The sequence below is a fragment of the Aeriscardovia aeriphila genome, from assembly GCF_002259595.1.
GTDB lineage: Bacteria > Actinomycetota > Actinomycetes > Actinomycetales > Bifidobacteriaceae > Aeriscardovia > Aeriscardovia aeriphila.
Window position 1 is genome coordinate 865,070 of sequence record NZ_MWWU01000002.1, and the last position, 174,235, is coordinate 1,039,304.

The following is a 174,235-nucleotide window of genomic DNA, read 5'->3' on the forward strand; positions in this document are numbered from 1 at the left end:
GGCGCGGTCAATCACCGTGGGGTACAGATCATCGCCGAGCATCGGGCAGTTCAGTGCATTCATGTGCACGCGCAACTGATGAGTTTTACCCGTGCGCGGCCAGAGTTGGTAAATCGCCATATGCGGATTGCTCGCGAGTGTCTGCTTCTCGTGTTCACTCAGCTGTTCCTGCGGTTTGACAGCGATCAACGTTGTTGCATTGACAGAGTGCATGCTCACAGAATTGACACCGTCAGCGCCATCAGAACCACCAACAGCGTCAGCATCCTCACGATCCCCCAGCCCGAGTTCCGCAGCCTGGAAGATACCCACGGTTTTCTCAATATGCGAGCTGAGTTGCAAACCCCATCTGCGGGCATCCCTAGCATCTTCACCCTCATGAACCGCCACAAACTGGGCTCGATGCATGCCGTCTTCGTTCAACCGCTGAACTAGCTGCTCGCCCCGGCGAGGATTGACAAGAGCGCGCGCCAGCTCATCAGATGCCACGCACTCGTACATTTTGTGCACGGCTCGGCTTTCAAAAAGCTTTTGGTATGCTCCCCGCACGCTCTTGTGCGTGGTCATAACGAGAACTCCGGCAGTCGCTCTATCGAGGCGATGGGCAAGGCTGAGCTCCTCATTTCCCGTTTTCTCACGCATCTGGATGAGCGCAGTCTGGCGGTACCACATTCCTCTGGGCATGCTGGCCAGGAAATGCGGCTTGTCAACGACCATCAGATTGTCATCGCAATACAGCTGCTCGCAAGAAAAGGGGATCTGCGGCTCATTCATCACCCAGCGATGCTGCTTGAGTGTGCCATTGCCGATCGTTTTATCGCTCATACTTAATCATTCTTGCCCACTCACACTCTCCCGCGCTTGCAGGAGCACACCGTAGGCTTGCGCGATATGGTCTACCACCGTGCTTGCGGTCAGCGGTTGGCCCAGCTGTGCGACATCGTCAAGCTCAGCATCACCTCGCAGCAGCTGCACTGCAGACTCTGGTGTGATCACTCTGCTGGCCAAAGCTCCCGCAACACTATGCAGCAACACTGAGGTAGCGCACACAGTAGCGAGGCTGACCTTCCCGTCGCGCAGTTTCGCACTATTGTGCGCAATGAGAGCGCCCAAAATTCCGGCCAGAACGTCACCCGTACCCGCACTGGCCAGCCAGGTCGTCGGCGAGCTCAGCTCGTACTGCTCCTCAGGCGCGGCAATATACGTCGTATTGCCTTTCAGCACGACGACGCACCCCAGATTATCAGCAACATACTGTGCACACTGGCGAGGCTGTTCTTCCACTTGCTGATGAGTCCAGCGCTCCGAGGTGAGCGCTGTCATCACCCGCGCCATCTCCCCCGTATGTGGAGTAATCACAAAGCGCGGAGCCGAATCTTCAGTGGAAGTTCCAGCCTTTCTCGCCTTCCTCGCTTCGACAAATGCCAACAGCGCACCCGCATCAACCACAACGTACTCAGACGCAAACTCAGAGGCAGACGCCGAGGCGGAATCAGCGGCGCGAAGCGCGCCAGCCTCAACAACGGCCGATGATGAAGCGCACTGATAATCTTGAGCGAAAAGCTGGGAAATAAGGGGAAAGCGAGGTTCAGAAGCATCAAGGCCAGCGAAACCGGAGCCTACAACCCAGCAAGAAACACGAGATAACACGGAAGTAAGGCTCTCCTCATCGTCAAAAACGAGTTCAGGATGGGAAAGCAAAAGGCAAGCCTGAGCCTGAGCAGGCCCCCAGAAACGGCAGTAACCAGCGCCAGCCGAGCAGGCAGCTGACGCCGAGAGAATGCCTGCGCCAGGGTAGCGCTCAGAACCAGTCAGGAGAGCCACTACCCCGCGCGAATATTTCGAATCTGTGCGCAAGGGTACGCTTACGCACGCCTCACGAACAGAGAAAACGGTCATTCCACCGTCACCGACTTTGCCAAGTTACGAGGCTTATCAACGTCATTACCCTTCGCCTCAGCCATGTACATGGAGAAGAGCTGCAACGGGACGACGTCAACCAGCGGGCTCATCAAAGTCGGGCACGCAGGCCTGTAGAAAACGGTATCCGCATACTTTTCAGCATCCGGATCGCCTTCCTCAGCAACAGTAATCGTGTACGCGCCACGAGCCTTCACCTCTTCGATGTTGCTGATCACCTTAGAGTGCAGCACATTGCGGTTGCGAGCGCTCGGCACAATCACCACCACCGGAGTGCCTTCATCCACCAAAGCGATCGGGCCATGCTTGAGCTCGCCGGCTGCGAAACCTTCCGTGAAGGTGTAGGCAATCTCCTTGAGTTTCAGCGCGCCTTCCAAAGCCACCGGGTAGCCCACATGACGGCCGAGGAAGAGGAATGCCTTCGAATCGACGAGCTTGTGAGCCGTCTTCTTCACCACGTCAACGTCGTTGTCGAGAACCCACTGGATCTTCTGCGGCATCTGACGAAGAGAACGCAGAACCTCCTGGATTTCATCAGCAAACATAACGTTCTTGACCTGAGCCAAGTACAAGCCCACCAGGTAGGCGGCAGTAATCTGGGCGACGAAGGCCTTCGTCGAAGCGACAGCAACCTCAGGGCCAGCATGCGTATACAACACGGCATCCGACTCGCGAGGAATGGACGAACCCTGCGTGTTGCACAACGCCAGAACCTTGCTGCCTTGCTCGCGAGCGTGACGAATAGCCATCAGCGTGTCCATGGTTTCGCCCGACTGGGAAATAGCAATCACCAGCGTGCGCGGCGTCAAAATCGGGTCGCGATAACGGAACTCGTGAGCGAGCTCCACTTCCACAGGAATGCGCACCCAATGCTCGATGGCGTACTTGGCCACTAAACCAGCATAGGAAGCAGTACCGCAGGCAACGACGATGATCTTGTCGACGCTCTTGAGCTCCTCCACCGAAACGTGCAGCTCGTCAAGAGTGATGTGGCCTTGCAGGTCGAAGCGACCCATCAGGGTTTCGGCAACAGCCTGAGGGTCCTCATGGATCTCCTTGTCCATGAAGCTTGGCCATCCGCCCTTTTCTGCAGCAGAAGCATCCCAGTCCACGGTGAAATGCTGTGGCTCAACGCTGTTGCCGTCAAAATCGGTAATCTGAATGTCGCCACCTTCAATGCGCACGACTTCATCCTGACCCACCTCGATAGCCTTATTCGTATAAGCCACGAAAGCAGCCACATCAGAGCCCAGGAAGCTTTCGCCATCGCCTTCACCCACGACGAGTGGGGAATCATGACGAGCGCCGACAACGACCTGAGGTTCACGCACGTCAACAGCGAGGAGGGTGAAAGTACCTTCCAGCATCTTGGCGGTACGGCGCATCGCCTCCATCAGGTTAGCTTTACCCTGCTCTTGCTCGACTTGGTTTGCCACCACACCGAGAAGCTTCGCCGCAACTTCAGTGTCCGTATCAGAAATGAAGTTTATACCTTTTGCTTGCAGGTCAAACTTGAGCTTGTTGGCGTTTTCGATGATGCCATTGTGGATTACTGCCACACGGTTATCAGCGCTCAGATGAGGGTGGGCGTTCACATCGCTTGGCTCACCGTTGGTCGCCCAGCGCGTGTGACCAATGCCCACAGTTGCTTCTGGCAGTGGGTGACGCTCGAGTTCCTTCTCCAAGTTGGAGAGGCGACCAGCCTTCTTTTCGTAGGCGATATGGTGCATACCAGGAGCGACGAGAGCGACACCTGCAGAGTCATAACCGCGATATTCGAGCCTTCCTAAACCTTGAAGGCAGACTTCCAGCGGTTTGGTTGAAGCGGTCAGTGGACCAGAAAAACCAATAATTCCACACATGGGCTCTAGTCTATCGGTAGGTCATGGCTTTTGCGTGAAGTTCAGCTGATAATTGAGCTCGTGACGTACTGGCGGCTAGTGCGCGTCGCACTCCATCGAACCGCACTCCATCGAACCGCACTCCATCAAGCTCGCGCCTCGTCCCAGCTTTACCTTCTGCCCGACCAGTCTCGCATGTTGCGCAACCTCAAAGCTCTTTGCATGGCACGCTTATCTTCCGCTTCCTTGAGCGCGGCTCGCTTGTCGTATTCCTTCTTACCGCGTGCCAGAGCCACTTCCACTTTGACACGCCCGTCTTCGTTGAAATACAGGCTCAGCGGCACCAAAGCCTCACCCTTGGCTTCAACGGCACGTCCCCACTTGACCATTTGACGCTTGTGGAGCAACAGCTTCCTTTTACGCCTGGGCGCATGGTTGGTCCATGTTCCGTCCAAATACTCGGGAATATTGGCGTTTTCCAGCCACATTTCCCCGCGCTTGTCGACGGAGACGAAAGCTTGTGCGAGGGAGGCTCGCCCTTCCCTCAGGCTTTTCACCTCGGTGCCGGTCAGTGCAACGCCAGCTTCCAGCGTCTCTTCGATTTCGTAGTCGTGTCGCGCACGCTTGTTGGTGGCGATAGTCTTTTTATTGTCTTGTTTCTTCATTTCCCCTGGTCGATCTTTCCTGAGGAGTTTGTATTTCTTGAGATTATCAGTTCTCTTACTCGCTGCTGTTGCTATTCTATCGCATGCAAAAAGGCTAAGCTTATTTCCCAAGCTTAGCCTTCTGCGCAAGAGTTGATGACAGCTACTCTCAGTGGATGAACCAGTGCCCTGGAGCGTACAGGGTGCGGTTGGAAATCACACCCAGACCACGAGCATTGGATTCAGAGATGAGAATCCTATTGCCGTAAACTGCTTCGACGATGGCGACATGCCCATACACAGGATCAGCACCATCCTGGCCTGGAGCGAACACGATCACTGCACCCACGGATGGAGTTTGGTCAACACGATAACCATGAGCGCGTGCTGAATTCGCCCACTGTGCACCGTCACCAAAGTAGGAGCCTACTGGCAGACCGAGCTGGTGGCGACGAACATAAGCCCACCACGTGCACTGACCCCATGGATAAGCATTGCCGGAATCACCAGAGCTGAAACCAGGGTTGCTCGAGCTCGAGCCACCGGAGTGAGACGGAGACGGTGGGTTTGCTGGAGCCCGGTAAGAACCTTGGCTTTGCGACGCCTGCTGGGCAGCTTGTGCTGCAGCAGCCGCACGCTCTGCCTGGTATTGGTTCTGTGTAGCGTTCAACTGCGACTGGAGAGCAACAGCTTGAGCCGCCTGGCGAGCCGAAGCGGTAGTCAACTGCGACTGCTGAGCTTCCAGGTCGGCGCGCTCTTGAGTCGACTTTGCCACCAGAGCGTCGAGAGCCTGCTTCTTGCTTTGAGCATCAGCCTGTGCCTGCTGAGCGCGAGCGTTCTCAGCATCAGCTTCTGCCTTCAACTGAGCAATACGATCGGCGATAGCTTGCAACCTCTCCTCACGGTTTTGCGAGAGGGAAAGGTCCTCAGCAGAAGAGTTAGCAGCGTTAGCTTCAGCGCGGTCAACAGCGGCCTTCGACTGCATGGAGCTGACGAACTGGTTCGTGGACTTTGCCTGCGTCACCACCGCAACAGTGGTCGAAGCTGCGGAACCATGCATGGCCGAGCGGGCAGACTGGGCGAGTGCTGCGCGAGCATCGTCATAGTTCTTACCCGTCTGAGCGATCTTGGCTTTGAGGTCAGCCTGATCTTTCTGGGCAGCTTCCATTCTCTGCTTGGCTGCATCGGCGGCAGCTTGAGCTGTTTGAGCAGCTTGGGTTGCCTGGTCCAAAGCATCCTGTGCGGCAGGGATTTGGTTGTTGTTCAAGTCGTCGAGGGCGACGATCTTGTCGCGTAAAGCAGCGCTTACACCAGCGAGCTGGTTGCGCAGTTCATTGCTGCGTGCGCGGGCTGCATCTGCTCGAGCGCGGGCAGATTGCAACTGCGAGTAGGTCACTGCATGAGCGTTTGGAACATTGCTCTGCGTAGCCACCAGCGCAGTGCCCAGCGAAGCCATGGCGACGACGGCAACGAGAGCCGCCTGCAGCTTGCGGCTCACTGCTTGGCGATTAACAAGCACAGTTGCGTTCTTATAGGAGCGCGAATCGAGAGAATTCCAGCGCACTTCATAAGGGCTGTTATCGCAATTCTGAGGTTCCTGCTGTGAGGTTCGTCTCATACTGCGGTCCTTCTTTCCGTACTTTCCGTGGAATACATTCTTCGGTGTAGCCCATTGTAATGGGCTTTGCTGGGAAAATTTATGCAGTTGGCAGATTTTCCCATGCCTCTTTTTAATAATGCGTTCAAATTCCTCACCAGCACTGATAATCTGGAAAAACTCTCAGAAACTGGTGAGAAAAAGCTGGCTTAAACCTTGAGGTAACGGCGCAGGGAAATAGCCGAAGCACTTGCTGAGATTGCCACTGCCAAAATAATCAGCACCGGAGAGATCAAGGCCACGTTCCTCAAATCAATGAAGTTCAACCACAGTACATTCTGAGCAAGCCAGTCGGTGACGAACACCTTGACCAGCGTCGCTAAAGCAGCACACGCCAACAGCGAGCCCAACAGTGCAGCAAAGCCCGACTCAAAGATGAATGGCAGGCGAATCGTCGAGTTGCTGGCACCAACCAGCCTCTCGATTTGGGTTTGCTCACGACGGTTGGCAGCCGAAAGGCGAATCGTCGTACTGGTCAGCAAGATTGCCACGACGACCATCACCACAGCCAGAACAACGGTGACCACCGTGGCAGAGTCGAGCACAGCGAAGACCGGCTCGAAAATCTGACGCTGATCAACAACTTCTTCCACGCCATCGCGACCGGAGAGAACCTGCGCAACTTCCTGGTACTTCGAGGCATCCTTGAGCTTGATGCGCAGGCTATCCTGCATGTCGCTCGCAGTCAGTGTACGGCCTTGGTACACGCCACCAGGGTACTGCTTGACGAAAGTCTGCTTGAAGAACTGTTCGCGGGAAACGTAGGTAACCTTTTGAACGCTCTTTGCCAGCTGGTTGTGAATCGTGGTGATAATCTGGGCGGTTTCCTCTTGAGTAGGAGCCTTACCCGAAGAGCAGGTGGGAGCTGTCGACGTGCCGTCTGGGCAGAGGTAAACGACGACCTCAACGCGGTCATACCATTGGGCTTGAGCCTTGTTGACTTGCACCTGCAAGAGGGCCGAGGCGCCGATGAAGACGAAGGAAATGAAAGTCACCAACGTCACCGAAATGAGCATTGAAAGGTTGCGCTTGATGGAGGTGAAAGTTTCCGAGAGGATGAATCGCATTACTTGTCCTCCTTATCGTCCGAGCCATCGTTCACGCCATCGTCCAAGCCCATTCCCCAGGTCATGGTGTCCTCGGCAGACTGGAACACTTCGCCATAGCGGCCGGTGTGGCCGGACCTCAAGTTGCGCGCGAGCTCAGTGATGGTGTCGGGAGCTGCAGGTGGGTTGAGTGGCTTAGGAGCATCATCCTGATTAGCTTGCTGAGAGGCATCCTGAGAAGTTTCCTTTGAAGTTTGCTCAGAGGCCTCCTCAGAAGCTTGTTCAGCGTCATCGGAGTCCTGCTCAGCTGCAACAGAGGTCTGTTCAGTCTTGGCCTGAGCCAAGGGTTGTTCAACCTGAGCCAGAGGTTGTTCAACCTGAGCTTGAGCTTGTTCGCCGGAGGCTACATCTTGCTCGCCCGTAGCTGGAGTCTCAGCGCCCGTAGCTGCAGCGTGCACCACGGCCTGCTCCCCTGTCGGGTTAGAGACATGAGAGGCTTGAGAGCCTTGAGCGTTCTGAGAGTCAGCCTCAGACCAGCTCGGAGACTCACTCTCACCGCGACTCACACCAGCACCTCGGCGCACACCCACGTTGTGGTGGTCCGGGTTGTACAGCGAGGAATCGTAACGGCCATGCTCCTCATCGCGCACAATCTTGCCCAAATGAACTTCCACCACGCGCTTACGCATGGAGTTCACGATTTCCTCATTGTGCGTAGCCATCACAATCGTCGTGTTCGACGTACGGTTGATGGTATCCAAAACCTGCATAATTCCCACCGAAGTGGACGGGTCGAGGTTACCCGTAGGCTCGTCTGCCAGAAGAATCTGAGGGTGGTTCACATAGGCGCGGGCAATCGCCACACGCTGAGCCTCACCACCGGAAAGCTCGTGAGGAAGACGATCTTCCATTCCTGTTAATCCGACCATTTCGAGTGCTTGCGGCACCAAAGAGCGGATCACAGAGCGACGAGCGCCAATAACCTGCAAGGCGAAGGCGACGTTTTCCCACACCGTCTTTCCTGCCAGAAGCTTGTAATCTTGGAAAACAAAGCCCAAGTTACGTCGGTACTTTGGCACCAGGCGGTTCGGAATGCGCCTGAGGTCAGTACCGGCCACATGAATTTCACCTTCATTCGCTTCTTGTTCATGCAGCAACAGTTGGAGAAGAGTCGTCTTTCCAGAGCCCGAAGCTCCCACCAGAAAGACGAACTCTCCTCTTTCGATTGTCAAATTCACATGGCTCAACGCCGGACGCGCACCAGCTTGGTACACTTTCGTGACGTCGTGCAAGGAAATCATCGCCATTTGCTTCTCATTCCTCTTGGCTTACTCGTACCAGTGCTAGCACACGTTTCTGGAAACGAGACCGTAAAATCCCATTTCTCAGCTAGTGGCGTGCGAATTGAGTGCGTCGTGAGCAGTTCACTCCTGCTCTTGTGCTTCTTCCTTCATCTTCTCCTGGTGCCTCCAGCGAATACCAGCGTCAATAAAGGCATCAATATCGCCGTCGAACACAGCAGCAGTGTTCGAGGTTTCATAACCGGTGCGCAAGTCCTTCACCATCTGGTAAGGGTGCAGAACGTAAGAGCGCATCTGGTCACCCCAACTGGCCTTAATATCGCCAGCAAGCTCCTTGCGCTGCTTGCGCTCCTCTTCACGCTTGAGCACGAGAAGGCGCGACTCCAGAATCTGCATTGCTGCAGCACGGTTCTGAATCTGAGAGCGTTCATCCTGCATGCTCACCACGATGCCGGTGGGCAAGTGGGTAATGCGCACTGCAGAATACGTCGTGTTCACACCCTGACCACCAGGGCCAGATGCCTGGAAGGTGTCGACACGAATATCCTTATCCGGAATCTCAATATGGTCGGTAGCTGCAACCAGAGGGATCACCTCAACAGCTGCGAATGAGGTTTGACGGCGACCCTGATTATCAAACGGGCTGATGCGCACCAAACGATGCGTTCCGCCTTCCACCGACAGCTTTCCGTAAGCATACGGCTCGTTGACTTGGAAGGTGCACGACTTAATGCCGCCCTCTTCGGAGTAGGAAGTGTCGAGGACCTTCGTCTTCACACCGTGGCGCTCAGCCCAGCGCAGGTACATGCGCTCGAGCATTTGCGCGAAATCAGTAGCGTCCACACCGCCGGCACCCGAGCGAATCGTCACCACAGCTTGGCGCTCATCGTACTCGCCATCCAGCAGAGTGTTAATCTCCATTTCAGCGAGATCTTTGCGAATTTGCGCCAAGTCGTCGCTGGCTTGCTTCACCGAATCCGGGTCGTCCAAATCGTGGCCAAGCTGGTCGAGGGTTTCCACATCGTCGAGGCGCTGGGCCATTTCGGTGACGCGGCGCAGTTGAGCTTGTGCGGCAGAAAGCTGAGAGGTCACCTCTTGCGCATGGTCCTGATCGTTCCACAGGTCAGGCGCTGCAGCCTGCTGGGAGAGCTCAGCTACGCGAGCCTTAAGCTTTTCTGGGTTCAGCGCGTCAGAAATTGTTTGGAAAGTTTGGCGTGCTGCTGCCAGTTCGGTGGCGAAATCGAATTCTGCCACGTCTCATCCTTTCGCTGGTGTCACTTCACAATTCCTCAAGATTGTCAGTAACGTCTATTCTTCGTCTCTATACTTCTCAACTTCTCACAGCGCAGGCAAGCGCAATCAGTCGCGTGCGGTGAGAATAATCGGCTCGCCCTCCGTGATGGCGATGGTGTGCTCGCTATGCGCACCGTTGGAACCGTCCATCGAACGGATCGTCCAACCGTCGCTCTCATCCTGGTAGATTTCATCCGTACCCTTCATCAGCCATGGCTCAATAGCAATCACCAAGCCTGGGCGCAGGCGGAAACCACGGCCTTCACGTCCGTTGTTAGCAACGAATGGGTCACCATGCATCACATGGCCCACACCGTGGCCGCCAAACTCCATATTCACCAGATATCCGTAGGAGTGCGCAACCTCACCAATGGCGTGAGAAATATCGCCAATGTGATTGCCCGAATGCGCTTGAGCAATACCAGCCTGGAGAGCTTCTTCCGTCGCCTTGATCAAGCGCAAGTCCTCCGGGTCAGCATCCTTACCCACCACGAAGCTGATAGCAGAGTCACCTACCCAGCCATCAACGCTCAACGCCAAGTCAAGGCTGAGCAAATCGCCGTCCTTGAGCTTGTAATCGTAAGGTTTTCCGTGCAAAACAGCGTCGTTGACGGAGGTGCAAATATAGTGGCCAAACGGGCCGGTTCCGAAGTCAGGAGCATAGTTGACGTAGGGGCTGGCCGCATTTTCGCGGCTTTCCACCTGCTGATGCACATATTCATCAATGTCGAGCAGGTTGGTTCCCGGCTTCACTGTTTCACGCAAATGCTTGAGGATCTGGCCAACGAGCTTTCCTGCTGGTCGCATTTCCTTCACTTCTTTAGCGCTCTTAATCTCGATCATGGCAGTCCTTTCCACATGCTATTGAACCAGCTCAAGCAGACACCCAGCCCAATTTCAGCTCGCTAAGATTATCAGAAACGAAAAAAGGCACAGCGCGAACGCTGTGCCTTCGCTAGCAAAGCTAGCTTCTGCGGGCAGGGCGGGATTCGAACCCGCGGACCCGAAAGTCAGCAGTTTTCAAGACTGTCTCCTTCGACCGCTCGGACACCTGCCCAAGTGCTTAAGCACCGTTAACAGTATACAAGCACGCACGATTAACACGCAGTGATAATCTCAAGCCATACTGTAGGCGCCTAAGCAAGCGCAAACTCAGGCAGTGAGCTTACGAGTAGAAGGCTTGATAACCTCCTGGCCACCCATGTAGGGGCGCATAGCCTCAGGAATGACGATGGAGCCATCAGCCTGCTGGTGATTCTCCAAAATAGCAACCAGCCAGCGAGTCGTAGCCAAAGTGCCATTCAAAGTTGCGCACGAAGCAGTGCCACCGTCCTCAGTACGGTAACGAATGTTCAAACGGCGAGCCTGGTACTCCGCGCAATTCGACGTCGACGTGAGCTCACGGTAACGGCCCTGAGTAGGAACCCAAGCCTCGTTATCGAACTTGCGAGCGGCAGAAGCACCCAAATCGCCAGCAGCGGTATCGATGGTGCGGAATGGAACTTCCATCTTATTGAGCATGTCCCATTCCATGTGCAGCAGCTGCTGATGCATGTCGCGAGCCTCTTCAGGCTTGCAGTAGACGAACATCTCCACCTTGTTGAACTGGTGAACGCGGATGATGCCGTGGGTATCCTTACCAGCAGCACCAGCCTCGCGACGGTAGCAGGAAGACCAGCCGCAGTACTTGATCGGGCCGTCAGCCAGGTTGAGAATCTCGTTCTCATGCATACCAGCCAAAGCAACCTCAGAGGTGCCCACCAGGTACTGGTCATCAGGCTCGCGCAGGCGATAAATCTCGTCCGCATGAGCGTTGAGGAAGCCAGTGCCACCCATCACTTCGGGGCGAACCAGAGTTGGGGTGATGACGTTTTGGAAACCATGTTCGCGAGCAAGGTCGAATGCCATGGTGAGCATCGCGATCTCCATGCGAGCAACATCATTCTTCAAGAAGTAGAAGCGAGAGCCGCCAACCTTAGCACCACGCTGAACGTCAATGCCATCAACAAGCTCGCCCAGCTCCAAGTGATCCTTTGGCTCGAAGCCTTCAGCCTTGAAGTCACGAATAGTGCCCGTCTTCTGCACAACGATGTAGTCGTCCTCGCCGCCTTCAGGAGCTTCTGGCTCAACAATATTCGAGAGCTTCCAAGCTGCAGCATGATAATCTTCATAAGCCTTGTCAGAATCGGCCTTGAGCTTCTCTACCTCGTCCGAGAAAGCCTTCACCTCGGCGAGAACCTCGGCCTTCTTCTCTTTCGGGGCAGCGGCAACCTTCTTGCCCATGCTCTTCTGCTGAGCGCGAGCATCCTCAAACTTCTTCAAGGACTCACGGCGCAAAGTATCGAGAGCCAACACCTCATCGACGAGCTCAACAGACTCGCCGCGCTTACGCTGAGATTCGCGGACAACATCCGGATTCTCACGAATAAAGTTAATGTCAAGCATGGCTCTAGAGTAACGCTCAAAGCTGACAGGACAACACGTCGAGATGTGTAAATTCACGCCTTTCGCCATACTTGTTTATATGAATTTCTTCGATGGCATTTCTGGGCTGGAATGGCTGGCTATCATCGCGCTCATCGCGGCAGTCATTATTGTGTGGCGCCTTATTTTGCGCGCAATTGCCCATATGCGCCATCGTCAGGAAGAGATCTCGGCTATCAACTCGAGGCGCAACGATCCTGCTGAATATGCTTTCATTGTGAACCCCTCCAAGCCGGGTGCTCAGCAAATTACGGAGCATATTCTCGCGTTTTGCCGCGCTCAAGGCGTTCCTGAGCCTCTCATCATCGAAACTCAGCTCGACAAAGATGGTGAGGCGTGCGCTCAGGAGGCTATTGCTCGGGGTGCGCAGGTGATTGTTGCCGTGGGCGGTGATGGAACGGTGCGAACCGTTGCAGCCGGTGTCGAAGGCACGAACCATCCCCTCGCTGTCATCCCTATTGGTACTGCTAATCTTTTTGCGAGGAACCTCGGTATTCCACTCAAGCTCGACGATGCTTTGAGGGTTGCGCTGTCCCATGGCTCTCGTCGCGTCGACATGGGTTGCATGAGCCTTCCAGATTCTCACCGCGCCAAAGACAGGCGTGGGCATGGCTTCCTGCTGATTTCTGGCATTGGCTTTGACGCCACCATGATGGCTGCGACTGACCCGCGTTTGAAGGGAAGGATGGGCTGGCTCGCGTATGGCGTCGCTGGTATGAAACACCTTTTTGACCGCAAACAGATTGGCACTATTGCTATTACCGACCGCGATGGCGATATTCACACCTTCCGTGACGTGCAATTCCGCACTTTCCTGGTCGGAAACTGCGGTGCTATCCCGATGGTGAGCTTGATGCCAGAGGCCGATTATTCTGACGGTTTGCTCGACTTTGAGCTGCTCGACACCGACGGTGGGATTATCGGCTGGGCAAACCTTGCTCAAGACCTTTTCTACCAGACGATTTGGGGCCGTTCAGGCAAGAGGCTGGGTTCGGTGGGTTCGACTATGGACCATATGCAGGGAACACATGCGGAAATCTGGCTGAACCATTCGGCGTATGCGGAGGTCGATGGTGACCTTTTGTCGCAGACGAAGCATGTGAGCATTGAGGTGCATCATCGATCGCTCATCGTTCGCGTGCCGCGCAAGCCTGCGCAGTTTGGTGTGTCTACGAGCACTTCTCTGAGCGTGTCCAAGAGCGAGCAGTAACCCGCGTTCCCGCAAGAGAACAGTGCCCATCCCTGAAGGCCTGCCGACGTTTGCCGATGTTTGCCAACGTTTGCACTTTTCTCGTCCCTCCTCTTCCCTCTTATACGTAATCCCAAGCGATAGCGTTGGGCAAACGAAAGCTGACCAGCGGGTGTGGAAGAATAAGAATCATGGTTGCAAAGAACGCGGGAATGCCCGCTACCCCAGCTGATCTCATCAACGTGGACGAGGTTCTTTCCAAGTATTACGACCTCATCCCTAACCCAGAGAACCCGGCGGAGCGCGTCTCCTTCGGTACCTCTGGCCACCGCGGCACCAGCCTGAACGGCTCCTTCAACGAAGCCCACATCGTTTCGATCACTCAGGCTATTGCTGAAGAGAGAAAGAAGTCGGGTGTGACCGGCCCTCTGTATTTGGGTCGCGACACTCATGCTCTCTCCCTGCCAGCGTGGAAGTCCGCTATCGAGGTTCTCGTCGCCAACGGCGTGCGTGTTCGCATCGACTCTCGCGATGACTACACCCCTACCCCAGTCGTCTCCCAGGCTATTTTGACTCACAACCGTGCTGAGGATGGTTCTCAGCGCTTCGAAGGTGAGGACCTTGCTGACGGCATTGTGGTCACCCCATCGCACAACCCACCAAGCAATGGTGGTTTCAAGTATGATCCACCAACTGGCGGCCCAGCTCCTTCCGAGCTGACCAATGCTATTGCCAAGCGCGCTAACGAATTGCTGCCCAACTTCAAGCAGATTAAGCGCGTTCCATTCGAAGAGGCTATTAAGTCAGAGCTCATTGAGCGTTTCGACTTCCGTCAGCACTATGTGGATGACTTGGAAAACGTCATCGACTTCGACTCTATTCGTAACGCCGGAGTGCGCCTGGGTATTGACCCTCTGGGCGGCGCTTCTGTCAACTACTGGCCAGCAATCGCTGAAAAGTATGGCATTAACCTCGAAGTGATCAATCCAACTGTTGACCCGCAGTGGGGCTTCATGACCATCGATCACGATGGCAAGATCCGTATGGACCCGAGCTCCCAGTATGCCATGAAGGGTTTGGTTGACCGTTTGAACCAGGGCGCTTGGTCCAAGTACGACCTGGTGGGTGGCGCAGACCCAGATGCTGACCGTCACGGCATTGTGTGCCCTGACTGGGGTGTGATGAACCCGAACCACTACATCGCTGTGGTTGTGGAGTACCTCTTCTCTGGTCACCGTCCAAATTGGCCAGCTCACACTGGTATCGGTAAGACGTTGGTTTCTTCCTCCTTGATTGACCGCGTGGCAGCCTCTATTAACGCCAAGCTCGTTGAGGTTCCTGTTGGCTTCAAGTGGTTCGTGGATCCTCTCTTCACTGGTGAAGTTGCCTTTGGCGGTGAGGAATCCTCCGGTATGACCTTCCTTCGTAAGGGTGGTCGCGTGTGGACCACCGATAAGGATGGTCTCATTCCTGACCTTCTTGCTGCCGAGATTACTGCTGTCACTGGTAAGAACCCTGCTCAGCTGCATCAAGAGCAGGTCAAGCGTTTCGGTGAGAGCTGGTATAAGCGCGTGGACACTCCTACCGACCTGCAGACGAAGGCTCGTTTGGCTGCTGTCGATCCTCAGCTCGTCACTGCAAAGACTTTGGCTGGCGAGGAGATTACCAACGTGATGATCACTGCTCCGGGCAACAATGCCAAGATCGGCGGCATTAAGGTAACGACCAAGGATAACTGGTTCGCTGCTCGCCCATCTGGTACGGAGAACATCATCAAGGTGTACGCTGAGTCCTTCGTTTCTGAAGAAGCCTTGGATCAGGCTATTGAGGATGCTCAAGACGTTGTTGCCAAAGCAACTCAAGCCTGATGCTTCTCACCCTTGTTGCACCTCACAAGGTACAACTCAACTTGTCACTGCTCTGCTTCACTGAACATCGTGTGAGGCAGGTTGCTGGTAAGAGAAAAGCCGGGGTTTCCCCGGCTTTTTCTTTTCTGTGTTGATCTCTCGCGAACTGATAATCTTGTGCGAATTGAGAGCCTTTCCGAACGGGTGCTTCAGGCTAATTCGATAGGCTGAATGCTGTCAAACTCGTTTTGCATCGGGATTGCACGAATGTCAGAGGAGAGCAGGCACACGAGCAGCGAAGCAAGCATAAAGCCGCTACCTACCAGCAAAGTGACGCGATAACCCCAGTATTGCAACATAAAGCCGCCAAGTACGTTTGCCAGAGAGCTGACCCCAGCAAAGATAAGGCCTTCTGTGGCGACAATTCTGCCGCGTAAACGGTTAGGGATGAGCAGGGCTGAGAATGCGCCAAGAACGGAGTTCACACTGATCAGGGGAAGTGTTGAAATAAACAGCAGAATAGCGAGCGCACTGATGGTGGTGGTGAAAGCGAGAGGAACCATGAAGAGGGTAATCCAGGCGATGGCGATCACCATGATCTTTGCTCCTGTCAGGTTCTTGCTTGCCCAGCCGAGGCCTAATGCGCCGAGGATCATGCCAATTCCTGATGCAGAGTCGAGCAAACCGATAAGCGTAGGCGATGTTTTCAGCTGCTGTTGGTCCAAGATTATCACCGTCAAAATGAGTGTAATTCCAAAATTGACGAATGCGGAGACGAGGAGGACCATCGCCATAGCGCGGGCGTGAAGGAAGCACAAGAATATTTCAGAAAGCGAATTGTGCTTCTTTCCTGCTCGTCTCGTCCCCACACTGTTCGTTCTCACACTCTGCTCGATCGAACTATCTTTTCCTCTGCTTTCCTGGGCGCCGCTGTCAACAGGAATGGGATTGTCACTTTTCTCGTTTCCTGGGTTGAGGTCTGCCGTGATGGGCTTCGTCGTCAGAGAAAGCAGTGCAAAGAGGAGCGCAGAAATGAGGAAGGGAATTTCAGGAGCTAAACCGTAGAGGAAACCAGTAACAGGGGTCGAGAGAATCTGGATAATGGCATCTCGGCTTTGGTTGGAGCCCATCGCCTGAGCAAGCTGGTTCTTACTGACAATCTGGGGAAGAACGACATTCGTAATGTTGCCCAGCAAGCCAGACACCAAGCCGCGAATGACGGCAAAAACCATGAGAAACGGAATCGTCATCAGCCCCGCCGCATACACGCCGATGAGAGCAGCAAGAACAGTGAAACCAGCCAGCGAGCAGCAGTACATGAGAGTGCGGCGGTTCACCTTATCGGAAAGCATGCCACCGGGGATCATGGTAATGGCTTGAGCGATGGAATACAGGCCGCCAACTAAACCGGCAATACCAACCGAGCCAGAGATTGGGTACGCCAACAGAGTGAAAGCAAAAGCGCCGATAAAATTGCCGATAGTGACGGATGTGTCCCCGATGAACCAGAAAACGTAGTTGCGTTGTGCGAGCAAGGGTTTGGGGGTATGCGTATTTTTCATTGTGTATCCCTCCTCCCTGGCCCCTCCACTGTGGTGGCGTTGAAGAGGCGATGTTAGGGAAAAGAATACACTACAAATATTTCTCAGCGCGCAATACGCAATAATAAGTATCTGGATGAGTATCTGGATGAGTATAATGACACAGTTAAGTTATGAGCCTGTTGGATGATGTTTATCGCGCTTGCAAGCGCGCTATTGTTGCTTCCGACTGGTTATTTTATGCGCATCGTGGCTGCTACCGCAGTGTGCATGTGCCTTGAATGTGCTTCGTTTGTGACAGGTACAAACGCACTTCACATCAGAAAAATGCAGTGTCACTTTTTCTGCACTGTAATAACACGTTATTAGTTAACGCAGAGAACGAGTAATACGAATAACGACAAATACCGACGATGAATAAAGGAGCTGCCCAACCCGTGATAGTTGCAGACAATACCAAACGAGAAAAACAAGAAAAACAACACCCTACACCCCGCAAGCATAAGCGCCTGAAAAACATGGTGACTCCTGTGTTTTGGATTGCGCTAGCCACTACCCTTGTTCTGATTGGTGTCGCTCTGGCTTTTCCTCGCAGTTTTGAGAAAGCAAGCACAGCAACCCGAGAGTTTATCGCCATCAACTTTGGCTGGCTCTACCTCGTGATTATCACCGCAATGGTGTTCGTCTGCCTCTACCTCATTCTCACTCCTCTGGGAAAAATCAGGTTGGGAGACCCAGGAACCAAACCAGAACACAGCACATTCTCCTGGCTTGCCATGCTTTTCGCTGCTGGAATGGGCATTGGTCTGGTGTTCTATGGTGCCGCCGAACCTCTCAGCCACTTCGCTGTGTCCGCTCCTGAAGCAAAACTCTATTCACGCCAAGCGTTGCGCGACGCTCTACGCTATTCCTTCTTCCACTATGGGATTCATGCGTGGGCTGTCTACGCGATTGTGGCACTCGCGCTTGCTTATTTCCAATTCCGTAAGAAGGAGCGCACGCTTCTCTCCGCTACTCTTAAGCCTCTTTTCGGCGAGAAAATGGAAGGTATTTCAGGAAAGATTGTTGATGCTCTGACTATCGTTGCCACTGTTATTGGCGTTGCAACGACCTTAGGCTTTGGTGCAGCTCAAATTAACGGAGGCTTCCATTACCTCTTTGGTGTTCCAGTCACTCGTTTCATCCAGCTTGGGATTATCATTGTCGCAACAATCATTTTCCTCATTGATGCTGCCTCGGGAATTGACAAGGGCGTGAAAGTACTCTCCAACACAGCTATCGTGTTCTCCTTGGTGTTGCTGGTATTGGCACTCTTCCTCGGCCCTACTGTGCGCATCTTCAATATGTTTATCTCCACGACAGGCGACTACCTGAACAACTTCATCTCGATGAGCTTCCAGTCTGCACCTTATGCACCAAGTGAGCAGGCCTGGATCCGCAAATGGACTATTTTGTACTGGGCATGGTGGATTTCCTGGAGCCCGTTCGTCGGAGTATTTATTGCCCGCATTTCCAAGGGACGCACTGTTCGTGAATTCTTGACCTATGTGTTGGTCATTCCTACTGTGTTCTCCTGCATTTGGTTCACTATTTTCGGTGTGATGTCAACCGATTCAGTTGCAGCTGATCACTCTCTCGCACGCATGCCTATCGAGACTGCCTTGTTTGGCACCTTCTCCCACTACAAGGGTGGTATGCTGCTCTCTATTATCGCTATTGCACTCGTGTTGCTTTTCTTTGTTACTTCTGCTGATTCGGCAACGTATGTTCTTGCAATGGAATCAGAAAATGGAACACTGCAGCCACACACTCGTGTGATGATGGTGTGGGGCGTTATTGTGGCAAGCATTGCTGCAGTTCTCTTGTTTGCAGGAGGCTTGAATGCGCTTCAAAACGCTCTGATTATTGTTGCTCTTCCCTTCGCGGTAATTCTGAGCCTGGTGACTTTTTCCTTGGTCAAAGAGCTCCGTTACGAGGGAGCACAGATGGGCTTAGAGATTAAACCAGAAACATACCCTGCAAAAGGTGAGCCTTTCCGCTCCTATGAGGATGACCCAGCACAAGTTCAGGATGACCCAGCACAGGGTGAGGGCGACGCGCAGCAAGCTCAGGGCAACTCATCGCGAGTTCAGGGCGACGCGCAGCAAGCTCAGAGCAACTCAATGCAGGCGTAGGATAGAGCTCATGCCACAAAACGAGGTTATTGTCTACACTGACGGTTCAGCACTGAGGAACCCCGCCGGGCCAATGGGCTGGGCATGGTGGAATATGCTCACTGATGAACGTAACTATGGCGGAGCCATTATGGGAACGAACAACATCGGTGAGCTTTCTGCCGTCCTCGATGTGCTGCGCTTCCACCGCAATGTGATGAACCTCGTCATCCGTTCTGATTCGCAGTATGCCATCAATTGCTCCACCACCTGGGTGAAAGGCTGGGTTGCTAAAGGCTGGCGCAAAGCGGATAAGAAGCCTGTGAATAACCTTGCCCTCGTTCGCGCCATTTATGACGAGATCGAGTATAAGAAAAGCCAGGGTGGCTCAGTGCGCTTTGAATGGGTTAAAGGCCACGCCGGGCACAAGGGCAATGAGATTTGCGATACACTCGCCCATGGTTTTTCCTCCCAGCTGGATGAACAGACGAAACAAACCGGGCACGGCCACACACACCAGCCTGCCTATCGTGCAACAGACACAGGCCGTATGCCATTAGAGGGCTGGGCTCAGCTTTTGCATGATGGTTACATCGATTCTGCTGATGTTGACCCACAAGTGCTTGAGCAGATTGAACAGTATCACTTTTTCAGCTGAGTGATACAGGTCGCATTGCGAATGAGCTGCGCTAGGAGCCATCGTTATATGATCGCTTCGCCAACTCAAGCTGCGATCCCCGAGTACAGATCCCAACGCCGACCAAGTTGTCAAGGTCGCGCATCATCGTTTTGTGAAAGTAGCTGAAATGTACGTCCGTTACTTGACTACGTGATGCAAGTTGAACAGGCGAATCCTCTAACATAATGAGAGGAATAAGAGGAGGAACTATGTCAGAGCATGCCGCTGAGCGCAGAGTAGGTCAGCATTTGAAGACGCTTCCCTGCAAGAAGCACACTGGCGCTTGGATCACCCTTACCGTTTTGATGCTCCTCCTCATCGCTCTTGGTGTATGGGGGTATCACACCTACCGTCAAGCCCGTTACGTTATGGCGCAAGAGCAGAGTGTGATGACACAAGCAAAGAAGATCACTGATAAGGCGAAGATTGCTGTCAAGGCACAGGATCTCGTTACTTTGAAGGCCTTAGCAAAAGATCCTACCCTTGAGCAGATGAAAACGGAAACTGCTCATGCTCAGGCCGTGATGCATAACCGTAATTGGACTTTCCTCTCTCACATCCCAGTTTTGGGTAACGATGTCAAGGTAGTTCAGCATCTCACCTCAGCAGCACATGATGCAGTATCTGACATTCTTCCTCAGTTCTTGAACCCTCTGAGCTCCCTTGTCGATCAGAAATGGCAAGAAAACGGGCAGATTAACCTTCAACCTCTTCTTGCTGTAGAGAGCCAGCTAACTCAGGGAAGTAAGCAGCTCAATTCTTTGACATCCGACATCCAAAAACTGCCTCATGCTCGCATTGGGAAAATCGAACAAGCTCGTGTCAAGCTCGTCACCAAACTTGTTCCGCTGTCACGACAAATATCGAAGAGCCTAGATTCTCTCCAGTACGTCACAAAGTTGCTCAGCTCGCCAGAAGAGAAGACGATCATTCTTGCTTCAGCAACTACTGCAGAAATTCACTCTTCAAATGGTCTTATCGGTTCACTTGGCAACATGACCGTGGGCAACAACAAAATTCAGATGGGTGAATTCCATTCAAATTCCGAGTTTGAATCACTAGGAAAAATTATGGACTCTCCCGAAGCAGAGCGCATCTTCAATGGAGATGAACACTACTACTCCATGGATATTCGCGATGTGACAATTGACCCCGATTACGACAAGGTTGCTAAACACATTATGAACGCTTGGCAAGCATCAGCCTATCGCGTCAACAATCAGCCACTTGGCGTTCTCATGGTTGACCCTGTGTTTGTCCAGGAACTTATCAAGCTGACAGGAAATGTGAGTACACCAATTGGAATTCAAGTTACCGGAGACAATGCAGCAGCATTCTTGCAAAACGGAATCTATTTTGAATCCACCAGCAACAAAGTACAAGATACCATTTTCGGCGTCGTCACCGCGCAAGCAGTGCATAACATCGTTGATAATCTCAACCCAATGACTGCTATCAAGATTGCTAAGGTTATCCCTGACTTTGCCAAGCAGCGTCACATCTCCTTCTACTCTACTGACCCTCAACTGCAAAAGATTGCTGAAGATATGAACTTGACGCCGCGCGCTCAAAGTTCTGAAACTAAGCCTCAAATTGGTCTGTACGTGAACTCGAATATGGCTTCCAAGATGGACTATTATGAGCAGCGCAATGTGTCAGTCCAACAGACTGCCGGGCCACAGCAAGATGGAGTTACTGGTCAGCGCACCTATACCGTTACCTTAACCATTCAGAACACCTTGGATCCAGCTACGGTGGGGAATTTGCCAATCTATATCAGTGGCGGTGAAGCTGGCCATCTCAAGGAACTATTGCTCGCATACGCCCCACAAGGGGGTACTATCGCCAGCCAAGGTAACGAGTTTGTTCAGGAAACTTGGAATGGCAAGTCTCTTCTGCGCACGAGGTTCAACATTCTTCCTGGCCAGCAAGCAACATATACCTTCCAAGTCATTACTTCACCCAAGGCAACTACAGGATTAACTGTTGATCAAAGCCCTATGGCTCGTTGACAGATCATGTAGCTCGGCAATAAGTGCAACGGAATCAATAATCAATTGTAGAGATGCTGAGGCTTCAGAACGATACATTCACTCACACCTCGGATTGATTTGATGAATGAAACATCGATATAATTTTTCCTCTGGTTCTCCATAGGTAAATCGACCATATGCATACTAATACAAGATAACCAATGGCCGACAGCTGCATCGGTACGAAAAGCACAGCAAAGATAAAAATCACTGAAACACCGAAGGTAATAACAGTAGAAGATTGGAATGGGAGAGTAAAAGATCGAGCAATATAAATCTCAGAAAACAGAGATCTCCCAATTATTGCAAGCACAACTCCAAGAGATGCAAATACCGTAGAGTTCAGCAAGTATGTTCCTATCACAACAAAGACTCCACTGACAGCAACGGTAGCAAGGTTAATGCTCAACCATATGTTCTCTTTCCTTTTCACTTTAAAGAGGGTGGCACATCCTATCTCCATTTTGGCATCAAATATGCAAATGGGAAGAAAAATACCAAAGTAAAGTAGGCTTTCTTGGTAGCTTGGCAACCATAGCGACAAGATTAACACTGCTGGATAATAGAGTAAGTAAACGTAAGGCGCGAGCGCATCCAACACAAGATGCGTTGCCTGATATACCTTCATAATTTCTTTTTCTTGAGCCTGCCGCAATGCAGGGAAGAGCACCATACTCACTTGTTGCATGAAGAAAAGGACAAAATTAATGAGTGATAGTGCAAAGGAGATCCTGCTAAAACTTTGAATTCCCCAATGATTATCGATACTAAAGCGCAAGATACCAACAATCAGCATGCTCGCCGTATTCGCAATGAGAACTTTAATACCGACAACGATGTAATGACGTGCATCGTTAAGAACAGAAGAAACAGCTTCCATCTTCATGCCCATGAAATCACGAGCATTCCATATGCAATAAGCCAAGGAAATAGTCTTTGAAAGACAGTAGAAAATGACATAGTGCTCAAATGAAGAGTCATGTAAGAATAGCAACACCGCCATGGGTATGAGAAATAGCATTCGATCCACCATGACGGAATACGAATACAGCCTCGTCTCATTCATTGCCTGAAAGATGAAGCCCAAGAACAGACAACCATTATTGACGATGATGTAATACGCAAAGAGAAGAAGAACATACGCTCTTTCTTTTTCTATAGGAAGCAGAAGTGCAAAAGCACAAATAATTAGAGAAAAGAAAATCTCATAAGCAATGAGCAGAACGAACTGTCCATGCAAACGAGATTTGTTAATCACATTCCGCGATTTTCCTCCTTCAATCAGATAGATTCCATCTGACAATCCTAAATGGAAAAAACCAGCGTAACTGGCATAAAAGATGAAAAGCTGCCAGTATCCGAATTCTGTGACACCAAGCTGCTTGGGTAAGATGAGCGTGGTAATAATGCTAACGACAATACCAATTGCTTGCGCAAGGAACGCAACAGCCGAATTGTGGAGTAACTCTTTGTAATTCACTCTTTATTCCTCATTCCTTCGCAATTCTGCTGCAATGCTGGGTCTCCGCTTGAGGGGATGAACAATTCCACGAAAAACAGCCAAATGACACAGCGAATAAAGAATCCAAACGAGAAAATAGAAGTGAAGAGGATATTACTGAAGAAGGCAAAGAATAGCGCGCGGATTAAATATCCATAAACGAGAATAGAGAAAGCCGTCACCCTAGGGCCCCATGACTTCATTCTTGTTTGGCGGCCATATTCTTGCGCAGAATCACCTGCAACATCCAGAGCATTTGTTGGAATAATGAGCAGCCTATCAGCGTTCAAATTGTTGTATGTGTGCAAGAAAAGATACTCAAAAAGAAGTCCCAATAGGATCATCGCAATGAAAGTGCCACAAATGCCGAAGTCAAAGTAAGGATCAGCAAATGCGGTATACACATTTCCAAACCAAGTATTTCCTATGTGATGGTATTCTTCAAGACCAACATCCGGAATGCTAACCCCCAAGCGCTGATAAATAGATTTAAACGTCTGAATACCGAAATAACCGCTACTCATATGCTGGTTTGACACAAAGATATCAAGATTTTTTATTCCTCCAGCTAGGTAAATAAGAAGGTACCCGAGTGGACCGTTATACCCGGTTATATTCCGCCCAACAACAATAACGAGAATGAGAGTCAACACAACAAGGGCACTTAAAACTGCAACAATAAGCAGCATGCTCTTCCATGTTAAGGATTTCTCACGTTGCCCACTGGCATTTGCCAGAGTCATGTAAATAATCACCAGCGATCCGAGTATGAACCAGATTGTTCCTGCCTTGCCTCCTGTCAGGAGTGGTCCTCCTGCTGATAAGACAACATTAGCAATAATTAAGAGAGAGATAGGAGTTAGCAACAGCTTTAATCGAGAATTACCGTTTACTTCAGTAAGTCGTTTTGCAAAAAGATAGATGAGAGGGAAACCCATAGTTTCGCAGAAGAGCATGCCAATGTTAAGCATAGCTGGCAGACTTGTATCTATGTTTGAGAATTTCGTCAGCTGATCGTATACTCCTAACGCATTGGTTCGATCCACCATGATTTCGCCGTGATATGAGCTAACCACATGGAAAATATGCTGTAATGTAAGGGAATAAGTAGCTATTTGAAAAACTAGAAGTAGCAGATAGGTAATTATCTGGAATTTTTGCTTACCCCCCTGTTGCGAGAGATGGTGTACAAACCGATGCCACTTCTGGACTACGAGTCTTTGACTCACTACACCTGCAGAGTCTTGTTTCTGAGAAGCATTGAGATATCGACCGTAAAGGTAATAGACGATCAAATTACCAACGAAAAACGAGAAAACTGCGCCAGAAATGAGGAGAACAGTTTTCCAGTGAAGCTCAAATTTCCATTGCTGATAGCATATTAAGCCTAAGAATACCGCTACGGCGAGAGGTAGCCCCAGAAGCACGGTGGGATTAACTATGTCATGTCCGAGGAAGCGGTACGCACATACCACTAAACCAAGAAGAATCAGAAGCAAGAAAACAGTGCTCATCCTTTTCCTCTCTTTCTGAGAGCTTCGTTAAGAATTATTCTTATCAGTGTCTATTCAATATTTTGCGTAATCTTAAATAAACCCGACCTGGGTTGCGTGTAGGAGTATTGAGGGCAATCCAGCCTACTCGCCATGGACTATCGAAGAAAGTCTTTAATAGCACACGCGGATGGAGATACATTCTCAGAGGATAATGTTCTGCAACTGGAGTTATCTCCCCATGATCATAGGTCCGAATGTCAGCAAACGAATGCAGCAGTTGTGAACTAGGGTTGTAGAACTCATGTGCTAGCACTTTGAACGCTTCATCAGATGGAATAACTTCATCACGATAAGGACTATTCCTAAAGCTCCTGATAAATTCCAGAATTCCTTGCTGATACTCGTCAATTGTGACACGCGCCTCTGCTTGAGTCTCACTTTGATCGAGTATTGGTATGACAGATCCCCCAGCTTTCGCATATAGTAATGTAGTTCCTTCATCTGGCATGCATAAGGTTTCAAAAAGCTCACGAAAACCTGTCAGAAGAATTTCATTTTTCTCTGCATGTTCCCCGCTAAAAAAACAACCTATAGCTTGTTGAATAGTTAGAGGCGATTCCTTCGAGAGTCCTGCATAAAGTCCAACTAGATGAGGCGATTCTCCTGCGCTAGTTAATACCTTTTGGAGAGCAATTTGCATGGTTCCTTTCCATCCAATATCAATAAGCGCAACCGATCCTGAACTCATCTGTTCCTGGTGTAAATAATCGACAAGCAGCTGATACTGAGACTGGGCCTGAATAGGCACAACTTCATCTATCACAGATCGGATATTCAGAGGAAATGGTCGCGAAATAATCTGATTTGCCCTCAGACTATGCTCATCATAGATTTTCTTTCTCTGAGGCGAGGTCAGACCTAACTCTTTCAATAATTGAGAGACTGTCAGCAGCTTGTTTGTTAGCGAGAACTCAACAAGGGTTGCAAAGTCTTCATTCTGGGTTTCCTGAAGTTGCGAATACAAATGTGGAAGAAGTGTACTCTTGCGAGAGACATGGAGGTAATGAGTAGTGGGAAGAGATTGAGAATGCCACTCATCCCAACATTGTTTAAGGAACTTTCCCTCTCGGGAAAGGAAATACATCTTTGAGATTTTTCTCTCCCCAATTTCACGCTCAAGCCACTGCATCATAGCAGCAAAAACTGGACCAGCATAGATATATCCAAAATGACGAGCAAGCGAAGCAGTAGCAGTACCAGATTGGTGCGTTGACAGACCCAGCTGAGCAAAGCGTGAGAACCATGCAGTAGCATTTGGTGCGCTTGATGAACGGTAGTGAAGTGCTTTTATCCCGTGCAACTGCGGTTGAAGAAAGTCGCCACGACGAGAATCACCAATGTGCACCACATCACTTGGGTTAATATTTAACCGTTCGAGAACCTTGGAAAAGATAGTACCGTTATGTTTATTGGCCCGCATCTCACATGAGACAAAGATGCTATCAAATTCACCATACCCAACAGAGGTCAACATTCTCTGGAGGACAGAAGAAGGTAGATACATATCAGAAATGATGATCACAGGAATGTGAAGTTCTTTTAACTTTCTCACAGTCTTGAGCATTTCTGTGTCAGCATATGTAACCTTGTAGTGGTACTCAACTTCCTTAGATTTAAAATGTTTCACTGCCTCGGCAGAGAATTGCGTCATCTTCGCCAGCTGAGCATAGATTTCGTCAAGAGTAACCTCACCGTTCTCTTCTTGAGATGCTGCGACTCGCTGAGCACTCTCACGAAGAGCTTCAAAACCATGGTATTGGGAGAAGTTAAATCCCTCTCTTTCGAGACTTCTGCCAATGAGGGAATAGAGGTCAGAATCATTAGCTACAACTCGTTGAATGAGAGTACCAAAAATATCTACAGAAGCGACTTTATGTCGTCTGCACAACTCGATGTAGCGTTCAAGCACCCGTTGATTGTTCATAGTTCTTCACATCACTTACTCATACACATTGATTAGTTTGCGTACCATAGCTTCCACGGAGTAACCAGCTTTCATAACATCCTCAGCTGAATTTTCTCGGGTTTGATTATTTATCAAACAAGCTGATGTCCGCACAGTGCAAGCCCAATCTGCTGCATTTTGACTTGGCACATAACGCACTTGTTTAAGCGGATATGGGAGCATCGGAATATGAACACTTATCAGACACGAAAGTCCAGAAGATGCGGCTTCAATTAGAGAAAGACCAAAACCTTCAAAACTACTTGGCATCGTGAAAACATCAAGGGCACTGTAATAGCCTTGGGGATTACTTTTCGCCCCAGGAAATCGCACATATTCTGTGAGATTCTTTCTAGCAGAATACTCGCGAACTGACGATAATAGAGGCCCATCTCCCACTAACAGTAAATACGCATTTACACCAGCTGCTCGCAGCTCTTCCAATATATCTACTTGGAAAAATGGTCGTTTTGCTTCTGCAATTCTGCCGACAGAACCTATTAGCAGTGCGTTCTCTGGGATTCCCAGAAACTCCCGAACTTGGATACGCATAGTTTCATCGAACTTGTATTCGTTGGGATATATTCCATTGGGGATAAGCATATACGCCGAAGAGTCAAATAAATATTGTCCAGCATCCGACGAACAGGCGACTAATTGCGTCGCACTTCTTTTCCACAAGGTTTTTCCTATTTGATGGAATATCGCCTTTATACTTCTATGTCCTTCTCCAAAATCACTGTTATGAGAATGAACTATGCGTACAGGAACATTCTCTTGCCGAGCGATATTTGAATACAAGAATCCCATGCCATTCATCGTGCAAATGTGAACTACATCATACGCATTCTTTCGAAGTAGCTTACGAAACTCACGAGGGCTGGTCGTTAAACGCTTCAGCTGGTTCGGCTTAAACCCATGGAAAACGCAGTATCGGTGTGCTCCTAACGAAGCAAGTTCCTCATCATGAGCATCGCTCCAATCATGAGTGCAAAACACATCACATTGGAATTGATCACGAGGCAGCTCACGAATGGTATTCATGATAAAAGTTTCGATTCCGCCAAGGCCCCAACCCTCAGAATAAAAAAGAATCCGTTTCATAGCCGTATCATCCTCCAGCTCTAATGCTCTTCTCTTATTTGAGGGTTCATCAGAAGCTCTTGTTGTATTTCTTGACGCCAAACTTGGCCAGGAGGAAGCCAGTCCCCTTCTTCCACCAGTTCACCGGCTCAGGGCTCACCACAGGAAGCTCTGCGTAAGTGTAGCCATGCGTTTGCAGCCAGGGGTCAAGCAGACGCTCACTGACACGGCCCAAGTATCGAGCTTGGAAAGCATCGTCATAACTTGCTGGGTCGAGCTGCTTTTCCATGGCAGCAAGCACAGAGAACATCCATTCGCAGTACTCATCGAAGAGGTCGGCGCGCATCACAAACATGTTGAACAAGTGTGCGCTCGTCGACTTCATCTCTTCGTCCCACGCAGCAACATACTCAGGGTAGTGTTCTTGCAGCACTTCGCGGCACAAGTCGAACTGCTCATGATGGAAAGTATGAGCATAATGCGAATAAATCGTTTCGACATAATAGTTACGCTTCTTGGCTACAACAATATCGTGAGAAGCGAGAATATCGCGCATTTCCTCAAGGCCGATGATGCGATCGAAACGATCCGAGCTATGACTCCTTTTCAGCGAACCGAAATGTCGGCGATAATGAACCAAGCCTTTATAGTCAGCATGGTTGTTCTTCCACATCCAATACAAGCCTGTTAACTCGGAATAATACGCATTGCGATCGGAGATGTTATCACCTGAATCATCGCGCTGATAATCTAGGGAAAGTTCGGGGTGAAGAGCAGCACCAACCTGGAGAGGAAGATAGAGCGGGTCGGAGGGCATGCGGTAAGGCTTATGCGTCGCAACAGCCACCACAACGCTCGGCTTCCTGGAAACTTTCTCCTCTGCCATCTTTCTCTCCTTCCTTTCTCAATTCTTTGGACAGTACGTCTTCGCTATCTGCGGGGTTATTATCCGCGGTGGTTATAGAGCTCTTCTGTTTGAGCCTTGTAAGGCTCCCACCACGAGCGGTGATCAACATACCAGCGCACAGTTTGCTCAATTCCGCGCGCGAAATCAGTGTGCTGCGGGTGCCAATGAAGCTCAGTGGTAATCTTGGTGGCATCAAGGGCGTAACGGCGGTCGTGACCAGGACGGTCAGTGACAAAATGAACAGCGTCTGCACGTACACCCATCGCTTCACAAATCAGGGAAAGAACTTCGCGGTTACTTGTCTGCCCGTTCGCTGCGATGAGGTAAGTCTGCCCTGAGCGACCGCGAGTCACGATGCTCCAAATGGCGCGAGAATGGTCGTCAACGTGAATCCAATCGCGAATATTGAGTCCACTACCATACAGCTCAGGAGCTCGGCCTTGCAAAATATTCGTGATTTGACGAGGAATGAACTTCTCCACGTGCTGATAGGGGCCGTAATTATTCGAACAGTTGGAAATTGTGGTGTACAAGCCGTAGGTTCTGTGCCAGGCGCGCACCAAATGGTCGGAAGCAGCCTTCGTTGCAGCATAGGGACTTGACGGGTTGTACGGCGAGTTTTCAGTGAACAGTTCCGTTGAGTTCAGCGGCAAGTCGCCAAAAACTTCATCGGTAGAAATATGGTGGAAACGCACACCATAACGCTGGGCTGCAACCAGCAGTTGATACGTGCCGTCAACGTTAGTTTCCAAGAAAGGCTGAGCGTTCTCGATAGCGCGGTCATTATGCGATTCCGCGGCAAAATGCACTATCAAGTCGTGGCCGGGAACAACTTTGTTCAGCAACTCGGCATCACAGATATTGCCGTGGATGAACTCTACGTGGCTAGGCACAAGGCCCTCAAGGTTCGCACGGTTACCCGCATAGGTTAGCGCGTCAAGAACCGTGACATGAGTACTCGGGTGTTCTTGCGCAACATAACGCACGAAGTTCGAGCCGATAAAGCCCGCTCCCCCGGTCACAAGAATATTCTGCGGCTCAAAAACTCCTGTGTTCATCACCATTAATAAGCTCCGTCTCCATGGAAAACAGCGCCCACTGTTTTTATCAAGATTGCCACATCGGTGAGAACAGACCAGTTTTCAACGTAGTTCACGTCAAGAACTTCAGCTTCTTCTGGGGAAAGGTTCGAGCGGCCTCCAATTTGCCAAGGGCCAGTGATTCCTGGCTTGACCAACAAACGAGTAGAGTACAGAGAATTGTAGGATGCCACCTCGTAGTCACGCTGAGGACGCGGGCCAACCAGCGACATATCTCCCTTAAGAACATTGAAGAACTGAGGGAACTCGTCAATGGACGTCTTGCGGATGAACTTGCCCACCTTGGTAACACGAGGGTCTTCCTTCACCTTGAAGGTTGCACCCAGCTCCACACCTTCCTGCGCAGCAAGTTGCGCATCGAGCTTATCAGCGTTCACCTTCATAGAACGCAGCTTGAAAATCTTGAAGGGCCGACCATACAAGCCAACGCGCTCCTGAGCGTAGAAAATAGGGCCGCCATCCTCAAGCTTGATCGCAATACCAAAAATCGCGATGAGCAGGCAGGTTGGAATGAGAGCAAGAAGCGAACCTACAATATCCATGAAGCGCTTAATAATGCGCGTTGAGAGGGAATACTGCGACAGTGAGGCCGAGAGAATAGGCATCACTGACTGCTGGCGCAGAATGATGTTACTGCCTGCAATATGTGCCACCGAGGCGGACATGGCCAGTTCCAGCTCGCGGGCTTCCACAGCCAAAGAGAAGGCACGAGTCATTTCCGAGTCGATGTTGAGAACATCAGTGATCAGAACAGTCTGAGCACCATGGAGCTGAGCCCTCTCGGCAAAGCGGGAGTTGAAAGGAATCAGCGGGAAATCAAACAGATTATCAAGCTGGTTGTCATGATTCAGCTGCACCAGTTCCTCAGAGCTATAGGTACGATAATGATGCTTGCCATCAGCAGCAGGGAACATCATCACCGGGCAGATAGCAATGGGCTTGTACCCCGAAGCTTGACCTTTACCGGAAGTCAGTTGGTCGATCATTTTGCTCATACCCTGAGGCGAACCAACAAGAACCGTTGCATAGTCGAACTCTCCGCGACGACGATTGCGGTAAAGATAGCGACGCATCTGCCAGCGCTCAAGCATAGTGAAAAATACTGCCAGGACGACGGCAGAAATGAGAATCCCGCGTGAGAAATAGTATTTCGCTAGATATCCACACGTGCACAGCACAATAAATTCAATGCATCCGGCGGTCATAATGCGCGCGTAGAGGTTATAGCCTTCACCCATGAGATGACGTTCATAGGATCTCACCACGATAAGGGAGAGTATCCACGTCAGAACGAAAACAACAGCATAGGTAACATATGCAGATAGGTTATTTCCCTTTTCGGTGTTGAACACCCCGAGTGCAAAGAGAATGGAGAGCGCAAGAGCAAGGCACATCATCGCTGCATCGAGAAGCACCAGAGATACCGTATAGAACCAGCGCCAACGAGGAATGCTGACAATAGCGTTGAGGAGAGAATGCCGAATTATAGCTGTGCGAGGCTTATTTTCTCCCTCGTATGATTCCGAATAACTTCCATCAAAGAAACTGGAGGAGGTAACAGTCGGACGATATTCACTAAGCTGAGAAGTGTCGGTTATCTCATCCGAGTTACTCGGCGCAGGTGCGGCTGGAGATACCCCCCCCCCGCGTCAATTCTTGCTCGGAGACAATGGCGAGTGGCATCGTCTGTGTGGGCTCATCGCCTTCAACGCCTTCCGCGCTGTAAGCTGCTCGTGGCATGGGTACGGGAATATGAGCCTGAATCTGCATGTTTGGCACCTCTCGAGCCACAATACACCCTCCCCTACGGCACTTACTCTGACTGACTAAATTGTAGGGAGGAAACAGGACTCGATGCCACATACCTCTCATTTTCTTCACTTTTCGGAATGTCGGGAGCTCACGTACATGGTATTATTTCTGCTCACAAATACGGCTTCATTGCGATGCATTGCACTAGCGCCCTTCCTCAGTTATCCCTTCAGCTAGGATGAAACCAGTACAACTTTCTCAAAAGGAAAAGCAAGAGTGAGGAGCATTATGGATCAAGAACTACAAAACAAGCTGAAGAAGGAAGCTGGCATCAAAGCAGCTCAGTACGTCAAGGATGGCATGGTCGTCGGCCTGGGCACTGGCTCTACCGTTCGTTACCTCGTCGATGAGCTCGGCAGGCGCTGGCAAGAAGAAGGCCTTCGCTTCACTGGTGTCACTACTTCTCGCCGTACCACCGCTCAGGCGGAAAGCTATGGCATCAAGATCGTCGACATTGACGACGTTGACCATATGGACCTCACCATCGACGGCGCTGACGAGGTGGACAAGAACTTCAACGGCATCAAGGGTGGCGGCGCAGCCCTTCTGTGGGAAAAGATTGTGGCTACTAACTCTCGCCACTATATCTGGATTGTTGACCACTCTAAGCAGGTCGACACTATTGGCAAGTTCCCGCTTCCTGTCGAGGTCATTCCGTTCGGCGTGGGCCACGTCATCAAGCAGTTTGAGGCCAAGGGCTACAAGCCAGTTCTTCGCTTGGACAAGGAAGGCAAGCCAGTTCTCACTGATGAGAACGATTACGTCGTTGACCTTCACCTTGAGCGCATTGATAATCCTGAGGCTTTGGCTGCTGACCTGATTAACACGGTCGGCGTCGTAGAGCACGGCCTCTTCCTCAACATGGTTGACGAAGTTATTGTTGGCAACGAAGGCGAACCTCTCGTTCTCACCAATCCTAACAAGTAAATTTCTTAAGATTATCAGTGCGAAACAAGGGCCTGTACTCTTCGACAGTACAGGCCCTTCGCATACCCGCGGTAGATTAACAGTGCTGTTGATGCACTGCGCTCACCGTAGCCGCAGTGATAATCTCAAGCGCTGTGAGTTACCGGCCAACACCCTTTTACTGACCAGCGCGCCTTACTGTCCCTCAACGAGCGGCAACAGATCAGCGTAACCCTCCTCAGCCATCTTCTCGCGCGGAACAAAGCGCAAAGACGCCGAATTGATGCAGTAACGCAAGCCGCCGAGCTCAGCCGGACCATCATCGAAAACATGGCCCAGATGAGAATCAGAATCAGCAGCCTTTACCTCGGTGCGAGGCCTGCCCGGAATGCGGTAATCAGCGTGCTCAGTCAGCAGATCTGGCGAGATCGGTTTGGAGAACGCAGGCCAGCCACAACCTGAGTCGAACTTATCGGTTGAGCTGAACAAGGGCTTACCAGAAACGATGTCGACGTAAATCCCTGGTTCAAAATTCTCGTCATACTCGTTGATAAAAGGCCTCTCTGTTGCAGCAGTTTGGGTCACCGCATACTGCTCCAAAGTCAAATCCCACACTTTTTCAATGTATTTCTGCCGCTTCTTCACGTTGGCAATCCTGGAGAAAGAAATGTGGCAGTAGCCAGTCGGGTTCTTGACGAGATAATCCTGATGATACGTTTCTGCGGCGAAGAAGTTCCTCAACGGCTCAACAAGAACGGCAGGCTGCCGCGGGTCATGATCGACAAGCTGCTCGAGGGCTGCGGTGAAAACTTTCTTCTGTTCAGCTTGCTGCTGCTCTGTGCCACTGAGGAACATGGCGGTGCGATATTGCCTTCCTTCATCACCTCCTTGCTTGTTGAGGGAGAAGGGGTCGATGACGTCGAGGAAGAGCAAGCTTAAGGTGCGAAGGCTCACTTTCTCAGGGTCATAGTCTATTTTCACCGTTTCTGCTGCGTCTGTGATACCGGAGCATACTTGTTCGTAGCTGGGGTTGTCGACGAGTGATTGCGCGTAGCCGACGGTGGTGTTGACGACTCCGTCAACGTTTTGATAGTAGCGCTCGAGGCCCCAGAAGCAGCCTCCTGCAAAGTAGATAGTTTGTGTTTGTGCCATGAGGTTACGCTAACGCTTTATGAACACACTGTCAGTTTTCTTTCGCGAATTTCATTGTCAGCGCATTCAACTGAGCGGTTGCTGATAACACGTTCACAGTTCTCAGTTCACCGTTTACAGTTCACGATTGGATTTGCAAGCCGTCCATAACCGTGACAATGCTTGCTGCTGCTTGTTCTGCCTGAGCCATAGCCCGCCCCGGGCATAGGCTCGCGTCCGTCCGGGGTGGACGTGCCACCCGAATCGGACGCGACAGGCGCACCGTTCCGGGTAGGAGCGACACCTTGCGAAGGCGCCTTCCTGGTCAAGAACTTGTGCAGATAACGCCCCGCCTTGCGCATGTCGGCGACGCTCATGTCGCCCAGCTCGGGGCAGCTCTCGTACATCACCTTGCCGATGTGCTTGAAGCACTCGTCGCGGCGCTGCTGCAGGAATAACCGCAGGTCAGAGGCATTGTCTATCTGGACAAATACGTCTCTAAGGCGTATTTTTATACAAATGTGTAAATGATTAAGGGAGGCCGGGGCCATGGCGAATATGTTCGAGAAATACGCTGCCGACCGCGAGGCCGAGCAGAAGAAGATAGAGGAGGCCGTCGTCGCCGACACGACGGCGGACGAGAAGCGCACGACGCTCTCGCTGTCGCTCACCGTGAGCGACAAGAAGTCGCTCAAGATGATGGCTGCGGAGCGCGAGACGACGATTGCCGCAATCATTCACGAGTGGGTGCAGGAGCATCAGAAGGAGGTGAGCGAGTAATGGCGGACTTTGATACTGAGCGCGAGGGGCAGATTGAGTTTTACAAGACGTTTCTGCCGCGCATTGACCCGACTCTCACTTTGGATGACATTCTCGCAGACGATAACGATGGTGTGTTGAACGGCAATCTGCTTGAGTTCAAGCTGCGCGTGAACGATTTGAATGCCGTGCTGTCTCAGTGCGTGAAATATCTTTCTTCGCTGAGGATTAAAGGAAAACCGGTTCCCGCAAATATCATCATTGTTGATTTGAACGGTGAGCAAGCATATCTCTATAAGTCGGCTGATTATCTTGATGACATCGAGAAGGTATATGTAGGCGGAGCCTCTAAGTCGAATGCCGGGTTTGTTGGTTGCGCATACGACGAGAAGTACGCGTATGGTCAGGACCAGCTTGCCGTGACACATTTGATTAACCGCCTGAAGGAGACGGAGTTCACCCGCATCCATATTGACGAGAACTGCATTGTCGGTTGGGCGACGGCGTTTTATAAGGCTGTGCCGAATGCGCGTAAAGAGGATTTCATCGGTGATGATACGGGCAAGCACAAGACGATTGGCGAGATTCGCAACCCGTCGGTGTTCGCTGAGTATATCTATCCGTACAAGGGCACGTCGAACGTCAAGTTCCAGTACCTGATGGACAAGCTGAATGATACGCTTCAGAAGAAGAATCTGGGCGCGTTTTATACGCCCGAGCCTTACGCAGAGAAATCCCATGAGCTGTTGCGCATGGCGATTGGGCGTGTTCCTGCGGGTAACGATTATGTGATTATCGACCGCTGCGCGGGTACGGGTAATTTGGAGAAGGGTTGACGGACGAGGAGTTGTCCCATTGCATCCTTTCCACCGTGGAATACTACGAGTACAAGGTGATGCAGGAGATCCTCGGTTCGAAGGTGCGTCACATCATCCCTCCCATCGAGGCGGATGACACGTTCAACGCAGGTTTAGTGCGCGGTGCGAATGCACTGAGCGAGGAGTACGTCAACAACCCTGTTATCAAGCAGTACGTCGATGACCCGAAATGCACGATTATCTTGTTCGAGAACCCGCCGTATGCGGAGACGACGAGCATGGAGCACCAGCGCAAGGGCGCGGGCAAGAAGTCGTCCGGTTGGAAGAACAGCTTCGTCGTCACCGAGATGAAGAAGCAGGTCAAGGGCACGGCGCTCAATGACTTGGGCAACATGTTTATCTGGTCTGCGTTCGAGTATTATCTGCGTCAGCCGACCGATAGCTACGTGGCGTACTCGCCCGTAAAGTATTGGAAGGTGCAGCACCTCATTGACAAGCGCCTGCTTGGCGGCTTCTGTTGCAACCGTCGTCATTTCCATACGAATATCGACGCGTGCATAATGGTCGCTCTCTGGTCTAACGAGGATGCCGACCTCGATGCATTCGAGCTTCCGGGGTACGATATTGACGATGATGGTGCGTTGCAGCTAGCCGGTGACCTGCGCATCGCACGCGTCCACTCCATGTACAGTCGCATGTATTACGATAAGCGTACATTTGCTGACGATACAGAAGATGGCGTCCTTTTGAAGCATGATGGGCTGCTTGTAGAGGGACAGAAGCAACGAATAAAGCCGTTGTTTAACAGCAACATGCTTGGATACATGGTTGCAGATGGCCCCGGCTTTGATAATCCGGATTTGCATTCATGCTTACTTTCGGCGGGAATCTATAACGGCAACGGTTTTTTCCTGCGTATTGATAACTACCTCGAAAAGCTACCTATGTTCTGTGCATCTCGTTACATCAACTACAATCGCGAGTGGACGGAGCGTGCCCGCATCATGAAGTCGGGCGATGGCGCTGACCGCTTTAACGCTGACGTGGCGTCTGGCAAGCTCGACCGGTGGCTGCGCAAGTGCCTGCTGTTCACCTGTGTGGAGATGCAGAACCATATGCGGACGTTTACGGGCAGCGATGGTCGCTTTTACCGCAACGAGCTGTGTATGGACACGACGAACGGTCCGACTGTCGCGTCACAGGATTTAAAGAATCTCGTTTGTGGTCCTGCCGAGCAGCGTATCCTCGACCAGTGGAAGACGCTGATGGACGCAGTGAAGCAAACTAACGAATACGACCCGAGGCTGACCTACGGCGTGTACCAGATTTTCGCAGAGATAGACACGTCATATAAGGATGACGAGGGTAAGACAGTCTGGAACAACATCGAGGTGCATTCGGCGTTGCAAACGCTGAAGACGCTCGTTAAGGAGTATTACAACACCGAAATCGTGCCGACACTGTTTGAGTATGAGTTCTTGAAATAAACGAGTAAGCCCGTCGCTCTTTTGGGCGGCGGGCTTTATAATTAAATGCGTATTTATGCAATTCATCATATAGAAGGAAATAACGTGAAAGCCTAGAAGCAGAAAACGGGAGGGGATGGTGAACCTATGGCACGAAAAATCCCAAGACTCCAGATGCCACCCGCCCACTCTCTTACGTCCTGTACAACCGCGTTTCGACCAAGCTACAAGTCGAGAAGGGCGAGTCGATAGACGCTCAGCGCTTCGAGCTAACAAGATACGCCGAAAATCACAACATGCGTGTGCTCGGTGAGTACATTGACGACGGCTTTTCAGGAAAGAGCGTGCAGGGCAGGCCACAGTTCCGTTAGATGATGGATGACATCATCAAAGCGCAGCCGAGCAAGCGCCCGGCCTACGTCCTCGTGTTCAAGAGGATAACAGTTCGGCATAGCTGGAGATCCTCATTGCACTCACAGCTAATAAGTAAAAGGATTATAAGCCGAAAAACTGAGGATGCGAACTCGCACCTGCAACCTCGGTTGAAGCTCACGCTTAGCTGTGAGAAATATCAGCTAGCTATTGAGGAAAGAGCTGGCTACTGCGAGCTATCCTCCCCCTGCATATTAAGCTGCATATCAAAAAGGCCTCCCCTGAGGGAGGCCCAACCCGGTATTCCCGGGAAAACGTCACTTGCGCTGATGACGAGTCTTGCGCAGAAGCTTACGATGCTTCTTCTTGGACATGCGTGCACGACGCTTCTTGATGACAGATCCCATGACGGACCTCCAATCGATCGATCTCTACAATTACGGGTTAACCGAATCGTATCTTACAACTTTTTCCCGACTTTAGGGCGCACAAGAACAAGCCAGAGTGATAATCTCAAGAATTTCTCCAGATTATCAGCATCGCATCACAGCGGGAACTGCTGGTAGAAGTTCTTCACCGCGTCAGTGCTGCCGGTCACCTGGAAAACGCAGGTCGCATTGCGCCACACGGCCGTTGCACTACCCGAGCCCGTCTCGTGAACCTCGTACTGGCCAGTCTGCTTGCCAGAAACCATCACGTCACCAGAAGCCAAAAGCTTGCCAGAAAGGCCTTTGACGAGCGTTTCATACTGGCTTTGAGCAGCGTCATCCTTGCTCCACTGGCCCACGATAAGCGTGACATTCTGCGCTTCTTCACCAGTCGAGTAGACTACGGAATGCGCTTCGATGGGGTTTGCGGACTGCCAATCTTGAGAATTGGCAACCGTCTTGCGCGCGTACGAGCCGACAAGGTCAGGCATAGCCTTCAGCAGGGTTGTTGCGTCAGCAGGAAGGGCGTCAGGAGTTGCCGTCGTCTTCTGCTCGGTGCGCTTTTGCACGGTGACGGAAGTTGCCTGCTGGTTGGGCTTCATGAAGTTACTCGCCCATCCTGGGTAGACGAAAGCCGTAATCAAGCCGATGACGACGACCAGCACGAGGCCGATGATCACGCTGACCACTGCGGTAACGGCCTTATTGCGCGGTTCCTGCTGCTTTTTGACCTGCTCGCTCTCGGTTTCGTGTGGCGTAGTGGAGGCGTTCTCCATAACCTCGTCAAAGCTTGGCTGGCCCGACGGCTTATTCTCAGGATTCATTGAGCTCATGCCTTTATTGTGACACACTCAAATGACCTCTTGAGATTATCAGCGCGGGTTTTCCACAGTTTTCACCCGCTCAACTCGCGATATCTTTCTCAGTTCTCCACAGTTTTCACGGCTGTATTCGCCTGAGGAGAGGTTGTCGAGTAGCGTGGGGTTTATGGCGAAGGTTTCACGAACGTATTTATGCTCCGAATGCGGCTGGAGCGGTGGGCAATGGTATGGCCGCTGCCCTTCTTGCGGCCAATTTAACACCATTTCGGAATACCATGAGCCCAAACTACCCAAGGTGCTGACTTCACGGCGTTCGCGCGAGAGCGCTGTGGAAGCGGCTATCAGCAGAGCTTCGCACGGACCACGAAATGATGTGTGGGCCAACGGCAAGCCCATCGTGCGGGAAGCTGACACGCGAAGTGGATCCTCTTCGAGTTCGCGCACCCGTTCAACAAGTTCTTTAGCGCGCGGGACTTCTGCGCTTTCGGATCGAGCACAGCGAGAGGGCCAATACGACGAGAATGGTTTCGACCGTGCTCCTTTTGACCGTGAAGCTTTCACAGCACAAGGCCAAACTGGCGGTTTGAGCGAGTTTGGCCTCGAAAATATGAGCGATGCAGTGCCGGTAACACAGGGCGGTGTGGATAAGCAAGAGCCTCGCTTGCACACTGGTTTCTCTGAGTTTGACCGCGTTCTGGGCGGTGGCATTGTGCCTGGCGAAGTTGCTTTGATTGCCGGTGAGCCAGGAATTGGCAAGTCCACCTTGCTGCTGTCAACGGCCGGGAATATTGCCAATGCTAATCTCACGGTGCTCTATATTTCTGGCGAGGAGAGCTTGGGCCAGATTAGGTTGCGCGCGCGTCGAATTGGGGCGATGAGTGACAACCTGCTGCTCGCATCTACCACCGACTTGGGTACCGCGTTGATGCTGATGGAAAAGTACCGTCCTGCGCTGGCCATTATTGATTCGGTGCAGACTATCACTTCCGAGGAGTCGGATGGCATTTCGGGTGGTACGTCGCAGGTGCGTGAGGTGACGCGCGGGGTGATTGAAGTGTCGAAGGCGCTCAACATTCCGTCGTTTGTGGTTGGCCACGTGACGAAGGATGGCAATATTGCTGGCCCGCGCACGCTCGAGCATTTGGTGGATGTGGTCTGCCAGTTTGAGGGGGACACGAGGACGGCGTTGCGCTTGCTGCGCGCGGTGAAGAATCGTTTCGGGCCCACCGATGAGGTCGGCTGTTTTGACATGGTCGATGAGGGTATCGAACAGGTGACGGACCCCTCCGGCCTGTTTATCTCCTCTGACGATCAGCTGACTGATGGCACGTGCATTACGTTTACGATGGACGGGCATCGCTCGATGCCAATTGAGATTCAGGCTTTGACGACCGCTTCTGTTCTGCCCTCTCCTCGTCGTGCGACGAATGGGGTGGATGCGAACCGTATCGCCATGCTGGTAGCCGTGTTGTATAAGCATGCCCGGATCGGTTTGCTGAATAAGGATCTCTATATTTCCACGATTGCTGGTGCCCAAGCTCGCGAGCCGAGTTGCGATTTGGCGATTTGTATGGCTTTGGCTTCGGCACAGTCAGGTGTGGCGATTGTGCGCACAACGGCTTGCTTTGGTGAGGTGAGTTTGACCGGTGAGATTCGTGCTGTGCCTCGCCTCGAGCAGCGCTTAGATGAAGCACAAAGGTTGGGCTTTACGCAGGCGTTGATTCCGGTTCATCAAAAGTTGCGCAACCCAGGCAGGTATACGCGTTTGCAGTTGGTTCGCGTCTCTTCAGTACGGGATGCTGTGCACAAGCTGTCGCTGCGTGCTGCTCGCCAGAAGGCTGATTTTAGCGGGGATAGCGGTGAAAGTGGTGAGAGTGCTCAAGGTGCCAACGCTCGAAGTACACGTGCTCACAGCGCGGGTGCTCGCCCATTCACTAAGGCATCCACTTCAGCAACTGAACCTGACCAGTGGGCAAGCCGCGAGTTTTCGCCAAATGCCACACCTGACTTTGGTGGCCGCGCCGAGTAAGTGTGCACATCTCATGATCACCGTCTTGACAGGGCTCACACTGACAGACTAGTGGCACGGGAAGTGGATGCTACCGTCTGCTTCCCTCTCAATAAGCTTGTCAGCTACGAGCGCGGCAACGCACTTTTCCAGCTGCTGAGGCTTATCCCACAGCTTGTGCCACTGCTGCTCGCTCAAGGTGCTCACGCCACTGGGCAGATTGCGCAATGCTTTGAGCACGAGCCCGCGCACTTGACGGTCAGTCCCTTGGAACTTTTGCGCAGGCCTCGTCCGCTTCTCCCCCATATGCGGGTAGCCAGCCTTCTTAAACGCGCAGATTTTCACAAACGGGCACTGCTCGCACTGAGGGTTCTTCGCTGTACAAATAGTTGCGCCAATTTCCATGAGCGCTTCATTCCACAGCGCATCCCGATCGCCGCCTGACAATCTGGAGAGAGGCGATGGCTGTTGGCCTTGCGAAGACTCGAGATTTCGCGACGGCAGAAGCGAGTTCGCCAGTTCGCGATCCTTCTTGGTTGTAGCACCTCCAAAGCTTTCTTCACCCAGAAAAGCGCGGGTCTGCACACGACGAATATTCGTATCAACCACGGCGACACTACGGTGGTAGTAGAACGAAGCAACTGCCGATGCCGTATACTCGCCCACCCCCGGCAGGCTCAGCAGATCATCCATGTGAGAGGGAACAACGCCGCCAAACCGCTCAACAATAGCGGCAGCGCAATCTCGCAGGCGCAAGGCGCGAGAAGGGTAGCCCAGCGTTCCCCACGCAGTGAGAATCTCTGCGCTCGTTGCCTCTTTCATCGCTTCGGGAGTGGGCCAGGCAGCCATCCATTGCATCCAGTAAGGAACGACACGAGTCATGGGAGTTTGCTGGCTCATCACCTCGGAGACGAGCACTCCCCATGCGCTTGTTCCCTCAGCTCTCCATGGCAACGCGCGGGCGTTGGCTTCCCACCAAGCGTGGATGTCAGGAAGGAGTGTGGAGGAATAAATTGTTGGACGCATACCTCTATTATGCACCTGTCGGCATTGAGCCTGTGAAAGTGCCATTGAGTCTGTGAAAGTGCCATAACTTTTCACATGGATATGAAGCGCAGTGATGATAACGCGAATAAACAACTGGCGCTGAAGCGCTACAGGAATAGGGATTGCTGATGTACTGATAATCTCAGGAAATGAGGGGTGAGAGGTTAAGAAAAGACGGCACCCGCCACCTGCTCTGCTCAAGTGGACGAATGCCGCCTCTAGTAGAGTATCAAATATCCAAGAAAAATCTAGTGCAAAATTCGGATATACGACTTTTTTCTCAGAATTGTTTCCTCCGTTTAACATGATCGCGAGCTGACGACGAGCTGTAGGCACGCAAAGACCTGCGAAAAATAAGTGCACAGGTACACCCGCAGATCATTCTGGAGCGCAGAAGGCGTTGCTCATCATCTTCGCATACTCAGGTGCACCGGTTGCCGGGTTGACGTGCGTTCCATCATCCCAGAACCATTCGCTATGCCCTTGAGAATACGCCTGCCAGTCAATTAATCCAACAGTACCTGGGTTTTGTTTCACTAAATCGCGTAACACTTGGTTGTTGGCATCTTGCCAGTAGCGCGGCACACGCTCGCTGACCACATAGAGCGAACGACCATGCAAAGCTTGCAACACCGGCTGCCAAATCTGGGTCGAACCCATCGGGCCATTAGTGCCCAAAGCGATCACTACCGGGCGCTGATCGTCGCCAGGATTGTTGTAACTATTGAGAATGTCAGCTGCAGTTCCCAACTGGCGGGAGACCTTCGAGTCGACAATCGCGTTCGGCAGCGCCTTCTCGACGGCCGGCTTTGTGCCTTCCAAAATCGAGTCGCCGATAATAATCGGATTGGCCGAGCACGTGCCCTTATCACGGTTCCACTGTCGGTAAGCTAGATTGCCCGGCAGCGAAGCAGCAATGGGCTTCGGCTTGTCCGGCAGTGGCACGTCATGCTTGACGAGCGCCACTCCGCCCTTCTTGCTGCTCTTCTTATCACCCTTCTGAGCGCCCGCCTTGGAGCTTTTCTTGCCGCCCGTTTTGCCCGACTTTTCGCCGCTGGTATTGCTGGAGTTCTCCGTATTTCCAGCCTTTTCCCCGCTTGTGGTGGCGTGGGAAGAGGCCGCGGAACCCCCGTTGTTCGGCGCCAGATTATCAGTACTGGTAATCTCGGGCGCTGAGAGTGAGGCAGCGAGCTCGGGGCGAACGGCAATTTGTCGGCTACGAATCCAGCTTGCCCACGGCAAAGGCAGGGCCAAAGCCACCACCATGGCCGCACCCACCAGCCAAGCCAACACGTTGGTCAAGCGCAGACCGGAGTGCAGGAAGCCAGGGTGCGAGCCTTTTTCGGCGATTTGGTAGAACAGCTCAGCCACCACGGCGATGATGAGCGCGTCGACGAACCACTCCCACCAGTTCATTGGTGTAGTGCGGGTTGCCGGGAAGAAGGCTTCGATCATCACGTAGTGGACGAGGTAGAGCGAGAAGGAGCGCGAACCCAGCCATACGAGTGGTTTGCTGGACAAAACCGTCTCAGCAGCTGTCGTGCCATCGCTTACGGCGAGCATCGCCACACTGAAGGCGACCAGAAGCGCGACGACGAGCAGACCGCCACGGTAAATCCAAGTCGATTGCGAGTTCAGCAAGCTGGAGGCGACGGCGATAATGAGCATCGCCACCCAAACGAAGGCGTCACGGTACTTCGGCTCGAAGCCCAGATGCGCGTTGGCCTTGAACTTCTGGGGCACGAAGGCGGCGAAGTCGAGAGTGAGGATGCCGGGCGCAGTGAGCGGGGAATCAGCGCTCTTGCCAGCGCTCTTGCCAACGCTCTGAGCAGTCTTATGAACCGATTCACTACCCCGAATAGTGAGGAAGGCGATGAGTGCGCCCGCCATGAGCTCAGCCCAACGCGTGTCGAGGCCGTAATAAACGCGCGTCACATCCATAGGGTTGAGCAACCAGCAAGAAAGCCCCGTACTGACAAGCATCAACAGCACAGTAATCCAGCCCATTACCCCGCGGTTACCGCGCGTGAGCTTGTGCAAAAGCCAGAGCAGGACCGACCAGAACAGGTAGAACTGCATGATCAGCGCAACAAACCAGAACGGCGTGAGCGGGGAAGGAAGTCCCGCTTGGTCAAAGTAAGGGACTTGACGGAAAATCTGCACCCAGTTGGTGACGAAAAGTGCGGTCGGAACAGCGTCGCTACGAATCTTGGTGAGGGCAGACGGCAGCCACACCCAGGCCACGCCCGCAGCAAAAGCGATTGCCGCAAGAGTCGCTGGCCACATTCTCAGGATTCGCTCACCCCAATAGCCCAAGAGGTTGAAACGATGGCGATCCATACGCCCCAACAGCGAGCGGGTGATGAGATAACCGGACAGCACGAAGAACACCGTAACGGCGAGGAAGCCTCCTGGCATGAGGCTTGGCGTGGTGTGGAAAGCGATAATGGCAAGGATGGCCAGGCCGCGCAAGCCATCGAGGGCCTTCACGCGCCGGGGCTTGGGCTTAGAGTTCTCCTCAACAATCGACTTTTTCGCCTGGTTGAGCACATTGCTGGTCGCAGCCTTAACCTCTTGCGTCACCTTTTCCGCAGTGAATGGCTGGGAAGTTGGCTGCTCACTGTGCGATTGAGTTTCATCTGCAGATGGGACAGGCTCAGACTCCGGCTCAGGTTCTGGCTCAGACTCCGGCTCAGGTTCTGGCTCGGGTTTTTGATCAACCTCAGGTTCAGACTCTGCTTCAGCTTCAGCCTCAGGTTCAGTTTCATCCTGAGCTTCAGCGGCTGGCTTGTCCGAATCGTCATCGTCAGGCTGTGCGCTCACTTCGCTGTGCTGCGAAGGCGCATCATCAACATCGTCATGATCAGCTGCGTCGTCGGAAGCTAGGCTTTCCTCAGAAGTGCTGTGCTCCTGCAGCTCGGCCTGTTCCTCATCAGCATTTGCCTGTGCAGCTTCAGCTTCCGATTCCTCTTCCTCAGGTTCTACAAATTCCTCCTGTACAGGTTCCTCTTGCGCAGCCTCATCCGCATGATCATCAGCATGAAGATGGGAAACGAGCGGAGTCTCTTGAGCAACAACGCGCGGCGCAGACAGTTCCACATCGACATCGGCCGCACCAGAAGATTCCGAGGACACAGAACCCGCAGCCACAGAAGAAGCAGAATCTGGAGAAGAAGCACCCTTCGCCCCTTGAGCTGGCTGCGAAGCGCTAGCCGTTCGCGCGTCATTCTCACGCTGCTGGTTGCCATGCTCACGCTTGCCGTGAGCGCCAGTTTGCACCTGGTTAGCCTGGTTTGGCTCCAGATTGTCAGAACTGTTAATCTTGGCAGAATTGTTTGGCTTGTTCATCTCGTCAGAGTTGCCTTGAGCAACCTGCTTCTTCAAGCGAAAACCAATCCGACGCCGCCTGCGACTCATAACAACCACCCTTCACGCGTCTTCCTAATCTACCTGAGAGGTCAGCCATAAACGCGGCGACTTCACCTCGTGTACACAATTAGCCGTGTGCTGTAAGGAAAAGCCAGTGTTTCGCCCTCGCGAGGCCAGCATCACGAGTTAGACAAAGGCAGTTTATAAAGTGGAAGCATGAGAAACGAACAAGAACTTCGCCAGGAGCCTGCGACCGACCACGAGGCACAGAGCCCGGAAGACGCCAGTCAAGAGGTCACCGACGATGTGGAGAAGAGCCGAGTGGAGCGCGCCATTCGCCGAGCTCACCAGAAAGCCGAACAGCGCGAGCATATTGCGGCCAAGCATGAGGCCTTGAAGAAGCGCCAAGAAGAGAAGGAAGCCCAGCGTTTGCAAGCACTCAGACAGTACGAGCGGCCTTTGCCAGCAGGAATAAATGGCGATGAAAACCACTCCCTCGCCGCTAGCTCGACCTACCAGGATGGACCGGAAATCGCGCATATTCTTGAGCAGCCGACCGCCCCAGCCTCCGCAGAAAGCTCTGGCGAGTTCGAATACGGCTACCGCAGCTCGCACGTACCCACCGACGAGCTCATCACCGACGCGCATGGTAACCCGATCAATGTGACCGACGCGATGCTCGACAAGCGCAGGGCCGCAGAAATCAAGACTTCCACCCCTCATCTGGCCTTCTACTCGCCTCGAATCCCTGGAAACACAGGCTCTGCAATCCGCCTGTGCGCGGTCACCGGAACGATTTTGCACCTCATTGAGCCGCTGGGCTTTAATCTGCGTGACACCAAGCTTCGCCGCGCCGGCCTCGATTACCACGACATGGCTCACGTCGTGCTGCACGAAAGCTTTGAGGACATGGTCGAGTCGATGCCGAACTCGCGCATCATCGCTTTCACCGCATATGCGAAAAAGCAGTACACCGAGGTGCAGTACAAGCCGACGGACATCTTGCTTTTCGGCCCTGAACCGGGCAACATCCCCGACCCGATGGATATTTTCTTCGGCCCTCACGTTGCTGAACAAGTGCGCCTGCCAATGCTTCCTGCTCGTCGCAGCCTGAACCTCACGAATACCGCGTCGATCGCCGTGTATGAGGCGTGGCGTCAGCTCGGCTTCGCTGGCGGTCAGTAAGGAGCGAGCAATGCGAAAGTCTTTCTGCAACGTCTGGACTGATCAGCAGGCGCCACGCCATTTTGCGTCCTCTTCGGAACGCTCTTCACATTCTTCCGTGTCGTTGCGCACTGTGGTTCTCGCTTTTGTGCTCAGCTTCACGCTTGTTATCGCTCTGGTTTGCGAGAACTCGCCGCTTGCACTAGCCGATACGCTCACATCTCACTCTCTTGCTGCTGCGACTGCCGGTTCTCACTCTCCTGTCGCCGCAGCTGCCGGTTCTCGCACCCCGTTCGCCTCGGCCGCCACACAGCTTCATCGCCCCCATCAGCAGGCTTACGCAGCGCTTGCCAAGGGCCAGAATCCGGCGATCATCACACTGCTGGGCTCGCCCGAAGAGTCGCACTTTTCGGCGTTGAGCCTTTCTGACGAACAGTTGTGTGCCAATCTCGTGTCGGCCTCTGAAGGTAAACCCAACCAGATTGTCAGCGCCACCAGCTCAGCCACCTTGCAAACTGGAGCCTCAGCAGTAGATCGCTTCTCTCAGGCTCAAGTCGAAGCAACAACCCAGGCCGGCCCGCTGCTTCCCGAGCTCTTCGCCGCACGCCTGCAAAAGTGCACGCTTCCTGCCCAGTACGAGCCTCTGAGCGCCCAGCAGCGCGAGGAGATTACCAGCAAGGCCGCAGCAACAGCCGATGAAGCGGTGCAGAAAAGCGCTGACACCTCAACTCCCCTTTCCCGCCGCGAGCTTCACTATTGTGTGGCCACAAAAGGGGACGTTTCTGAATCGCTTGAGCAGTTCGAAAACAAGATTTTCAGAACGCTGAACTCCCCAGAAGGCTGGCCTCGCGCAGGTGTGACTTTCCGCTTCGCCAACGCCCAGCCGGACACTTCCCAGTGCGATTTCACCTTGTGGTTATCGCAGGCTGCTCTCGTTCCCAGCTTCTCCAGCTACTGCTCAGTGGAATACTCCTGCCGCGTGGGAAATGCGGTTATTATCAACCAATCTCGATGGAATGAGCCGACGTCCTCATGGCTCAATGGCGGTGGAAATCTGGAGAACTATAGGACGATGGTTCTTAACCATGAGGTGGGCCACAGGTTAGGGCATATGGACAACGAAAACGTGTGCGCAAGCCCCAATGGCCCCGCACCGCTCATGCAAGAGCAATCTATTTCGCTGCGAGGCTGCTCAATTCGCTGGTGGCCACAATCCCTCGAGCTGTGGACCGCTGGGTTGTGAGGCTGTGAAGCGGCAAACTGCAACGTGATGTTTCAGACTGTAGCGCAGTAATCTGGCAACATCTGGCAAAGCGCGGACACGAGCGCCACGGAAAATGCTCAAACCTGTACTGATTGGCACAGGAGCAACAGCACACTCGAGAACGTGGCAACAGTAACACTGCAAGAGCTCAACTGCTCACACTGGCCAGGTAACCCGGCGAAGCGCTCAAACTGCACCTCAATGCGCCATTTGCTCTCGAGGCATGCCTCTTAGGCGTAGAAGATTTCGTAGGCATCAGGAATCGAGCGGGCAGCCCCCTTCTTTTCCACGGCAAACGCGGCAGCAAGTGCAGCATGGGACAGAGCTGCAAGCTCGGTATTGCCATGCGTCATCATCGAGCTGATGAAGAAACCAGTAAAAGTGTCCCCAGCTCCAGTCGTGTCAACGACATTATCCGTATGAAACCTCGGCTGATACAGAGCACGCTCACCGTAGTGCGCTAGGAGAGCTCCCTGATCACCCATCGTTAAAATAATGGTCGTCGTTGGGTACAAAGTAATGAGTTTCTCAAGATTATCAATACTCTTTCTCACGATCTCATTGCTCACATCGGGGCGGTCAACATCGATAACCTCGCCTGGTATAACTCCCACCAAATCATCCAAACCTTGATAATCTTCAGGAGTATAGAAGAATTCGAGATGCTGCGTACTGGTAATCTCCTGCCGTTGTGAGGCTTGAGCAACAAGAGCTTGAGCTTCTCCCTCATTGACAAACAAGTAGTCGACAAGTGAAAGGTCAACCTGTTCCAGCAGCTCGTCAACAGGCGAGGCATTGAGGCAGACCGTCAGCTCGCGGCGATGAGCCTGCTCAATAATGTATGGCAGTTCACTCGTCTCATTTTGCGTGAGAATCCAGTCTCTCGGCTCAGTGCGCTCGAGGCAACGATCAATGTACTTACGCGTGAGGCTACGGTTAGAGCCTGGGTAGAGGACGATACAATTATCACCATGAGAGTTGCGCTGGATAATCGCATTTCCAGTGCGAACTTCAGTGTTAGTTTCAATCAGATCAGTGTGGACGCCGAAGGATTTCATGAAATCAACCAAGGAGGCGCCATCTTCGCCGATCATTCCTGCGTGGTATACCTCCGCGTCAGCGCGAGCAAGAGCCACCGACTGATTCAACCCTTTCCCACCTTCAGAAACAGTGAGATGAGAGGAAGTGATGGTTTCACCCGGTTTGACGAACTCATCAACGTCGTACGTGTAATCAATGTTGAGCGAGCCAAAATTGAAAACACGCGGATAAATACGTGGAAAGCGCTCCATTGCACTCCTCCCCTTCCCCTCTGAGAGATGAACCAATCCCCCTGCTCAGAGATACATCAGTTCCCGCTGGGAGATGAATCAAAATACGCCTTGAGAACATAATAAGCCGCAGCAAGCAAGGCCTGCCACGGCTTACGCAGTTTCAGTTATACGCAAATCACGCGCGGTGAACGGCTAGCGCGCTGGCAGAAGTGCGGGAGCGCGGCCAGCGTCAACTCGCATCACACCTGCGCAACAGGCGGATTGGTGAGCAAATCATCAGTGGTGTGCTCACCCTGAGAATCACGCCAAGTCAGCGAGCAGGCAGACACATTGGACAGCTGCTCGTGCAGGCCGTCAACTTCAGCACCCACACCCACGCCTGGGGTGAACACCAAGGTGGCAGCAGTACCCGAGGCACTGTCGTTCCACTGCAAGGTGAGGCTTGGCTTGCCCTCAACCTCGCCGCGGCTCCAGCTAAACTCACCATCAAATGCTGGCAACGTGTTGCGGAAGCGGCACAGAGCGTTGAGAGCCTGGACGACTGGACGTTTGAGCATCTCGTCAACTTCAGCAGTGGAGAAGTAGTGGCGGTTGATGTCGCGGCCGACATTCGTCTTATGCAGCAGCTCGAGGTCGTTCTTGCCAGCCAGGGCACCCACGTAGTACACCTGTGGGACGCCAGGAAGGAAGAACTGGACTGCACGAGCGGCCAAGTACTTTTCATCATCGCAACCCAGAGCAGAGTAGTACGTAGTGTTCACCTGGTAGAGGTCGAGGTTAGAAGCTGCAGCACCTGTTGCCTCCGCAGATTCACCCTTCGTGTTCTTCTTGATTTGCTCCACCAACTGGTCGACTTCATCATCAGGAACCAAACCGACCAAGGAGCGATCCATCTGGTCAGAACCGATGTCGATGACGCCGATTCCATCGTGAGTATCCAGCACGGTGACATCGTTGGTCGGACGAATATCGATCCAATGAGCCAATGGTTCGGTGCTGCCTGTGGTGAGTGCGTGCAAAAGCAAGGATGGGATAGCGAAGTCGTACACGTTATCCACTTTCTTGGCGATGTCCACTTGCTTCTTGTAGTGCGAGTGCACTTCGATGAGGATTTCCAGCCCGCGCTTTCCTGCTTCTTCACGCAGCCTTTCGATGAGCTTGAAAGTGTCGGGGGTCATGAAGCAGGAGGTGTTGGCTCGCTTTGCGCCATAGCCTACTGCGTCGAGGCGAATCTGAGAGACGTGTGAATGGCTCAGATGGTCGAGAATGCTCATCAAGTAATCCCAGCCGGCCTTCGAGTTGGTGTCGATGTCGACTTGCTGAGGGGTGAAGGTCGTCCATACCAGGCGGGTTTTGCCAGCCCACGTGTAGTGAGTGAATGGCAGGCCTGGGCGTGGGCGGTAAATTCCTGTGAGCTGCTCTTCTGTAGCTCCCTCAGGGAACACGGAGCTCATGGTGAGGAACATGGTGTAGTACGGTGACTTTTCGCCGTTCTTCATCACGTCCTGGAATTGCTGGGATTCCCAGCTCATGTGGTTGACGATGGTGTCAACCATGATGGAATGTGTTTTCGACAGTTCGGCCACATCATCCCATGTTCCCAAGCGTGGGTCTACTTGGGTGTGGTCGACGGGGTCGAAGCCTGCGTCTGCTCCGTCGAAGGGAGTAAAGAAGGGCAGAATGTGGACGCCTTCATAGACTCCGTCGAAGCGGGTGCGCAACACGTTGGTGAGGGACTTCAACGTTCCGTCACCTAAACGGTTTGCATAGGTTATGAGTTGAACCTTGTTTTTCATGCTGTCTCCCTGCTGCGGATTGTTCCGTTCCAGCTTGTGAACTGCTCAACGCTGAGTTCAGCCTCTCAGGTGAGCCCAGTTTTAGCTTACACTCTTCAGCTCATCTGAGCCACGCAGCACACCCCGATGGAATACTAAATTCGTCGGTTTTCTCACTACTGTTGGCCAACACTTCTCTCCTTCTCGAGATTGTCAGCTCGCTGTCACCACAATTGACCACTGCACACATTCCCGTGGAAAGTTTCCAGGCCACCACCTGTGTTTCAAACTGAGCATCGGTGAGCTCAGTGGTGATGCCCATAGCCTGAGCATGAGCCTTATCTAACAGCTCAACATCCAAGCTCGCAGGAGCAACCCACCGAGCGCGCAGAGCGAGAAGGGTGCGATACAAGTTGAGAACAGAATGAGGGTCAGCTTCCTCCTGAGCTTCACTAAACTTGGCAAACCAAGAAGGTTGTGGAAGCCATGTTTTCTCAGCATCACTAAAGCCGAAGTTCTTCAGCCGAGCATCCCAAGGAAGAGGGATACGGCAACCATCACGGCCTTTAAACGTGTGAGAGGAACGCTCCCAGGTAGGGTCTTGAACTTGCTCAGAGGTGAGATCGAGGTCCTCAGCAAGGCCGAGCTCATCTCCTTGGTAAAGGTACGCTGTTCCTGGCAATCCTAAGAAGAGGAAAGCTGCTGCTCGAGCGCGACTTGCCACCACAGAAGGCGAAACCTCAGGTTGAGTGCCATTCGAGGTCACCCAGTTCTCCACATTGGTGCCGACTGGCAGTGCCAATCTACTGGCTAAACGAGGAACATCGTGGTTTCCCATCACCCACACTGGGCTTGCTTTCACACGGTGTGCTTCAGCAAGTTCACGAGTGATAATCGCGCGATATTCGGCTGCCGACCAGTTAGCTTTCAGCAGGGAGAAGTCAAAAACAGCACCGAGCTCATCGGCGCGAGCGTAATCGTAAATGCGATGAGAGAAGGGCTGCCAGCTCTCCCCTACCGCATAAATTGCTTTGCCGTACTTCTTACCCATTCGATTCATCACACGACGCCAGCCGCGGTACACCTCATGTACAGCATCGCGATCCCAGAGAGGATCATCCCCGTTCAGCGAATGCGGAGAAGCATCCTCTGGGTTCTCCCGGTCGCGCAAAGGCTCGCGCAAGTCTTTTTTCAAACCGTGGGAAACATCGACGCGGAAACCATCGACACCCTGGTCGAGCCAGAAGCTGAGAATGCTCTCAAATTCAGCAATAACCTCAGGGTTATCCCAGTTGAGATCAGGCTGCTCAGCTGCGAACAGGTGCAAGTAGTACCAGCCGTCACCGATGGGTTGCCACGCTGAACCTCCAAAGTTGGAAATCCAGTTGGTTGGTGGCAGCTCATGGTGAGTGCCTTTACCTTGGCGGAAAATGTAGCGGTCACGTTCTGGAGAGCCAGGTGCGGCAGCTAGGGCTTGTTGGAACCAGGGGTGCTGGTCCGAAGTGTGGTTGGGGACAATGTCCACCAACACTTTCAGGCCTAATTGATGAGCTTTAGCGACAAGACGGTGAAAATCATGGAGAGTACCGAAACGAGGGTCGACATCGCGGTAGTTGGCAACGTCATAGCCACCGTCTTTGAGAGGGCTGGGGTAGAAAGGTGACAGCCAGATGCCTTGAACGCCTAGGCCTGCGAGGTAGTCTAGCCGAGAGATCACACCAGCTAAGCTTCCCTCCTGCTGGTTGCCCACGCCTGCGAAGGAACGTGGGTACACCTGGTAAATGACGGCGTTTTCCCACCAGCGCTCGGGCTTGCCTGGCCCATGCTTCGCATCCTGTACGTCGTTCATACCTCAGCCTTTCACCGAACCAGCGAGCATTGCCTTGATGAAGTAGCGCTGCAAAATGATGAAGAGAATGACAGTAGGAGCCATAATCTCCAAAGCGCCTGCGTTGAGAAGCACCACATCCGTCTGGTACTGGCCAACAAAGCTTTGCAAAGCGCCTGCCATCGTGCGCATGTTCGGATCGTTCTCCAACACCACAGCCAGCAGGAACTGGTTCCATGTTGACAAGAACGTCAAGATTGCCAGAGACGAAACCGACGGCAAAGCCAAAGGCAATTCAATTTGAGCGAAGATGCGGCCATGGCCTGCGCCATCAATCGACGCAGCTTCAATCAGATCAGCCGGAATCTGCTCAAAGCAAGAGCGCATCCACACGATTCCAAAGGCCAAGTTCAAGCCGATCAGAGGAAGAATCAATGCCCACCGCGTATTGAGCAAACCCATACTGGAAATCTCATAGTAGAGAGGAGTGACCAAGGTTTCGAATGGGATTGTCAAACCAACGATAAACAGCGCATAGAAAAGTCCTTTGACCGGAACGCGCAGGCAAGCAAAAGCGTAACCTCCCAGCGCCGAGCAAATGATGACCGCAGGGACAACGACGAGCACCAAAATAGTGGAATTGACCAGCAGCGGCGTGATGTTAGCCATGTTCCATGCTGCTGCGAAGTTTTCCCAATGCGGGTGAGCAGTGAACTGAATACCCTCTGGCATGGAGCCCCTCGGCTGAACAGCCGCCGAGAACATGGAGAGGAAGGGAAGAACAGAGAAGGCTACGGTGAGGATGAGCATGAGATTGCCCATCACACGGATCGACATTTTTTGTTTCATGATAATCTTCCTGCCCTTTTAATCGCGATCGCGGGTGACGAGAGCTTGAACAGGACCAACCACCAGCAAGACGAGAACCATGAGCGAGACTGCCAGTGCGGAAGCCAAACCAACCCTCTGCTGAGTAAAGGCTAAGCGGTACACCTGAACTCCAGGAACCATCGTCGCCGTTCCCGGGCCTCCTTGGGTTGACATGTACACGACGTCGAAACTCGCCAAGGCAGCGACAATCGTCATCGTCAAGCACACGCCAATCTGGCCTTTCAAACCAGGAAGCGTGATCGTAAAGAGGGTTCTCCACCAGCCAGCGCCGTCCAAAGCTACTGCTTCATACAACGACTGATCAATGCCGCCAATGCCGGAGAGCAAGAGAACGATGCAAAAGCCCAACTGCAGCCAGAAACCAATGATGCCAACTGCTGTCAAAGCTGTATGGCTATCGCCCAGCCACACTCTGGTGAGGTTTCCCAGGCCGACAGCTTTCAGCATTTGGTTGACAGTGCCGTTATCAGCAAGCATCCACGTCCATGCCACACCGGCAGCAGCTCCTGGGATCACGCGAGGAAGGAAGAGGAAGACTTGCGCCATGCCGCGAGCAGTCTTGCTCTTGAGGTCCTTGACGAGTACAGCGGTAACCAAAGCAATCGCGATCGGGATGATCGAGAAGAAAATGATCAAGAAGAAGCTGTGGATAATCGAACCGTACAGCTCAGGGTCGGTGAACACTTCCTTGTAGTTGGAGAAGCCAACGTAAGTGGAAGCGTCAATGCCATTCCAGCGGTACAGCGAGTACCAGAAGGTTTGAATGATAGGCCACAGCTCGAAGGTGATGTAGAACAACAGTGCTGGCAGCAAGAAGAGCAAGCCAACAAGCATTTGCCTGCCCGTGCGAGCCCAATGGTGAGCGCGAGCTGGTCGCGCTGGCTGAGCTGCGCTTGTGAACGTATTAGCGTTACTCACTTGAGTTCCTTCTCATACTGGCTTTGCAAAGAGTCCACGAACTTCTGGGCAGAATACGTGCCGTTGAGCAAGTTCTGCAGGCCAGGAACGATAGCCGATGCTTGCATGCCTGCAGTAGCGTTATTGATGTAATCCGTGGTGTTTCCACTCTTCACAACCTCGTCATAGGCGGTGAGAATGTCCTTGAGCACCAGATTGCCAGTTTCAGGACGCTCGCCAGTTCCCACTGCTGGGTAGCCATTGTTCACGGCAATCTGACGTGCTTGTTCACTGTGAAGGAAGTTCAAGAATGCTGCAGCAGCGTTCTTATTCTTCGAGTTTGCAGGAATGCCGAAGGCAGTCACAGCGTTGGCAGCAGCGGAAGCTTCACCAGCCTTGGTACCTGGGAAGGCAAAGAAGCCGGCCTTATCGCCCAAAGCCTTGAAAATCGAGTCAGAATACCACGAGCCAGAGGGGAAGAAGAGAGCACCACCCTTGGAAAAACGTGCAAGAGCAGTGGAACCATCGAGGGCAAGAGCATCCTTGGAGAAGTAACCAGCCTTGTTCCAATCTTGAATCATCTGAGCAGCTTTGACCGCGCCGTTAGTCTTGAAGGTTGCTCCATCTTTTTGGATGATCCAATCCTGAAGCTTTTGGCGGCCTTCGAAGTTGGTGACGAGAGCTTGGTAAATGTAACTGGTGCCGCCTTCCTTTGCTGGCATCATCATCGGAAGAATCCCAGCTTTCTTGGCAGCTTCCATGTCAGCAACCAACTCGTCAACAGTTGTAGGAGCCTTGTCAATGCCAGCCTTCTTGGCCAGTTCCTTGTTCCAGTACATTCCCGTCATGGAAACTCCGTCTGGGATGGCGTAGAGGGAGCCGTCGCCGATCTTGCCCTTGCTATCCACTCGGTACACCTCAGTTTGAGCAGCTGGCAGGTTCCAGCCATAAGCCTTTGCATAATCGTCGAGGTTTACCAGGTGCTTGCCGCGCACAGCAGAGTTAATGTCGGTGATGCGAGCGATATCAGGGGTGGAAGCAGCGGAGATCACGCGCGGTCCGTTCTGAGCAGACACGTTATCAGGGTCGTAGGTAGCCTTCACCTTAATGTTGGGGTATTTCTTTTGGAATGCGGCAATGAGGTCGTCATCGATCGGCTTGAGGCCAGCTCCATCCCACAAGGTGAGGTTGTAGTTGCCCTTGCTCACATCCGTGCTCACCTTTTCTTGGGTAGTGGAAGCTTGTGGGGCAGAAGCTCCTGGGCCAGCACAAGCGGCAAGACCAGACAGCATAGCAATTGCTGACATACCAGCGAGGATGGCGCGAACTGACTTTTTCATGTTTCTCCTTCGTCATTGAAGCGGAGCACCAGGAAGCTGCCGAGCTGAGCAGCTGTTCAGACCCTGCATGCTTACCGTTTAGTGCTAAACGTTTATCACACACCATAGCGAAGGTTATTTCCTTTGTCAACTCGCTTCAGGGCAAATCGACTCTCACATATATTTCCGTGGAGAGCTCAATTCATTGCTATTACTGGTGTTTTAGAAAAAGATTGCCACATATTTTGCAATCAGAAGAGAAGAAAAACTGCACCCCTCCCCTCACACCTCAGAACGTACAGCCTTACGAAACACCCTGCCCCCTCCATATGCTCATCGTTTAGCATAGAAACGGAAGAGATGCTGTTAGCTTTTGTTATCATAAGGACAGCACTCTTCACAGGCGAAGACAGCTAACAGAAGAGCTCGCCCATAAGCGGGCTACGAAAAGGACAGCTATGACGAAGGTTACGATCAAGGACGTCGCTCGCGAATCCGGCGTCTCAACCTACACCGTTTCCCGTGCTCTTCGCGGCCTCGACCATGTTTCTGAAGCCACTCGCGCACATGTCATTGCTACCGCACACAAGCTCAACTACACTATTTCGCGTTCCGCTTCCGACCTCGCCACTGGCTCAACTCACCGCATTGCTGTGCTCATGCGCGAGAAAATTTCAGGCTGGTTTGCTGGAGAGCTGCTCGATGGCTTGTATGACGTACTGGAAGCCGAAGGCTACAACTTGCTCATCTACCGCGCAGGTGACCTTCAGGAACGCTCCTCTGTTTTCTCCACTCTTCCTAGCGATCACAATGCTGATGCTCTCATCGTCACTGGTTTTTCTCCCTCCCAGCATGAGCAGGAGATGCTCAAGCGTTTGGGAATTCCGATTGTTGCTGTCAACTCGTCCGACATTGATTCTGCCGATTGCTCTTTGGCAATTGATGACATTCAAGGCGAGACTATGGCAATCCGCTACTTGGCAAGCCTGGGGCATCGTCGTTTCTGCTACTTGGGTCGCTTGGACCCTCTTCCTACCTGGGGTCGCGAGTTGCGTTTGGAGGCTTACCAGCAGGCGATGAAGGAGCTCAACCTCCACGATTGCGGCATTTTCCAGGCCGATCCTAACCTTCAAGGCTCTGTTGCCACTGCTATTGCTAGTATGCTCGCTTCCCCTGTCGTTCCGACAGCAATTTGTGCATGGGCCGACTCTCACGCTTTAGCTGCCCTTTCAGAACTTCGCCGCAATGGCTTAAGATTGCCAGACAACATTTCTCTGATCGGCTTCGATGGTTCTACGGTTGCACGCAACCTCGGGTTGACCACCATGTCACAACCTGCTCGCGATATGGGGCGTAAAGCCGCGCGTGCTGCACTCGACTTGTTGAACGGCGAGCCTCCTACTGAGCGCAAGCTCGTCATCCCCGCTCAACTCACGCCTGGCACCACGACCGGCCCTGCACCAACCTCAAAATCAATCAGCTATGCCAACTGAATGTGTGGAAACAGCTCATGAAAGCTTTTGCCTTCAATAAAAGGCTTTTCAAGTAATTGTGGATAGCTGTTTGATTCAACAATCGTCTTAAACTCGGGTTGCGATACGATAAGGTATCTCTCCCCAATTTGAGTGATCATGTACTGCTTACCCTCACAGTAAAAGAGAGTTTCGTTCGTCAAAGGTGGGGTTTCCTTTGAGTCAGGGAACTGACCCCAACCCAACACTTCTTGAGTAAATTCAGTCCATGTCATTTTGACGATCATCTGCTCACCGTGCCACGATACATAGAATTTCTCAACAAAAAAGAGGCTGAGCTCAGCCCAGCCTCTTGAACACGGTCGAATCAACGTGGTGACAATCTTAAGCCACTATGAATTAAGCCACCGTGAATTACAAATCGCGACCAGCAGCTGCACTTGCCACAGCAGCGAGCGCACGAGGAGCCTTGAAGCCCTTCTGCTCAAAGGCATCAGCAACCTTCTGAGCAATGCTACGCGAAGAACCAGCAGGGACAAGGGCGATAATAGAGCCACCGAAGCCGCCACCAACCATGCGAGCACCATAAGCTCCAGCTTCGCGAGCCACGTCAACAGCGACGTCAAGCTCGTCGATAGTCACCTCGTAGTCGTCACGAAGCGAGTCGCCAGAAGCGTTGAGAAGCCTGCCTGCCTCCACCGCATCGTGCGCAGAGAAAGCCTTCACAAACTCGGGAACGCGAGCGATCTCGGTAATCACATGCTTGACGCGCTTCTTCATCACCTCATCAGGCAAGCTTTCCAGAACCTCACCCAACGCGGCCTGAGAGTCATCAGCAGCTTCAACCTCATCAGCAACCTCACGCAGATTGGCCTTACCCAACAAGCTGGCAGCCTTCTCGCAAGTGGAACGCCGCTGCTCGTACTGGCCATCGCTCAGCTCATGGGAAGCGCAGGTGTCCACAACCAACAGCTCAGAGTTCATTGCTGCGAAATCGCATGGCTCGACTGTTGCCGACTGCAATGCCGTCAAGCCTGGGCGGAAGTCGAGCAACAAAGAGTGATCTTCACTGCAGCGCATGGCAGCGGACTGATCCAAACCACCTGTGGAAGCGCCCGCCATCTGGTTTTCCGAAGTGACTGCGGCAGCAATAAGCGTGAGACGACCTTCATCACTCCCACCAAAACCAAGCTGGTACACGTCATCGAGTGCCAGAGCTGTAGAGCACGTCATCGCTGCAGAGCTGGATAGGCCAGAGCCCAAAGGAACGCAGGAAACAAAGGCTGCATCAAAGCCTTTCACGTGGTCAAAACCTGCTTGTTGCAATGCCCAGGAAACGCCAACTGGGTAAGCGGCCCAGCCTTGTACACCGCGAGCTTGCAGCCCGTTCAAACGAGCTTGCCCAACATCGTTAGGGTTGAGTTCGGAGACGACGCGAACCAGGTCGTCTTCTCGAGGAGAGAGTGCAATAAACGTGCGGTGTGGCAGTGCGATTGGCAAGCACAGGCCTGCGTTGTAGTCTGTATGCTCACCGATGAGGTTCACGCGCCCTGGTGCGCTCCACACGCCGTGAGGCTGGTTGCCAAAGGTTGCAGCGAAAAGCTCCACCGCCTGTTGGGCTGCTACCTTGCGAGCTGTCGGCTCAATAAATGTAATGCTCATGCTAAAAACCCTATCTGTAATTCACACGGCTCACTTGTCGATGTCGACGTCGCCCAACTCGTGGAAGCGAGCGGCGATCTTTTCTGGAGTCGTATCAGAAATCCAGGCTGCCATTCCCGACTCGGAGCCTGCCAAGTACTTGATCTTGTTTGCAGCGCGACGGAAGGAGAAGAACTGCAAATTCAAGCGGTAGTTCTCGCGGCGCTTATCGTTGACAGGAGCCTGATGCCATGCGGCAATGTATGGCAAGTTCATTCCCTTACCGTCGCCCTTGTCAAAGAAGGCATTGCCTCGCTTGAGCAGGGTGGAGTACATCTGCGCGAGATCCCAGCGCTCTTGGTCGTCCAATTGGTCTAACGTCAGGATGCCGTCACGAACAGGAACGACGTGAACCTCCAGTGGCCAGCGTGCTGCTGCTGGAACATAGGCAACCCAAGAGTGGTTACGCATGACAACGCGCTCTTGAGCTTCAAGCTCAGCCGCAAGAATGTCATGAAGCAGGTTGCCGCCCGTCTTGTCGTGGTAAGCCTCAGTGTGCTGCAATTCTTTTTCGAGTTTCGGAGCGATGAAGGGGTACGAATAAATCTGGCCGTGTGGGTGAGCTAGAGAAACACCGATCTCCTCGCCATGGTTTTCGAAGGGGAACACTTGCTCAATGCCTTCGATATGGCTCAATTCTGCGGTACGGAAAGCCCATGCTTCCACAATCGTTCGAATTCTTGAGATTGGCAGGTCAGCAGGGAGGGCATCTTCGTGAGGATCGAAGCACACCACCTCGCAGCGGCCGTTTGCTTCGCGCTGTTGAACCAGAGGGTTTCCTGCAACAGTGGTTGTCGTCGCCTCGACGCCAGGGATCTGCTGCATGCTCGGGAATCGGTTTTCGAATACGACAACGTCGTAGCTCGTGTCAGGAATCTCACCATCTTGGTAAGCAGCACCTGGGACGCGAGCTGCCAAGGGGTTTCCTGAAACGGTTGCTCCCTTACCAGCGGTAATAGGCCTGTTCATACGCGCTGTTGCCATGGGGATCCACTCGCCTGTGAGAGGGTCGCGGCGCATGATAGGCGCTTGTGGTGGCACGAGGTTGCCGTTGGCGTCCTGGTGTGGCTCGAAGCGGTCGGTCAGCGGGCGTGGGTCGTACAGTTCGCGCGTCTTTGCGCCGGAAACGTAATCAGGTTCGTCGTCGAGGTAGAAGAAATCGCGTCCGTCGGCGAGGTTGGTGTGGGTAATGCGAATGTGCTCGCGCTCGTATGCTGTTGGCTCGTAGTAGCGCGGAGTGTAGGTAGCGGTGTCACTCATGGCTTTTTGCCCTTCTCTTGTGATCTGGCTTGCGACCCTGCCCTGCTACCTCGCCGTACTGCATTGGATTGCGAAGCTTCAGAACATGGTCTGGCTGTACTGCTTCTATTATGCACCCACCATGTTATTTTTTGTTAACTTTTGTTCGTTTCCGTTCGAGTACGGCCGGGAAAGGCATCACGCTCACACCTGCTCCAGCGGCGCGAACGGATCGGACGTCTGGAAGTGCGACACGGGTTGGGCGGGCGCAGGCGCAGGAGTTTGCCTATCCGAAACCACCACAGTGTTAATCCTCTTCTTCGTCCACATCATTTCATCCTGCGGCAAATCGGCGTCAGTAATGAGGCAGTCGATATCCGAGAAAGAGGCGAAGAGGGTCAACGAGGTGTTGTGCCACTTGGTATGGTCGGCCAAAATATAGCTCCGGTCAGCAATGCTAATCAAAGCCTTGTTCGTGCTGGCCTCCAAGGTGTTGGGCGTCAAGAAGCCTCGCGACAAAGCCACCGAGTGCGTACCCAAGAACAACGAGTTCACCCGCAACTGTTTAATAGCGCGGTCAGCCATCGGCCCCACCATCGAGCTCGAACGGGTGAGAACACCGCCTGTGGCAATCACTTCAATATTGTGCGAGTGTGCGCTTTGGCCCAGTTCGGCAACAGGAACCGAGTTGGTGAGCACGGTCAGGCCTTCACTCACTTCTGATTCGAAGAGGCGCTGAGCGAAAATATAAGCCGTTGTACCGCCGCCAATAGCCACCACATCGCCCGGGTGAACAAATTCGGTAGCCTTCTGAGCAATGCGATCCTTAGCTTTCACATCAAACTGGCTTTTCACCGAGAACAACGGCTCGGCAAGCAAGGCAGAAGCGGCCACAGCGCCGCCATGAACCCTGCGCACGAGGCCTTGGTCTTCCAATTCGACGATGTCGCGGCGAATGGTCATCGATGACACATTGAGCTCACGCGATACCTCAGCAATACGAATGCTTCCCGTCATGCGCAGACGAGAAAGCAAAAACATACGTCTTTCTGACCCAATCACTATTTCATTGTCTCATACAAACGAACAAAAGTGCACAATCAGCGCACATTCACAGTAGTTTCAACTTGCATTCACAGTACTTTGCCAGCTGCTCGCCTGCGCGTACCCCTATCCGCGCTCAATCAGCGCACATTCAGCCGGCTTTCATACTGAAATAATGCCGTGAAAACTCTTCACCTCATCCGACACCTGAGCCCAAAGAGGAACGTGTGCCAATACAATGACAAGTATGAAGAAAACTCAGCGCATGACCTTCCGCAGGTTCCTCATTCTGCTGCTCGCCTTCATCGTTTTATGCGTGGGCGGCGGTGTGGCAACCTCGGGCTACCTCATTCCTCTGGTGTGGGGACTGAATAAGTCTGTGGAAGCAGCAAAAAGCCAGATGGTGGCGGGTGAAAGCGTCAGCATGGATTTGACGGCACTTCCTCAGATGTCCAAGATCTATGCCGGCGACGGTAAGACTCTTTTGGCACAGTTTTATACCCAGAACCGTCAGGTCGTGGCACTGAAGGATATTTCTGACAAGATGCAGAAGGCTGTGGTCGCTCGTGAGGACCGCCGCTTCCTTGACCACTCGGGCATTGACCCGCAGGGTATTGCGCGCGCATTCGTCAACACGTACATCAAGAAGGGTGATACGCAGGGTGGTTCTACCCTCACCCAGCAGTATGTAAAGAACGTGTTGATGGATCAAGCTCTCTCTGCAGGCGATCCGATTACCGCGTATCACGCTCGTGAGGAGACGATTTCGCGTAAGCTTCGCGAGATGCTCATCGCTATCCAGTTGGAGAAGGACCATTCCAAGGCTGAAATTCTTCAAGGCTACCTGAACATCGCTCAGTTTGGTGTAAACACTTATGGTGTGCAGACGGCCGCTCAACGCTACTTCTCCAAGAATGCGAAGGACCTCAACCTGCGTGAGGCAGCAACGATTGCTGCAGTGACGAAGAACCCTGCTCATTATGATCCCACTGTTGACCCGGAGCAGTCTGAGTTCCAGCGCAACATTGTGTTGAACCAGATGGAAAAGTATGGCTTTGCTACTCCTGAGGAAGTCAAGGATGCGAAGAGCGTTTCTGTGAAGGATAGTTTGCATCCTTCCACTGTTCAGATCGGTTGCCAGACCGCTGGGAATGCTGCCTACTTCTGCGATTATGTGGTGCGCACGATTATGACCAACCCTGTGTTCGGCAAGACGGCCGCTGACCGTCGTCGCCTTCTCTACCAGGGTGGTTTGCGCATTTACACGACCTTGGATGTCACTGCTCAAAACGATGCGTATAACGCGATGGTGCGTCATTTGCCGATCGGTGATCCATCCGGCCTGGCAATCATGATGGCTGCTGTTCGCCCTGGCACCGGCGAGATTCTCGCTATGGCGCAGAACCGCAACTACACGGCAGGCGGTGGCGACGACAACTCAACCTCCATCAACTATGCCGTTGGCCAGGAGCTCGGCGGCGGTACTGGTTTCGGTATTGGCTCTACTTTCAAGCCGATCAACTTGGTGGCGTGGATGATGAGTGGTCGCAAGATCACGCAGCCGCTGAAAACGTCCATGTACTACCCGATCAACTCGTTTGCTTGCTCGACGAAGAAGTTCGGAACCTGGCATGTTCAGAACGCATTCGGCACGACGGTGAACCCGGAGACTCCTCTTCACGCTCTGAACTTCTCGCACAACACCACGCAGGCTTCAATGGGCCAGATTATGGGCTTGTGCCAGGTGGGTAAGGCTATGGAAGCTTTGGGCTACCAAAACGCTATGACCTCCGAGCAGGATGTAATGAAGAACCTCGAGCCAACCATGCTCATCGGTACGAAGAACACCTCCCCACTGTCGATGGCAACTGCCTATGCGACGATTGCTGCTCGCGGTAAGCGTTGCACTCCTATTGCTATTTCGAAGATGTACGGCCCTGATGGCAAGGAGATGCGAATTCCGTCGGCTAACTGCACGCAAACCCTCGACCCTGACCTCGCTGAGACTGCTGCTTACGCAATGAATAAGAACGTGACAGCTGGTATTGCGAATATGGCTCAGCTTGCCGATGGGCGTATGACGTATGCCAAGACGGGTACGAACGAAGATATCTCGATTTCTGGTGGCGGCTTCATCCCTCAGCTTTCGGCCTTCGTTTTGGTGTCGAACCCGAAGGGTTACGTCCCGATCGCCAACATGCGCATTAATGGTGTGTATCGCGGCTATTGGGATGGTGCTAATCTGCCAATTCCTGCGTGGAAGGACTTCATGGATACTTATATTCGCGACGCGCACATCCCTGCTGAAAATTCGCTGGGTAAGACGCCGTCTTCCAAGTACTTCTAAGTTGCTGGCAGGTAATCTCTCGGGAATTTCTTGAGATTATCACTGCGCTTCATATGGCGATGGGCTCACGCTCATCGCCATTTTTTATATTCGCCTCCGTTTTCGCCGCTCGCCCCCGGCCGCCGCCGGCCGTTTGCTCGCGCGGCCTGCCCTGCACGCGCGCTGCCCTGCTCACGTAGACTGCTCTGCTCACGCGCCGCAAACGCCTCTCGCTCGCTGGCGCTTCGCCGGAGTGTGCTCTCGCCGAATTGTTCGAGCGCGGTTCTCGAATTTCTGCCAATCTCACAGTAAGGTGAGAGAGGATGCACTGTTGCATGAGGGAGTGGTGAGATGAGCGACATGACGAGCAACATGATGGACACCAACGAGCCGCGTAACGGGAACTCTCACGAGCCGAGCGATCAGCCAACCAGCCAACAAAATAGCGAGTTGAAGAGCGAGCCTCAGCCGTCGCATGAGCCCAACCAGCCCGGCCAACTCGACCAGCCCAACCAGCTCAACCAGTCTGCTCAGCCAACTGCGACCCCGACGTTGCCCAACCTCACCGCAGACTTTGCCACCGGCGAGATCGCCATCGGCGGCTACGGCCAGCACGTCTCCCACGAATCTTCCGCTTTGCGCACCAACGCGCAGGATGCCTTGGACCAGTTGCGCTCTACCAGCGAGAAAGTCGCTTCTCACGCCTCCCAGATTGCCAAAAATGTGAGCTCGCAGACCAAGAAACTGTGGGACCAGATCTCCGCTTCGAGCGAGGAAGCGCATGAAAGGCGCATCACTTCCGCCGACCAGATCGAGTGGAGCGAGCCGGAGCCGATCGATCCGCGCGAAAATGATCCGCATATTGCCAACGCTTTGCAACGCATCGACGATGATCCTCAGACGACGGGCGATATGCCGACGCAGGCAATCCCCTCCAAGGCTGCTCAGGCTTTGGCCGCTCACGATGCTCAGATGGGTAATTTTGCGCGCGAGCCGTTGACCAACGAAGCGCCTGGCATCAGCTTGTTGTTGCATCACAGCGCGAAGGTGAGCACGAGCGATGCGGTCAAGCCACTCGACGCGCTCAACCATCACACTGCCCCCGCCCAAGAGGATGCGGGCGCCTCGGAGCCTGAACTTCCCTCCGATGGCACGATTGCCATTCCGGTTAAAGCTCCTACAAAGCCGCAGCCGCAGCCTCAACCTCAGGCTGAACCTCAGCTGGAACCGCACGAGGCTCACACCCCCGATTCTTCCGACCTCACGCAGCCGATCATCCACGGCATCATCTCGCATACGGGAGCCATGATCGCACCCGTCCAGCAGATGAGCACGGAGCAGTTCCAAGCGCAGCAAAAGCTTGAGCAGGAGCGCAATGATAATCTTCCTGCCCTCTTCCAGCCCTACACGCTGCATGGCCTCACTATGCGCAACCGCCTGTGGCTGCCTCCGATGGATACGTATTCCGCCGGCCTCGACGCCGTCCCCACCGACTTCCACTACCAGCATTACGTTTCGCGAGCGCTGGGTGGCTTTGGCATGGTGATTGTGGAGAGCACCGCCGTTACCGCTGAAGGCCGTATTTCTCCGGCAGACTTGGGCTTGTTCAACGACGCTCAGGCCAGTGCTTTCGCGCGTATCACCCAGGGCATTCGCCAAGCGGGTGCTGTGGCGGCAATCGAGCTCAACCATGCAGGCCGCAAGGCTTCATCGTCGAGTTACACGTTAAACTACGGCCACAAGTCGGTACCTTTAGAAGCAGGCGGCTGGCACAGTGTCTCCCCTTCTGCTCTGACTTATGGCGAGCTCAACCCTCCTCGTGCTCTCGAACATGACGAGATTATCAGCATTATTGATGCCTTCGTGCGTTCTGCTCAACTGGCGGTTCAAGCAGGTTTCCAGGCGATCGAGATTCACGCAGCCCACGGCTACCTGCTCAACCAGTTCCTTGACCCACTGAGCAACCATCGCAGCGATGAATACGGTGGCAGCTTGGAGAACCGCGAGCGCCTGGTGTTGCAGGTGTGCAAGGCTGTGCGTCAGGCGATCGGTCCTGATGTAGCTCTGCTGGTTCGCATTTCCGCTGTTGACTGGACGCCGGGCGGCTGGAGCATTGACGATTCCGTGCACCTGTGCACTCAGCTGAAAGCGCTAGGCGTTGACCTCATCGATGTGTCGACGGGTGGTGTGGTTGCGCATGATGGCAACCCTCAGGCTCCTTTGTGGCAGGTTCCGTTCTCGGCGCGCATCCGCTCTCGCGTGGGCATTCCAGTTTCCGCAGTCGGTGGCATTACCAAGCCCAAGCAGGCGGAAAAAGTCGTCGCTCATGGCAAGGCCGATGTTGTTGAGATTGGCAGGGCGGCTCTTCGTGAACCGTACTGGCCTTTGAAGGCTGCGTGGAAGCTGGGTGTACCTGACCAGCAGATTCCTTACCCTGTGCAATACCGTCGAGGAATGTTTACGCACGAGTTCGACGACTAGCACCAACTGAGGCACGAGTTCGACGACTAGCGCTTACTGAGCATCCTCGATAGGGTGACCGTCACGGTCTAAACCGCGCACTTTCGTGTTATACGCGGTGAGGAAATCAACGACCTGAAGGTCGTCCTCCATGTACCATGCGCTGAGCAGCTCATTGAAGGTGCGCTTATCAGGGTCCACAACCGGCACAGTTAACACATGGGTGTTCTTTTTCATGAGTAACAGTCCATTTGCAGCCAGCAGTGCTGTGCGCTTATTTCCATCGCCAAAGGGCTGCATTTTGGCGAGCTCACTGAATAAGTGCGCTGCATCGTGAAGAGTACCGCCGCTCGCGTTAGCTGCAGCAAGGGCTGCGTCCAGCCTGTGCACGTCGGGAACAGGCGGAATGTAATCGCCACGCATGGTGCGAACGAGAATGTTAGCGCTTTCGCGCAGTTTGCCTGGCTCGAGCGCAGCAGTTCGCGTCATGCTGGCATTGAGGGAACGGACAAAATCACGCGTGATGCCGTGCGAATAATCGTAGTGGAGCATAGCTTGCGCTGCATCCTGGAGATCTTGCAAAAGAGCAAGATCGTTGCGAGAGCCTAAAACTGTGGGATTGTTTGTCGTCAGGAATTCTTCGGTCGCGATATAGGTGGAACCGAGATTATCAAAGGTATGGCCCATGGAGTACAGCAGACCCGTAATTTGGTGCGTGTTCAGCATGAGGCTCATCCTTTCTCTTCTCAACGCGCTATGTTACTCGTTCTTCTCGAAAGTGACCGCAACTGGCTATCTCACTCGTCTTTGTGAAACTTCTCGCGCAGCACCAAGCTTACTTCTCCTCAGGATTGACAGTAAAGCCATAGGGCAGAGCATTGACTTGCTTTCGCACCCTGTTAAGCCCCTTCATCACTATCCGCTTCGTTTCAAGGATTATCACTGCAAGTAATCACTCACCCCACTGAGAAAAACTCTTCAGAAAGGTTCACACTTCTTTCTTTTCGCCAAAGAATACGGGGAGGAGAAAGCTCAACTTCCTCCTCCCCGCTCTCATGACATTTATTTATTATTTGCTTTTCTCTTCTCTCTCCACGGTTTGATGAAGAAGTTGTAGCAACTGCCCAGGCATCCTGCAACAAGCCACAGAGCTAGTTCTCTCCAGAAAAACGGTGAATGGAATACCTGAGCATAGGTGTGACCATAGGCTCCTACCCAAGGGGAGGCAAGAGCAGCTCCCAAAACACAGGTGAGAGGGAAAGCCAGAAACTCCAAGGCAGTATGTAGCTGTTTGCGAGTGATGCGAGAAACCTCATTCATGGCTTCTTCTTTCCAACTGATCTCAAGCCGTACTTGAGATGGTCAGATCAGCATACAAGATACAAGCCTCGCTGCACAGAGGAGAAGGCAAGAATAATTGTTACATTCTCATATCCACAGAAGCGAGTGAAAACCTTGCAGTATCAACGTTTTCAGCGAGTATGACGCGCACGTTGCTTCCAGCTGGTTTCGACGTCAACACCCACAGCTTGGCTTACCGAGGTGAAACCATCGCGGCGCAACAGTTCAGCGAGGCCTCTCTTGAGAATGGTAATCTCTTGAGGGCCTCTAAACATGAGCGAGGAAACGAACATCACCAAGCTTGCACCATGGCGAATTTTCTCATATGCCTGTTCAGGGGTGAAAACGCCACCAACGCCTGCAATAGCAAGCTTGTCGCCATAATAGCGGTACGTGTTTTCCACCAAATCCATGCTCGGCTTACGGCAGGGTGCGCCCGACATATTGCCCTGCCAATCTTGAGGGACGTCAAAGCCAGTACGGTCCTTACGAAGGTTAGCGATCGTCACCATCTGAACGTTGTGACGGACAATGACGTCGAGAAGGGCGCTAAACTGAGGCCAAGTTTTATCCTGCGGCATCTTGAGCGTGACCGGCTGGGAGCGAGGAATGGCGTCCAATGCGGTGAGCAGGCGGTCCAGAGGCTCGGGCTCCGTGAAAACCTCACCCACATACGTGTTCGGGCAAGAAATATTTACCTCGATCATGTCGGTGCGGTAGGCGGCGCGGCGGAAACTCGTCACATAATCGGCGATCCCCTGCTCCTCGCTCGGCTCGGCCATGTCGTTGGTACGGGCGATGGAAACGCTCATTTTCATGGTCTTTGCGGCGAGACGCGCCTTTTCCACACGGTTGATGACCACCTGAGAGCCGTCGTTGGGCAGGCCAGCGTGAATGAGCATTGACTCATATTGTGGCAAGCGGTGGAACCACGGCCTCGGGTTTCCCGCGCACACGCGAGCCGTCGTCGAACCTACCGTCTCGAAACCAAAGCCTGCGTTGTCCAGGCAAGCGGCCATATCGCAGTTCTTATCCAAGCCTGCGGAAAGGCCAAACGGATTGGCGTAATCCACCCCGCACACATTCGTGCGCAAGATGGGATCCGTGTAATCGAGCATGAGGCGAAGCATGCCCATCAGCGGCGTAACTTTGCCGGAAAGGCGGGCGAAAGTCGCTGTTTTTTCGTGCGCCTTATCCGGTTCCATGCCAAAAATCACCGGTTTGACGGCATGCTTGTAGGCGAAAGTGAACAGGTCCGTGGACAGCTTGTTGAAAGAGTTATGAACAGGATTCTCACTCACATACTTTTCCATCGTGGTCCTTTCGCCAAGTTCTCGCTTTCATCCTATTAATTTTCCTCGACTGCTTGGTAGGTGAAATCGTGGATGGTGTGGCCCTTATCCAAGCCCTTTTTCTCAAAGCTGGTCACCACTCGCCCGTCGAAGCGCTGCGACTCGGTGAAGAGCGCGTGAGGTAACTGCTCGGCTTCATCGGCGGAGCCTTTACCCACATGTTCGATGGCGAGGCTCACCTGCTGGTCACCCAAGTTTTTCCAGCCAGGCAGCTCGTCCATCACTTCATGAACGTGAAGCGCGTAGTCGTCAATATCGGTGGCAATTCGCCACAGACCGTTCTTCTTCAAGCTGCGGTGAATGTCAGCTGCAAGGGCTGGCTGAACGATGCGCCTCTTATGGTGCTTCATTTTTGGCCACGGGTCAGGGAAGTAGGTCCACACTTCGTCGACAATTCCGGTGGTAAAGGCACTGGCAAACAGTTCTGGCGCATTGACTTGAGCGATCCTGAGATTATCAATGTGCTCATTTCCAATGCGACGCAGGGTGTGAGCCACTCCCTGCACGTACACTTCTACAGCAAGGAAGTTGCGTTCTGGTTCGCGCAGTGCTGCGGCGGCAATGTTTTCGCCTTGGCCTGTACCGATTTCGACGACCAGAGGGTTATTGTTTCCCCAGTTGCGTTCGATGTAGGCTGCATCGAAGTGAAAATCTGGAGCGACGGAGAGTTCGCGCAACTCGTGGGCGTGCGGGATGTCGAGGACGTATTGGTCCGAGTATTCATCCCATGCTTTTTGTAGTTTTGCCGGCAATGTTGAGCTTCGACGGACGAAGGACACGATTCCTCGCCATGCTTCAGGTTTTTCTTGCATACACTCTCCTTTTCAGCTCATTGTCGCATACGCGCAGAACCTAAACTACCAGCGAGGAAGCGGTTGGCCAGGGCAATAGTGCAATGTGCGCAACATGCCCTGCTTTTCCTTCGCAGTAACGCTTAAGCCGTATTTAGCTTTAATGGCGATCTGCCGAGCAACATAGCCGCACTGGTACGCCTTGTTGGAAGGCAACCACTTTCCTGCATGTTTGTCGGATTTATCTTGGTTGGCTTTACCTTCCACTGCGAGAAGGTTGAACGGATCATTGCCAAACCGCGTGCGCTTGCTCACTGGCCAGTTCTTCGCGCCAGAGTTCCACGCATCATGAAGCGCAACAACATGGTCGATTTGCACGAGTGATGACGTGGCTTGGCCGCGCTGAAAAGCAATGGTTTTGCCCGTATAGGGGTCCTCAAGGTTTCCAGATTCTACTTGACATCGCTTCTGCTTCGAAAACTGAATATGCGTCAAGTCTCTGGCGAGAATATCGTCGCGGATCATACAGCCGTTGCCATCAGCGTCGATCTGTTGGTAGCGAAAAGCATCGCGAGAGTAGGAAGCATCACCCCTCTCACCTGCTGTTTTCCACTCTTTGCGTCGTACCACGTCCTCTTCACTCCCCGCGCTTCCCGCTTCGTTTTCTTCGCTTCTCACCGTAAGCGTCAACAACAGGGTAACGGCAGGGCCATGGGCTCGCTCTTGGCCTACGATAGTGCCCAAGCTCGGGTACATGCGAAGCAGAGTGAAGGCGAGAATGAGCCCGCATACACAGCTGAGCACAACGCGCAGCACTGCTGCTCGCCTCGCTACCTGCTGAGGCAGTGCATGTGAGCTCATCACACTCACCTCCACTCTGGTGCAATCTCGTGTTCACCGTCACCATGAACGCAGAACATTCAACGCGGAGACGTCACAGCACAGCGGTTAAAACACGGTGCTGAAAAACACTGTGGTTAAAACTCAGCGGTCAAAACACAGTGGTGAAAACACAGCGTTTAAGCGTACGAGAAGGTCAACGGATCATGGCCAACGCGGGTAGCCGTATTCAAACTGTCAATCTCAGCCATCTCCTCATCACTGAGACTGAAATCAAGAATGCTCGCGTTCTCTACCTGGCGGTTCAGATGCACTGACTTCGGGATCAGCACATAACCCTTCTGCAAGTGCCAGCGCAAAATAATCTGAGCATTACTCACCTGATGTGCTTGAGCCAAACGATCAATCAGGCCATCACCCGCGTGAAGGTCAGCCGTACGAGCCAAAGGCTCATATGCTTCCACCACAATGCCCTTGCTCTCGCAATACTCCACAACATCACGCTGCTGGAAAGTAGGGTGTAGCTCGATTTGATCGACGGCAGGAAGTTCCCCCACCTCATCAGCCAAGCGTTCCAGGTGCTCGGGCAGGAAATTGCACACACCCAAGGTGCGAATTCTGCCTTCACTCCTGAGCTTTCTGAACGCTTTCCACGTATCTGCCGAACGCCAGTCGAAAGGTGTAGGCCAGTGGATCATATACATATCCACATACTCAAGCCCTAAATCAGAAATCTGCTCGTCAAAAGCGCGAAGTGTGGAGTCATACCCTTGGTTTGTGTCCTTCACCTTGGTGGTAATCCACAGGCTTTTCCTGAGCTCTCCCTTGTCAAAACCCAGCCGTTTCAAGCCTTCGCCAACTTCGCGCTCGTTTCCATAGCCGGCAGCAGCATCAATATGGCGATAGCCAGCCCGCAGGGCGCCCTCCACCACATCGGCAGTCTGGCCGTTTTCCACGCGCAAAACACCCAGGCCAATTTGTGGTATGAGATTACCATCGCGCAAACGCAGCAGTGGCGTGGCAGGAACCTGAGCGGGCTCGCCCAGATTACCAACGTTCGATGTCCAGCTCGTCCTGCCAATCTCAGGCGAGAGTGGTGGGATACCAGCATCGCTCAGCTGCAGTGAAGCTGTCGCAGCGCACAGATCAGAACAAGTACTCATGCTTCTACTCTAAAACCGGTTCAGGTGCGAACAAGAATTTTTTCCAGGTGTGGATAAGCCGTGTCGTCGCCGTCATTCCAGCGTTTCTCGCCAAGCGCAAGCTCAAACTTTTCAGAAAACGTGAGCCACCACGAGCGTAAACATAAAAAATGCCTTAGCTCGCAGGAACTAAGGCACGGTTGGGATGCACTCTCGCAAGAGTGAACGGTGTCGCACATCACCGCTGTCCCCACGCCAAAGGGCTGAACTTTGGCGCCACGGCTAAGCGCAAGAGAGGAAACTTAGCCGAGCCCTCCTCTGTCAGGAATCCAGAGGAGGGACAAGTAAGGCCACAATGGCACACAAACAAGCTCGCGAGCCGTCAACTCACGAGGTGAAAGACGCATCAAGCGATATTGTTACGACCAGTGCGGTAGTAAGTATCGTTGATGCGCAACGTCTGCTCAAAGCTTTCGAAAGTGGTGTTCTCATCGATCGTAGCCAGCTCAACACCAGCAATACGAGCGAAGTCCTCCCACTCCTCACGGCCAACATTCGTGGTCATGCAGGTGTGGTGAGCGCCACCAGCCAGCAGCCAGCAGTGAACCATAGTCTCGAGGTCTGGACGTGGCTTCCAAATAGCGCGAGGCGTTGGAAGAGCTGCCAAAGAACCATCTGGCTGGTCAAGGTCAACCATGCCCATGGTCAGGCGGAAACGCTCACCCATATCAGCCAAAGAGACGACAGGAACGTTCTGCTTCTTCGCTGCGGTGAACACCACGCGCACAGGGTCATCCTTGCCGCCGATGCCCAGAGGGTGAATCTCCAAACGAGGCTTCTCAACAGAGCCCAGGCCTGGGTTCACTTCAAGCATGTGAGAACCCATATCCATCTCGCGGCCTGGCACGAAGTTATAGGAGTAATCCTCCATCAGCGACGCTGCGCCTGGCTGGCCATAACCCATGACGTTGCCGATGCGAACGAGCATGGCCGTCTTCCAGTCGCCTTCTGCAGAGAAGCCATAGCCCAGTTGCATCAAATGCTGTGCTCCCACACCAGGAAGCTGCTTCATACGGCCCAGGTCTTCGAAGTTATCGGTGGCAGCAGTGCAGCCATAGTGGTCGAGCATGTTGCGCATACCGCACTCTTCACGAGCTGCAGTTTCCAGTTCAGCGCGGCGTTCCCCGAGCAAAACTGGATCGACGTCATACACGCGCTGATACTCGGCGATGAGTGCTTCCACCTCGTCGTCACTGACCTTGTCAATCCAGTCGTTGAGTTCGTTGACCGACCAGGTGTTGATGGAAGTGCCGAACACTTCTTCTGCTTCCACCTTGTCTGCTTCAGTGACAGCGACGTTACGCATGTTATCGCCCCAACGCATCACCTTGGTGTGGTTGGCAGCATCCCAACCTGCGCATGCGCGCTCCCACACGCCGATCTTGCGAGCGACTTCTGGCTCGGTGTAGTGGCCAAAGACGATCTTGCGACGGATTCCCATGCGAGAGAGGATGAAGCCAAACTCGCGGTCGCCGTGGGCGGACTGGTTGAGGTTCATGAAGTCCATGTCGATTCCGTCCCACGGAATCTCGAAGTGGTGCTGGGTGGCGAGCTGCAGCAGTGGCTTCTTGAGTTCCTTGAGGCCGCGAATCCACATCTTTGCTGGGGAGAAGGTGTGCATCCACGCGATGACGCCGAGCACGTTCTCGTTGGCGGAGGCCTCGATCATGAAGCGCTTGATGGAGTCGGAATCCTTCAGGGTTGGCTTCAAAGTGATCTTGATTGGCAGGTCGTCGCTTTTGTTCAGCGTGTTGACAATGTCAGCGGTCTGCTCAGCAACCTGACGCAGGGCTTCTTCGCCATACAGGTCCTGAGAGCCGACGGCAAACCAAATTTCCTTGCCTTCGAATGGATTGACGTTCATTGTTGTCCTTTCATGGTGAACGTGGTGTTCACTCAAACTTGTTTCTTCAGTGCTGGTTACGCGCCGAGCTTGTGGCTAACAGACCCGCGTCAGTACGCACCTCAGGTCAGTGCGACCTACTTCAGTGCTGGCCGTAAACGTTGGTATAGCGGTCGTTGAGCTTAGCGATATCCTCAGGGTCAATCTCGATGATCTGGCCCAGCTGCTTGGCAGCCCACATGGTGTGCGCCACTTCCTCAGTCATTGCAGCAGCCTTGACCGCAGCCTCAGCATCCTTGCCGATGGTGAAGGGTCCGTGGTTTTGCATGATGACAGCTGGAGAGTGAGGGTACTTCTTCAAAGTTTCGACAACACCCTCGCCGATAGCTTCCGAGCCGATCAGCTTGAAGGGGCCAATCGGGACAGGGCCGCCGAACTCGTCACCCATCATGGTCAGGCCGCACGGAATGTTCTGGCCAGTGGCACCCCACGCTGTTGCATAGGTGGAATGCGTATGCACCACACCGTAAACGTTCGGCATATGACGGTAGATGTATGCGTGTGACAGCGTATCGGAGCTGGGAGCTGCCAGGCCGTCCACTACATTGCCGTTGAGGTCAGTCACCACCATAGATTCTGGAGTGAGCGACTCGTAACGCATACCTGATGGCTTGATCACCATGAGGTCGGCAGTATGCAGACGTTGGGAAATATTACCTGCCGTCCACACGACGAGATTCCACTTGAGCAGCTGCTCGTGCAGGGTTGCGACAACCTCGCGCACCTGCTTGACCTCGGCTTGAACCTCGGCTGGGTAGTCCTTGAGGCTCTTGACTTGTTCCATATCAGTCCTTTCTGGAGTTCATAAAATTTCCCAAGATTATCACTGCGGTGCCGCAGCCTGATAATCTCAAAAATTTTACTGAGCGACGGTAGCGATAGCTGCGTGCTCCACTGGCATTGCCTTGAGGAAGGCGTTGAGGAAGGCGTTGAAGCCCTCCACATCATCCTTCACCGGCTGAAGCGTGGTGGCCTCGGCGTCCTTGAACACGCGCTGGTCAAGGAAGTCAGAAAGGTCCGCCTCGTTAGCGTGGCGCAGGTAGTCGGCGAGCACCGCCATACCCCATGGGCCGCCTTCGCTGGCGGTGCTCATCACGGTAATCGGCGCGTTGCAGGCTGCGGCGAGCAACTTCTGTACGACGACTGGGGTGGCGAAAACGCCGCCGTGGCCGACGAGCTTGTCGATCTTCACGCCTTCCTGTTCGGTCATCACACGCATGCCGACCGTCACCGGGGCAAAGGCGGAGAAGAGTTGGGCGCGCATGAAGTTCGCGAGGCTCATCGTGGCTTGTGGACCGTGGACGAAGAGCGGACGGCCTTCTTCTACACCCACGAGTGGCTCACCCGAGTAGAGGCAATAGTTGAGCAGGCCGCCGGCTGCTGGGTCAGCTTCGTCGGAGATGGACGCATTGAACAGGGTTTTAAACAAGTCGTTTGTGTTAATCTCGAGGCCTGCCGCCTTGGCGAACTGGCCAAAAAGCCCCACCCAAGCGTTGAGGTCGGTGGTGAAGTTGTTGGCGTGGCTCATTCCTGCCATGTCACCAGCAGGAGTTGCCACCGGGTCGACCTGCGGGTATGCCTTGGAAAGCGCGTGCTCCAGAACAACCATTCCGAAGATGGAGGTTCCTGCCGACACGTTGCCGGTGCGCGGGCGAACAGCGTTCGTAGCCACCATGCCCGTACCTGCGTCACCTTCAGGAGCAGCCAGAGGGCAACCTGCCTCGAGCTCGCCGGTAGGATCGAGAAGCTTGGCGCCTTCCTCGCTCAATTGGCCTGCTTCCTGGCCTGCAACGAGTGGGGTTGGCAGCAGTTGGGCGATGTCGACGTGCAGCTGCTGGATTTCTGGCAGTTCGTTGAAAAGCGTGATGTCCTCGGCGTTGTAGCTGCGAGCCTGAGGGTCGATCGGGAACATGCCAGAGGCGTCGCCGATGCCGAGAACCTTCTTACCGGTAAGCTTCCAGTGCACGTAACCAGCGAGAGTGGTGAGGAATGCCACCTTGTTCACGTGTGGCTCAGCGTTGAGCACTGCTTGGTAGAAGTGTGCGACCGACCAGCGCTGCGGAATGGTGTAGTTGAACAGGGCGGTGAGCTTTTCACTGGCTTCGGCGGTCATCGTGTTGCGCCAGGTTCTGAATGGCACTAGGAGATTATCATCGCTGTCGAAGGCGAGGTAGCCGTGCATCATGGCAGAGAAGCCCATGGTTCCGATGCGCGTGAGTTTCACGTGGTACTTTTCCTCGACGTCCTTCTTGAGGTTGGCGTAGGCGTCTTGCAAGCCAGCCCACACTTCGTCGAGGGGGTACGTCCAGATTCCATCATCCAGGTGGTTTTGCCAGTCGTGTTCGCCTGATGCGAGCACTTCGTAGCTTTCGTCGATGAGGACGGCCTTGATCCTGGTCGATCCGAACTCGATTCCCAGGGAGGTGGCTCCTTGCTCAATCTGCGACTGCTTGCTCATAAGTCTCCTTTGACCTGTTGCCCTGTGTCACGCATGGTGGTGAGGTTTGGCTTGCCTTCACTTGAGGTGAAGCTCGCTTTACTTCACTTGTGGTGAGGTATGCACCTCTTGTTACTTCATTTTGTGAACGGTCACATTTTCTACTCTCAAGTATATCAGCGTTTGAGATTATCACTACGCTTTCTCGCTGCCTGTTTTATGTGAACGGTCACACGCGCGTGTCGCAGGCGTCCCCGTCGCTGAACTACAGAAGCTCCGCGCTTCCCCAACTCACTTCTCTGTGACTCGCGTCACGTAAGCTTTGGAGAATACCATCACACTCACTTTGCAGACAGCCCACTTCAGCGCTGAGAAACAGCACTGCACGAGTCACGAACGACCATTTGTGCCGGCAAAAGTTGCAGCTGAGGAACACCACTCGCGACCGCCAATCCAGCAGTTTCAGCCACAGGATCGCTTTCCGCACTGCCACTCACGCTCTCAGAGTTCCCAGCCGCACTAGCAGCACTAGCCGCGCTAGCCGCACTAGCCGCACCTTCATCGCCCAGCATTTCCATCATGGCCATCATCGCCTGCGTGCCCAGCTGTGCAAATCCGGGGTTCACACTGGTCAGAGCAGGGATTGCCACATCCGAACCGGGCATGTCATCGAAGCCCACCACGGACACATCATGTGGAACATTGATTCCCAGCGCATACAACGCCTTCAAAATCGCGAAAGCCTGGAGATCATTCGCCGCAACAATCGCGCTGGGCATCACCTCGCGTGGCAGCGAAGCAAACTGCGAGAGCGCAGCGCGATACGCCTCCTGCGCATCCCAACTCTCCAGCTCGCTCACCGTGTAGCTGATATCAGGATGCTGCAGCTTTTCCTGCTCCATTCGCTCTTCCCACGCCTGCCGACGCGCCCGAGCGTCACCCCACTGTTGCGGCCCGGCGAAGAACCAGAAGGAGCGATGTCCCAAACCCAGCAAGTACGTTAACAAAGATTGACAGGCTTCGTTTTGGTCAATGCCCACAAACCTCCACAAGTTTGGCTGTTCCAGCGCACTCACATCATGGCCATAGTCAGAGCTCGTCAGAACAACAGTTGGCACTTGAGCAGGAGTAGAGAGCACGGATTCAAACATCTGCTGAGTCGGTGCCAAAACGATTAATCCATCTACTCCCAGCCCGAGCATATTCGAGCTCAGCTGTTGATAATCGCGCGGTGTACACTCGCGCTCATCGACAATGCTCACAGACACGTACAAACCATGTGCGCGAGCCATTTCCTCGATCGCTCCCATGGTCGAGATTGGCCCGTAATAACTCACTCCGCCAACGATGAAGCCAATCGTCCTTGATTGCCTCGTCGCCAGTGCGCGTGCAGAGTTCGAGGGACGGTATCCCATTTGATCGATGACGTGTTGAACGTGAGCGCGCGTGCGTTGAGAAACATTCGGCGAGTTGTTGATGACTCGCGACACTGTTTGATAGCTTACGCCTGCTTGTTGAGCAACCTGACGAATAGAAATAGCTTTATTGTGAACGGTCACATTCTCACTATACGCCCAAATCGCAGGGCTGGATACATACTTTTATCGAGCCTGTTCCCTACTTGTGACACTTGTCACATGAACACATCGCCGCTCACACTCCTGTACAGCGAAAGTCAGCACACACTCTCAGCACACAAAAGGTATTTATCACACAAGTCGCCATGTCACGCGGTGCAAATCTGAAGGCCCATGCTTCTTGATGGCCTCACGATGCGCTTTCGTGCCATAACCCTTGTTATTCTGCCACTCGTACGCCGCATACTTATCCTGCTGAGCAAGCTCCTCCATTATCCTGTCTCGCGTCACCTTCGCCAGATCACTCGCCGCAGCCACGCTTGCACAATGCGCATCACCCTTCACCTGCGTCGACATCTGAGGAATGGCTGCGATTTGTGGCGCATGCTGGGAGTCCAGAGCCTTGGAAATATAGTCGTTGGGACCGTCCAGAATTCCGAAAACACGCAATGGTGCTGCACCTGGCACCTCAGCGTCACCAGCGCCCGACACAGCAGAAGGCTCAAGATTATCAGTACTGATAATCTCGTCAAATAATGAGGGCTGAATCGAGCCGGAAGTAAGGGAAAGCCCAGCCTTATAAGCTTGCTGCTCAACCTGAGCCAAAGCGCGCAAAGCAGCAACACCGAGGGCAAGCGAGATTCCCCAGGCGTCAATTTCCGCGTTGGAAGCAGCACCAACAGCCCACAAATCAGGCCACGAGCTCAACGAAGAATAGAGCTTTTCGCGCGACTTTTCGTTGAGCATCTTCGAATCACGCAAATGCTTGGGCAGCTGCTCACCCACGCGAGAAGCCTGGAAAGCCGCGCATCCAACCATCACCGGCCCTGCCAAAGCACCACGGCCAACCTCGTCAAAGCCGCAGATGAGCCCGGCACCCTGAGCAACGAGTTGTGATTCCGTCTCCCAGGTGGGAATGATTTGAGTCATGAGCGTCCTTACAGTGTTATCGAGCGTCCTTCACACCGCCCACACGTGCGTAAATCGAGTCATCACGGCCCAGCGAACGCCAATGCGTCGCCGGCCAGTACACGCTCAAAGCCACGCCATCAATATCTTTCAAAGGCACTAATCCGTTATTTCCATCATGGGTGTGATAACGAGAATCCGCAGAATTAGCGCGATTATCACCTAAAACGAAAACGTTACCAGCGCTCACTTTTACAGAAAATGCGAAGGAGGACGGCTGAACACCCGGGCGCAGGTATTCGCCTTCTTCAATGGCGTGGCCGTTAATAGTGATCGGAGCACCACTACCCTCGCAAGCCACCACATCGCCTGGTAATCCTATGACCCTCTTGACCAAGTAATTCGAGCCGATGAGCCCGTCAGATTCGCGACCCAGCCAGCCGCCCGGGTCCTTAAACACGACGACGTCGCCACGGTGAATCGGAAAGTAGCGGCCAGCGATTTTACTCGTCACGATGCGGTCGCCAATTTGCAACGTATCGAGCATCGAGCCGGAGGGGATCATGTAGATGTCGAAGAGGAAGAGGCGGATGAGCGTCACCACGAGAATGGGGATTGCAACGGCGAAAACGAGCTCGCGCAATGTGGAACGACGGCTACGATGTGTCACAACTGGGCCCTGAGGAACCCATGGAGCACGTTGATGCTGAGCACGCGGCCCCGCCTCCTTATCAGAAACTCGACGCAAATTCTGAGGATTCGACATCTTCTCCCCCGCTCGTCCACCTGAAGTTTGCCTCGCTTTGCTCGCCAGCAGCTTGGCCGTCGACTTTCGGCCAGCCGAAGCTCGCCTTCTCGCCAGATGCACGAACACCCGAGCGCGAGAATCGCCTCTCATCACTCGGGTGTCCATAAGTCCTCCAGCTGAAATCAGCTAGTGATCAGTTCAGCTTGCTCACTTCTTGGTGACCGTGTTATCACGACGCTCAACAATGCGAGCAGCCTTACCACGCAGGTTGCGAAGGTAGTAGAGCTTAGCGCGACGAACCTTACCACGGCTCACCACGGTGATGGAGTCGATGGCTGGATCGTAGATTGGGAAGCGACGCTCAACGCCCACACCGAAGCTGATCTTACGCACGATGAAGGTCTCGCGATACTTCTTTCCCTGGCGAGCAATCACGACGCCCTCGAATGCCTGCAAACGAGTGTGCTGGCCTTCGGAAATCTTCACGTTCACGCGAACGGTGTCGCCTGGACGGAAATCTGGCACTTCGCGGTTAGCAGCTTCAACCTGAGCGGCTTCGAACTTTTCAACAGCGTTCATTCTGAACCTCCGAAACTGCCGCAGAACAGTTCCTCATCTCACAGTGGCTTTTCTTCCCCGCGCGCTTGGGCCTGTTGTTGCCTGCTTCAGCATGCCAAAGCTTGAGCCGCATGGCTTTCAGCTTATGGCGTGAAGCATTGGCCTGTTGCGTCGCTCGGAAGTAGCTTCACTGCGCATCCTTTTCTCATAGGTTTGCCCATGAGATGTATCGATCCCGCACTGAGGCAGCCCGTTAGGGGTTGCCGTTTTGCTCAAGATTATCAGTGCTGATGAACCCTCACTGATAATCTTGAGCCTTTCAGTTTGTGGACTGATGCTGGAGGCCCTCTACGGCAGGCACTCCAGCCAATACGCTTTTGCTATTCTACTCAAACGCGGGTATAAAGCTCCCGCGCTCCCGCTCAGTTCTCACTGAACTCACTGAACTCGAGTTCGCACCAGCCCTTACTTGGACTCGCCCTTACTGGGACTCGTGCTTACTTGGACTCGTGGTACGACTTCTCAGTGTTCACCGACCACACGTTCTTCTTAGAAGTACGACCAGTCTTGATATTCGACACAGCTTCCATTGCAGTTGCCATCGAATGATCCTGGTTGTTGTAGTGATGCTGGCCATTACGACCCACGCAGTAAAGGTTGCCCCACGAATCCAGCCATGCGATGAGCTGATCGATGTCCTTGTATGTGTCAAAGTAAGCAGGATATGCCTTCTTGACGCGCTCACGATGGAAGTCGATCACGTCATCCTTAGAGGAGATCACCTGCATGCGGATCATCTCGCGGATGGCGAAGTCACGAGCCTGCTCATCAGTGAGGTTCCAGAAGTCGTCGCCTTCCTTGGTGAAGTACTCGAGGCCAATCCACACGGTCTCATCAGGGTCCTTGACCAGGTAGGGGCTCCAGTTGTTGAAGATTTGCAAGCGGCCAACCTTGTAGCCAGGGTCCTGAACGTAAATCCAGTTATCCGGAACGATTGGCGGGTTGCCCAAGGTTGGGGTGTTGATGAAGTCATCATTGACAATCTTGAGCTTCTTGCACAGCAAGCCGACGGTCACGAAGTCGCGGTATGGCAGGCCAACAGCGATATCGGTCATGTCCTGAGGAGCTGGGTTGTCGGAGCGGTCGAAGGCTTCAAGCAGGTCCTTCAATGGCATGGAGGAAATGAAGTCTTCACCTTCCAGGCGGGTTTCCTTACCCTCAGAGTCGCGGTAGGTGACGGCCTGAATCTTGCCTTCGCCCGAGTTAATTTCGGTGACGAGGGCGTCGGTGAGAACGTGGCCACCCATCTTGGTGACTTCGCTCTCCACGGTTTCCCACAGCTGGCCTGGGCCGAGCTTCGGGTACCAGAACTCTTCGATCAGCGAGGTTTCAACGTTCTTCTGGTTGCCCGAGTTGGTGGAGCGGAACAGCTTCTTAAAGGCGTTCTTGAGCACTGCCATGATGGACAGGCCCTTGACGCGCTGGGCACCCCAGTCTGCGGAGATCTCGCGCGGGTGGCGGCCCCACAGCTTTTCGGTGTAGCCCTCGAAGAAGAGGGAGTAGAGCACGCGGCCGAAGCGGTTGATGTAGAAGTTCTCGAGATTATCATCAGGGAGCTTATGCACGCACGACCACAGGTAGGAGAAGCCTGCCTTCATCGTCAGTCCAAAGCCCATGGCCTTGATGGTGTCGCCCGACAGCGAGATCGGGTAGGAGAAGAAGTGGTGGTTCCAGAAGATGCGCGAGAGACGGTGGCGCTTAAGCATCACACGGTCAGTCTGTTCTGGGTCTGGGCCGCCTTCGGTCAGGTTGACTGGCCTATTCAGCTTCTTGTCGTCGTAGCTTGGTGCACCTTGCAATGGCAGGATTTCCTTCCACCACTGCATAATGCGATCGTCTTTAGAGAAGAAGCGGTGGCCACCAATATCCATGCGGTTGCCATCATGCTTGACGGTTCTGGAAATACCGCCGAACTGCTTCGTCGCTTCCAGCACGGTCACATCGTACTTTTCATTGCCACCATCACGGAGCAATTCATATGCTGCAGTCAAGCCTGCTGGGCCGCCACCGATGATGACAACGCGATGCTTATCTGCCATGCTTATCCCTTCCTATACGCTCTCTTACATCTTGAATTATTGTCCGCGAACTGGTCCTTGGGGAGGTTTTCGAGGCGTTATGTGCGCAAACTCCCCCAAATATTCGCGTTTGAAAAGCCTTTGTGAAGCCGTTGTACTCTGTGCGAAAGCGTGCACGTCCTCGCCTTCACTCCACGTCGGGCTCGCCTTCACCCTGCACAGGCCTCAGCTTCCGACGCCTTCGCTAGAACTGCGACGGAATATCCATGTCCGCGTCCGAGTGTGACAGCTCCTCGACGTTGATGTCCTTGAAGGTGACCACGCGCGCCGACTTGATGAATCGGGAGGTGCGGTACACATCCCACACCCACGCATCGGTGAGTGTGAGCTCAAAGTAGACGTCTGTTCCCGTCGAATGAGATTGCACATCCACCTTGTTGCACAGGTAGAAGCGGCGATCCACCTCGACGACGTACTTGAAAAGCTTCAAAACGTCGCGATATTCGCGGTAGAGATGCAGTTCCGCATCTGATTCAAAGTTATCGAGATCTTCAGCACTCATTTTGTCCCTTTAGTCCTGCGTCTTTTTACGCGACGGACCTAGCTTACGCCACCATGCTCTCTTTGAGGTGGTCACTCTGCCTTCATCCTCTGGCCTGTCGATAGGCCATTCTGGCTGGTCAGGGTCAACTGGCTCTTCGTCACTATCCACCCTCACCGACACAGGATTATCAGCACGGCCAACTCCCCCGCGAGTTCGCATTCCGCTAGCGCTCCTATCGGCGCTTGCCATGCTGCGCGCCTGCCCTGCTAAGGTGCCATATCCATATGCTGCAGCTTCCACAGCCTGGGCGTAGCCCGATGCGAAGGAAGAACCCGGCTGCTCGAGTGGGTCGTAGTCGCGAGCAGAACCGAGATCAATGCCTTCATCATCTTCTACGGCTGCGTCATAGAGGCCTGCATGCACTTTTTGGTGCAGGGAGAGGGAATGCTGGTGCAACGCCAGCGCTTCTGCCATGCCTGGATTGCTTTGAATGACGCGCATTCCGAAGGCATCGAGGGCTTGTACTGGGTCGTATTCGTCTTGGATGGTCGACAGAATTTCTTGGTCCTGGTAGTGGTTGGCTTCGCAGTCCCACAAGGCGTCGCGTAATGCCACTTCCTTGGTGTATCCCAGCGACTGGTAGACGGAGAGTGCGCGCGTGTTCTTTTCTGGCACTTTGGTAATGATGCGGTGCAAGCCTAAGCCTTCTCCGGAGTCGACGGAGGCGAAACCGTAAGTCATGACGCGAGGCATGGCGTCACGCGAGTAGCTGCGTCCGCGGAAGTCTTTGCCGAGGATGACTTGCAGGCGTGCGCTTCTGTTCCACCCATCTAGTTCGGTCAGGAAGATCATCCCGATCGGCCTCAATTTTGTGGGGTCGATGGAATTGGGAAGCCTGGTTTGCATGGTCCAGCCGATGGATCGTTGGTTTCTCGACGAGTCGATGTTGGCGTCGGGGTCGATTTCTCCCATGGACCATGCCACGGAGTCTTTCACCCAGCTTTCGACCATGCTACGCTCGTCATCGCGTTTCATTCCGGTGATGGTTGAGGAGCCTGCCCAAGCGTTGATTTCGTCCATGAAGTCCATGTCTTCGAGGCGCACTGGTCGAAGAATTTGCATTTCGCATTCGATGGATGGAATGCGGACGGAATCGCAGAGTCGACGTTGATTGTAGAAACTCAGGTGAGTTTCGATGTCTTTGGCGCTCTGCTTCATTGCAGGCACTTTCAACTCTGGCTCAGCATGTGGCGTACTCATCGCTTACCCCTTGCACACTTGTGTCACCATTATCTGTTTTCATCATAGGCCAGCAAGCGTGGTTTAACTGAAAGTTTTCTGGCAAACTTCTCAAAATGCCAGCCTTACCGCACTTGATCAGCAATTGTGAAATCAACAGTCTGGAAATCAGCAGTTACAAAAAGGTGAGCTCTTTCCACCCTGCATCAGCTTGTGCTGTTTGGTAATCTGAGTTTCCCCAGATTATCAGAGCGGAAGAACTCACCTTTTACTCGTGCTTGGTGGTAGCGCCCAATCGCGCTACCACACTGCGCTATCACACTGCGCTATCACACTGCGCTATCACACTGCGCTATCACATTGTGCTACGGCATTCGGTGTAACACCGCGCTACGGCTCTGCTTAGGAGCGAACCTTCTTGATCACCAAGCTTGACACTGCCTTAGCATCAGCCTGGCCGCGGGTTGCGCGCATGACGGCACCGATGATCACGCCCATTGGCTTCATATCACCGTTCTTGAGCTTTTCAGCAACATCAGGGTTATCAGCCAAAGCCTTATCCATAATGCCGTCGAGCTCGTCACCGCCACCCACGATCTTGTAACCGTGCTTGGCAACCACTTCTTCTGGGGTACCTTCACCTTTGAGAACGCCTGCCATGGTCTGCTTTGCCAGTCGATCGTTGAGCTTGCCGTCAGCAATGAGCTTCTCCAAGCTGGCCACATCCGTTGGAGTGACTGGCAGCTCTTCCAAGCTCACCGACTTTTCGTTGGCTTCGCGGGAGAGCTCACCCAGCCACCACTTCAAAGCTCCAGCTGCGCTGGCGCCTTCCTTCACGGTTTCGTCGATGAGGTCGACTGCTCCAGCGTTGTTCACGTCGCGCATTTGGATGTCGGTGAAACCCCACTCCTTTTGCAAGCGTGCACGGCGATGGCTTGGCATTTCTGGCAAGCTAGCCTTGAGCTCGTCGATATGCTCCTGAGTGGTGTGCACCATGACGAGGTCAGGGTCTGGGAAGTAACGGTAATCGTTTGCATCCGTCTTCAAACGGCCACCTGCAGTGCTCTGCGTGCTCTCATCCCAGTGGCGGGTTTCCTGCAACACTTCCCCACCGTCAGCGAGCAAAGCTGCTTGGCGACGGATTTCGTAGATCAACGTGCGCTCGATACCACGGAAGGAGTTCACATTCTTCGTCTCCGAACGAGTTCCCAGTGGAGCATCAGGAGATTCACGCAAGGACACGTTCACATCAGCGCGAATATTACCCTGTTCAAGCTTGCCCTCAGAAATACCCAGCGCGCGTGCAATATCGCGGATCTCGCGGATATACGCGCCAGCAATTTCTGCAGCCTTGGCACCCGTTCCCGTCACTGGTTCGGTCACGATTTCGACCAGCGGCACGCCTGCACGGTTGTAATCAACCAGAGAGTGGTCAGCACCTTCAATGCGGCCGTCTGCACCGCCGACGTGGTTGTTCTTACCAGCGTCGTCTTCCACGTGGGCACGCAGAATCGGGACACGGAAGGTTTCGCCATCTTCGGTTTGAACATCGAGGTAGCCCTTGCCGTTGAGCGGCTTATCAGCCTGTGTGATCTGATAATCACGAGGCATATCCGGGTAGAAGTAGTTCTTGCGGCTCCACTGGCTCCACTCGTTAATGTGGCAGTGCAGGGCGAGGCCCAGGCGAATGGCGTCGTCAATGGCAGCCTTGTTGATCACTGGCAGCGAGCCTGGCAAGCCCAGGGACACGGGGGTGAGCTCCGTGTTTGGTGCTTCGCCGAACTTGTAAGGTGCTGGGCAGAACAGCTTGGTTTTTGTGGACAGCTCAACATGAACTTCCAAACCCCACACCGGGTCGTAGCGGCGAATTGCTTCGTCGAAATCCATCAGTTTTTCAGCCATGTCACTTCTCCTCAGCCTTCGTCACACGAACACCTGGGAACGCCTTCAGTGCTGCATCCACAGCTTCAGCCTTCTCAACTTGGTTAATCTTGTCCGCTTCTGCACTCGACACGTCAGCATTCTGAGCAGCTTGGTCAGCCCACTTGCTGGTTGGCAGTTCGCTGGCTTCTCCCGCTTCCTTGGCGAATGCAGCTTCGAGAGCAGCAGCTGGCTTGTACATCATGTCGTCATGCTTTGCAGGAGCCATAATCTGGAAGCCTGTTGGCAAGCCGTTGCCCAAGCCCATTGGCAGTGACATTGCTGGGATTCCCGCAAGATTAGCAGGAATGGTTGCCACATCATTCAAGTACATGGTCATCGGGTCAGTCAGCTCTTCACCCAGCTTGAATGCGGTCGTTGGGCTGGCTGGAGAGACGAGCACGTCAACCTTTTCGAAGGCCTTCTCAAAGTCGCGAATGATGAGGGTACGCACCTTTTGTGCAGAGCCATACCACTTGTCGTAGAAGCCTGCGGAGAGAGCATAGGTACCCAGAAGAATACGACGCTTAACTTCCGAACCGAAGCCTGCTTCGCGCGTGTAGGCCATCATGTTGGCGCTAGTCTGTGCCACATCTGCTGGTGGCATCATGCGCAAGCCGTAGCGCATACCATCGTAGCGAGCGAGGTTCGAGCTCACCTCAGACGGCATCAGCACGTAGTAGGAAGGCATAGCGTAGGAAGCGTTGGGCAAGCTCACTTCGCTCACTTGCGCGCCCATGCTCTTGAGCAGTTCAACAGCATGCTCGAAGTTGTGCGAAACAACGTCCTCATAACCCTTGCCGGAAAGCTCCTTGACGACGCCGACCTTCAGCCCGCTCAGGTCCATCTTCTGGCCTTCGCGTGCAGCCTTCACCACTGCGGGAGTTGGCTCAGGAATCGAAGTGGAATCGCGCTCATCATAGCCGCCGATCACTTCATGCAAGAGTGCGGCATCGAGAACAGTACGAGCGACCGGGCCGATCTGGTCGAGAGAACTCGCCATAGCGATGGCACCGAAGCGGGATACACCACCATAGGTTGGCTTGACGCCTACTGTTCCGGTGAAAGCGCCAGGCTGGCGAATAGAACCGCCAGTGTCTGTACCCAGAGCGAGTGGAGCTTCGTAGGCTGCCACTGCGCAGGCAGAACCGCCGCCGGAGCCGCCTGGAACTCGCTCAGTATCCCAAGGGTTATGGGTAGGGAAGTATGCCGAATGCTCGGTGGAAGAACCCTGTGCGAATTCGTCGAGGTTGGTCTTACCCAAGATTGGCATCAAGTTAGCCTTGAGCTTTTCGACGACAGTAGCATCGTAGGGCGGAATCCAGCCTTGCAGAATGCGCGATGCTGCAGTGGTTTCGATCCCCTTGGTAACGATCATGTCCTTGATGGCGACTGGCACACCGGCCATTTCTGGCAGTTCTTCTCCTGCTGCTCGGCGACGGTCGACTTCGTCTGCCGTCTTCAAAGCTTCGGTGGCGCTGACGCTGAGGAAGGCTTTGAGTTCTGGTTCGGCTGCTGCGATGACGTTGATGTGTGCTTGCACGAGCTCGCGGGAGGTGACTTCTCCTGCCTTGAGCTTGTCGGCCATCTGTGCGGCGGTCAGCTTAACGAGTTGTGCGTCATTCATGCGCTCACTCACTCTCCTCACCTCCGAGGATCTGTGGTGCGACGAACATGCCAGAGTCGGCTTTCGGCGCGCCGGCGATTGCTTCTTCCTGGGTGAATGGTGTTGCTGGAACGTCTTCACGCAGGTGAGCTTCGAGCGGGATTGGATTAGCCGTTGGCTCAACATCCTGGGTGGCCACTTCCTGAATGGAGTCGATGGCCTCGGAGATGACGTTCATGTCATCCTTGAGCTTGTCGGCTTCCTCGTCGTTCAGTGCGATGCGCACGAGCCAGCCGAGGTGCTGAACTTGGTCTTTCGTAAATGTAGGCATACTGCCACACTACCGAGCATTTCCGACATGGTGAACGGTAAGTAAACTCTTGATTTTCCGCGCATTTCTGCTCGGCAAGCTACTCATTTTTACTCGTTTTTCTGCCGCTTACTCTCTAGCTCATCTTTATCTACGCCGCGCTTCGCGTCACCACAATCCCTCAGCTCACGCGCATCTCGCCGCGCTCTCTGCTCGCGCATCTCGCCGCGCTCTCAGTTCACTGCGCTTGGGGGCTGGACTCTCCTGCTTCCAGATTTCCATGCTGCGCAACCCAGGCGTGCATCGCTACTGCCGCTGCCGCTCCTGCGTTGATGGAGCGTACGGAGCCGAATTGGGAGATGTAGACGACCTGGTCGGCGAGCTCTAATGCTTTTTGAGTTAATCCTGGGCCTTCTGCTCCGAATACGAGCAGGCATTTTCGTGGGAACTTGTAGGTTTCCATGGCTACAGAGCTGGGGACATTATCCAGGGCAATGATGACGCGGTCGGGTTCAGTGCGGTGGACGTGCTCGACGAGATCGGTGATGGTTGGCCATGCGTCGACGTGCTGGTAGAGCTCCGTCATAAGAGCGCCCTTGCGGTTCCACTTGTGTTTGCCGACGATATGCACGTTTCCTGCGGCGAAGGCGTTGGCGGTGCGCACGATGGAACCGATGTTGAAGTCGTGGGTCCAGTTTTCGATGGCGACGTCGAAACTGTGGCGGCCGCGCCGATCGAGGTCGGCTTTGATGGCTTGCACGCTCCAGTATCTATACCTGTCGAGTACGTTTCTGGTGTCGCCGTTGGTGAGCAGTTCGCTGTCCCACAGTCCTGGTTTGTAGAGGGGGCTCTCAGGATTATCAGGACGAGGCTGATCCGGGTGTTCCTCCTGCCATGGCCCTACTCCGATTTGCCGGAAGTGGGGTTCTCCTGAGGCCATGGCAGCTGCTGTTATCGGATTCGGCTCGTACATTCTTCTCCTTTAGGCGCGAGGGTCGTGTGGTGAGTCGACGTGAGAGGTGCTCACTTCGGTCACGTTGTAAGCATAAACAAAGGGCAGGCGGTGTTTTTCTTGGTCGATGGCTCCCACGACTTCGACGTATTTGCTTTCTTCTCCCGTCATGGCTCCTGTTCCACCGACGAGGGAGGCAATGGCGACGGCTTGTGCTCCGAGGTGTTCGATGACGGAGTAGTCGAGGCTTAATTCGTTACCTTTATGCAGGGTGATGATGGATGATGTTTGAATGTAGCTTTTTTCGGAGAGCCAGGCGTCGAGGAGGACGACTTTCTTTCCCTGTATGTTTTTGCCTTTGATTCCTGGGTAGACGAAGTCGATGGTGAAGCCGTCGATGGGCTCGGTGCTGGCGAGGACCATGGAGAGCACGAGTGGGACGGCTGCTTGGGTGAGTGCTCCGACGGCTTGGTAATCTTTGCCGGCTTTAAGGCCGCGTGCTTCGAGTTCGGCGAGGAGTACTCGTCCGGCGAGGTTTGCGCCGAGGCCGGAAAGGCTGACGGAGGTGAGTTCGGAGAAGGGTCGGGTGCCGATGTCGGCGCGGACGAGCTTTTCGAGAACTTCTTTTTCGTTGCCCATGGCGAGCTCCTTTTGCTTTCAAGGCTGGTATGCAAAAGCCGTGAATTTGTTGAAACTACTCGTATTCTACTCGTAGCAACATAATTCACGGCTTGAGCTGTGGTTGACTGCTTTATTCAGTTTTTTGAAATGTGTGAGATGTGTTTCCCGGCCGAGTTTCTGTCATGACTTTCGCGCTGCGCCGAGGAATACACCCCTAACACACCCTCACGGATCTCTTAAACAGATCTTTATCACAGAACTTTTAAACGCATCTCTTAAGCGGGTTACCCTAACAGATCTCTCTGTCATGTGGATTGAGCAGCTATATTTCGCTGCTCAGTCCAGCATTATTTAGAAGATCCAGTCGGAATCGTCAGTCGCCTGCATACCAGGATCCGTTGCCTGAGCGTTATAGTCGGGCGCCTGATAGTTAGTTTCAGTGGCGGCTGGGCTGTCGGCGATCACCTTAGTCTCAACGACGGGGTCGCTGATGAGTTCTTCTCGCGTAAGCGGCCTGACGACGTTCTTGTCACCTTCGAGCTGGTTGAGTGGCTCGATCTGCGAGGCATCGATGGCGTCGAGCTTGCGCGCTTGTGGCAGGATGGTGCGTTCGAGGTTACCGACCACCTTGTTGTAGTTGCCAACTGCTGTGGTAAGCGAACGTCCCAAGCTGGAGACGTGAGAGCCAAGGGTGTGGAAGCCGTTGAACAAGCTCTTGCAGATGGCGTAGAGCTTTTCGGCGTCCTCACTGAGGGTTTGCTGCCTCCAGGTTTGTCCGATTGCTTTGAGCACTGCCCACAGGGTGACTGGTGTGCACAGGGCGACTTTGCGCTCGTAGGCGTAGTCGAAGAGTTGCGGGTCACGTTGCACTGCGGAAGCGAGGATTGCTTCGACGGGGATGAACAGGATTGTCATTCCTGGTGCAGTGCGGAAGTCGGTGTCGTAGTCGCGCTTGGCGAGGTCGTCGATATGCTTCTTGATTGCACGGACGCTCTCGTCCATGAGCTTAGCGTATTCGTCTTTGCCTTCGGCGCTGTTCGGGTCGATTTCGAGTGCTCGACGGTAGGCTTGGAATGGTGTTTTTGCGTCGACGGGGATGACTTGGTCACCGGGCAGTTTGATGACCATATCTGGCCTGCTCTTGCCTTCTCCACCGTTGTTTTCCACAACGACTTGGGTGTCGAAGTCGACGTGTTCGAGCATTCCTGCTTGTTCGACGAGGTTCTTGAGGGTTGTTTCTCCCCATTGGCCTCGTGTCTGGTTGTTGCCCATTACGCGAACAATATTGCTGGCTGCTTGTTGCAAACTTTGCTGGTCCATCTGCAGTTGTTGCAGTTGGGTTTGCAGTTGGGTCGTTTCTTCGGTGCGGCCTTTTTCAATGCCGTCGAGGCGTTCACGCAGTTTGCCCAAGGAGTCTTGCACGGGCGCGAGAAGCTTGAGAACATTGGCGTTGTTCTGGTTTTGTGCTTCTTGGTTTTCACGGATTTCCTTGAGGCGTGCTTCGTTGGCTTGTGCTTGCTCTTGCTTGTGCTTAAGTTCGAGGTCGTTGAGTGCTTTCTGGTTTTCTTCGCGCACCTTGGTGAGCTCGTGCTGGTAGTCGTTTTGCAGGTCGAGTACGTGCTCTTCTGCTTCTTTTTGTTGAGCGCGGAGTTCTTGCATTCGCTTTTCGTCTTGTGCTTTGACAGATTGCAATTCTTGCTTCAAGAACTCGAGTTGCTGGTCTTTTTGGGCGCTGCTGGCTCGCTCAGCGGATTCTGCTACTTGGGTTGCGCTGAGTTTGCTCTGCAAATCTTGAGTTTGTTGTTGAGCTTGAGCAAGCTGTTGGCGCAGCTCCTCAAGATTAACAGGCTGTGTTGCTTTTGCCTTTTGCGCAGCAGCATAACTCGCCAGAGCCCATCCCAATACAAAGCCGAGGATGAGGGCTAGTACTGCAAACAATGTTTCCATTGTTTCCTCCTCATATATTTTAGGAGCGGTTAACCGCTCGCCTGAGCTTATTAACCCGAGGTCATAAACCCGCCTGTTTCTGTGTACGCGTGTTTGCATGCAGACGACTGCTGCGCACAAACACATGACTAGCACTGATGCATCAGCACAAGCTATGAAACAGGTCCACCCTCAACCTCATTTCACATGAAATCTGTGTTTCTGGAGTTCCACTGTGGTTTTCTCGCTCCACTATGGAGTCACAGCTGCACTGTGATTTCACTCATTCATCTTGAATTATCAGTCTGTAATTGCAGGAGACAGATGAGCCCAATCACCTTTCCACCTTACCGCACTATCGTACATTTGTTCGAAGCGTGTGTCAAGTATCACACTTGCAATTCCCACCCCGCTCGATGGAGATCTCCTCAACACCAGAATACTGACATGCTCATCTCGCACGCCCTCCCACACAACAATTTCTCCCTCGCGCAACAAAAATGCTCGATACACACGAATGCGTATCGAGCATATGGAGTCGATGGATATCACTCAACGGTTTCCCGGTGATATTACTTTTGAGCACACAGGGAGCGCACTGCCCTCACCAGTGCTGATAATCTCGAGCTATTCGATGACGCTGACCACAACGCCTTGAGAGCTCAACGTTACCTGCGAGCTGTCCTCGTCAACGCTTGCCAGCGAGGCGAGAAGAGGCGTGCCTTCCAGCGGAGCCTGCACCTCATGGTCAGTGCGGTTAAACAGGAAGATGAACTGACGAGTGACGCCATCTTCCCCGTCCTCACCCACACGAACCACGCGCAGAACATCGCTGCTCGACTCGACTGCGCTCTCCACACCCAAGCGAGGCAGGAGCGGCCGGAGAATACCAGCAACATCCTCATGGTTCAAACGGCAACCCAAGTAGACGCAAGCACCCCCACCAAAGGTGTGGAAGGTGACGGCCGGGACACCATTCATACCCCAGTCGGCAGGAGCCTCATAGGTAGCCAGCACGTCAACGCCCTCATCCACCGAGGTGACAACATCGGCGTAATCATGCGCCACAGCGCCGTTACTCAAGGTGAGCTTGTCCGGAGTGCCAGCGAAATCGGAGCCCAGAGGAAAGCCCTCCTCCACGCGCACACCCGTCAGCTTGCGCAGAGCTCCCGGGTAGCCGCCCAGCCAAATGCGATCCGTCTGGTCAGCAATGCCGGACATATAAGTAACGATGACCATGCCACCCTTACGAGCAAAAGCTTCCAATTTCTGCGAAAGCTTCGAACTCATCAGGTAAATATTCGGCACGACGACCATGCGGTGGCCATCCCAATCACCGTTTACCGGGATCACATCGGACGTGATACCGAGGTCCAACAGCGCACGGTAGAAGGTGAAGGCTTCCGGGAACTCGGCAAGCTTCTTGGTCGGGAGCGTATCGCACTGCAACGCCCACGACGACTCATTGTCGAAGAGAACGGCAACATCCGAACGCTTGAGACGCGTGTCCAACAAGCCTGCTTCAGAAAGAGAGCGAAGGTCTTCGCCCAGCTCGCAGACATTTCTGAAAATCTGGGAGTTTTCCCCAGCATGAGGAAGCATCGCCGAATGGAACTTCTCAGCACCGGCTTGAGACTGACGCCACTGGAAGTACAGGATGCCGTTGGCACCGAAGGCTAGGTGCGCCAGAGAGTCGCGAACCGTGTTGCCCGGCTTGACGCGATAGTTGATATTACGCCAATTCACAGCAGAAGTAGAGTGTTCCATTAACAGCCATGGGCTACGACGAGCCATTCCATCAACCAAATCAGCAGAATAGGTCAGCTCATCCAAATGAGCCTCGCCAGGAGTGAAGTAGTGATCGTTGGAGACGAAGTCCATGCTCGGAGCCCAGGCATCGTAATCAACACCCTGACCAGCTGCTCCAGAAACCATGAAATTCGTAGTAAACGGCTTATCGGGGCAGATTTCCTCGATGGCATCACGCTCAGCCTCGCAGAAACGCAACAGAGCTTCAGAGCTGAAGCGGCGGAAGTCGAGCATACGGCCCGGGTTTTGGAAGCCGTTGACGTGGCGCGGGACCAGAATCTGGTCGAAGCTAGTCACGCGCTGGCTCCAAAAGTCTGCACCCCAGGCTTCATTCACCGCCTCGATAGTGCCGTAACGCTCCTTGCACCAGGCTTGGAACTCCTTATTCGCATCATCGGAATAGTCGTACAAATTGTGGCAGCCGTACTCGTTGCCCAAATGCCAAGCCACCACATAGGGGTTGTCCTTGTAGTGCTCGGCAAGCTTACGGCACATTTTCAGCGCGTACTCGCGGTAGATCGGCGATGTTGCACGCCAATGCTGACGCGCACCCGGCCACACAGTTCGCCCATCCTCGTCGACAGGGAGAATTTCAGGGTGCTTTTGAGCCAGCCAGATGGCTGGCGAAGCCGTAGCCGAAGCGAGATCAACTGCGATGCCGTTAGAACCCAGCTTGGTGATAATCTCATCCAGCCAAGCGAAATCCCACACGTCTTCTTGAGGCTCAAGGCGAGCCCAGGAGAAGATTGCCAGAGAGACGAAGTTCACGCCTGCCTTCTTCATCAGGCGAATATCCTCATCCCAGACCTCGCGTGGCCACTGCTCCGGGTTGTAATCACCACCAAAGAAGATGGCAGGTTTCGAGCCAGAGAGTGCAGCAGGCCATCGGAAAGGACGGCGAGGCTTGAGTTCAGGGGCGATAAATTCCATGAAAGACCTTTCCCACAAGGGCAATACGTATGCTTCTTTGCATAGGGCGATACCAGCAAAACGCTGGGAGATTGCCACCGTTTACGTTAACCGTTAACGTTAACAGTATACGCACTTGCTGAACGATGCAAGAGGAAAACACAAACTGCCGTCAGGTTGTGTAGCATAAAAGGCAGAAATGCGACGAACACGCCGAACTGAGCGAGAAGTAAGTACGCTGACGGACGAAGGTGGCGAAAGCTCGGTCGGCACTCAGAACGCCGAGAAGGGAGCAGCATGGCTCGCAATGCACAGATACCAGCAAAAACTGCGGCACATAAACCTGCGCAAGCCAAGTCTGCACCTACCAAAACCGTGTCGGTGAAAACTGTGGCCGAGGTGGCCGGAGTCTCTGCTCAAACCGTTTCGCGCGTGCTCAACCACACTGGCCAGGTGAGCGAAGCTACTCGCGCCAAGGTGGAAAAAGCCATGCGCCAGGTCGGCTACCGTCCGAACTTTGCTGCTCGCGCTCTGCGTCGAGGCACTTTCCACACCTTGGGTGTAGTGATGTTCAATATTCATGCCACCGGTAATCTGGGTGAACTCGAGGGCATTAACAAGGCCGCGGAAAAGTCGGGCTACGCGCTGACCTTGAAGATTATGAACGACGAGCCTTACAACTTGGCCGAGCTCTATTCGTCGATGAAGCTTCTGCCGGTGGACGGCATTATTTTGCTGATGGACCGCACGCCTTCTGACATCGACACGTTCACCCCCTCCCCTGACCTTCCGATGGTGGCGATAACGAGCACGCCGATCTCTACTCTTTCTACGGTTGATGCGGACCAGGTTGAGGCGGGTAAGAAGGCTGTTGAGTTGTTCTTGCAGGCTGGTCATCACACTGTTTATTGCGTGAGCGGACCGGATGATTCGATTTCGAGCTTGCTGCGTTTGCGCGGTTGGCGCTCGGCCCTGCAGGAGCATCATGCGCCAATTCCTGAGCCGTGCCCTGGCGATTGGACGGTGTTTTCCGGTTATCACGCTGGTTTGACGCTGGTCGACGCGATTCGTGCGGGCGAGTGCACGGCTATTTTTTGCGCGAATGATGATATGGCTTCTGGTGTGGCGCAGGCTTTGAATAGTTACGGATTATCAGTGCCGCATAATGTGAGCCTGATTGGCGTAGACAACTCTCTTGATTCTTTGATCCCGAGCGCTCGGCCGACGTCGTTTGACCAGAATTTCTCGCAGGTTGGCGCGACGGCTGTTGACATGGTGATGAAGCAGATTGGCTCGTTAGAACCTCAGCCTGTGGAGCATCGAAGCATAGCGATGCGTTTAGTCGCGCGTCACAGCATTAAAAAGCTGAATTGAGATTATCAGAACGACAGAGTGCCAGCTACCCTGAAATTTCTCTCATAAGGTCATTACCCCCTTAAGGTAATTACTCCCTTACGGTAATTTCAGCGCAGCTGGCACTCCACATTCGAACGCAATAATACACGGTCGAGAACATTACATGAGCACGGTCAGTCGCGGCCTTCGCCCGCATCGCGATCCTTACGGTAAGCTTCGGCAATCACGCGCTTTTGGTCGTGCAGCTTATCCCAAATCACCGGCGCAACGGAATTGGGGTCGAGGCCTTGCTCTTGGGCTTCACGACGTGCTGCAAGTGATTTCTTCACGTCGATAACGCGCTGGTTGGAAGATCCACGGAATTGCAGACGAGAATCCTTGAGCCCTTCAATGAAGCGGCCGTCGATCAAAATGTCGCACATTCCCAGCAGGGCTGTTTTATCTGGCGTAGTTCCTGGCCTCATCAGCTCTTCCCAGGTGTAGCCGGTCCAGCACCAGATGTTCTTGGTGTTGCCAAACTCCTGACGAATATGATTGCTAATCTTGAGCAAAACTGGAGTATTGAGCATTGGCTCGCCACCCAAGTAGGTGACGCCTTCCACATAGCTCGGGCGCAGATCGTCGATGACTGCCTGCTCGAAGGCGGGGGTGAAGTCATGGCCTGCTTGGAAGTCCCAAATGGAGGCGTTCCAGCAGTTTTGGCAACGGAAAGGGCAACCAGCAACGTAAATGGAGTTGCGGATACCCTCTCCGTCAGTCACCACGAAGCGCTTGTAACTGGCAATGCGGTTAGCGCTCATTTTGCGCGCATCCCACTGTCCTGCTCGAGGGTTATTCGAGAAGGCGTACGGAATGCCAGGGCCACGGTTGTAACCGGGAAGGTCATGGGCAGCAAAATCGCGATGTCCGAAGGACTTCTCTGCTTTTTCTCGCACCGGCAGTGAGCCTGCGGTCTGAGAAGTAGCGGCCTGCGCCTCAGCGACACCTGTCTGAGAAGTAGCGCCAGCAGTTTGAGCTCCTGAACCGGCTTGACCACCTGCAGTCAGGTTATCCATGGCGTGCGGGTCGGTCTTGCGGAAGGCTGGAGTCGGGTCTGCTTGGAAATCCTTATCGAAGCCTGGCATCAAATCGAATTTCCGGCGCATTTCCTCGTCGAAGACATCAGCATTTTGCTTGTTATCCATGAAGTTCAGCCTTTACTCGCGAGTGTCATCCCACCATTCAGCAACGGAACCGTCCTGAAGAATCACATGGCCGGTTTCGCCGAGCATGTGCTTGACGCGGTGCGAAATCTCCTCGTGGCGGCCGTGAACCATCGGGCGCTCGACTGGGTTACCCAAGTAACCGCAGGTGCGCTTGGTCACGTTGCACTGGTGAGGATCATGGTTACCGCACTCTGGGCACTTGAAGCCATCCTCTGTTGGTTCGAAATCGCCTTCGTAACCGCAGATGAAGCAACGGTCGATCGGCGTGTTCGTACCCAGGTAGCCGATGCCGATCGAGTGTGCGTAATCCCACACTGCTTCCAATGCCTTCGGGTTCTTCTGCAAGGTTGGGTACTCGCAGTAGTGGATGAAGCCACCAGCAGTGTACTGCGGGAAGTCCTTCTCGTAGTCAAGCTTCTCCATAGGAGTTGGACGCAGCCACACTGGGTAGTGGAAGGAGTTGGTGTAGAAGTCGTGGTCGGTGACCCCTGGGACCTCACCGAACTTCTGACGGTCCAAACGGTTGAAGCGGTCAGTCAAGCTCTCTGCAGGAGTGGAGTACACCGAGTAGTGGTAGCCCTCTTCTGCTTCCCACTTGTGGCATGCCTCGTTCAAACGCTGAACGATGGAGAGAGCGAACTTCTTGCCTTCTGGGTCCCAGTGGTGGTCGGTAATCCAATCCTTGCCGTAGAACACTGCCGTTGCTTCAGCCAGGCCGATGTAGCCCAAGGAAACAGTGGCGCGGGAGTTCCTGAACAGCTGGTCGACGTCATCTTCAGGGCCGAGCTTGCCGAAGGCGCCGAACTGGTAGAGAACAGGAGCGTTCTTTGGCTTGGCTTCCTTGCAACGGTTGATGCGGAATTGCAAAGCGTGGTGAGCAACGGCCATACGCTCGTCAAGAATCTTGAAGAAGGTGGCCTTGTCACCGTGCGATTCGAGTGCGATGCGAGGAATGTTGAGGGAGACCACGCCGAGGTTCATACGGCCATCTTCCTCATCCTTACCAGTTTCTGGGTTGATCCAGCCTTGCAGGAAGGAGCGGCAACCCATAGGAGCCTTGAAGGAGCCGGTGATGCGAACGATGTTCTCGTAGAACACGATGTCCGGGTACATGCGCTTGGTGGAGCATTCCAAAGCCAAGGTCTTCATGTCGTAGTTCGGGTCTTCTGGCTCGGAGTTCACACCATGCTTAATGGTGTAAACGAGCTTCGGGAAGATTGCCGTGCGGTGGTTTTTACCCAAGCCGCGGATGCGGTTGAGGAAGATGGCGCGGGTGATCTCACGCTCGAACCAGCCGGTCCCCAATCCGAAGCCCACGGTGACAAATGGCGTCTGGCCATTGGACACACGGTTGGAGTTGATCTGGTATTCCATGGTTTGCATGGCGTCGTAAATATTCTTACGAGTCAACAGCTTGGCGTAGATTTCGCGCAACTGCTGCAAACGAGGAGCATCCTTGTGAAATGGCTCATCCAATGGCAGGTTCTCGCGGTCCTGCATGTGCAGAGCCTTAGGCTGCAGCTCGTGGAAGTGCTTGACGACGTTCTCAGCAACCTCAACATCGACAGAATCCGGGAGCATGATTTCTGCCTGCTCCAAGTTCTTCTTGTAGTTGAGCCTGGCGTAAGGAGCCATCATCTCATCGGCACGGTTAACGGTCTGGCCGCCGTACTGAGTGCCTGCAATGTCCTTGATAATCTGGGTGATTTGCGTTGCTGCAGTTTCGATGGACTTTGGAGAATCCATTTCGGCGTTACCCAAAGTGAAGCCTTCACGCAACATACGGCCGAAGTCAGGCAAGGAGCAGTTCGTCATTGCGGTGAATGGCGAGTAATCGGCGTCGTGGAAGTGGATGTCGCCCTTGAGGTGAGCGTTGGCGACATCCTTTGGCAACAGCGAAAGCGCGCGAGCCTTGGAAATAGCACCAGCGAGAAGGTCACGCTGAGTGGTGAAGACGTTGGCGTCCTTGTTGGCGTTCTCGTGAATCAAGGAGTCGTCGTGGTTGATCAGGCGAGCCACAGCTTCGTTGACGTCGCTAGCCTTGGCGCGCTTGATGTCGCGGTTCAAGCGGTAGGAGGTGTAGGCGCGGGCCACGTCGTAGGCATGCTGGTTGATCAGCGAGTGCTCGACGAGGTTTTGGATGTCCTCAATATGCACTGGGGACTTGAAGCGCTCGAGGCACTCCTTCTTGACGTCATCGACAACCTGCTTGACGACGGCATTCTCGTTCTCCGTCTCCTGCGAGTCGATGTCGCGGAAAGCACCATGCACTGCGCGAATGATGTTTTCCTCGTCGAAGTCCACAATGCGACCGTCTCTCTTGGCGACGCGCAGACCTCCGAGGCTGTCATGGCGCTCGTCAAGTACATCGGACACGTCTTCCAACGTGTCGGTGACTGGCCTTGTCAGCATCTGAGTCATACCTTCTCCTTCACCTATGCGCGTTGAGAGCGCACGAAACCCACGCTCATGGCATGGGGTAAACGCTTTCGAGCTTCCTCGGTCCCTCACTGTTCCGAGGTGCTTCGTTCAGTATAGGCAGGTTTCAACACAACATCTAGTGTTGTGGAAAAGGTTTTGGCACTGTATCTTGTGGGTCGCGTCTTTTGAGGCGTTTCTCACTCTTGGCCAAAAATTTTCGATTTGTTATCCACAGGCTCAGCCCCTCTCCTCACGGCGAACACGCCGAGCACGCGGATGGAGAGCATTATTCTGTGGTGATGAAGCGGGTTGACAATCTTGAAGTATCCCCTCCCAAGATGTCAGTTTCTGAGCAACAAGAAAGGCTGTACCGCAAGTTTCCTCACCGTACAGCCTTCCTCAAACCTCAGCTCAAGCTCTCCTCAAGCTTCAAGCCCCAGCTTTCCTCAAGCTTTCCTCAGCGCGCGCTACCCTACTGCTCCAGCTCGCTATAAGCCTGGGCATCCAACAAGCCCGGCTCAGGATTATCAGCATCAGTGGAGTTGACCTTGAATAGCCAGCCCTCTCCGTAAGGGTCACGGTTAGCGAGCTCGGGTTGGTTCTCCAGCTTGGAGTTGACGGCTGCCACAGTGCCAGAAACGGGAGAAATGAAGCTTTCCACGGCCTTTGAGCTCTCCAACTCGGCAGCTTGCTCACCGGCCACCACTTCGTCGCCCACGGAAGGAAGGTCAATGAAAACAAGCTCGCCCATCTGCTGCTGGGCGTAATCAGTCATACCCACGACGACCGGGTCAGTGGAACGATCCAGCCAGGCGTGAGCGGAAGTGTAGTGCAAATGTTCAGGAGTATTTACCATCGTTATCCGTCCTTTCCACGTAACAGAAGTATATATGTTATACCGGGCCTACCGTGCCGGCAGCCCGTCGCATCAAAGGCTCGCCGCACCTGAAGGCTTACCGCACTTCAGAGCGTGCGCAACCATTCAGCCATGCGGTCCACTGCCTCCAACACGACGGCAGGGTTGGTCGCCTCGTTGACGCGCACCCAGTTACCCCACTGAGGCCCGCCAAAGTCGGAGCCAGCAGAGCACACCAGCGCGCAGTTTTCCAACAGAGCGTCACCAGCGTGACTATCCCAGCACGTGTTCTCCAAGTAGCTCGTCAAGTCGAGGAAGGTGAGGTGCGTGCCTTCGCCCTGGATCAGGCGAGCGTGAGGAACCTTGCGAGCAATGGCCTCACTCAGCAGCAGGCGGTTCTCTTCGATGCTCTCGTTGAGCTGGTCCAGCCAGTCGTCACCGCGTTCCATTGCAGCAGCTTCCACCAGAGAACCCTCATGCGTGCCCTCTTCCACCTCGCGGCGCGTGAACTTCATGATGAGGTCTTGAGCAGCAGGGTCTTCGCTCGCCATGAGCAGGCAGGCGCGGAAGGAAGGAATGGCGTAACCCTTCGTTGCCGAGAACGCGACAATTGCCGAGGCCTCACCAGCCTCAGGAAGGCTGAGCAGCGGCACATAGTTATAAGGGTGCGGCGCTTCCAACTCTTCGGCAGTCTTGGGCTCGAGCGGCGAGTGGATTTCGTCAGCCACAATGCGCACATGCCAGCGAGCGGCGATCTTGCAAATCTGGGTAAGCTCTTCGCGCGTATAGATTGTTCCCGTTGGGTTGTTGGGCGAGCACAGCACCAGCACGGCGTTGTAGCCCGTCTCAGAAGGAGCTTGCGGCTTGTGTTGGGCGAGCTCCTTGCATACCTGCTCGAGCGCCTCGAGGTCCGGACGATGCGCAGGAGTGAAGGGGATTTGGCGCAGGGAATGGCCGCTGGTCACGCGGTGCAAGAACTGTGGGTAGGCCGGGGTGAACACCATGACGGTTCCCTCGTATTGCGCGCGCCCGTCCATATTGGTGGCGGTCGGGTCATGCTCGATGCGCTGGCCGAGCGTTGCCTTGACCACTGCGGTAATCGATGCGATCACGCCGTCCATGCAGCGGAAAGCGTAGGCGTGAACGTCAGCATTCCAACGCCTCTTGGCAAACCTCACATAGGCGGCTTCCATTGCTTCGCCGTCCAGGTGAGAAATATAACCCAAGTTGTTGGTGTTCAGCAGGTCCTGCATTTCCAAGCCGACTGCTGGGGCGAGCGGAACGTCCATTTCAGCAACGTGCAAAGCGATCGGCTTTTCGGCCCATTTTGGCTTGATAGCTGGGTTTTTGACAAGCAGTTGCTGAGCGCTCGGCTTGTCACCCCACTTTCGATTGCGGCGGGTAAAGACCTCGTCAACGCTAATCTTGGCGAAAAGGTTTTCGCTGCTCGGCGTGAGATTATCAAGATCAAAAGGCTGTTTTTCGTTGCTCATGTGCCACCCTTTAACGCAGTTTGCGCATTTCTCACCAGCAAGTTTGCCAAGGCCTCTGCCCAGATTGTCAGTACGAGAGAAACCTTTGCTAGCTATTCACACGTTCCTGCTAGGCGTTTTCCCTTGCGCCCGCTTCCAGCTTCTCGCGTTTCTGTGTTACTCCGTTCCACTATTTTTTACGTTTCCTCACTTATTTTTTACGTTTCTTCGCTTCCCTACTCTCCGGCACCTCGCGTTTCACCTCGTCTGTATCAACAGTTTTGCTTGAGATTATCATTCCCAAAAATGTGCCCAGAGAATAATTAGTTACATTTGTAAACGAAATCCCACCCTGTGTTCTACATTTACAGTTGTAAACATTCATCTGCTGCAAGGAGCGAACGTGCCTGAGAATCAGATGCCTCAGCACGAGGCCACGAAAGAAGAGAAGTGCCCAGTATGTGGCATGCCAAACTGCCACATGGACCACAGCAACATGGGCACAGACCACACCATGCACAACATGCACAACATGCACAACATGGATCACACACATCACGACATGAGTGACATGCATCACGACATGAGCGATATGCACATGGAACACATGAAACATATGCATGACATGACTTCCATGGATCATTCCGACCATATGGACCACATGGATATGGACCACATGGATCACATGTCTCATATGGGCCACGACATGCACGACATGTCCCATATGGACCACATGCACCACGACATGTCTGACGTGTCAGCGGCAAACCGCGCTATGTTCGGAATGCACGCAGCCATGTTCCGCCGCCTGTTTTGGATCGCACTCGCGCTCGGCATCCCGACCATCGCGCTCGACCCCATGTTCGCCATGCTCTTGCATTACAGCCTTCCTGACAATCTTGTGATGCGCCTTATTCCAGCGGCTCTCGGAACGCTGATGTATGTGTGGCCAGGCCGGCCTTTCCTCACAGACGGCGTGAGTGAGGCTAAGCGCAAGAAGCCGGGAATGATGCTGCTCATTCTGCTGGGCATCACGGTCGCGTTTGTGGCAAGTTGGCTGGCAACGCTCAATATTCTCGCCATTCCAACCTTCTGGTGGGAGCTCGCGCTTCTGATTATCATCATGCTCGCCGGTCACTGGATTGAGATGGCTTCCGTCGCCTCCACTTCCACTGAGCTCGACGCTTTTGCCGCCCTGCTGCCGCGTCAGGCACATGTGCTGGATTCGGCGGAGAACCTCGCTTCGGCGCATGATGTTGACCTTGCCCAGCTCCAGCCTGGCGATATTGTGCTCGTGAAGTCTGGCGAAACTGTTCCTGCCGATGCGACGATTCTGTCTGGTACTGGCTCTCTGAATGAGTCGATGCTCACCGGCGAGTCGCTTCCGGTGACTCGTCACACAGGAGACCACGTTACTGCTGGCACTATTCTCACCGATTCCTCGCTCGTCGTTGAGGTTCAGGCGACTGGCTCGCACACCACTTTGTCTACCATTCAGCGCTTGGTTGAGACTGCTCAGGCGAAGAAGTCCCCGACCCAGCTGCTTGCCGACCGCGCTGCAGCTTTGCTGTTCTGGTACGCTCTCGTTGCTGGCGTTCTCGCTTTTGCGGTCTGGTTTGCTGTGAGCGCGAACTTGCCGGTGGCTTTGGAACGCCTGATTACCGTGCTCGTTATCGCTTGTCCTCACGCTCTCGGCCTGGCAATCCCGTTGGTTGTTTCGACGGCGATGGGTGACGCTGCTGCGAACGGAATCCTGATTTCTGACCGCTCGGCGCTGGAAAAGCTCGTTTCCGTTTCGACTGTCGCTTTTGATAAGACGGGCACTTTGACGACGGGAACCCCTGAGGTTGTTGATGTTGTAGCCCTTTCCCAGATTATCAGCGCTGATGATGCTCTGCTGTGGGCCGCGAGTGCAGAGAGCGCTTCCGAGCATCCTCTCGCCCAAGCGATTGTGAGGAAAGCGGTAGGCGATTCGCCTGCCGATAGTCATCACGCGCTCCCCTCTGCTTCTGCTTTCACTTCCACTCCTGGTGTTGGGGTGAGTGCCCAAGTGGAAGGTCACCACGTGCTGGTGGGTGGAAAGGCCTTGCTGACTGCGCATGATGTGAGCCTTCCGTCAGACTTTGCATGGATTGACCCGAAGTTTGGTCCGACGACCACTGTTTTCGTTGTGGTTGATGGTGTTCTGAGCCTTGCTCTGCGTTTGAAGGACACTGTTCGTACGAGCTCGCGTCATGCTATCGACGAATTGCACCGTATGGGCGTGCGCACGGTGATGATTACGGGTGATTCGGATGAGGTCGCTCAGTCTGTGGCTTCTGAGTTGGGCATTGATGAGGTGTTGAGCAATATTCGCCCAGACCAGAAGGCCGATGCGATCAGCTCGTTGCAGTCGAATGGTGACCACAGTGACAGCGCCCACAGTGATCACACGCATGGTGACTGCGCTCACAATGGCCACGCGCAGGTCGTGGCCATGGTCGGTGACGGCATTAACGATGCTCCAGCTCTCGCACAGGCTGATATCGGTATTGCCATCGGCGGCGGAACGGATGTTGCTGCAAGTTCGGCTCAGATCGTTCTGGGCAGTTCGGACCCTGCCCAGGTTGCTCGAGCCATTCAGATTTCTCGCCTGACTGTGCGCAAGATGCATCAGAACTTGTGGTGGGCTGCAGGTTACAACCTGATTACCGTTCCCCTTGCTGCTGGCGTTTTGGCATGGCCTCCGCTGAACTTCAGCTTGCCGATGGCTGTCGGTGCAGCGCTGATGGCACTGTCCACTGTGATTGTGGTGATCAACTCTCGCCTTTTGGACTGGCAGTTGAAGAAGTAATCAGCCGTGTTGAAGTAAGTGGTATCGAATAGCGCTGAAGTGATGAACAGGGTTATTTGACTGGTACTTTCTGCTGGGGGCAAGTGTTGAGAACGCGCTGCATAGCAGCTTTCTCAGCACTTGTCACCCACAGAGAATACTTCTTTTTCACACCAATCTGGCGGGCAACATACGCACAGCGATAACCCTTATTGGACGGCAACCAGGTAGCCGCATCTGCGTCTGATTTCTCTTGGTTTGCAGGCCCATCAACTGCCAGCAGATTATAGGGATCATTGGCTAAACGCTCACGCTGCTCAGCGCTTAACTGCTGAGCACCCGTTGACCATGCGTTGGACAGTGCCACCACATGGTCAATCTGCACCGCTTCACTGGTTTGGCGACCGCGCAAGAAGTTGATGGTTTTCCCCGTGTAAGGGTCTTGCAGAATGCCCGACCTCACCACACATTTGCCGTATTTGAACGTCACTTGGCCGAGGTCTCGTTTGAGCACATCGTTGCGCGTATCGCAACCGTTGTGGTCAACATCCGCCCATGCAGGGCCGAATTTCTCGCGGGAATAGCCAGTGTGCGGTGCTTTACCTTTCACCGGCAAACTGGCAAGAGTCTCTAAAGCACTGCCTTTACCGTATTTGTTCTGGCTCGTAGCAGCTACTGCTGGGTTCTGCCCACCAGAAGATTGCCACAGCTTTTCAATGCTGGGCCATGCTGCGATGATGACGAAAACGACAACAGCGAGGGCCGTCCACATGTAGGAACGTTGCCTCGAACGAGACGAATGAGATTGTGATCGACGCGTTGATTTCATAGTTTCACCTCGCTGTTGTCCTTCACACCTGTACTCACGCTGAACAGTTCGCAGCAACTGACCAGCTACTGTGCTTACCTTGCGTACCTTGCTTACCTTGCTTACCTTGCGTACCTTGCTTACCTTGCGTACCTTGCTTACCTTGCTTACCTTGCCGTTGAGAAAACTGAGATAGGTACTGTATTTACCTCAGTACCTTTTTTACTCTGCAGCGGCCAGAACCATGGTGAACAAACTCATCAGAACAGTGGCAAACTGCTCTGGCTGCTCGAATGCAGTGAAATGCCCGGTGTCAGGAATTTCAACGAAAAGAGCACCGTGAACGCGCTCAGCGAAAGGCTTCATCACTGCTGGGCTCGAGGAAGGGTCGAGCTCGCCCGACACCACCAAGGTTGGTACGCGCAAGCTATCCCACGAATCAAACTGATCAGGCCGGCCTGCGGCCATACGCTCACGCCAAGCCAAACCTTCCACAGGCTGCTCGTGAATCCACTGGGTGAAGGTGTCGATAAAGTCAGCTGACTTCTTCACAGCAGAATCATGCTCACTAGGACGAGCGAATTTCATGACTGCTTCAGCACCCATCTCGCCTTCAGCATTATGAGCAATGCACAAGCGCCCGGCTCGAGCTTGAGGAGAATCAGCTGCAGGGGTAGAATCGCACAGTGCTAATCCTGCGACGGCCTGAGGTGCCAAAGAGTGGACACGAAGAACAACGTAACCGCCCATCGAAAGGCCTACCCAAATTGCCTTTTCATAGCCCAGCTCATGCAGCTTATCGATCATGGCTTGGCTCAAACGGTCGAGAGCTTGCGCGTAGGCACCATCTTCTGTGCGAGGGCCTGACTCTTCTTCACTCGGAACAGGCACACCAGGAGTTCCTGGCATGGAGAAGCCATAAACTGGCAAGCCAGACAGCTCAGCATCCTGGTCGAGTTGAGCGTTGAGCTTTTCTGCCATGCGATCCCACATGCGTCCGTCAATAGGGAAGGCATGAACCAAAACAACAGCAACTTTGCCCAACGAGTTGTTTCCTGCTGGACGATACGCGGTTACACCAATCTGCATTGTCATCACCTTTCTCTCTTTCTTCTCACTCTAGCGACAAAGGTGTAGCAGCACATGCAGCGTGTGCACGGACAAAAACCGCGTTATTTCGCCAAACCGTTCTGATAATCTGACGCGTTTTTAAATATGGACCCCCGCGTAGGCCAAACCGGCACGCAAAACCTGATCGTGACCGTGCAAAAGGCTTGCAAAATAGCGCTTATCCATTTTTGTTGGATCGGTCCATTCCACATCAACGGCGTCTTCAGCAGCTTGCGCGTCACCAGAAATCGGAATGACGTAGCACAGAGCAATGGCGTGCTGGCGCGGATCGCAGAAAGGCGACACCTCTGCGGGGAAGAACTCGGCCACCGTGAAAGGCTGCAAAGTGACGGGAAGCTGAGGAAGGGCCATCGCACCCAAATCTTGGGTAACATTGCGCAAAATAGCCTGGCGCACCGTCTCCCCGCGAAGAATGCGGCCAGTAATTAAGGTACGGGAGAGCTGCGAGCCAGAATCCTGCTCCGTCAAACGGGTCAAGCTCGCCACCGAGGTGACGCGCCCGCGGTCATCGACGCGCACCGGCACGATTTCAACGCACACAATAGGCACGAGCGACCGTGCCGTTTCCAGCTGCTCAGAACTGAGCCAGCCGGAGTTGGCGTTGATTTGGAAGTCGTCGGGGCTCACGTGGCGGAACACGCCGTCGGAATCCTCGCCTCCGTCGTCACCGTCGAAGTTATCTGGGTTGGGAATATCGCCACTAATCACGCTCATACCTCAATTTTTGCCTTCTTGAGCGTCGATAGCAAGAGGGGCGGGCTGAGCAGGTTCTGGCTTGTTACACTGCCTGATTCCTGTAATTCCTCTATTCCTTATATTCCCCTATTCCGTTTGTTCCTTCTATACCATTGATTCCATTTATTCTTCTCTTCCTTTTATTCCCTAGTTGCAGAAATTCAGCCGCAAAAGGAAAACCAGCGGAACGGAATAAAGTATTTCATAGCTCTGTTGGATGAGTGACAGATGTAAACGAAAGGAAAGACTATGGCAACGCATGCAGTGACCACCGATACTTTCAAGGAGACCACCGAGAAGAATGATGTCGTTCTCGTCGATTTCTGGGCAACCTGGTGCGGCCCATGCCGCGCATTCGGCCCAATCTTTGAGCAGGCCAGCGAGAACCACCCAGAGGCTTACTTCGCCAAGGTGGATGTTGACCAGAACCAGGATCTCGCTGCAGCTGCTGGCGTTCAGGCCATTCCTACCCTGCTCGTTTTAAAGAAGGGCAAGGTTGTTGCTCGTAACGTCGGTGCTGTTGGTGCTGCTGATTTGGAGAAGATCATCTCCAGCGCACTGGCCGCCTGAGAACTGGCAATTTAAGCTCTCCAGAGATTGAGAAGCAGCTCAGCTCTCAGACAAAGGAGACTGAGCTGTGAGCTGATTTCAGCTGATATCTTCGCTGATAATTTCAGAACTTTTGTGGGGGAAGTCACGTTCAATGACTTCCCCCACGTTTATACTGGAGTGTCAACGGCTTCGGTAGTTGGTTCAGCAAGGAAGCTGACGAAGTGGATGGCACTAGCTCGCCATTTCGAGCATCCTTGACGGCTCAGCTACGTGTGCGCTTAGGCGCCCCCACAAAATGTTGTCTATCACAGGAAAAACATGGCGAATCATAGTTTGCACAAGGCTCAAACGAAAAAGCGCATGAGCCGCAAGCAGATCACGCTTCTCGTTGCAGCCGCAAGTGCTTTGGCATTCATGGTTGGCGGCGGAATTCTCACGTCTCAGCAGTACTCTCTCAAGGCTGCTTCCACTCAGAAGGTCACTGCCTACTCCGCAACCGGTAGCGTTTCTCGTTCAACCGTGCGTGAGGAAATTCGCAATGGCCGCGGTGGGCTGGATAAGAACACCAGTTTTGTGAAGGTCGTCATTAATGGCCAGTCCCAGCTCGTCTTTGGCACCGATTTCACCACGGTGAAGTCCGTCCTCGAAGCTGGCGACATCACTCTCGAACCAGAAGATAACGTCACTCCTGCATTGAATGACAAGGTTTCCGAGAGCACTGTTATCACCATTTCTCGCGCCAACACCACAGTGGAGACTGTTAACTCCTCCATTGCTTTCAACACCATCGAGAAGAAAGATTCCAACCTTCCTGTCGGCACCACCAAGGTGGAGACCGAAGGCGAAGAAGGCGTGATGGAATCGACGAATTTGGTGCAAAAGTCCGGTTCTCGCGTGGTGTCCACCAACACTTTGGCTTCTTATGTGAAGAAGGCTCCTGTCAATAAGGTGGTTTTGGTGGGTACCAAGGTGGTTTCCACCCCATCAAGCTCGTCTTCTTCCTCTTCCGCATCTGCTCCTGCTAATTACGGCACCACCGCTCCTGTGGGCGAAGCTCAAGCTTACGCTCATAATCAGGTGAAGGCTCGCGGCTGGAGTGAATCGGAATTCACCTGCCTGGTTCAGCTGTGGCAGCGCGAGTCGGGTTGGCGTACCAACGCTCACAACCCATCCGGCGCTCACGGCATTCCTCAGGCATTACCTGGCTCCAAGATGGGCCCAGGTTGGGAGAACGACTATAAGGTTCAGATCAACTGGGGCTTGGGTTACATTCAAGGCCGTTACAGCACCCCATGTGGCGCTTGGGCTCACTCCAACTCCACTGGTTGGTACTGATCCTTCAGCATGCCGGTAGAGCACTCACGCATACTCGGTATAGCTTTCAAGATTATCAAGGAGGGCTTCGGCTCTCCTTTTTTATTGCTCAAGAATTACCCAGAATCCCTATTCCCCGCCGCCATAATTCGACTCTTTATATTTCCTGTTTGTTACGTGCTTGTTATGAAAATCACGCTTCGTAACATTCAAACCGCAGGTGGGAACTCAGGCGAAACCGCGGTATAGCAAGTGAAGCAAAGCACAAGAGGAAGCGCGGTGATAATCTCAAGTCATCCCGTTCACCCTTCCTTCACAACTGATAACGAACCTCGTAACATTGCCGCCATACGGTGCAATGGTCTTGTTTGAGTTGGCGACTGCATTCGCGACTCACCTCACGACGAGCTTTTGCGACCCGCCAATTGCTGGTAGCAGCACACAAGGGGCTTGTGGCAGCGAGGAAGTAACAAGATTCCTACGGAAATACCGCAGGTGCACGGCGAGCGAGCTTACCCGCACGGCCGCAACTGCAAGCGAAGGGTAGAAGATGGAAAAGCTTTTTAAGCTCAAAGAGTCTGGTACCAACGTCTCTACAGAGATCGTTGCTGGCCTCACTACATTCTTTGCAATGAGCTACATCATTGCAGTCAATCCTGGCACTTTGAGCGCTTCTGGAATGCCTTGGGGCGCAGTCTTTATTGCCACCATTATTTCGGCCGTGGTCGGCACACTGATCATGGCCCTCGTTGCAAATGTTCCTTACGCACAGGCACCAGGCATGGGCCTCAACGCCTTCTTCACCTTCACTGTCGTGAAGGGCTTGGGCTTCTCTTGGCAGCAGACCCTCTCGATGGTCTTCATCTGCGGTTTGATCAACATTTTGATCACTGTCACCAAGGTTCGTAAGTGGCTCATCAAGTCCATTCCTCCTATGATGCAGGCTGCAATCGGCGGCGGCATTGGCTTGTTCATCGCTTACGTCGGCATCCTCGACATCGGTTTGGTCAAGTTCACCAAGTCCGACAACGGTGCTGGTGCAGTCCCCGGCCTCGCAATCTTCAACAACAAGGCTCTGCTTCTCTTCCTGATTGGCCTTGCTCTCGTGATGATCCTTCAGGTGTTCCCATTCAAGGGTGCTCTTCAGATTTTGAACCGTGGCGCCTTCCTCTGGGCTATCATCATCACTTCTCTGATCGGTATTCCTCTGGGCGTGACCACCATGGCCAAGTCCATTTCTATCGTTGACGCTTTCCAGCAGCTTCCTCAAACCTTCCTCGTGATCTTCACTGACAAGGGCCTTCCATCCCTGTTCACTAATCCTTCCAAGCTGCCGCTGATCTTGGTGACTATTCTCGCCTTCTCGCTTTCCGACATCTTCGACACCATCGGTACCTTCGTTGGTACTGGTCGCCGTGCCGGCATCTTCTCTCAGGAAGATGAATATGCTTTGGAGAATGGCTCCGGCTTCTCCTCCAAGATGGATAAGGCTCTCTTCGCCGATTCCACCGCAACCTCGATTGGTGCTCTCTTCGGTACCTCTAACACCACTACTTATGTGGAGTCTGCAGCTGGTATTGCTGCTGGTGGTCGTACTGGCCTCACCTCGTTGGTTGTTGCTATTTGCTTCGCCCTGTCCACTTTGTTCGCACCTCTGGTTTCCGCAATTCCAACTGCAGCAACCGCTTCCGTGTTGATCATCGTGGGCTGCATGATGATGAGCGACTTCGCTGATATCGATTGGAAGGACCTCACTCAGGCCATTCCTGCCTTCTTCGCAGCCGCCTTCATGGCATTCTCCTACTCCATCTCCTACGGCATTGCAGCAGGCTTCATCTCCTACTGCATCGTCAAGGTTGCTAAGAAGGAAGCTAAGGACGTTCACGTCATCGTGTGGATCGTCTCGGCTCTCTTCATTCTCGACTTCGTCCTTCAGGCTGTTGTTGCCTGATCAGCGAAAGCTACGAAGTCCGCATCAGCTGGGTTTAACCCGATCGATGCGCTGATGAGGCAATAACTGAACACTGATTTTCTCCAATCAGTTCTCCTGTTACTTACTCGGCTGGTAGTCACTTCGGTGGCTACCAGCTTTTTTATGCGCTTTTTATGCACTTTTCTGCACTTTTTTATGCGCAGCAAGTCCGCTCACGACACGCCGTAGCTGAAGATTATCAGTTCGCATCATCACCCACCGAAGTATAAAAATTTATGCACGATGTTCATCGTACTTTTCCGACCGCGAGGCAAAAATCGGCAGTGATAATCTGGAGGGCACACTACTGCCAGCCTATTCTGCAACGTTACAGATTTCCCGACCAAAATCCGACTTTTCACCCTCAGAAACGCCTCAAATAACGGGCAAAATATGCTCTGAGCAAGCCCTGAAAATGAGCCTTCTCGATCACCTTCCCCAGCTCATTGGAAAAGCGCATCAAAACTGATAAAACAGAATCGGTGACGCAATAAGTCGATCACGTAAGGACTACGATGAAACACTCTTCTGAACCTCACCCTCACCGGTGGAAGGTTTACGCGGGGCACGCCGCCCTCGTGGTGCTCAGCATGGCAATGCTGGCAGGTTGCGGCGATAACGCCCTCAACCCTCTGATCGAAAAAGCACCCGAGGCCGCAGTTTCCGGCCTCCACGGCGAATACCCTATCGCAGGCGCCTCCTCCCAACTTCCTGCCGCAGCCACCTGGATTGCCGGCATCGAGACGAGCGCCCCTGATCTCCATATTTCTTACGACCCCTCCGGTTCCGGCGCAGGAGTTTCCACCTTCCTTCAAAAAGGCGTGAGCTTGGCCGCCTCCGACGTTCCCCTTTCCGATGAGCAGCGCACTCGTAGCCAGCAGGCTTGCGCTCTCGGCGAGGCTTTTGAAGTGCCGACTTACCTCTCGGCCATCGCTTTTGCTTACAATTTGAAGTCGGCTGGTCTCAACAACACAAGCAACCCGGTGAAGTTGACGCCGGTCACTATTACCCGCATTTTCAATGGCACTCTCAAATTTTGGGATGACGCTGAAATTAAGGCAGAAAACCCTGAGATTGCCACTAAGCTTCCTCACCTGTCGATCACCCCAGTCTGGCGTTCGGATAAATCGGGCACAACCGAGACCGTAGAAAAGTTCTTCCACGCTACGGCAAGCTCCGAGTGGCCAGGAACTCCGCAGGAAACCTGGCCTTTCGACGCCGGCCAGTCCGCTAAAGGCAACGCAGGTATTTCCTCCACTTTGCAGCAAGCTGAAGGAACGATCGGCTACATCGACTTCTCCCAGGTCAACGAGCTCGGAGCAGCGAGCATCATCACTCAGCAAGCTTCCGCTGAGAAGGGCGAGAAGGAAATTGTTGTTGCTCCAGGAACTGCTGCAGCAACCAAGACGATCGCCCATTCTCGCCTCACTACCGCAGGCGAAGCAGGATCTGTGCTCGTCGACACTGACTTCGCCATTCGCCGTGAAGGCGCTTACCCGCTGGTGTTGGTCAGCTACCAGATTGCCTGCCAAACCTACGAAAAGGATGACACCGCCCATTTCGCCTTAGCATGGCTGGATTGGGTGACGAGCCCCGCCGGGCAGAAATCTGCCTCGCAGATCACCGGCTCTGCCCCACTGCCCACTAATGTTCGCAAGAAGGTAACCAAGAGCATCCAGGCCATCAGCTCGCTCAAGCAGGCCAGCGCTCCCCACACCGCAGCTTCCACTCGCACCACTGATTTGAGGAGGCTCTGATGGCACACACCCAGCGTAAGCTCTTCAACAGAATTCAGCATTTCGAACGCGGCGGCGACCGCGCCTTCCGCCAGGTCACCACCGTAGCGGGCAGCATTGTTCTCGCCGTTCTCGCTGCCATTGCAGCCTTCCTGCTCATCAAGGCTCTGCCTGCCCTCAACGCAGGTTCTGCAGTAGAGCAGAAAACCATTCAAGGTTTGACCGGTGGCGTCGAATCAAACTTCTGGGCTTACCTCGGCCCTCTGGTTTTCGGCACGCTGCTCGCCGCAGGCTTGGCGCTCCTGCTCAGCTTCTTCATTTCCATTGGCGTCGCGCTTTTCATCACCCAGTACGCGCCGAAGCCTCTGGCCCGTACGCTCTCCTGGCTCATCGACTTGTTGGCAGCCATCCCTTCGGTGGTGTATGGCTTGTGGGGCGCTCTGGTTCTCGTCCCCTCGATGCAGCCATTCTGGGCGTGGGTGAATAAGTATTTAGGTTGGATCCCGCTTTTCGCCTCCCCACAGTCGAACCCGCCTCGCACTATCGCCACCGTGAGCATCATTCTGGCAATCATGATCCTGCCGATTATCACGTCGATGGCTCGCGACATTTTGGCACAGGTTCCTCGCTCGCAGATTGAAGGCGCTCTTGCCCTCGGTGCTACTCGCTGGGAAATGATGCGTATCGCCGTCGTGCCTTTCGCCCGTAACGGCATGGTTTCTGCTGGCCTTTTGGGCTTGGGTCGCGCTTTGGGTGAGACGATGGCCGTTTTGATGATCCTCTCTCCTGGCGCCTCCTACACCTGGCACCTGCTCGTGGCGAGTAAGCATCAGACTATCGCTGCCAATATTGCTAACCAGTTCCCTGAGGCTGACGCTCAAGGCGTTTCCACTTTGATTGCCACTGGTCTGGTCCTATTTGTGATTACCTTCTTCATCAACTGGGCTGCTCGCCGTTTGACTACCCCGAGTGGTTCTCAGCCGACGGCAACCATTTGGCAGAAGTTCTGGCGTGCTACCGCACAAGCTTTCTCTGCCTTGTTGCAAAGGTATCGCAAGGCTTCTCGCTCCTGGCGTCTGGCTCGCGCACTGGGCAAGGCTCCTCAGGCTGAGCTGACAGACACCGGCTCAGTGGCAGCTCGCAAGGAAACGGGTGAGATGAGCCAGCAGAAGCGTCACGAAGACCCTCGTATTCTCGCTGCTTTGGCTGCTTCTCAGGCTCATGCAGTGCAGAACTCGCGCTCGCACGGCCCGAACACTCCTTCTCACCACGCTTTGCCAAACTTGATGGATCGCTCGAATGTGGCTCGTCAAGCGCGCAACAACCTGATGACTGTGCTCATTTACGTGTGCGCTGCCATCGCGGTTCTTCCTTTGGCCGTGGTCCTCTTCACTGTGTTGAGTAACGGCATCACGAGGCTCAACTGGGACTTCCTGACGCACACCATGCGCGGCGTTGTCGGTGGCCTGGCCCCTTACGGTGGTGCATCCCATGCCATCATTGGCACGCTGGAAATCACCCTGGGTGCGATGCTCATCAGCCTTCCTATCGGCATTATGGCTGCTATCTACCTGGTGGAGTATTCGAAGGGTTCCTTCCTTTCGCGCACTCTCTCGACGATGGTGGGCGTGATGGCTGGTATTCCTTCCATTGTGGCCGGCCTGTTCTCCTTCTCGCTCTTCTCCATTATTGGCGGGCCGGGAACGGTGAATGGTTTCGTCGGCTCGTGCGCCCTCTCCGTATTGATGATCCCGACGGTGATCACCTCGACGGCGGCTATGTTGCGCGTCGTTCCGCATGACCTTCGCGAGGCAAGCTATGCATTGGGTGTGACGAAGACGAGGACGATTCTCCACGTGGTGTTGCCTACTGCGCTTCCTGGCATTGTTTCTGGCGCTACTTTGGCTGTTGCTCGCGTCATTGGCGAAACGGCTCCTCTGCTCATCACTTCCGGTGCCATTGATTCGACAAATTGGAATCTGTTCAATGGTCGTATGACGAGCTTGCCTGTGTACGTGTACAACGAGTTCCAGCAAGGTACCGCTCTGTGCCCTGCGGCGGCGAGTTCACAAGTTCCGGCTTGCATTCCTGGCATTCGTATGGAACGAGCCTGGGCTGCTGCCTTGGTGTTGATTGTCATCGTTTTGCTGCTCAACATCATTGCTCGCGCCATCGCCCGTTCGGTGCAATACGCTCACAACTCTTAAAGATTGTCATTGCCCCTATCCTCATTTCGAGAAAGAAAGCTTATGTTTGGTTTGAAACGTGCTGCTACCTCTACTCTTCCCCAAGCTCCTGCCCAAGGTTCTGGCTTGGAGATCAAAGGGTTGAACTGCTATTACGGTAACTTCCATGCGGTTGACGATGTGAATATGGTGATTAAACCGCGCACGGTGACTGCTTTTATTGGCCCTTCGGGTTGCGGTAAATCAACCGTTTTGCGCACTATTAACCGCATGCACGAAACCGTTCCAGGGGCGCGCAGTACGGGTGAGATTGTGATGGACGGTGTTAATCTTTTTGGCCCTTCTGTCGACCCTGTGGATGTGCGTCGCCATATTGGTATGGTTTTCCAGAGGCCTAACCCCTTCCCTACGATGTCGATTCGCGAGAATGTGCTGTCTGGTTTGACGCTCAATAAGAAGAAGGTGAGCAAACAGGAGGCGGATGACATTGTCGAGTGGGCTTTGAAGGGCGCAAACCTGTGGGATGGCGTGTCTAACAAGCTTGACAAGCCGGGTACGGACCTCTCTGGTGGCCAGCAGCAGCGTCTGTGCATTGCTCGAGCCATTGCTGTTCACCCTCAAATTTTGTTGATGGATGAGCCCTGCTCTGCTCTCGACCCTATCTCTACTCTGGCCATTGAAAAGCTGATCGAAGAGTTGAAGCACGATTACACCATCGTGATTGTCACGCATAATATGCAGCAGGCTCAGCGTGTGAGTGATTACACTGCTTTCTTTAACACTGAGGGCGTGGGCAAGCCTGGCCACTTGGTGGAAATGGCTCCGACGGCTGAACTGTTTGGCAACCCTCAGCGTCCGGAAACGCAGAAGTACATTTCTGGCCAGTTTGGCTGATCTTACGACGACACGGCCAACTTATGAGTAATGTCAGCTGAACGCGGCAATTCGTGAAGGCCTGCTAGTAGGCTGACACTATCCTGACTTTCACCGACGAGGCTCAGAGGTTCGCCCTCGTCCACCCCGCCATAAAGCCATCAGTAAGGCGAAAATCGGCTACACAGCGAGAAGAGGCAAGGCATTTTTCATGAGCGAAGAGCAGACGAATCCTGTCGACGAGAGCGAGCAAGAGGCTAACCACACTACCCACAACGCCGAACCGATCATCCGTTCTGAACGACACGAGCAAGCCCACAGCGCGGGTTTCCATGATCACAACGATCACAGCATTCACGCTCCTCACACTGCAAAAGCTAGCACCGATTGGGCTCATCGCCTCTACCATGCTCGCCAGCATGCTCTCGCTCAAATTTCTCGGGTGGCTCACTCTCCTGCCTGGTCACGCGCTTCACAGATCACACTGACCAGAGAACGTGCCTACCATGATGGGCATTTGACTCATCCCGCGTTTGTTTCCATTGCTATTCTCACTTTCGCGGCTTTCCTTTCGAATTTCACTCAGCTGCAGCTCACCTCTGCCCTGCCCAGCATCGATAAAGAATTTGGTATCCCGCTGGTCACTGGCCAGTGGATGACGTCGATCTTCCAGCTGGTGATGGGCGTCATGGTTCCTTTGACGGCATTCTTCACCCAACGCTTCTCTACTCGCCAGATTGTCATTAGTTCTATGGCGCTTTTCACCATTGGCTCGGTGATTTGCTGGCTTTCTCCTCTTTTCCCGTTAGAAATTGTGGGTCGTGTGCTGCAAGCTATGGGTGGCGGCGTCATGTGGCCTGTGCTGCAAATCGTGGTTTTCTCCACTATTCCTATTACTCACCGCGGCCAAGCTATGGGAACTGTGGGCATCGCAATGGCTGTCGCCCCGGCAATTGGCCCGACGATCGGCGGTTGGCAAACGGACGTGAACGGCTGGCGGTCCATCTTCCTCACGCTCGCTATTATTGGCGTAACCACAATGGTACTGTGCGTCTTCCTTTTGCGCAACTTTATGGAGAAGAATGCCAGCATTCACGCTGATTTCTTCTCTGCTGGATTGTCAACATTGGGTATGGGTGGCCTGCTCTATGGTTTCACGAATATCGAGGCTTACCCTCTCACTTCACCGGTGTGCTGGGCTCCTATGCTGCTCGGCTTGGTGACGAGCATTTGGTTTGTGGTTCGCCAGCTTCGCCAGGCTGTTCCGCTGCTCAACTTGCGCGTGCTGAAAAACCGTGCTTTTACTACGGGAACGGTGATCGCCTCGCTCTCCTACTTCGCGTTTAGCTCGATTATTCTCATGCTTTCTCAGTACATTCAGAATGATCGTGGTTATTCGGCGACGATGGCTGGTTTGATTATTCTTCCTGGTGCTTTCGGAACGATTATTTCGCAGTTCTTCTCTGGCCGTTTCCTCGACCGGCTGGGCGCTCGTCCTGTGGCTATTTTTGGTACGGGAATGCTCCTGATTGGCACTATTATGATGAGCTTTATTTCGGATAACACGAATGTGTGGTGGATTTCCATCTCGCAGTTTGTCCGTCAGATTGGTATGGGCGCCACTTTGATGCCTATCACCACCTGGGCTCTCAATTCCCTCTCTCGAGAGGATATGTCAGATGGCTCTGCCACGACGAATACAATTCGCCAGATTGCTGGTGCTATTGGCTCTCCAGTGTTGATCGTCACTTTGACGTCACTGACTGTGTGGCGGCATTCTCAAGGCTTTGGTCAGGCGAGTGCGAATATTTGGGCGACGCGTATGACGCTGATTATTTCAGCAACCATTTGCTCAGTGATGTTCTTGCTGGCTGTTTTCGGTGTGAAAGGTGCGGGTGCTGGGCATATTCATACGATTACGCTCGACCAGTTGCGTCGCCAGCGCAAGCAGCAAGAGGCCGCGTAAGCTCGCTCCTCACTGAAGTTGGCTTGCGCTCTCTTGGCGTAAGCTCTCTCTTTCACTTGCTTGCACAGCTAGTAAATGCGATTGCCTCTGAGCCTTTGTCCCTTATAACTTGCGGCATAAGCTCCGCTTTCCTGTGCAATAAATAAAGCGCCCCTCCCGAGTCGCATCAGGAGGAGCACTTTATTGTTTTACACTGGCGAGGCGCGTTAGCGCGGCTGCTGAACAGGGGTCGTGTTGTTGTTATTTCCCACTCTGCTGTTGCCGCGGCTCGCCGCCTGGTTGGCAGCATTGTTGTTGGCTGAATTGTTGCTCGAACTACTCGAATTGCTGGAGTTATTCGAGTTATCCCCACCTTCAGCATCGTCGTCATTGCCCTGTTGAGCTTGTTCTTCAGCCTCTTGGCGCGCTTTCTCTTCGGCTTCCTTGCGCGCCTTTTCCTCTGCAGCTTTCAGGTCGGCGGCGAGTTTCTCTGCCTGAGAATCTGTCACCGCTTTTTCAGCAGTTTTCAGCGCTTGAATCTGAGTGGTGAACTGTTGGGCGGTCACCGAGGAGTTGGAGTTGTTCAACATCTGTTGAGCTTGAGAAATGGCCGAGTTGAGCGAGTAGCGTACCGAATCGTTGGCAACTGTTCCCTCGGAAGAGGTGTAGAGTTTCTGCGCGGTGGCAATCTCCTCGGTTAAGGTTTGCTTTGCCCTCTCAATTTCCTTGGAATCTTGCGACTTCTTGATGCCAGCAATGTCTGCCTTGAGATTATCAGTAGCGTTATTCAAGCTCTCTGCTTGCCCTTTCATCGCTGTGGCAGTGCTGTGCAGCTCTTGCGTGGTAGCGGTTGTGGAGCAGGTTTTTGCTTGAGGAATGGAAACTGACACATCATGATGCAGGTTGGTAATCAGAGCACCATCTGTCACGTCTGTTGTGGCGAGATTCATGTACTGCTGAGCGTTCTGCTGTTCCTTCTTGTAGGAGGTTACAGCTGTTTCCAAGTTACGTACGCTGCTTTCGCAGGTCTGAACGGCTTGTTGATGCTGTTTGTTTGACCAGTATGCGTACACACCGTAACCGACACCAGCGATGACGAGAAGCCCGGCCGCGATGGAGGATGCGATGATCGCAATGGACTTCTTATGGTGAGGATCAGGTGTTTTCACTACGGCTGGGTTGTGCTGAGCGTCCTGCTCGTTTGACGCCCCCTCGTCGTCCGCAGGAATGCTCTCTTCATCGTCGGAGAGAGAATCCAAAGTCATGGTGTCGCCGATAGGGTTCATTTGACCGGTCTGCTCAGCAGAATCATCAAACTGAGAGTATGCTGGCACGCGAATAGGCGCCATGCGCATGGTGTCTTCACCGGTGTCGTAATCGTCGTCTTCGTCAAAGACGCTGGCCATAGTTTCTCCGTTCGTTTGCAAACTATAGCCTATTCTACCGGCAGCAGTGCCTCATTTCACGAGCTTCTTAATCTGGCCAAGAGTCACTTCGTTGGGCAATTTATCTTGTTTGGCAAGAAACACTCGTGAAAATGAGACGTTATCTACTTTCGAACTCGTAAAAGGTTCAGTCGTCAACGTTGTAAAATCATTAATATGAGTCAAGGCGTACTGTCCAAACACTTCGACAGCCTCTTCCTTACCAAAGTTTTCTTTGAGCTCCTTTTCTTTTTCGAAGTCAGCTGGACGATAGCTAAAGATTAACAGGATCTGCTTTTCATGCAACCACCCTGGGTCTCCTGTTCCAATTTCACGAATAATAACCTTGTCATGGGGTTTATGCTCTCCTTTGAGCACCCCAATAACCGAAAAGGTATATTTCGTGACAATTCCGAAAATCTCATCCCCTGTTACTTCTTTCTTAATCACTTCTCCCACCATAATATTTTGATTGTTCTTAGCAATCTTGGGCAGGGTCAATGATGTTTTTCCTCGCTCCACGTGCATTGTGTCTTCAGGCAATAGATACGAGGATTCATTGGGCACAGGCCAATCCTTCGACGGAGTAGTCAGCCCACACCCAATGAGTGAGAGTGTCAGAAGGGAAGTAAGCATTCCTGCGCATACTGTTTGCGTTATTTTCTTCTTCATCTTTTGTCCTTGAACTCTTTCTCTGACAGCGCTGAAGAACCCATTCTGTCATTTCACGAGCTTTTTGATCTGGCCAAGAGTCACCTCGTTAGGCAACTGTGCCTTTTTGAGAAGAAACACCTTCGAAAACGACACATTATCAACCTTGTTACTACTGAAAGGCTCAGTCGTGAGAGTGGTGAAATCATTAATATGTGTCAACGCATACTCTGCAGCTACGGAGGCGGCTTCTTGGTCTCCCCAATTTTCCTTGAGCTCTTTTCTGTCTTCTTGGTCTCGCGGAAGAACCGTAAACAGCAGTAGCACCTGTTTCTCTTTGAGATGCCATGGCTCTTCAGTGGCTCCTACCTCTCGGATGATCACCTTGTCGTGAGGCTTATGGTCTCCTTTGAGCACGCCAATCACAGAGAAGGTATTCTCTGTCACGATTCCGAAAATCGGGTCTGCTATTACTTCTTTCTTAATCACCTCTCCGACCATGATGTTGGTGTGATCGCTCACCATTTTGTTGAGCTTCAGAGGCGTTGCCGTTTTCTGTAGAGTCACTTTGTCCTCAGAAATCCCATACGAGGATTCATTGGGCACAGGCCAATCCTTCGAAGGAGTAGTCAGCCCACACCCAATGAGTGACAATGTACACAAGAAGATGCTGAGAGTAGCAATCACTCTTCGACGAACAAACATCGTGATCAGCTTTCACACCGTGAACATGTTCGAATTATTAGCAAGAACTAGTATTTCGAATTAATCCCTCTTACATCATCGGTTGTGAGATACTCTACTCCACTCTTGTATGACTGATCTGCGTTAGCATACATTACCGTATGCACATAATCACTATGCCCTAGTCCCCAAGCATGACCAAGCTCGTGCAACCAGATTAAGCGAACTTTACCAATTGGAGTTGAGGGTCGAATGATACTCTTATTCAGCATCACATCTGCCCAAGTAATCCTCTTACGGGGATACTTATCTGCATCACTGTTCGTATACCCTGCAACATTTTGGCTGCCATCTTTGAATCCAATCCAGTTCGTTCCACCATAGTAGCGTGCTTGTGCAAGCATCTTACCGTTGTTATTCCGCGAAAGATGCACGTGGGTTTGAGTGTTGTAATTGTCGATGGCCTGGTTGAGTGCAGTGGAATAAACTCCACTCACATCGCCGTAGGCACGAATCATCTGAATTGAGCTATCCCATTTCGCAGGATATGTTGAATATGCATAGGCAGAATGAGTAGGAATCGCGCTCGACACCCCAAGAATAATCAGAAAGACGAGTACTGCTTTCCCTAGCAGTCTGAAACCAAAGAGCTGACTGTTATAATTACCTTTTCTTGTGTTCATCATGCACCTTCTCTACCTTTATTTTTTCAAGTAATTACCACTTGTTTCGTTTGGTTAATGTTGCTGAATGGTAGAAAGAACCTGGCTGATATCAACTTCATCAGGGAGCTGATCGATCTCTGTATTAAACATTCTTTCAAAAGAGACCGATGAATCCGAACGATTGTTGTTCGAAGTAGTCCTCATGAGAGTTGTGAATGTTCTCTTATTAGACAAAGAATAGATACCTGCGGTTACACCTCGAACTGCATATTGATCTCCGAAGACAGCCTTGTCCTCTGGTCTGTTGGGGTCTGCAACAGGGTTAAGAAAAAGCATTATGACCTCATTCTGTTTGAGAATAATAGGGTCATTTTCGCCCGTTTGCCGCACTGTTATTGAGCCTTCGGTAGCAGGTTTTCCTTTCAGCGTGGAGATCACATTGACTGTAGAGAGCGTTACGTAATGATAGTTATCTACATCAAGAGCTGTTTCTTGCTGTTCAACTTTCCCCACAACAATAAGTGGGCTATCATCAGTTAATTCCTCCAAAGAAGCATATGATCGTTCCCTCAAAAAGTGATATCGAGAGTCTTCCATGCTTAATCCCACTCGAGGAGTGGCAATCTTCTCTTCATGAGTTTGAGAAGCGCTGCTTCCACATCCCAATAGTGAAACACAAACGAGTACAGAAAGTACTCCTGAACCTACAGTCCGGACAATGTTACTTGTCATCATTCCCTCAATTGACGTAGCGGATAGGGTTAGTCACCTCGTCTGTAGAAGAAGTCATCTTCGTTGGTAACTTCTTCTTCTCTTCTCCAGACCTCAGTGATCTTAGGTAGCGCACAAGGCGTCGAACGAAACAGTACTCACAGCAGTTTCTTTACTGCTTTTGCAGTATTCTATGCCCTACTTATTCCTTTGTCTAGATACCGTTTATAAACGAAACTTTCGAGAAGGATCTGCTTTTCATGGAGATGCTCGGGCTGCTGTGCACCCCACTCGCGGATAATGATTTTCTCATGCGGGCGATGCTTGCCTTTCAGCACACCAATTATCGAGAATGTACTTTTCGTGATAATGCCGAAAATAGGGCTCGCAGTAACTTCTTTCTTCACCACTTCGCCGACGATCACATTGCTGGAATCATGTATTAGTTGCTGAAGTGACTTGATACTTCCACTTCTTTCCACGGTAAAATTCTCCTCAGCAATCCCATACGAGGATTCATTGGGCACAGGCCAATCCTTCGAAGGAGTAGTCAGCCCACGACCAGTGAGAAGCAACGCTGTGGTAAGAATGACTGCAGTCAGTGAAAAGCTCAGCCTTCCCCCTACTTATAGTGAATCGCCTGAGCAATATCGCACAGTGGCAATCTTAAGAAACGTCTTCTCACAACAACACTTGCCAGCTTATTAGTGATTGTTTTCCTTGCCACAGGCTTTGGCGTGTACCAATGGCGTAGCCAACAAGAAGCGTTACAAACTTGCACGATGGTACTCGATTCTCTGAAGTACGACCTTCATCGGCTCAAGCAGCGCCAATCGTCAGATAGCTGTTTCAAGCGAAAAAGAAAATTTGGCTTAGCCCTCACCTCAATTAGTTGACAAAAGTATTGAATGTATCCGTCTGTTTTGCTCTCTTTTGGTGGAATAAAAATACTATTCGTCCAACAAACCATCCAGCAGATCCATCAGAGGGACATTCAAGACGATGGAGATCTTCAACACCTCCGTCACGCGCCAATGGATCCGCCCGATCAACTTCTTGGGAAGACGAGCTGGGAGAAGGCCTATGCGCTTTGCAAGCGGCTTTCAGCCATGTTTTTCCTCACCAAGAGGATACGAATATTCGAACCAATACGCGCATCATGTGCGAGATGTGAATCTGATGAACTAGACATACAAACTGCGTTTCATTCTTTCATTAATTCACCAAGAAGAACACTGCAGAAACAAATTCTGCCAAGGAGTATGAGCACTTTTTGTGCCCCCGCAGGGACTCGAACCCTGGACACGCGGATTTATCCCCTCCAGATGATTGCAATTCCAACAATATTTTGTAGGAACTACATTCGAGGCAACTTTTATCGTATAAAACCTGTCCTATCTGTAAATCTTTCCTTTGTACGAGAAATGCGGGAAAGAAAATCTATAACTATTTTTGTTCAATTCCTTCTATAAGCGTGTCGTAGGGACAAGACCACCACTTATGCATCATTAACTCTCCATTATCCGCATGTTTTTGGTTCGAAATAGGGACGACATCACCACCTTTGGAACAATTATGATCGGAAGTTGTCCAATTCTGTTCTCTGAAAGGGAGACAACAATGCCTGGCCCACTACCACGACCAATTCCACCAACATGGAACGAGCAAGTCACCACTTGGATCACCTGGCTCGCAAGTCGAGGCATCAGTTCCACCACAATCTACAGTTGGAAACATAAACTGTTAGCCTTCGCACACTTCACCCAACAACCACCAGAACTCATCACTGCAAACGATATTGAACAGTGGCTTGCACGAAACAAAAGCAGGAACACGAAGAGAGCAGACCTGTGCGCGATGAGAAGTTTCTACTCGTGCATGACACTGAAGAAGAAGATAAAGCACGACCCGTCACAAGACGTGGTGATGTCGAAGCGTTCTGTTCGTAAGATGACTCCTGCTCCTTATCAAAGTGTCATGAATTTGAAGAAGACAACTGAGCCTCGCATTCAGTTAATGGTGCTGTTGATGAGTGAGATGGGATTGCGACGCAGTGAAGTTTCAGCGGTGCACGCGCACGATCTGAATCAAGAATTGAATGGTAAGCTCACACTCACCATTCATGGGAAGGGAGATAAAGAACGGTTAGTTCCTGTCAGTCCTCGCGTGAAGAGACTTTTACTGAAGCAATTGAAGCAGAGTAAAAGCGGCTGGCTATTCCCCTCACGTAACCATGGTCATGAGAGCGGGAAGCATTTGACTGGAGCAACGATTGGGAAATTGGTGAGACAAGAAACAGGTTGGTCACCCCATGCGTTCCGTCGTCGCTTTGCTACCGATACTTTCCAGGCAACGCATAATATCTTCGCAGTGAAAGAACTTCTTGGTCATGCGAATCTTGCAGTCACACAACAATATTTGTGGACAGATCAACAAGAACTGGAACAAGCAATGCGTGATCTTAATGATTGGAGAACTCAACAACAGAAACTCATCAGGGTACAATAGAAGAAGAACTTGTGCCCCAATTGGGGAGGTAAACATTATGTTACAGGAGCGGATGATGAGAAAAATAGTAGACTCAGCACGACTGCTCATCATTCGGGAGATGATGGGATTGAGTTCTCACCAACTCGCTTCCCTACTCGGTGTAGATCACCGGTCTGTCATCCGGTGGGAGAATGGGATGTTTGAAGTTCCCGACTATGCTGATCGTAAATATAAGGAGTTGACCGAAGAGTTTGAAGGCTCAGCCGTCAACTTGGCGAAGGAAGCGCGCGCTCTCGGTTACGTTCCTGTACCTCATGATAAGAAAGCCCGATATGGTTTTCCCGCTTCGTGGTATCGAGCTGTAGCTCGCCGTGCAGTGGAGATATCCGGATTGCCTGCTGTATGGGATGACGCACTCACGAAGTAGAACAGAGGAAGCCCCTCAGAAAAATTCTGAGGGGCTTTGTTATGAAAAGAAAGAATATGAGTCATCAGTAAATCGTATAGGCAGCTCCTTTCCTTCTGTTACGCACAAGAGTGAAGATCAGTATGATCCAAAGGCAGAAAATGGATTCGAATTTTCGTTCATCTCGGACGAGTACTGATCAGAAGATTCATTCATATCATTATGAGCTTCGTCGGACGCCGGACTGTCAAATGAGGAGGCTGACTCTTCAGATGAAGTGTCAGTGTTCTGCTCTTCAGTGTTAGAGTCGATATTCAATTCATCCTGGTTGGAAACAGTTTGTTCTTCCTGATGCTCACTGTTATTCTCTGTGGACTTTTCCACAGGAGCGTCTTGTTCAAGTGAAGTCTGTTCAACTTCATCTGGCTTCTTCTGATCATCAGCTGGAGTAGAACTCTCATCAGCTGATTCATCAGAAGCGTCAGGAACAGACGGAGTCAGATCGAGCGCAACGATCTTGCGCAACTGGACAATAGGGATATTAACTTCTTGAGCAAACTGTGACAAACTCATTCGACGCAAACTCAAGAACTCAGTCAAAGCCGACTGTAGTTCCATCGTTGCGTTCTGAAGCTCCTGCGCAGAGCTAGCAATCGAACCTGTCAACTCTTCTAGTCTCTTCAAACTCTGACGATCATCTTTTAACATGCGATCAAACTTCTCTCCCAAGAAATTTGCAAGCTCACCATTCAAACGTCGAGCCATACTCAGCACCTTTCTTTTTCTCACACCACACAAACGTGGCATGAAACTAACGCGGTTGAACTGCCTTACGTGATAGGAAATGCGAATTTCTTGATCTCAATGCCACAAAAACATGTGTGAAGGAAGTGTGAAGCATGAAGAAAAGCTCTCCAAAGATATGTAATGAAAATGTGAAGGCTGAATTTTTCAGGAAACATTCAGACAATTCACATTGTGATGAAAGTGTGAACGCTCGTCGAAAACTCGCGTCCACTGTTCATGTCCGACATTGTCGGACAAACAAAATGTCCACGTTTTAGTGGACTAACAAGCCACGCCTTTGTCCGACGACAAAGGCCAGTTTTTTCACACTTCTGACGAAAAGTGAAAAACCGTTTTTCGGGAGACCCGAACCCCATACGAAGATCCGAGGGAAAAATGAAACAGATTGAAGCAAAAGATAAAACACGAGATATTCGATTCACTATTAGATTCACACAAAGTGAATTGGATACGCTCAAAGATCTGATGGCAGACTCGTGGCCGCACGTTTCAAGTGTGAGTGAGATCATTCGCATCTGTTTATTCAAGAGAACAGATTTCAAACACGTGACAGTGTTCACTGACCCATCGGAAATCAGCGCAGCAATAAACAAATTCGGAAGAAACCTTGACGCATATCTCAAACTTGCTCGCACATTGGGCATTGAAAAGGACGACCTCGCTGAATTAGAGAAGCTCAGTCATGACGTTACTGAGTTCATGCAAAACGTATGGGACGACTACAAGCAGAAAGTAGGTGTGCAATATGGCCGTGCTTGAATACGCGGGAAAAGATGGATGGATTCACTCCACACTCAAGAAAGCAATCCAATATATTCAAGACCCAGCGAAAACAACGAGTCCTGAAGGCAATCTTCTCATCTCAAACAGTATGCTCATCAAACCAAATGCTGATGATGAGACAGCATTCTTCTTCGAACGTTTCAGTCGCAACCCTCGAAACAGGAAGTCAAACAATCGTCTCGCTGCGCACTTTGTGCAAAGTTTCCCTGAAGAAGACGAGAAGAAGCTCACGCCCGAGCAAGTTCATGAGTTGGGTGTCCAACTTGCAGAAAAGATGACGGGTGGTTCAAAACATTTCATCGTAGCTACGCACGTGAGCCAGGCACACATTCATAATCACATTCTCATCGTCAACCATGATGAGATCACCGGTCGGGCATGGAAATGGAATCAGCGTGACTTGAAAGCGTGGCGTGACATGAACGATCGCATCAGTCTGGAGAACAGTTTGTCTGTTCTGCCTCCAGCAAAGATTGGCTACGAACCAGAGAAAAACAGTTGGAAGAATATTGGCGAGCGTTATGCATTCGCGAATGGTCAGAGCAGACTAGAACAACTCAGAATGATCATCGACACCACAGCCATGAACACCTCCACCTTCACCGAACTGAGAAAACAACTCACAAAGCACAACATTCAAATCCAAAACAGAGGAAAACATTTCACCTATATATATAAAGGAGTAAAAATCCGCGACAACCGCCTGGGAGAAGCTTTCACACCCCAAAACCTCTTCGCACGACTGCAAAAAACAACAGTCTTTGAAATCACTATCAACAAAAGACTCATCATCAACAAAAATAAGGATACAGTCACGGTTGCTCTGCCTGGCACGCACGGAAATCTGCGCCTCACCATCCCTCAAACACAAACTGTGAGCGACGGAACAACACTGCGCGCCTACATCGCAATCCACCGTGAACTCATTCTGCTCACCAAAACAGGACAACTCGATCACAAGATCACAGGAGAAGAACTCCAAAACTACTTCACGCCAACGCACGAGCGAGCCAGCATCACTCGCGTGAACAATGATGATGACATTCAAGAGATCATGCAGGCAACCAGCCACACCGCACAACAAGAAATCAGTATGCAAAAGCAAATTGATGAAGTGCGACAAGCGCTCGCCATCATCACCGCTTACGACCCTCAAACACAACACCTCAGTGTTGCTCAAAGCATGATCCAACGAGAACTCACTACCTATCAACAGCAATTAATGAAAATCGTCGTGCAAGAAACAATCCCTCTCAACCAGGCAAGCCCCGAAGATCAAGCACAAGCATGGGATGAGAAAAACCAGAAGATCACAGCGCTGGAAAACAAAATCCAAGAAGATCAGAAAAGACTCCAGCTCTTAAACAACGTGGCAAAACATGTGCAAGAACGCAATAACCACAGGAGAAACCGATAACCAAGAAAGGATTCTCCCATGGGAAAAGTCAGATACGGACAACACAACAACACAACAACAAGAACAACAACACCTCAACCGATAAACCAAGGAGAAAAATAATCATGGTCACACTACTCCCCGAAGAATTTGATACCACCGGAAGCCCAACCCAATATCTCATGGCGGCAACCTACCTCAACCACTCTGTGAACAACAGCATCGTCTTCATTGACACGGAAACAACAGGGCTCACCAGTGAAGACAAACTCCTCAGCCTCGCCATCACAGATCAACAAGGGGGCACACTCTTCTACGAGAAATTCAATCCCGGAGAACAACTTCTCACCACCGGCTGGCCACAAGCAGAAAAAATCAACCACATCAGCCCCACTGACGTGAAAAACTGCCGACCATTCAATGACTATTTCACCCAAATTGACAGTATCCTGCAAGGCAAGACCGCAGTTAGCGGGTATAACACGGATGGTTTCGACCTCAGCAAAATCAGGCAAGAAGGATACTACGGGTTCGACAAGCTCGCATCCCTCGACCTCATGCCACTCATCATTGCCATGTACTCACCCTACTGGAATGACCCCACGAAGAAAATCTACGAAAAAGCACCACACCTCACCGACGTGGCACGCTACTTCAACATCACCTACGACCCTCACGACGCACTCAACGACACTCGAGCAACAGCACAATGCTTCGCCCGCACAATGGAAGCTGTCCAAAAGCGAGCCCAAGAAAAACTCGCCCAGGAACAGAATCTTTCCAAGGACAACAGGAAAACAGTCATCACTGTTGAGAATAAAGATTTTCGCGGAGTACCGTCAATCTATGACGCACTCTACCCCGCTATCATCCCTGGTGAAAAAGCTCTTGATGGAGTTGACGAAGTTCACTTCATCAACTGTAACTTCGAAGGCTTGGAACGAATCCAACTCGACGGACTCGTTGGCCAAGCTATAGCCAGTTTCGACAAGTGCAATTTCAACAAAACAAGCTTCTGGGATCTCGGATCTAAAACCATACCCACCAACTTCACTCATTGCACCTTTAAAAACAGTCATCTTCAGGGAATCGGAGAGGACTACAACTTCCAAACCTCACTGCATGACTGTGACCTCAGCAACGCTACACTGGAAACCCTTTACTTTGAAGAAGGCTCATTCGCCAATATCAATCTCACTGGTGCACACATCAATGAATGCACATGGTACGTACCTGACGATTTCACCAACGTGGACTTCACCGACGTAACCCTGCATAATGTGGCGTTCGACTATGTCAAGCAAGAAATCGCACAACAGCTCATCCCAGTCATGCGAAACATCACTCTCGACGGAGTCAGCGTCATCAACCAGGTGGGGTATTACCAGGCAAACAATCGCCTCTACACTGCACCCACGCTCAACCACTACGAGCTCACTATGAACGGCGACTATGCGCCCACCATGGACGGAGATGTAGAGTACAGCAGATGGAGAACCATCGAACAAGACATGTATTCCCCTGAAAAAGCAGAGCTCCTCTTCGCCCAAGACCTGCCAGGTCATGAACCAGAACAGCACAGAGGATTGAACCGTTAATGCGGCAACAAAAACACAAGCACCACTCACACAACAAACAACGACGGTAAAGAGAAGAGATCCTCACCATTATGGTGAGGATCTCTTCTCTTATCTCCTCTGATGCCGTGAAGCAGACGGGGGCATGACAAACGCTGCTGATCAACGATTCTAGTATTCTCTAGCTTTTGTTTATTTCTCAGCGATTAAATAAATAAACAGCATAATTTCAATGTTTTGCAGAAAATCTATTGAACAATCGTTCTACCAATTTAAATAAACTTTCTGTGACTAGCATCACAAGAAAACTGGGAAGAGGGGAGTAGAAAAAAATGAAAGCCTCGCAACAGTGCGAGGCTGAGAAAATCATCGACGCAAACGATGAGGTAACAGGCAACAACCCCCAATTATTGGAATGACAATTATACTATGAAAGTAGAAAGCATGTAAAAACTTCAACTACTGGCAACTAAAGAAAGGAGGAAATAGCTTGAAGAAGAATAAACTTGCCAAGCCTATCCTGAAGTGGGTAGGCGGTAAAAGACAATTACTTGATGAAATAGAGCAAAGGCTACCAAAGGACATTAGCTATTATGTTGAGCCTTTTGTCGGTGGCGGTGCAGTTCTCTTTGATAAACAGCCACAACATGCGCGAATCAACGATTACAACAAAGAGCTCATCAATGTTTATATGGTTGTCAGAGACAACCCAGACGAGCTCATTACAGAATTGGCTGTGCATGAAGAGAAGAATGAACAGCTGGGCAGTGAATGGTTCTACCATGTTCGAGGGCTTGATAGAGAACCAGGGTTTGACAAACTATCGAGTGTTGAAAAAGCTGCAAGAATTATTTACTTGAACAAGACTTGTTTTAATGGACTTTTCAGAGTGAATTCTGCTGGTCAACTCAATGTTCCTTATGGAAGGTACAAACACCCTAATATTGTCAACAAAGTTGGCATCAGAGCATTGCATCAATACTTCACTGAAGCAGATATTGATATGCGCCAAGGAGATTTCGCTGAATCCCTCAAAGATCTGCCAAAGGGCGCCTTCGTCTACTTAGACCCACCATATATGCCTATTACTGCAACCTCTGCATTTACTGGCTACACGCAAGACGGTTTCGGATACGACGAGCAAGTACGCTTACGAGATGAATGTATTAAGCTGCGTGAGCAGGGCATACATTTCTTGCAGTCAAATAGTGACTGTGAAGAGATTCACAAGCTATATAAGGATTTCACAATAGAAATAGTAACGGCAAAGCGTTCTATCAATTCACGTGGTGATAGAAGAGGAGCTGTGACGGAGGTATTGATTAGTGGCTGATTCCATGGGTAAATTGGACAAAGCTTGGAAGGAGATATTAGCACAGTATCCCATTGAGGAAAATACTCGTCAAGGTGGGGTATATGAAATCCAAGCAAACGAAATTAAAGCTTTCAGAGAACCCCGATTGATGACAAAGTTTGATACTTCAGAATCAGTTGCTAATCCTCTCAAAGAGCTTGGATTGAATGTACTGCCAGTTTCTCGACATTCCTATGTACTAGGAAAGTTTAATTTGTATGAGAAGTTTCCAGATGTTACGAAGTTGAAACCGACGCCCATAACCTTACCCGATTACGAAACCTTACGATTAGAAAATATCACAAGCGAATCGAATGCGATAAATGCGCTTCTCGCAACGCATACTTTGGAGAATTTTCTTAATGAAGAAGAGCAAGGCCTATTGGAGACTTTCAATGGTCGAATGGGAACTGGTGATTTTTCGTTTGACGTTGATCTATTAGATGGTACAACAAAGAAGACCATCAATGTTAGCAAGGCGCAACTTGAAATTGATGGTGGTTTTGAATCACAGCAGTCTGTATGCATTATGGAAGCCAAGAATATTCGTCATGATGACTTTAATGTACGACAGCTTTATTTCCCGTATAGAAAATACCTTGCTATAGTTCAGAAACCTATTAGATTAGTATTTTCCCAGTACACAAACCTGACTTATTATTTGTATGAGTACGAGTTTACTGAGCCAACTTCTTTCTCTTCAATTAAATTACGAAACAAACAAGCCTATACGTTTGAAGATTGCCAGATTTCAGAGAAAGATATTGTCGATGTATGGAAGAACACGCCTGTGATAACTGATGATAATCAGGATAAACAGGTGGATAAGAAAATTCCGTTTATTCAAGCGGATAGACTTGATAGAGTAATATCGCTTGCGGAATGCTTAAGCTCTGCTGAAGATAATACGTTGACTACAGAGCAGCTTACCGAGCATATGGGCTTGGTAACACGACAAGCTGCATATTACCCAGCTGCGGGTGAATATTTAGGACTGTTTCAACGTTCGCGGAATGCAACAAGTCTGACAAATACAGCGCGCAAAATACTGAACATGCATTATAGAGAGCGCCAGTTAGCTTACACCAGACTGATATTGCAACATCAAATCTTTCATGATTTATTCGGTATCGTTGTGAATAGTGGTGTATTTCCTGATAAAGCATACGTTGAAAAAGAAATGTTGCGACTAAATGTCTGCAATGAAGGCTCAACAGTGCATCGTAGAGCAACAAGTGTTTTGGCGTGGCTATCTTGGATTTTTGCACTCGTAGACGATGAAATCTAGTTCCTTTCCTGTGATTGTAAAACACTTCCATCCCTGGTCATTGTGAGGGCGAGGGGCTTTTCTATTGCCGCTAGTCCTCATCGTCCCTCAATAAACTTGATAACTGATTCCCAGTCTTTATCAGAAAAATCCTTTTGCTGAGCCCTTCTCACTGCAACTCGCGCATTAGAAGTATTCATAATATAGCCAGAAATATCTGCCGAAACGTGATTATCACGAGTTCGTGCCGCAGCATCAAAGAGAAAATCCTTCTCTTGAGAGCTCAAATCAAGTATGTTGGCGATCTCATCAAGCTTGTTTTCTGGAGCAGCACGCCTCCCCTTCTCAATATCGCCCAAGTAGGGAGCTGTGATATCTAGACGAGATGCAAACTCTCGCATCGTCAAACCTTTCTCCTTGCGCTTATTCGCAAGAAAAGTACCAAAGTCCTGTTCCATTTCCGTTCTCCTTTTCGTTCTAGTGATAGCTTATCAGCTAACGTGGAAAGGGCAAAATCTGTTCAGAGCAAAACACAGCAATTATTTCTGCGGCTCTTCTCACTTCTGTCGAGTGATGCAGAAGATCTTCTCGTCCCAAGACCTGCCAGGCCATGAACCAGAACAGCACAGAGGATTGAACCGTTAATGCGGCAACAAAAACACAAACAACAACAACCAACAGAAAAACCAACAGAAAGGAAAAACAATGGAAAACTTCCAAGTAACCGACAAAATCTGGGATGAGGTTCAGCCTCTCACCGTCAGCCAGTCAACAGAACTGGAAGCCTTGGATAATCTCTTCGAGAAGATTGCTCAACGCTCCATCGATGAAGACTGGCAAGAGCCAGACACACCAGAGAATCTCGAAGAAAAGAAGGCTGAACTCTCCGAAGAAGCTGAATATGTGAACTTCATCCCCGTCAACAGTCTCTTGGGGGAAGCTATCTGCAAGTTCAATAGTGTTGATAATACAAGCCTTGACGAGGTGAACAGGCTTGCTCAGGCAATGAATTTCAACACTGTTGTGGTGGATATGCGAGAACTCGGTATGGCTACCAATACCGACGTACCGCAGTACGCTTTCGCATACGCCAGTACATACCCTTATCCAACTGAGGATGAACGCCCAAGCCTCATCGCAGGCCACTACGGACAAGATGAACAGCTGGAAAAGCAGTTCCTCAATTTCTGCAATGGTGGTGACAACCTCGCGCAAATTCAAGAGCGCGAGAACAGGGAACAAACCCATGACGATCCAGGAATGAGCCGTTAAAAACTCAACACGTAAATAGTCAATCACACCTACAAGTAATGTCCCCAAACCCTGGGGACATTACTGTCTCACAACAAATAAGGGAAAATATGACAACACAAACACCACAGCCAGAACTTGACAAGCTCGACAAAGCTAAAAAGCTTATGGAAAAGCGCAAGCAAGCCCTCGAAACTACTTACCCTCGTCACTTATTTGACTAAGAGTCACGTTGGCATATGATTGCATGGTCATCTTTCTCGATGCAAACATATATTCAGAATAGTAGCCTCTTTTATTCGCTGAATAAGCTATCTGATATTCATATTGTTTAACGTTCTTATCGGAATACAACCTGCATATTTGAGGCGCTTTGTCATAAGTGAGTATCCAGTTCCAATCCGGCTCAGCGACGAGGCGCTTCGCAACCAGAGAGTGGATGGTTTCGGTTGCATATGAATTATAAAGATTCCGTCCCTGCACATAGTAAGGAGGATCCGCAAATATGAGACTGTTCTTCATATCGCAGAATTTGCCATCAGAAAGCAATTTGAAGAAATGGCTGGCCTCTAGGTTGCTAACAGTGATTCTCTCTTTTTCCGCTGCTATTCGCTCTATCCTCTTTTTGAGTGTGCTTTTGTTAAATCGAGAAGAAATGTTGTATTTCCCGTCTTGGGCGGCACCTCCTATCGGCCCACCTTTGATGACGCCACTTACGTTCATGCGATTAAGCATGAAGAAGTCGAATCCTTTCCGTCGAATATCCGAATAATGGTTGAAATCGTATCTTTTCCTGATAGCCTTCCAGTATTCCGAGTACTTCGAAGATTGAGCCGTGGGCTTTTCATCCGAATAGTCAAAGGGGACGCGGTCGATTTCACGTAGCAGATATTCGGGTTCGTTGACAAGAGAATACCAAAACGAATATACGCCGTCATCAAGGTCGTTGATAATAACTGCATCTACACGACCCGACAACAAAAGATTGATAGCAACGCCTGCTCCGCCTGCAAAAGGCTCGATATAGGTTCCGGTTATATGGTTAGTCTCCAACACGTTTGCCACGAAACGTGTGATTTTACCTTTCCCGCCGGGGTATCGCAACGGGGTATTGGAACCGTTTGTCAGCTTACTTTGCGCCATAAACATGAATGATATTAGAAGATTCCCATTTTGGCCAGTTCGTTCGAGTCATACACCCTGTTTTTTGAACTGCACATATTGCTGACAGAGCATAGCAAACAATACCGCATCATTCGACAGCCTCATGATGGTATCTATGTCGTAATCCTTCATAGACTTGTGCGACCCAAGCGATGAGTATTCAACGGACTCGCCGAAATCGGTATTTTCGATTACATTATGAGCCTCTTGGTAGGTGTCGAATACAATCCTCCCGGCCTGCAGATAGTCTTGGAATTTGTTGTTTTTAAACAGGCTATGGACATATGAGACGTTCTCTTTATGCTTTGCGCTGACCCCTTTGTTGGGAAGATCAATCTCATTGCAGGATTTGTCCAATGCAAGAAGGGACAGTTCGAAGATCACACGTATCGCCGGCGCAATCAAGAATGCTTTCGCCCATCTTTTGGTGCTGTCGTCCTCCAGTACTCCATATGCGTTCAAAGCGGCAAGCATAAAGTTCGTGTCTTCGAATTCCGGCGCGTCGGTCATCCATTCCGGATTGTTGTACATCGCACCAAGGTGCCGGTCTCGATTTGTGGCGAACTTGCTGGCGAAATCATGATTGAGGCGTTTCGCGGCAAGTCTTGGCGACCTGACCGTTCCTTGTCCTTTTTCCTGAAGAGGAATGATTATGTCCTGCTTGATGACATCGTTATTGAGGCGTGAAATAAGGGTGCCGTTCTCTTGACAATATCCCTTAACCTCATCAGCCAGTTCTTTGACTTTGTCCAGTTGCTCGGGGGTTATTATATCCGGATTCTTGATATCAAGATATTCCTTGACCGGAGCCGAGTTGAAAACCCTTCTCGTGCTGGTCGTAGCGTTCGACCCTCCGAGATAGCTTGTCAAGGAATCTCCAAACTGATTCTCGAACGGCGTTTCAAGCTTGTCCGAAAACGTCTGCCTTCCTGAGAAGCGGGCTTTGGCCTCAGTGCTCCATGGAATCGTGCCGGCACCGTCCTGAGGGCCGTTGTGCTTTCGATTGAGGATTTCCCTCAGCTTATCCCGTTCATTGTCACCGAAAACAACGATGTCCAGACTGCTCGGAATGTTCTGCGGATATTCCGCAACAAGGTTCTTCAATCTCTTGTAATCTCGGTCATCAAGAAGTTCACGGTAACAATCTGGGTTTTGCAGCAATTTGATTGCAGACAATCTCCTATTCGCATCGTGAATCACATACTTGTCGCCGGCCCTTGTAGCAAGGATCGGCTCAACATCGTTCTGATAGCCATTCTCCGCTATTGACGATGCAAGATTCATCAATTGCCGCTTTGATGTCGATTGAGACTGTGCACTGAAGTTATAGATTTTATTGAGTTCATCCATCTGGTCGATTGATGGTTCAACTCTCGGGTTCGTCTCCCAGAGACATAAATCCGATACATTGACATTTATACGTTCCATAAATAGTTCCTCCGCTCCACCGAAACAAACTCAATTCATCACCTTATCCTATGTCCAATGATATCCCCAGACCTCAGTGTTATCCTCTCCCCGTTATCTAATCGGCACCGCTCCAGCCGCGTCGAAGCCCTGCCTCTTCGCGTTGTGCCACCAGTCGATGAGTGCCGGCCATGCGTGCGGTGAGCAGCAGGATCAGGCAGGATATCTGTCCCAGCACTCATGGCACGAGGAATCGCCCAAGGAATCCTCCACCAATTGAGAAACGAAGACAACCGTTAATGCGGCAACAAAAACACAAAAAACAACAACCACAACACCACAAACCAACAGAAAGGAAAAACAATGGGTAGCGAAGACGAAGCAATGAGGCTCATCAGCCAAACCGGAGAAGGAGTCGTAAGAATCGGAGTGGAACTCACCCCACAACTCGTCAAACTCCTCACCTGGCTCGAAAAACACGGACTCCAATTTGCCCGCTGGGCATACGACAAGAGCGGACGAAACCAGGTCTCCCTCAAACGACTGCGCTATATCGCCCGTGAGAGTGGAACAGGCATTGCCGCGCTGAACCTTGAAGGACTCGAACCAACTGACCCCCGAATTAATCTCCTCAGGCAAGAGTTGAAAAACACGGGAATCCGCTACTCTTTCGACCCACGTGAACCAGGACAACTCTTCATTGAAGCAAACAATGAAGTATTCGCTAAAGGAGCATTACAACGAGTAGGAATCCTCGTGGGAATGCAAGCGCAAGAAAAACTCGACACCCCAGCTGAACGTCAAGCGCGCGACGAGGCACGAAAAGCACTCCCCACGCCACTCACCCTGGAAGAGCGAGAGAAAGTCCCCACACACACCATTAAGGTGTACTCTCCAGCATTGGATATCAGGCAAGGATTACTCGAAGATAACCTCGCTCGAATGGGAATCCCCTATGTTTCCCACACCAACGGTGAACTCGTGAACATCAGCTTCCGAAGCAATCAAGCCGTAGCTGTGAAAGCGCTCATTGATAATCTTGCTGCAAACAAAATGGTCACTCATTTTGACCAGACGCGAGTGGTCAACTATGAGGATCTCACACAGGCTGCAATGCAATATTCTCTGCGCAATGAAATTGATCGCAATAATATTGCCATCACAGAGCAAGATCCCGACATTTCCAGTGAACTCACAACAGTAGAAAAGAATCTGGGTGAAGCACCGGAAACTCAAGCAATCGCAGCAGATCAAGAAAGTCAAGCGCTCGCACAGGAAGCAATCCGAAACGAACAAACCCCCGTCGCTCCTGAAGCTTCAACTAGTGTGCCAGACCAGCCTGCCGCATCTACTGTGGTAACACAGCCGACTGCACCAGCACAATCTGCAACACAACCTGCTCGCGGCATGAATACTGAACCGCTCACAGACAAGCAGAAAGAGTTCCTCTCCGACCTCGAAAAGCAAGGATATATCACCCGCAGCGAACGGGAAATGCTCACCAAGAAAGGTGATGTCACGACCTTATTAAACAAGGTGCATGAGCAGAATCCCAACATCGGATGCAAACTGGATGCCGACTATGCGACCAAGATTAACGTGCACATGGGCGATGACGGAATGCTTCACATGGGTAAGCAAGGGTTTAAGGAGGCTTTGAAGACCGCGCAAGAGCTTCAGCAAGCGCAGAAGCCTCTCACCGTCAACGCTCCAAAGGTCAACCTTCCCGCACCTTCACCAAGGATGAAGTAATCATGGGAACATTCCACATCAACAGCATACAATCCGTCCCTATGGCGAACGTGAGCTTAGAACAGGCATGGAATGATGTTCAATCCCAACCGATTGACACATTTCTCCCCCTCGAACTACAGCCTCGTGAGCTACGCCACATCGTGTCGAATGAACGATACTACCTGTGCCACCTCGGAACAGATACGCAAGACTTGAGCTTGCCCAGCTACATGTATACGCTTCCAGCTCAGACGCCAACATATCAGGCGATAAAAGAGTTCTTCGAACATGAGGGAATCCCGCGAGAACTCACCAGTACAAACGGGAAACTGTGGACTTCGATCAACGGTATCGCCACATATATTACGTCCCATGCCATGTATTGGGCGGGAAATACCATGACTCCAACACTGAACCAACTGTTAGCCCAGTTGATCACGGTAAATTTCAGCCGATCAGCCAATTACGAGCCGAATACGGATCATGTTCCTTTCTCCTCAAGACCAATCACAGGATCAGTAATGATAAATGCGATTCCGCAAACTAGTGCCGCTCACATGCTTGATGGGTTGGATTATGAACCTTTCACACCAGCAAGCCCTTTAGGAAAGCAAGTTGTTCAAAACTTTGAACAACGAAGAGAGTTCTCAGAGAAAGAGCAAGACCGGTATTACGGTTCTCCTCTCATCCATGTCAATGAAAGCTCCTCACTCTACCAGGGACTCACCCAATGGTATGAGAGTGATCCTCTCACCCAACAGATAGTAATGACAGACCTTTCAACTGTCATTGCTGACCCTGATCATGATGGCCTCTGGCTGGCCTCATTCTCATCAAACGGTGATCAGCTCGACACAGGAACATACCTCGATGGTCTCGATGCGCTCTGTGGAATGAGCACACCACTGCTCAATAAAGAACTCGCACAAGAGCAAACAATCGAAGGGCTAGTGGAATTTCTCCACGGTAATAGGCCTTCATTCGCACAAGTCTTACGCAATGAGCATGTACTCACTGCACACCAGGAAATCTCGTTCGCCAACGAGAAGGAAAGACACGAGGAACTCTCCCATTGGGGAAGACTTGCTCACCATGAGCACAGTATCGAAGAACATATTCCCCTGGGAAAGAAAGGAATCAGAAACCTCATCAAACAGCAAACTCAAGAAAAACTACGCTCAAACCAGCCAACAATTAATGAGCAAAAACAACAGCTCAGTCGATAACACGGCAACAAAAACACAAACACAAACAACCACCAGAAAAACCAACAGAAAGGAAAAACAATGGTCTTCCTCCATAATGATGTCAACGATATAGTTGACTTTTTACGCAGTGCCGATCTCGGACATGGCACAGTAACAATCTACCGTCACGCCAGTGATTTATATGATGATTCGCCCAAATACCAAGAGTTCACGATTGATACACAAGATCTTGATGAACAGATTAAAGATCACACACATGTGGCTGACCAGTTCATCAAGATCGTTGGGAACGCAGTAGAAGCACAGGAATTGAACTTTAATGAGTATTTCCAAAAATACTCGGGAAAGTATGACTCCCAAACAATCTACAACAGGTACAGTCAGAGTCGAAAAGATTACACAAAGCTTTTCGACTCAGATGGCCTGAACATTAAATATATTGACGCCGCACCAGGAACGAGCCTAGAAGGCGCGCAGCAGTTCTTAAACTTTCTGCGCCAGCATCAACCCGAACTCAGGGACAAGGTTGAACGCGCAATCAATGTCAGAGTGTATGAGAAAGAGATGAAATCTCCCACTCTCCTTCCAGACAGTGATTATCAGTTGCCTGATGGCAGCTTTGCTCAATGGGAATATATCAAACCAGAGCAAGAATGGCAGCCAAAGCAAGTATGGGAGACCAGTAAAATTCCTCAATACGCAGCTGATTTCGGAGATTACTTCTTCGAAGATACAACTCTCGATGATGCTATATACAACTGCGCTGACGACAATACGGATATCTCCTGGTATGACCTGAACCAGTGGATGACTGATCAAGACCACATTGATACCTTCGAAGAAACCCTAGAAGAAGGCCTCATCAACACTCGCGATTTCGACTATCATCAGGCCGTGCAAATTGCGCAAACAGAGCATATGCGAAACACGCTCACCGAGCATAAAGAAGACTTGATCAAAATGGCTGGTTGGGAGCGTGCAGCAGAACTAGGAATCTACGCCTTGGAAAGAAACACTGCTGAAGAAGCTGGAGAACTCCTCTTTGACCAGGTTGATCTCACGGATGATCAGATGACGAGAGATACTCTCAATTCCTCGATCGATGCAAATTTAACAGAGATGATCAATGAGCAACTTCCTGAAGAACAGCAAATCAGGCCTAATGAGTTACAAGAGTGGATTAAACAAAATCCTAGGAACCCCCTCTTCGTCAGCCTCGAGGGTGCGCGCATGGAGAGCACGACTTTGAAGAATGCAGCAGAAAAGCTGGGAATTAAAGTCGGTGACCCCGTGGAAAAAAAGCAGACAAAAGCTCAAGCACAAGTTAGTGTGGAAAGCTCAACGAATCTCACTAAGGAAGACATGAGCATTCAAGCCTCAGAAGATCACTCTCCTGACGCGAACGCTCCAGATCCCACTACTGAAAAGGTGAGTGAATCATCTCCAGTGGTGCAGCCGTTGGGCAAAGAAGGCATCAGAAACCTGATAACAGAACGAACCCAACAAAAAATCCAACACGTAGAAACACCAGCACCACTCACACAACAACAAGAACAACAACACCTCAACCGATAAACAAAGGAAGAGAATGACAGCGAGCATCCGCGAGACCATCACTAACAAACCTCACGATAAGGAGGAGAAAACAGGAAAACAGCCACCAACCGAGTTGATAGAACAGCTTCTCAACAAGGATTTCGCTCAAACAATCCTCAATGAGCCAGCAGTAACCGTGGCACTCAAAATCAACGAACTCAAACAAAAAGTCGAAACAGAAAGGAAAACACAATGAATGAATACGAAGACGAGTTCGACCTCGAAGACGACCCTTACCAGGTCATGTTAGAACGGGAAATGGAAGAGGAAGAACTCGACGATTATCCCGACATGACAAGCTTTGACGCCGACTTCGATAACTGGGAAGAAAGCCAGGATAACAGTCGCCAACAGGTTGACCTCGAAAACAGTATCAACCAAGAATCACACGAAACGAAGCAGGTTTCTGACGATGCGTGGATGAACAAGCCCATGACTTCAGGCCAGCGTCGCCTCTTGGAATACTACCGTGATCAGAAAAAGATCACACAAGCACAACTGATCCAGCTGGAAGGTGCAACCTTGAGGGAAGCTCATGACTTCATCAACACCATCAGCAAACCAATCAACCTCAGTCAAACCTACTATAAGGATCATCCTGAAAAGTCACGAGACAACTACAAGAAAGAACGAAAACAGGAGAGTAAGTACTATCAGATTACTGTTCCACGAAAGTTCGTTCACACGCACACCGCAGTGACAAAAGAAGGCGTGAAGTTCTCAACGTTCAGTGCGATGATTCCAGGTAAGCTCACCATTCACGGAGAAGAACTGAAAGGATACACTCTCAACCAAAGTCTCAGTGTCAACGCCGAACGCCAGTTGAAGAATGATTCGCAATTCTTCACCGTGTACGTGCGCAAGGATAAGCCTGTGCGCTTGCACAAGTATGACAAGCAAACACAGAAAAACAGTGATATCACTGTTAAGCCTCAAGAGCTTGTGCAAGCTTACGCGAAAGCACGGCAAGAGTATAAAGAGCAGGTGAAGTCTCAAGCTCGTCAGGAATCTTCGCCTGATGACTATCATCCTCACCGCACCATGTCACACTCCAACCAGATTAGTGAGACAGAAACAGCGCAAATGAGGAATGCTCGAACCTGGTTCAACACGCATATCGTCGGCAAAAACAACAGTCTGAGGTTGAAGAGTGACGCGCAAGTCACCCTCCACAAGGTATCTAATACTATCCGGTTGAACAATGTTCCACCGGAACAAGTATTCAGCTTCCTTGACCATTACTATGCGCAACAGCTTGAACCAGTTCAACCACCACAACCAGTGCAGCAGACTCAACAAGCTCCCATACCCCCGCAACCAGCAGGCCAAACAGACATTTCCACAGCAGTCAAGCAAGCCGTTCAAGCCAACCTCACTACTGACGGGAAATTAGGTAAGCAAGGGTTTAAGGAGGCTTTGGAACAGGTATCAAAAAGTGATGCGCCCTTACCTTCAAACCCCACAAACTTAAATCAACAAGGAGGACGAGATAACCGATGAGCGCTAACAAGTCCACTCAAAAGCAAGTGAGTTGGACTGCGGCAATCATCTTAACACTCATCAGTGGCCTTGCTACCAACATGGTTAGCAAGGCCATTCGCGTTAACATGGCCGCAGGACTCGCACCAACAGAAATCATTGCTCAACCAGAAAAGCTAGTCGCCAGTCTCTTTCCACCATCCATTGACCCTACTGACCTTCTCGTCAGCGCGGGCGTGAGCATTCTCGTGCTCCTCATGATGCTTCTGTCTGCCGACGATCGGAAAACCCGAACCGGTGCAGAAGAAGGCTCAGCAAAATGGGCGACTCCTAAAGACATGAACAAGTACATGGCTGAAGACCCGCAATGGAATCTCATGTTCACTGCGACGGAAGGTTTGTGTACGCAAACAAACCTCACGTATCGAAACCTCAACGTCATGGTCATCGGCGGTTCAGGTACAGGTAAAACCCGAGGATATGTGAAACCAAATCTTATCCTGGAACGCGCGGATAATCCCATGAGTTTTGTTGTCACCGACCCAGACGGTGGTACGAAACGAGAATGCGCAGACCTCTTGCGCAAGCGCGGTTACCTCGTTCAAGCACTCGACCTCAACCACATGAACAAGAGTGCACATTTCAACCCGATGGACTACATTGACCCCGTCACACCCGAAGCGTCTGTACTCCAACTCGTGGATAACTTTATGAACAATACGAGTGGAACGGGAAGTGACCAGAAGGAAGACTTCTGGACGAAATCAGAGCGAGCCTTGCTCACTAGTCTTCTCGCCTACGAGTATTTCACCGCAGAGAAACCCTCTTTCCTCGCAGCAGCAGACAGAGTACTACAAATGAAAGCCTCGGAGAAAAACGGTGATGAGAAATCCGAGTTCGACATGGAAATGGAAACAGCAAAAGCTATCGCTGACAACCTCAGAGAACTCGACAGGCAACACAAGCTCTCACCAGAAGATGCCGCACTCGCCAATGGTATTGACTTCGCCTGCCGCCAATACGAAACCTACGCTAAAGGCGCTGGTGAAACCAAGAAGAGCATTATCATTAGCGTTGCCGTGAGAACAGCACCACTCCAGATCAACACAGTACGAGAACTGATGACTGATACAGAGGAAACAGAACCTACCGCAACTGAGAGTGATTGGGTGGAAGAAGATCACAATCTTGCGCTGAAAACAGTGGGAGATAAGAAAACTGTCATCTTCCTCAACCTTCCCGATATGGATACGAGTTTCAACTTTATCGCCGCCATCATGTATCAATGCTTGTTCCAAGCACTCATCAGACAAGCCGATGACGGGCAGACCGGTCATCTGCAATATCCGGTGCACATGTTCCTCGACGAGTTCGCAAACATTGGGCGCATCCCCAATTTCGAACGTCTCATTGCAGTGATCCGTAAAAGGTGGATCAGTTGCTCTATCATCGTGCAGAATCTCGCCCAGTTGAAAACCATGTACAAAGACTCATGGGAAACGATCACGGGTAACTGTGATAACATCCTCTACCTTGGCGGTAAGGAAGAATCGTCAGAAGAATACGTGAGTAAACAGCTCGGTAAAGAGACGATCCAAGTTCGCGGTAGCTCCATTAACTCTGGTAAAGGTGGGGGTAGTACGAGTTGGTCAGCGCACGCGCGAGCGCTCTTGGATGAGGCAGAGCTCGGTAAGATCCCTGACGAAGACTGCATCTACATGATTAGAGGCCTCGACCCGTTCTACAGTCAGAAGATCAGACCGATCAGTCTACCCCAAGACCCCGCAGAACTGAAAAGATTCCTCAAAAAGAATGAAAACAGCGTCTACCAGGGCTACAACATTCACAAGCGGATCGGCGGACTAAAAATCAAACAAGAGAAGAAGCACGGCTGGCTCGCCCGCGCATAAAACAAGTGCCTCACCTGAAAAATCAGGTGAGGCACTTTATTTAATCCAAAACCCCTGATGAAAGCAGAATCATCATAAAACCGTTGAAATATCAACGAAAGTTTATTTAAGGCTAGTCCTCAAGATACATTTTGCGTCCACCAGGAGCGACAGAAAACAGACCGCCATTCAAATTCACCGTCTCACACAAATAACGAACGATCGGTTCACAATGCTCAGGAACTTCAAAATGAGTCTGATGACAAACCTCAGAGTATAACATCACAACCCCTCTCGCTAACACGACGCTTCCTTCTATTTTACTCAAGAAAAGCCCCTAATCACAAGCAGCCTTCCACACAACCCTGCGAAGGAACAGACCAATCCCGCACCGTAGAAGACGGAGGGGCAACAGGAACAGAAGGACGAGACGGAGCAGAAGGAACACGGCGAGGAACAACAGGTGTGGAGGGAGCAGTATTGTTCTGTTTTTGTTTCTGCTGGTTCTCTTCTTCCGCTTTGCGTGCGGCTTCCTCGTCAGCCTTGCGCTTTGCTTCAACAGAATCACGCACCGACTGTTCTGCCATCTTTAGCTCTTCAAGTTGCTTGTCCAGCTTGGTGTAGTCAGCAGTCTTCTCTTTCACAAGCTTATTGGAAGCAGTGAGAACAGTGTTTAACTGGTCAAGAGTTTTCTGTTCTTGAACCTTACCGTGAGAATCTTTGACTAACTTTTGGCCAACTTTCACTTCAGCAGTCAACACATTACGCGACTGAAGAGTACGCGATGCGGTCAGCTGCGACATCGCAGTAGTGATACGCTGTGAAACCTTCCTCACATGAGCAAGCTCACGACGCACCTGTTCCACCTGCTGACGCTTCACAGAACACTCAAACGAATGCTCCTTCACTTCACTCTTCACCGCACTGTTCAACTTGGCCAAAACAGTCGGATCAGCAACCAGATCAGAAGAAACAGTCGCCACCAGACGGCGAGCAGAAACCTTCTGCCGCCGCACCGACTCCACCACATCACCCAACTGACCAGACAACACTCGACACTGTTTCACTCGAGCCTCACGTGCCAACAATGCCTGACGTTGGGAAGCCTGATACGAATACCAGCCCACACCAGCAGACAACCCGAACCCCACAATGAGCACACCCACCAGCAAGAAAGGAAGCAAACGACGAAAAGTCCACGTTCGCTTCACCTTCACCGGAACATCATCCACCAAATCCACAACTGGAGAATCAATACTCTCAGAAAGAGTGTTGACTGAAAGTGGTGGTGCAGGAGGTGCGACCGTCTCACCGCTACCCACAGTCTGAACCTCACCAGTTTCAACAGAAACTGGAGAAACAGGAGTGTGTTTCACTCGTTTCCGATGATGAAAATGCGCCGGAGGAGCAGGAGGAAGAAGAGAATCCACCTGATGAAAACTCACCTGGGGATGTGATAAGAGCCTCTCACACCAGGTTTCCAACTCAGGCCAACACACGCGCGAATCGAGAATCTGCTCCAGAATATCTGTCTTCACCCGATGAGCATTAAACTCATACCACGTATCCGTATCAGACAACTGCTGATACAAATGCTTCGCATTCTTCAGATTAATCGGACTCACCATCAGGCCTCACCTCTGGCGGTCGAGCACCCTCAGGCACAGCAAAATACAACCATTGCGGATCAGGCTCAGAAAAACGAACCACCTTACCCTGAGCATCATCCCAATAAACCTTAAACAACACCGGTTCAGAAGGAACATTCACCAACGAATTATCAGAAGCAAGCCAAGAAGGAGTTAACATGACGCGCACCTCAATCAACCGATCGTGAGAATCAGGAGACACACCTTCAACAGCATTAATCAAAGGCTGATCAGAAATCACACGCGCCGTGAGCGTATCACGGAAAACCGTGTTCCACACTGGTTGATACGAGCGAGCAAGACTCTCACTCATCCCCGCTTTCATGAGTTCATCCGCAGAAACAGCATGAACTTGGCCGTTATCTTTACGCCAAGAAAGCGTCAACGACACCAAATGCTCCATCTGATGCAAAGTTTTCTCACTCAATGGAGTCACAGTCAAACCACCCTGTCCGCCCAGCGAAGAAGAAGATGACTGTTCTTCTTCCGTCTCGCTCTTCTGTGGCGCAGAAGCAGATGGAGACGAAGACGCAGAAGATGAAGATTCCGGTCGAGAGAAAATACTCTCCACGATCACCAGCACGCAGATAAGACAGAAAACGATAAGAGCAATCCAACTCTTCTTACTCACCGCAGGCTTCTGACCATCATCCTCGCGAACATCTTCACCCATGAACTCATCACGATGAAACCCAAACATAATTTCTCTCTCCCTCTAAACTCAGTACCAACCATTGGCTTGCGAATGAGCCCACGCACCACACGGGTTACCATACCGGCCTTGAATGTAACCTAAACCCCACTTGATCTGAACCCTATAGTCATCCTCCCAACCAGGCCCCATCTTCGAACCAGGCAGTGCCTGAGGAATACCATGAGCACCCGAAGGGTTGTGAGCGTTGGTACGCCAACCCGACTCGCGCATCCATAAAGCATTCAGGCAATCCATTTGATGATCAACATCACTCGCCCACCCATGCTCAGCAAAATGCTTCAACGCAAACCGCTGATACTTCCCCTTATCTGTATTCTTAGGATCAAGTGCAACATGATTCACTGTCACATCAGAAGTATCATCATCAGCCTGCTCAACACCACACACAGTGGTAGAAGAGGCATCCTCATCATCAGAAGAAGCGCCAGCAGGCAAATGAGCATTATGCTTCACGACAACACCGCCATTATCAATCTCAGATTGAATATGTGGAATAGTGAACACCCGCTCACCATACTTATAGTTGGCATACTCCTGAATACGAATATTATTCCCATTATTCTCAGCAATATACGCTACATGACCATACGTCGGATCAGAGTAATCAACATTACCTTGATAAGAAATGACATCACCAGGGCGAATATCTGACGCTTGCTTCACAACCTTCCAACCAGGCAAACGACCAGGCAGACCCCATTCATACCCATTCGCAGAAAGATGAGGTGAATACTTATCATGCACATTATGCGGATGAGGGTGAGCCTCCTCATCCTCAATCAAACGCCACGCCACATAATCCGTACAATTACCATACGCAAACCCTAAAGGAGAATCAGCATTCAAACGCCAAGTCTCACCACGCGCATAATACGTATCCTTAAAATGATGACCGGCTACCGTTGACACTTCAGCATCACTCACCTGCGTATCAACACTGGTTTCACCGCCGCAACCAGAGTCCCCACCCTTCGCAAACGGCGCAAAAATCATCGCCACAATAGCAATAAAGATCAGCACGCCAAGGACGATCGCTGCCACAATCGGATTTGACATAATATAAGCGATAGCCTTCGCAGCCAGCCGCACCAACTGCTCCACCATACGCTGCACCTGCACCCACAAGCGTTGCGCCATACGAACAGCAGTCTTACTCGCTCGAGCAACCGTCTTCACACCCGAACGGTTCACCTTCGCGGCCAACCGCGCCGCACGCTTCGACTCCCGACGCAAAGCACGAAGCTCACGCCTCGACAACTTCAAATCCTTCAACGGTTTACCCGCACGCTTCGCACGACGCATCAACCGTCGAACAGTCAAACGATCATACAATCGTAAAGCATCACGTCCACGCTTCACCGTCTTCCCACCCATGTTCACCACACGACCTGGTGCATGAACAGCCGTCGAACCAACCTTACGCGACGCTTCCACGACACGTTCAGCAGCGATATTCTCACTCGCACCCTGAGCATTCACACCACGAGAAACCTCACCCAACGCGCGTGAACCCAGGCCAGCAGCCTTCACACCCGTGTTCACCACCTGTGCCGCACCAGAAGCCGCAGCACCGAGCACGCCAACAGCCACACGACCAGGAGAAGCACTAGGAGCATCTGGAAGACGAACAAACGAGTTTGCGGAACGCAAGCCAGACACTTGCGTTTCAGAAAACTCATTCAACTGGTCACCCAAATGAATTTGACTCGTCAAATCCAAATCAAGACTCGAGCGAACATCAACCATACGCACTCACCTCTGCTGAGAGGCGGCATTCGTCTGATTCAACTCAAAAATAGGATTATCCCTAGGAATACGACCATCAAACGGCACAAATACATCACCTGCCGCAATCAAACCCGTACCAGGCTCACCCGTAGCAAACAACGAGACTTGAGTATCAGACAATTTCAACAACGATTTCACCGTCTGAGCATCCGTCGCATTCATCCTCAGCAACTCCAAGAACGACGAATTAGACAACATCAGACGCGCCTGATGAGACTCTAACAACTCCTCAATATTCTGAGTAATACCAGTAATACCCGCACCATACTTACGAGCTCGCTTATAAATACTCAAGAAGAAATCAGCAGCATACTTATTACTAAAGAGAGTATGGAACTCATCTACATAAATCCAAATGCGACCTTTACCCTTCGCACGATTATCTTTAATACGATTCCACACATGCTGCAAAACAACCATCATGCCAAATGTCTTCATGCTGCCGTCCAAATGCAACGTGTTAAACACGACAAGACGATCATCCGCATTCACATTCGTCTGACCATTAAAACCAGACTTCGAACCATTCACAAAAGGAATCAAAGCATTCGACAACTGTTGCGCTTCAGGACGCTCATCCAACATCAACAGTTCATGCAAACTACCCAACGTTGGCTGTTTCAACTGAGGGTTATATGACTGGTACATTCGCGTGACAACATCATCCAACACACCCTCCTGTTGAGGGCTCAACCCGTTCACGCCACCAATCAAACTGTTCATCATGCCCATCACAGAAGACGTGCGCTCACGGATAGGATCTTCATCATTATCCGAGTTCAACGTAATCTCCAACGGATTCAAACGTTGAGAAGAACCCGCAGAAACATCAACCAGAGCACCACCAAACGCATTACGAATCTTCTCATACTCACCCTCAGGATCAATAATGATCACCTGATCATACGGGCGAGTCAACAACACATGCTCAATCTCCCACTTCGTCGCAGCAGACTTACCCGAACCCGTCGTACCCAAAATAAACCCATTCTGGTTCAACAACCTCGTGCGATCCACCACAATCAAATTGCCAGAAAGCTTATTCGTACCATAGAAAACACCCGTCGGATCAAAATGCTCTTCTGATGTAAACGGAATCATGATCGCCGCCGCACTCGTCGTCAAAGTACGACGAACCGGAACAGGCCGAGCACCCAACGGCAACGTGCATACCAGAGCGGGAAGCTGCATGTGACGCATCGCATCACCCTGCAAACTCAACGAACTCAGGATCTGACGCACTTCCAACACACGCTGATACAGTGTTGACTTATCTGGCGCATCAACACCAATCACCACGAGAGCATCAATCATCTTCTCATCAGAAGAGTTCAACTTATCCAACAAATCCTCAACCTGCTCCGACGCCTCTTCCAAATTCGGGGGAAGATAATCAGCGGGCTGATGTTCACGAATATTACGTTGACGACGGTCAGCAATCTCCATATCCAAAGAAGTCTTCTGCTGTTTCACCAGGTCAATACCCGCGCCACGCTCAAACGGGGACAAGTGAATATTGATACTCGCTGCACCCTTCAACGCAGTAATACGCGACACCAACTCATCAGACAAGCGTGGTGGAAAATCACGAACCCAAATGCTCGTATGATAAAAATCCTTCTCCGACTCCAAAATGTGAACACAACTCGGATCACGTAAATCAAACGCCCACGGGGTCACATAATCACGCGAATCAGTCTTCGACTGAGCAAACCCCTCCTCACTGAAACGGAAACCATCATCCGGCATGAGAGCATCATGAACAGCACGCAAACGCTGAGTACGATCCAACCTTTTCACATGGCAACCCATAGACGCGAGACGAGCAGAAACCTGCAACACGAGACGGTTCAAAGAAGCGACAGCACGCTGAGGATCATCATCCTCAACCGTGAGCGTCAAAAGTTTCTCCACCAGAGTGCCGGACGTGGCGCGACCAATCTGACGCTTCAACAGTGAATTAAACTCCGTACGCCACTTATCATTCGCATCCTGCAACAACGGCATTTCCACACTATGAGCCAAAGACTCAATATTCACCTGGCGAGAACGCACCGTCACCTGTGCTTGCTGGCCTTCCACCAGCATGTTCAACACGGACGCCCACTCATTAACAATGTGAGCTTGCTGATCCGTATCCGAAGCCTTATAACTCACATCACTCATCACCAAAGTGGAAGACCACTGGTTATCCCCCAAATAGGCTTGACCGCCTTCCAGCATGGAGTCAAAACCAACCCACTCTTTCGCCTGACGCTTCTTCTGCTGCGTCCTCTGACGTTCAAACTCCGCCTTACGCTTCGCACGACGCTCACGCGACGTGTTATTCGACATGCTCACCGAAAGCTTCTCAGAACCGTTATTCTTCTTCGTCTTCATCCTTACTTCTCCTTCATCGTCGGCTTCTTCGCACTCTTCACCACATGGGCAGAGCCTGAATGGTAAAGAATCCGAGCGCCGAAATAATCACGCATGGCAAACACCAGCCACTGTTCCGGTAGCAAGCCCATAGGCCGTGGGAACGCCCACAAAGCAATTGGGAAATCAATAAGAATCAGACCGAGAGCAACCACAACCGGGGTTACCACCTGGGGGAAGAACCAAGAAAGCGCACCCAAACCCAGAGACGGAGGGGTCATCAACAAGACACCGCAAAGACGGCGGAAGCTCAACCCGAACAGGATTTTCGGTTCAATATTTTCAGGATCGCTAAAACAATCAACACTCAGACTCATAGGAGACTCCTTACGCAGCTCCAATAATGGATTTAGAGATTTCCTGGCTAGACCAGACGAGCACCGCTAACACGGCAGCGGCAAGAAGAAGCGCAGGGTAGAACTGCATGAGAAATGCGATGGGATCCATATTTTTATCAGGAGGCAATTCAATAAGCTGCTTCAACTGTTCATCGGTTACTCCCTGATGGAGCGCTTTCACAGCATCAAATTGCAGCAGCTTGTCACCAGATTTGGAGAGAACAACAGCTCCACCAAAATTGCCCCTAATGCCTTCAAACCACGAAAATGTTTTAGCAGCAAGACCGCCAATCCAACTGAGGAATCCCAATACCTGTGCTTTAGGATCATTAGCGTAATACTGGCGTAAAGTAATTTTTTGAACGAAGAAATGTTCTCCACGCAACCACTGTTGGTACACAAAGACGCTTACCCACAAAGCAACTAGTCTCAGAGTGGATGCTGCATACGATTTGAGATACGAGTAACCCCATTGTTTTGTCTCATCCGAAGCGAAGAAAGCGAAAGGGAGAGGTGCGAAAAGACTCATGATCAAAAGCTTGAACATGAGTACGGTCACCATGACTCGGATGACAATCTGAACAACAACACAAACAAGGAATGGGATGAGAAGGAGAACAAAGATTTTAATCTTCTTCACGCCATCCCAACCGGAGACATTTTCAATGCCCTTCAGCAAGATGGCTTCAGCTAAAGATGTATTCGTGTTTTTACCGTGGGTGAGAATCTGTTCTTTCGCATTACTGCCTTTCGAAAACATCCATTGCCCAACGTTTGAAATCAACTTGAGGACAGAACGCGCATTCAACACCAGCAGAAGGCAAATGCCCAGTTTCACCGCTGTACTCATAATCAAGCCCAAGAGAGCATCCCCCTGCGCTTCAAAACGGGAAGCAACCTTACTCAATTGCAACGCGAAAATAATAACAGCAAGCGCAGCAGCAATAGGAAGAACCATTGCCGTGGAGAGAGTCCCCATCGTATCCCACAGCCTGCTATCCCCACCAAAATTCAAAGGAGTACTCTTCAACAAATCAGTGGTATCCGTATCAACACCTTGAAAGATCATGTGCGCCATGCCTTTCAAGTCGTCATTACCTGCAATAGGAATCATGAGAAATACGCCTTCCCCTCTCCACGAACAATCTCACATGAGAACCACGGTTAGCCTTTAAGCCCTAACCAATTAGGAACATTCGCCACAATCGGGGCGAGAATAATAATGCCCACACCGCCAATAGCATTCACAATGTTGGAACGCGCCGACTGACCATCATTATCCTGATATTTCATGAAAGCTTGAATCACATTCCAAATCGCAACACCACCGCCAGCAACACCCAGAATCGTTGCCAACGTGGTGAAAACACCTGACAAAGCTTTCGCCACTTCCGCATTAACAGGAGCATCAGCAGCCAACGTCCACAAAGCCATAAACATGAGAAAATCCTTCCGATCTCACCAATAGGAACACCAGCAAGGATGCACAAAAAGCGCAGAAACATGCCACTCAGCGGCACTCACCCACAAGGAAGCAACAACCGTATCAACAAACCAACAGAAAGGAAAAACAGTAGAAAATGCAACTGATCATCGCAGAAAAACCAAGCGTGGCAAAAGCCATCGCCACCGCACTCGCCATTCACCCACAAACTGAACAAGGATTCATCAATCTCGGAACAGTAGATAACAAACCCACCATCATCTCCTGGGCAGCAGGACACCTCGTCGATCTCGACCAACCCGCCGCATACAAACCAGAATGGAAGAAATGGAACTGGGATGAACTGCCTATCGATCCTCACGGCAACTGGAAGTGGACTGTCCCCACAAACGCGAAAGCACGCTACAGTGTCCTCGTCAAACTCATGAAACAAGCAGATACCATCATCAACGCTTGCGATCCCGACCGCGAGGGCGAAGGCATTTTCACCCGCATCATCCAGCACGCCCACCAAGAAAACAAGACACTCCTGCGCTTGTGGGCGAACAGTATTGATGTTGACGGTATTCGCGCAGCATGGGAGAATCTCCAGCCAGCGAGTATGACACGAGGGTTAGCTGCCGCATCCGACGCACGAGCGAAAGCCGATTGGATGACCGGCTTAACCGCCAGCCGCGCATATTCTCTCCTCTATAACCGTAAGTGCGCGATCGGTCGAGTAGAGACTCCACTGTTGGCGATGATTGTTGAACGCGATCAGCAGATCGCAAACCATCAGCCCACACCTTTTTATCGTGTGCATATCCCCATGGATGGGTTCACTCTCGTCTCGCAAAAACTCGACACCAAACAGCAAGCAGAAGAATTGCTCGCTGCCATTCCTGATGAAGTGATGGTCACAGTTGAGCGCAAGCAGATGGAGCAGAAGCCACCACTGTTACATTCGTTGACGAGCGTGCAGCGGGAAGCCAACCAGCAAGCAGGCTTAACCGCAAGCGAAACCTTAGCCGCCTTGCAGTCCACGTATGAGAAAGGTTTGACCACGTATCCGCGCACGGACTCACAATACATCACCACAGATGATGTAACATCACTCGCTCTCTTGCTTGAAAGCTCCTTCCTTCAATCCTCCCAGTTCACCACTCAGATGAGCGGTAAGCATAAGGCGGAACAAGTAGCAAACAACAGGAAAGTAGAAGGGCACACTGCTCTGCTCCCGACCAACAAGTTGACGACTGATGCTTACGCCATACTCTCCGAGCGAGAGAAGACTGTGGTGCAACTGGTGGTGCGTCGCATGTGGGAAGCCACCAGCACTCCCCGCATTCACACGCAAACGAAAGTTAGTTGCACCATCAACAATGTTGAGTTCAGTGCAACCGGGGATACAACTATTGACCCAGGGTGGACGGTACACGAACCATCCTCTGCCAGTGAAAAAGGGAAGGAAAATCACATTCCCGAGAGTGTGGAAGACCACTCAATCTGTGCCCCAATTGGGGCGCTAAATTTCACTGAGGGCTTAACTCAGCCGCCAAAACCCTACACCGACAGCACCCTCCTCGCCGACATGGAACACGCAGGAAAACGAGTCGAAGACCAACAACTGCGTACCGCCATCAACGACGACACCAACCATTCCGGCGGTATCGGAACACCAGCAACCCGCGCATCCATGATCGAGAAAACCATCACAAACGGGTACGCACAACGCAAGGGAAAACACATCATCAGCACACCAGAAGGCCAACAACTCATCAGCGTGCTCGCACCAGGCCTCACCAACGTGGAAGCAACAGCACGCATGGAACAAGGCCTCACCCAAATCATGAACAACCAACTCAACGAACACGATTGGCTCACCCTCATCAGCCAACAAGTCGCCGGAATCCCCAGCGCCGCACAATCCCACTACCAAGAAAGCTTCAAGAAAGGAAACACCATGCAAGACCAACAATCGTATGGAAACTGCCCACAATGCGGACAACCCGTCATCAAAACTGGCAGCATCTGGCAATGCTCCACCAACAAAAACACGAAAACTGAATCCGGACAATGGACAACCAGCGGCTGCGGTTTTAAAATCTTCCCCACCATCGCAGGCCACAAACTCACCGACAAACAAGTCAGCAACCTGCTCGCCAACAAAGGAGTAAAAGCAACAGACCTCACGTCGAAAGCAGGGAAAAAGTTCACCGCCACACTCAAACTAAACCCTGAAACCCACCGAATCATCTTCGACTTCGGAAAGTAAACAATAAAGCCCAATCCGTAAGGATTGGGCTTTATCTATTCTGCTCGCGGAGAGAATAACACGAGCAGAATCATCTTCATTATGCGCAGGCTAGGATCACAATCGAGGGATCGTAAGGAAGTTAAGAACAATCTAAATCGCATCCCGGCCTACACCACAGGTAATCACCATTATCACCCCTCATGCCACCATTCTTCACCGAGCTCGACGAGCACCCCACTTCATCCACGCCAAATCAAGGAGTGCAAGAACAATCAGAACACCCGCAGCAATAAGAAGAGGCTCAACACCAGAACCAGTCGAAGCAAGCTTACCTTCTTGAGAGGAAGCCTCACTCACCACACGAGGATAAGAAGGAACAGTCACACTCGAATCATGAGATTGCTTTCCCTTCCCCTCAGCAGTGTTCTGCTCCCACACCGCATACAAAGTACGATCACCATCAACCATGAGACGTGAATCCACAGGAACACTCACCACAGCACTGCCCTCATGATCAGCCCAACCAACCAGATGATAACCCTGACGAGTCAAACCAACCTGAGTGGAAATACTATCCCCATCAACAGCATGAACAGTAATCACCACATCCCGCGGATCGTTAGAACGGAAGAGAATATTCCTCTCCGTTGGATGAGCAGGAGTCAAAGCAGTAATCGGAATAGCCTTCTTCCACGACGCATACAAAGTAGTATCCGCCTTCACCGTAAGCTCAGAAACTTTCTCGCCTGAACCATCAGTATTCACAAACCAGCCCATAAACTGGAAACCCTCACGCACTGGCACAGGGAGCTTCACCTGATGACCATAAATCTCATTCACAGCAGAAAAAGGAACAATCCCGAACAGCAAAGCAGCACCAACAGCAACAACAGCCAGTGAACGCCTCACACTCTGCAAACGCATCATTCTTCATCTACCTCACAAGGAAAAGAGAGACTCACACCAACCGTGAATCTGCATCAGAGGTAGACAACAAACCACAAACACATGCCACAACAACAAAAGGGTGAGACCGTTTTTCGGTCTCACCCTCTCACACTCCTCTCAGCGTGAGAGGAGTGTAGTAAACACCCGGTGAAGGGTGGAATTTTTACTTGCGCTTACGGGCAAGCAGAATACCTGCACCACCAGCAGCAAGCAGAACGACAGCCAACACGGCAATCACCGTGACGCTAGCACCGGTGGAGGCGAGCTGTGGGCGCTTACCATTCCAATCGTCAGACGCGGTGATGTTTGTGCCTGCGCACAGGCCGTCTGCGCCTGGGGTTGGCAGGCTGGCTGGCTTGTCGGCGGTCTTATCCTGTGCGGTTGTCTTGTCGCCCTGGGCGGCTGGCTGGCCGTTGTCAGTCACGACACCACCAATACCGTCACCACGGGGAGCGTCCAGATGAGAGACTGGCTTTTCTGGGATACGGTCACGTCCCGGCGCAACCTTCCCCGCACCTTCTGCCACGGCCTTATCCAACGCGCTACCGTCAGCAGGCTTATCTGCCTGTGGCTTGGTTTCAGGCTCGCTCGAGTTGTCTGGCAGGCTGTCTGGGTTGACTGGGCAGACGAGACGTGGCGTACCGGTGACGGTTGCCCTATCGGTGTGATACCCGTTTTCTTTCACGCCCGAGAGTTCACCGTAGACAGTGACCTGCTCACCCGGCTGCAACGTCTTGCCCTTGAGTGGGGTGAGGTCAATATCCTTCACCGTGCCGCTACCGGCAACAGTCTTATCCGACAACGTGATATCAGACAGTGGGGTGTTGCCCGTGTTGGTGATGAGGAAGCCAATCTTCGTGCCGTCTACAGCGTTTTCGAGGGCTTGCTTCGGGTTGTTGCGGTCGCCCAGCTTGAGGCCACTCTTCACGTCGTACTTTTCCACGCTCAACTGTGGAGTCTGGTCTGGCGTGCGAGTGACAACCTTATTCGACTTGAGCGGCTTACCGTTCAACGTTTCAGTGAACTGGTTGACCACCTGTTCAGCAGGCTTCAAACGCTTCACCTGAAGGTAAACCGTCCAAGAGAACTCATGCTTGTTCTGCGACAGCAAACCGAGCAGGGTCTTTCCAGCGGTGAACGTGAGGGTTTCCGGGTCAGCCTTCGTCAGGTTGAACAACTGGGTTTCCCCGTTCTTGGCGAGCAGGCTCTTGAGCTGGTCGCTTGGGGTGAAGGTGGAACCGGCGAGCTTACCACCCTTCTTCACCACTACCGTATCCCCGTCGTACAGGTCAGATGCCGCGTAGAGGGCGTACTGGCCGGTGAACTGGTCAAACTCTGCTGGGAGCGGGTCAGTAATAGTCCAGTCAGTAACCTTCGCATACGCGCGGTCAGCAGGAAGCAGGCTGGAGTTGAGCTGGTACAGGAAGTAATGATTCTTATACACAGCCTGATTGTTGATGCTCTTATCGCCCACCTTGATAACCACGTCCTTGGACGGGTTCAAGTCCTTGAGCGGGTTCTTCACCGTGTTGGTCTGACCGTGCAAATCATTAGTAATCTGCAAGGCGGTGTTTTCCACAACCGTGTTCGGGTCAACCTTGATGACCGTGTACGGCATGAGCACGTGATACGTGTGGCCGAGCAGAGCCTGGTCGATAGCCGGGTCAGTCAACGGATTATAGGTCTCGTTCATGGCGTAGGCCTTCAAGTCCTTCGGCTGGGTGGCCTTCACGGTTTCACCCGTGGCTGGAATTTCCGTGTCAACGAGCTTGGCGAACGCATAGACTGTGCCGTCAATAATCTTGAGATTGAACTTGTCGGACACGTCCTTACCGGTCTCGTCAGTAACCTTCAGGTCTTTCTCATCAATCTTGAGATACTTGGTGTTATACGAATCGACGATGCCGAGACGATACACCTTATAGGCCGGGTCTTTGATGGAGAGTGCGTCGAGGAGAATATCATACTGTCCCTTATCCCCCTTCAACAAAGTCTTACCGTCAATGGTGATGGACGGGTCGCCTTGAGCAGGGTGTTGCTCATCACCCTTATGAGGTTCTAGAACAGGTGGCTTATTCTCGACAATGTTAGAAGGCGTCAGCGAGTTTCGAATCTGGAACTCCCACTGATTATCCACCTTCTTCTTACCCGGAATGTCCTTGGACACGCGGCCTTCGAAACGCACTTGCAACTGTGGTGCACCCTGCTTCACCCACTCGTCAACCAACTTCTGGTCGGTGACGGTGAGAGTGAACGTGTGCTGCTTCTCATCAAAACGAGTGGTGTAGTGGGAACGTGCCACCATCTGCCCGTTAGACAAGTTCTGCATTTCCACAGTCTGCTTATCAGGGGTCAAGAACGTGTCGTACGTGTCGATGAACTTAACGTTCTTGACAGTGTAGCCGTCACCAGCCTTACTAAAGTCTGGCTTAGTCTGCAACACGTATTCAACCTTCTGACCAGGGAACACAGTCTTCAAGTTAATGTCGGACTGGTCGCCACCCTGAGAGGCTTCAGCACGCACTTGCTTCTTCACCGGTGGAGCATACACGCAAATATACGGAATGTTCGTGTCATAGTCAGCATTGTTGACAGTTTCCATACCGGTGTTGGTGAACTGTTCACCCTTATTCTTCTCCGAGTCGGGAAGAACGCAGGTGTTGATTTCATCGCCCGGCTTCAAACCCATGTCTTGACGCATCTTGGCTGCACCGTGGCCGTGTGCGAGAGCAATCTGTCCCGGAATCAACAGGGTCACTTGCAGTGGCTTCTGACGTCCCTTCGTGGTCAGCAGGAACTCAGGCTTCGCCGTAGCAGTCACCTTTGTACCCTTCTGGCTGATGGTGAACTGTTGCGTGATATCCGTACCCGTGTTCACAATGTCGGCCACGCTAGACTTCACGTCATCAGACGCGTCAGCCGCATACACGCGATACTGGGCGCGGTCGGCTGGCTGGAAGATGTAGGAAGCATTCTGGTAGTCATCAGTCAGGGTGAACGTGTCCATGTTCTGAATCAGGTCAGAGCGGACAACACCATTCACCACGCTGGCTACCGGGTCGCCGTCCATGAACACATGCTTATCCGCACCCGTAGCGTTCGACCAGTCAGGGTCGATAACAGCCGTCCACTTCCCCGTCTTCTCGTCTTGGCGAATCCAACTCTTATCCGGGGTTGGCTTCCACGTGCGGAACTCATGAGTATCACCGGTCATGGTGTGCGTCTGATTCCATGTGAGGGTTGGAGTGTCCTTCACGGTAGACATGTTCGGGTGGTCAACAGTCACGTCGAAAGTCCACTTCATGTCATGCGCGCTCGGAAGCTCCACATTCGGGTCTTTCCACGTAGCAGTCACGGTCTGGGAGGCGGCATCATACGAAAGATTGTAGAGGTTATCCACGTTCTTCTTCGCCGTCACGTCCTGCATGTGGATATTGTCTACGCTCAGCTTGTTGCCCTGCGGGTTAATCTTATCCACAACGGTGAGTTCGTAACCGCCCTTACCCGTGTTAAACGTGATGGTGGTCTGGTTCTTCATCAGGCTTGCGGAAACAGGCTTCTGAACAGCCTTGAGCAATGTCTGTGGTGGTTCTTCTGGCAGGACGAACGATTCAGCCGGGTCATGGTCTTGCGAGTCCACAGCGGCTTCCATATCGTCCTGCTTGGGAATCTGCAAGTCGAACCAATAGTTACCAGCAGCCCACCCGTGCGCGTGAGGCTCACCCAACTTCAAATCAGCAGGAGTGAACTCTGGACTCGTAATGCTCCCCGCCTGAGTGAAAGTAAACTCTTTTTCCGCCTGAGCGGCTGGAACATTCTTATTCCCGTCGAAGTGAAGAATACTCTTCGCCTTCAACGTCACACCAGTTGGAATATGTTGTTTGATTTCCTTGACGTCAACCACGTCATGGACGGGTTCAGTGTTATCTACTGCCGCGTTCGCTTTGATAGCACCCGTGGTCGCGTTCAAACCGTAGTTGGTGAGAACCATCGTCTCACTCTGCTCACGGTCAGGCATGTTCACACCAGAGTCCATATTATTCTGCTTATCAATGGTGATATCAAACCAGTAGGTGCCGATAGCCCACCCGTTCTTCCACCCAAAATCAGACGGGCGGAACTGAGGCGTGTTCGTGTCGCCTACATGGTCAATGGTGAAATCGTGGCGTACTGCCTTAGCAGGTTGTGCGCTCGCACCATGACCAGGCTCATAATTCAACCACACGGTCGCACCGAGCCTGTTTCCTGCTGGCCATTGACCTTTCGTCACCCTCGTGTGCACAGTGTCATACACCGGCTCATTATTACGCAGGTACATGTTACCCGGGTGAGCAGTCGTCGACACATCAACATGATAGGAAAGCGCAGGCTCGTCTTCATTCAGAGCAATAATCATCAACTCTGTGCTATGCGGATCCATATGATCCATCATCTCGTCTGCGAACGAGTCGATGGAACGACCATTCGACCACACCTGAGACGTATAATAATCAGTCCCTGAAGGCGTTGTCATTCGGATTCCATCTACTGATTGGTGGTAAGCGTTCTTCCAATCCTGAACGCTGAGATAACCATCTTTCGTGGAATCGTTAAATTCGAGACCATCTTTATCCCAAAGCAACACGGCAATACCCACAATACGAGGGTTCTTCAACTGACCACCAGAACGAGCCTTAATACTATCTCGCGCTTGATTCACAGCATGACTGATGAGAGCATCAGAACCGCCACCTCTGCGAAAGCCATTCTCATCAAGGAAATGCCTCACCGTGTCATCATTTAACCCACCGTAGCTATCTTTGTAGTACCAACCATACTGAGTACCACCATTACCGATAATGGTCGTACCATGACCATCACTGGTACCAGTACCAACACCAGCAAACGCGGCAGTCATACCGCCTGCCAGCGTAGCTGAGGCAACAATGGTTGCGATGCCTGCTCGCCAGTGTTTGCGTAATCGCTGTAAAAGAGACATACCAGTACTCTTCCTTTCTCTGCGATAACAATATTTCCTTCATGAAGAAAAACTGAGAAATCAACAGCCTCTCACTCAACAGGTTGAAAGCAATAATGAAACGACTGCCACGTTTCACCAGCCCAACCTCAGTTGAAAAGCCTTTCTGTTCTTCTTCATGCCAACACTCCTAGATAAAAAGAGAAACCTGAAAACGGGGAATGGAAAACCAGACCACCACAGCCAAGGCTAAAACATGCGACCAGTCAGATAACGCGAGAAAAAGACCAAAAAACAGAAAAGAAGAAAAAAGAAAAAAGAGATAGCTACGGTCACAAACAAAAAGAGAGGCTACCGTATAGGTAACCTCTCCAAGAAGAAACAAACCAGTATGTTAAACTAACCCACATTAACCGACAGTTTTACAACCGCCGCTTGAATCAAAGTTATATAGTTCAATTGCAGAAACCAACAATACGGCACCCATCTTCTGGAGTAGCCAGATTGCCATTCGATTTATAAATACTGCCTTCATTTCCGCCGATTCTCTTTGTTGTACCGCCGCCGTTATTTTGTGGTGCACTCGGTGCTGGCGCACGGTAGGTTTGAACAGGCGCGCGATAAGACTGTGCTGGCGCACGGTAGGTTTGTGCGCGGTAGGTTTGCGCTTGCTGAGCAGCAGCAGCGGCAGCTTGTGCTTGACGTTCTTCTTCCGCCTTGCGTGCAGCCTCCTCATCAGCCTTGCGCTTTGCTTCAACAGAGTCACGTACTGCTTGTTCTGCCTTCTTCAGTTCGTCGAGTTGCTTGTCGAGCTTGGTGGAGTCAGCAGTCTTATCTTGTGCGAGCTTATTGGAAGCGGTGAGAACAGTGTTTAACTGGTCAAGCGTCTTCTGGTCTTGAACCTTACCCTGAGAGTCTTTCACTAACTGTTGGCCAGCTTTCACTTCAGCAGTCAACAGGTTGCGTGATTGAAGGGTACGCGACGCGACAAGCTTGTCTACTGCACTGGTGAGGTTAGCGGTTGCGGTTTTCACGCGGGTGAAAGCACGCTTATTCTTACCCGCGTTCACCCTCAACTGGGCAGTGTTCAACGTGCTCGCACAGGAAGCAACAGTCACACTCACCGGCTTCACTGCGGTAGCGAGAGTGGTGTGGGTGGTCTTATCCGCCAGCTTTTTCACATCGAGCTTGACCAACTCGGTTGTCGCCTTCGCGCTCTGTTGAGTGTGCAGGTTGGTGAGTGCATTCTGTAAGGGTGTGACTGTTTTTACACACGCGCTTACCGCCTGGGAATGCTCATGCTGATGGTATGCGTAAACACCACCGGTTATCCCGCCTGCGAGAACAAGCACGCCTGCGGCGATACTCGCGATGAGAATGGTGCGCTTCTTCTTGGTGTTCACCTGTGGGGTGGGTGTTTCTTCCTCGTTCATGATCTTTTCCTCCACTCTCTATACCCCTTATATATAGGGGCTACTTTACTGAGCCTCAGGCTTATCTTCCTTTTCACTACGTTCCAGCTCATGCTGCAATGCCGCGGCAAAGAACTCACTCATCTGCCTACCATGCAAGAGACAGTAAATCTTCACCTGTTGCTTCAACGCAGCAGGAATAATCAACGAGGTCTTGACCATGGGCTCAGAAGGCTTCTTACCCGACTGGGCAGCCATACCCGCCTTCGCATTGGCATTAGGAACAAGATTCAAATTCTGCATTCTCAACTCCTTCAACACGACCAATTTCTCTCATTATATACTCTTAACCTCCTGCCTGTCCACACAGTCATACCGTCAACGGTATCACCGTACAGAAACTGATACATATCTACACTCACACCTGGGGAGAATACACATTCAAAAACCGGGAATGCTGACCATCAAACGTCAACGTAGCCACACCTGTTCGCCCGTTACGGTTCTTCGCGACAATCACTTGCGCTTCACCCATATGCTCACCAGGTGTATAAACTTCAGGACGATGGATCAGCAAGACCTCATCAGCATCCTGTTCAATTGAACCCGACTCACGCAAATCCGACAACATCGGACGCTTATCCTGACGCATCTCTACAGCCCTATTCAACTGAGATAAAGCTATCACTGGAACATTGAGTTCCTTAGCCAACAGTTTCAAGGAGCGGGAAAACTCAGCGACCTCTTGAACACGGTTATCCGCTTTCTTAGAAGAGGTCAACAACTGCAAGTAATCCACCACTATCACACCCAGAGGCGGCAATGATGAGCCACGACGGAGAAACTCCCTCGCACGCGCACGAATCTGCATCATAGTGAGCATCGCCGAATCATTAATATGCAACGAAGCAACTTTGAGCCTGTCTTGCTCACGACGCAGTAAATCCCATTCAGAAACCGTTAAATTCGCATTCATGATCTTTTCCAAGAAAATACCCGTCTGAGCAGCGAATACGCGCTGCATGATTTCATCCCTGCTCATTTCCAGAGAGAACACGAGAGCCGTCTTCTTCTCTTGGAAAGCCACATGACGAGCAATGTCCATCGCAAACGTGGACTTACCCATAGCAGGACGCCCCGCCACCACAATGAGCTGACCAGGCTTAAGCCCATGAGTCAAACAATCAACCTCACTAAAACCTGTAGAAAGGCCAAAGGAAGCACCCGAAGCAATATCCTGCAAGCGTTCAAGAGTCTCCTCTCCCACAGAATAAGCATCATGGAAGGAGTTCTTCTCTTTCGCTCGCGTCAAATCCAGCACTAACTGTTGAGCACGATCAATCACCATATCCACATCAGACTGGGAAGCTTTACTTCCCATCTCAGAAATGGTCACACCCGCATACATTAAATGACGAAGCAGAGATTGATCACGAATAATCCTGGCATAGCCCACGGCAGAACCCACACCAGCACCACTGGTCATCACCAGCTCAGAAAGATAAGGAGCTCCACCAACCTGAACCAACTGCCCATCCACTTGTAACTGGTGTGCGAGCAGAACTTGATCCACAGGCTGCCCCTGCGCATACATCTTCACCGCAGTAGAGAAGATGATCTGGTGACGAGGCTCATAAAAGTCTTGAGCATTCACCACGTCGATAACATCACTGAAAACCGTGTTATCAAACAAGAGGGCTGAGAGTAAAGCTTTCTCAGCTTCCGTATCATGTGGTGGCAATAAAGAGTTCATTACAACCCTCCAAAGGTATATACCGTTCTACCACAACTCACGATACCATACATACCGCTGTATGTATATACCGCTATAGGTATTTCTCTAAAAACTGGGTAACATCCGACACATCATGAACAGCACGCGCAACAAAGTGCAAACGAGAAGGAGACTTCAACATCATCATCGCCTGACGCAACTTCTCATGAACCTGCCGAGAAGTTAAACCATAAAGCTCAGCAATCTGCGAAACAGGAAGAGCCGCTTGATCCAAGCCATAATACAAGTTCACCATCAAACCCAAATCATCAGGCAAAGCATCCAACAGCTCACGTAAGATCCGATGAATCTCTTCAACATCCTGCCTCACCGAATTCACATCACCCTCAAGCAGGTCACCCAGTTCGCGCACATGACCATCATCAGAAGCAACAGGCTGATTAAGACTCTCCACAAACGCATCAGCAGCCAATAATCGAGAAACTGCTTTCCCATTTCTCACACCTAACTGATCAGCAATCTCCTCATCAGTCGCACCCTTCTGCTTTTTCAAAGCAATAGTCTTACGCAACTGAAAAGTCTGCGTCTTCGACAGCATCGTATGCCCCGTAAACTCATGTTTTGCGTGAGCAATCTCGCGCTTCACGACCGTAACGGCGTAACTCGCAAAGCGAGTATTTTGATGACGATCATAAAGAAAAATGGAATGATACAAGGCAATATAAGCAACCTGGGTGAGATCAAGATGATCCATAACAGCAGAGGACAGACGAGACGAGCGAGCGAGTCTCTCCACCAGGGGAGCAAACATCTTCAACAAATGAATTGCTGCACGCTCACCATCGGAGACCAACCACCGATAGTCTTTCACTTCATCTTTGGCGACAAGACCTTCAGAGAGTTGATGTTCAGCATAAATACCCACATCAACTCTCTCAAACAAGTCTCGTTCCTGTTCAACAGTGAGCATCATCACTCCACAGAAGTAAAGGAATGAATCACCGTGAACAGCTCAGAAAAAACGTCAGCATACCCACACAAGTGAGAAGGAACAGTGCCAAACACACTCTTCAAATCCTGACGCTTATCAATGACCGTATCGAAGCGTGGAGTGTGCAAAGTATCCAACGCTTCACTCGCATTCCTAAAAGCGCGAGTCTTCCTCTCACAACAACACAACAACAACGCAGCAGGAATTGACTTCGGCAACACCTCGAGCGTCGCCCAGGACTGCTGAAGATCAGTGGGGGACTCAGAAGAAGGAATCAAAACAAAATCAGCTTGATCCACAGCTTGGTCGAAAGCACGACCTGATGGTGGGCAATCCACGAACTCCCACACGTTCGGACTCGTGGCTTCTTTCAGCGTAACCAAATTCGCAGGCAGAACAGCAAACCCTAAATCTCGACCTTGTTCTTGAGCAACACTCATCCACAAACTCGCAGATGCTTGAGGGTCAGCATCCAACACTCGAGCATGATAGCCTCGCAGCTGGCAGGCCAAAGCAAGCATCATCGCCGTCGTGGTCTTACCCACACCACCCTTAGCATTAGCAATAACGATACGCATAATAACTTCCTTACTTATTCCCATGCATATTTATAGCGGTATGTCTCTCCATACCGTATTCTTTATTTACTTATAGGTTTCCAGCCTTCAAAACTGAGAGAAGCCTGACCTTCCGTACCGGTGTACTCTTGCGCAGAACACCGAAACTAGTCACGTTCTTGGCAAACAACATGTCCTTCTTCGACCACGCCTTCATGCTTCACCTCCCTTCACGTATCGCTTCAAATAAACCGCATCAACACCCAGCGTGTGATGTCGCCGCCTCATCGCCTCATCACGCAAAGCCCATGCCAACGCTGAAGGATGCTCATCCAACCATTGCTCAATAGCGTGCGGATCTTTCGTATCAACACCTTCGCCTTGCATACGTACCACCAGACGGCAGCGTTCGTGATAATCCAGGCCACCCACAATTCCCACCGTCAAGCCAGTAGAAACCGCTTGAGCAATCATCTTGTTGCGTTTCGGGTCGATCATGCCCAGCTGACGCCCCAGCTGAAGGTAAACGGGATCAGCAGGGGAAACAAAGCCGAAGAGCTGATCGGCAAGCCATTGAGGCAAAGCTTCAACTGAAAACGCTCGAGTTCTCTTCATCACGCCACCTCCAATCGCTCCAAGTGCGCCGCGTAAAACTCATCAAGCCACGAGTACACACTCGCCACAGTTCTAGGAAGGGATTTCACCGCCTGGTACACGTCATTCAGTTCGACGGGAACAGTGAGAATCAAGTGATCTTTCGTCATTCGCGAGTTAAAGTTTCGATCCTGCCACCAGGCTTGCGCCTGCCGACGAACTTCAGTCTCGTCACGCTGGGAATCAGCAGCAACAGAGGTTTCTTCGCGAACTCGAGTAGAGCGAACCACGCCGTAGGAGCTTTTCTCGCTCAAGAAAACTTTCAAGCTCATCACGTAGCGAACTTCCTGACCTGCTTTCGAGGCTAAATACGCTTCAGCCGCAGCTAAGATCGTTTCCACGCCCACATCAGCAACCGCAGCACACCAGCGAGGCCACAACGTGCGAGTATTACCTGGAGCTTTAGGCCATAAGCTTGCAAGCTTGTCAAAATCAGATCGCGTTTTCGCAAACTCAAGATCATTTTCAAAATGTTCCACAAGCTTGCTCACACCTAAAGCCGTTTTCGGTGCACAAACAGGAAGCACGGAAGAATCCTGATCGTCATCCTCGCTCACACTCTCAGCTTCCATCTCCTCCTGAGGGAGAGGAGAGAGAGAAATATAACTGGTTATATCTCTGGTTTGGGTGACATTTTTGACCAAATTTTGTCGGGGGTGGGGTGACAATATTGTCACCCCTTCTTCATCAACGACCGCTTCGGAAGAAGCGCAAACCTCATCACACGATTCTTCTTGAACAGTATTCATCATCAACTGCCATACGTGCGGACGACGACCAGCAGGATAATGTTCAGCAAGACTTTGATTACCAGAACGAATAATGAAGTGCTCTTCAAGCCACGTCAAATAGCGTTGGATACTACGATCGCTCAACCCCGTACGATCCATGATCGTGCTGATACTTGGCCACGCCTGATCACTACCAGGGCGGCAAAAGTCAGCCAGAATGAACAGGACACAACGTGCACCTGAAGGGCAGGAGTTCAACTGTGAACTGGAAGCCCACCGAAAAGCATCGAGACTCATAGGATTCTCTCTTCTCCTCAAAAATTTCAGCAAAAGTACAGAAAGAAAATATGCATTTTCTGCAATTTCTTGCTAAAATCACGATTGCGGGGTTCACTTCTACCGATACGAGCAAAGATCAGGACGAACTGAATCCGCATCGCCGGTAAAGGTTCTACGCCTTTACCGGTTTTTTCTTTTTCGTCAAAGCGTGAACGTCAAGATCAAGATCAGGCCACAAGCCCAAAACAAAATCAGCAGAAATGCCAAACGTGCGATAAATGATTTGCAAGTCTCGAGCATTCCACTGCCTCTTACCCTCAAGTTTGTTGACAAAAATATGCGAGGGAAGCTCACAAAGATGGGCTGCTTGCACAGGGCTAATACCCTGCTCGGAAAGCCAATCCCTAAAGACTTGGTATGAATTGTTTCTTGCCATACCAATGATTCAAGCAGAAGAAAGAATGTTAAAAAAGAGAGTTGGAAGGTGGGGAATTATCTGCAAAAAATCGTGAGAAATAATTCCTAGTCGGTTTCAAAACCGCTATATAACTCTTGAACAGGGATTCCTAGAGCTTGAGAAATTCTGAAAACATCACCCACACGCCAATGTGTTCTACCAGTCATTTTTCTCGAAAAGACATAGCTGGGAATGCCTACGGCCTCCCTCAGCTTCATTTGAGTCATACCCTTCTTCGCCAGCCATATACGAATATTCATGCTAATGATCTCATCATCAGTGAAGTCACTCACGTTGTACAAAGACATAAAACCCCTGACCTTTAACATTCCTTTACGATCAGGAGAAAACAGTTTTGAAAGTAAAACTGCACCGAAGTTACGAGCACCTTCTGTGCCCCCGCAGGGACTCGAACCCTGGACACGCGGATTAAGAGTCCGCTGCTCTAGCCAACTGAGCTACAGGGGCTTGCTTTCTGAAGCCAAGAGATAACTATAGGCGCTTCACAATGAAATGCAAGTCTTCGGCGAGTCTGGCGTGTCGCACGCACAGTATGAGGCGCGAAAACGCACTCACTCAAACAAAGAGCTCCCGACGCATGCACATCGAGAGCTCTTTATTCATCTGCTCAGCCGAGAGGCGCACTTCACGGCAAACAGCCCGCCGCATAGCTCAAGCCGAGGCGCAGTACAAGCCGTGGCTCGCAGTGCACCTTACAGCTTGCCCAACAAACCATGGTCACGCCCATCGCGAGCAAAAGCTGGAACAGTGTCAACAGGAGCAGCAACACGAAGAGTTTGACCGCCCTCGTAAACAACGCCGGAAGCCAGATCCGTCCAGGAAGCGCCAGCAGGCAAGTACACGTCACGTTCTCGCGCACCCACAGACGTCACAGGTGCGATGAGCAAATCGGGGCCATAGAGGTACTCATCGGCGATATCAGCAACCTGAGAATCGTGAGGGAACTCGTAGAACAAGCCACGAACGAGAGGCGCACCAGTGGCTGAAGCCTGTTCGAAAAGCTCGCGCGAATAAGGGCGAAGAAGCTCACGAATACCAATAAACTTGCGCAACACGTGCTCTACCTGCTCCCCCATTGCCCAGGGTTCATTTTCCACTCCAGAAGGCGAACGACGAGAGCCATCAGCAGCTCGCACATCAATACGACGCCACGAACCGTCAGATGCTCGACCACCGCGGTCACCATGGTTGCGCATTACTGCTGAGAAGCACGAGAATTGAGCCCAGCGGCAATACAGCTCACGGAAATCAGGATCATCGACATTGCCTGAGTGGAAACCACCCATATCAGTGGTAAACCACGGAATTCCTGCCATTCCCATGTGGATAGCGCAGGTGATTTGAGCTCGCAAGTCGGCGAAACTCGAGCGCACATCGCCAGACCACACGAGCGAGGCGTAGCGCTGAGAGCCCGCCCAGGCGCATCGCGTCAAATTCACAATCTCACCTTCACGGCCCATGGCAAGCTGGCCTTCGTAGAAGCCGCGGTTAAAATCGCGCGGGTATGTATTGCCGACTTGTAGCACTGGTCCGGTGGAATAGCGATAGTTGTCGAAGCTATAATCTTGGAATTCTGGTTCGGCTTCATCGAGCCAGAAGCCGTCGATCCCCAGCTCTGCGTAGTTTTCGCGGCACTTGTTCCACACGAATTGGCGAGCTTGCGCATTCGTCGCATCGTAGAATTGGCTTGGCCCTTCAAAAGCCATGCCCATGTTGACGCCGCGCTGGGTACCTACCAGAAGGTTCTTTGCCTTCAGCTCGGCATAGTTTTCGCTGTCCCAGCCTACTTGTGGCCATACGGACACCATGACTTTGATTCCCATGCTGTGCAGTTGTTCGCACATGCTTTTGACGTCGGGGAAGAATTCTTCTTCGAAGCGGAAATCTCCCATATGTGGCCAGTGGAAGAAGTCGATGATGATCACGTCGATGGGGATGTTGCGCTCTTTGAATCCGTGGGCAACGTCGAGAACTTGCTTTTGGTTGTAGTAGCGCAGTTTGCATTGCCAGAAGCCTAGTCCCCACTCTGGCATGTGGGGTGCGTGGCCTGTGACGTCGGCGTAGCGGCTTTCAATGGTGGCATACACACTGAGATTGTCACTGGCTTTCGGCGCTGTTACCCAGTAATCGAGGTGTTTGGTGGAGTGAGCTTCCCACAGGGTTTGGTTGCGAGCGAAGTTTACTCGTCCGATTGCTGGGTTGTTCCACAAGAATCCGTAGCCGTGGGAGCTGACGACGAAGGGGACGGAAGCTTGTGAGTTGCGGTGTGTGAGTTCTAGTGTGCTTCCTTTGAGGTCAAGAACGGGGTTTTGGTATTCTCCCATTCCGTAGAGGTGCTCGTTTTCTGGGGTTTTGAAGCTTGCTTGGAGGCTAAAGTCACCGCCGAGGTGAGCGCGGAAGGAGCGGGCATGCAAGCTCAGTGCTCCCCCGCTGCTTGATTCTGCGAAGAGTGGCTTCCCGTCAGCTGTTTCAAAGAAGATGCGACAGGAGGATGTTGGCTCGTCCATTTGCCCGCGCCCATAGTTTTCTTCAATGCGTACGACGAGGTTGCCGTTGCTCAGCGTTGCGTTGTGGCCTTCGATGCTGACGTGAGGCTGTGCTTGGGCGAGTACCGGGGAGGCTTCGTCTGTGCTCAGTAAGGCTTGCGGCAGATTATCACTGATGGGTTGCATCCAGCGCGAGCGTACTCGAACGGAGTCTTGCCCCCAGGCTTCGATGCGCAGGTATTCTCCGTTGCCGCGCCATTCGAGGCCTTTCTCGTCTGGCGTGAGGCTCAGTGTTGACAACATTGTCATGCGTTTTCCTTTCAACGGTTATGTCGCACATTCACCTCATCAATAAGGCGATGAGGTTTGGTCCCCTTGTTCAAGAACTGCTATTCCCTCTCGCTCTACAGCACGCATGCGTGTTGATAATCTTAAGCCATTCAGCTAGCCAATAAGCCCGTCAGCAGCGGCCAGACGCTCGTACTCAGCGCGCGTCAAGCTCAACACACCACCATGCTTGGTATGAGGAGCCATATAAAACTCCTCAGATTCCAGCGGCTCAAAGCCCTCATCAGGGTTCGTACTCACCATAGGGCGGTAACCGATGGAAGGGATGACATCGACGTACAGGTACCACTTATCCTCAGAATGGGAAGCAAAGAGAGCCGGGCCTTCGACGCCGCCCGGGTTGCCATCAGGATCCCACGAGGCACCCACCTCATCTTGAATAATATGCCAGTCTGCCTCAGGCTCCCACCAACGAGGAGAATCTGTGTAATCCAACCAGATGCCTGGCTGAGGCCCATTATCCTTTGTCGCACGATATGTTCGCACAGTCCCATCGGCCAGGCGACGCTGAAGCATTGTCGTATCAATAGTGGTGTGACCGCGGTCAATGAACACACCGCCAAATTCGAAGGTTTGCTGCTCGAAATCTTGGGTTGCTCCCCACAGCACGCGGGCATAGACGGCGGGGTCTGCATGGTGAGTATCATCGTCGTCAAACAAAGTGCTGGACCAGTAGACGACGAAAGCTCCCCTGCCTCCTGGGTGACCTTCTGGATAGTAGTTTTCGACCCAGGTTGCTTCGGGTGCCCATGCCATGCCCAGTTGTGCGTGTGTTCCGTCTGCTCGTTGGCTCATGTCGAGCGTGTGAGGTTCGCTCCAGTGGACGAGGTCGTCGGAGTACCAAATGATGAGGTTAGTGCTGCCGTGGTGGGAGAAGGCATACCAGTCAGGGCCCCCGTCAGAGCCGGCGCCGTGGGCGAATACTTGCAGGTCGGTGGCGAGGATGTAGACGCGGCCGGTGTGTGGGTTACGCACGAGGTAAGGGTCGCGCACTCCTTTGGTTCCCAGCGGTGAGGTGAGGATAGGTTGACCGTTGTTGAGTGGCTTCCATTTCTCAGGATTGTCACCGTCGGAGAGGTCGAGGTAGATTCGTTCGGCATAGTGCTCTGGGTCCTCGATGAAGTGGACGAGGAGATAGCCGTACGCTTCGTCTGTGGTGGTGGCTGGTTGTAGTTGGTTATTGTTATTGGGTTGCGTGATGGGAGCGCTTGCCGTGTTGTTGAGTTGTTGTGGGTGGTTAGTGTTGTTGAGTTGTTCTGGCGACATCGTTGTCTGTACCTCCGCCTGCTCTGTAACGTTTCACTAGTGGCGTATATCAGTTTATCAAGGCTGAGAACACTGACAAGTGTGTGTACCTTAAAAGCGCATCTGTCAACAAAAAGTGCCCATGCGCTTACACGCATGAGCACTGATAATCTCCTGGTAATCTTGCGCCACTCGACGTCAGAACCGGGAGCAAAAATGGTGATCGACTTTGCCGTAAACCATTTCATCACAATGCTCGAGAACGGCAGAACAATGCCAATGACGAGCATGTAACCGATGACGAGCCACTGGGTAAGCGAGGCTGCCGCACCAAAAGCCTTCGACAAATCAGGAAGTGCAATGTTGAGTGCGATCTCGGAGTACATTCCCGTAAAACCGCCCATGTACAAGCCCATGAGCACCATATAGGGATGTTTCACGTGAAGCCTTGCCGCTGGTGCTGCCTGTGCGGCCTTCATATTTTCCTTATTCGTAGAATTCATCAGAGCGGTTTTATTACTCACGCTCGTCAATACCTTTCCTCAATCACGATGAACACGGCCACAACAAAAAAGCGGACAGCCCTTGCGGGCCTCCGCCTCAGCGCGAAAACATGAAATGCGCGAACCGCGTTCACCGAGCAGCTTCGCCAGCTGCCACACAAGCTTTTAGATTATTCACAATTCACATTCCTCATAAGCGCGTGTCGCGAACTCCTCACTTTCCTAGGAAATATGCACGCTGGTAATCTTGAGAAATTTCCCCAGATTATCAGAGCCGCAGGCGCAATTTTCCAGTATTGTGGAGTGTACGGGGAAGGCAATTCAAGGAGGAAAGCCATGCCACTGCACTACACGAGCGTCGCGGACGCAGGAATTCAACCGATTAATCTGGCGCAGATGAGGCAGGACGTGCACCTCGACTTCACGCATGCCGCATGCCTTCTCTCCGTTGAGCCTGAGGTTGTGGAAAGGTGGGAGCGTAACCTCGAAGTTTTACCTGTTGCCGTGTATAAAAAGTACGTCGCCACGCTGGAAAAGGCTGGGCGCATCTATCAGCAAGACCCCGATAACCTTATCTTCACCATCGATCTGGCGAGCCTCGATAGGCTGGACCACCCCATGACCTATACGGCATGCACCGAGGAGTATGTGGAGCAAGTGCTTGCCCTGGGAGTCGATTTCCCTGAAGATTTCTGGCCTTATGAATTTGTGCCCGAATACCCTATTGTTTTGCGCGAGCAGATCGCCTATGAGACCGAAGGCATCGAGCCCTACCCTGGGTTTGGTGAGGCATGGGAGACTTTTCAGGACAATCTGGATGAGGTTGACAGCATTGTTCACCAGATTCTCGCGGACCAGGGAGGCAAGGTTCTCTACGACGATGACGACTATTACGGTTACGACTTGCCTGATGGCGTCAATTTTGAAGGCGATTCTGTTGCTCTCGCAGATTTAGCGCGCGAGAACAATACCTTCGACGACGACAGCACCTTCGACGATGACGACTTCGACGACGGCAGCACCTTCAACGACGGCGACTTCGAAGATGCCAATGACGCCGACGACGATTTCAGCGAGTCCTACACCGATGCCAACTTCGCAGATTTCGCTGCTCGCCTCTCTCAATTCAGCTCTGGCCAGGAAGATGGAGCACCTTCCCTGCGCTATGACAATGGCGCAATCCATTTCGAAGTAGTCGACCTCGACGCCGGCAAAGATGCTGATACGCAGACTGACACGGGCGCAACTCGCAGTGCAGCATTGGATGCTGATACCAATGCAGATGCTGTAACCAGTGCAAACGTCAATGCAAACGCTGAAGCGAACCCGATTCCCATCACCTCCGCGCGTATCCAGCGCGGTGATGGCTCGCTTTCAGCTTCACACTCTACCCCACCTAGCGAGTGACTCAGCAGCTCGCTTAGCCAAGCAACCCAAACAGCCACCGCCCGCTCAAGTCACAAGGCCTTTCCCGAGCGCTTGACTAAGAAGTCACGCAAGTGAGGGACACTGATACGCAGAACACCGCGTTCAGGAGATTCAATCACATTCTGAGCGAGCAAGGACATGCGATACTTGTTCACCCAGCTCCTGCTCCTGCCAGTTTGAGCGACCAGCCGTGCCACCGTTGCGCCAGCCTCTTGTGGTGTGCTCACCTGCGCAATAGCTTCCAACAGTTGCCTCTCACTGGCAGTCAGCTCGTGCAAGATCGGTTCACAGACCGCATCGTCGAAAGCGAGCAGCGCATCAGCAGTGCCAATCTTGAGGTGTTGAGCTGTAATTTCCGCGCTTCCTTCTGTCTGCGCCGCTTGCCACATGTAGTAGCCAACCAGCTGGACCATGTAAGGGTAGCCGCCGGAAAGTTCAGCCGCCTGGAGAGCACAACTCTGGCTTATTTCCTTGCCCGATTCGCGCACCGACTGAATATATGCATTTTTCACGTCTGGAATAGCCACCGAATGCAGCTCGCGACGCAATGCTCGGCGCAAAAATGTAGTAACACGGTTGTTCGTCAGCCCGTTGACCATGCGCGGCAGGCCGGCAAAAACGAGCGCAATCCCCTTCTTTTCCTCGTCAGCAATGTTCTGCTCGTCCAAAGTAGTGATGACATGTTGGACAGCAGTCGCAATGTTGACTAGGTCCTGCTCGCTAATAGCCTGGGTCTCATCGATGGTGATGAGAAGTCCCTTGCCTTTCTTGATGTACTTGCTTTGTATCGCCGCCAGTAATGCCTCGCGAAGGTCCAGCGCCGCCCTCTCTTTGCTCACACTGGCCTCTCCTATACTTACTGTTCCGAGTCCAGCAAGATTAACACTCGGCGATAATGAAGCGTGAATCTGCGTGCTCGGCTGCGTGAGTGCTGCAAGCAGACGTTCAGTGAGACCCGTTGAAGCAGTGTCCGAGATTGTTTTCCATTGTTGTTCTTGTGCGATTTTTCTCAGCTGTGTGAGGAGTACCGTTTTCCCGTAACCTTGCTTTCCAGTGAGAAGCATAATTCGCCCTGGAGCTCCTGCACCATTGATCAGTGCTTCACGAAAGTCGTTGAGAACATTCTCACGGCCGATCACAATAGGAGGCATCTTACCTGCGGTCGGCTTAAAGGGGTTCATTGCAAGCTTCTCTCTCGTTCGTTATGCTGCAGAGATAATTCTTAGCTATTATTTGTACACCATTGTACATGCTTGTACACGAATGTACACCTTTGTCCACGATTGTGCACGATTGTATACTATTGTCCACGATTGTGCACGGTTGTGCATGAATGTACATACTTGTACACGGCTGTATACGAATATATTCGCTTGCCCACATTTTTCTTCTATCCTTGATTCATCAAGGAGATTGCAATGGATGAAATTGACGAAAAACTGTTCGCCCTGCTCGAAGGCGTATGGACGGAAGAAGAGAAAGAAGCCCACGATCTTGAAGATTGCGGTGAATCTTTCATCGCGACATATTGTGCATATAAATCAATGCAAAAGCACCATATCTCCGTACCCGAAAAGATTAAACCGGCGGTACTTGGAATCGTCAAAGATTTTTTATAGGAGGCTGGCATACATTTCTCAATGACAATCTGTGGAACATGTCACCTCTCTCACTTGAGCATGCTTTCATGTATTGAAGCCAGTACATAAATAGGCGCTCCCGGACTCTCTTCCCAATACACAGCAACAGCGGGTAGCTTGCGCAGACTAACGCTCTCAACTATGGGCAGAAACTACCATACTGGCCATGATGTCCATGTTTCTCAAGTCTCTGGAATGACAGGCTTCCGAAACGGCATGCCGTTGACAACCTTGCGAACGAATGTTTCTCAAGTCTCTGGAATGACAGGCTTCCGAAACACCACTGCACATCAGCCGTATGATCAACGCGTTTCTCAAGTCTCTGGAATGACAGGCTTCCGAAACAAAGTCAAGGTTTACGAGGCTTCTGTGATCGTTTCTCAAGTCTCTGGAATGACAGGCTTCCGAAACTTAACGGTAGTACGATCAGCGCGCAAGTCAGTTTCTCAAGTCTCTGGAATGACAGGCTTCCGAAACCAGCCTGCATCGTCTCAAGTGCATAAAGCGGTTTCTCAAGTCTCTGGAATGACAGGCTTCCGAAACATACCATCACACGCCCCACCCTTCAGGCTCGTTTCTCAAGTCTCTGGAATGACAGGCTTCCGAAACCCTTAGCCCTGGCTTCCTTCTCACTCTTCAGTTTCTCAAGTCTCTGGAATGACAGGCTTCCGAAACTGCGCTTGCGGGTTGTTTTGAGTCCCAATTGTTTCTCAAGTCTCTGGAATGACAGGCTTCCGAAACGGTGTGCAGTGCTTTTTATTCTATCATCTGGTTTCTCAAGTCTCTGGAATGACAGGCTTCCGAAACAGAAGCATCGCGTACCATGCCCGCGACCGGGTTTCTCAAGTCTCTGGAATGACAGGCTTCCGAAACAAAAACACGATGCCGAGGATGCAAGCGACAGTTTCTCAAGTCTCTGGAATGACAGGCTTCCGAAACTGTATATTGTCGACATGGACAGCCAGCTAGGTTTCTCAAGTCTCTGGAATGACAGGCTTCCGAAACCTTGACGGCGCGGCATGTGCATTTGCGGGCGTTTCTCAAGTCTCTGGAAT

The 174,235-nt window shown here is 51.9% G+C and carries 135 protein-coding genes, 2 tRNA genes, 4 pseudogenes and 1 CRISPR repeat array (1 of these 142 only partly in view); of the genes and pseudogenes, 44 read left to right on the plus strand and 97 right to left on the minus strand.

Going from position 1 to position 174,235, the window contains the following annotated elements; genetic code table 11:
• The 11 genes from AEAE_RS04650 to serS form a co-directional block, all read right to left on the minus strand.
• Positions 1–825 carry the 5' portion of a pseudouridine synthase gene (locus AEAE_RS04650; protein ID WP_094689940.1) on the minus strand. Its footprint begins 105 nt before the window's first position, so only the first 825 of its 930 coding nucleotides appear in the window; its start codon is at positions 823–825; its stop codon lies beyond the left edge, outside the window.
• Positions 826–831: 6 nt separating this feature from the next.
• Positions 832–1,824, minus strand: coding sequence for an ADP-dependent NAD(P)H-hydrate dehydratase (locus AEAE_RS04655; protein WP_158520511.1), 993 nt, complete (start codon positions 1,822–1,824; stop codon positions 832–834).
• Between the two features lie 71 nt (positions 1,825–1,895).
• Positions 1,896–3,782 (minus strand): glutamine--fructose-6-phosphate transaminase (isomerizing), encoded by a 1,887-nt coding sequence (gene glmS / locus AEAE_RS04660; protein ID WP_094689942.1) that lies wholly within the window; start codon positions 3,780–3,782, stop codon positions 1,896–1,898.
• 149 nt (positions 3,783–3,931) lie between these two features.
• A complete protein-coding gene (gene smpB, locus AEAE_RS04665) occupies positions 3,932–4,426 on the minus strand; it encodes an SsrA-binding protein SmpB (protein ID WP_094689943.1) in 495 nt (164 codons plus the stop codon).
• A 148-nt stretch (positions 4,427–4,574) separates the two neighbouring features.
• Positions 4,575–6,023 (minus strand): CHAP domain-containing protein, encoded by a 1,449-nt coding sequence (locus tag AEAE_RS04670; RefSeq protein WP_244569618.1) that lies wholly within the window; start codon positions 6,021–6,023, stop codon positions 4,575–4,577.
• Between the two features lie 188 nt (positions 6,024–6,211).
• Positions 6,212–7,129 (minus strand): permease-like cell division protein FtsX, encoded by a 918-nt coding sequence (ftsX, locus tag AEAE_RS04675; RefSeq protein WP_094689944.1) that lies wholly within the window; start codon positions 7,127–7,129, stop codon positions 6,212–6,214.
• On the minus strand, positions 7,129–8,415 hold the full coding sequence (locus AEAE_RS04680; RefSeq protein WP_094689945.1) for an ATP-binding cassette domain-containing protein: 1,287 nt from the start codon (positions 8,413–8,415) through the stop codon (positions 7,129–7,131). The genes ftsX and AEAE_RS04680 overlap by 1 nt, the downstream gene beginning before the upstream one ends.
• A 117-nt stretch (positions 8,416–8,532) precedes the next feature.
• Positions 8,533–9,663 (minus strand): peptide chain release factor 2, encoded by a 1,131-nt coding sequence (gene prfB / locus AEAE_RS04685; protein ID WP_094689946.1) that lies wholly within the window; start codon positions 9,661–9,663, stop codon positions 8,533–8,535.
• Positions 9,664–9,768: 105 nt separating this feature from the next.
• Positions 9,769–10,545 (minus strand): type I methionyl aminopeptidase, encoded by a 777-nt coding sequence (map, locus tag AEAE_RS04690; protein ID WP_094689947.1) that lies wholly within the window; start codon positions 10,543–10,545, stop codon positions 9,769–9,771.
• Positions 10,546–10,676: 131 nt separating this feature from the next.
• Positions 10,677–10,759 (minus strand) — tRNA-Ser (locus AEAE_RS04695).
• 95 nt (positions 10,760–10,854) lie between these two features.
• On the minus strand, positions 10,855–12,147 hold the full coding sequence (gene serS, locus AEAE_RS04700; RefSeq protein WP_094689948.1) for a serine--tRNA ligase: 1,293 nt from the start codon (positions 12,145–12,147) through the stop codon (positions 10,855–10,857).
• Between the two features lie 79 nt (positions 12,148–12,226).
• Here serS and AEAE_RS04705 point away from each other — a divergent pair, with 79 nt between their 5' ends.
• Together AEAE_RS04705 and pgm are read left to right on the plus strand one after the other, a co-directional pair.
• Entirely contained in the window at positions 12,227–13,396 is a 1,170-nt protein-coding gene (locus tag AEAE_RS04705; RefSeq protein WP_094689949.1) for a diacylglycerol/lipid kinase family protein, read from the plus strand.
• 170 nt (positions 13,397–13,566) lie between these two features.
• Positions 13,567–15,243 (plus strand): phosphoglucomutase (alpha-D-glucose-1,6-bisphosphate-dependent), encoded by a 1,677-nt coding sequence (gene pgm, locus AEAE_RS04710; RefSeq protein ID WP_094689950.1) that lies wholly within the window; start codon positions 13,567–13,569, stop codon positions 15,241–15,243.
• A gap of 188 nt (positions 15,244–15,431) precedes the next feature.
• Here pgm and AEAE_RS04715 read toward each other — a convergent pair whose 3' ends face one another.
• Complete coding sequence (locus AEAE_RS04715; protein WP_094689951.1) at positions 15,432–16,784, minus strand: MFS transporter; 1,353 nt, start codon at positions 16,782–16,784, stop codon at positions 15,432–15,434.
• Positions 16,785–17,281: 497 nt separating this feature from the next.
• On the opposite strand from AEAE_RS04715, the gene AEAE_RS04720 reads away from it, so the two are divergent.
• The 3 genes from AEAE_RS04720 to AEAE_RS04730 all read left to right on the plus strand — a co-directional run bounded on the left by AEAE_RS04720 (position 17,282) and on the right by AEAE_RS04730 (position 21,607).
• Positions 17,282–18,937, plus strand: coding sequence for a BCCT family transporter (locus AEAE_RS04720; RefSeq protein WP_094689952.1), 1,656 nt, complete (start codon positions 17,282–17,284; stop codon positions 18,935–18,937).
• Positions 18,938–18,947: 10 nt separating this feature from the next.
• Entirely contained in the window at positions 18,948–19,574 is a 627-nt protein-coding gene (locus AEAE_RS04725; RefSeq protein WP_158520513.1) for a ribonuclease H family protein, read from the plus strand.
• 230 nt (positions 19,575–19,804) lie between these two features.
• Positions 19,805–21,607, plus strand: coding sequence for a DUF4012 domain-containing protein (locus AEAE_RS04730; protein WP_158520515.1), 1,803 nt, complete (start codon positions 19,805–19,807; stop codon positions 21,605–21,607).
• 82 nt (positions 21,608–21,689) lie between these two features.
• Here AEAE_RS04730 and AEAE_RS04735 read toward each other — a convergent pair whose 3' ends face one another.
• From AEAE_RS04735 to AEAE_RS04765, 7 genes are read right to left on the minus strand one after another with little or no spacing between them, the layout of a single operon-like run.
• A complete protein-coding gene (locus tag AEAE_RS04735) occupies positions 21,690–23,108 on the minus strand; it encodes a lipopolysaccharide biosynthesis protein (protein ID WP_094689955.1) in 1,419 nt (472 codons plus the stop codon).
• Positions 23,105–24,643, minus strand: coding sequence for an O-antigen polymerase (locus tag AEAE_RS04740; protein WP_094689956.1), 1,539 nt, complete (start codon positions 24,641–24,643; stop codon positions 23,105–23,107). Before AEAE_RS04740 ends, AEAE_RS04735 begins: the two co-directional genes overlap by 4 nt.
• Positions 24,644–24,686: 43 nt before the next feature.
• The gene (locus tag AEAE_RS04745) at positions 24,687–26,609 is read right to left on the minus strand and encodes an HAD family hydrolase (protein ID WP_094689957.1); all 1,923 of its coding nucleotides are present in this window, start codon (positions 26,607–26,609) and stop codon (positions 24,687–24,689) included.
• A gap of 15 nt (positions 26,610–26,624) precedes the next feature.
• Positions 26,625–27,734 carry a glycosyltransferase gene (locus AEAE_RS04750; protein WP_094689958.1) on the minus strand — a complete coding sequence of 370 codons (1,110 nt, stop codon included), beginning with the start codon at positions 27,732–27,734 and terminating at the stop codon, positions 26,625–26,627.
• Between the two features lie 49 nt (positions 27,735–27,783).
• The gene (locus tag AEAE_RS04755) at positions 27,784–28,599 is read right to left on the minus strand and encodes a DUF4422 domain-containing protein (protein ID WP_094689959.1); all 816 of its coding nucleotides are present in this window, start codon (positions 28,597–28,599) and stop codon (positions 27,784–27,786) included.
• A gap of 59 nt (positions 28,600–28,658) precedes the next feature.
• Entirely contained in the window at positions 28,659–29,678 is a 1,020-nt protein-coding gene (gene rfbB, locus AEAE_RS04760; RefSeq protein WP_094690121.1) for a dTDP-glucose 4,6-dehydratase, read from the minus strand.
• 5 nt (positions 29,679–29,683) lie between these two features.
• The gene (locus tag AEAE_RS04765; protein WP_244569619.1) at positions 29,684–31,135 is read right to left on the minus strand and encodes a sugar transferase; all 1,452 of its coding nucleotides are present in this window, start codon (positions 31,133–31,135) and stop codon (positions 29,684–29,686) included.
• 625 nt (positions 31,136–31,760) lie between these two features.
• Between AEAE_RS04765 and rpiA the strand changes: the two genes are divergently transcribed.
• Positions 31,761–32,459 carry a ribose-5-phosphate isomerase RpiA gene (gene rpiA, locus AEAE_RS04775; RefSeq protein WP_094689962.1) on the plus strand — a complete coding sequence of 233 codons (699 nt, stop codon included), beginning with the start codon at positions 31,761–31,763 and terminating at the stop codon, positions 32,457–32,459.
• Positions 32,460–32,633: 174 nt separating this feature from the next.
• On the opposite strand, the gene msrB is transcribed toward rpiA, so the two are convergent.
• A complete protein-coding gene (gene msrB, locus AEAE_RS04780; RefSeq protein ID WP_094689963.1) occupies positions 32,634–33,590 on the minus strand; it encodes a peptide-methionine (R)-S-oxide reductase MsrB in 957 nt (318 codons plus the stop codon).
• A gap of 528 nt (positions 33,591–34,118) precedes the next feature.
• Here msrB and AEAE_RS04790 point away from each other — a divergent pair.
• The 4 genes from AEAE_RS04790 (at position 34,119) to AEAE_RS07075 (ending at position 36,983) form a co-directional block, all read left to right on the plus strand.
• Positions 34,119–34,349, plus strand: a complete 231-nt coding sequence (locus AEAE_RS04790; protein WP_094689964.1) for a hypothetical protein — start codon at positions 34,119–34,121, stop codon at positions 34,347–34,349.
• Positions 34,349–35,164, plus strand: a complete 816-nt coding sequence (locus AEAE_RS06825; protein ID WP_211277526.1) for a hypothetical protein — start codon at positions 34,349–34,351, stop codon at positions 35,162–35,164. The genes AEAE_RS04790 and AEAE_RS06825 overlap by 1 nt, the downstream gene beginning before the upstream one ends.
• Complete coding sequence (locus AEAE_RS06830; RefSeq protein WP_211277527.1) at positions 35,161–36,633, plus strand: hypothetical protein; 1,473 nt, start codon at positions 35,161–35,163, stop codon at positions 36,631–36,633. The genes AEAE_RS06825 and AEAE_RS06830 overlap by 4 nt, the downstream gene beginning before the upstream one ends.
• Before the next feature lie 179 nt (positions 36,634–36,812).
• Positions 36,813–36,983, plus strand: a complete 171-nt coding sequence (locus AEAE_RS07075) for a recombinase family protein (RefSeq protein WP_211277531.1) — start codon at positions 36,813–36,815, stop codon at positions 36,981–36,983.
• A gap of 318 nt (positions 36,984–37,301) precedes the next feature.
• Here the strand turns inward: AEAE_RS07075 and AEAE_RS04805 are convergent, their stop codons facing one another.
• On the minus strand, positions 37,302–37,391 hold the full coding sequence (locus AEAE_RS04805) for a 30S ribosomal protein bS22 (protein WP_094689965.1): 90 nt from the start codon (positions 37,389–37,391) through the stop codon (positions 37,302–37,304).
• Positions 37,392–37,528: 137 nt separating this feature from the next.
• Positions 37,529–38,245 (minus strand): hypothetical protein, encoded by a 717-nt coding sequence (locus tag AEAE_RS04810; protein WP_218841004.1) that lies wholly within the window; start codon positions 38,243–38,245, stop codon positions 37,529–37,531.
• A gap of 154 nt (positions 38,246–38,399) precedes the next feature.
• Between AEAE_RS04810 and radA the strand changes: the two genes are divergently transcribed.
• Entirely contained in the window at positions 38,400–40,262 is a 1,863-nt protein-coding gene (gene radA / locus AEAE_RS04815) for a DNA repair protein RadA (protein ID WP_244569620.1), read from the plus strand.
• 48 nt (positions 40,263–40,310) lie between these two features.
• On the opposite strand, the gene AEAE_RS04820 is transcribed toward radA, so the two are convergent.
• Together AEAE_RS04820 and AEAE_RS04825 are read right to left on the minus strand one after the other, a co-directional pair.
• Positions 40,311–41,267: an HhH-GPD family protein gene (locus AEAE_RS04820; RefSeq protein ID WP_094689966.1), complete on the minus strand. Its 957-nt coding sequence runs from the start codon at positions 41,265–41,267 to the stop codon at positions 40,311–40,313.
• Positions 41,268–41,666: 399 nt separating this feature from the next.
• A complete protein-coding gene (locus AEAE_RS04825) occupies positions 41,667–44,705 on the minus strand; it encodes an acyltransferase family protein (protein WP_094689967.1) in 3,039 nt (1,012 codons plus the stop codon).
• A 483-nt stretch (positions 44,706–45,188) separates the two neighbouring features.
• On the opposite strand from AEAE_RS04825, the gene AEAE_RS04830 reads away from it, so the two are divergent.
• Together AEAE_RS04830 and AEAE_RS04835 are read left to right on the plus strand one after the other, a co-directional pair.
• Complete coding sequence (locus AEAE_RS04830; protein ID WP_169711597.1) at positions 45,189–45,842, plus strand: tRNA (cytidine(34)-2'-O)-methyltransferase; 654 nt, start codon at positions 45,189–45,191, stop codon at positions 45,840–45,842.
• Positions 45,843–45,852: 10 nt separating this feature from the next.
• Positions 45,853–47,064, plus strand: a complete 1,212-nt coding sequence (locus tag AEAE_RS04835) for a DUF3152 domain-containing protein (RefSeq protein ID WP_094689968.1) — start codon at positions 45,853–45,855, stop codon at positions 47,062–47,064.
• A gap of 251 nt (positions 47,065–47,315) precedes the next feature.
• On the opposite strand, the gene AEAE_RS04840 is transcribed toward AEAE_RS04835, so the two are convergent.
• The 6 genes from AEAE_RS04840 to AEAE_RS04865 form a co-directional block, all read right to left on the minus strand.
• Positions 47,316–48,377, minus strand: coding sequence for a ribokinase (locus tag AEAE_RS04840; RefSeq protein WP_094689969.1), 1,062 nt, complete (start codon positions 48,375–48,377; stop codon positions 47,316–47,318).
• A 221-nt stretch (positions 48,378–48,598) separates the two neighbouring features.
• Positions 48,599–50,155, minus strand: coding sequence for a sucrose phosphorylase (gtfA, locus tag AEAE_RS04845; protein ID WP_094689970.1), 1,557 nt, complete (start codon positions 50,153–50,155; stop codon positions 48,599–48,601).
• A 100-nt stretch (positions 50,156–50,255) separates the two neighbouring features.
• Positions 50,256–51,983 (minus strand): glycoside hydrolase family 13 protein, encoded by a 1,728-nt coding sequence (locus AEAE_RS04850; RefSeq protein ID WP_094689971.1) that lies wholly within the window; start codon positions 51,981–51,983, stop codon positions 50,256–50,258.
• Positions 51,984–51,986: 3 nt separating this feature from the next.
• Positions 51,987–52,811 (minus strand): carbohydrate ABC transporter permease, encoded by an 825-nt coding sequence (locus AEAE_RS04855; protein WP_094689972.1) that lies wholly within the window; start codon positions 52,809–52,811, stop codon positions 51,987–51,989.
• 18 nt (positions 52,812–52,829) lie between these two features.
• Positions 52,830–53,687 carry a carbohydrate ABC transporter permease gene (locus AEAE_RS04860; RefSeq protein ID WP_094690125.1) on the minus strand — a complete coding sequence of 286 codons (858 nt, stop codon included), beginning with the start codon at positions 53,685–53,687 and terminating at the stop codon, positions 52,830–52,832.
• Positions 53,688–53,767: 80 nt separating this feature from the next.
• A complete protein-coding gene (locus AEAE_RS04865; RefSeq protein WP_094689973.1) occupies positions 53,768–55,090 on the minus strand; it encodes an ABC transporter substrate-binding protein in 1,323 nt (440 codons plus the stop codon).
• A gap of 437 nt (positions 55,091–55,527) precedes the next feature.
• Here AEAE_RS04865 and AEAE_RS04870 point away from each other — a divergent pair, with 437 nt between their 5' ends.
• Entirely contained in the window at positions 55,528–56,562 is a 1,035-nt protein-coding gene (locus AEAE_RS04870; RefSeq protein ID WP_094689974.1) for a LacI family DNA-binding transcriptional regulator, read from the plus strand.
• Here the strand turns inward: AEAE_RS04870 and AEAE_RS04875 are convergent.
• The 4 genes from AEAE_RS04875 to AEAE_RS04890 form a co-directional block, all read right to left on the minus strand.
• The gene (locus AEAE_RS04875; RefSeq protein ID WP_148139964.1) at positions 56,550–56,816 is read right to left on the minus strand and encodes a hypothetical protein; all 267 of its coding nucleotides are present in this window, start codon (positions 56,814–56,816) and stop codon (positions 56,550–56,552) included. The two genes, AEAE_RS04870 and AEAE_RS04875, sit on opposite strands and share 13 nt — an antisense overlap.
• A gap of 139 nt (positions 56,817–56,955) precedes the next feature.
• On the minus strand, positions 56,956–58,203 hold the full coding sequence (galK, locus tag AEAE_RS04880) for a galactokinase (protein ID WP_094689976.1): 1,248 nt from the start codon (positions 58,201–58,203) through the stop codon (positions 56,956–56,958).
• A 30-nt stretch (positions 58,204–58,233) separates the two neighbouring features.
• Positions 58,234–59,502, minus strand: coding sequence for a galactose-1-phosphate uridylyltransferase (gene galT / locus AEAE_RS04885; protein ID WP_094689977.1), 1,269 nt, complete (start codon positions 59,500–59,502; stop codon positions 58,234–58,236).
• 183 nt (positions 59,503–59,685) lie between these two features.
• Positions 59,686–60,522 carry a DeoR/GlpR family DNA-binding transcription regulator gene (locus AEAE_RS04890; protein ID WP_094689978.1) on the minus strand — a complete coding sequence of 279 codons (837 nt, stop codon included), beginning with the start codon at positions 60,520–60,522 and terminating at the stop codon, positions 59,686–59,688.
• 250 nt (positions 60,523–60,772) lie between these two features.
• Between AEAE_RS04890 and AEAE_RS04895 the strand changes: the two genes are divergently transcribed.
• Positions 60,773–62,872 (plus strand): transglycosylase domain-containing protein, encoded by a 2,100-nt coding sequence (locus tag AEAE_RS04895; RefSeq protein ID WP_094689979.1) that lies wholly within the window; start codon positions 60,773–60,775, stop codon positions 62,870–62,872.
• 330 nt (positions 62,873–63,202) lie between these two features.
• Positions 63,203–65,332 (plus strand): NADH:flavin oxidoreductase/NADH oxidase, encoded by a 2,130-nt coding sequence (locus tag AEAE_RS06925; protein WP_244569621.1) that lies wholly within the window; start codon positions 63,203–63,205, stop codon positions 65,330–65,332.
• Between the two features lie 33 nt (positions 65,333–65,365).
• Here AEAE_RS06925 and AEAE_RS04905 read toward each other — a convergent pair whose 3' ends face one another.
• The 23 genes and pseudogenes from AEAE_RS04905 to AEAE_RS05015 form a co-directional block, all read right to left on the minus strand.
• A complete protein-coding gene (locus tag AEAE_RS04905; RefSeq protein WP_244569622.1) occupies positions 65,366–66,037 on the minus strand; it encodes a Fic family protein in 672 nt (223 codons plus the stop codon).
• A gap of 336 nt (positions 66,038–66,373) precedes the next feature.
• The gene (locus tag AEAE_RS04910) at positions 66,374–66,631 is read right to left on the minus strand and encodes a hypothetical protein (RefSeq protein WP_094689980.1); all 258 of its coding nucleotides are present in this window, start codon (positions 66,629–66,631) and stop codon (positions 66,374–66,376) included.
• Positions 66,632–66,783: 152 nt separating this feature from the next.
• Positions 66,784–67,965 (minus strand): dihydroorotate dehydrogenase (quinone), encoded by a 1,182-nt coding sequence (pyrD, locus tag AEAE_RS04915; RefSeq protein WP_094689981.1) that lies wholly within the window; start codon positions 67,963–67,965, stop codon positions 66,784–66,786.
• A gap of 35 nt (positions 67,966–68,000) precedes the next feature.
• The gene (trmB, locus tag AEAE_RS04920) at positions 68,001–68,816 is read right to left on the minus strand and encodes a tRNA (guanosine(46)-N7)-methyltransferase TrmB (protein ID WP_094689982.1); all 816 of its coding nucleotides are present in this window, start codon (positions 68,814–68,816) and stop codon (positions 68,001–68,003) included.
• Between the two features lie 45 nt (positions 68,817–68,861).
• Positions 68,862–69,656 carry an HNH endonuclease family protein gene (locus tag AEAE_RS04925; protein ID WP_244569623.1) on the minus strand — a complete coding sequence of 265 codons (795 nt, stop codon included), beginning with the start codon at positions 69,654–69,656 and terminating at the stop codon, positions 68,862–68,864.
• A gap of 158 nt (positions 69,657–69,814) precedes the next feature.
• Complete coding sequence (locus AEAE_RS04930) at positions 69,815–70,681, minus strand: aldo/keto reductase (protein ID WP_420809211.1); 867 nt, start codon at positions 70,679–70,681, stop codon at positions 69,815–69,817.
• 502 nt (positions 70,682–71,183) lie between these two features.
• Positions 71,184–72,701, minus strand: coding sequence for an L-arabinose isomerase (araA, locus tag AEAE_RS04935; protein WP_094689984.1), 1,518 nt, complete (start codon positions 72,699–72,701; stop codon positions 71,184–71,186).
• A gap of 121 nt (positions 72,702–72,822) precedes the next feature.
• On the minus strand, positions 72,823–73,524 hold the full coding sequence (locus AEAE_RS04940; RefSeq protein ID WP_094689985.1) for an L-ribulose-5-phosphate 4-epimerase: 702 nt from the start codon (positions 73,522–73,524) through the stop codon (positions 72,823–72,825).
• A gap of 75 nt (positions 73,525–73,599) precedes the next feature.
• A complete protein-coding gene (locus tag AEAE_RS04945; protein ID WP_094689986.1) occupies positions 73,600–75,198 on the minus strand; it encodes a xylulokinase in 1,599 nt (532 codons plus the stop codon).
• Positions 75,199–75,539: 341 nt separating this feature from the next.
• The gene (locus AEAE_RS04950) at positions 75,540–76,736 is read right to left on the minus strand and encodes a LacI family DNA-binding transcriptional regulator (protein ID WP_094689987.1); all 1,197 of its coding nucleotides are present in this window, start codon (positions 76,734–76,736) and stop codon (positions 75,540–75,542) included.
• A 150-nt stretch (positions 76,737–76,886) separates the two neighbouring features.
• Positions 76,887–77,684 (minus strand): ribonuclease HII, encoded by a 798-nt coding sequence (locus AEAE_RS04955; protein ID WP_094689988.1) that lies wholly within the window; start codon positions 77,682–77,684, stop codon positions 76,887–76,889.
• Positions 77,685–77,700: 16 nt separating this feature from the next.
• The gene (gene lepB, locus AEAE_RS04960) at positions 77,701–78,576 is read right to left on the minus strand and encodes a signal peptidase I (RefSeq protein ID WP_420809199.1); all 876 of its coding nucleotides are present in this window, start codon (positions 78,574–78,576) and stop codon (positions 77,701–77,703) included.
• Positions 78,577–78,618: 42 nt separating this feature from the next.
• A complete protein-coding gene (gene rplS / locus AEAE_RS04965; RefSeq protein ID WP_094689990.1) occupies positions 78,619–78,990 on the minus strand; it encodes a 50S ribosomal protein L19 in 372 nt (123 codons plus the stop codon).
• Positions 78,991–79,466: 476 nt separating this feature from the next.
• A complete protein-coding gene (locus AEAE_RS04970; RefSeq protein WP_094689991.1) occupies positions 79,467–81,068 on the minus strand; it encodes an NAD(P)/FAD-dependent oxidoreductase in 1,602 nt (533 codons plus the stop codon).
• A 223-nt stretch (positions 81,069–81,291) separates the two neighbouring features.
• Positions 81,292–81,609, minus strand: coding sequence for a DUF2469 domain-containing protein (locus AEAE_RS04975; protein WP_094689992.1), 318 nt, complete (start codon positions 81,607–81,609; stop codon positions 81,292–81,294).
• 9 nt (positions 81,610–81,618) lie between these two features.
• Positions 81,619–82,851, minus strand: coding sequence for a GNAT family N-acetyltransferase (locus AEAE_RS04980; protein WP_094689993.1), 1,233 nt, complete (start codon positions 82,849–82,851; stop codon positions 81,619–81,621).
• A gap of 381 nt (positions 82,852–83,232) precedes the next feature.
• Entirely contained in the window at positions 83,233–84,732 is a 1,500-nt protein-coding gene (gatB, locus tag AEAE_RS04985; RefSeq protein ID WP_094689994.1) for an Asp-tRNA(Asn)/Glu-tRNA(Gln) amidotransferase subunit GatB, read from the minus strand.
• Positions 84,733–84,919: 187 nt separating this feature from the next.
• Positions 84,920–86,377 (minus strand): annotated as a pseudogene (gene gatA, locus AEAE_RS04990) (Asp-tRNA(Asn)/Glu-tRNA(Gln) amidotransferase subunit GatA); the annotation flags it as partial.
• 4 nt (positions 86,378–86,381) lie between these two features.
• The gene (gene gatC, locus AEAE_RS04995) at positions 86,382–86,687 is read right to left on the minus strand and encodes an Asp-tRNA(Asn)/Glu-tRNA(Gln) amidotransferase subunit GatC (RefSeq protein ID WP_094689995.1); all 306 of its coding nucleotides are present in this window, start codon (positions 86,685–86,687) and stop codon (positions 86,382–86,384) included.
• Positions 86,688–86,904: 217 nt separating this feature from the next.
• Positions 86,905–87,639 (minus strand): TrmH family RNA methyltransferase, encoded by a 735-nt coding sequence (locus tag AEAE_RS05000; protein ID WP_094689996.1) that lies wholly within the window; start codon positions 87,637–87,639, stop codon positions 86,905–86,907.
• A gap of 9 nt (positions 87,640–87,648) precedes the next feature.
• Entirely contained in the window at positions 87,649–88,257 is a 609-nt protein-coding gene (locus AEAE_RS05005) for a hypothetical protein (RefSeq protein WP_094689997.1), read from the minus strand.
• A 333-nt stretch (positions 88,258–88,590) separates the two neighbouring features.
• The gene (locus tag AEAE_RS05010; protein ID WP_158520517.1) at positions 88,591–90,186 is read right to left on the minus strand and encodes a DNA recombination protein RmuC; all 1,596 of its coding nucleotides are present in this window, start codon (positions 90,184–90,186) and stop codon (positions 88,591–88,593) included.
• Positions 90,187–90,792: 606 nt separating this feature from the next.
• Positions 90,793–92,904: a beta-galactosidase gene (locus AEAE_RS05015; protein ID WP_094689999.1), complete on the minus strand. Its 2,112-nt coding sequence runs from the start codon at positions 92,902–92,904 to the stop codon at positions 90,793–90,795.
• A 276-nt stretch (positions 92,905–93,180) separates the two neighbouring features.
• On the opposite strand from AEAE_RS05015, the gene AEAE_RS05020 reads away from it, so the two are divergent.
• Complete coding sequence (locus AEAE_RS05020) at positions 93,181–94,257, plus strand: LacI family DNA-binding transcriptional regulator (RefSeq protein ID WP_094690000.1); 1,077 nt, start codon at positions 93,181–93,183, stop codon at positions 94,255–94,257.
• 155 nt (positions 94,258–94,412) lie between these two features.
• Here AEAE_RS05020 and nrdG read toward each other — a convergent pair whose 3' ends face one another.
• The 4 genes from nrdG to AEAE_RS05040 all read right to left on the minus strand — a co-directional run bounded on the left by nrdG (position 94,413) and on the right by AEAE_RS05040 (position 100,214).
• The gene (nrdG, locus tag AEAE_RS05025) at positions 94,413–95,423 is read right to left on the minus strand and encodes an anaerobic ribonucleoside-triphosphate reductase activating protein (RefSeq protein ID WP_420809198.1); all 1,011 of its coding nucleotides are present in this window, start codon (positions 95,421–95,423) and stop codon (positions 94,413–94,415) included.
• A gap of 12 nt (positions 95,424–95,435) precedes the next feature.
• Positions 95,436–97,856, minus strand: coding sequence for an anaerobic ribonucleoside-triphosphate reductase (gene nrdD, locus AEAE_RS05030; RefSeq protein WP_094690131.1), 2,421 nt, complete (start codon positions 97,854–97,856; stop codon positions 95,436–95,438).
• A 481-nt stretch (positions 97,857–98,337) separates the two neighbouring features.
• Complete coding sequence (gcvH, locus tag AEAE_RS05035) at positions 98,338–98,721, minus strand: glycine cleavage system protein GcvH (RefSeq protein WP_094690001.1); 384 nt, start codon at positions 98,719–98,721, stop codon at positions 98,338–98,340.
• A 107-nt stretch (positions 98,722–98,828) separates the two neighbouring features.
• A complete protein-coding gene (locus tag AEAE_RS05040; protein ID WP_094690002.1) occupies positions 98,829–100,214 on the minus strand; it encodes an aminotransferase class I/II-fold pyridoxal phosphate-dependent enzyme in 1,386 nt (461 codons plus the stop codon).
• 382 nt (positions 100,215–100,596) lie between these two features.
• Between AEAE_RS05040 and AEAE_RS05045 the strand changes: the two genes are divergently transcribed.
• Positions 100,597–103,026: a heavy metal translocating P-type ATPase gene (locus tag AEAE_RS05045; RefSeq protein WP_244569624.1), complete on the plus strand. Its 2,430-nt coding sequence runs from the start codon at positions 100,597–100,599 to the stop codon at positions 103,024–103,026.
• 61 nt (positions 103,027–103,087) lie between these two features.
• On the opposite strand, the pseudogene AEAE_RS05050 reads toward AEAE_RS05045, so the two are convergent.
• From AEAE_RS05050 to AEAE_RS05060, 3 genes and pseudogenes are all read right to left on the minus strand, one after another.
• Positions 103,088–103,714: pseudogene (locus AEAE_RS05050) on the minus strand (HNH endonuclease family protein); the annotation flags it as partial.
• A gap of 321 nt (positions 103,715–104,035) precedes the next feature.
• Complete coding sequence (locus AEAE_RS05055; protein WP_094690133.1) at positions 104,036–104,902, minus strand: alpha/beta fold hydrolase; 867 nt, start codon at positions 104,900–104,902, stop codon at positions 104,036–104,038.
• Positions 104,903–105,022: 120 nt separating this feature from the next.
• Positions 105,023–105,658 carry a DUF4916 domain-containing protein gene (locus tag AEAE_RS05060; protein WP_094690004.1) on the minus strand — a complete coding sequence of 212 codons (636 nt, stop codon included), beginning with the start codon at positions 105,656–105,658 and terminating at the stop codon, positions 105,023–105,025.
• Positions 105,659–105,928: 270 nt separating this feature from the next.
• Between AEAE_RS05060 and trxA the strand changes: the two genes are divergently transcribed.
• The 8 genes and pseudogenes from trxA to AEAE_RS05100 all read left to right on the plus strand — a co-directional run bounded on the left by trxA (position 105,929) and on the right by AEAE_RS05100 (position 116,278).
• Positions 105,929–106,249: a thioredoxin gene (trxA, locus tag AEAE_RS05065; RefSeq protein ID WP_094690005.1), complete on the plus strand. Its 321-nt coding sequence runs from the start codon at positions 105,929–105,931 to the stop codon at positions 106,247–106,249.
• 300 nt (positions 106,250–106,549) lie between these two features.
• The gene (locus AEAE_RS05070) at positions 106,550–107,566 is read left to right on the plus strand and encodes a G5 domain-containing protein (RefSeq protein WP_094690006.1); all 1,017 of its coding nucleotides are present in this window, start codon (positions 106,550–106,552) and stop codon (positions 107,564–107,566) included.
• Between the two features lie 529 nt (positions 107,567–108,095).
• Positions 108,096–109,496 (plus strand): NCS2 family permease, encoded by a 1,401-nt coding sequence (locus AEAE_RS05075; RefSeq protein ID WP_094690007.1) that lies wholly within the window; start codon positions 108,096–108,098, stop codon positions 109,494–109,496.
• Positions 109,497–110,032: 536 nt separating this feature from the next.
• On the plus strand, positions 110,033–111,274 hold the full coding sequence (locus AEAE_RS05080; RefSeq protein ID WP_094690008.1) for a phosphate ABC transporter substrate-binding protein PstS: 1,242 nt from the start codon (positions 110,033–110,035) through the stop codon (positions 111,272–111,274).
• Positions 111,274–112,215: pseudogene (gene pstC / locus AEAE_RS05085) on the plus strand (phosphate ABC transporter permease subunit PstC); the annotation flags it as partial. The gene AEAE_RS05080 and the pseudogene pstC, both read left to right, overlap by 1 nt.
• 195 nt (positions 112,216–112,410) lie before the next feature.
• Entirely contained in the window at positions 112,411–113,460 is a 1,050-nt protein-coding gene (pstA, locus tag AEAE_RS05090) for a phosphate ABC transporter permease PstA (protein ID WP_094690134.1), read from the plus strand.
• A gap of 42 nt (positions 113,461–113,502) precedes the next feature.
• A complete protein-coding gene (pstB, locus tag AEAE_RS05095) occupies positions 113,503–114,333 on the plus strand; it encodes a phosphate ABC transporter ATP-binding protein PstB (RefSeq protein ID WP_094690009.1) in 831 nt (276 codons plus the stop codon).
• A gap of 190 nt (positions 114,334–114,523) precedes the next feature.
• Positions 114,524–116,278, plus strand: coding sequence for an MDR family MFS transporter (locus AEAE_RS05100; RefSeq protein WP_094690010.1), 1,755 nt, complete (start codon positions 114,524–114,526; stop codon positions 116,276–116,278).
• A gap of 206 nt (positions 116,279–116,484) precedes the next feature.
• Here the strand turns inward: AEAE_RS05100 and AEAE_RS05105 are convergent, their stop codons facing one another.
• The 6 genes from AEAE_RS05105 to AEAE_RS05130 form a co-directional block, all read right to left on the minus strand.
• Positions 116,485–117,663: a hypothetical protein gene (locus tag AEAE_RS05105; RefSeq protein WP_094690011.1), complete on the minus strand. Its 1,179-nt coding sequence runs from the start codon at positions 117,661–117,663 to the stop codon at positions 116,485–116,487.
• 51 nt (positions 117,664–117,714) lie between these two features.
• Positions 117,715–118,248, minus strand: coding sequence for a hypothetical protein (locus AEAE_RS05110; RefSeq protein WP_148139966.1), 534 nt, complete (start codon positions 118,246–118,248; stop codon positions 117,715–117,717).
• Between the two features lie 153 nt (positions 118,249–118,401).
• On the minus strand, positions 118,402–118,938 hold the full coding sequence (locus AEAE_RS05115) for a hypothetical protein (RefSeq protein WP_094690013.1): 537 nt from the start codon (positions 118,936–118,938) through the stop codon (positions 118,402–118,404).
• A 146-nt stretch (positions 118,939–119,084) separates the two neighbouring features.
• Entirely contained in the window at positions 119,085–119,702 is a 618-nt protein-coding gene (locus AEAE_RS05120; protein WP_094690014.1) for a M57 family metalloprotease, read from the minus strand.
• A gap of 51 nt (positions 119,703–119,753) precedes the next feature.
• Entirely contained in the window at positions 119,754–120,416 is a 663-nt protein-coding gene (locus AEAE_RS05125) for a hypothetical protein (RefSeq protein ID WP_148139968.1), read from the minus strand.
• A 167-nt stretch (positions 120,417–120,583) separates the two neighbouring features.
• The gene (locus AEAE_RS05130) at positions 120,584–120,919 is read right to left on the minus strand and encodes a hypothetical protein (protein ID WP_094690016.1); all 336 of its coding nucleotides are present in this window, start codon (positions 120,917–120,919) and stop codon (positions 120,584–120,586) included.
• 1,093 nt (positions 120,920–122,012) lie between these two features.
• On the opposite strand from AEAE_RS05130, the gene AEAE_RS05135 reads away from it, so the two are divergent.
• On the plus strand, positions 122,013–122,900 hold the full coding sequence (locus AEAE_RS05135; RefSeq protein WP_158520519.1) for a tyrosine-type recombinase/integrase: 888 nt from the start codon (positions 122,013–122,015) through the stop codon (positions 122,898–122,900).
• A gap of 100 nt (positions 122,901–123,000) precedes the next feature.
• Positions 123,001–123,309: a helix-turn-helix domain-containing protein gene (locus AEAE_RS05140; RefSeq protein WP_148139969.1), complete on the plus strand. Its 309-nt coding sequence runs from the start codon at positions 123,001–123,003 to the stop codon at positions 123,307–123,309.
• A 117-nt stretch (positions 123,310–123,426) separates the two neighbouring features.
• Here the strand turns inward: AEAE_RS05140 and AEAE_RS05145 are convergent, their stop codons facing one another.
• Complete coding sequence (locus AEAE_RS05145) at positions 123,427–124,053, minus strand: hypothetical protein (RefSeq protein ID WP_094690019.1); 627 nt, start codon at positions 124,051–124,053, stop codon at positions 123,427–123,429.
• Between the two features lie 417 nt (positions 124,054–124,470).
• On the opposite strand from AEAE_RS05145, the gene AEAE_RS05150 reads away from it, so the two are divergent.
• The 5 genes from AEAE_RS05150 to AEAE_RS05170 all read left to right on the plus strand — a co-directional run bounded on the left by AEAE_RS05150 (position 124,471) and on the right by AEAE_RS05170 (position 130,493).
• The gene (locus tag AEAE_RS05150; protein WP_094690020.1) at positions 124,471–124,854 is read left to right on the plus strand and encodes a hypothetical protein; all 384 of its coding nucleotides are present in this window, start codon (positions 124,471–124,473) and stop codon (positions 124,852–124,854) included.
• Entirely contained in the window at positions 124,841–126,295 is a 1,455-nt protein-coding gene (locus AEAE_RS05155) for a relaxase/mobilization nuclease domain-containing protein (protein WP_094690021.1), read from the plus strand. The genes AEAE_RS05150 and AEAE_RS05155 overlap by 14 nt, the downstream gene beginning before the upstream one ends.
• A 104-nt stretch (positions 126,296–126,399) precedes the next feature.
• Positions 126,400–127,872 carry an exonuclease domain-containing protein gene (locus AEAE_RS05160; RefSeq protein WP_094690022.1) on the plus strand — a complete coding sequence of 491 codons (1,473 nt, stop codon included), beginning with the start codon at positions 126,400–126,402 and terminating at the stop codon, positions 127,870–127,872.
• 469 nt (positions 127,873–128,341) lie between these two features.
• Entirely contained in the window at positions 128,342–129,184 is an 843-nt protein-coding gene (locus AEAE_RS05165; protein ID WP_094690023.1) for a DNA adenine methylase, read from the plus strand.
• Positions 129,177–130,493 carry a type II restriction enzyme gene (locus AEAE_RS05170; protein WP_148139970.1) on the plus strand — a complete coding sequence of 439 codons (1,317 nt, stop codon included), beginning with the start codon at positions 129,177–129,179 and terminating at the stop codon, positions 130,491–130,493. Before AEAE_RS05165 ends, AEAE_RS05170 begins: the two co-directional genes overlap by 8 nt.
• 77 nt (positions 130,494–130,570) lie before the next feature.
• Here AEAE_RS05170 and AEAE_RS05175 read toward each other — a convergent pair whose 3' ends face one another.
• Positions 130,571–130,930, minus strand: coding sequence for a helix-turn-helix domain-containing protein (locus AEAE_RS05175; protein WP_094690025.1), 360 nt, complete (start codon positions 130,928–130,930; stop codon positions 130,571–130,573).
• A gap of 247 nt (positions 130,931–131,177) precedes the next feature.
• Between AEAE_RS05175 and AEAE_RS05180 the strand changes: the two genes are divergently transcribed.
• A complete protein-coding gene (locus AEAE_RS05180) occupies positions 131,178–131,744 on the plus strand; it encodes a hypothetical protein (protein ID WP_094690026.1) in 567 nt (188 codons plus the stop codon).
• A 174-nt stretch (positions 131,745–131,918) separates the two neighbouring features.
• On the opposite strand, the gene AEAE_RS05185 is transcribed toward AEAE_RS05180, so the two are convergent.
• Positions 131,919–132,866, minus strand: a complete 948-nt coding sequence (locus tag AEAE_RS05185) for a DNA adenine methylase (protein WP_244569625.1) — start codon at positions 132,864–132,866, stop codon at positions 131,919–131,921.
• 48 nt (positions 132,867–132,914) lie between these two features.
• Positions 132,915–134,315 carry a ParB/Srx family N-terminal domain-containing protein gene (locus AEAE_RS05190; RefSeq protein ID WP_094690028.1) on the minus strand — a complete coding sequence of 467 codons (1,401 nt, stop codon included), beginning with the start codon at positions 134,313–134,315 and terminating at the stop codon, positions 132,915–132,917.
• 342 nt (positions 134,316–134,657) lie between these two features.
• Between AEAE_RS05190 and AEAE_RS05200 the strand changes: the two genes are divergently transcribed.
• From AEAE_RS05200 to AEAE_RS05225, 6 genes are read left to right on the plus strand one after another with little or no spacing between them, the layout of a single operon-like run.
• Positions 134,658–136,046, plus strand: coding sequence for a hypothetical protein (locus AEAE_RS05200; protein ID WP_148139971.1), 1,389 nt, complete (start codon positions 134,658–134,660; stop codon positions 136,044–136,046).
• A 41-nt stretch (positions 136,047–136,087) separates the two neighbouring features.
• Complete coding sequence (locus tag AEAE_RS05205) at positions 136,088–137,254, plus strand: hypothetical protein (protein ID WP_148139972.1); 1,167 nt, start codon at positions 136,088–136,090, stop codon at positions 137,252–137,254.
• A gap of 60 nt (positions 137,255–137,314) precedes the next feature.
• Complete coding sequence (locus AEAE_RS05210; RefSeq protein WP_094690032.1) at positions 137,315–138,811, plus strand: hypothetical protein; 1,497 nt, start codon at positions 137,315–137,317, stop codon at positions 138,809–138,811.
• Between the two features lie 13 nt (positions 138,812–138,824).
• Complete coding sequence (locus AEAE_RS05215; protein ID WP_094690033.1) at positions 138,825–139,028, plus strand: hypothetical protein; 204 nt, start codon at positions 138,825–138,827, stop codon at positions 139,026–139,028.
• Positions 139,025–140,332, plus strand: coding sequence for a hypothetical protein (locus AEAE_RS05220; RefSeq protein WP_094690034.1), 1,308 nt, complete (start codon positions 139,025–139,027; stop codon positions 140,330–140,332). Before AEAE_RS05215 ends, AEAE_RS05220 begins: the two co-directional genes overlap by 4 nt.
• Positions 140,329–142,221: a VirD4-like conjugal transfer protein, CD1115 family gene (locus tag AEAE_RS05225; RefSeq protein ID WP_094690035.1), complete on the plus strand. Its 1,893-nt coding sequence runs from the start codon at positions 140,329–140,331 to the stop codon at positions 142,219–142,221. Before AEAE_RS05220 ends, AEAE_RS05225 begins: the two co-directional genes overlap by 4 nt.
• Before the next feature lie 320 nt (positions 142,222–142,541).
• Here AEAE_RS05225 and AEAE_RS05230 read toward each other — a convergent pair whose 3' ends face one another.
• From AEAE_RS05230 to AEAE_RS05260, 7 genes are read right to left on the minus strand one after another with little or no spacing between them, the layout of a single operon-like run.
• The gene (locus AEAE_RS05230; RefSeq protein ID WP_094690036.1) at positions 142,542–143,828 is read right to left on the minus strand and encodes a hypothetical protein; all 1,287 of its coding nucleotides are present in this window, start codon (positions 143,826–143,828) and stop codon (positions 142,542–142,544) included.
• Entirely contained in the window at positions 143,812–144,549 is a 738-nt protein-coding gene (locus AEAE_RS05235; protein WP_094690037.1) for a hypothetical protein, read from the minus strand. Before AEAE_RS05235 ends, AEAE_RS05230 begins: the two co-directional genes overlap by 17 nt.
• A gap of 21 nt (positions 144,550–144,570) precedes the next feature.
• Positions 144,571–146,310 (minus strand): aggregation-promoting factor C-terminal-like domain-containing protein, encoded by a 1,740-nt coding sequence (locus tag AEAE_RS05240; protein WP_094690038.1) that lies wholly within the window; start codon positions 146,308–146,310, stop codon positions 144,571–144,573.
• Positions 146,311–146,316: 6 nt separating this feature from the next.
• Positions 146,317–148,731 carry a VirB4-like conjugal transfer ATPase, CD1110 family gene (locus AEAE_RS05245; protein WP_094690039.1) on the minus strand — a complete coding sequence of 805 codons (2,415 nt, stop codon included), beginning with the start codon at positions 148,729–148,731 and terminating at the stop codon, positions 146,317–146,319.
• Positions 148,732–148,733: 2 nt separating this feature from the next.
• Positions 148,734–149,087, minus strand: coding sequence for a PrgI family protein (locus AEAE_RS05250; RefSeq protein WP_094690040.1), 354 nt, complete (start codon positions 149,085–149,087; stop codon positions 148,734–148,736).
• Between the two features lie 10 nt (positions 149,088–149,097).
• Positions 149,098–150,222, minus strand: coding sequence for a VirB6/TrbL-like conjugal transfer protein, CD1112 family (locus AEAE_RS05255; protein ID WP_094690041.1), 1,125 nt, complete (start codon positions 150,220–150,222; stop codon positions 149,098–149,100).
• Positions 150,223–150,272: 50 nt separating this feature from the next.
• On the minus strand, positions 150,273–150,542 hold the full coding sequence (locus AEAE_RS05260) for a hypothetical protein (protein WP_148139973.1): 270 nt from the start codon (positions 150,540–150,542) through the stop codon (positions 150,273–150,275).
• 146 nt (positions 150,543–150,688) lie between these two features.
• On the opposite strand from AEAE_RS05260, the gene AEAE_RS05265 reads away from it, so the two are divergent.
• Positions 150,689–152,806: a type IA DNA topoisomerase gene (locus AEAE_RS05265; protein ID WP_094690043.1), complete on the plus strand. Its 2,118-nt coding sequence runs from the start codon at positions 150,689–150,691 to the stop codon at positions 152,804–152,806.
• 195 nt (positions 152,807–153,001) lie between these two features.
• Here AEAE_RS05265 and AEAE_RS05270 read toward each other — a convergent pair whose 3' ends face one another.
• From AEAE_RS05270 to AEAE_RS05335, 15 genes and pseudogenes are all read right to left on the minus strand, one after another.
• Positions 153,002–153,715, minus strand: a complete 714-nt coding sequence (locus tag AEAE_RS05270) for an InlB B-repeat-containing protein (RefSeq protein WP_094690044.1) — start codon at positions 153,713–153,715, stop codon at positions 153,002–153,004.
• Positions 153,716–153,899: 184 nt separating this feature from the next.
• On the minus strand, positions 153,900–158,714 hold the full coding sequence (locus tag AEAE_RS05275) for an LPXTG cell wall anchor domain-containing protein (protein WP_094690045.1): 4,815 nt from the start codon (positions 158,712–158,714) through the stop codon (positions 153,900–153,902).
• A 434-nt stretch (positions 158,715–159,148) separates the two neighbouring features.
• The gene (locus AEAE_RS05280) at positions 159,149–160,126 is read right to left on the minus strand and encodes a hypothetical protein (protein WP_094690046.1); all 978 of its coding nucleotides are present in this window, start codon (positions 160,124–160,126) and stop codon (positions 159,149–159,151) included.
• Between the two features lie 45 nt (positions 160,127–160,171).
• Complete coding sequence (locus AEAE_RS05285) at positions 160,172–160,408, minus strand: hypothetical protein (protein ID WP_094690047.1); 237 nt, start codon at positions 160,406–160,408, stop codon at positions 160,172–160,174.
• Between the two features lie 115 nt (positions 160,409–160,523).
• Entirely contained in the window at positions 160,524–161,858 is a 1,335-nt protein-coding gene (gene dnaB / locus AEAE_RS05290) for a replicative DNA helicase (RefSeq protein WP_094690048.1), read from the minus strand.
• 73 nt (positions 161,859–161,931) lie between these two features.
• Positions 161,932–162,813 (minus strand): sigma-70 family RNA polymerase sigma factor, encoded by an 882-nt coding sequence (locus AEAE_RS05295; RefSeq protein WP_094690049.1) that lies wholly within the window; start codon positions 162,811–162,813, stop codon positions 161,932–161,934.
• Positions 162,813–163,409, minus strand: a complete 597-nt coding sequence (locus AEAE_RS05300; RefSeq protein ID WP_094690050.1) for a ParA family protein — start codon at positions 163,407–163,409, stop codon at positions 162,813–162,815. The genes AEAE_RS05295 and AEAE_RS05300 overlap by 1 nt, the downstream gene beginning before the upstream one ends.
• A 192-nt stretch (positions 163,410–163,601) precedes the next feature.
• The gene (locus tag AEAE_RS05305; RefSeq protein WP_094690051.1) at positions 163,602–164,003 is read right to left on the minus strand and encodes a hypothetical protein; all 402 of its coding nucleotides are present in this window, start codon (positions 164,001–164,003) and stop codon (positions 163,602–163,604) included.
• Positions 164,003–164,614 carry a hypothetical protein gene (locus AEAE_RS06930; protein ID WP_244569627.1) on the minus strand — a complete coding sequence of 204 codons (612 nt, stop codon included), beginning with the start codon at positions 164,612–164,614 and terminating at the stop codon, positions 164,003–164,005. The genes AEAE_RS05305 and AEAE_RS06930 overlap by 1 nt, the downstream gene beginning before the upstream one ends.
• Before the next feature lie 267 nt (positions 164,615–164,881).
• A pseudogene (locus AEAE_RS07080) lies at positions 164,882–165,070 on the minus strand (helix-turn-helix domain-containing protein); the annotation flags it as partial.
• 154 nt (positions 165,071–165,224) lie between these two features.
• Positions 165,225–165,488 (minus strand): hypothetical protein, encoded by a 264-nt coding sequence (locus AEAE_RS05315; protein ID WP_094690053.1) that lies wholly within the window; start codon positions 165,486–165,488, stop codon positions 165,225–165,227.
• 86 nt (positions 165,489–165,574) lie between these two features.
• The gene (locus AEAE_RS07085; protein WP_148139975.1) at positions 165,575–165,838 is read right to left on the minus strand and encodes a helix-turn-helix domain-containing protein; all 264 of its coding nucleotides are present in this window, start codon (positions 165,836–165,838) and stop codon (positions 165,575–165,577) included.
• Between the two features lie 65 nt (positions 165,839–165,903).
• Positions 165,904–165,977 (minus strand) — tRNA-Lys (locus tag AEAE_RS05325).
• Positions 165,978–166,222: 245 nt separating this feature from the next.
• Positions 166,223–168,325, minus strand: a complete 2,103-nt coding sequence (locus AEAE_RS05330) for a glycoside hydrolase family 31 protein (RefSeq protein WP_094690055.1) — start codon at positions 168,323–168,325, stop codon at positions 166,223–166,225.
• A gap of 135 nt (positions 168,326–168,460) precedes the next feature.
• Positions 168,461–169,630: a glycoside hydrolase family 43 protein gene (locus AEAE_RS05335; RefSeq protein WP_244569628.1), complete on the minus strand. Its 1,170-nt coding sequence runs from the start codon at positions 169,628–169,630 to the stop codon at positions 168,461–168,463.
• Positions 169,631–169,765: 135 nt separating this feature from the next.
• Between AEAE_RS05335 and AEAE_RS06795 the strand changes: the two genes are divergently transcribed.
• Together AEAE_RS06795 and AEAE_RS05345 are read left to right on the plus strand one after the other, a co-directional pair.
• Positions 169,766–169,903, plus strand: coding sequence for a hypothetical protein (locus tag AEAE_RS06795; RefSeq protein WP_158520522.1), 138 nt, complete (start codon positions 169,766–169,768; stop codon positions 169,901–169,903).
• 545 nt (positions 169,904–170,448) lie between these two features.
• Positions 170,449–171,519, plus strand: a complete 1,071-nt coding sequence (locus tag AEAE_RS05345) for a hypothetical protein (protein ID WP_094690056.1) — start codon at positions 170,449–170,451, stop codon at positions 171,517–171,519.
• 50 nt (positions 171,520–171,569) lie between these two features.
• On the opposite strand, the gene AEAE_RS05350 is transcribed toward AEAE_RS05345, so the two are convergent.
• On the minus strand, positions 171,570–172,721 hold the full coding sequence (locus tag AEAE_RS05350; RefSeq protein ID WP_094690057.1) for an ATP-binding protein: 1,152 nt from the start codon (positions 172,719–172,721) through the stop codon (positions 171,570–171,572).
• A gap of 237 nt (positions 172,722–172,958) precedes the next feature.
• Between AEAE_RS05350 and AEAE_RS05355 the strand changes: the two genes are divergently transcribed.
• Entirely contained in the window at positions 172,959–173,159 is a 201-nt protein-coding gene (locus tag AEAE_RS05355) for a hypothetical protein (protein ID WP_094690058.1), read from the plus strand.
• A gap of 198 nt (positions 173,160–173,357) precedes the next feature.
• Positions 173,358–174,185: a CRISPR direct-repeat array (repeat unit 36 nt; unit sequence GTTTCTCAAGTCTCTGGAATGACAGGCTTCCGAAAC).
• Positions 174,186–174,235: the final 50 nt, after the last annotated feature.

Bases quoted from the DNA above. Each gene is read 5' to 3' on its own strand.
- rfbB (WP_094690121.1), bottom strand. From the start codon at position 29,678: ATGAACACAGGAGTTTTTGAGCCGCAGAATATTCTTGTGACCGGGGGA.
- AEAE_RS06930 (WP_244569627.1), bottom strand. From the start codon at position 164,614: ATGGAAGCTGAGAGTGTGAGCGAGGATGACGATCAGGATTCTTCCGTG.
- AEAE_RS05075 (WP_094690007.1), top strand. From the start codon at position 108,096: ATGGAAAAGCTTTTTAAGCTCAAAGAGTCTGGTACCAACGTCTCTACA.
- AEAE_RS05100 (WP_094690010.1), top strand. From the start codon at position 114,524: ATGAGCGAAGAGCAGACGAATCCTGTCGACGAGAGCGAGCAAGAGGCT.
- AEAE_RS04860 (WP_094690125.1), bottom strand. From the start codon at position 53,687: ATGCTTGTTGGCTTGCTCTTCTTGCTGCCAGCACTGTTGTTCTACATC.
- AEAE_RS05055 (WP_094690133.1), bottom strand. From the start codon at position 104,902: ATGCAGATTGGTGTAACCGCGTATCGTCCAGCAGGAAACAACTCGTTG.
- AEAE_RS05260 (WP_148139973.1), bottom strand. From the start codon at position 150,542: ATGGCTTTGTGGACGTTGGCTGCTGATGCTCCTGTTAATGCGGAAGTG.
- AEAE_RS05105 (WP_094690011.1), bottom strand. From the start codon at position 117,663: ATGGCCAGCGTCTTTGACGAAGACGACGATTACGACACCGGTGAAGAC.
- AEAE_RS05335 (WP_244569628.1), bottom strand. From the start codon at position 169,630: ATGTCGCCAGAACAACTCAACAACACTAACCACCCACAACAACTCAAC.
- AEAE_RS04855 (WP_094689972.1), bottom strand. From the start codon at position 52,811: ATGAAACAAAAAATGTCGATCCGTGTGATGGGCAATCTCATGCTCATC.
- AEAE_RS05160 (WP_094690022.1), top strand. From the start codon at position 126,400: ATGGTCACACTACTCCCCGAAGAATTTGATACCACCGGAAGCCCAACC.
- AEAE_RS04850 (WP_094689971.1), bottom strand. From the start codon at position 51,983: ATGAACGACGTACAGGATGCGAAGCATGGGCCAGGCAAGCCCGAGCGC.
- AEAE_RS05155 (WP_094690021.1), top strand. From the start codon at position 124,841: ATGGCCGTGCTTGAATACGCGGGAAAAGATGGATGGATTCACTCCACA.
- galK (WP_094689976.1), bottom strand. From the start codon at position 58,203: ATGAGCATTACATTTATTGAGCCGACAGCTCGCAAGGTAGCAGCCCAA.
- AEAE_RS05270 (WP_094690044.1), bottom strand. From the start codon at position 153,715: ATGATGCGTTTGCAGAGTGTGAGGCGTTCACTGGCTGTTGTTGCTGTT.
- AEAE_RS05140 (WP_148139969.1), top strand. From the start codon at position 123,001: ATGATGGGATTGAGTTCTCACCAACTCGCTTCCCTACTCGGTGTAGAT.
- AEAE_RS04905 (WP_244569622.1), bottom strand. From the start codon at position 66,037: ATGCTGAACACGCACCAAATTACGGGTCTGCTGTACTCCATGGGCCAT.
- AEAE_RS04705 (WP_094689949.1), top strand. From the start codon at position 12,227: ATGAATTTCTTCGATGGCATTTCTGGGCTGGAATGGCTGGCTATCATC.
- msrB (WP_094689963.1), bottom strand. From the start codon at position 33,590: ATGGCACAAACACAAACTATCTACTTTGCAGGAGGCTGCTTCTGGGGC.
- AEAE_RS06925 (WP_244569621.1), top strand. From the start codon at position 63,203: ATGAGCGACATGACGAGCAACATGATGGACACCAACGAGCCGCGTAAC.
- AEAE_RS05190 (WP_094690028.1), bottom strand. From the start codon at position 134,315: ATGGAACGTATAAATGTCAATGTATCGGATTTATGTCTCTGGGAGACG.
- AEAE_RS04755 (WP_094689959.1), bottom strand. From the start codon at position 28,599: ATGGCAGAGGAGAAAGTTTCCAGGAAGCCGAGCGTTGTGGTGGCTGTT.
- AEAE_RS05175 (WP_094690025.1), bottom strand. From the start codon at position 130,930: ATGGAACAGGACTTTGGTACTTTTCTTGCGAATAAGCGCAAGGAGAAA.
- AEAE_RS04955 (WP_094689988.1), bottom strand. From the start codon at position 77,684: ATGACTCAAATCATTCCCACCTGGGAGACGGAATCACAACTCGTTGCT.
- AEAE_RS05205 (WP_148139972.1), top strand. From the start codon at position 136,088: ATGGCGAACGTGAGCTTAGAACAGGCATGGAATGATGTTCAATCCCAA.
- AEAE_RS05230 (WP_094690036.1), bottom strand. From the start codon at position 143,828: ATGGTGAGTCCGATTAATCTGAAGAATGCGAAGCATTTGTATCAGCAG.
- AEAE_RS05180 (WP_094690026.1), top strand. From the start codon at position 131,178: ATGGAAAACTTCCAAGTAACCGACAAAATCTGGGATGAGGTTCAGCCT.
- gatC (WP_094689995.1), bottom strand. From the start codon at position 86,687: ATGCCTACATTTACGAAAGACCAAGTTCAGCACCTCGGCTGGCTCGTG.
- AEAE_RS04750 (WP_094689958.1), bottom strand. From the start codon at position 27,734: ATGAAACGGATTCTTTTTTATTCTGAGGGTTGGGGCCTTGGCGGAATC.
- gcvH (WP_094690001.1), bottom strand. From the start codon at position 98,721: ATGGTAAATACTCCTGAACATTTGCACTACACTTCCGCTCACGCCTGG.
- AEAE_RS04730 (WP_158520515.1), top strand. From the start codon at position 19,805: ATGTCAGAGCATGCCGCTGAGCGCAGAGTAGGTCAGCATTTGAAGACG.
- AEAE_RS05015 (WP_094689999.1), bottom strand. From the start codon at position 92,904: ATGGAATTTATCGCCCCTGAACTCAAGCCTCGCCGTCCTTTCCGATGG.
- AEAE_RS05120 (WP_094690014.1), bottom strand. From the start codon at position 119,702: ATGATGAACACAAGAAAAGGTAATTATAACAGTCAGCTCTTTGGTTTC.
- AEAE_RS04725 (WP_158520513.1), top strand. From the start codon at position 18,948: ATGCCACAAAACGAGGTTATTGTCTACACTGACGGTTCAGCACTGAGG.
- smpB (WP_094689943.1), bottom strand. From the start codon at position 4,426: ATGAAGAAACAAGACAATAAAAAGACTATCGCCACCAACAAGCGTGCG.
- glmS (WP_094689942.1), bottom strand. From the start codon at position 3,782: ATGTGTGGAATTATTGGTTTTTCTGGTCCACTGACCGCTTCAACCAAA.
- AEAE_RS05125 (WP_148139968.1), bottom strand. From the start codon at position 120,416: ATGATGACAAGTAACATTGTCCGGACTGTAGGTTCAGGAGTACTTTCT.
- gtfA (WP_094689970.1), bottom strand. From the start codon at position 50,155: ATGAAAAACAAGGTTCAACTCATAACCTATGCAAACCGTTTAGGTGAC.
- AEAE_RS04925 (WP_244569623.1), bottom strand. From the start codon at position 69,656: ATGAGCTCACATGCACTGCCTCAGCAGGTAGCGAGGCGAGCAGCAGTG.
- AEAE_RS05210 (WP_094690032.1), top strand. From the start codon at position 137,315: ATGGTCTTCCTCCATAATGATGTCAACGATATAGTTGACTTTTTACGC.
- AEAE_RS05150 (WP_094690020.1), top strand. From the start codon at position 124,471: ATGAAACAGATTGAAGCAAAAGATAAAACACGAGATATTCGATTCACT.
- pgm (WP_094689950.1), top strand. From the start codon at position 13,567: ATGGTTGCAAAGAACGCGGGAATGCCCGCTACCCCAGCTGATCTCATC.
- AEAE_RS04840 (WP_094689969.1), bottom strand. From the start codon at position 48,377: ATGGAGCGCTTTCCACGTATTTATCCGCGTGTTTTCAATTTTGGCTCG.
- AEAE_RS04740 (WP_094689956.1), bottom strand. From the start codon at position 24,643: ATGAGCACTGTTTTCTTGCTTCTGATTCTTCTTGGTTTAGTGGTATGT.
- AEAE_RS04875 (WP_148139964.1), bottom strand. From the start codon at position 56,816: ATGACATGGACTGAATTTACTCAAGAAGTGTTGGGTTGGGGTCAGTTC.
- AEAE_RS05145 (WP_094690019.1), bottom strand. From the start codon at position 124,053: ATGGCTCGACGTTTGAATGGTGAGCTTGCAAATTTCTTGGGAGAGAAG.
- AEAE_RS04940 (WP_094689985.1), bottom strand. From the start codon at position 73,524: ATGGAACAAGTCAAGAGCCTCAAGGACTACCCAGCCGAGGTTCAAGCC.
- rpiA (WP_094689962.1), top strand. From the start codon at position 31,761: ATGGATCAAGAACTACAAAACAAGCTGAAGAAGGAAGCTGGCATCAAA.
- AEAE_RS05350 (WP_094690057.1), bottom strand. From the start codon at position 172,721: ATGAACCCCTTTAAGCCGACCGCAGGTAAGATGCCTCCTATTGTGATC.
- trxA (WP_094690005.1), top strand. From the start codon at position 105,929: ATGGCAACGCATGCAGTGACCACCGATACTTTCAAGGAGACCACCGAG.
- AEAE_RS05060 (WP_094690004.1), bottom strand. From the start codon at position 105,658: ATGAGCGTGATTAGTGGCGATATTCCCAACCCAGATAACTTCGACGGT.
- AEAE_RS05200 (WP_148139971.1), top strand. From the start codon at position 134,658: ATGGGTAGCGAAGACGAAGCAATGAGGCTCATCAGCCAAACCGGAGAA.
- AEAE_RS05345 (WP_094690056.1), top strand. From the start codon at position 170,449: ATGCCACTGCACTACACGAGCGTCGCGGACGCAGGAATTCAACCGATT.
- AEAE_RS05265 (WP_094690043.1), top strand. From the start codon at position 150,689: ATGCAACTGATCATCGCAGAAAAACCAAGCGTGGCAAAAGCCATCGCC.
- AEAE_RS05070 (WP_094690006.1), top strand. From the start codon at position 106,550: ATGGCGAATCATAGTTTGCACAAGGCTCAAACGAAAAAGCGCATGAGC.
- AEAE_RS05005 (WP_094689997.1), bottom strand. From the start codon at position 88,257: ATGGGCAACGAAAAAGAAGTTCTCGAAAAGCTCGTCCGCGCCGACATC.
- nrdD (WP_094690131.1), bottom strand. From the start codon at position 97,856: ATGCTGACAAGGCCAGTCACCGACACGTTGGAAGACGTGTCCGATGTA.
- AEAE_RS04970 (WP_094689991.1), bottom strand. From the start codon at position 81,068: ATGGCAGATAAGCATCGCGTTGTCATCATCGGTGGCGGCCCAGCAGGC.
- AEAE_RS04890 (WP_094689978.1), bottom strand. From the start codon at position 60,522: ATGTTTTTGCTTTCTCGTCTGCGCATGACGGGAAGCATTCGTATTGCT.
- AEAE_RS05225 (WP_094690035.1), top strand. From the start codon at position 140,329: ATGAGCGCTAACAAGTCCACTCAAAAGCAAGTGAGTTGGACTGCGGCA.
- ftsX (WP_094689944.1), bottom strand. From the start codon at position 7,129: ATGCGATTCATCCTCTCGGAAACTTTCACCTCCATCAAGCGCAACCTT.
- AEAE_RS04820 (WP_094689966.1), bottom strand. From the start codon at position 41,267: ATGCGTCCAACAATTTATTCCTCCACACTCCTTCCTGACATCCACGCT.
- AEAE_RS04670 (WP_244569618.1), bottom strand. From the start codon at position 6,023: ATGAGACGAACCTCACAGCAGGAACCTCAGAATTGCGATAACAGCCCT.
- AEAE_RS05240 (WP_094690038.1), bottom strand. From the start codon at position 146,310: ATGGTTGATGTTCGCTCGAGTCTTGATTTGGATTTGACGAGTCAAATT.
- AEAE_RS05295 (WP_094690049.1), bottom strand. From the start codon at position 162,813: ATGATGCTCACTGTTGAACAGGAACGAGACTTGTTTGAGAGAGTTGAT.
- AEAE_RS04825 (WP_094689967.1), bottom strand. From the start codon at position 44,705: ATGAGTCGCAGGCGGCGTCGGATTGGTTTTCGCTTGAAGAAGCAGGTT.
- AEAE_RS04980 (WP_094689993.1), bottom strand. From the start codon at position 82,851: ATGAGTACGCCACATGCTGAGCCAGAGTTGAAAGTGCCTGCAATGAAG.
- AEAE_RS05135 (WP_158520519.1), top strand. From the start codon at position 122,013: ATGCCTGGCCCACTACCACGACCAATTCCACCAACATGGAACGAGCAA.
- AEAE_RS04720 (WP_094689952.1), top strand. From the start codon at position 17,282: ATGGTGACTCCTGTGTTTTGGATTGCGCTAGCCACTACCCTTGTTCTG.
- AEAE_RS05280 (WP_094690046.1), bottom strand. From the start codon at position 160,126: ATGAACGAGGAAGAAACACCCACCCCACAGGTGAACACCAAGAAGAAG.
- AEAE_RS04870 (WP_094689974.1), top strand. From the start codon at position 55,528: ATGACGAAGGTTACGATCAAGGACGTCGCTCGCGAATCCGGCGTCTCA.
- AEAE_RS05185 (WP_244569625.1), bottom strand. From the start codon at position 132,866: ATGGCGCAAAGTAAGCTGACAAACGGTTCCAATACCCCGTTGCGATAC.
- AEAE_RS04680 (WP_094689945.1), bottom strand. From the start codon at position 8,415: ATGGCGATGATTTCCTTGCACGACGTCACGAAAGTGTACCAAGCTGGT.
- AEAE_RS05220 (WP_094690034.1), top strand. From the start codon at position 139,025: ATGAATGAATACGAAGACGAGTTCGACCTCGAAGACGACCCTTACCAG.
- AEAE_RS05300 (WP_094690050.1), bottom strand. From the start codon at position 163,409: ATGCGTATCGTTATTGCTAATGCTAAGGGTGGTGTGGGTAAGACCACG.
- AEAE_RS04895 (WP_094689979.1), top strand. From the start codon at position 60,773: ATGAAGAAAACTCAGCGCATGACCTTCCGCAGGTTCCTCATTCTGCTG.
- trmB (WP_094689982.1), bottom strand. From the start codon at position 68,816: ATGCAAGAAAAACCTGAAGCATGGCGAGGAATCGTGTCCTTCGTCCGT.
- AEAE_RS05040 (WP_094690002.1), bottom strand. From the start codon at position 100,214: ATGAGCAACGAAAAACAGCCTTTTGATCTTGATAATCTCACGCCGAGC.
- AEAE_RS04910 (WP_094689980.1), bottom strand. From the start codon at position 66,631: ATGAATGAGGTTTCTCGCATCACTCGCAAACAGCTACATACTGCCTTG.
- map (WP_094689947.1), bottom strand. From the start codon at position 10,545: ATGATCGAGATTAAGAGCGCTAAAGAAGTGAAGGAAATGCGACCAGCA.
- AEAE_RS05285 (WP_094690047.1), bottom strand. From the start codon at position 160,408: ATGCAGAATTTGAATCTTGTTCCTAATGCCAATGCGAAGGCGGGTATG.
- AEAE_RS04975 (WP_094689992.1), bottom strand. From the start codon at position 81,609: ATGAGTGCTGAAGATCTCGATAACTTTGAATCAGATGCGGAACTGCAT.
- AEAE_RS04805 (WP_094689965.1), bottom strand. From the start codon at position 37,391: ATGGGATCTGTCATCAAGAAGCGTCGTGCACGCATGTCCAAGAAGAAG.
- AEAE_RS04835 (WP_094689968.1), top strand. From the start codon at position 45,853: ATGCGAAAGTCTTTCTGCAACGTCTGGACTGATCAGCAGGCGCCACGC.
- AEAE_RS05250 (WP_094690040.1), bottom strand. From the start codon at position 149,087: ATGAGTCTGAGTGTTGATTGTTTTAGCGATCCTGAAAATATTGAACCG.
- AEAE_RS06825 (WP_211277526.1), top strand. From the start codon at position 34,349: ATGGCGGACTTTGATACTGAGCGCGAGGGGCAGATTGAGTTTTACAAG.
- araA (WP_094689984.1), bottom strand. From the start codon at position 72,701: ATGAACGTCAATCCATTCGAAGGCAAGGAAATTTGGTTTGCCGTCGGC.
- AEAE_RS04790 (WP_094689964.1), top strand. From the start codon at position 34,119: ATGGCGAATATGTTCGAGAAATACGCTGCCGACCGCGAGGCCGAGCAG.
- AEAE_RS05020 (WP_094690000.1), top strand. From the start codon at position 93,181: ATGGCTCGCAATGCACAGATACCAGCAAAAACTGCGGCACATAAACCT.
- AEAE_RS05000 (WP_094689996.1), bottom strand. From the start codon at position 87,639: ATGTACGAGCCGAATCCGATAACAGCAGCTGCCATGGCCTCAGGAGAA.
- AEAE_RS05215 (WP_094690033.1), top strand. From the start codon at position 138,825: ATGACAGCGAGCATCCGCGAGACCATCACTAACAAACCTCACGATAAG.
- AEAE_RS07085 (WP_148139975.1), bottom strand. From the start codon at position 165,838: ATGTTAAAGGTCAGGGGTTTTATGTCTTTGTACAACGTGAGTGACTTC.
- pyrD (WP_094689981.1), bottom strand. From the start codon at position 67,965: ATGGAAAAGTATGTGAGTGAGAATCCTGTTCATAACTCTTTCAACAAG.
- AEAE_RS06795 (WP_158520522.1), top strand. From the start codon at position 169,766: ATGAGCACTGATAATCTCCTGGTAATCTTGCGCCACTCGACGTCAGAA.
- gatB (WP_094689994.1), bottom strand. From the start codon at position 84,732: ATGGCTGAAAAACTGATGGATTTCGACGAAGCAATTCGCCGCTACGAC.
- dnaB (WP_094690048.1), bottom strand. From the start codon at position 161,858: ATGAACTCTTTATTGCCACCACATGATACGGAAGCTGAGAAAGCTTTA.
- serS (WP_094689948.1), bottom strand. From the start codon at position 12,147: ATGCTTGACATTAACTTTATTCGTGAGAATCCGGATGTTGTCCGCGAA.
- pstA (WP_094690134.1), top strand. From the start codon at position 112,411: ATGAGCCAGCAGAAGCGTCACGAAGACCCTCGTATTCTCGCTGCTTTG.
- AEAE_RS05235 (WP_094690037.1), bottom strand. From the start codon at position 144,549: ATGTTTGGGTTTCATCGTGATGAGTTCATGGGTGAAGATGTTCGCGAG.
- AEAE_RS04745 (WP_094689957.1), bottom strand. From the start codon at position 26,609: ATGAACAATCAACGGGTGCTTGAACGCTACATCGAGTTGTGCAGACGA.
- AEAE_RS05315 (WP_094690053.1), bottom strand. From the start codon at position 165,488: ATGGCAAGAAACAATTCATACCAAGTCTTTAGGGATTGGCTTTCCGAG.
- AEAE_RS05010 (WP_158520517.1), bottom strand. From the start codon at position 90,186: ATGGAAACATTGTTTGCAGTACTAGCCCTCATCCTCGGCTTTGTATTG.
- nrdG (WP_420809198.1), bottom strand. From the start codon at position 95,423: ATGGATAACAAGCAAAATGCTGATGTCTTCGACGAGGAAATGCGCCGG.
- AEAE_RS04945 (WP_094689986.1), bottom strand. From the start codon at position 75,198: ATGAGCAAGCAGTCGCAGATTGAGCAAGGAGCCACCTCCCTGGGAATC.
- AEAE_RS05245 (WP_094690039.1), bottom strand. From the start codon at position 148,731: ATGAAGACGAAGAAGAATAACGGTTCTGAGAAGCTTTCGGTGAGCATG.
- AEAE_RS04810 (WP_218841004.1), bottom strand. From the start codon at position 38,245: ATGAGCTCAATGAATCCTGAGAATAAGCCGTCGGGCCAGCCAAGCTTT.
- radA (WP_244569620.1), top strand. From the start codon at position 38,400: ATGGCGAAGGTTTCACGAACGTATTTATGCTCCGAATGCGGCTGGAGC.
- AEAE_RS05255 (WP_094690041.1), bottom strand. From the start codon at position 150,222: ATGATTCCTATTGCAGGTAATGACGACTTGAAAGGCATGGCGCACATG.
- AEAE_RS05330 (WP_094690055.1), bottom strand. From the start codon at position 168,325: ATGACAATGTTGTCAACACTGAGCCTCACGCCAGACGAGAAAGGCCTC.
- AEAE_RS05355 (WP_094690058.1), top strand. From the start codon at position 172,959: ATGGATGAAATTGACGAAAAACTGTTCGCCCTGCTCGAAGGCGTATGG.
- galT (WP_094689977.1), bottom strand. From the start codon at position 59,502: ATGAGTGACACCGCTACCTACACTCCGCGCTACTACGAGCCAACAGCA.
- AEAE_RS05305 (WP_094690051.1), bottom strand. From the start codon at position 164,003: ATGAAGAGAACTCGAGCGTTTTCAGTTGAAGCTTTGCCTCAATGGCTT.
- AEAE_RS05080 (WP_094690008.1), top strand. From the start codon at position 110,033: ATGAAACACTCTTCTGAACCTCACCCTCACCGGTGGAAGGTTTACGCG.
- AEAE_RS05275 (WP_094690045.1), bottom strand. From the start codon at position 158,714: ATGTCTCTTTTACAGCGATTACGCAAACACTGGCGAGCAGGCATCGCA.
- pstB (WP_094690009.1), top strand. From the start codon at position 113,503: ATGTTTGGTTTGAAACGTGCTGCTACCTCTACTCTTCCCCAAGCTCCT.
- rplS (WP_094689990.1), bottom strand. From the start codon at position 78,990: ATGAACGCTGTTGAAAAGTTCGAAGCCGCTCAGGTTGAAGCTGCTAAC.
- AEAE_RS04715 (WP_094689951.1), bottom strand. From the start codon at position 16,784: ATGAAAAATACGCATACCCCCAAACCCTTGCTCGCACAACGCAACTAC.
- lepB (WP_420809199.1), bottom strand. From the start codon at position 78,576: ATGGACACCCGAGTGATGAGAGGCGATTCTCGCGCTCGGGTGTTCGTG.
- AEAE_RS04865 (WP_094689973.1), bottom strand. From the start codon at position 55,090: ATGAAAAAGTCAGTTCGCGCCATCCTCGCTGGTATGTCAGCAATTGCT.